The organism is Enhydrobacter aerosaccus (assembly GCF_900167455.1).
GTDB classification, from domain to species: domain Bacteria; phylum Pseudomonadota; class Alphaproteobacteria; order Reyranellales; family Reyranellaceae; genus Reyranella; species Reyranella aerosaccus.
On record NZ_FUWJ01000002.1, the window covers coordinates 1,047,326 to 1,256,430 of the forward strand.

At 65.1% G+C, this 209,105-nt stretch carries 191 protein-coding genes, 1 tRNA gene, 1 pseudogene and 1 riboswitch; of the genes and pseudogenes, 91 read left to right on the forward strand and 102 right to left on the reverse strand.

The window, feature by feature from the left end; genetic code table 11:
- Positions 1–20: 20 nt before the first annotated feature.
- The 4 genes from B5D62_RS14310 to B5D62_RS14325 form a co-directional block, all read right to left on the reverse strand.
- Complete coding sequence (locus tag B5D62_RS14310; RefSeq protein ID WP_085934517.1) at positions 21–491, reverse strand: PTS sugar transporter subunit IIA; 471 nt, start codon at positions 489–491, stop codon at positions 21–23.
- A 114-nt stretch (positions 492–605) separates the two neighbouring features.
- Complete coding sequence (gene rpoN / locus B5D62_RS14315; protein ID WP_085934518.1) at positions 606–2,144, reverse strand: RNA polymerase factor sigma-54; 1,539 nt, start codon at positions 2,142–2,144, stop codon at positions 606–608.
- 87 nt (positions 2,145–2,231) lie between these two features.
- Positions 2,232–2,843, reverse strand: a complete 612-nt coding sequence (locus B5D62_RS14320) for a ribonuclease D (protein WP_085934519.1) — start codon at positions 2,841–2,843, stop codon at positions 2,232–2,234.
- A gap of 28 nt (positions 2,844–2,871) precedes the next feature.
- Positions 2,872–2,956: transfer RNA gene (locus tag B5D62_RS14325), tRNA-Leu, on the reverse strand.
- Between the two features lie 104 nt (positions 2,957–3,060).
- On the opposite strand from B5D62_RS14325, the gene B5D62_RS14330 reads away from it, so the two are divergent.
- The 10 genes from B5D62_RS14330 (at position 3,061) to B5D62_RS14375 (ending at position 15,703) form a co-directional block, all read left to right on the forward strand.
- The gene (locus B5D62_RS14330; protein WP_085934520.1) at positions 3,061–4,014 is read left to right on the forward strand and encodes a complex I NDUFA9 subunit family protein; all 954 of its coding nucleotides are present in this window, start codon (positions 3,061–3,063) and stop codon (positions 4,012–4,014) included.
- Between the two features lie 261 nt (positions 4,015–4,275).
- A complete protein-coding gene (locus B5D62_RS14335) occupies positions 4,276–5,715 on the forward strand; it encodes an NAD(P)-dependent oxidoreductase (protein WP_085934521.1) in 1,440 nt (479 codons plus the stop codon).
- 4 nt (positions 5,716–5,719) lie between these two features.
- On the forward strand, positions 5,720–6,334 hold the full coding sequence (locus B5D62_RS14340; RefSeq protein WP_085934522.1) for a glutathione S-transferase family protein: 615 nt from the start codon (positions 5,720–5,722) through the stop codon (positions 6,332–6,334).
- A gap of 14 nt (positions 6,335–6,348) precedes the next feature.
- Positions 6,349–6,531, forward strand: coding sequence for a 4-oxalocrotonate tautomerase (locus tag B5D62_RS14345; RefSeq protein ID WP_085934523.1), 183 nt, complete (start codon positions 6,349–6,351; stop codon positions 6,529–6,531).
- Between the two features lie 156 nt (positions 6,532–6,687).
- On the forward strand, positions 6,688–11,232 hold the full coding sequence (gene gltB / locus B5D62_RS14350) for a glutamate synthase large subunit (RefSeq protein WP_085934524.1): 4,545 nt from the start codon (positions 6,688–6,690) through the stop codon (positions 11,230–11,232).
- A 54-nt stretch (positions 11,233–11,286) separates the two neighbouring features.
- Entirely contained in the window at positions 11,287–12,198 is a 912-nt protein-coding gene (locus tag B5D62_RS14355) for a DMT family transporter (protein ID WP_139373875.1), read from the forward strand.
- Positions 12,199–12,246: 48 nt separating this feature from the next.
- The gene (locus B5D62_RS14360; RefSeq protein WP_085934526.1) at positions 12,247–13,062 is read left to right on the forward strand and encodes an alpha/beta hydrolase; all 816 of its coding nucleotides are present in this window, start codon (positions 12,247–12,249) and stop codon (positions 13,060–13,062) included.
- A 56-nt stretch (positions 13,063–13,118) separates the two neighbouring features.
- Positions 13,119–14,075, forward strand: a complete 957-nt coding sequence (locus B5D62_RS14365) for an ABC transporter substrate-binding protein (protein ID WP_085934527.1) — start codon at positions 13,119–13,121, stop codon at positions 14,073–14,075.
- Positions 14,076–14,085: 10 nt separating this feature from the next.
- Complete coding sequence (locus tag B5D62_RS14370; protein ID WP_085934528.1) at positions 14,086–14,934, forward strand: ABC transporter permease; 849 nt, start codon at positions 14,086–14,088, stop codon at positions 14,932–14,934.
- Positions 14,927–15,703: an ABC transporter ATP-binding protein gene (locus B5D62_RS14375; protein ID WP_085934529.1), complete on the forward strand. Its 777-nt coding sequence runs from the start codon at positions 14,927–14,929 to the stop codon at positions 15,701–15,703. The genes B5D62_RS14370 and B5D62_RS14375 overlap by 8 nt, the downstream gene beginning before the upstream one ends.
- Positions 15,704–15,745: 42 nt before the next feature.
- On the opposite strand, the gene B5D62_RS14380 is transcribed toward B5D62_RS14375, so the two are convergent.
- Entirely contained in the window at positions 15,746–18,565 is a 2,820-nt protein-coding gene (locus B5D62_RS14380; RefSeq protein ID WP_170920937.1) for an autotransporter family protein, read from the reverse strand.
- A gap of 279 nt (positions 18,566–18,844) precedes the next feature.
- On the opposite strand from B5D62_RS14380, the gene B5D62_RS14390 reads away from it, so the two are divergent.
- Genes B5D62_RS14390 through B5D62_RS14405 form a run of 4 tightly spaced genes read left to right on the forward strand, consistent with a single transcriptional unit; the run spans position 18,845 to position 21,253 of the window.
- Positions 18,845–19,390: a helix-turn-helix domain-containing protein gene (locus B5D62_RS14390; protein WP_085934531.1), complete on the forward strand. Its 546-nt coding sequence runs from the start codon at positions 18,845–18,847 to the stop codon at positions 19,388–19,390.
- 54 nt (positions 19,391–19,444) lie between these two features.
- Complete coding sequence (locus tag B5D62_RS14395) at positions 19,445–20,146, forward strand: CoA transferase subunit A (RefSeq protein ID WP_085934532.1); 702 nt, start codon at positions 19,445–19,447, stop codon at positions 20,144–20,146.
- 10 nt (positions 20,147–20,156) lie between these two features.
- Positions 20,157–20,819 carry a CoA transferase subunit B gene (locus tag B5D62_RS14400; protein ID WP_085934533.1) on the forward strand — a complete coding sequence of 221 codons (663 nt, stop codon included), beginning with the start codon at positions 20,157–20,159 and terminating at the stop codon, positions 20,817–20,819.
- Between the two features lie 11 nt (positions 20,820–20,830).
- Positions 20,831–21,253 (forward strand): SRPBCC domain-containing protein, encoded by a 423-nt coding sequence (locus B5D62_RS14405; protein WP_218191081.1) that lies wholly within the window; start codon positions 20,831–20,833, stop codon positions 21,251–21,253.
- A 19-nt stretch (positions 21,254–21,272) separates the two neighbouring features.
- On the opposite strand, the gene B5D62_RS14410 is transcribed toward B5D62_RS14405, so the two are convergent.
- The 5 genes from B5D62_RS14410 to B5D62_RS14430 form a co-directional block, all read right to left on the reverse strand.
- Complete coding sequence (locus B5D62_RS14410; RefSeq protein ID WP_170920938.1) at positions 21,273–21,959, reverse strand: lipid-binding SYLF domain-containing protein; 687 nt, start codon at positions 21,957–21,959, stop codon at positions 21,273–21,275.
- A gap of 92 nt (positions 21,960–22,051) precedes the next feature.
- Positions 22,052–22,621 (reverse strand): bifunctional adenosylcobinamide kinase/adenosylcobinamide-phosphate guanylyltransferase, encoded by a 570-nt coding sequence (gene cobU / locus B5D62_RS14415; RefSeq protein ID WP_085934535.1) that lies wholly within the window; start codon positions 22,619–22,621, stop codon positions 22,052–22,054.
- Complete coding sequence (locus B5D62_RS14420; RefSeq protein WP_085934536.1) at positions 22,621–23,463, reverse strand: class I SAM-dependent methyltransferase; 843 nt, start codon at positions 23,461–23,463, stop codon at positions 22,621–22,623. Before B5D62_RS14420 ends, cobU begins: the two co-directional genes overlap by 1 nt.
- Entirely contained in the window at positions 23,460–24,149 is a 690-nt protein-coding gene (locus B5D62_RS14425) for a histidine phosphatase family protein (RefSeq protein ID WP_085934537.1), read from the reverse strand. Before B5D62_RS14425 ends, B5D62_RS14420 begins: the two co-directional genes overlap by 4 nt.
- 42 nt (positions 24,150–24,191) lie before the next feature.
- Positions 24,192–25,007, reverse strand: a complete 816-nt coding sequence (locus B5D62_RS14430; RefSeq protein ID WP_085934538.1) for an adenosylcobinamide-GDP ribazoletransferase — start codon at positions 25,005–25,007, stop codon at positions 24,192–24,194.
- Between the two features lie 33 nt (positions 25,008–25,040).
- Between B5D62_RS14430 and cobT the strand changes: the two genes are divergently transcribed.
- Positions 25,041–26,066: a nicotinate-nucleotide--dimethylbenzimidazole phosphoribosyltransferase gene (gene cobT, locus B5D62_RS14435; protein ID WP_085934539.1), complete on the forward strand. Its 1,026-nt coding sequence runs from the start codon at positions 25,041–25,043 to the stop codon at positions 26,064–26,066.
- 590 nt (positions 26,067–26,656) lie between these two features.
- Here the strand turns inward: cobT and B5D62_RS14445 are convergent.
- The 6 genes and pseudogenes from B5D62_RS14445 to B5D62_RS14470 all read right to left on the reverse strand — a co-directional run bounded on the left by B5D62_RS14445 (position 26,657) and on the right by B5D62_RS14470 (position 29,651).
- Positions 26,657–26,965 carry a HigA family addiction module antitoxin gene (locus tag B5D62_RS14445; RefSeq protein ID WP_085934541.1) on the reverse strand — a complete coding sequence of 103 codons (309 nt, stop codon included), beginning with the start codon at positions 26,963–26,965 and terminating at the stop codon, positions 26,657–26,659.
- A gap of 8 nt (positions 26,966–26,973) precedes the next feature.
- A pseudogene (locus tag B5D62_RS14450) lies at positions 26,974–27,269 on the reverse strand (type II toxin-antitoxin system RelE/ParE family toxin).
- Between the two features lie 424 nt (positions 27,270–27,693).
- Entirely contained in the window at positions 27,694–28,152 is a 459-nt protein-coding gene (locus B5D62_RS14455; RefSeq protein ID WP_085934542.1) for a YccF domain-containing protein, read from the reverse strand.
- Positions 28,153–28,382: 230 nt separating this feature from the next.
- Positions 28,383–28,847, reverse strand: coding sequence for a GFA family protein (locus tag B5D62_RS14460; RefSeq protein WP_085934543.1), 465 nt, complete (start codon positions 28,845–28,847; stop codon positions 28,383–28,385).
- Positions 28,844–29,212, reverse strand: coding sequence for an HVO_A0114 family putative DNA-binding protein (locus B5D62_RS14465; protein ID WP_085934544.1), 369 nt, complete (start codon positions 29,210–29,212; stop codon positions 28,844–28,846). Before B5D62_RS14465 ends, B5D62_RS14460 begins: the two co-directional genes overlap by 4 nt.
- A 64-nt stretch (positions 29,213–29,276) precedes the next feature.
- Positions 29,277–29,651 (reverse strand): TfoX/Sxy family protein, encoded by a 375-nt coding sequence (locus B5D62_RS14470; protein ID WP_085934545.1) that lies wholly within the window; start codon positions 29,649–29,651, stop codon positions 29,277–29,279.
- 273 nt (positions 29,652–29,924) lie between these two features.
- Between B5D62_RS14470 and B5D62_RS14475 the strand changes: the two genes are divergently transcribed.
- Positions 29,925–31,811: an autotransporter outer membrane beta-barrel domain-containing protein gene (locus B5D62_RS14475; protein WP_085934546.1), complete on the forward strand. Its 1,887-nt coding sequence runs from the start codon at positions 29,925–29,927 to the stop codon at positions 31,809–31,811.
- 44 nt (positions 31,812–31,855) lie between these two features.
- Here B5D62_RS14475 and B5D62_RS14480 read toward each other — a convergent pair whose 3' ends face one another.
- On the reverse strand, positions 31,856–32,056 hold the full coding sequence (locus tag B5D62_RS14480; RefSeq protein ID WP_085934547.1) for a hypothetical protein: 201 nt from the start codon (positions 32,054–32,056) through the stop codon (positions 31,856–31,858).
- Between the two features lie 215 nt (positions 32,057–32,271).
- Here B5D62_RS14480 and B5D62_RS14485 point away from each other — a divergent pair, with 215 nt between their 5' ends.
- Positions 32,272–32,568 (forward strand): hypothetical protein, encoded by a 297-nt coding sequence (locus tag B5D62_RS14485; RefSeq protein ID WP_085934548.1) that lies wholly within the window; start codon positions 32,272–32,274, stop codon positions 32,566–32,568.
- Positions 32,565–32,951 carry a hypothetical protein gene (locus B5D62_RS14490; RefSeq protein ID WP_085934549.1) on the forward strand — a complete coding sequence of 129 codons (387 nt, stop codon included), beginning with the start codon at positions 32,565–32,567 and terminating at the stop codon, positions 32,949–32,951. Before B5D62_RS14485 ends, B5D62_RS14490 begins: the two co-directional genes overlap by 4 nt.
- Positions 32,952–32,973: 22 nt before the next feature.
- Here B5D62_RS14490 and B5D62_RS14495 read toward each other — a convergent pair whose 3' ends face one another.
- On the reverse strand, positions 32,974–33,369 hold the full coding sequence (locus B5D62_RS14495; protein ID WP_085934550.1) for an MAPEG family protein: 396 nt from the start codon (positions 33,367–33,369) through the stop codon (positions 32,974–32,976).
- Between the two features lie 215 nt (positions 33,370–33,584).
- Between B5D62_RS14495 and B5D62_RS14500 the strand changes: the two genes are divergently transcribed.
- From B5D62_RS14500 to B5D62_RS14510, 3 genes are all read left to right on the forward strand, one after another.
- Positions 33,585–34,937, forward strand: a complete 1,353-nt coding sequence (locus B5D62_RS14500) for an ABC transporter substrate-binding protein (RefSeq protein ID WP_085934551.1) — start codon at positions 33,585–33,587, stop codon at positions 34,935–34,937.
- Between the two features lie 36 nt (positions 34,938–34,973).
- Complete coding sequence (locus B5D62_RS14505) at positions 34,974–35,897, forward strand: carbohydrate ABC transporter permease (RefSeq protein WP_085934552.1); 924 nt, start codon at positions 34,974–34,976, stop codon at positions 35,895–35,897.
- Between the two features lie 85 nt (positions 35,898–35,982).
- Positions 35,983–36,819, forward strand: a complete 837-nt coding sequence (locus B5D62_RS14510) for a carbohydrate ABC transporter permease (protein ID WP_085934553.1) — start codon at positions 35,983–35,985, stop codon at positions 36,817–36,819.
- 6 nt (positions 36,820–36,825) lie between these two features.
- On the opposite strand, the gene B5D62_RS14515 is transcribed toward B5D62_RS14510, so the two are convergent.
- Positions 36,826–37,665 carry a helix-turn-helix transcriptional regulator gene (locus tag B5D62_RS14515; RefSeq protein WP_085934554.1) on the reverse strand — a complete coding sequence of 280 codons (840 nt, stop codon included), beginning with the start codon at positions 37,663–37,665 and terminating at the stop codon, positions 36,826–36,828.
- Positions 37,666–37,764: 99 nt separating this feature from the next.
- Between B5D62_RS14515 and B5D62_RS14520 the strand changes: the two genes are divergently transcribed.
- Positions 37,765–38,658, forward strand: a complete 894-nt coding sequence (locus B5D62_RS14520) for an SDR family oxidoreductase (protein WP_085934555.1) — start codon at positions 37,765–37,767, stop codon at positions 38,656–38,658.
- Between the two features lie 9 nt (positions 38,659–38,667).
- Here the strand turns inward: B5D62_RS14520 and B5D62_RS14525 are convergent, their stop codons facing one another.
- Positions 38,668–39,222: a carboxymuconolactone decarboxylase family protein gene (locus tag B5D62_RS14525; RefSeq protein WP_170920939.1), complete on the reverse strand. Its 555-nt coding sequence runs from the start codon at positions 39,220–39,222 to the stop codon at positions 38,668–38,670.
- 68 nt (positions 39,223–39,290) lie between these two features.
- On the opposite strand from B5D62_RS14525, the gene B5D62_RS14530 reads away from it, so the two are divergent.
- Positions 39,291–42,503 carry a hypothetical protein gene (locus tag B5D62_RS14530; RefSeq protein WP_139373877.1) on the forward strand — a complete coding sequence of 1,071 codons (3,213 nt, stop codon included), beginning with the start codon at positions 39,291–39,293 and terminating at the stop codon, positions 42,501–42,503.
- Positions 42,504–42,589: 86 nt separating this feature from the next.
- Positions 42,590–43,411 carry an aldo/keto reductase gene (locus B5D62_RS14535; protein ID WP_085934776.1) on the forward strand — a complete coding sequence of 274 codons (822 nt, stop codon included), beginning with the start codon at positions 42,590–42,592 and terminating at the stop codon, positions 43,409–43,411.
- A gap of 1 nt (position 43,412) precedes the next feature.
- Here B5D62_RS14535 and B5D62_RS14540 read toward each other — a convergent pair whose 3' ends face one another.
- The 19 genes from B5D62_RS14540 to B5D62_RS14625 all read right to left on the reverse strand — a co-directional run bounded on the left by B5D62_RS14540 (position 43,413) and on the right by B5D62_RS14625 (position 63,922).
- On the reverse strand, positions 43,413–43,910 hold the full coding sequence (locus B5D62_RS14540; RefSeq protein WP_085934558.1) for a hypothetical protein: 498 nt from the start codon (positions 43,908–43,910) through the stop codon (positions 43,413–43,415).
- A gap of 7 nt (positions 43,911–43,917) precedes the next feature.
- The gene (fdhE, locus tag B5D62_RS14545; RefSeq protein ID WP_170920940.1) at positions 43,918–44,889 is read right to left on the reverse strand and encodes a formate dehydrogenase accessory protein FdhE; all 972 of its coding nucleotides are present in this window, start codon (positions 44,887–44,889) and stop codon (positions 43,918–43,920) included.
- A complete protein-coding gene (locus B5D62_RS14550; RefSeq protein WP_085934560.1) occupies positions 44,859–45,488 on the reverse strand; it encodes a formate dehydrogenase subunit gamma in 630 nt (209 codons plus the stop codon). The genes fdhE and B5D62_RS14550 overlap by 31 nt, the downstream gene beginning before the upstream one ends.
- Positions 45,485–46,393: a formate dehydrogenase subunit beta gene (fdxH, locus tag B5D62_RS14555; protein WP_085934561.1), complete on the reverse strand. Its 909-nt coding sequence runs from the start codon at positions 46,391–46,393 to the stop codon at positions 45,485–45,487. The genes B5D62_RS14550 and fdxH overlap by 4 nt, the downstream gene beginning before the upstream one ends.
- 11 nt (positions 46,394–46,404) lie before the next feature.
- The gene (fdnG, locus tag B5D62_RS14560) at positions 46,405–49,497 is read right to left on the reverse strand and encodes a formate dehydrogenase-N subunit alpha (protein WP_085934562.1); all 3,093 of its coding nucleotides are present in this window, start codon (positions 49,495–49,497) and stop codon (positions 46,405–46,407) included.
- A 184-nt stretch (positions 49,498–49,681) separates the two neighbouring features.
- Entirely contained in the window at positions 49,682–49,807 is a 126-nt protein-coding gene (locus tag B5D62_RS34185; protein WP_269435100.1) for an MFS transporter small subunit, read from the reverse strand.
- 11 nt (positions 49,808–49,818) lie between these two features.
- The gene (locus B5D62_RS14565; RefSeq protein WP_085934563.1) at positions 49,819–51,219 is read right to left on the reverse strand and encodes an L-lactate MFS transporter; all 1,401 of its coding nucleotides are present in this window, start codon (positions 51,217–51,219) and stop codon (positions 49,819–49,821) included.
- A 97-nt stretch (positions 51,220–51,316) separates the two neighbouring features.
- The gene (locus B5D62_RS14570; protein WP_231714807.1) at positions 51,317–51,541 is read right to left on the reverse strand and encodes a formate dehydrogenase subunit delta; all 225 of its coding nucleotides are present in this window, start codon (positions 51,539–51,541) and stop codon (positions 51,317–51,319) included.
- Positions 51,542–51,546: 5 nt separating this feature from the next.
- The gene (fdhF, locus tag B5D62_RS14575; RefSeq protein WP_085934564.1) at positions 51,547–54,390 is read right to left on the reverse strand and encodes a formate dehydrogenase subunit alpha; all 2,844 of its coding nucleotides are present in this window, start codon (positions 54,388–54,390) and stop codon (positions 51,547–51,549) included.
- A 12-nt stretch (positions 54,391–54,402) separates the two neighbouring features.
- Positions 54,403–55,938, reverse strand: coding sequence for a formate dehydrogenase beta subunit (locus B5D62_RS14580; RefSeq protein ID WP_085934565.1), 1,536 nt, complete (start codon positions 55,936–55,938; stop codon positions 54,403–54,405).
- A complete protein-coding gene (locus B5D62_RS14585) occupies positions 55,935–56,399 on the reverse strand; it encodes a formate dehydrogenase subunit gamma (protein WP_085934566.1) in 465 nt (154 codons plus the stop codon). The genes B5D62_RS14580 and B5D62_RS14585 overlap by 4 nt, the downstream gene beginning before the upstream one ends.
- Before the next feature lie 155 nt (positions 56,400–56,554).
- On the reverse strand, positions 56,555–57,460 hold the full coding sequence (locus B5D62_RS14590) for a LysR family transcriptional regulator (RefSeq protein WP_085934567.1): 906 nt from the start codon (positions 57,458–57,460) through the stop codon (positions 56,555–56,557).
- 16 nt (positions 57,461–57,476) lie between these two features.
- Complete coding sequence (gene dinB, locus B5D62_RS14595) at positions 57,477–58,559, reverse strand: DNA polymerase IV (RefSeq protein ID WP_085934568.1); 1,083 nt, start codon at positions 58,557–58,559, stop codon at positions 57,477–57,479.
- A 51-nt stretch (positions 58,560–58,610) separates the two neighbouring features.
- Positions 58,611–59,033, reverse strand: a complete 423-nt coding sequence (locus B5D62_RS14600) for a VOC family protein (protein WP_085934569.1) — start codon at positions 59,031–59,033, stop codon at positions 58,611–58,613.
- Positions 58,978–59,418, reverse strand: coding sequence for a MerR family transcriptional regulator (locus tag B5D62_RS14605; protein WP_085934570.1), 441 nt, complete (start codon positions 59,416–59,418; stop codon positions 58,978–58,980). Before B5D62_RS14605 ends, B5D62_RS14600 begins: the two co-directional genes overlap by 56 nt.
- A gap of 100 nt (positions 59,419–59,518) precedes the next feature.
- On the reverse strand, positions 59,519–60,313 hold the full coding sequence (locus B5D62_RS14610) for an ABC transporter ATP-binding protein (RefSeq protein WP_085934571.1): 795 nt from the start codon (positions 60,311–60,313) through the stop codon (positions 59,519–59,521).
- Positions 60,307–61,314: an ABC transporter permease gene (locus tag B5D62_RS33980; protein WP_085934572.1), complete on the reverse strand. Its 1,008-nt coding sequence runs from the start codon at positions 61,312–61,314 to the stop codon at positions 60,307–60,309. The genes B5D62_RS14610 and B5D62_RS33980 overlap by 7 nt, the downstream gene beginning before the upstream one ends.
- A 10-nt stretch (positions 61,315–61,324) precedes the next feature.
- Positions 61,325–62,386 (reverse strand): ABC transporter substrate-binding protein, encoded by a 1,062-nt coding sequence (locus B5D62_RS14620; protein WP_085934573.1) that lies wholly within the window; start codon positions 62,384–62,386, stop codon positions 61,325–61,327.
- Positions 62,387–62,605: 219 nt separating this feature from the next.
- Positions 62,606–63,922 (reverse strand): O-acetylhomoserine aminocarboxypropyltransferase/cysteine synthase family protein, encoded by a 1,317-nt coding sequence (locus B5D62_RS14625; protein ID WP_085934574.1) that lies wholly within the window; start codon positions 63,920–63,922, stop codon positions 62,606–62,608.
- A gap of 348 nt (positions 63,923–64,270) precedes the next feature.
- Between B5D62_RS14625 and B5D62_RS14630 the strand changes: the two genes are divergently transcribed.
- Together B5D62_RS14630 and B5D62_RS14635 are read left to right on the forward strand one after the other, a co-directional pair.
- Positions 64,271–65,641: an acyclic terpene utilization AtuA family protein gene (locus B5D62_RS14630; RefSeq protein ID WP_085934575.1), complete on the forward strand. Its 1,371-nt coding sequence runs from the start codon at positions 64,271–64,273 to the stop codon at positions 65,639–65,641.
- Positions 65,638–65,973 carry a DUF4387 domain-containing protein gene (locus B5D62_RS14635; RefSeq protein WP_085934576.1) on the forward strand — a complete coding sequence of 112 codons (336 nt, stop codon included), beginning with the start codon at positions 65,638–65,640 and terminating at the stop codon, positions 65,971–65,973. Before B5D62_RS14630 ends, B5D62_RS14635 begins: the two co-directional genes overlap by 4 nt.
- Positions 65,974–66,016: 43 nt before the next feature.
- On the opposite strand, the gene B5D62_RS14640 is transcribed toward B5D62_RS14635, so the two are convergent.
- From B5D62_RS14640 to B5D62_RS14670, 7 genes are all read right to left on the reverse strand, one after another.
- Positions 66,017–67,540 carry an efflux transporter outer membrane subunit gene (locus tag B5D62_RS14640; RefSeq protein WP_085934577.1) on the reverse strand — a complete coding sequence of 508 codons (1,524 nt, stop codon included), beginning with the start codon at positions 67,538–67,540 and terminating at the stop codon, positions 66,017–66,019.
- Positions 67,537–70,869 carry an efflux RND transporter permease subunit gene (locus B5D62_RS14645; protein ID WP_085934578.1) on the reverse strand — a complete coding sequence of 1,111 codons (3,333 nt, stop codon included), beginning with the start codon at positions 70,867–70,869 and terminating at the stop codon, positions 67,537–67,539. The genes B5D62_RS14640 and B5D62_RS14645 overlap by 4 nt, the downstream gene beginning before the upstream one ends.
- The gene (locus B5D62_RS14650) at positions 70,866–74,069 is read right to left on the reverse strand and encodes a multidrug efflux RND transporter permease subunit (protein ID WP_085934579.1); all 3,204 of its coding nucleotides are present in this window, start codon (positions 74,067–74,069) and stop codon (positions 70,866–70,868) included. The genes B5D62_RS14645 and B5D62_RS14650 overlap by 4 nt, the downstream gene beginning before the upstream one ends.
- A gap of 15 nt (positions 74,070–74,084) precedes the next feature.
- The gene (locus B5D62_RS14655; protein WP_085934580.1) at positions 74,085–75,341 is read right to left on the reverse strand and encodes an MdtA/MuxA family multidrug efflux RND transporter periplasmic adaptor subunit; all 1,257 of its coding nucleotides are present in this window, start codon (positions 75,339–75,341) and stop codon (positions 74,085–74,087) included.
- 217 nt (positions 75,342–75,558) lie between these two features.
- The gene (gene thiC, locus B5D62_RS14660) at positions 75,559–77,370 is read right to left on the reverse strand and encodes a phosphomethylpyrimidine synthase ThiC (RefSeq protein WP_085934581.1); all 1,812 of its coding nucleotides are present in this window, start codon (positions 77,368–77,370) and stop codon (positions 75,559–75,561) included.
- A 50-nt stretch (positions 77,371–77,420) separates the two neighbouring features.
- Positions 77,421–77,548: riboswitch (TPP riboswitch) on the reverse strand.
- 189 nt (positions 77,549–77,737) lie between these two features.
- Positions 77,738–79,090, reverse strand: a complete 1,353-nt coding sequence (locus B5D62_RS14665) for a sensor histidine kinase (protein ID WP_218191058.1) — start codon at positions 79,088–79,090, stop codon at positions 77,738–77,740.
- A gap of 23 nt (positions 79,091–79,113) precedes the next feature.
- On the reverse strand, positions 79,114–79,791 hold the full coding sequence (locus tag B5D62_RS14670; RefSeq protein WP_085934582.1) for a response regulator: 678 nt from the start codon (positions 79,789–79,791) through the stop codon (positions 79,114–79,116).
- Between the two features lie 219 nt (positions 79,792–80,010).
- Here B5D62_RS14670 and B5D62_RS14675 point away from each other — a divergent pair, with 219 nt between their 5' ends.
- From B5D62_RS14675 to B5D62_RS14715, 9 genes are all read left to right on the forward strand, one after another.
- Complete coding sequence (locus B5D62_RS14675) at positions 80,011–81,192, forward strand: efflux RND transporter periplasmic adaptor subunit (RefSeq protein ID WP_218191059.1); 1,182 nt, start codon at positions 80,011–80,013, stop codon at positions 81,190–81,192.
- A gap of 49 nt (positions 81,193–81,241) precedes the next feature.
- Positions 81,242–84,397: an efflux RND transporter permease subunit gene (locus B5D62_RS14680; protein WP_085934584.1), complete on the forward strand. Its 3,156-nt coding sequence runs from the start codon at positions 81,242–81,244 to the stop codon at positions 84,395–84,397.
- Positions 84,397–85,938: an efflux transporter outer membrane subunit gene (locus B5D62_RS14685; RefSeq protein WP_085934585.1), complete on the forward strand. Its 1,542-nt coding sequence runs from the start codon at positions 84,397–84,399 to the stop codon at positions 85,936–85,938. Before B5D62_RS14680 ends, B5D62_RS14685 begins: the two co-directional genes overlap by 1 nt.
- A gap of 48 nt (positions 85,939–85,986) precedes the next feature.
- Positions 85,987–86,784, forward strand: coding sequence for an alpha/beta fold hydrolase (locus B5D62_RS14690; RefSeq protein ID WP_085934586.1), 798 nt, complete (start codon positions 85,987–85,989; stop codon positions 86,782–86,784).
- Positions 86,785–87,108: 324 nt separating this feature from the next.
- Positions 87,109–88,134 carry a BMP family protein gene (locus B5D62_RS14695; protein WP_170920941.1) on the forward strand — a complete coding sequence of 342 codons (1,026 nt, stop codon included), beginning with the start codon at positions 87,109–87,111 and terminating at the stop codon, positions 88,132–88,134.
- Positions 88,131–89,708, forward strand: a complete 1,578-nt coding sequence (locus B5D62_RS14700) for an ABC transporter ATP-binding protein (protein WP_085934587.1) — start codon at positions 88,131–88,133, stop codon at positions 89,706–89,708. The genes B5D62_RS14695 and B5D62_RS14700 overlap by 4 nt, the downstream gene beginning before the upstream one ends.
- Positions 89,698–90,747, forward strand: a complete 1,050-nt coding sequence (locus B5D62_RS14705) for an ABC transporter permease (protein WP_085934588.1) — start codon at positions 89,698–89,700, stop codon at positions 90,745–90,747. Before B5D62_RS14700 ends, B5D62_RS14705 begins: the two co-directional genes overlap by 11 nt.
- Positions 90,748–90,754: 7 nt before the next feature.
- The gene (locus B5D62_RS14710) at positions 90,755–91,678 is read left to right on the forward strand and encodes an ABC transporter permease (protein WP_085934589.1); all 924 of its coding nucleotides are present in this window, start codon (positions 90,755–90,757) and stop codon (positions 91,676–91,678) included.
- Positions 91,678–92,967, forward strand: coding sequence for an amidohydrolase family protein (locus B5D62_RS14715; RefSeq protein ID WP_085934590.1), 1,290 nt, complete (start codon positions 91,678–91,680; stop codon positions 92,965–92,967). The genes B5D62_RS14710 and B5D62_RS14715 overlap by 1 nt, the downstream gene beginning before the upstream one ends.
- 65 nt (positions 92,968–93,032) lie before the next feature.
- On the opposite strand, the gene B5D62_RS14720 is transcribed toward B5D62_RS14715, so the two are convergent.
- A complete protein-coding gene (locus B5D62_RS14720) occupies positions 93,033–94,016 on the reverse strand; it encodes a tetratricopeptide repeat protein (RefSeq protein ID WP_085934591.1) in 984 nt (327 codons plus the stop codon).
- A gap of 111 nt (positions 94,017–94,127) precedes the next feature.
- On the opposite strand from B5D62_RS14720, the gene acnA reads away from it, so the two are divergent.
- The 6 genes from acnA to B5D62_RS14750 all read left to right on the forward strand — a co-directional run bounded on the left by acnA (position 94,128) and on the right by B5D62_RS14750 (position 102,598).
- Complete coding sequence (gene acnA / locus B5D62_RS14725) at positions 94,128–96,815, forward strand: aconitate hydratase AcnA (protein WP_085934592.1); 2,688 nt, start codon at positions 94,128–94,130, stop codon at positions 96,813–96,815.
- Between the two features lie 18 nt (positions 96,816–96,833).
- Positions 96,834–97,385, forward strand: a complete 552-nt coding sequence (locus tag B5D62_RS14730; protein WP_085934780.1) for a DinB family protein — start codon at positions 96,834–96,836, stop codon at positions 97,383–97,385.
- Complete coding sequence (locus tag B5D62_RS14735) at positions 97,385–98,506, forward strand: alpha/beta fold hydrolase (RefSeq protein WP_085934593.1); 1,122 nt, start codon at positions 97,385–97,387, stop codon at positions 98,504–98,506. The genes B5D62_RS14730 and B5D62_RS14735 overlap by 1 nt, the downstream gene beginning before the upstream one ends.
- 6 nt (positions 98,507–98,512) lie before the next feature.
- The gene (locus B5D62_RS14740) at positions 98,513–99,184 is read left to right on the forward strand and encodes a nitroreductase (RefSeq protein ID WP_085934594.1); all 672 of its coding nucleotides are present in this window, start codon (positions 98,513–98,515) and stop codon (positions 99,182–99,184) included.
- 123 nt (positions 99,185–99,307) lie between these two features.
- A complete protein-coding gene (gene acs, locus B5D62_RS14745; protein WP_085934595.1) occupies positions 99,308–101,245 on the forward strand; it encodes an acetate--CoA ligase in 1,938 nt (645 codons plus the stop codon).
- Between the two features lie 12 nt (positions 101,246–101,257).
- On the forward strand, positions 101,258–102,598 hold the full coding sequence (locus B5D62_RS14750; protein WP_085934596.1) for an amidase: 1,341 nt from the start codon (positions 101,258–101,260) through the stop codon (positions 102,596–102,598).
- A 361-nt stretch (positions 102,599–102,959) separates the two neighbouring features.
- Here the strand turns inward: B5D62_RS14750 and B5D62_RS14755 are convergent, their stop codons facing one another.
- Positions 102,960–103,595, reverse strand: coding sequence for a flavin reductase family protein (locus B5D62_RS14755; RefSeq protein ID WP_085934597.1), 636 nt, complete (start codon positions 103,593–103,595; stop codon positions 102,960–102,962).
- A 142-nt stretch (positions 103,596–103,737) separates the two neighbouring features.
- Between B5D62_RS14755 and B5D62_RS14760 the strand changes: the two genes are divergently transcribed.
- The 6 genes from B5D62_RS14760 (at position 103,738) to B5D62_RS14785 (ending at position 108,207) form a co-directional block, all read left to right on the forward strand.
- Positions 103,738–104,352, forward strand: coding sequence for an SCO family protein (locus tag B5D62_RS14760; RefSeq protein ID WP_231714809.1), 615 nt, complete (start codon positions 103,738–103,740; stop codon positions 104,350–104,352).
- 77 nt (positions 104,353–104,429) lie between these two features.
- On the forward strand, positions 104,430–105,653 hold the full coding sequence (locus tag B5D62_RS14765; RefSeq protein ID WP_085934598.1) for a polyhydroxyalkanoate depolymerase: 1,224 nt from the start codon (positions 104,430–104,432) through the stop codon (positions 105,651–105,653).
- A 62-nt stretch (positions 105,654–105,715) separates the two neighbouring features.
- Entirely contained in the window at positions 105,716–106,048 is a 333-nt protein-coding gene (locus B5D62_RS14770; protein WP_085934599.1) for a YXWGXW repeat-containing protein, read from the forward strand.
- Between the two features lie 96 nt (positions 106,049–106,144).
- Positions 106,145–106,465, forward strand: a complete 321-nt coding sequence (locus B5D62_RS14775; RefSeq protein ID WP_085934600.1) for a YXWGXW repeat-containing protein — start codon at positions 106,145–106,147, stop codon at positions 106,463–106,465.
- A gap of 49 nt (positions 106,466–106,514) precedes the next feature.
- On the forward strand, positions 106,515–107,321 hold the full coding sequence (locus B5D62_RS14780) for a mechanosensitive ion channel family protein (RefSeq protein WP_085934601.1): 807 nt from the start codon (positions 106,515–106,517) through the stop codon (positions 107,319–107,321).
- A 34-nt stretch (positions 107,322–107,355) separates the two neighbouring features.
- Positions 107,356–108,207 carry a metallophosphoesterase gene (locus B5D62_RS14785; RefSeq protein ID WP_085934602.1) on the forward strand — a complete coding sequence of 284 codons (852 nt, stop codon included), beginning with the start codon at positions 107,356–107,358 and terminating at the stop codon, positions 108,205–108,207.
- A 4-nt stretch (positions 108,208–108,211) separates the two neighbouring features.
- Here the strand turns inward: B5D62_RS14785 and recQ are convergent, their stop codons facing one another.
- Positions 108,212–110,023: a DNA helicase RecQ gene (gene recQ, locus B5D62_RS14790; RefSeq protein WP_085934603.1), complete on the reverse strand. Its 1,812-nt coding sequence runs from the start codon at positions 110,021–110,023 to the stop codon at positions 108,212–108,214.
- Positions 110,024–110,297: 274 nt separating this feature from the next.
- Here recQ and B5D62_RS14795 point away from each other — a divergent pair, with 274 nt between their 5' ends.
- Together B5D62_RS14795 and B5D62_RS33380 are read left to right on the forward strand one after the other, a co-directional pair.
- Positions 110,298–110,975, forward strand: coding sequence for an outer membrane protein (locus B5D62_RS14795; RefSeq protein ID WP_170920942.1), 678 nt, complete (start codon positions 110,298–110,300; stop codon positions 110,973–110,975).
- Positions 110,976–111,058: 83 nt separating this feature from the next.
- Positions 111,059–111,370, forward strand: a complete 312-nt coding sequence (locus B5D62_RS33380) for a DUF3309 family protein (RefSeq protein WP_170920943.1) — start codon at positions 111,059–111,061, stop codon at positions 111,368–111,370.
- Between the two features lie 14 nt (positions 111,371–111,384).
- On the opposite strand, the gene B5D62_RS14805 is transcribed toward B5D62_RS33380, so the two are convergent.
- A complete protein-coding gene (locus tag B5D62_RS14805) occupies positions 111,385–112,158 on the reverse strand; it encodes a short-chain dehydrogenase/reductase (protein ID WP_085934606.1) in 774 nt (257 codons plus the stop codon).
- Between the two features lie 150 nt (positions 112,159–112,308).
- Here B5D62_RS14805 and B5D62_RS14810 point away from each other — a divergent pair, with 150 nt between their 5' ends.
- On the forward strand, positions 112,309–113,250 hold the full coding sequence (locus B5D62_RS14810) for a lysylphosphatidylglycerol synthase transmembrane domain-containing protein (protein ID WP_170920944.1): 942 nt from the start codon (positions 112,309–112,311) through the stop codon (positions 113,248–113,250).
- Here B5D62_RS14810 and B5D62_RS14815 read toward each other — a convergent pair.
- Positions 113,247–114,140 carry an MBL fold metallo-hydrolase gene (locus B5D62_RS14815; protein WP_085934608.1) on the reverse strand — a complete coding sequence of 298 codons (894 nt, stop codon included), beginning with the start codon at positions 114,138–114,140 and terminating at the stop codon, positions 113,247–113,249. The genes B5D62_RS14810 and B5D62_RS14815 overlap by 4 nt on opposite strands.
- 22 nt (positions 114,141–114,162) lie before the next feature.
- Positions 114,163–115,860 (reverse strand): hypothetical protein, encoded by a 1,698-nt coding sequence (locus tag B5D62_RS14820; RefSeq protein ID WP_085934609.1) that lies wholly within the window; start codon positions 115,858–115,860, stop codon positions 114,163–114,165.
- Positions 115,861–115,966: 106 nt separating this feature from the next.
- Between B5D62_RS14820 and B5D62_RS14825 the strand changes: the two genes are divergently transcribed.
- The 4 genes from B5D62_RS14825 (at position 115,967) to B5D62_RS14840 (ending at position 119,148) form a co-directional block, all read left to right on the forward strand.
- Positions 115,967–116,806 (forward strand): dienelactone hydrolase family protein, encoded by an 840-nt coding sequence (locus tag B5D62_RS14825; protein ID WP_218191060.1) that lies wholly within the window; start codon positions 115,967–115,969, stop codon positions 116,804–116,806.
- 66 nt (positions 116,807–116,872) lie between these two features.
- Positions 116,873–118,024 (forward strand): CaiB/BaiF CoA transferase family protein, encoded by a 1,152-nt coding sequence (locus B5D62_RS14830; RefSeq protein ID WP_085934611.1) that lies wholly within the window; start codon positions 116,873–116,875, stop codon positions 118,022–118,024.
- A 19-nt stretch (positions 118,025–118,043) separates the two neighbouring features.
- On the forward strand, positions 118,044–118,757 hold the full coding sequence (locus tag B5D62_RS14835) for an EI24 domain-containing protein (RefSeq protein ID WP_085934612.1): 714 nt from the start codon (positions 118,044–118,046) through the stop codon (positions 118,755–118,757).
- Between the two features lie 13 nt (positions 118,758–118,770).
- A complete protein-coding gene (locus B5D62_RS14840) occupies positions 118,771–119,148 on the forward strand; it encodes a hypothetical protein (RefSeq protein WP_085934613.1) in 378 nt (125 codons plus the stop codon).
- Here the strand turns inward: B5D62_RS14840 and gtdA are convergent.
- Together gtdA and B5D62_RS14850 are read right to left on the reverse strand one after the other, a co-directional pair.
- Positions 119,145–120,188, reverse strand: a complete 1,044-nt coding sequence (gene gtdA, locus B5D62_RS14845; protein WP_085934614.1) for a gentisate 1,2-dioxygenase — start codon at positions 120,186–120,188, stop codon at positions 119,145–119,147. The genes B5D62_RS14840 and gtdA overlap by 4 nt on opposite strands.
- Before the next feature lie 9 nt (positions 120,189–120,197).
- Positions 120,198–121,013 carry a gamma-glutamyl-gamma-aminobutyrate hydrolase family protein gene (locus tag B5D62_RS14850; protein WP_085934615.1) on the reverse strand — a complete coding sequence of 272 codons (816 nt, stop codon included), beginning with the start codon at positions 121,011–121,013 and terminating at the stop codon, positions 120,198–120,200.
- Between the two features lie 152 nt (positions 121,014–121,165).
- Here B5D62_RS14850 and secB point away from each other — a divergent pair, with 152 nt between their 5' ends.
- Positions 121,166–121,681: a protein-export chaperone SecB gene (gene secB / locus B5D62_RS14855; RefSeq protein WP_085934616.1), complete on the forward strand. Its 516-nt coding sequence runs from the start codon at positions 121,166–121,168 to the stop codon at positions 121,679–121,681.
- A gap of 120 nt (positions 121,682–121,801) precedes the next feature.
- On the opposite strand, the gene dnaQ is transcribed toward secB, so the two are convergent.
- Genes dnaQ through B5D62_RS14880 form a run of 5 tightly spaced genes read right to left on the reverse strand, consistent with a single transcriptional unit; the run spans position 121,802 to position 126,584 of the window.
- Positions 121,802–122,482, reverse strand: coding sequence for a DNA polymerase III subunit epsilon (gene dnaQ / locus B5D62_RS14860; protein ID WP_085934617.1), 681 nt, complete (start codon positions 122,480–122,482; stop codon positions 121,802–121,804).
- A gap of 25 nt (positions 122,483–122,507) precedes the next feature.
- Positions 122,508–123,170 (reverse strand): dephospho-CoA kinase, encoded by a 663-nt coding sequence (gene coaE / locus B5D62_RS14865; protein ID WP_085934618.1) that lies wholly within the window; start codon positions 123,168–123,170, stop codon positions 122,508–122,510.
- A gap of 10 nt (positions 123,171–123,180) precedes the next feature.
- Positions 123,181–124,350: a TMEM43 family protein gene (locus tag B5D62_RS14870; protein WP_085934619.1), complete on the reverse strand. Its 1,170-nt coding sequence runs from the start codon at positions 124,348–124,350 to the stop codon at positions 123,181–123,183.
- Between the two features lie 55 nt (positions 124,351–124,405).
- A complete protein-coding gene (locus tag B5D62_RS14875) occupies positions 124,406–125,383 on the reverse strand; it encodes a quinone oxidoreductase family protein (RefSeq protein WP_085934620.1) in 978 nt (325 codons plus the stop codon).
- Between the two features lie 28 nt (positions 125,384–125,411).
- Positions 125,412–126,584: an LLM class flavin-dependent oxidoreductase gene (locus tag B5D62_RS14880; RefSeq protein ID WP_170920945.1), complete on the reverse strand. Its 1,173-nt coding sequence runs from the start codon at positions 126,582–126,584 to the stop codon at positions 125,412–125,414.
- Positions 126,585–126,981: 397 nt separating this feature from the next.
- Here B5D62_RS14880 and B5D62_RS14885 point away from each other — a divergent pair, with 397 nt between their 5' ends.
- Positions 126,982–127,599 (forward strand): Maf family protein, encoded by a 618-nt coding sequence (locus B5D62_RS14885; RefSeq protein WP_085934622.1) that lies wholly within the window; start codon positions 126,982–126,984, stop codon positions 127,597–127,599.
- A gap of 6 nt (positions 127,600–127,605) precedes the next feature.
- On the forward strand, positions 127,606–128,496 hold the full coding sequence (locus tag B5D62_RS14890) for a shikimate dehydrogenase (RefSeq protein ID WP_085934623.1): 891 nt from the start codon (positions 127,606–127,608) through the stop codon (positions 128,494–128,496).
- Positions 128,497–128,582: 86 nt separating this feature from the next.
- On the opposite strand, the gene rho is transcribed toward B5D62_RS14890, so the two are convergent.
- The 9 genes from rho to ubiE all read right to left on the reverse strand — a co-directional run bounded on the left by rho (position 128,583) and on the right by ubiE (position 136,547).
- Positions 128,583–129,962 carry a transcription termination factor Rho gene (gene rho / locus B5D62_RS14895; RefSeq protein WP_085934624.1) on the reverse strand — a complete coding sequence of 460 codons (1,380 nt, stop codon included), beginning with the start codon at positions 129,960–129,962 and terminating at the stop codon, positions 128,583–128,585.
- A 189-nt stretch (positions 129,963–130,151) separates the two neighbouring features.
- A complete protein-coding gene (locus B5D62_RS14900; protein WP_085934625.1) occupies positions 130,152–131,060 on the reverse strand; it encodes an NAD(P)-dependent oxidoreductase in 909 nt (302 codons plus the stop codon).
- Entirely contained in the window at positions 131,057–131,530 is a 474-nt protein-coding gene (locus tag B5D62_RS14905) for a GNAT family N-acetyltransferase (protein ID WP_085934626.1), read from the reverse strand. Before B5D62_RS14905 ends, B5D62_RS14900 begins: the two co-directional genes overlap by 4 nt.
- Positions 131,531–131,544: 14 nt before the next feature.
- Complete coding sequence (locus tag B5D62_RS14910; RefSeq protein ID WP_419188784.1) at positions 131,545–131,895, reverse strand: carboxymuconolactone decarboxylase family protein; 351 nt, start codon at positions 131,893–131,895, stop codon at positions 131,545–131,547.
- Positions 131,896–132,021: 126 nt separating this feature from the next.
- On the reverse strand, positions 132,022–132,483 hold the full coding sequence (locus B5D62_RS14915; protein WP_085934628.1) for an RrF2 family transcriptional regulator: 462 nt from the start codon (positions 132,481–132,483) through the stop codon (positions 132,022–132,024).
- A 22-nt stretch (positions 132,484–132,505) separates the two neighbouring features.
- A complete protein-coding gene (gene dut / locus B5D62_RS14920; protein ID WP_085934782.1) occupies positions 132,506–132,988 on the reverse strand; it encodes a dUTP diphosphatase in 483 nt (160 codons plus the stop codon).
- Positions 132,989–132,998: 10 nt separating this feature from the next.
- The gene (coaBC, locus tag B5D62_RS14925) at positions 132,999–134,225 is read right to left on the reverse strand and encodes a bifunctional phosphopantothenoylcysteine decarboxylase/phosphopantothenate--cysteine ligase CoaBC (protein WP_085934629.1); all 1,227 of its coding nucleotides are present in this window, start codon (positions 134,223–134,225) and stop codon (positions 132,999–133,001) included.
- Between the two features lie 57 nt (positions 134,226–134,282).
- Positions 134,283–135,812, reverse strand: coding sequence for a 2-polyprenylphenol 6-hydroxylase (gene ubiB / locus B5D62_RS14930; RefSeq protein ID WP_085934630.1), 1,530 nt, complete (start codon positions 135,810–135,812; stop codon positions 134,283–134,285).
- Complete coding sequence (gene ubiE, locus B5D62_RS14935; RefSeq protein WP_139373882.1) at positions 135,813–136,547, reverse strand: bifunctional demethylmenaquinone methyltransferase/2-methoxy-6-polyprenyl-1,4-benzoquinol methylase UbiE; 735 nt, start codon at positions 136,545–136,547, stop codon at positions 135,813–135,815.
- A 144-nt stretch (positions 136,548–136,691) separates the two neighbouring features.
- Between ubiE and B5D62_RS14940 the strand changes: the two genes are divergently transcribed.
- The 3 genes from B5D62_RS14940 (at position 136,692) to B5D62_RS14950 (ending at position 140,525) form a co-directional block, all read left to right on the forward strand.
- A complete protein-coding gene (locus tag B5D62_RS14940) occupies positions 136,692–137,426 on the forward strand; it encodes an SDR family oxidoreductase (RefSeq protein WP_085934632.1) in 735 nt (244 codons plus the stop codon).
- A gap of 667 nt (positions 137,427–138,093) precedes the next feature.
- Entirely contained in the window at positions 138,094–140,067 is a 1,974-nt protein-coding gene (locus tag B5D62_RS14945) for a hypothetical protein (RefSeq protein WP_139373883.1), read from the forward strand.
- Between the two features lie 26 nt (positions 140,068–140,093).
- Positions 140,094–140,525, forward strand: coding sequence for an SMI1/KNR4 family protein (locus tag B5D62_RS14950; RefSeq protein WP_170920946.1), 432 nt, complete (start codon positions 140,094–140,096; stop codon positions 140,523–140,525).
- Positions 140,526–140,532: 7 nt separating this feature from the next.
- On the opposite strand, the gene B5D62_RS14955 is transcribed toward B5D62_RS14950, so the two are convergent.
- From B5D62_RS14955 to B5D62_RS14970, 4 genes are all read right to left on the reverse strand, one after another.
- Entirely contained in the window at positions 140,533–140,967 is a 435-nt protein-coding gene (locus B5D62_RS14955; protein ID WP_085934635.1) for a MarR family winged helix-turn-helix transcriptional regulator, read from the reverse strand.
- A gap of 54 nt (positions 140,968–141,021) precedes the next feature.
- A complete protein-coding gene (locus tag B5D62_RS14960; RefSeq protein WP_085934636.1) occupies positions 141,022–142,080 on the reverse strand; it encodes an LLM class flavin-dependent oxidoreductase in 1,059 nt (352 codons plus the stop codon).
- A gap of 89 nt (positions 142,081–142,169) precedes the next feature.
- Positions 142,170–142,958, reverse strand: a complete 789-nt coding sequence (locus tag B5D62_RS14965; protein WP_085934637.1) for a pentapeptide repeat-containing protein — start codon at positions 142,956–142,958, stop codon at positions 142,170–142,172.
- Between the two features lie 42 nt (positions 142,959–143,000).
- Positions 143,001–143,903, reverse strand: coding sequence for a transcriptional regulator GcvA (locus B5D62_RS14970; protein ID WP_085934638.1), 903 nt, complete (start codon positions 143,901–143,903; stop codon positions 143,001–143,003).
- A 134-nt stretch (positions 143,904–144,037) separates the two neighbouring features.
- Here B5D62_RS14970 and B5D62_RS14975 point away from each other — a divergent pair, with 134 nt between their 5' ends.
- The 3 genes from B5D62_RS14975 (at position 144,038) to B5D62_RS14985 (ending at position 146,561) form a co-directional block, all read left to right on the forward strand.
- Complete coding sequence (locus tag B5D62_RS14975; protein ID WP_085934639.1) at positions 144,038–144,241, forward strand: DUF1127 domain-containing protein; 204 nt, start codon at positions 144,038–144,040, stop codon at positions 144,239–144,241.
- A 142-nt stretch (positions 144,242–144,383) separates the two neighbouring features.
- The gene (locus B5D62_RS14980) at positions 144,384–145,601 is read left to right on the forward strand and encodes a tetratricopeptide repeat protein (protein ID WP_085934640.1); all 1,218 of its coding nucleotides are present in this window, start codon (positions 144,384–144,386) and stop codon (positions 145,599–145,601) included.
- A gap of 99 nt (positions 145,602–145,700) precedes the next feature.
- Complete coding sequence (locus B5D62_RS14985; RefSeq protein ID WP_085934641.1) at positions 145,701–146,561, forward strand: EamA family transporter; 861 nt, start codon at positions 145,701–145,703, stop codon at positions 146,559–146,561.
- 183 nt (positions 146,562–146,744) lie between these two features.
- On the opposite strand, the gene B5D62_RS14990 is transcribed toward B5D62_RS14985, so the two are convergent.
- The 8 genes from B5D62_RS14990 to urtA form a co-directional block, all read right to left on the reverse strand.
- Positions 146,745–148,025 (reverse strand): ArgE/DapE family deacylase, encoded by a 1,281-nt coding sequence (locus tag B5D62_RS14990; protein ID WP_085934642.1) that lies wholly within the window; start codon positions 148,023–148,025, stop codon positions 146,745–146,747.
- Between the two features lie 55 nt (positions 148,026–148,080).
- Complete coding sequence (locus B5D62_RS14995; RefSeq protein ID WP_085934643.1) at positions 148,081–148,425, reverse strand: FmdB family zinc ribbon protein; 345 nt, start codon at positions 148,423–148,425, stop codon at positions 148,081–148,083.
- 9 nt (positions 148,426–148,434) lie between these two features.
- Positions 148,435–149,664 carry a formamidase gene (gene fmdA / locus B5D62_RS15000; RefSeq protein ID WP_085934644.1) on the reverse strand — a complete coding sequence of 410 codons (1,230 nt, stop codon included), beginning with the start codon at positions 149,662–149,664 and terminating at the stop codon, positions 148,435–148,437.
- A gap of 26 nt (positions 149,665–149,690) precedes the next feature.
- Entirely contained in the window at positions 149,691–150,380 is a 690-nt protein-coding gene (gene urtE / locus B5D62_RS15005; RefSeq protein WP_085934645.1) for an urea ABC transporter ATP-binding subunit UrtE, read from the reverse strand.
- A gap of 22 nt (positions 150,381–150,402) precedes the next feature.
- The gene (urtD, locus tag B5D62_RS15010; protein WP_085934646.1) at positions 150,403–151,158 is read right to left on the reverse strand and encodes an urea ABC transporter ATP-binding protein UrtD; all 756 of its coding nucleotides are present in this window, start codon (positions 151,156–151,158) and stop codon (positions 150,403–150,405) included.
- 9 nt (positions 151,159–151,167) lie between these two features.
- Positions 151,168–152,313, reverse strand: coding sequence for an urea ABC transporter permease subunit UrtC (urtC, locus tag B5D62_RS15015; protein WP_085934647.1), 1,146 nt, complete (start codon positions 152,311–152,313; stop codon positions 151,168–151,170).
- A gap of 17 nt (positions 152,314–152,330) precedes the next feature.
- Complete coding sequence (gene urtB / locus B5D62_RS15020) at positions 152,331–153,257, reverse strand: urea ABC transporter permease subunit UrtB (RefSeq protein WP_085934648.1); 927 nt, start codon at positions 153,255–153,257, stop codon at positions 152,331–152,333.
- Positions 153,258–153,347: 90 nt separating this feature from the next.
- Positions 153,348–154,547, reverse strand: a complete 1,200-nt coding sequence (gene urtA / locus B5D62_RS15025; protein WP_419188785.1) for an urea ABC transporter substrate-binding protein — start codon at positions 154,545–154,547, stop codon at positions 153,348–153,350.
- Between the two features lie 223 nt (positions 154,548–154,770).
- Here urtA and B5D62_RS15030 point away from each other — a divergent pair, with 223 nt between their 5' ends.
- Both B5D62_RS15030 and B5D62_RS15035 read left to right on the forward strand, forming a co-directional pair.
- On the forward strand, positions 154,771–158,157 hold the full coding sequence (locus tag B5D62_RS15030; RefSeq protein ID WP_085934650.1) for a hybrid sensor histidine kinase/response regulator: 3,387 nt from the start codon (positions 154,771–154,773) through the stop codon (positions 158,155–158,157).
- Positions 158,132–159,061, forward strand: coding sequence for a response regulator transcription factor (locus B5D62_RS15035; protein WP_085934651.1), 930 nt, complete (start codon positions 158,132–158,134; stop codon positions 159,059–159,061). Before B5D62_RS15030 ends, B5D62_RS15035 begins: the two co-directional genes overlap by 26 nt.
- An 18-nt stretch (positions 159,062–159,079) precedes the next feature.
- On the opposite strand, the gene B5D62_RS15040 is transcribed toward B5D62_RS15035, so the two are convergent.
- Positions 159,080–160,174: a carboxylesterase family protein gene (locus B5D62_RS15040; RefSeq protein WP_085934652.1), complete on the reverse strand. Its 1,095-nt coding sequence runs from the start codon at positions 160,172–160,174 to the stop codon at positions 159,080–159,082.
- A gap of 140 nt (positions 160,175–160,314) precedes the next feature.
- On the opposite strand from B5D62_RS15040, the gene B5D62_RS15045 reads away from it, so the two are divergent.
- A complete protein-coding gene (locus B5D62_RS15045; RefSeq protein WP_085934653.1) occupies positions 160,315–161,964 on the forward strand; it encodes a flavin-containing monooxygenase in 1,650 nt (549 codons plus the stop codon).
- A 322-nt stretch (positions 161,965–162,286) separates the two neighbouring features.
- Here B5D62_RS15045 and B5D62_RS15050 read toward each other — a convergent pair whose 3' ends face one another.
- Positions 162,287–164,377 carry a hydantoinase/oxoprolinase family protein gene (locus B5D62_RS15050; protein ID WP_085934654.1) on the reverse strand — a complete coding sequence of 697 codons (2,091 nt, stop codon included), beginning with the start codon at positions 164,375–164,377 and terminating at the stop codon, positions 162,287–162,289.
- Positions 164,374–166,179: a hydantoinase B/oxoprolinase family protein gene (locus B5D62_RS15055; protein ID WP_085934655.1), complete on the reverse strand. Its 1,806-nt coding sequence runs from the start codon at positions 166,177–166,179 to the stop codon at positions 164,374–164,376. The genes B5D62_RS15050 and B5D62_RS15055 overlap by 4 nt, the downstream gene beginning before the upstream one ends.
- A gap of 112 nt (positions 166,180–166,291) precedes the next feature.
- Between B5D62_RS15055 and B5D62_RS15060 the strand changes: the two genes are divergently transcribed.
- The 7 genes from B5D62_RS15060 to B5D62_RS15090 all read left to right on the forward strand — a co-directional run bounded on the left by B5D62_RS15060 (position 166,292) and on the right by B5D62_RS15090 (position 172,971).
- Positions 166,292–167,518, forward strand: coding sequence for an ABC transporter substrate-binding protein (locus B5D62_RS15060; RefSeq protein ID WP_170920947.1), 1,227 nt, complete (start codon positions 166,292–166,294; stop codon positions 167,516–167,518).
- A 17-nt stretch (positions 167,519–167,535) separates the two neighbouring features.
- Complete coding sequence (locus B5D62_RS15065; protein WP_085934657.1) at positions 167,536–168,297, forward strand: ABC transporter ATP-binding protein; 762 nt, start codon at positions 167,536–167,538, stop codon at positions 168,295–168,297.
- On the forward strand, positions 168,297–169,010 hold the full coding sequence (locus tag B5D62_RS15070; protein ID WP_085934658.1) for an ABC transporter ATP-binding protein: 714 nt from the start codon (positions 168,297–168,299) through the stop codon (positions 169,008–169,010). Before B5D62_RS15065 ends, B5D62_RS15070 begins: the two co-directional genes overlap by 1 nt.
- Positions 169,010–169,891, forward strand: a complete 882-nt coding sequence (locus tag B5D62_RS15075; protein ID WP_085934659.1) for a branched-chain amino acid ABC transporter permease — start codon at positions 169,010–169,012, stop codon at positions 169,889–169,891. The genes B5D62_RS15070 and B5D62_RS15075 overlap by 1 nt, the downstream gene beginning before the upstream one ends.
- The gene (locus B5D62_RS15080; protein WP_170920948.1) at positions 169,888–170,877 is read left to right on the forward strand and encodes a branched-chain amino acid ABC transporter permease; all 990 of its coding nucleotides are present in this window, start codon (positions 169,888–169,890) and stop codon (positions 170,875–170,877) included. The genes B5D62_RS15075 and B5D62_RS15080 overlap by 4 nt, the downstream gene beginning before the upstream one ends.
- A 71-nt stretch (positions 170,878–170,948) precedes the next feature.
- Positions 170,949–171,902 carry a homocysteine S-methyltransferase family protein gene (locus B5D62_RS15085; RefSeq protein ID WP_085934661.1) on the forward strand — a complete coding sequence of 318 codons (954 nt, stop codon included), beginning with the start codon at positions 170,949–170,951 and terminating at the stop codon, positions 171,900–171,902.
- A gap of 40 nt (positions 171,903–171,942) precedes the next feature.
- Positions 171,943–172,971, forward strand: a complete 1,029-nt coding sequence (locus tag B5D62_RS15090) for a lysine-2,3-aminomutase-like protein (RefSeq protein WP_085934662.1) — start codon at positions 171,943–171,945, stop codon at positions 172,969–172,971.
- 30 nt (positions 172,972–173,001) lie between these two features.
- Here the strand turns inward: B5D62_RS15090 and B5D62_RS15095 are convergent, their stop codons facing one another.
- Together B5D62_RS15095 and gcvA are read right to left on the reverse strand one after the other, a co-directional pair.
- Positions 173,002–173,400 carry a copper chaperone PCu(A)C gene (locus B5D62_RS15095; RefSeq protein ID WP_085934663.1) on the reverse strand — a complete coding sequence of 133 codons (399 nt, stop codon included), beginning with the start codon at positions 173,398–173,400 and terminating at the stop codon, positions 173,002–173,004.
- A gap of 176 nt (positions 173,401–173,576) precedes the next feature.
- Positions 173,577–174,500: a transcriptional regulator GcvA gene (gcvA, locus tag B5D62_RS15100; protein ID WP_085934664.1), complete on the reverse strand. Its 924-nt coding sequence runs from the start codon at positions 174,498–174,500 to the stop codon at positions 173,577–173,579.
- Between the two features lie 143 nt (positions 174,501–174,643).
- On the opposite strand from gcvA, the gene B5D62_RS33985 reads away from it, so the two are divergent.
- Both B5D62_RS33985 and ada read left to right on the forward strand, forming a co-directional pair.
- Entirely contained in the window at positions 174,644–174,883 is a 240-nt protein-coding gene (locus B5D62_RS33985) for a DUF1127 domain-containing protein (protein WP_085934665.1), read from the forward strand.
- 81 nt (positions 174,884–174,964) lie between these two features.
- Complete coding sequence (gene ada / locus B5D62_RS15110; RefSeq protein WP_085934666.1) at positions 174,965–176,104, forward strand: bifunctional DNA-binding transcriptional regulator/O6-methylguanine-DNA methyltransferase Ada; 1,140 nt, start codon at positions 174,965–174,967, stop codon at positions 176,102–176,104.
- On the opposite strand, the gene B5D62_RS15115 is transcribed toward ada, so the two are convergent.
- Positions 176,038–176,646: a Smr/MutS family protein gene (locus B5D62_RS15115; protein WP_085934667.1), complete on the reverse strand. Its 609-nt coding sequence runs from the start codon at positions 176,644–176,646 to the stop codon at positions 176,038–176,040. The two genes, ada and B5D62_RS15115, sit on opposite strands and share 67 nt — an antisense overlap.
- Before the next feature lie 47 nt (positions 176,647–176,693).
- On the opposite strand from B5D62_RS15115, the gene B5D62_RS15120 reads away from it, so the two are divergent.
- From B5D62_RS15120 to B5D62_RS15170, 11 genes are all read left to right on the forward strand, one after another.
- The gene (locus B5D62_RS15120; protein WP_085934668.1) at positions 176,694–178,061 is read left to right on the forward strand and encodes a tetratricopeptide repeat protein; all 1,368 of its coding nucleotides are present in this window, start codon (positions 176,694–176,696) and stop codon (positions 178,059–178,061) included.
- Positions 178,062–178,071: 10 nt separating this feature from the next.
- Positions 178,072–178,758: a YggS family pyridoxal phosphate-dependent enzyme gene (locus B5D62_RS15125; RefSeq protein WP_085934669.1), complete on the forward strand. Its 687-nt coding sequence runs from the start codon at positions 178,072–178,074 to the stop codon at positions 178,756–178,758.
- Positions 178,742–179,581, forward strand: coding sequence for a bifunctional DNA-formamidopyrimidine glycosylase/DNA-(apurinic or apyrimidinic site) lyase (mutM, locus tag B5D62_RS15130; protein ID WP_085934670.1), 840 nt, complete (start codon positions 178,742–178,744; stop codon positions 179,579–179,581). Before B5D62_RS15125 ends, mutM begins: the two co-directional genes overlap by 17 nt.
- A gap of 32 nt (positions 179,582–179,613) precedes the next feature.
- A complete protein-coding gene (locus B5D62_RS15135; protein WP_231714810.1) occupies positions 179,614–180,393 on the forward strand; it encodes an enoyl-CoA hydratase in 780 nt (259 codons plus the stop codon).
- 76 nt (positions 180,394–180,469) lie between these two features.
- Entirely contained in the window at positions 180,470–180,733 is a 264-nt protein-coding gene (gene rpsT, locus B5D62_RS15140; RefSeq protein WP_085934672.1) for a 30S ribosomal protein S20, read from the forward strand.
- Positions 180,734–181,298: 565 nt separating this feature from the next.
- Positions 181,299–181,763 (forward strand): rhodanese-like domain-containing protein, encoded by a 465-nt coding sequence (locus B5D62_RS15145; protein ID WP_085934673.1) that lies wholly within the window; start codon positions 181,299–181,301, stop codon positions 181,761–181,763.
- Complete coding sequence (gene dnaA, locus B5D62_RS15150; RefSeq protein WP_231714811.1) at positions 181,760–183,241, forward strand: chromosomal replication initiator protein DnaA; 1,482 nt, start codon at positions 181,760–181,762, stop codon at positions 183,239–183,241. The genes B5D62_RS15145 and dnaA overlap by 4 nt, the downstream gene beginning before the upstream one ends.
- A 210-nt stretch (positions 183,242–183,451) precedes the next feature.
- On the forward strand, positions 183,452–184,570 hold the full coding sequence (gene dnaN, locus B5D62_RS15155; protein ID WP_085934674.1) for a DNA polymerase III subunit beta: 1,119 nt from the start codon (positions 183,452–183,454) through the stop codon (positions 184,568–184,570).
- Positions 184,567–185,772 (forward strand): DNA replication/repair protein RecF, encoded by a 1,206-nt coding sequence (gene recF / locus B5D62_RS15160; RefSeq protein WP_085934675.1) that lies wholly within the window; start codon positions 184,567–184,569, stop codon positions 185,770–185,772. Before dnaN ends, recF begins: the two co-directional genes overlap by 4 nt.
- Positions 185,773–185,792: 20 nt before the next feature.
- Positions 185,793–188,246: a DNA topoisomerase (ATP-hydrolyzing) subunit B gene (gyrB, locus tag B5D62_RS15165; protein WP_085934676.1), complete on the forward strand. Its 2,454-nt coding sequence runs from the start codon at positions 185,793–185,795 to the stop codon at positions 188,244–188,246.
- Positions 188,239–188,796, forward strand: a complete 558-nt coding sequence (locus tag B5D62_RS15170) for a hypothetical protein (protein WP_139373884.1) — start codon at positions 188,239–188,241, stop codon at positions 188,794–188,796. The genes gyrB and B5D62_RS15170 overlap by 8 nt, the downstream gene beginning before the upstream one ends.
- 27 nt (positions 188,797–188,823) lie before the next feature.
- Here B5D62_RS15170 and B5D62_RS15175 read toward each other — a convergent pair whose 3' ends face one another.
- Positions 188,824–189,219, reverse strand: coding sequence for a PaaI family thioesterase (locus B5D62_RS15175; RefSeq protein WP_085934678.1), 396 nt, complete (start codon positions 189,217–189,219; stop codon positions 188,824–188,826).
- A gap of 22 nt (positions 189,220–189,241) precedes the next feature.
- Positions 189,242–189,661: a hypothetical protein gene (locus B5D62_RS15180; RefSeq protein ID WP_085934679.1), complete on the reverse strand. Its 420-nt coding sequence runs from the start codon at positions 189,659–189,661 to the stop codon at positions 189,242–189,244.
- Between the two features lie 112 nt (positions 189,662–189,773).
- On the opposite strand from B5D62_RS15180, the gene B5D62_RS15185 reads away from it, so the two are divergent.
- A complete protein-coding gene (locus tag B5D62_RS15185; protein WP_085934680.1) occupies positions 189,774–190,628 on the forward strand; it encodes a helix-turn-helix domain-containing protein in 855 nt (284 codons plus the stop codon).
- Between the two features lie 30 nt (positions 190,629–190,658).
- Here B5D62_RS15185 and B5D62_RS15190 read toward each other — a convergent pair whose 3' ends face one another.
- Positions 190,659–191,669 (reverse strand): D-2-hydroxyacid dehydrogenase, encoded by a 1,011-nt coding sequence (locus tag B5D62_RS15190; protein WP_085934681.1) that lies wholly within the window; start codon positions 191,667–191,669, stop codon positions 190,659–190,661.
- Between the two features lie 255 nt (positions 191,670–191,924).
- Between B5D62_RS15190 and B5D62_RS15195 the strand changes: the two genes are divergently transcribed.
- Positions 191,925–192,911, forward strand: a complete 987-nt coding sequence (locus B5D62_RS15195) for an alpha/beta hydrolase family protein (protein ID WP_085934682.1) — start codon at positions 191,925–191,927, stop codon at positions 192,909–192,911.
- Positions 192,912–193,017: 106 nt separating this feature from the next.
- On the opposite strand, the gene B5D62_RS15200 is transcribed toward B5D62_RS15195, so the two are convergent.
- The 7 genes from B5D62_RS15200 to B5D62_RS32905 all read right to left on the reverse strand — a co-directional run bounded on the left by B5D62_RS15200 (position 193,018) and on the right by B5D62_RS32905 (position 201,780).
- Entirely contained in the window at positions 193,018–193,533 is a 516-nt protein-coding gene (locus B5D62_RS15200) for an NADH-quinone oxidoreductase subunit B family protein (protein ID WP_085934683.1), read from the reverse strand.
- Between the two features lie 10 nt (positions 193,534–193,543).
- Positions 193,544–195,022 (reverse strand): hydrogenase large subunit, encoded by a 1,479-nt coding sequence (locus B5D62_RS15205; RefSeq protein ID WP_085934684.1) that lies wholly within the window; start codon positions 195,020–195,022, stop codon positions 193,544–193,546.
- Complete coding sequence (locus B5D62_RS15210) at positions 195,019–196,455, reverse strand: hydrogenase 4 subunit F (RefSeq protein WP_085934685.1); 1,437 nt, start codon at positions 196,453–196,455, stop codon at positions 195,019–195,021. The genes B5D62_RS15205 and B5D62_RS15210 overlap by 4 nt, the downstream gene beginning before the upstream one ends.
- Positions 196,452–197,072: a hydrogenase-4 component E gene (locus B5D62_RS15215; RefSeq protein WP_170920959.1), complete on the reverse strand. Its 621-nt coding sequence runs from the start codon at positions 197,070–197,072 to the stop codon at positions 196,452–196,454. The genes B5D62_RS15210 and B5D62_RS15215 overlap by 4 nt, the downstream gene beginning before the upstream one ends.
- A 38-nt stretch (positions 197,073–197,110) precedes the next feature.
- Positions 197,111–198,079, reverse strand: coding sequence for a respiratory chain complex I subunit 1 family protein (locus B5D62_RS15220; RefSeq protein WP_085934687.1), 969 nt, complete (start codon positions 198,077–198,079; stop codon positions 197,111–197,113).
- Positions 198,076–200,076, reverse strand: coding sequence for a hydrogenase 4 subunit B (hyfB, locus tag B5D62_RS15225; protein ID WP_085934688.1), 2,001 nt, complete (start codon positions 200,074–200,076; stop codon positions 198,076–198,078). The genes B5D62_RS15220 and hyfB overlap by 4 nt, the downstream gene beginning before the upstream one ends.
- Positions 200,077–200,256: 180 nt before the next feature.
- Positions 200,257–201,780, reverse strand: coding sequence for an alpha/beta hydrolase (locus B5D62_RS32905; RefSeq protein WP_170920949.1), 1,524 nt, complete (start codon positions 201,778–201,780; stop codon positions 200,257–200,259).
- 108 nt (positions 201,781–201,888) lie between these two features.
- Between B5D62_RS32905 and B5D62_RS32910 the strand changes: the two genes are divergently transcribed.
- Both B5D62_RS32910 and B5D62_RS33385 read left to right on the forward strand, forming a co-directional pair.
- Positions 201,889–203,139, forward strand: coding sequence for an MFS transporter (locus B5D62_RS32910; protein WP_170920950.1), 1,251 nt, complete (start codon positions 201,889–201,891; stop codon positions 203,137–203,139).
- The gene (locus B5D62_RS33385) at positions 203,136–203,273 is read left to right on the forward strand and encodes a hypothetical protein (RefSeq protein ID WP_170920951.1); all 138 of its coding nucleotides are present in this window, start codon (positions 203,136–203,138) and stop codon (positions 203,271–203,273) included. The genes B5D62_RS32910 and B5D62_RS33385 overlap by 4 nt, the downstream gene beginning before the upstream one ends.
- 1 nt (position 203,274) lies before the next feature.
- Here B5D62_RS33385 and hslU read toward each other — a convergent pair whose 3' ends face one another.
- Together hslU and hslV are read right to left on the reverse strand one after the other, a co-directional pair.
- A complete protein-coding gene (gene hslU, locus B5D62_RS15235) occupies positions 203,275–204,585 on the reverse strand; it encodes an ATP-dependent protease ATPase subunit HslU (protein ID WP_085934690.1) in 1,311 nt (436 codons plus the stop codon).
- A 9-nt stretch (positions 204,586–204,594) separates the two neighbouring features.
- On the reverse strand, positions 204,595–205,152 hold the full coding sequence (hslV, locus tag B5D62_RS15240) for an ATP-dependent protease subunit HslV (protein WP_085934691.1): 558 nt from the start codon (positions 205,150–205,152) through the stop codon (positions 204,595–204,597).
- Between the two features lie 78 nt (positions 205,153–205,230).
- On the opposite strand from hslV, the gene B5D62_RS15245 reads away from it, so the two are divergent.
- Complete coding sequence (locus B5D62_RS15245; RefSeq protein ID WP_085934692.1) at positions 205,231–206,481, forward strand: NAD(P)/FAD-dependent oxidoreductase; 1,251 nt, start codon at positions 205,231–205,233, stop codon at positions 206,479–206,481.
- 327 nt (positions 206,482–206,808) lie between these two features.
- On the opposite strand, the gene B5D62_RS15250 is transcribed toward B5D62_RS15245, so the two are convergent.
- The 4 genes from B5D62_RS15250 to B5D62_RS15265 form a co-directional block, all read right to left on the reverse strand.
- On the reverse strand, positions 206,809–207,633 hold the full coding sequence (locus B5D62_RS15250) for an NHL repeat-containing protein (RefSeq protein ID WP_085934693.1): 825 nt from the start codon (positions 207,631–207,633) through the stop codon (positions 206,809–206,811).
- The gene (locus B5D62_RS15255) at positions 207,630–208,031 is read right to left on the reverse strand and encodes a carboxymuconolactone decarboxylase family protein (protein WP_085934694.1); all 402 of its coding nucleotides are present in this window, start codon (positions 208,029–208,031) and stop codon (positions 207,630–207,632) included. Before B5D62_RS15255 ends, B5D62_RS15250 begins: the two co-directional genes overlap by 4 nt.
- Positions 207,967–208,395, reverse strand: coding sequence for a MerR family transcriptional regulator (locus B5D62_RS15260; RefSeq protein ID WP_085934695.1), 429 nt, complete (start codon positions 208,393–208,395; stop codon positions 207,967–207,969). The genes B5D62_RS15255 and B5D62_RS15260 overlap by 65 nt, the downstream gene beginning before the upstream one ends.
- A gap of 146 nt (positions 208,396–208,541) precedes the next feature.
- The coding region (locus B5D62_RS15265; protein WP_139373887.1) for an autotransporter outer membrane beta-barrel domain-containing protein at positions 208,542–209,105 on the reverse strand (564 nt) is incomplete at its 5' end.

Below are 209,105 nucleotides of genomic sequence, written 5' to 3' on the forward strand. Positions count from 1 at the left end.
GACCGCCGCCGGGCGTTCGCTCAGGCGGCGGTCTGGGTCGGAACGGTTTCGACCAGCAGCGCGTAGAGCGCGTCGGCGCTGTCGGTTGCGCGCAGCTTGTCGACCAGGGCGCGATCGCGCAGCAGCCGCGACACGCGCGCCAGGGCCTTGAGGTGATCGGCCCCCGCGCCTTCGGGTGCGACCAGCAGGAACATGATGTCGACCGGGCGTTCGTCGATGGCATCGAAATCGACCGGCTGGCCAAGGCGCGCGAACAGGCCGACGGGCGTGGTCAGCCCGGCCATCCGCGCATGGGGCACGGCGATGCCGCCGCCAATGCCGGTCGAGCCGAGACGCTCACGCTCCAGCAGGCGGTCGAACAGCCGGCGCTCGTCGAGCTTGTAGAGGGAGGCGGCACGGCTCGCCAATTCAGCGAGCAGCGCCTTCTTGCCGGACGCCTTCACGCAGGCCAGGACGGCGTCCGGGCCGGGCAGCAAATCGGCGATTTCCACAATGTCACCAACAGGTTAGTGGGTCGGGCCCAGTCTTCGCCCGGCGAGAAGTGCGCCCCTATAGGCGCGTCCCCCGGGCCGGTCAAGCCCACCTGCAGGACCGCCATTGGCGCGTCAGTCGGCCTGGCCGGCCATCGCTTCGGCCGCCACGACGGCCGGCGGCAGGGCGGGCGCGAGGCCGCGCGCCATGCCGAGCCGACCGAGGCGCCGCCGCTCCGCCGATGACGGGATACGCATCGCCTCCCGATACTTCGCAACGGTGCGGCGCGCGATCTCCACACCCTCGCCCTTGAGCAGATCGACGATGCGATCGTCGGACAAGGGCTGCGCGGCGTTCTCGCCGCCGACCAAATGGCGGATGCGCGACCGCACCGCTTCGGACGAGACCACCACACCCGGCGAACGCGACGGCAGGGCCGAGGTGAAGAAGTACTTGAGCTCGAAGATGCCGCGCGGCGTGGCGATGTACTTGTTCGAGGTCACGCGGCTCACCGTGCTTTCGTGCAGCTCGGTGGCCACCGCGATGTCGCGCAGCACCAGCGGCTTGAGCGCACTGACGCCGTGGCGGAAGAAGCCGTCCTGCTGGCGCACGATCTCGCGCGCCACCTTCAGGATCGTCGTCGCGCGCTGCTCGAGCGTTTTCACCAGCCAGTTGGCGGACTGGAAGCGCTCGGCCACGAAGTCGCGCTCGGCCTTGGCCCGCGTGCCCTTCATCAGGGTCGCGTGATATTTGCGATCGACCAGGACCTTCGGCAGAGCGTCGGTATTGAGCTCGATGTGCCAGCCCTCTTCGCCGGTCTCGGGATCCTTGGCCGGCGTCAGGAACAGGTCGGGCGCCACCGGCTGGATCGGCTCGAACTCGAACTTCTGGCCCGGCCGCGGATCGAGCGTGCGCAGTTCCGCCAGCATGTCGCGCAGGTCCTCCTCGTCGACGCTGCAGCGCCGGCGCAGCTGCGCCAGCTCGCCGGCAGCGACCAGGTCGAGATTGTCGAGGAAGGTCTTCATCGCCGGATCGAGGCGATCGCGCTCGGCGAGCTGGGCGCCGAGACATTCGGCCAGCGTGCGCGAGAACAGCCCGGCCGGCTCGATCTGGCGCAGTCGCGCCCACACCCGCTCGACGGTCTCGAGCGCAACCCCCAGGGCGTGCGCCACCGCGGCGGCTTCAAGCCGGCAATAGCCCGCCTCGTCCAGACCTTCTGCGAGTTTCAGTGCGATCCGGCGCTCGACGGTGTCGGTGAAAATCAGATCGATCTGCTCCAGCACGTGCGCGGCCAGCGAGCAGGAGCGGTCGGCGACGAAGTCCAGCGCGTCGGGCGCATCGTCGCGCTGACCGCTGCGGCTCGCCGCACCATCACCGCCGCGATCCGCGAATTCCCGGGTCCAGCGATCGTCGGCATCGGCCAGCGCCGGCGCCGCTGCGGCCAGAGCATCGGCGGTGTCGTTCGGAGCGTCGATGGGCGCCAGCTCCTTCTCGGCCACGGGCCCGTCGTCACCCGCCCCTTCCTGGAGCAGGGGATTCTTTTCGAGTTCCTGCTGGATAAAGGCCGCAAGTTCGAGGTGCGAAAACTGCAGCAGTTTGATGGCCTGCTGGAGCTGCGGCGTCATAGCCAATGTCTGGCGCGAGGCCAGGAGAAGACTTGGACCGATACGCATATACCCCCACCCGGAAGCCCAAAGGCCTCACCGAAGGATATGTAGCAAAATCCGTGCCAACCGCGAAGAAGCTACCGGGCGATGTGCTCAGTGGGCGAAGATATCGACCTCGGGCCAGCCGGCGATGTCGAGCCGGGCCCGGGTCGGCAGGAAGCGGAAAGCCGCCTGGGCCAGTTCCGTGCGCCCTTCCCGCTCCAGCAGCGCATCGAGCTTCGTCTTCAGCGCATGCAGGTGCAGCACATCGGAGGCGGCATAGGTCAGCTGCTCGTCGCTCAGCGTCTCGGCGCCCCAGTCGGAAGTCTGCTGCTGCTTGGACAGATCGACGCCGAGCAGCTCGCGACACAGCTCCTTGAGGCCGAACTTGTCGGTGAAGGTCCGGACCAGCTTGGCGGCGATCTTGGTGCAATAGACCGGCTCGCAACGCACGCCGAGGGCATGCTCGAGGACGGCGATATCGAACCGGCCGAAATGGAACAGCTTCAGCACCGCCGGATCGGCCAGCAGCGCTGCCAGACGCGGCGCCTTGTAGGGTCCGCGCGGCATCTGGACGAGATGGGCATTGCCATCGCCGGACGACAACTGCACCAGGCACAGCCGGTCGCGATGCGGATTGAGCCCCATGGTCTCGGTATCGATTGCCACGACCGGCCCAAGGGTGAGATCGGCCGGAAGATCGCCGCGATGGAGCTTGATTGCCATTTTTACCGGATGCCTCGCACGCCGCGCATGGTGCCCAGGAGAAGACTCGAACTTCCACGCCTCGCGGCGCTAGTACCTGAAACTAGTGCGTCTACCAATTCCGCCACCTGGGCACGGCATGCGGGCTAGTGCGGGCGGTGAGTTAGGGCCCCGTCGCCGTAATGTCAACTACAGCAGACCTTTGCGGCCGAACTCCGTTCGGCTATAGGCAGCGACCATGAGCATCAAGCAGGTCACGGTCTTCGGCGGCAGCGGCTTCGTCGGCCGCGCCATTGTTCAGGCACTGGCGTTGGAGGGGTACCAGATCCGTATCGCCGTCCGGCGTCCGGAGCTTGCCGACTCGGTCACCACGGCCGGCGATGTCGGCCAGATCATGCTGATGCGCACCAATATCCGCATGCCACAGTCGGTCGCCGCCGCCATTGCCGGCAGCCAGGCTGTCGTGAATGCCACAGGCGTGTTCTTCCAGCGCGGCCGGCAGCGCTTCCAGTCGGTCCATGTCGAGGGCGCCAAAGCCATTGGAGCAGCGGCTATTGCCGCCGGCATCGAGCGGCTCATCCATATTTCCGGCATCGGCGCCGACAGCCAGGCCTCGAGGAGCCCGTTCATCCGCTCCAAGGGCGAGGGCGAGCGGGCGATCATCGCCGGCTACGAGACGGCGACAATCCTGCGGCCCAGCGTCGTATTCGGGCCGAACGACCAGGTCTTCAATCGCCTGGCCGGGCTCGCCGCCAAGGCGCCGTTCGTGCCCGTCATCGGCAGCGGCAAGGCGCGGGTTCAGCCGGTCTTCGTAAGCGATGTCGGCGCGGCGGTGGCCGCCGTGCTGCGCCGTCCCGACACCGTCAAGACGGTGTTCGAGCTGGGTGGACCGCGGATCTATACCTATCGCGAACTGGCGGCCCTGGTGCTGCATGAAATCGACCGGGACAAGGCGATCGTCGGCATCCCCGCCGGCCTGATGAAGCTGGCGGCGTTCTTTGCCGAGTTCCTGCCGGTGCCGCCGCTGACCCGCGACCAGATCGATCTGATGCTGGTCGACACCATCGTTCGTCCCGGCGCCCCCTCCCTGCAGACCCTGGGCATCCAGCCCACTGCGGCGGAATCGATCCTGCCGATGTACCTTGACCGCTATCGCATCGGCGGTCGGTACAACCAGCACGCCCCAGCCTGACGTCATCTTCATGTTACGGTGTTGATCTACAAGGCTTTTGCATATCCATCCCGTATAGTACCGATATAAGACTAATTTAGTCCTTGCCGAATCGCATATCGGCATCGAGCTATGGCATACGGAAATCTGATTCGATAATTAGGTCAACTTTATTGACTTTCGACTTCAGGCATGATGAATAGCGGCCACTCGCGCAGCATTCGCGCGGTCGGCGCGTTTTTTGCGTAATAAAATTTCACAGCGTGTTTTAGGGGGCCCGGCATGGCCGAAAGAATGCTGAAGTTCGTGGGAACGCCTCAGGCCCTGCCCGAAAAGCGGCCTGCGGCGGAGCGCCGCCACGATTTCCAGGAGATCTACACCCGCTATGCCCGCGAGAAGGCCTCGGAACAGGCCTCGCGTTGCTCGCAATGCGGCGTGCCCTTCTGTCAGGTCCATTGCCCCCTGCACAACAATATCCCGGACTGGCTGAAGCTCACCGCAGAAGGCCGTCTCGATGAGGCCTACGAGCTTTCGTCCGCCACCAACAATTTTCCTGAGATCTGTGGCCGCATCTGCCCACAGGACCGCCTGTGCGAAGGCAACTGCGTCATCGAAAAGGGATTCGAATCGGTCACCATCGGCTCTGTCGAGAAGTTCATCACCGACACGGCCTGGGACCAGGGCTGGGTGAAGCCGATCCGCCCGCGGCGGGAACGCCCGCAAAGCGTCGGCATCGTCGGCGCCGGACCGGCCGGCCTCGCGGCCGCCGAACAACTGCGCCGCAAGGGCTATCAGGTGGCGGTCTACGATCGCTACGACCGCGTCGGCGGCCTGCTGATCTATGGCATCCCAAACTTCAAGCTCGAGAAGGACGTCGTCCGGCGGCGCGAGACGCTGCTGCGCGACTCGAAGGTCGACTTCCACCTCAATTGCGAGATCGGCCGCGACGTTACCTTGGCCGAGCTGCGCCAGCGTCACGACGCGGTCCTGATCGCGACCGGCGTCTATAAGGCACGCGACATCCAGGCTCCCGGTGTCGGCCTGCCGGGCATCGCCGCGGCCCTCGACTTTCTTACCGCCTCCAATCGCGAGGGCCTGGGCGATGCCGTGCCGGAATTCGAATCGGGTGCGCTGAACGCCAACGGCAAGAACGTGGTCGTGATCGGCGGCGGCGACACCGCGATGGATTGCGTGCGCACCGCCGTGCGCCAGGGCGCCCGGAGCGTGAAGTGCCTGTACCGCCGCGACCGCGGCAACATGCCGGGCTCGCAGCGCGAGGTGAAGCACGCCGAGGAGGAAGGCGTCGAGTTCGTGTGGCTCACCGCGCCGCAATCCTTCCTGGGCAAGGACGAGGTGAGCCATGTCCGCTCGGTGCGTATTCATCTCGGCATGCCCGATGCCTCCGGGCGCCAGACGCCGCAGGAGATCCCCAACAGCCATGTGAACATCGAGGCCGATCTGGTGCTGAAGGCGCTGGGCTTCGACCCCGAGGATCTGCCGTCGATGCTGCAGGAGCCCGACCTCGGCGTGACCGGCTGGGGCACGCTCAAGATCGACTGGCGCAGCATGATGACCAATCTCGATGGCGTGTTCGCGGCCGGCGACATCGTGCGCGGCGCGTCGCTGGTCGTGTGGGCGGTGCGTGACGGCCGCGATGCCGCCGACCGCATCCATTCCTACCTGACGACCAAGGCGGCATCGGTCGCCGTCGCCGCGGAATAGAGCGATGCTGACACTGTATGACTTCATGGGCTCGGGCAACGGCTACAAGGTGCGCCTGCTGCTGGCACAGCTCTGCCTGCCCTACAGGCTGATCGAACGCGACATCCTCAAGGGTGAGACGCGGACGCCCGAGTTCCTGCAGAAGAATCCCAACGGCCGCATCCCTACCCTGCAGCTCGAGGACGGCACCTATCTCGCCGAGTCGGGGGCGATCCTGTGGTACCTCGCGGAGGGCACGGCATTCGCGCCGGCCGATCGCCGCGCGCGCGCCGAGACGTTGCAATGGATGTTCTTCGAACAGTACAGCCACGAACCCTATATCGCGGTCGTGCGCTACTGGCGGCACTTCCTCACCAAGCTGAGCCCGCTGCAGGAACTCGATCTGCCGGAGCGGCTGAAGAAGGGCTATGATGCACTCGAAGTGATGGAACGCCACCTTGAGACGCGTCCGTTCTTCGTCGGCAAGCGTTACGGCCTCGCCGACATCGCGCTCTACGCCTACACCCATGTCGCGCACGAAGGCGAGTTCGATCTCGCCCGCTATCCGCACATCAATGCCTGGCTCGCCCGTGTGGCCGAGCAGCCGGGATACGTCACCATCGACCACAAGCCGACGTAAGGGGGACTAAGACGATGCCGATGATCAATGTGCAGATGTTCGAGGGACGCACCATCGAACAGCGCCGCAAACTGGCCAAGGAACTGACCGACGCCACCTGCCGTGCGCTCGGCTGCGCGCCGGAAGCCGTCCAGATCGTCCTGACCGACGTCAAGAAAGAGAACTGGGCCGAAGCCGGAAAGCTGTTTTCCGACTGATACCCGGCACGAGAGGCTGACGAAGAAACCGGTGTCATCCCGAACGCAGTGAGGGATCTTTCCCGCCGAAGCGACAAGGATCCCTCGCTGCCCTCGGGATGACACCGGTTCGTCCGCAGGCTCGTGCGCCATTAGCTCCTGGAGCAGGAACCCGTCATGTCCGCACAATCCATCGATGCCCAGCAGTTCGTTCGCGAGTACCAGGAAGGCACCGCGCGCCTGACCGAGGCCTATGGCTACAATCCGGCGCAGGAAATGGATTCCTGCGGCGTCGGCCTGGTCGTGGCGCTGGACGGCAAGCGCCGCCGCGACGTCGTCGCCGCCGGCATCGATGCCCTGAAGGCAGTGTGGCATCGCGGCGCCGTCGACGCCGACGGCAAGACCGGCGATGGCGCCGGCATCCATGTCGAGATCCCGCAGGATTTCTTCCGCGAGTATATCCGCGACGCCAGCGGCCTGGAGCCCCAGGTCGGCCGCATCGCCGTCGGCACGGTGTTCCTGCCGCGCACCGATCTCGGCGCGCAGGAGCGCTGCCGCACCATCGTCGAGACCGAAATCCTGCGATTCGGCCATACGATCCTGGGCTGGCGCCAGGTGCCGGTCGACATCTCGGTGATCGGCGAGAAGGCCAACGAGACTCGGCCCGAGATCGAGCAGATCCTGATCGGCCGCGGCGACCTCAAGCTCGACAACCGCGAGTTCGAGAAGCAGCTCTATATCCTGCGCCGGCGCATGGAGAAGGCGGCGATCGCGGAGAACATCTCCGAGTTCTATGTCTGCTCGCTGTCGTGCCGTTCCCTGATCTACAAGGGCATGTTCCTCGCCGAGCATCTGTCGCAGTTCTACCCCGACCTGCTCGACGAACGCTTCACGTCACGCTTTGCGATCTTCCACCAGCGCTACTCGACCAACACCTTCCCGCAATGGAAGCTGGCGCAGCCGTTCCGCGTGCTCGCGCACAACGGCGAGATCAACACGCTGCTGGGCAACGTCAACTGGATGAAGAGCCACGAGGCGCGCCTCGCCCATGACGGCTTCGGTTCCTTCATCGAGGATTTGAAGCCGATCATCCAGCCCGGCGCCTCCGACTCTTCGGCGCTCGACAGCGTGTTCGAACTGCTGGTGCGCGGCCATCGCAACCTGCCGATGGTCAAGACGATGATGATTCCCGAGGCCACGGGCACCAATCCCAACATCCCGGCCAACCACCGCGCCCTTTACCACTACGTGAACGGCGTCATGGAGCCGTGGGACGGACCGGCTGCGATCGCCGCCGTCGCCGGCAAGTGGGCGCTGGTCGGCCTCGACCGCAACGGTCTGCGGCCGATGCGCTATGTCATGACCTCCGACGACCTGCTGATCGCGGGCTCGGAGGCCGGCATGGTGCCGCAGGACGAGGCCAAGATCGTCGAAAAGGGCCGGCTTGGCCCCGGCGAAATGCTGGCGGTCGATATGGACCAGCCGCAGCTCTACAAGGACCGCGAGCTCAAGGACATGCTGGCGGCGACGCACGACTATGCCGCGTGGACGAATCGCACCGTCGAGCTCGACTCGCTGATCAAGCAGGACGCGCCGCACGAACAGCGCTTCAGCGCCGAGGAGTTGCGCCGGCGGCAATATGCGGTGGGCTGGTCGATCGAGGATCTCGAAATGATCCTCCATCCCATGGTCGAGGACGGCAAGGAAGCCGTGGGCTCGATGGGCGACGACGCTCCCCTGGCGGTGCTAAGCGACACCTATCGCGGCATGCACCACTATTTCCGCCAGAACTTCAGCCAGGTGACCAATCCGCCGATCGATAGCCTGCGCGAGCGCCAGGTCATGACGATCCGCACCCGGCTCGGCAATCTCGGCAACATCCTCGACGAATCGCCCGAGCAGAGCGAGATGTTGTCGCTGCAGTCGCCGATCGTGCTCAATGCCGAATTCGAGGCGATGCGCAAGTACATGGGCGACACCGCCGCGCGCATCGACTGCTCCTACGATCCCAAGGGCGGGCTCGACGCCATGCGCCAGGCCTTCGACCGCATCTGCAAGGAAGCCGAGGACGCCGTCCGCAGCGGCTGCCTGCACGTCGTGCTGACGGATGCCAATATCGGCCCCGACCGCGCCGCGCTGCCGATGATCCTGGCCGCGGGCTGCGTGCATTCCTACCTGGTGCGCCAGTCGCTGCGCACCTTCACGTCGCTCAATGTCCGCTCCGGCGAGTGCCTCGACGTGCACTATGTCGCGGTCATCATCGGCGTCGGCGCCACCACGGTGAATCCCTACCTCGCCGAGGAGACCATCGCCGCCCGCCATGCGCGCGGCCTGTTCGGCAAGCTGACGCTCGGCCAGTGCCTCGCCAACTACAAGAAGGCGCTGGACGAGGGACTGCTGAAGGTGATGTCCAAGATGGGCATCTCCGTGCTGTCGTCCTACCGCGGCGGCTGCAACTTCGAGGCGGTCGGCCTGTCGCGCTCCTTGGTGCAGGAGTTCTTCCCCGGCATGCCCTCGCGCATCTCGGGCATGGGCCTACGCGGCGTGCAGGAGGAGATCTCCCAGCAGCATGCGCGGGCCTTCGACGAGGAGGTCATCGCGCTGCCGATCGGTGGCTTCTACAAGTACCGCCGCGGCGGCGATCGCCACAATTTCGAGGGTAACCTCATCCACATGCTGCAGGATGCGGTGAACACCGAATCCTACGGCAAGTACCGCAAGTACACCGAGGCGGTGCGGCGCCTGCCGCCCATCAACCTGCGCGACCTGCTCGACTTCAAGACCGATCGCAAGCCGATCGCCCTCGATGAAGTCGAGTCGATCACCGAACTGCGCAAGCGGCTGGTCGCGCCCGGCATCTCGCTCGGCGCACTCAGCCCCGAAGCACACGAGACGCTGTCCATCGCCATGAACCGGATCGGCGCCAAGTCCGATTCAGGCGAAGGCGGCGAGGATCCGGCCCGCTACAAGCCGCGCGCCAACGGCGACAATGCCTCGTCGGCCATCAAGCAGGTCGCATCGGGCCGCTTCGGCGTCACCGCCGAGTATCTGAACAACTGCCGCGAGCTCGAGATCAAGGTGGCTCAGGGCGCCAAGCCGGGCGAGGGCGGCCAGCTTCCCGGTATCAAGGTCAGCGAGATGATCGCCCGCCTGCGTCATTCGACGCCCGGCGTGACGCTTATCAGCCCGCCGCCGCATCACGACATCTATTCGATCGAGGATCTGGCGCAGCTGATCTACGACCTGAAGCAGATCAATCCCGAAGCGCGCGTGACGGTGAAGCTGGTCGCCCGCTCGGGCATCGGCACCATCGCCGCCGGCGTCGCCAAGGCAAAGGCCGACGTGATCCTGGTGTCCGGCCATAGCGGCGGCACCGGCGCCAGCCCGCAGACCAGCATCAAGTATGCCGGCATCCCGTGGGAGATGGGCCTGTCCGAGACCCACCAGATGCTGACCCTCAACCGGCTGCGCGAGAAGGTGCTGCTGCGCACCGACGGCGGGATCAAGACCGGGCGCGACGTGGTGATCGCGGCCATGCTGGGGGCCGAGGAATACGGCATCGGCACGGCCTCACTGATCGCCATGGGCTGCATCATGGTACGCCAGTGCCATTCCAACACCTGCCCGGTGGGCGTCTGCACCCAGGACGAGAAGCTGCGCGCCAAGTTCGAGGGTTCGCCGGAGAAAGTGGTCAACCTCTTCAGCTTCGTCGCCGAGGAAGTGCGCGAGATCCTGGCCCAGCTCGGCTATCGCTCGCTGACCGAGATCATCGGGCGCTCCGACCTGCTGAAGCAGGTCAATCGCGGCGCGGCTTATCTCGACGACCTCGATCTCAGCCCGCTCTTGACGCGCGCCGACGGCGGACGCGGTGCCGTGCACAGCACCGTCGAGGGCCGCAACGAGGTGCCCGACACGCTCGATGCGCAGATGATCCGCGACGCCCAGCCGCTCTTCACCCACCGCGAGAAGATGCAGCTCCAGTACAGCGTGCGGAACACGCATCGCGCCGTCGGTACGCGGCTCGCCGCCATGATCACGCGCAAGTACGGCATGTCCGAGCTGCAGCCGGATACCGTTACCGTGCGCCTACGCGGCACCGCCGGTCAGTCGCTCGGCGCCTTTGCCGTGCGTGGCATGAAACTCGAGGTGTTCGGCGATGCCAACGATTATGTCGGCAAGGGTCTGTCGGGCGGCACTATCGTCGTGAAGCCCACGGTTTCGAGCCATCTCGTGCCCGAGGCCAACGCCATCATCGGCAACACGGTCCTGTACGGAGCGACGGCCGGCAAGCTGTTCGCTTCGGGTCGCGCCGGCGAACGCTTTGCCGTGCGCAACTCCGGCGCCGATGCCGTGGTCGAGGGCGTCGGGTCAAACGGTTGCGAATACATGACCGGCGGTACGGCCGTGGTGCTGGGTGAGATCGGCGTGAACTTCGCCGCCGGCATGACGGGCGGCATGGCCTTCGTCTACGATCCCGAGGGCGTGTTCGATCTCAAGGTCAATCCCGAGACGGTGCTGTGGCAACGGATCGACCATCCGCATTGGGACGGCGTTCTGAAGGCCATGATCGCGGAACATGTGGCCGAGACCAAGTCGCCTCTGGGCGCGCGACTGCTCAACGACTGGAACCGCGAGGTCGAGCGTTTCTGGCAGGTGGTGCCGAAGGAGATGGTCTCGCGCCTGCCTCAGCCGCTTTCGCTGGTAGAGGAGAAGAGAGCTTAACCGCTACGGGGAGTGTATTGGACCGCGGGCTTCCCGTCCGCGGTCCGGAAGATCATGACTGACAAGACCGTCCCCCGCGCGGCGTGGCTGCAACTCGGCGCCACCATTCTCCTGTTCGGCCTGACCTGGCCGGTGATGAAGATTGGCTTGATGGCCGGCTCGCCGATCTGGCTGGCGGCGGGACGGGCGACGCTTTCGGCCCTCACTGCCTTCGTGCTGCTGGCGCTGCTCGGTCGCCTGAAATGGCCGCCACGCGGCGAATGGCCGGTGATCTTCTCTGTCGGCACGCTGCAGCTTTCCAGTTTTTTCGCGCTCGCCAATCTCGGCGTCCAGAACGTGCCGCCCGGCCGCTCAGGCGTGCTCGCCTACACCACCATGCTCTGGATGGTGCCGCTGTCGCTGCTGGTCGGGGAAAGGGTCGGATGGCGGGCGATTGCGGGGGCGGCGCTCGGCGTCATCGGCATCGTTACGCTGGCCGATCCAGGCCGGCTCGATTGGCACGACCATGCCATCATCATGGGCCATGTCTATCTGCTTCTGGCGGGCTTCACCTGGGCACTCGCCATCATGCACACGCGCCGCCACCGCTGGCACACCAGTCCGCTCGACGTGCTGCCGTGGCAGATGAGCGTGGCAACCGTCCTGCTCTGGCTGCTCGCACTCGTCGCCGAGCCCGACGGCCATCTCGATTTCGACAAATGGCAATTGTGGGTCGCGCTGCTCTATATCGGCTCCTTCGCCGGACCGGCCGGGACCTGGGCCGCCGTCTCCGTCACCCGGGCTCTGCCGCCCATCACCACGTCGCTCGGCATGCTGGGCGTGCCGCTGATGGGCATCCTCTCCTCGATCCTCCTGGTCGGAGAGAAGGTCACGGTGCCGCTGCTGCTCGGCACGGGACTGGTGATTGCCGGCATCGCGATCGTCATCCTCGATCGTCCCACGCCTTCTGGTGCTCAACCAAAATAGGGGAACCGGAACGGCAAATCCGGCTAAGCTTGGGTCAGGGAGGAAGCAATGAACTGGGGCACGATGAGCCGCGCCGAACGTGACGCGGCCTACAACAATTCGATGGCGGTGAAGAACAGCAGTGAGCTGAGCGCGGCCCGCGAGGCCGAGTCGAAGGCATTCCGTCAGGCCCATCCGCAGCATCTCGACTTGCGCTACGGGCCGAAGGAACGCAACACCTGGGACCTGTTCCCGGCGGCCGATCCGAACGCTCCGTGCATCGTCTTCATCCATGGCGGCTACTGGCAGCGCAACAGCAAGGGCATGTTCGCCAACCTGATTGCGGGGCCCCATGCTCATGGCTGGGCTGCCGCCCTGCCCGGCTACACCCTGGCGCCCGACGCCTCACTCACCGAGATCGTGGCCGAGATCAACGCCGCCCTCGACTGGCTCGCCGCCAACGGGCCGGCGCATGGCATCAACGGGCAAGTCGTGCTGTCGGGCTGGTCGGCCGGCGGACATCTTACGGCTGCCTGCCTTGGCCATCCGCGCGTGAACGCGGGTCTCGCCATCTCCGGGGTCCATGAGCTCGGGCCGATTCGCGACACCTATCTGAACGAGAAGCTTCGGCTCAGCGATCTGGAAATCGAACGTCTATCGCCCTTGCGCCTGCCCATGGTGCCGAAGCCGATGGCCATCACCTATGGCACCGCCGAGCTGCCTGCGCTGGTGGGGGATAGCCGCGCCCTTCACGCCAAGCGCTCCGAAGCGCACCTGGCGGGACCACTCGTTCCCGTCGCCGGTGCCAATCACTTCACGATCGTCCACGAGCTGCAGAAGCCCGATGGGGTCCTGACGCGCCAGCTCCTTTTGCTGGCTGACTGAAGACAGTTGGCACGGCCCTTGCTCCCGCCCTCCTTACCGGGGGAGGGAGTGTTGTCATGATCGATCGTCGGCGCCTGCTTGCGGGCTCAGTTCTGGCTGCTGCCACCCTGGCGGCCCCGTCCATTCTCAAGGCCCAAGACCGCACCGTGAAAATGGGCGCGTTGCGGCTCGTCCATTCGATGCCGCCCTATTTCTACGAGCGTTTCCTGCCGCCGGGCATGAAGCTCGAGATCGTGGTGTTCGACAGCCCGACGGACGGCAAGAACGCTGTCGTCACCAAGTCGGTCGATTTCGGCACCTTCGGCATTGCCGCCGCGATCCTGGGCGCAGCCGTCGGCGAGCCGGTCGTCGTGGTCGGCGCCCTGTCCAACAAGGGCATGGGCGTGATCGCCAAGGCCGGAACCGATATGCACACGATCAAGGACCTCAAGGGCAAGAAGGTCGGCATCTGGCCGGGCTCGACCCAGGAGGTCTTCATCCTCGAGCGCCTGAAGATGGAAGGCATGTCCGTCAAGGACATCACGCCCGTGCGCGTCCCGTTCGGCGAGATGCCCGCCATGCTGGCGCGCGGCGACATCGACGCCTATGTCGGTGCCGAGCCGGGGCCGGGCCTGTCGATTTCCACGGGCATCGGGCAGCTGGTCGAATATCCCTACGGGACGGCCATGGGCGGGCTGAACATGATCTTCGCCACCCACGCCGATACCGTCGCCAAGGATCCCAATCTCGTGCTGGCGATGCTGAAGACGCATCGCAAGGCGGTCGAGTTCATGACCGAGAACACGCCGGCGGTGGTCGACATGTCGGTGCAGAAGCTCGGTGCCAACCGCGCCGCCGTCGAGCAGGCGCTGGGGGCGCACAACGTCGAGTATGTCTGGAAGCTCGACGATACGGTGCAGGGCCAGGCCAAGACCTACGCCCAGCACATGCTCAACCTGAAGCAGATCCGCGCCCTGCCCGACTTCGGAACCTTCCTCAATCCCAGGTTCTCGAACGAACTCGCCGCCAGCTGAGGCGCGCGACATGGCTGTCGCCGAGACCAGCTCCGGGCCGGCCGTCGCGGTGCGGCGGTCGCTCTCTCACGCCTTCTGGCAGCGCCTGCGACCGACGACGCTCGCCCTGATCGTGCCACTGCTCCTGCTGGCCTTCTGGCAGGTGGCGACCACGAACCGATGGACGCTGCTGATCCCGACTCCCTACGAAGTCGGCCAGGAGATGGTCGATTTCGCGGTCGGCGGGCTCTACGACGATGCCTATTCCGGCACGCTCCTGACGCACCTTCTCGCTTCCATGAGCCGCGTCTATGGTGGCTTCGCCCTGGCGGCGTTGTTCGCCTTGCCAATCGGCATGATGGTCGGGCGCATGCAGACCGCGCGCATGCTGCTCGATCCGTTCCTGCAGCTGATGCGGCCGATTCCCGTCACCGCCTGGCTGCCACTGTCGATGATCCTGTTCGGCCTGGGGGCGAAGTCGGCCTTCGCCCTGGTCTGCCTCGGCGCCTTCTATCCGATCCTGCTCAACACCACCTTCGGCGTGCGCTCCGTCGATCCCAAGCTGTTCGAGGCGGCGTCGATGCTGGGCTGCCGCGGCAGCGCCCAGTTCTACAAGGTCGTGCTGCCGGCGGCGACGCCGTCGATCTTCACCGGCCTGCGGCTAGGCCTCGGGCTGGCGTGGTTCGTGATCGTGGTCGGCGAGATGACCGGCGTGCCGCAAGGGCTGGGGGCGGTCATCATGGATGGCCGCACGCTGTCGCGCACCGAGCTGGTCATCTGCGGCATGATCGTGATCGGCCTCGCCGGCTATGTCTCGGACCGGCTGGTCGTGGCGCTCGGCAATCGCCTGCTGCGCTGGAGCCCGAGCCATCATGGTTGACGCCTCGCCCATCATCGAGATCAGCCGCGTCTCGAAGACCTTCCAGCTCCAGCAGCAGACCATCCAGGCGCTGTCCGATGCCAACCTGTCGATCGCCAAGGGCGAATTCGTCTGCCTGATCGGCGCCTCGGGCTGTGGCAAGTCGACCCTGCTGCGCATCATGGCGGGCTTCGAGCAGCCCTCCTCCGGCCAGGCGCTGATGTGGGGCAAGCCCATCACTGGCCCCGATCCCAGCCGGGGCATGGTGTTCCAGGACTACGCGCTGTTCCCGTGGCTGACGGTGCGGGAGAATATCGGCTTCGGCCCGGCCGCGCGCGGGCTGGCCCGCTCGCAGGTCAGGGAGACGGTCGACAAGTTCGTCGAGCTGGTGGGGCTCACGAAGTTCGCCGATGTCTATCCGCACCAGCTTTCGGGCGGCATGAAGCAGCGCGTGGCGATCGCGCGCGTGCTGGCCAACGACGCCGAGCTGGTGCTGATGGACGAGCCGTTCGGCGCGCTCGACGCGATGACGCGCGAGCGCCTGCAGGACGAGCTGCTGGAGATCTGGCAGCGCACGAAGCTCACCGTGGTGTTCGTCACGCATGCGATCGAGGAGGCGATCTTCCTTGCCAATCGAGTCGTGGTGATGACCCCGGGGCCGGGCCGCATCGAGAGCGACAACGCGCTCGATCTCGCCCGCCCGCGCGATGTGGCGAGCCCGGAATTCAACGCGGTCCGCCGTGCACTGGGCGCCAAGCTGCACAGTCATCACGGTCGCAAGGCGGCGTGATCAGCATCGTCGAAAGGACGTCAGCGACGGCCAGCTCCTGGGTCACCAGCGATAGCGGATCGACGCAGTGCCAGCATAACTCTGTGAAATGCCCGAGAATTCACCATCGAATCTGGCCACCACCGACATCTGTGGTGTGAGGAGATATTCACCGCTCACCGACGCCAGTGCCGAGTCAGAGGACGGTGTCGCGCCGTTTACGATGAAGGTCGATCCAGGCAGCGCCTGAAAGGCAGCTACGACGGTCGGATTGGTGATAAAGTCGTGCGCCCACGCCAGCCGCCCGCGCAGCATCAGCGGTTTGCCGTCGGCTTGCATCTGGTTGTCAAAGCGGGCGCCGAGCTCGGTGCGTGTATCGGTGGCGTCAGAGGCATTGTAATTGAGTCCGAAGCCGCCGCCCGTTCGGTCCGTCTCACCGTAAGCCGGCGTATGAAAGGTCTGGTACTGCACAGCGCCATACGGCGTGATTCCGACATTTTGGGATGTTGTCGCGAAGCGATAGCCTCCCTCGGCCCGCGCTGCGTAGCTCTGCGCCGTGAAGCGCGCCGTCAGCTGATCCCCCAACGCCGATCGGCTCGTGTTCACGAGATGCTCCGCGAATGCCAATCCCGCCGACGCATAAGCCGGACCGTCCCGCGTCATTCCGTAAAGACCGGCTTGGAACGACGTGCTGTTGCCACCTCCCAGTCCGCCACCAAGTCCCCAGTTCATGCCGCCTGCCGCAATCGCGATACCCAGCAGCGTCTCACGCGAATAGTTGTAATCGAGGCCTGCCGCACCACCATAGGTGCTGGCCGTCACGCTACTCGTGCCGACCATATTGTTGCCGCTTGTATTGCCCCCGCCACCGAAGCCGGCGCCCCACGCCGCCCATCGCCGTTGCCATGCCGCGTCGAGGTCGGCGGCCTCGAGGTCGCAGCCGCAGAAGGCATCCTCTTTCATTACGCCAGCCGAAGGTTGTGCCGATGACGCTGGCCCCGATTGCGGTCCGCTCGGACCACATGCCCGTCCCGAAACGCACGGATCCAGCATCAACGCCATGAACTGCGTCATCATCGATGTTGCGCCGATCCGGCTACCCGTCATCGCCTGGCCAGCAAGCTGAGATAGCGAAGCAGACAAATTGCCGCCGGACAGATTGAACAGGCCGGTAAAGTTCGGCGGTAACGGACCGCCGGAATTGAAGTAGTTATTGATGCCGGCTGCGACGCTTTGCTGGTTCTGGTTGAAACCTTCGCCGCCCAATCCCTGCGGTTGTGCCAGCAGCGCCGTGAGATTCAGGTAGGCATCGGTTGATGAATAGGAAAGGCTTGCTGCGAACGCCCGGGGAAGGTTCGCCGTGGTGAAGCCGGAGAAGGTCGAGCCGCCCAACCCTGTCGAATGAAGAATTAGGTAAGTCTTTTGCAGATATCCGCCCGGCGCAAAGCTCGCAAGGACGGTCCCATTCAAGGTCGCATTGCCGATGACGTTGGCAAAGGTGGATGCCGTCGGGTTCACGTAAATTTGGTAGGAAGAGCCGACGGCCAAGGTCAGGCTTCCCGCGATTGTCATTGATGTGCCGGGTGCGTTCGCGGCACCTGGAGAGAGGATGCCGCCCGCGTTCACTTGAAGTGTCCCCACAGCGCCGACACCGCTCAAGGTGCCGCCACTCGCGACGGTCGTCAGGCCGGCACTCGTGATCGAACCAGAGACATTGAGAGTCCCCCCGCTCACCACCCAGTTGGACGTCGAAGTCTGAGTACCCGTTAACGTCCAGATACCGCTTCCGGTCTTTTCATAGCTGCCAAAGTTCTGAAACTGCAGGCCTAAGGCCGAGACGTCGAAGGTCCCGCCGGTCGTCCCGCCAAGCTGCAGTTTGTCGGCGGCACTGAATGCCGCGACATTGCCCGTGATCGTCGATCCAGCCTGCAATTGCAGGATATTGGTGCCACCCGTAAAGGTAACAGCATCAGCTCGTACGCCCGCACCTGACAGGCCCCCGCTGATGCTGCCGCCGTTAATGATATTCAGGTTACTGCCGATGATGCCTACGCCGCCGACGCCGGCCGCGCCGGCATCGCCGGTGCCGCCTCCGGCTGCCCCACCGTTACCACCTGCGATCATCCCGACGTTCCGAATGGTTAATGTCGCGCCGGTGACACCCGCAGCGCCGCTTCCACCATTGCCATTGCCACCAGTCAGACTGCCGCCACCAGCACCGCCATTGCCGCCAGTGATACTGCCCGAGTTGATTAACTCGGCGCCGGTCGCACTGAAGGCAATGCCGAGCCCACCATCGCCGCCACCGCCGGCATAGTCGTGGGTGGACACTCCACCATTGCCGCCGCTGCCCCCAGCGATGCTTGACCTATTGGTATAGGTAATCGCGGCATTGACTACCGCCCCGTATCCTCCCTCCCCGCCGCCACCGCCGCCGCCGAGGCTGCCCTGGCTGCCGCCAGCGCCGCCACCACCCCCGCTCAAAGGCGAAGCATTGGTGGTCGCCGTGGTGACGACCGCACCATGAGCGCCGCCGCCACCGCCGCCGCCGCCCTGTTGTAAACCAAATATCGCGTCCGCGCCGGCCCCGCCCGACCCTCCCGGCGATACCGCGCCTGCACCTCCGCTCGCGGAGCCAGCGCTGCCGGAACCACCGCTGCCACCGGTAACTCCCGCACCGCCGCCGCCGCCTGCAGTCAGGCCTGATCCAGAAGCGCCGACACCACCTGCCGAGTTGGCACTTCCACTACCGCCGGGAGCCGACACGCCGGGCGACCCACCGCCTCCAGCGCCGCCACTGTCTGCTAGCGCCACGGCATTGCAGAACAACACAAGCGCGAAAGCCAATCCGGATGACGAGGCCAACGATTTCCTTCCGGACATTCTCAACCTCGATCCACAGCGAACTTCCGGGTCGCGTCGCGCGCCGCTGGAATCGGGAGTACTCATTTCCGCTTCAACGCGCAATACGTGTATTATTTGTCTATCACTATCCCAGGACGAGAAGCAGACCACCCCGTCAAGCCTTCGGCCGGACGGACACCGACGAACCAATGCGTGGAACTGGGTCGAATCAGCGACAGTATTTGAGCATGCGCGGTTATGAAGACCTCTGTATTAATGAATACGGGAGTACATCGTTGTAGTGGGCAGCGTTCGACAATGACTAAGGCCAAGGGGAAAGGCCCTTCCTTCCGTCTGGCACAAGCTCCAGGGCCCGATCAGATCCGGCTGTTCTGTTACCTGTTCTTCAATCTCAGCCAGCGCATCGACAACGCCCGCCGTCGGGCCTATGCCGGCGACCTCGAGGTCGCCTTGATCTCGGAAGCGATTGCGCTCTCGGCGATCGAGCCGCTGATGCGGGATCCGCAGATGCGCGACCACTTCCGGAGCGTGCGGAACGTCGTCGGGGTCGAGGGCCAGCGCGGTGTCAATGCGCTGTCGATCGCCGCGGCCACCGGCATTCCCCGCGAGACCGTGCGGCGCAAGATCAGGAAGCTGATCGAGCTTGGCGCCATCACCCAGGTGAAGCGTGGCGAATATGTGATGAAGCCGGGCTTCCTGCAGCGGACCGAGAACCTGGCCTTGCTCCAGCAGGCCATCAACGACACCATCCGGTTCATCAATACCGCCCTGGATCAGGGGCTCTTCACCTTGACCGGTGACGAGCCCACGGCACCGTCCAGCCGCACAGCGCGACCGCATTGACAGCCGGCGAGCCGCTCCCGCATATGCGAAAGGCACGGATTGCAGGAAGAGGCGATGGCGAACAAGGTCTACAAGGATGCCAAGTCGGCGCTCGATGGTCTGCTGAGCGACGGGCTGATGCTGATGTGTGGCGGCTTCGGGCTGGTCGGCATTCCCGACAAGCTGATCCAGGCGGTCCGTGACTCGGGCGTGACGGGTCTGACCTGCGTCAGCAACAATGCCGGCATCGACGGCGCCGGATTGGGCCTGTTGCTGGAGACCGGGCAGATCAAGAAGATGATCTCGTCCTATGTCGGCGAGAACAAGACCTTCGCCAAGCTCTATCTCGAGGGCAAGCTCGAGCTGGAGTTCAACCCACAGGGTACGCTGGCCGAGCGCGTGCGCGCCGGCGGCGCCGGCATTCCCGCCTTCTACACCAAGACCGGCGTCGGCACGCTGGTGGCCGAAGGCAAGGAGACCAAGGTGTTCGACGGCGAGGAATACGTGATGGAGCGCGGCCTGTTCGGCGACATCGCGCTGGTCAAGGCCTGGAAGGGCGATACCGCCGGCAACCTCGTCTATCGCAAGGCCGCGCGGAACTTCAATCCGATGATGGCGACCGCGGCCAAGGTCTGCGTCGCCGAGGTCGAGGAGCTGGTGCCGGTGGGGCAGATCGATCCCGATCATGTACACACGCCGGCCGTGTTCGTGCAGCGCATCTTCTGTGGTGCGCCATACGAGAAGAAGATCGAGCAGCGCACCACGCGCAAGGCTTAGGAGAGCGAAGATGGCTTGGACCCGCGATCAGATGGCGGCGCGCGCCGCCAAGGAACTGAAGGACGGCTTCTACGTCAATCTCGGCATCGGCATTCCGACGCTGGTCTCGAATTACGTGCCCGAGGATGTCGACATCACACTGCAGAGCGAGAACGGCATGCTGGGCGTCGGCCCGTTCCCGTTCGACAACGAGGTCGATGCCGACATCATCAATGCCGGCAAGCAGACGGTGACCGAGGTGAAAGGTACCTCGTATTTCAGCTCGGCCGACAGCTTCGCCATGATCCGCGGCGGCCATATCGACCTGTCGATCCTGGGCGCCATGGAAGTGGCGGAGAACGGCGATCTCGCCAACTGGATGATCCCGGGCAAGATGGTGAAGGGCATGGGCGGGGCGATGGATCTCGTCGCCGGCGTGAAGCGCGTCATCGTCACCATGGAGCATGTCTCCAAGGACGGTCAGTCGAAGCTCCTCAAGGCCTGCACCCTGCCGCTGACCGGCCGGCGCGTGGTCGACATGGTGATCAGCGAGCTCGGCGTGTTCACGGTCGACAAGCACGGCGCCGGCGGCGTCACCCTGCTCGAGCTGGCCGATGCCGTCAGCGTCGACGAGGTCAAGGCCAAGACCCAGGCCAAGCTCTCGATCGCGCCGGGCCTCAAGGTCGTCGCCTGAACGTCAGGCGGATCGAGACAGCCATCGACATCGCCGCCCGTCCGGCGGCGGTGTGGGACGAGTTGATCGATTTCGCCACCTACCCGGACTGGAACCCCTTCATCTGCCGCCTGTCCGGCGAAGCGTCGGTCGGCGCCAGGCTGGCCGTCACGGTGCAGCCGCCCGGCCGTCGGGCAGTCACCTTCAAGCCGACGGTCCTCGCCGCGACGCCGGGCCGTGAACTGCGCTGGCTGGGCCGCACGGTTCTGCCCGGCCTGCTCGATGGCGAGCACGGCTTCGTCCTGGAGCCGAAGGCCGGCGGTTGCCGCCTGCGCCAGCAAGAGACCTTCAGTGGATTGCTGGTACCGCTGCTCTCGGATCTATTGGCCGATACCGAGCGCGGCTTCATCGACATGAACCAGGCGCTCAAGCATCGGATCGAGAACCGCTGTTAGAGCGCGATGCTGCGGCGCCTCACCACTTGGCCAGGAACTGGCGCAGCGGCTCGGCGCCGGGATTGGTGAAGCGACGGTCGATCACGATCGCGCGGCCGGTCGCATCGGCGCCATAGTAGAGCGCGTTCCAGTCGTTGTCGGCGTCGATGTACGAGCCTTCGAGCGAGGCGCCGGCAAACAGGCCGTTAGAGTTGGCGAAGGCGACGATGTCGCCGCCCGCGGCCGCCGTGGTCGCCCCTTCGAAGCCCGCGCCGACCGCGACCATGGTCACGCCGGCTTCAGCGCCGAACTTGAACTTCTTGTCCAGGATCGCGTTCAGGCCCTTCTCGGTGCGGATGATGAACACGATCTCCGAGACCTTGCCACCGACCTGCAGGCCGATGCTGCCGGAGCCCATGAAGTAGAAGGCCGGATACGACCAGTCGTTGGGCCGGCTCTGCGCCACCAGCACGCCGCGCCCGCCGGCAGCGCCGAGGATGAAGCCACCCTGCACCAATTCGGGAATGATGATCAGGCCCTTGGCGCTGGGCATGAGCTTGAGCGCGTCGGGGAAGTCCTTGCCACTCAGCACCTTCTGCGCCGACTGCAGGCATTGATCGACCAGCGCCTGGCGTCGCGCATCGGCGCGGGCGACCGTGGCGCCGATGAACGGCGCGGCCAGGGACGCCATGCTGCCGGCCAGGACGGATCGGCGATCGAGCTTCATTGACTGCTCCTTGGTTGGCGGGCCGGCGCCGGGGAAGCGCCTTCGTGGCCACAACATCGAATCATACCATGGTTCGGGGCCGAATTGCGGCCTCAGCCCCGCGGCGCCGGGCGATCTTTTAGTGTCAACGGCAGCCCGGCGGTCATCAGGATGACGCGGTCGGCCCGCTCGGCCATGCGCATGTTGAGGCGGCCCTGCGCGTCGCGGAAGGCTCGCCCGAGCGGCGTCTCGGGGACGATGCCGAGACCGACTTCGTTGCTCACGAACAGCACTGGTGACGCGAGTCCTTCGAGCGAACGCACCAGCTCGTCGGCCGCCTCGTCGAGATCGGCGCCGGCATGCATCAGGTTCGATAGCCAGAGCGTGAGGCAATCGACGAGGATCGGCTGGCGCGGCGCGGCTGCGCCCTGGATCGCGACGGCCAGCTTCAACGGCTCCTCGATCGTGGTCCAACCACCGCCGCGCCGCGCCCGGTGCGCCATGATGCGCGTCGCCATCTCGACATCGCCGGCCTGCGCGGTGGCGATATAGACGGCCTGCCGCGGCAGCCCACCGAACAGCGTGCCGGTCGCCAGCTTCTCCGCATGCGTGCTCTTGCCGGAACGTGCACCGCCCAGCACTAGCGTCACGGGCGGCAAGGATGAAGACCTTGTATGCTCCATCAGTGGAAGCCGGCAGTCACCAGCCAGCAGGCGCCGGGCAGACGAATGCCGTCGGGGCTCTCGTGCGGCTTGAGCACCTCAGCGACGGCCTTCAGCGCCTTGTCGCGCGCGTCGGGCGCCGCCTCGGCGAGCAGCCGCGACAGCGGTCCGAATCGCACCAGGCTGTCCAACACGGCGGCAACGTCACGGCCCAACAGGACCGGACGGTCGATCGCCTCGAAGCGCGGCGTGCCGAATCCAGCCGCGGTCAGGATGCGTTCGACATGCGCCCTGTCGCCGAAGGCATATTGGCCGGGCTCTTCCGGTCCCGGCCGCTCGAACGGCGGCAGGAACGGCGCCGCCGCCCGCAGCGGCACCAGGCCCCAGGGATTCTCCTGCGGGGTGCGCCAGCAGATGAACACCAGCCGACCGCCGGGCTTGAGTGCGCGGTGCAGGTTGCGGAAAGCCGCCACTGGATCGGCGAAGAACATGACGCCGAAGCGCGAGAAGATGAGATCGATGCTGGCGGCCTCGAATGCCTGGGTCGCGGCATCACCGACGACGAAGGTCGCGTTGGCCGGCGCCTGCTGCCGCGCCGCCGCCACCAGCACTTCGGATATATCGACCCCGAGCACGCGCCCACCCGGCTGGACTGCCCGCGCCAGCACGGCCGAGGTCTCACCGGTGCCGCAGCCGACATCCAGCACCGATTCGCCTGGCTTCGCCGCGGCCGCCGTGAGGACAGCGTCGCCGAAACTGGCAACCGTCTGCTGGATGCGCTGGTACGACGCCAGCCAGCCTTCGCCGCCCGGCCCGTTCCAGAACGACGCCTGTTCGGCGGCGAGTTCGGCCTGCGTCTTCATGCCTTGCTCGCCTCGGCATGGCTGGCATGGGCATGGGCCTGCACGATCTGGCGCGGCATGTAGTTGGTGAAGACGACACGCCAGGCATGCTCTGGATCGGCCTGCTCGAAATGCTCGATCAGCGTGACCGAGACATTCTCGATCTCGAAGCGCACGGCAGCCTCGGGATGCATGTTGAAGGCGTGTGCGAGCGCGGCGCGGATGGTGCCGCCATGCGCCGTCGCGACGATGTCGCGGCCGCGGTATTTCTCGGTCAGTCGCTCGATGCTGCGCACCGTGCGCTCGCGCAGATCGACGAAGCTCTCGCCGCCCGGCGGTCGCCGCTCGGGAGGCGCCAGCCAGAAGAGATGGTTGTCGCCGTGCCGCTCGGCGATCTCGGCATAGGTGAGGCCCTGCCACTCGCCGAAATGCTGCTCGGCCAGATCGGGATCGATCAACACCTCGCCGAACTCGGCGCCGGCCTTGCCCAGACTCTCGGCGGTCTTGCGCGCACGCAGGAGGTTGGAGGAGTACCAGACCGCACCCTTCGGCAGGAGCGCCGCCTGGTGGCGGAACAGCTCCTCGTTGCTGACGTCGCAATCCTTATCGAACTGCCCGTAGCACTTGCGCTCCGGATTGGGCACCGGCGCATGCCGCACCCACCACCAGCGCGTGATCGATCCGGTGATCTTGGCTCCCGTCGCCATGCCTGCTCCTCGAAATGAACCCGTGTTGCGTGCGCGGCTTATCTAGTGGGCAATGAACAGCGCCGCCACCACGAGAAACGCCAGCTCGGCGGCTTGCTCGATCGCGCCCAGCGTGTCGCCGGTATAGCCGCCGATCCGTTCCGCGATCCAGCGCGCCCCGAACCACGCCACCGCGATCGCCGCCGCAGGCGCCAGGATGGCAGCGAAGAAGCCCTTGCCGACCAGCAGGATGAAGGCGAGCACGCCGCCGATGCCGATCGCCAGCGCGACGCCATTGTCGGTGGGCTTGCCGGCCTGCGCGCCGAGCCCATTGCCGTGCACCGGCGCATAGGCGAGCAGCGGATAGGCCAGCACGGCGCGCGACATCGCATGAGCGGCCATCAGCACCGCAAGCCCCGTCCCGCCGCTGAACTGCGCCAGGCAGGCGATCTTGATGATCACCGACAACGCCAGCGCCAACACGCCGAACGTGCCGTTGCGGCTGTCTCGCATGATCTCCAACCGCCGCTCGGGCTCCAGCCCGTGCGGGCCGAGCCCGTCGGCCGTATCGGCCAGGCCATCCTCGTGCAGGGCGCGTGTAGTCAGCACCGCCGCCCCGACGGCCAGGGCGGCGGCGAGCCAGCCTGGCCCCGCGACGGCGCGCACGATGGCAAAGACCAGTCCGGCCGCCAGCCCGACGGCCGCGCCCACGAACGGCAGCACCGGCAAGACGTCGGCCAACGGCCAGCGCGGCAGGCCGACATCGAACTTCACGCCGGTGAAGAACGACGCCTGCTCCTTGAAGGCCTGCAGCCATTCGTCGAACGACGCCGGTTGATTGGCCGAGATGGCTTCGGGGAACTCGTTGGGGCTGGTCATGGCGCGCCAAATATAGGATGGTCCGCGCCCTCTATGAACGCCCCAGCCGCCACTTTCGACGAAATCCGCCGCATCCTGCGCGACCTGCCGGGACCGGACCTCACGGCCCAGACCGAGGTGGTTCGCCGCCAGGTCGAATTGACCAAGCCGCCCGGCTCGCTGGGCCGTCTGGAAGAGCTGGCCGAATGGCTTGGCGCCTGGCAGGGCCGCGCCCGGCCGCGCATCGAGCGCCCGCGCATCGCGGTCTTCGCCGGCACGCATGGCGTCGCCCGCCTCGGCGTCTCGGCCTATCCGCCGGAAGTCACCCGGCAGATGGTGCAGAACTTCCTGCGTGGCGGTGCCGCGATCAACCAGCTCGCCACCTCGATCGATGCCGACCTGCGCATCTACGAGCTCGACCTCGACCATCCCACCGCGGACTTCACGCAGGGCCCGGCGATGACCGAGGCGCGCACCGCCAATGCCATCGCCTACGGCATGATGGCACCCGAGCCCGGTATCGACGTGCTGTGCCTGGGCGAGATGGGCATCGCCAACACGACCAGCGCCGCCACCCTGTGCGCTGCGCTGTTCGGCGGCAGCGCCGCGGACTGGGCCGGTCCGGGAACCGGCGTCACCGGCTCCGCCTTCGCCACCAAGATCGCCGTGATCGACCAGGCCCTGGCGCAGCACAAGGCGACGATCGAGGCGCGTGATCCGCTGGCCATCCTCGCGGCCGTGGGCGGCGAGGAGTTCGCCGCCATCGCCGGCGCCGTGATCGCCGCCCGCATGGGCCGCATCCCCGTGCTGCTCGACGGCTACGCCTGCACCGCCGCCGCCGCGGTGCTCTACGCCTTCGACCCGCACGCGCTCGATCATTGCCGCGTCGCCCATCGCTCGGCCGAACCCGGCCACAAGCGCCTGCTGGAAGCGATCGGCCAGCGTCCGTTGCTCGACCTCGACATGCGCCTGGGCGAAGGCTCGGGCGCGGCGCTCGCGGTGCCGATCCTCAAGGCGGCGGCCGCCTGCCACGACGGCATGGCGACCTTCGCCGAAGCCGGCGTCAGCGGAAAGAGCTGAGCGAAACTTCCCGATCCTTCCCACAGCGCGGGAAGCCTCGAAGCCAGACGGCACAAGGCTTTCCATCGATTCTTCCCGCGAGTCGCCTCCCCCTCTCCCGCCAGCAAACTAAAAAATCGCGAGGCTCGCGAGGATTGGCCTGAAACGTTGATGCCACGGCATTTTACGCGGGTCCTCGCGACGCTCGCGAGTGTCGCGAGCCTGGCGCCGAAGGCTCTCGCCGCGCAGACGCGCGTGGAAAGCATCGGCAGAGCGGCGAGCATCAGAGCGAAGGAGCAGACAAAGAAGGGCGACATGCCCGCATCATGCGCCCAAGCGGTTCAGGTCCCTATTATGGTCGTCAATGATGGTGAATGAACGGTATCGATTGCACAGCGGCAGAAGTCCAGTCGATCCTCCGTGACCTTCCGTGCCCGACATCGTGCTTACGGGACGCCCGATGCAACATTAGGACTCGGGTTCGATGTAGGATCGTCAGTCAGAATGCGTAAGCCGGCGTCCGGTTGGAACATTGCATCTGGATCGCGCGCAGCCTCCGAGACCGAGACAACCGATTCTGCGCCAGAGCATCCTCCTCCCGGCAACAAAGATCACGCCGCGGTGCGGAGAGGGGTGGCGCGTTCGATCCGCTCGCGTTCGTGGGGACTATTCATCGCCTCCCAGAGATCACTGCGGCGCTGGACATTAAGCCAGAAGTCGGCGCTGTTGCCGAACACGCGCGCGAGAATGAGCGCTGTCGCCGCCGTCACGGTCCGCCGGTTGTTGCACAGCTCGTTGACGTGCTTGCGCTGAACGCCCATCGCCTCAGCCAGTGCGCCCTGGGTTAGCCCCATCGGCTGCATGAACTCTTCCATCAGGATTTCGCCGACTGTGGCCGGCTTGCGCTTCGTCGTCAGCATGGTTTGCCTCATCGGTGACTGTGGTCGTCGAGATAGACGCCTTCCGCCTCCCCGCGCCTGCCGTCCCATCGGAAAATCAGCCGCCACTGACTGTTGACACGGATGGAATGGAATCCTGCAAGATTGCCACGCAGCTTCTCGAAGTGGTTGCTGGGTGGCACACGGAGGTCCTGATCGGTCATCGCATCGTCGATCATCTGGAGTTTGCGAAAGAGCCGGTTGTCGAGGTCCGACGGGATATGTCGCGACCGTGTGTCCTCGACAAAGAACGCACGCAGCACGCGTCCCGAAAGCTCACGATCATTCGGTGACTCCACTTATGAGTCTATGTACCACTCACCGGTACAAACCACAAATGCCGATGCTGTCTTGAGGCGGATGACGCGGGCACATCGATATCATTGAGCTTCTGGCTGGAAGTGCCAGCAGAGGGGGCAATGGGACAATCCAGTGACAGCAAAACTGTTTCTCCCAAGCACTGAGCCAGGCGCCTTCTGGGCAATGACGCACAGCAACTCGAGCATTTCACACGATTTTGCGCCATGCCCGCGAATTCTGCGCCAAAGGCTCTTCGCCGCGCGGACATATGCCGATACAGCTCAGGCACCTATTATGGCCGTCGATGGTAGGGAGTGAATGGGACTGATTGCACACCGGCATTTAGCCTCATCGCAGAGGTCCTTTTCGCCCGCGGCAAATGTCTCCTCCTAAACATCGACCGGGCCGCCCTAGTTGCCCATATGTTTAGCGATTTCGGCGTTCGCCCTTCGTCGCTCCAGTTCCTCCGCAACGGCTGCATGTACACAGACTTTGTTGACAGGGTTGAGGACGGTGCCGAGCGATTTGGCGATCACGAGGGCAACCGGTATCCCGACCAAAGAAAAGCATGCTGCGAAGGCTTGAATTGCGCTGATAGCCGTGAAGACCAAGCCAAACGGCAGGTACACAATCATGACGATTGTCGAATAGCTCTTCCAAAGGGGATTCTGGGTCACCTTCAGATCGGCCTTGCTAACCATTGCATGACCAAATGGAGCAAAGAGAAACTTACCGAATTCCATCAACCCCAGTCCAATAGGCGCCGCTATGACCGTCGCCGTCAGGAGAAGCCCTAGAAGCCAATAAAAGGTTGCCGTGACAAACCCCAGGAAGGGAATGTGCCAAAGAATGTTACCCAGAGTCCTCATCTGGTCCCCCTTGCTCCCACCGACGGCAGGGTGTCACGCGACTCTTCCTCCAGCAAGCTCGCTGCGGTTGTATGACAGGCAATGACGGATAATACAGACGCCACCTTGGCAAAGCTCCGCCACGTCGCGCTGCCGTTAAAGCCGGAGATTTGACTCAGGGCTTCGAAGCCATCATCTGGAGCTACGTGGCGGTGCCGACAGATGAAATCGCGGCCAATGGTATCGAGACCTCACGCTCCGTGTATCGCTTGCCATTCCTTGAACAGATCCGGCACGTCTTCGGGGTTTTCCTCGTAGCTTCTCAAGTTCGGCAGGATTGCCCAAGGTTGCGCAACACTGGTCCAGGCCTGGGCGATTGGAGTGACCGCCTGCGGTTGGTCGAGCGTGCCGGGCCGCACATTGATGATGTCGGGATAGGCGCTCATCTCCGTGTAGGTGCGGGTAAGACACTGCGGGCATATGTGCTGTCGATGCATCGCCCCGCTGCCGCCGGGAGAGTCACATGAAAGCGTCTCGCCTGCGGTTCTCTCGAAATCCTTTCGCCACGTGATCATCGATAGCGAGAACGCGCTTCCCGTCCTCTGCTTACAATTGCCGCAGTGGCACACAAGAACGCCTAGCGGCAGCCCGGTGACGCGGTAACGCAGCGATCCGCAGATGCACCCGCCGGTGAGTGGTAGATAAAGCGCAGTCATCTTGCCTTGCCCGACAGCATGAGGGGCAATTCGAGTTCGATCCGGTCATGCATGACCTTCGGCGTGATGCGCCCGCGCTCGAGGCGAACCAGGCCGTATCCTTCCATTATTCTCAGCGTTCGAGACAAGTTCGACTTGGCTTTGCCGGTGATCCGGCAGAGCTCGTCGAGTGAACCGGGCGCTTTCTCGGCGATGACGCGCAGCAACTCGCGATTGTCGGCCGACAGAATCTTGGCGAATGACTCTGTCGAGGTGAACCAGACCTTCGGCCCATCGATCGCCACGCGTCGCTCGCCACGCACCGCAGCCAGGGTGCGCGCCTTCATCTCCTTGTAGCTGGCGATACCGACCTTCAGCGTCGTCATGGGATTACTCCTCTATCGCGCAACACGTCGTCCGAGGCCTTCCAGAAGTCGGCCATTATACCGATCACGTCTTCGATTTCCGCCGAGGCGAGATCCGCTCCCGCTTCGCCGCTACCCGATGCGCGGCCGCCAGCGCGGACCGCGCCCACAGGACGAGTTCGTCCGGTTCATCGAGCAGGCGCTCCGGCGCGCGCCAGAAGGACAGGTCGATGGTGCGGCCGCCCTTCTCATAGGTGAGAGGCGGAGAGGACCCGGCTTCGCCGAAGTCCTCACGATTGTGGTCGTCGACGCGAAAATAGAGCGTATCGTCGGCCACAATGGCGAACATGACGCCGTCGCAGAACACGCCGGCCTTGCCGAACATGCGGCGCATCGAGACGCGGCCGAGCGGCGCGAGCTGCTCGCGCAGGAATTCGGCAAAGCTGTCACTGGCAACCATCCGCTCCCCGTACCCGATTCGTCGACGCCATTACGGACCGGCTTGTCCGACTATGCGAAATTCGGCGTTGTTTTACACGCATGGCTTCGGGCGTTGCACACTTGATGCAGGTCAACGCGTCCCGTGACAGTTGTCCGGCATTATTGCCGACACGTTACGAGCGAGCGATCCAAGCGGTTCGAGAGTCGAAGATGCACCGGAGCGCGTCAGCGCTCGGCGGTTCATGCCGCAGCGTAAGGACTGCGCGCCCGATCACAGGGATGGATCTGGCCCATGCACCTCCTCAAGACACTCCGCCGAACCTGCCTGCTGCTGGCCCTCGTCGCAACGACTCTCGGCCCGCCCGCGCTTGCGCAGACCGGACCGCTGCCTCCGGGAATCGTCGTGGTCGGACCTGTCGCACGCGGCAGGACCTTCCCCATCGGCGAGCGCGGCGTCGCCTATCCGTCGGTCACGAATGGTATCGATGCCAACAACTATCTGGGAAGCCTGGTCACGCCGACGACGCTGTCGTTCGTGAACTCGGCCTCATCGGGCGCCTCGGCGGTGATGACCACCGCGCCGACCCAGTACATCCGTTTCTATGCTCCGGGCAGTTCGAGCCAGCAGGGCGCCTTTCTCGTCGGCTCCAACCAGATCCGCGGCATGTCGGCGGCGCAGATCCGCGACTTCCTCGCCCTGCCCTTCATGCCGACGATGATGACGATCGTGCAATTGCCGGCCGGTACCTGTCTGCTGGTCGGCACGGCCGGCCCCATTGCCGGCTGGGGACGCGGCGGCGCCGTCCAGGAATACCTGATCGGCAAGAGCACGGACGGCGGCTGCAGTTCGGGCGTTCCCGCCTTCACGGGCACCTTCATCAATGGGCAGAGCATCCCGTCGGGCGCATTGCTCTATGGGCCGCGCGCCGGCGGCGGCAATGCGGCGTCCGTTGCCGGTGCCCTCGACCGTGGCCCCTATCCCGCGCTCTACAGCGGCATGGACAGTCTCTACAACGCGCTCGACGTCGTGAACTACGGCGATCCTTCGCAGTTGCAGTTCGCCCTGCGCCAGCTCGATGGCGAGGTCCATGTCACCACGCAGTCCGTGCTGCTGGGCGACAGTCTGTACATCCGCGAAGCGCTGCTGGGCCGGATGCGTCAGGCCTCTTTCACGGCAAGCAGCCAGAGCGGCGGCTCGGCGCTCGCCACCGGAGGACCGGTACTGGCCTATGCCAATGCGCCGGATCAGGGCAGCGCGACCAGACGATCCGACTATGGTCCAGGGTTCGACGGCAAACAGGATCCGGCGCTCGCCGAAACGGCTCCCACTCCGGACATCGAGCGCCGGACCACCTTCTGGATGCAGGGCGTCGGCGCCTGGGGAACCAACCAAGGCAACAGCAATGTGGCGGGCACATACCGGTCTCTAGGCGGGTTCCTCGCCGGCGTGGACCGGCAGATCACCCCCAACTGGTTTGCCGGCCTGGCCGGCGGCTACACGAACTCTTCGGTCAGCGTCGGGGACCGGTTGAGCGCCTCGAACATCGCCAGCGCCCATGTCGGGGGCTATACCGGGGCGTCCTTCGGCGACCTCAACGTCCGCGCGGGTCTGGCGGCGAGCTTCAACACCGTCACCAGCAATCGTTCCATCGTGTTCCCCGGCTTCGCTGACTCGCTCAACGCCAAGTACACATCGACGACGACGCAGATGTTCGGCGAGGTGGGCTACGGTGTCGCTGCCGGCCGGATCGCGGCCGAACCCTTTGCCGGACTCGCCTTTGCCCATCTCGATACGGCCGGCTTCAGCGAAAGCGGCACGCCCGGTATCGCCGCGCTCACCTCGTCTGGCAACAGCGTCAGTGTCGGCTTCTCCACGCTCGGCCTGCGGGCCGCGACGAACTTCGCGCTTACCGACAGCATGACGTTGTCACCGCGTCTCTCTGCTGCCTGGCAACACGCCTATGGCACCGTCGCGCCAACGGCGACGCTCTCCTTTGCAGCCAACGGGGCGAGCTTCACCACGACCGCGCTGCCGATGGCACAGGACTCGCTGCTGCTGCAGGCGGGAGTATCCCTCCTTCTCAACCGGCAAGTCGCGCTCGACGTCGCCTATCTCGGCCAGCTCGCTTACGGCATCCAGGACACGTGGTTGACGGGCCGGGTCAGCCTGCGATTCTGATCCGGGCTCGCGGAAACATCATCGGCAGGATTGTCGCCGTCTCTCTAAGGCTTGCGCGCGCAGGCCCGCTGGATCTGGAGCGCCGTTTTCGCCAGCAAGCTGCGCGACCGTTCGATGGCCGCCCGGGACTCGGCGATCAGATGCGCATCGAGTTCGCCCGACCAAGCCCTCTTCTCGGCCAGGGACGACCGATCCTGTCGAATCTTCTGTGCAGAAGTGATTCCGCCATCGCGGCGTTTGGCCATGCGCTCCTCCGCTAAGGGCGGGAGCGCAGGACACCAGTCTGGAGTGCCTCGGTCTCTCAGGCGCCAGCAGCCATAAGCCGATGCGCTGGCGATAAAGGCACCGTACACCTGTGGCAGACCGATGGAAAGCCCGGTCCGGCAGAGGGGTGCCGGGTACGCGAACGGACCTCATGGCCGGCATGGGAACCAACGAGGGCATGGACGCGCTATAGTTCATGCCGCATCCCAAGCCTGCCATTTCCTCCGAACAGCCGGCCATCGGCGCACCCGATATCTCGGCGCTGATCCTTGCCGTTCTCAAGATCACCTACGACGCGACCCGCAGCCGCGCTGCTTCGTCGTGCGTGCCCGCGGAGAGTCCTGGGCTGGAGGACTACAGCAGTGGCCAGATCGATTCGGCGGTCCTGCTCTCGCACACGCTGGGCTGGCTCGCGGTCGGGAACGCGTCGCCTTCCAGCGTCGCGATCACCTTTCGCGGGATCGATGTTCTCAAGAAGCGGGGCCTCGCATGAGCGAAGATCCGGACGGCTTCCGCGCCCTGCGGGAATATCGGGTTACCCTGCCCGATGGCGTGATCGCAGATATCGCCTTCGTCCTGTGTGACCTGGCGCAGGACACCAGTTCGAGCCAGTTCGCCCGCGAGCAGAAGGCCAGGGCCTATGGGCTGATTTCCATCCTGGGGCCCGTCGACGCCCCGGAGTACCCCATCATCTGGCTGCAGCACCCGGACCATATCGCGCTCACTCTCTCGGACGAGGACGCCGACCTCAGCGCCGACCTGAAATTGGTGATCACACGCTACTTGCCCCTGTTCTTCGCCGAGGTCGCGCCCCTCGCCCCTGAACTCGCGCGACTGAAGCTCAAACCAAGCGTGCCCGAGGCGACGATCCACTGAAGGCCACCCCCTTTCGCGCGAGCTACGCGGCCGCGAGATAGATCAGCCGACCCAGCGCTCCCAGCCCGAGGGCGAGCGCAGCCACCGTCTGAATGAAGAAGCCGGGGAAGCGCTTCTCGGGGGCCGCGAGATAGCCCGCAAAATAGATCAGCCGCCCGACGATCCAGACGGCACCCAGGATCGAAGCCCACAGGGGGCTCCAGTAGAACGCGAACAACCACATCGCCGGCAAGAAGATCGGCATCCATTCGAGCGTATTGCTATGGGCCCGCACGGCTCGCTCCAGCTGCGGATCGCCCGTCATCCTCGGTGCCAGTATGCCCGTCCTCGAATGAGTACGCGCAACGGTGATCGCCATTCCAAAGCAGGTGAACCCCGACAGCAGGGTGACGATGGCGACGGCGTAGTAGGTGTCCATATTTTCCTCCCGTAGGGGTCGAGCCACAAACCTTGCCGCAACGATCTCCCCCGATGTCAGCAGCGTCATTGCCGCGAACGATGACCGCGGCATGCGGCACGGCCTGCCGACGCCATCTCATGCGGCTCTGCGAAATTCGAGCGGCTTTTACACGCGTGACGGCACGCAACGGTTCCTCTACGCTTCGACAAAATGAGAATTTGGAGGAAGCGGTAATGTCCAAGGGGTTCACTACGCGTGCCATTTCCCGTCGACGCGCCTTGCAGGGAGCCGCGGCCTTGGGCGGCCTCGCGGCGCCGATGCTCAACAGCGTGACGGCCTACTCCCAGAGCGGCGGCTTCGACTGGAAGCGCTTCAAGGGGCAGGAGGTCGAGGTGCTGATGGAGACCGGTCCGCGCGCCGATCTCATGAAGAAGTACAAGGGCGAATTCAAGGACCTCACCGGCATCGAGCTCGGCATCGAGGTGATCCCCGAGCAGCAGGCGCGGCAGAAGGTGGCGATCGAGCTGAATTCGGGCAAGCCGAGCTTCGACCTGTTCAACTTCGCCTATCACGTCCAGAAGCGTCAGTTCGAGAAGGGCGGCTGGCTGCTCGACATCACCTCGTGGCTCAAGGATCCGCAGATGATGCCGGCCGAATACGAGCTGGGCGATGTCTCCAAGCTCGGCATGAGCTTCGCCACGACGTCCGACGGCAAGGTCAACAGCCTGCCGATCCTGTGCGACTACTTCATCCTCTATTACAACAAGGACCTGTTCGCGAAGAAGGGCGTCGCTGTCCCCAAGACGCTCGACGAGATGATGGCGGCGGCGGCCAAGATCAACGATCCGGCGGCCGGCATCTCGGGCTTTGTCGGACGCGGCGTGCGCAACGCCAATGTGGTGCTGTGGACGCAGCTTCTTTCCGGCTGGGGCCAGGAGACCATCAAGGGCACCAAGCTGATCACCGACACGCCGGATGCGATCGCCTCCGCCGAATACTACAAGAAGCTGCTCTCGAGCTACGCGCCGCAGGGCGTGGCCGGCTTCAACTGGAACGAGGCGCAGGGCCTGTTCATCCAGGGCAAGGCAGGCATGTGGATCGATGCCACGGGCTTTGCCGCCCCGATCGAGGACAAGACCAAGAGCCGGGTTGTCGGCAAGGTCGGCTATGCCCTGCCGCCGTCGGGCCCGAAGGGACATGGCTCGGTGACGTTCGGTTCGGGCATGGCGATTCCCAAGGCGAGCACCCACAAGGAAGCCGCCTATCTCACCATGCTGTGGATGACGGGGCCGAAGATGGCGGGCCGCATGCTGCAGGTCGGCGGCGGCATTCCCTTCCGCACCAATCCGCTCAAGGATCCCGCCGTGCTGGCGGGACTTACCATCCCGAGGGAATGGGCCGAGTGCGCCGCGGGTTGCGCGCCGATCTCGATGTCGGGTCTGCCGGTGATCGTGCCGGTGACGGAGTTCCGCGACGTCATCGGCACGGCGCTGACCAACATGCTGGGCGGCGCCGATCCCGCGACCGAGCTCAAGCGGGCGACGACGGAGTTCCAGCCGGTCATCGACAAGAGCGAACAGACCTGAAGTCAGAACGGGACGCGCAAGCGTAGCGGAGCGTACATGGTGGACGTGTCCATGGCGGAGGCGGGCGCAGGCCCCGTCCCGCAGAAGGGCGTGGAGGGCGAACGACGCCTGCGCCCCTATCTTCTGTTCATCTGGCCGGCCCTGATCGTGTGTTCGGCGGTGATCATCTTCCCGTGGCTGTTCACGGTCTGGATGAGCCTGCACGATTTCCGCATCGGCAGCCCGATGACCTTCATCGGACTCGACAACTACAAGGATCTGGCCACCAACCGGCGCTTCCTCGAGTCTATCGGGCATACGTTTTATTTCACGGTACTGTCGGTGGCCCTGCCGATGGTGCTGGGCACGCTGGCGGCGCTGGTGTTCCACAAGAAGTTCTGGGGCCGCGGCTTCTTCCGCACCCTGTTCATCATGCCGATGATGGCGACGCCGGTGGCAGTGTCGCTGATCTGGACCATGATGTTCCATCCGCAGCTCGGCGTGCTGAACTACCTGCTGAGCCTGGTCGGACTGCCGCCGTCGCAATGGGTCTACGCGCCGGGCACGGTGATCCCGAGCCTGGTGCTGGTGGAAGTGTGGCTGTGGACGCCGTTCTGCATGATCATCGTGCTGGGCGGCCTCGCCTCGCTGCCGAGCGAACCCTACGAGGCGGCGCTGATCGACGGCGCCAGCCAGTGGCAGATGTTCTGGAAGATCACCTATCCGCTGGTGGCGCCGTTCCTGGTCGTCGCGCTGATCATCCGCACCATCGACGCGCTCAAGGCGTTCGAGACGATCTGGGTCATCTGCAACGGCGGACCGGGCACGGCCAGCGAGACCATCAACGTCTATCTCTACAATCAGGCCTTCGCCTACAACCAGGTCGGCACGGCAAGCGCCGTCGTGGTGGTGTTCTTCGCCATCATCGTGGCGCTGTCGCTGATACTGCTGTGGGCGCGCCAGAAGGCAGCGTGGACGTGAGATCTCTGAACATTGCGAAGTCATGGGAGCGCGCCACTCCAGTGGCGCATCATGCGCATGAGCGCCACTGGAGTGGCGCGCTCCCATGACCCCCCGTACACGCCGCCGGATTCGAAGGCTCGCCGACCGGACGGCGCTCGGCCTGTCGGTCGCGGTCCTGCTCGCCCCCTGCCTGTTCGTGTTCTTCTGGATGGTGTCGCTGTCGGTGAAGTACGACATCGACAATACCGCCTGGCCGCCGGTCTTCTGGCCGGAGCAAATGACGTTCGAGAATTTCAAGAAGGTGTTCGAGGAAAGCCCGATGTTCCTCTATTTCTGGAACTCGGTGCAGGTCACGGGCTCGGCCACGCTGGTGTCGCTGCTGCTGGGCGTGCCGGCCGGTTACGGCATTGCCAAGGCCAAGGCGAACAGGATGGCGGGCGTTCTGCTGCTCAGCCGCATGACGCCGGGCCTTTCCTATCTGATCCCGCTGTTCACGCTGTTTCAGATCATCGGCCTGATCGGCACGGTGTGGCCGATCGCGCTCACGCATCTCGTGATCACGCTGCCGATCGTGGTCTGGATCATGATCGGCTTCTTCGAGACGCAGCCGCACGAGCTGGAGGAGGCCGCGCGCATCGATGGCGCCACGCTGTGGCAGGCGTTCCGCTATGTCGCCCTGCCGCTCGCCCGGCCCGGCATCGTCGTCGGCGCGATCCTGAGTTTCATCACCTCGTGGAACAATTTCATCTTCGGCGCCGTCTTCGCCGGCCGCACCACCCGCACCATGCCGGTCGCGGTCTACAACATGCTCACCTTCGAGAGCTTCGCCTGGGGACCGCTCGCCGCCGCCGCCATCGTGGTGATGCTGCCCGTGATCCTGCTCACCATCGTGATCCAGAAGGAGATCGTGCAGGGGCTCTCGACCGGTGGCGTGAAGTAGCGACTTTCAGGCCACGATCGCCGCCTTCTGCGCGATGAGCAAGCGGATGCGCTCGGCGTCCGCCGCCGTGGCGGGATTGTAGATCACCAGACTCAGATCAGGCCGACCATCGACGGCGAAGGCGGAATATTCCAGGCCGATCAGGCCGGCGACCGGATGCCGGATATGCTTGGTGCCTTCGCCGTGCGTGGTGACGTCGTTCTCGCGCCAGAGCGCGTCGAACTCGGGGCTGAGCCGGCACAGCTCCTCGACCAGCGCCTTCACCGCGGAGGCGGCTCCGGCGCGCGCGGCATCGGCGCGAAAGGCCGCCACCACGAAGCGTGCGACACTCTGCCAATCGGGCTGTGCGGCGCGCGCATGGGGATCGAGGAAGATGAGCCGCAGCACGTTGCGCTGGGCCGCGGCGAGCCGGCCATAGTCCGTCAGCACCGCCGCCGCGGCGCGGTTCCAGGCCACGATGTCCCAGGTCGCCGTCCGCACCATGGCCGGGCTGAGCTCGAGCGCATCGAGCACGCGCTGCAAGCGCGGCGTGACGCCCTCGACTGCCTGGTAATGGACTTCCGGTGGGCGCCCCAAGCCCAGCAGGAAAAGGTGCTCGCGTTCGACATCGGTCAGCATCAGGGCACGCGCGATACGGTCGAGAACGGCTGCCGAAGGTGCCCCTCCCCGTCCCTGTTCGAGCCACGTGTACCAGGTCGTGCTGACGTTGGCGCGTTGCGCCACTTCCTCGCGGCGCAGACCCGGCGTGCGCCGGCGCGTGGACGAAAAGCCCAGTGCCGCCGGATCGAGCTTGGCGCGGCGATCCTTGAGGAAAGTGCCCAGCAGATTGTCGTCGAGCGTCGCCATGGAGAACCGGTTAGTCTGTTTACCCGTATAACGTCCCTACTTTACCCCGATAAGGCGCAAACAGATAGTCACCTCCGTTTCCAATCGGAGGCTTTGCCAATGCGTGTGTTTGTCACCGGCGCGACCGGCTTCGTCGGCTCGGCCGTCGTCACGGAACTGATCGCGGCCGGGCATGACGTGCTCGGGCTTGCCCGCTCGGAGGCAGGCGCGACGGCTCTGGCCGCGGCCGGCGCCCAAGTCCATCGCGGCTCGCTCGAGGATCTCGATAGTCTCCGCACTGGCGCCTCTGCCGCGGACGCGGTCATCCATACCGCCTTCAACCATGACTTCTTGAGATTCGTGGAGAATTGCGAGATGGACCGCCGCGCCATCGAGACATTAGGCGCAGCGCTGCAGGGTTCCGACCACCCGTTGCTGGTCACGTCGGGATTCGCCCGCCTCTCGCCGGGGCGCACCTCGACGGAAAACGATCCGCCGCCGCCCCACTCTCCCGCTTATCCGCGCGTCTCCGAGGCGGTCGCGACGACGCTGGCGGCGCGCGGCGTGCGGGCATCGGTCGTGCGTCTTGCCCCGTCGGTCCATGGCGATGGCGATCACGGCTTTGTGCCGCGTCTCATCACCTTTGCGCGGGAGAAGGGGGTATCCGCGTATATCGGTGACGGCCTCAATCGCTGGCCGGGCGTTCATCGGCTCGATGCCGCCCGCCTCTATCGGCTCGCCATCGAGAAGGGCGGCACCGGCGCCTACCACCATGCCGCCGCCGAGGAGGGCGTGCCTTTCAAGGAAATCGCGCAAGTAATCGGACGACGGCTCAACGTGCCCGTGGTCAGCAAGACGCCGCAGGAGGCACAGGAGCATTTCGGCTGGTTCGCGCCCTTCGCGGCCATCGACTGTCCCGCCTCCAGCCGCCTGACGCGCGAACGCCTCGGCTGGGAGCCGACCCAGCCGGGCCTGATCGCCGACCTCGATCGCCCGCGCTACTTCGAGGGCTGACGCGGCGCGCTACTTCTTCGCGCCGGGCAGGAAATCGTCGAGCGGGACGCCGAAGCTGTTGAGCGCCCAGGAGACGAGATTGTACTGGCCGATGGTGAACACGACGTCCATGAGCTGCTCGGTCGAGTAGCTCTTGGACAGGGTCGCCCAGGTGGCGTCCGAGACGACGGAATTCTCATAGAGATCGTCGGCGGCCTGCATCAGGGCCGCCTCCTTCTCGCTCCATCCTACCGCCTTGGGGCCTTCCTTGATGCGGGCGATATCCTCGTCGCTCACGCCGCCGCGCTTGGCGATCAATTCGTGCTGCGCGAATTCATACTCGGCCTGGTTGAGCCAGCCGATGCGCAGGATCAGCAGCTCGCGATCGCGGAACGGCAGAGTCTGCTTGCCCAGGATATGTCCGGCGAAGGGCGTCCAGCGCTTCACGAGCTTGGGGTGATGGGCCAGCACCTTGAATATGTTGAAAATGCGGCCACCCATCGCGTTCTTCTCGATGGCTTCGCGGTCTTCTTGCGCCATGGTCGAAAGGTCGCGCATCGGGATACGCTGCTTACGCTGGATCATCGTGTTTCCTCCTGTGCCGGAGCGTAACATGTCCGCTCACCATGTCCTTCACGATCCGTAGACGTCGCGTGCTCGCGACTGGCCTGGCGACCGGCCTCACGACTGGCACCGCATTCGGCGTGACAGGTCCCGCGCTCGCACAGCGGCGCGGCGACGAGTTCGAAATCGCGAGCAGCGAAACGGCGACCATCGACGGCCGTCACTGGGACACGCCGATCGTCGGCGGCCTCACCGTCGATGCCGTGCATCGCTCGGTCCTCCTTCGCTTCCCGACCGCCGGCGACGAGATCAGTGGCTTCCTGCGGGAGGGCCGCGTGTTGGCGCGCGCCGAACTGGTGATGAGCTACGGCGGCTACGAGATCGTGCCGGACGGATATCTCTGCCGCGATGGGTTGGGCCGCAAGCTCTGGACCGACGATCCGCCGACCTGGCACATCGAAGCCTTCCCGTTGCGACGGCTCTGGATCGCCGACCGCGATCACGGCCCGACCTTCAATGCCAGCGCCAATGGCCTGCGCTATTGGAGCCGGTATGGCGCCAGCGATACGGAGCGCGATCGCGTGCCGGGCGCGATGGCACCGCAGGAGCTGTCGATCTACGCCCGCGAGGCGCGCTTCGACATCACCCCCCTGCTCGCCACGGCAGTCGTCGAGCGCGAGGCCGGTGCGCGGCTGCGCTGGTTGCAGGAGAGCGGGTTCCTGCTGCGCAAGGTCGAGATCTACGATTCGCGTTATCGCCAGGCCGACAATGCCTACGAATGGGCCATGCCGACCGGCGGACACGGGCTGAGCTTCGTCAAGCCGCGCCTCGTCCTGACCGGCCGCCCCACCAGCGGCATCGTGTCGATCGTCATGCCACCGGCGTTCGAAGCCGACTGGCAGGTGAAGACGGCCGACGGCTCGCGGCCCACCGCCGTCATGCCGAGCGCGCAGCAGGTGAGCGATGCCGGACGGCGCGCGACGCTGGTGCGCGGCGACCGCCCGAAAGGGGAGATCGATCGCATCGCCGAGCTGCGACGCGCAGGCGGTGACAATGTCAGCGCGCTGGCCGAGGCTGGAAGCGACAAGGGCTACAAGGCCTATCTCGAACAGATCCGGCTACTGCTCTCGATGCCGCCGCGCTACTGGGTGGGATGGTCGATCGAGGACTATGTCCTGATCTGGTATCAGTTTCGCAGCCTTCTGGCGCCGCCGGTCCAGGACCATCTCAAGGCCTACTGGACCGCATGGCTGCAGCCCGACCTGCCGACCAGCGCCTTCGCCTTTCCGCAGGGCGCCGATTCCAACGATTACTGGCGGCGCAACCGCGATTGGCGTGGCCGCGCTTCCTTCTTCCGCGACGGCTTCAACTTCGCCGTCAGCACCCAGAACTTCAATCACACCGCCGCCATGGGCGCCCTGCTGGGCGGCGCGATGATCGGATCGGACCATGCCATGGGCGACGGCCGTCACGGGCTGGAGACCCTGCTGCTGCGCTTCTGGGGCTTCCTCGACGGCGGCACCCAGGAGGTGCTGGATCACTACTATCTGTCGATCACGCTCAGCGGCCAGAAGATGTTCGCCGATTTTGCGCCAGCGCCCGTCGATCGCCTGATGGGGCGCATCCTGGTGGATCGCACCATGGAGATCCTGGTCTCCTATTTCCATCCGGCCTTGCGCCGCTTCGTTGCTTCTTCCGGACGCGCGCGACTGTCGGGCGTGCTGGTCGAGCAGGACGGCATCTACGGGGCCTTGCACACCGTGTCGAAGCGCGGCGCGATCAAGTACGCCGACCAGCCGGCCGACGCCACGGTCCATGGCATGCCGGTCTGGGGCTACGACTTCCCCCCGGGGCGAGTCGCGATCCAAAGCCTGCAGCAACCCTGGGCGCCAGCCTGGGTATCGGGTCTGATCGACGACAAGCCCGTGCCGTTCGAACACACGTCCACCGAGACGATCCGCGGCTTCTTCAAGCCTCCACTATGGCGGCGCAGCTATCTCGGCAAATGGCACGGGCTGGCCAGCGCCGACATTCATGGCGGCACCATCGATGTGCTGGGACAATGGGTCCGAACCGCCTCCCAGTCGACGCGACTCGAGGATCTCGGCACCTTGACGGTGCGATACGCGGCGAATCGGCCGGACCTCGCCACGACACGTGAAGGCATCGCGCCCCAGGCCGGCCTCACCCTCACCTACCAGAGTCGCAATCGAGCCATCGTTTTTGCCAAGCCGCATGCCAACCGCGACTGGTTCATGGAGGCCGTCGGCAAGGAGGGGCTGTCGCAACTCGCCACCGTGGTCGGCCTCTGGAACTTTGCCGACAGCAAGGACTGGGAGATCTTTGTCGATGGGCAAAAGGTGGAGGCGTTCCCGCATCGTCTGACAGGCAAGCAGCGCATCCTGATCCGCGACGGTGTCAGCTATCTCGCGATCCTGCCGCTGCCGACGGCCGATCTCGGCCGCGATGCCGAGATCGAAATCGGCCCGGGCATCGGCGGCAAGAGCGATCAGATGCAGGCGGAGATCGCACCCGCCCTCGTCATTTCGATCTACAATCTCAAGCGCGACAAGCCGGTCGATGGAATCGATTTCGACGCCATCGCCCATCGCACCTATGGCGGTTTCGTCCTGGAGATGGGCGATGCCGCCCAGCACGGCAGCTTCGACGCTTTCGCAGCGTACATCAAAGCCAATCAACTCACGGCCCAATGGCATGAGGACCGCCACCTGATGGAAGTCAGCTATCGGACCGGCAATGATCTGATGGAGGTGGCCTTCGGCACCGACTTCACGCAGCCGGGCGAGCGGCACTTCGTCCTCAATCCGGGTCAGCAGGAGAAGGCCATTCCCTATCGCAGGCTGAATGGCCAGTGGCCCTATCTGCCGCCGGGCCTCGAGCGCGATACCACCTGGGCACAGCAGGGGACGACCGGACGACTGGAAAAGAATGGCGCCACGCTGACGACCGAGCCTGGCAAGAAATCCTATCTGCTCAGCGATCCGATCACGGGCGCCATCGTCGGCTACAATCCGCTGCCAGACCCTCAGGACTTCGCGTTGACCCATCGCGACGGGCTCACGTTACGCGCCGACGGCAAGGTCGGCCTGCTGCGGGTGGAGTATCGCCCCTGGACCCACGAGATCGAGATCACGCATGCGCTGAAGCCGGACCAGAGCGCCGATGCCTTTGCCAAGACGTTCTCCGTCACTGGCCTCGGCAGTGCGCCGCGCGTCACGCTCAATGGCCGGCCCGTCGAGGCAAGGCGTGCAGGCAACGCTTTTCAGATCGCGGCGCTATAATGCTGTCCTTATCGCGTGCATCCTTCCTACAGCTCGCCGGCGCCGTTCTGCTGAGTGGCGCGGCAATGGCCCAGACAGGAACCCGCATGCACAAACGCAAGATCCCTTCCACCGGCGAGGAACTGCCAGTGGTCGGCTGCGGCACCTGGCAGACTTTCGATGTCGGCACTGGTGCTGCCGAGCGGGCGCCTCTGGCCGAGGTGCTTCGCATCCTGTTCGAGGCCGGCGGGTCGGTGATCGACAGCTCGCCCATGTATGGTCGCTCGGAAGGAGTCGTGGGCGATCTGCTCGCGGCAGCGGGAAGCCGCGACAAGGCCTTCGTGGCGACCAAAGTCTGGACCACCGGCCGCGACGCCGGCATCGCGCAGATGGAACGCTCCTTCAAGCTTCTGCGCACCGACAGGATCGATCTGATGCAGATCCACAATCTCGTGGATTGGCAGACGCACGTCCCGACCCTGCAGGCCTGGAAGAAGGAAGGCCGCATCCGCTATCTCGGCATCACCCACTACACGGAAAGCGCGCACGAGACCCTGCAGTCCGTCTTGCAGCGCGGCGGCTTCGACTTCGTTCAGGTCGACTACGCGTTGGACGATCGCGGCGTCGAGCGGCGGCTGCTGCCTTTCGCAGCGGAGCACGGCATCGCCGTCATCGTCAATCAACCCTTCGGCGGCGGCGGACTACTGCGCAAACTCAGCGGTCGCAGACTGCCCGACTGGGCAGCGGAGATCGATTGCACGAGCTGGGCCCAGATCCTGCTGAAGTTCGTGCTCGCGCCACTCGCCGTCACCTGCGTCATCCCCGGTACCGGCAAGCCCGAGCATATGCGCGACAATGTCCGGGCCGGCTTCGGCCCCTATCCGGACGCCGCTCTATTGCGCCGGATGATCGGCGACGCCGGCCTCTGATCTAGAATTCGACCACGGGCGTCGGCGGCACATAACGCTCGAAGACCTGCAGGAAAGGTTGACCCCGTTCCGCTTCGTACCAGGCCTCGAACTCCCGAAAGGCCGCGATCGGGTCGACCGGAGCCGGCTTGTCGGCGTTGGAATCCCCTTCCTCGGCCGGAGGATGGGCTTGCGCATGCAGCGCTTCGGCGATGGGACGCAGCGCGCCGATCAACGGTCGTGCGCCTTCGCCCAGCTCCGCGAGATCGTTCTCGACCCAGCCGATCTCGCGGAACAGCGCGACGAGCTGGCGTTCGACGGAAAGTTCGCGTTCGGGCTCGAGAGCAGCGACACGAGCCATGTCCGACAGCGCGTTGAGGCGCCGCCAGGCAAAGGCGCGCGCCTGTTCCGCCGCCTTGATCTGTGCGTCGACGCTGGCACGGATGGAACGCTCGGCGGCCTCGGCCGCGGTGCAGTCGGCCTGGAGACGGTCGATCAACGACTCGAGGACACTCGGCATGGGCCGTTCACTCCTGTGATCGTTCCATCATGCCAATGACAAAGGGGTTGGGCGCGCGAGAAAAGCCTTCCTCGCCAACCAACATATCCAGTCCCAACGAGGCGAGATCGTCGGCGAAGGGTTCCACGGGCTTGGCGTGATCGAGATAGAACACTTTGGAATAGCCATGACACTTCTCGCAGCACTCCGCTCGCACGAATGAGGCGCCGGCGAACTGGCGAAACGAGACCTTGTCGGTGCTGCCGCAATGGATACAGCGGACCCTCACATAGCGCCAGGCTGTGGCGCATAGCGAGCAGTGCAGATGACGGTGGCCGAACTTCGTACCTCCCGGTGAGACGATACCGGCGACCGACGGCGACGCGCAGACCGGGCAGGTTCCGGTCTCGGGCGCATCTGAGGCGAGATCGGCTTTGTCGAGAAGCGCGGCCATGCGTGTCCAGGCGACTTGCAACGCCGCCGCAACGAAGGTGACCGCCGCCGCATCCTTTCGCTCGACCTCTCCCGAGAGAAACCTGTCGGCCATGGCCTCCAGCACCGCAGGCGGCGTTTGTGCCAGCGACGCGACCGTCGCGCGTGCCGGTTCGGGCAGCACGCTCCGGTCGATGGTCTCGATGATACGGTCGAGTGCTGCTCGCCAGGTCGCGTCGCGGCCTGCACTTACGGGATCGAGCGGCGAGCGCCCCGAGCGACGCATCGCGGCCACCTCCGACGACGCCGGCAGCGTTCCCGGCGGCAACCCCGATAGAGATGCTTGTTGCGCCGTCGCCAGCGCCGCCATCAGCCGCAGGAATGCCTCGAGCTCGTGTCCCGGCGCCAGGGCGCTCAGGCGCTCAGCCCGGCGCGAAAACACGACGGCGAGATCGGGCAGCCGAATCGCCTCGCTGTCGGCGACATCGCCCAGCGTGCCTTCGCCGAAGCCCGTGGATGGAAAGGTCGACCGCTCGCTCAGGGCTTCCCGACTTCCTGCCGGAACCACTTGCGGTGATGGCGAAAGCCCCAGCCGCGCGTGACCGTGCCGCGCGTCATGGCCCGCAACGTTCCCTTGACCCAGATCACGGCATACATGTGCACGATCCAGATCAGGATCGCCGCGATGGCGCAGACCGAATGGGCGACCATGGCGATGCGCTTCTGCTCGATTGTCGTGGCGTCATAGAAATAGACGTCCCACAGCACCAGGCCACTGACGAACAGCACCAGGATCAGGATCGACTGGCCCCAGAAGACGAGCTTCTGGCCGGCATTGTATTTGCCGAGCTCGGGCAGCCCTTCTTCATGGTTGTTGATGACCTTGCCGAGATTCTTCATCCAGACCGTGTCCTCGGGCTTCCAGAAGTTGAGCGACACGAAGCGGACGAACAGCAGCAGGAAGCTGACGGCCAGCACCAGACCGATCCAGGGATGGATAGCCCTAGTGGATTGGCCTCCCCCGAACAGATTGGTGAGGAAGAACAGGCCGGGATGAAACAGAGACAGACCGCTCAAAGCCAGCAGGATCAGCGACGTCGCGGTGATCCAGTGATTGATGCGAGCCGCGGTCGTGTATCGGGAAACGTCGCGTTTGTCGTTGCTCATGCGCGCTTGTCTCCGGCCAGCTTGTCGGCCTCATGTTCCTCGGCTTCGGATACCTCGTTCGGGCCCTTGGTGATGTAATGCAGGAAGCCCGCGACCCCGGCGAAGGCAATGGCTGCCAGCGACAGGGGCTTCACGACGCCTTTCCAGAGACTGACAAGCGGGCTGATGCTGGGGTCGTCCGGAAGTCCCGAATAGAGCGATGGCTTGTCGGCATGGTTGAGCACGTACATCACATGCGTGCCGCCGACGCCGGGTGGATTGTAGAGACCGGCATGCTCGAAGCCACGGTCCTTGAGGTCGGCGATCCGCTCCTCGGCATGGACGATCATGTCATCCTTGGAGCCGAAATAGATCGCCTGCGTCGGGCAGGCCTTGGCGCAGGCCGGTGCCTGACCCACCGCCACACGATCCGAGCAGAGCGTGCACTTGTAGGCCTTGTTGTCGACCTTGGAGATGCGCGGGACGTTGAAGGGGCAACCCTTCACGCAATAGCCGCAGCCGATGCAGTTCTCCGACACGAAGTCGACGATGCCGTTGGTGTATTGGACGATGGCACCCGGCGACGGGCACGCCTTGAGACAGCCCGGGTCGGCGCAGTGCATGCAGCCGTCCTTGCGGATCAGCCATTCGAGATCGTCGCCGTTCTCGTATTCGGCGTAGCGCATCACCGTCCAGGATGCCGGCGTCAGGTCGGTGGGGTTGTTGTAGGTGCCGTTCGTCTCGCCGATCGGCTGGCTGAGCGAGAGATCGTTCCATTCCAGGCACGCGGCTTGGCAGGCCTTGCAGCCGATGCACTTGGATACGTCGATCAGCTTGGCGACCTCGACAGGTGCCTGACGCACCTGCGGTGGCGTCTCGGTCGAGGCGGAGCGGCGGCGGATGTCGAGGGATTGCAGGGTTGCCATGGTCCTCCCCCTTACGCCGTTGCCGCGGCTTGAGCCGGCGGGGTGGTTTTCTTCACGTCGACCAGGAACGCCTTGAATTCGGGCGTCTGGGCGCTGACGTCGCCCACCGGCGGCGTCAGCGTATTGACGGGATGCGCCTTCCGCGTCAGGCCGATGAAGCCGTAATGGATCGGCACGCCGACGATATCGCACGGCTTGCCGTCGACCATGATCGGACGGATGCGCTTGGTCACCGCCGCCTTGGCCTTGATCGAGCCGCGTTGGCTCGTCACCTCGACCCAGTCACCGCTCTGGATGCCCTTGGCCTTCGCCAGCCGTTCGCCCATCTCGACGAACAGTTCCGGCTGCAGGACCGCATTGGCGTGCGCGTTCTTGGTCCAGTAGTGGAAGTGTTCGGTCAACCGATAGGTCGTCGCCACGATCGGGAACTTGTCCGGCGTGCCGAACGACTTGGCATCGGCCGCGAAGACGCGCACGACCGGATTGCGGCTGACCTTGGGATGGAGCGGATTGGCGATGAAGGCATCCATCGCCTCGTAATGCTCGGGGAAGGGACCATCGGGCATGCCGGTCCGAGCGAACAGCCGGGCCGTGCCTTCCTGGTTCATGATGAAGGGGCCGACGGCCTTGTCAGGCGGCACGGTCGGCGCGTAGTCGGGCACGTCAGGACCGGTCCACTTCGAACCGTTCCACCACATGTACTTCTTGCGCTCGCTCCACGGCTTGCCAGCCGCGTCGGCCGAGGCGCGGTTGTACAGGATTCGGCGATTGGCCGGCCAGGAGAAGCCCCAGTTGGGATAGACGCCCTTGCCGGTGGGATCGCTGGCATTGCGCCGCTGCGCCATGTTGCCGGCTTCCGTATAGACGCCGGTATAGATCCAGCATCCGCCCGACGTCTTGCCGTCGTCGCGCATGACGCCGAAGGTCGGCAGCAGCTGGCCGGCGCGCAACAGCAGCTTGGCGGGGTCGGCCGGATCGGGCACGTCCTCCAGCGCATAGCCGTTGATGTCCTTCAGCACCTCGGCCGGATCGGGATTGCCAGGATCGCTGTAGTTCCAGGCGAGGTTGAGGATCGGATCAGGGAAAGCGCCGCCTTCCTTGGCATAGAGCGCCCGCAACCGCGCCCGCAGATCGGAGATGATCTGAATGTCACCGCGCGATTCACCCGGCCCTTCCGCGGCCTTCCAGTGCCATTGGATCAGGCGGCTGGAATTGGTCGCGCTGCCCTCCTCTTCGGCGAATGCCGTGGCAGGAAGCTGGAACACTTCGGTCTGGATCGACTTCGGATCGACGTCGTTGAACTCGCCGTGATTCTCCCAGAAGCGCGCGGTCTCGGTCTCGAGCGGATCGATCGAGACGAGCCATTTGAGCTTGGACAGGCCGTTGCGGATCTTGGTCTTGTTGGGACCGGCCATCATGATGTTCATGCCCTGGCAGAACAGGCCGTTCATCTGGCCGGCTGCCATGACATCGATGATCTTCAGCGCGTCGTACGGAACGTCGAACTTGGGCAGGTAGTCGTAGGCCCAATCGTTGTCCTTGGTCGCCGCGGCTCCGAAGAACGACTTCTGCTGGCTGACAAAGAACTTCTCGTAGTTCTGCCAGAAGCTGGTCTGCCCCGGCCGCTGTGGCTTGAAGCGACGGGACTTCATGTAGTCCGCGTAGGTCGCTTCCCTGTCCGTCGGCAGCACCAGATAGCCGGGCGTCGAGGTCGACAGCAGGGCGAGATCGGTGATGCCCTGGACGTTGGAGTGGCCACGCAAGGCATTCACGCCGCCGCCAGGAATGCCGATATTGCCCAGCAGGAGCTGGATCATCGCCATGCTGCGGATGTTCTGGGCGCCGGTCGTGTGTTGCGTCCAGCCCAGCGCATACATCGAGGTCATCGAGCGGTCGCCTGTCGATGTCGAGGCGATCAGCTCGCACACCTTCAGGAACTTGTCCTTGGGCGTACCGCAGATGCGCTCGACCATCTCGGGCGTATAGCGATCGACATGGGTCTTGAGCAGGTTGATGACGCAGCGCGGGTGCTGCAGCGTGTCATCGACCTTGGCCATGCCCTGTTCGTCGAACTCGTAGTCCCACGTCGAGCGATCGACATAGTTCTTCTTGGCTTCGTCGTAGCCGGCGAACAGGCCGTCCTCGAACTTGAAACCCTCCTTCACGATATAGCCGGCGTTGGTGAAAGCCTTGACATATTCCTGCTGGATCTTGCCGGCGCCCAGCAGGTAGCGCATCACGCCCGACAGGAAGGCGATATCCGTTCCCGGCCGGATCGGCGCATAGAAATCGGCCACCGCGGCGGAGCGCGTGAAGCGCGGATCGACGACGACGAGCTTGGCGCCGTTGTGGGCCTTGGCTTCCACCACCCACTTGAAGCCGCACGGATGGGCCTCGGCGGCGTTGCCGCCCATGATCAGAATGACATCGGCGTTCTTGATGTCATTCCAGGAGTTCGTCATTGCGCCACGGCCGAAGGTTGGGGCCAAACTGGCCACCGTCGGACCGTGTCATATTCGGGCTTGGTTCTCCAAGCCGAGGATGCCCGTGGCGCGCGCCAACTTGTAGGTCAGATAGCCGGCCTCGTTGCTTTGCGACGAGGTGCCGAAGAATCCCGTGCTGACCCAGCGATTGACCGTGACGCCATCACGGTTCTTCGCCACGAAGTTCTTGTCGCGATCGTCCTTCATGAGCCGCGCGATGCGGTCCATGGCGAAATCCCAGCTCACGCGCTCGAACTTGTCCGAGCCGGCCTTGCGATGCATGGGGTACTTGAGTCGGTTGGGGCTGCGCACGAAATCAAGCACCGCCGCGCCGCGCGGGCATAGTGTGCCGCGGTTCACGGGATGATCGGGATCGCCCTCGACATGAATGACCTCGGAGCGGGCGTTCTTCGAGCGGTCGCCGAGGGAGTAGATCAGCACGCCGCAGCTGACGGCGCAGTAGGGACAGGCATTGCGCGTTTCGGTCGCGCGCTCGAGCTTGAACGGCCGGACGCCAGCAGCGAGGGCATCGCCCGCGTCACCAAATCCCAAGGCTCCAACGGTCGATGCGGCGAGGCCAGCAGCGCTCACCCGCATGAATTGACGGCGCGTGATACCCATTAGCGTTTCCCCCAAGTCCACAACCGACGCCTGCGCGGGCTCCCGACCGCACCGCGACGGTTGTGCAGAGATTGTGCACGACAAATTAATCTTTAATCAACAGAAAAATCAGGGATTTTACAGTCCCGCGTATCGGTAATTCGGGGAGACGCCCCGGCGAATGCCGCCGGAGCGTCGGCCGCGATTACCTGAACAGCGCCATCGCGTTGACGAGCGTCTGCAGCACGCCCCAGGCGAGCGGGATGCCGACGAAGCCCCAGGCGATGACCAGCTGCAGCGGTGTGGTGCCGTTTTGACCGTTGTTGCTCATGATCGATCTCCCTAGGCGCCGGCCGGATCGCCTGCTGCGGCGACTTCCGCCGCGGCGCGTTCGGCTTCGTGGTCAGGTCTCATATGGAAGCGATGATGCACCGCCTTGATGCAGGCATTGCAGATGAAGCCGACCACCAGCAATCCGGCCATGATGTACATGGTCGTGTTGTAGGCCTGCGCCTTCGGCACGCCGTTCCCGATCTGATACTCGCGAATGTAGTTCACGAGCACCGGGCCGAGCACGCCCGCGGCCGACCATGCCGTCAGCAGCATGCCGTGGATGGCGCCGACATAGCGGGTGCCGAACATATCCTTGAGATAGGCCGGCACGGTGGAGAAGCCGCCGCCATACATGCTGAGAATGATGGCGAAGCAGACGACGAACAGCGTCACGCTGCCGATCGACCCGGTCCAGGGCACCAGGATGTAGAGCACCGGTCCCAGCGTGAAGAAGCAGAAGTAGGTGTTCTTCCGCCCGATCATGTCCGAGATCGACGCCCAGAAGAAGCGGCCGCCCATGTTGAACAGGCTGATGAGGCCGACGAAGCCGGCCGCCGCCACCGCGGTCACCTTGCCGGGAAACATCTCCTGGCTCATGGCCGAGGCTTGGCCTAGCACGCCGATACCGGCCGTGACGTTCAGGCACAGCACCCACCAGATCAGCCAGAATTGCGGCGTCTTGAGCGCGTCATAGACATAGACGTCGTTCTTGGTGATGAGCTTCTGCGGCGCGACAGGCGGCTTGTAGCCGGCCGGCACCCAATTGTCCGGCGGCACCCGCACGATGGTGGCGCCCACCCACATGAAGCAGAGATAGATCGCGCCCAGGCACAGGAAGGTTTCGGCGACGCCGATATGGGTCGGGCTGGAGAAGCGCTGCATCAGCCACACCGAAAGCGGCGAGGCGATGAAGGCGCCCCCGCCGAAACCCATGATCGCCATGCCGGTCGCCATGCCCGGCCGGTCCGGGAACCACTTGATCAGGGTGGAGACAGGCGAGATGTAACCCAGACCCAGCCCGATGCCGCCGAACACGCCATAGCCGAGATAGATCATCCAGAGCTGGTGCACATAGACGCCGATCGCCGACAGGACGAAGCCGCCCGCCCAGCAGACGCCGGCCGTGAACATAGCGCGGCGCGGTCCGCCCTCCTCGACCCAGCGGCCGAAGACTGCCGCGGAAGCGCCGAGAAAGAAGATGGCGATCGAGAATATCCAGCCGAGTTCCGTGAGCTTCCAGTCGTCCGGCGCCGATTTGGAAATGCCGATGAGCTTGGTCATCGGCAGGTTGAACACGCTGAAGGCATAGGCCTGGCCGATGCACAGATGGATGCACAGTGCCGCCGGTGGCACCATCCAGCGACTGAAGCCCGGTCTGGCGACCGTCCGCGCGCGCGCGAGAAAACTCATTGGCGTCCTCCTTCGTGGCTCCGCGACAGCGAAGACCACGCTTCCCGATTTGGAATTATCATTGCCCGTTCATTCCCCAAGTTCATTGTTTCTTGGCCTAACTACGCGCTTCCGCCTCCTTGAGCCGGCGGACGGCCTGGCGAACCGGATCGTCGAGATCCGCCCCGCCTTGCTCGAGATGCGCGACAATGGCGGCGCGCATGCGAGGATCCCAGAACTTTCGCAGATGGTCGGCGATGGCGGCGACCGGATCGATGCCGCGCTGGGGCACGAAGAACTTGCCGATCTGGTTGGCCATCATGACGAGCTTGTCGCCTGACACGGTCGCTACTCCGCCGCGGCCTTGGCGATGCGGCGGCTGTGATCGGCCTGCCGCTCATACTCGCGCTGCCACTCGCTCGGTCCGTTGGAGGGTGAAACCTGCACCGCCGTGACCTTGTATTCAGGGCAGTTGGTCGCCCAGTCCGAGTAGTCGGTGGTGACGACGTTGGCCTGGGTCTGGGGATGATGGAACGTCGTGTAGACGACACCGGGCGCGACCCGCTCGGTGATACAGGCCTTGAGCGTGGTGCTGCCGGCGCGGCTGTCGAGCCTGATCCAATCGCCATCGCGCACGCCGCGCTGCTCGGCGTCGTGCGGATGGATTTCCAGAACGTCCTCCTCGTGCCAGATCACGTTGTCGGTGCGCCGCGTCTGCGCGCCGACATTGTATTGGCTGAGGATGCGGCCGGTCGTCAGCAGCAGCGGGAAACGCGGGCCGGTGCGTTCGTCCGTCGGCACGTACTCGGTGATCATGAAATTGCCCTTGCCGCGGACGAAGCCGCCGATATGCATCACCGGCGTACCCTCTGGCGCCGCTCCGTTGCACGGCCACTGGACCGAGCCCAGCCTGTCGAGCAGATCGTAGGAGACGCCGGCGAAGCTGGGGGTCAGCCGGGCGATCTCGTCCATGATTTCGGCGGGATGGTCGTAATGCATCTCGAAGCCCATGGCCTTGGCGATGGCCAGGGTGATCTCCCAGTCGGCCATGCCGTTGCGCGGCGTCATCACCTTGCGGACGCGATTGATGCGTCGTTCGGCATTGGTGAAGGTGCCGTCCTTCTCGAGGAAGGAGGATCCCGGCAGAAAAACGTGGGCGTAGTTCGCGGTTTCGTTCAGGAACAGGTCCTGCACGACCACGCACTCCATGGCCGAGAGCGCCGCCACGACATGCTTGGTATTGGGGTCCGACTGCAGGATGTCTTCGCCCTGGACATACAGCCCCTTGAAGCTGCCTTCGATCGCCGCATCGAACATGTTCGGGATGCGCAGGCCGGGCTCGCGATCGAGCGGCCGGTTCCACAATGCCTCGAAGGCGTGGCGCGTGGCGTCGTCGGAGATGTGCCGATAGCCCGTAAGCTCGTGCGGGAACGATCCCATGTCGCACGAACCCTGGACGTTGTTCTGCCCGCGTAGAGGATTCACGCCCACGCCCGGTCGTCCGATATTGCCGGTGACCATTGCCAGGTTGGCGATCGCCATGACCGATGTCGTGCCCTGGCTGTGTTCGGTCACGCCCAGGCCGTAATAGATGGCCGCGTTGCCGCCGGTGGCGTAGAGGCGCGCCGCGCCACGGATCGCCTCGGCCGGCACGCCCGATACCAGGCTGACCGCCTCCGGGCTGTTCTTCGGATCGGCGACAAACTGCATCCAGTACTCGAACGCATCGCGATCGCAGAAATCGCGGACGAAGGCCTCGTTGATGAGTCCTTCGGTCACGATGACATGGGCCAAGGCGTTGAGGATCGCTGCGTTCGTGCCCGGCCGCAGCGCCAAGTGATAGTCCGCTTCGATATGCGGACTGCGGACGAGATCGGTGCGGCGCGGGTCGACGACGATGAGGTGAGCGCCCTGGCGCAGGCGCTTCTTGAGGCGCGAGCCGAACACCGGATGCGCATCGGTCGGATTGGCACCGATCACCAGCACGACGTCGGTATGCTCGATCGAATCGAAATCCTGCGTGCCGGCCGACGTGCCATAGGTCTGGCTGAGTCCATAGCCCGTCGGCGAGTGGCAGACGCGGGCGCAGGTATCGACATTGTTGTTGCCGAAGCCGCCGCGCACCAGCTTCTGGACCAGATAGGTCTCCTCGTTGGTGCAGCGTGACGAGGTGATGCCGCCGATCGAGAGGCGGCCATATTTTTCCTGGAGGCGCTTGAATTCCGACGCCACGCGGTCGATCGCCACCTCCCAGCTTACCTCCCGCCACGGCTGGTCGATGCTCTCGCGCATCATCGGCTTCAGGATGCGCTCACGATGATTGGCATAGCCCCAGGCAAAGCGGCCCTTGACGCAGGAGTGGCCGCGATTGGCCTTGCCCTCCTTGTAGGGCACCATGCGCACCACTTCCTCGCCGCGCATCTCGGCCTTGAAGCTGCACCCGACACCGCAATAGGCGCAGGTCGTCACCACGGAATGCTCGGGCGTGCCGATCTCGATCACGCTCTTCTCGGACAGCGTCGCCGTCGGGCAGGCCTGCACGCAGGCGCCGCACGAGACGCATTCTGAACTCAGGAAATTGTCCGCCAAAGCGCCGGCGGAGACCTTCGACCCGAATCCGCGACCCTGGATGGTCAAAGCGAAGGTGCCCTGGACCTCCTCGCACGCCCGGACGCATCGCGAGCAGACGATGCACTTGGAGGGATCGAACGTGAAATAGGGATTGGACTCGTCCTTCTCCTGCCCGAGATGGTTCGCGCCGTCATAACCGTAGCGCACCTCCCGCAGGCCGACCGCGCCGGCCATATCCTGCAGCTCGCAATCGCCATTGGCGGCGCAGGTCAGGCAGTCGAGCGGATGGTCGGAGATATAGAGCTCCATCACGCCCCGGCGGATCTGCTTCAGCCGCTCGGTCTGGGTCGAAACGACCAGGCCAGGAGCGACCGGCGTGGTACAGGAGGCGGGAGTGCCGGACCGGCCCGCGATCTCGACCAGGCACAGCCGGCAGGAGCCGAAGGCCTCCAGCGAGTCGGTGGCGCAGAGCTTGGGCACCGAGATGCCAGCATCGACGGCGGCCCGCATGATCGACGTGCCGGCCGGCACGGTGACCGTCTGGCCGTCGATGGTGAGCGTTACTTGTTCCTCCGCTCGGCTGAGCGGCGTGCCATAGTCCGTTTCGGATATGAGCGACATGGATCCTGTCCTTTAATCCGCCGCGGCCGCGAGGCGCGGACGGTTGAAGTCCTCAGGGAAGTGCTTGATCGCGCTCGCGACCGGATAGGGCGTGAAACCGCCCAAGGCGCAGAGCGAGCCGAATTTCAGCGTCTGGCAGAGATCCTCGATCAGGGCGAGATTGGCTTCGACACGCTCGCCGCGGATGACCTTGTCCATGGTCTCCACGCCGCGCCTGGACCCGAGGCGGCAGGGAGTACACTTGCCGCAGGATTCGATCGCGCAGAATTCGAACGCAAAGCGCGCCTGACGGGCCATGTCGACCGTGTCGTCGAACACGACGACGCCGCCATGCCCGATCAAGCCGTCGCGGGCGGCGAAGGCTTCGTAATCGAACGGCGTGTTGAACAAGGCGCGCGGGAAATAGGCGCCGAGCGGACCCCCGACCTGGACCGCCCGGATCGGCCGTCCGGTGCGTGTGCCGCCACCGATGTCCTCGACGATCTCGCCCAGCGAGAGGCCGAAGGCGGCCTCGAACAGGCCGGCATACTTGACGTTGCCGGCGAGCTGGATCGGCATGGTGCCGCGCGACCGACCCATGCCAAGGGTCGCGTAGTGCTCGGCCCCATCCGCCAGGATGGCCGGAACGGTGGCCAGGGAGATCAGGTTGTTGATGACGGTCGGCCTGCCGAACAGGCCCTTGTGCGCGGGAAGCGGCGGCTTGGCGCGGACCTGACCGCGCTTGCCTTCCAGGCTTTCCAGCAACGAGGTCTCCTCGCCGCAGACGTAAGCGCCCGCCCCGACGCGCACCTCGATGTCGAACCTCAACTCGCCACCGATCATCCCGTCGCCCCGGGCAAGGGCGACGGCCTGCTCCATGACCCGAACGGCGTCGGGATACTCGGAGCGGATATAGACGTAGCCCTTGGTGGCACCAACGGCGAGACCGGCGATGGCCATGCCCTCGATCAGCAGGAAGGGATCGCCTTCCAGGATCATGCGATCGGCGTACGTGCCCGAATCGCCTTCGTCGGTGTTGCAGACGATGTATTTCCTGTCCGCCGCCGCGTCGGCGACGGTCTTCCACTTGATGCCAGTGGGAAAGCCTGCGCCGCCGCGGCCGCGCAATCCGGATTTGGTGACCTCATCGATGATCTTCGCGGGCCCGAGGCTCCAGGCACGCTCGAGCCCTCTCCCGCCGCCATGAGCACAGTAATCGGCGAGCGACAGCGGATCGACGATGCCGCAGCGGGCAAAAGTGATGCGCGTCTGGCGCTTCAGGAACGGCAGTTCTTCCGGCCGGCCGAGATGCAAGGGATGCGACGCACCGAAGCCGGCGGCAAACAGCGACGGCACGTCGGCCGGCGTCACCGGGCCGAAGCCGATACGGCCCGAGGGAGTCTCGATCTCGACCATCGGTTCGAGCCAGAACAGACCACGCGAGCCGGTACGGACGATCTCGAGGACCTGCCCCGTGCGCTCGCCCTCGGCTGCCAGGGCCGCAGCCACGCGATCCGCTCCCACGGCGCGGGCCGCAGCATCGCGCGGCACGAAGAGGCGCATCGTCATCGGCCCACCTCCCGCGCGATTTCCTCTATGCAGGTCGCGTCCAGCCTCGCCATCGGCTCGCTATCAAGCAGCGCCGAGGGCGAACAGGCGCAGAGGCCAAGGCAATAGGTCGGTTCGATCGTCAGTCGGCCATCCGGCGTCGTCTCGCCCCAGGTCAGACCGAAATGCTTCAACACCTGCTCGGCCAGCGCCTCGCTGTTCATTGCCTGGCAGGACTCGGCACGGCAGATCTTGAGGACGTGGCGACCGGCCGGCCGCTCGCGGAAATCATGATAGAAAGAGACGACTCCCTGGACCTCGGCACGGGTAAGGTTCAACACCTGCGCAATAAAGGGAATGGCCTCGGCCGGGACATGACCGAAGGTGGCCTGCACATCGTGCAGGATCGGCAGCAATGCGCCTTCGCGGCCGTCATGGCGATGCATGATTTCGGCAGCCTGCGCTTCGTTCCACGCCGGCATGAGCGTTTCTCCAATGATGAATAAGGATCGACGCCCGGCCGCTGTTACTCAATAAAGCTGTGGCATGCTGCAATAGAACAAATCTATCGATTTGCTCGACTACCCGCCCAAAAGACTATTATTCTCTGCTACTAATAGTGTGGATGAAAATCGGATTAACTAGATATAGGCTTCGCCATCTGCCGTGCGACTGCCTTTGCTTGCGTCACAAGCGCCGAGACGAGCGAGGTCATCGGCTCGCGCGGGGGCACGACGAGGCCGATCTGGTGCACCGCCTCGGGCTCGACGATGGGAATCGAGCGCAGCCGCTCGGTCAGCCCCAGCGTCTCGGCCAGCTTCTCCGGCATCACGCTCGCCCATCTGCCGGTACGGACATGGGAAAAGAGCACGATCATGGAATTGGATTCGAGCGTCGGCTCGAGACTGCCTCCGGCCGCATTCAGGAGCTGATCGATGATGCGCCGGTTCTGCATGTCCGGTGTCAGGAGACAAAGCGGGATCTTCGCCACCTCCGACCAAGTGACGCGATCATGATCGCCCAGCGGGCTCCCAGCCGACGTCAGCAGCCGGTACTGCTCCCGATAAAGCGGCACCGCCCGCATGCGGCCGAGCGGCTCGTTGTCGATATAGGTCAGACCGGCATCGACCTCGAGATTCTCCAGCATCGACAGCACTTCGATGGAGGTGCGCGACAGGATGGTGAACTTAACGTCGGGGTGTTTGGCACGATAGGGCGTGGTCAGCGCAGACACCATGGCGAGCGCGGTCGGAATGGCCGCGATCTTGAGATGGCCGCTCAGGCCCTTCTTCAACGCCTGCACTTCCTGCCGCATGGCGCGCGCATCGGCGACGATGCCGCGCGCCCATTCGAGGACGCGCTCGCCCTCGGAGGTGAAACCCAGGAAGCGCGACGTGCGCTGCACCAGCATGACGCCCAGCGTGTCTTCGAGCTGCTTGATGCCGGCCGAGAAAGTGGGCTGCGTTACGCCGCACTGCTCGGCTGCCCTGCCGAAATTTCGTTCGCGGGCCAATGCCAGCAGGTATTCGAGTTTGTCGATCATCGTCCCGGGAGCGTCCTCACAGTCCCAACGTCAATTGCGGCGGCGCCCGCTCCGCCTCCGTCCGCGCCGCCATATTCGACAGCGATACGCCCAGCAGCCGGACCTTCTTCTGCAGCGGAAAGATCGAGCGCACCAGCTCGATGCTCGCCTGTTCGAGGTCGATCCGGCTCCCCACCGGAGAGGACAGCGTACGGCTGCGGGTAACGATCTGGAAATCCGCATACTTGATCTTCACCGTCACGGTCCGTCCCGCCGTCCCGGTCCGCTCGCAATAGCTCCAGACATCGTCCAGCACGGACAGCACCCCCTCCTCGATGTCGATCGGGCGACCCAAATCCTGGGGGAAGGTCGTCTCCGAACCGATCGACTTTCGCGGCCTGTCCGGCACGACGCGCCGGTCGTCCTGTCCCCGCGCAATGGCATGATAGTAAGCACCCGACTTGCCGAAATTCTGCTGCAGGAATTCGAGCGACTGGGCTTTGAGATCGGCGCCGGTATGGATACCCAGTCGCTGCATCTTGGCCTCGGTCGCCGGACCGATCCCGTGGAATTTCCCGACCGGCAGGCTCTCGACGAACAGCGGCCCCTTCTCCGGCCGGATAACGAATTGGCCGTTGGGCTTGCGATGATCCGAGGCGAGCTTGGCCAGGAATTTGTTGTAGGAGATTCCGGCCGAGGCCGTGAGCCCCGTCTGCTCCAGGATGCGGGCTCGGATCTCGCGCGCGATCTCGGAGGCCAGCGGCATGTTCTTGAGATTGGTCGTAACGTCGAGATAGGCCTCGTCGAGCGACAGCGGTTCGACCAGCGGCGTGTACTCCAGAAAGATGACGCGGATCTGCCGCGACACTTCCTTGTAGACCTCGAAGCGCGGTTTCACGAACAGAAGCTCCGGGCATAGCCGCCGTGCTGTCGTCGAAGGCATGGCCGAGCGCACGCCGAAGCGGCGCGCCTCGTAGCTCGCTGCCATGACAACGCCGCGCTCGCGGCTGCCGCCGACGGCGACCGGCTTGTCGCGTAACGACGGATCGTCGCGCTGCTCCACGGATGCATAGAACGCATCCATGTCGAGGTGGATGATCTTGCGGGTTTCCTCCGCCATGCCTCAGCCTATCCTCCCGCGGCCCGATGCGGGAGAGGCCGCAGCGGGCGGCTATCCTCCGGAAAAAATCCGTCCCGGGGCCTCAGCCTTGCTCATCCGATCGGCGGGATGCTTGTCACGGTGTTCGACATACTCGACCCGCATCCCGTCCGGATGTCTTACCAACATATTCCAGCCGGTCGGGACGGCCTTGGGCGGCGCGAGCACCTCGGCGCCGATCGTCGGCAGATATCTGGCGTAGCCCTCGATATCCTCGACCATGAAGGTGGCCTGCGTCTCGAGGAAGGGAGCCAGGCCTTCCGCCGTCCCGGCCACGAACAGGATCGAGCCGACCTGTGCCAGCCGCAGATTGTATCGGGGATAATCGAAGCGCAGCCGCGCCTTTTGGCCAATCAGCCCTTCGTAGAACCGCACCGCCTCATCGAGGTCTGCCAGGGGCAGATACCGGCGCACCAGAATGTTCAGGATTTCCATCGCCAGGCCCTTCCTTGCCGTGGTCGCTCGTCGATGAGGCCGCCACGGCCTGTTGCTGACGGACAAGGCGCTCGGCAACCCGTCGGCGGCGGTTGGTCAGAGCATCGACAAGCCGGTCGATCTGCTCGAGCTTGTTGCGCAGCGCGGCAGTACAAATAGGAGGGCCGGCGCCGGCGTCGAGCGCCGCCGCTAGGGCCCGCACCTCGCGAGTCGAAAAGCCCGCCGCGATGAGGTCGCGGACCCAGGCCGCCCGTTGCACATCTGCCTCCGACAGGCTGCGATAGCCGTTATCGAGACGGGCGGCCCGCAGCAAGCCCGCCGCCTCGTAGTGGCGCAGCATCCGTGCGCTGACCTGGAGTTTTCGAGCCGCTTCCCGCATACGCATGTCCTTGACCTCGCGCTCAGGCTAAGGCCTTCACACTAGTGACAAGGTCAAGCGCCAAACAAGCGGTACAACGACCAAGGAGAAGGTCGTCGGCGGTCCGCTACCAGTCCGCCGCCATGCCCAGCAGACTCAACGCCTCGCGGCGCAGACGCAGGAGTTCCGGATGGTCGCGGTGGCGAGGATAAGGCAAATCCACCGCCAGGTCTGCGCGCACGCGGGCCGGCCGATCGCTGAAGACGATCACCCGGTTGGCCAACAGCAGTGCTTCCTCGACATCGTGCGTCACCATCAGCACGGTGAATCCGCGCCTCTGCCACAGACGTGTGATCTCGCCCTGCATCGCCAGGCGCGTCAGGCTGTCGAGCTTGCCCAGCGGCTCGTCGAGGATCAGCAGGCTGGGGTCGTTCACCAGCGCCCGCGCCAGCGAGGCACGTTGTGCCATACCGCCGGAAAGCTGATGGGGATAGGCCTTGGCGAACTTCTCCAGGCCGACCAGCGCCAGCGCGGCATCGACCCGCTCGCGCTGCTGCTTCAGCAGGCCCCGTGTCTCCAAGCCGAGTGAAGCGTTCCGCCATACCGTCCGCCATGGGTAAAGCGTCGGGTCCTGAAAGACCACGACACGCGACGGGTCCGGGCCCGTCACGTCGGCGCCGTCGACGATCAGTCGACCGGCGCGCGGCGTGTCGAGACCCGCAATCAACCGCAGCAAGGTCGACTTGCCGCAGCCGCTGGGCCCGAGCAGAGCGACGAACTCGCCGGGTTCGACGCGGAAGGACACATCCTCCAGCACCGGCAGATAGTCGCCATGCAACGCGAACCCGTGATCGATGTCGACAATATCGACGGCGGCACCGGGTGCCGTGCCGACATTCACCGCTTCGGCCAGCGCTACCATTGAACGAGCCCCTTCTGCCAGGACAGCAGCCTGTCGCGCACGCGGAACAGCACCGTGATCAGCGCCGAGCACATCAACGCCATCACCAGCAGAGCGCCATACATATTGGCATAGGCTGCCCAGCCCTGCGCCCATTGCAGATACCATCCGAGACCGGACTTCACGCCCAGCATCTCCGCCACCACGAGGACGGCGAACGAAGATCCCAGTCCCATGAACAGGCCGACAAAGACGTGCGGCAAGGCGGCCGGGATCGCGACCTTCAGGATCAGGAACCGCGAATTGGCGCCCAGTGTCCGCGCCACATCGTAGTAGGCGGTCTGCACGCCCGCGACGCCTGACCAGGTGAGCACGATCAGCGGAAAGGCCGTCGCCAGCGCGATCAGGAACGTGCTGGCGCTGCCGCTGCTCGGGAAGATGAAGAAGGCAAGCGGCAACCAGGCTGTTGCCGGCAACGGGCCGACCAACCGCATGACCGGATGGATCCAATATCCGACTCGTTTCGACCAGCCGAGCGCCACCCCGATCACGAAGCCGACGGCGGCACCGATGGCGAAGCCGCGCGCCAGCAGCAACACCGAGTGGAGGAGGGAATCGCCCAGCCGTCGCCAGTCGTCGGTATAGACCTCGAGGAAGGCCTGCGGCGACGGGAAGAACGGCAGTGGCAGCAGGTCGAGCTTCGCTGTCGCGACTTCCCAGGCCGTCATCACCAGCGCCAAAACCACGAGCCATGGAGCGAAGCGGCCCAGGCGTGCAACTGGCCGCGAGAACCATCCTCCGGCCCATGCCAGGAGCTGCAGCATGCCGAACCCCAGCGCAAGGCTGCCCAATAGGGAAGTGCGCTCGAGTTCCTGTGCGTCCGGCCAAGCCAGAATCACAACCCCGAGGCCCAGCCAAAGGAAGCCGGCGACGACAAGCAGCCCCAGGGAGTGCGGCCGCTCGTCGTCGCCAGCCAGAAGCGCGCCCGCCCTGCCGGGTGCCGCCTCCGCAATCGCCGTCATCGCAGCCTCCCTACGCCAATACGTCGGCGGTCACGCGCGCCGCGTACTTCTGGACGTCCGTCGACTGCTTGAAGACGGCGATGCTCTTCAGTTCCTCCGCGTAGAGGCTGATCTGTTGGCGCAGGTCGGCGGCCAGCGGATTATGGTGATGTGTATGACTGCGCAGCATGGCCGCCAGTTGCTCCACTGGCGCCTTCGCATGCGGCGCGAAGACCTCGGCAGCGGCTTCCGAATTCGTTGCCACCCATTCCTGGGCCTCGAGCAAGGCCTGAGTGAGTGCCGTGGCAACTGGCTTGTCCTGGCGGATCAGGCTGCCGCGGATTCCCAGCACACAGCAGGTGCGGTGCGAGAAATCACCGGTGAGATTGTTGGCGATCTCGAACAGGTTGTCCCGATCGCGCGCGATCCAGCCGAGAGGATCTCCCAAGGCGAAGGCCTGGACCTCACCCTTCTTCAAGGCCACTGGCAGCACGTCGCCCGGAAAGACCTTCCATTCGATCTCCTTGTTGGGATCGACGCCCGCTTGCTGAAGCATGATCGAGAAGAAGTTGCGGTCGGGCGCCGCGAGATCGGTGACACCGATGGTCTTGCCTTTAAGACCGCCGACGTCGTGGATGCCGCTGTCCCGGGTCGTGAAAAGACGCATGCAACCGCCGTGAATGCCAGCAGAGATCTTGACATCAAAGCCGGCCTCCAGCGGCTTCAGCCAACGCAGAGCCATGCCGATACCCGCATCGGCCTTGCCGGTCGCGATGGCTTCGAGCAGCTGATCTGTCGAACCACCGAAATTGATCAGCTCGACGTCGAGATTGTGCTTGGCAAAGTAGCCTTTCTCCTTCGCCGCTGCCACACCGACGGTGCAGATCGCCGTAGCGTTCCAGGTGAGCTTCAGCTCTCGCTTCTGCGGCAGGATGACAGGCTGGCCGAACGACGTCCGGCAGATCGATGGATCGAACTGATCCAGCGTCTGACCACGGAGAAAGGTGCGCTGTGCAACTGCCGCAGCGGGGATCAAAGCACTGGCAGCGGCGGCGGTCCGCAAGAACGTACGACGGGTGGCAAAGCGAAACATCGCGGGTACTCCAGGCAACACGGGAAGAACACGGGCGCGCGCAGACGCGCGACAGCCTCTAACGGCGGCAACAGGACTTGGTCGGAACGACTTCGTCGCATTTCATGCGGCGAAGCATGGTTCGATTCGACGGCTCGGGTAAATAATCAGGAAAACCAAAGTGACGGCGCCGGAGGAAAGAGCTTTCCGCCCTTCGGCGCCTCACGATGGTGTTCTGCTTCAGGCCGCCCGAGCGAGAGTGCCCGCCGCGTCGAGCGCCTGGGAAAGATCGGCGACGATGTCATCGATATGTTCGATGCCGATCGACAGGCGCACATAGCCATCGGAAACGCCCGTCTTCTGCTGGTCCTCAGGCGTGAGCTGCGAGTGGGTGGTCGTCGCCGGATGGATGGCCAGGCTGCGTGCATCGCCGATGTTGGCGACATGGTAGAGAAGCTTCAGCGAATCGATGAAGCGTCGTCCGGCCTCGCGTCCGGCCGCGAGCTCGAAGCCCACGAGACCGCCATATCCGCCCTTCAAATAGGTGTCAGCGCGGCGGCGAGACTCGCCGGTCTGTTGTGATGGATAAATCACGCGCACGACCTCGGGCCGCTTGACGAGGAAATCGGCCACCGCCTGTGCGTTGCGCGAATGCCGTTCGATCCGCAGCGCCAAGGTCTCGATGCCCTGCAGCGTCAGAAAGGCATTGAACGGCGATTGAGCAGCGCCGATATCGCGCAGCAAAGTCGTGCGCGCCTTTATGATGTAGGCAACCGGGCCGATCGGCTTCACCGCCTCGACCCAGACTGCGCCGTGATAGCTTGGATCGGGCTCATTCAGGGCAGGCTGGCGAGTCGGATGGGCGGCCCAGTCGAACCGGCCACCATCGACGATCAGGCCACCGATCGAGTTGCCGTGGCCGCCCAGGTACTTGGTGCTGGAATAGACGACGATCGCCGCGCCATGGTCGAGCGGACGCGACAGTATCGGGGCTGCGGTATTGTCGACGATCAGGGGAATGCCCAGGGGCCGGCCAATATCGGCAACCTCCTTGATCGGAAACACCGTCAGCTTCGGATTCGGCAAGGTCTCGGCGTAGTACGCCCGGGTACGGCTATCGGTCGCGCGAGCAAAGGCACCCGGATCGGCCGGATCGACGAAACGCACCTCGATTCCCTGATCCTTGAGTGTATGAGCGAACAGGTTCCAGGTGCCGCCATAGAGGTCCGTCGAGCTCACGACGTTATCTCCCGCTCGCGCCAGGTTCTGGATCGCGAAGGCGGACGCGGCCTGTCCCGAGGCCAGGGCCAATGCGGCAACGCCGCCTTCGAGGGCGGCAACGCGCTGCTCCAGTACATCGGCCGTGGGATTGCCGATACGGGTATAGATATTGCCCAGTTCCTTCAGAGCAAACAGGTTCGACGCCTGCTCGGTATCGCGGAACTGAAAGGAGGTCGTCTGGTAGATCGGTACGGCCACAGCGCCGGTTGTCGGATCGGCGCGCCAGCCGGCATGCAGGGAGAGCGTCTCGGGATGCTTGGAGAGCGACGAAGTCATGTCAAAAGTCCCTCGTTGGGAGTGATCGGAAGTGAAGTCACGTCGGGTTCGAGCGAGACGTCACACACGCGCCGGTCGCGGCGGTCGACCACCGGCGGGAATAGAGGGAGCGCACAGACTTAACCTTTGGTGAATGTCGGACAGGCCCGATACTCACGACCGCTTCCGATAGGGTCAAACGCAGCCGTTGCTCTCTTTGGCCGCCTTGAGGAAAGTGCGCAGTCGCCTTCCCTCGTCAGCCGATCGAATCATTCCGTGCGCATGGCAGCCACGCGATGTGACCCTCTGCAAGGTGGTCGAGCCATGCTATCTGTAAGCTCTTCGGACCTAATACAGGACGAGCAGGGTATGGCCGCCTCGAAGAATGACGAGATTCGGATCCTCACGCCGTCCGGCATGCTGGGCTACGGGTTCCCGATCGAGCATTTGCGCCTGGGCCTGGAGCAGAAGCCCCATGCCATCACCATCGATTCGGGCTCGACCGATTCCGGCCCGCAAAAGCTTGGCCTGGGCGAGATGACCTGCAGCCGCGAGGCCTACATGAAGGACCTGGAGGTCCTGCTGGAGGCGCAGCGCGAGGCCAGGATCCCTCTTCTGATCTCCTCGGCCGGCGGCGACGGCAGCAACCTGCATGTCGATGCCTTCCGCAACATGATTGCAGAGATCTCGCGCAAGCGCGGCTGGCGCTTCAAGTTGGCGAAGATCTACGCCGATATCGATAAGCGACATATCGCCAGGGAACTCGAAGCCGGGCGCATTGAACCGCTGGGTCCCGTGCCGCCCCTCGATCCCCGCGAGCTCGCGGCCGCCACCGTCGTCGTGGCCCAAATGGGCGCCGAGCCGTTCCTCAAGGCGCTCGAACCGGAGGATGTCGATGTCGTGGTGAGCGGGCGGGCCTACGATCCCGCGCCGACCGCCGCGATGGCCATTCGCGCCGGCTTCGATCCGGCCCTCGCCTGGCACATGGGCAAGATCATGGAATGCGGCGCGCTCTGCGCCGAGCCCGTCGGGCGCAGCGTCATCGGCTATCTGAGGCAGGATCATTTCGAGATCGAGCCCCTCAATCCAGCGGAACGCTGCACCACGGCCTCGGTCGCGGCGCATACGCTCTACGAGAAGACGCATCCCTTCCTGCTTGCCGGCCCCGGCGGCACGCTCGACCTCTCCCACTGCACGTACGAGCAGGTGAGCGACAGGCGCGTACGCGTCTCGGGCAGCCGCTTCGATCCTGGCAAGCGCTACACGATCAAGCTCGAAGGCGCCAAGACCGCGGGCTGGCGAAGCATTTTCATCGCCGGAGCGCGCGACCCGATCTTCATAAGCCAGATCGATTCGATCCTCGACCAGGTGATCGCCGGAACGCGCGCCTACTTCGGCGACGTGCCCGAGGAAGCCTACCGCATCATTCCCCACATCTACGGCAAGAATGGCGTGATGGGCGACCTCGAACCGGTGAAGACACCGGCGCACGAGCTTTGCATCATCGTCGAGGTGGCAGCCGCCACGCAGGCGCTGGCGACGGCGATCTGCGGCAAGGCCCGCACCAGCCTGATGCATTGTCCCTATCCAGGTCGCATCGCCACGGCCGGCAACATCGCCTCGCCCTTCACGCCGCTCGAGATTCCACTTGGGCAGGCCTGCGAATTCAATGTCTATCACCTGATGACGGTCGACAGCCCGACAGCCCTCTTCCCGGTCCGCTACGAGGAGATTTCGTGACCTCTGTCCCCACGCCATTGCGCGACATCGCCAAGGTCGTGCGCAGCAAGAACGCCGGGCCGTTCGAAATCACACTCGACATCATCTTCAAGTCGAAGGAAGACTATGAAGTGGTGAAGGAGAGCGGGGTGATCACGAAGGAGCTGATCTCGCGGCTCTACAATGTGCCGACTCAGGCCATCATCACCTTCGGCTTCTTCGATCTGGTGAACGCGGTGAAGATCACCTTACCTAGACCGCGGGTGCAGGGTGGCGTCGGCGAAACCGACATGCATGCCGCCCAGCAGCACGTCCCGCTGCAGGAGATCCGGATCCCCTGGCCTGCGAGGTAGATGCACAGTTCGGCGGCTGCCCGAGCGTCGCCGAACCTGGCTGTCAGAACGGCCACCAGCCCTTCTTCACCGGCGATGGCTTGGGCAGGGTCTTGGGGCTGGGAGGAATGAGGGCCGGCAGATCCGAATCCCGCCATCCACCCCCAAGGGCCGCAACCAGCGTGGCGCTGGCGGTCAGGCGATTCAGGCGGATGTTGATCAAGGTCTGTTCGGCGCTGAGCGCCGTCTGCTGCGCCGTCACCACCGTCGTATAGGCGGCGGTCCCTGCCTGGTATTGATTGAGCGAGAGCCGTTCGGCATCGCGCGCGGCCGCGACGGCGCGTCGCTGGATCTCTTCCTGCTGGGCAAAATAGTTTTGCTGCGCCAGGGCGTCCTCGACTTGCTGAAAAGCGGTGATGACGGTTTGACGATAGGTGGCGACCATCTTGTCGTAATTGGCTCGCGCGCCCTCAACTGCGGCCTTCATGGCACCGCCATCGAGCAGCGTACCCGACAGCTGTGGCCCTATCGACCATACGGCAGAGCCGATCTGCAACAGATTGCTGAGGGTCGTCGTCAGGAACGAGATACTGGCATTGAAGGTGAAGTCCGGATAGTAGGCCGCCTGGGCAACGCCGATCTGCGCATTGGCGGACTGCATCGTACGCTCGGCAGCCGCGATATCGGGGCGCCGCTCGAGAAGGGCCGATGGCGCACCGGCCTCGAGCGTCGGCACCGTCGCCGGCGGCGGCGCGGTCTCGATCGAGACCTCGGCCGGGATCTTGCCGACCAGGGCGGCAACAGCATGTTCGAACTGGGCGCGATTGGCGGCTTCCGCGGCATAGAGGGCACGTGTCTGCTCGAGCAATGTCTGCGCCTGCGCCAGATCGAGCCGCGAGGCGGTACCCGCATTCATCTGATTCTGCACGATCTGCAGCGAGCGCGCATAGGCTGCAATCGACCTGTTGTAGAGGTCGCGTCGCTCGTCCGAGATACGCAACGAGAAGTAGCTCGTCGCCAGGCTCGATTGCGCCGACAGCCGAGCCGCATCCAGATCGGCTTTGCTCGCTTGCGCCGCCGCCGCATCGCTTTCGATTGTGCGCCGGATGCGGCCCCAGACATCGACTTCCCAGCTGATCGTGCTGCCGATCGAATACTGGCCGACCGACCCGTTGCTGGTGCCCGTCACGAAACCGCTGCCCGTGCTGACGACGGCTCCGCCGCGACCGCCGCTGGAACTGACCTGCTGGATCGAACCGGTATAGCCAAAGGTCGGGAACAGGCCGGACTGACTCTGGCGGAGCAATGCCACCGCCTGCCGATAGGCCGCCTCGTTTTCCTTCAGCGTCTGGTTCGACACATCGACCTGTGCCATCAGGCGATCCAGTGTCGGATCGGCATAGATCGTCCACCAGGGGCCACGATCGATCGTGTCGCGAGGAGCCGCCGGACGGAACGTGATCCCGTTCACTTCCTTGTAGGCCGCGGGCGGGTCGCTCGCTGGCGGAGGGCGCTGGTAGTCGGGTCCGACAGCGCAGGCCGCGACGGGAAAAAGCACAAGGAAGGGAATGACAGTCCGGAAGTTCATGCGCGGGCCTCGAGCCCGCCCATAGAGCGCGCCAACCGGCTCAGGGGATCGCGGTCACGCCGGCGGAAGCGGTCGAGATAAAGATAGATCACTGGCGTTGTGTAGAGCGTCAGCACCTGACTGACCAGAAGGCCACCAATGATGGAAAGTCCCAGCGGCCGTCGCAGCTCGGCGCCATCGCCGAAATTGAGCGCGAGCGGCAGGGCACCGAGCATGGCGGCCATGGTCGTCATGAGGATCGGGCGCAGGCGCAACAGGCAGGCTTCATAGATTGCCTGCCGCGGGTCGAGATCCTGGTTGCGTTCGCGGTCGAGCGCCACATCGATCATCATGATGGCATTCTTCTTAACGATGCCGATGAGCAGCAGGACGCCGATCATGGCGATGATGCTGAGCTCGACATGAAAGATCATCAGCGCCAACAGCGCCCCGATGCCGGCCGACGGCAAGGTGGAAAGGATCGTGATGGGATGGATATAGCTTTCATAGAGGACACCCAGCACGATGTAGATGGCCGCGAGCGCAAACAGCACAACGACGAGCTGGCTGTCGAGTGACTGCTGAAATGCGCGCGCCGTGCCCTGGAACGAACCGTGGATCGAGGCCGGCATCCCGATCTCGAGCATGGTGTGGTTGATGTAGGCAACCGCGTCGCTCAGCGTCTTGTTGAGCGCCAGATTGAACGAGATGGTGGTGGCGACGAACAACCCTTGGTGATTGACGCCGAGCGGCGTGGTGTCGAAGGCATAGTTGGTGACCGCCGAAAGCGGGATCATGGTCTCGGGCGACGTGCTGACGGCCGCCGCCGTCGACGCGGCGCCCCGGCCGCTGACGGCGATCTGGTTGGTGAGCTGGTTGCGCACCGCCTGACTCGGATCGAGCGCGGTGGCGGCATTGGTGAGCCCCGTTACCGACCCGGTATTGCCGGAACTCGTGGACACACTCGGCGATGTCGAAACGATGGCCTGGGTCGAGGTCGCGCCGCTGATCGATCCACCCATCGTGCTGACATAGATCTGCTCCAGCGTCTTTGGGTTCTGCCAGTATTCCGGCGCCACCTCCATGACGACGTGATACTGATTTAGCGCATTATAGATCGTCGAGACCTGTCGCTGGCCAAAAGCGTCGTACAGCGTAGAGACGATGGAACTGGTGCTGATACCCAGCCGGCTCGCCGAATCGCGGTCGATGGCAATATCCACCTGCAGACCGTGCTGCTGCTGGTCGGAGTCGATATCGGTGATGACCGAGCTGTTCCGCTGCAGGGCAGCCACCAGTTTCGGGGCCCAGGTATAAAGATCGGCCAAGGAATCGGATTGCAGCGTGAACTGGTATTGCGAATTGCCCTGCCGGCCACCGACACGGATGTCCTGCACCGCCTGCAGGAAGAGATTGGCGCCCGGCACTTGCGCCAATCGCCCCCGCAGACGGGCAATGACCTGATCCGCGGAAGCGTCCCGCTGCGAAAGAGGCTTGAGACTGGCGAACAGAAAGCCGGAGTTGGTCTGGAACCCGCCGGTGAAGCCCGCCACGTTGTCGACCGCCGGGTCGGAGCGCACGATGGCCATGAATTGGCGGAACTTCCGGCGCATTGCCTGAAACGAGATGCTCTGGTCGGCGCGGATCCCACCAATGATGCGGCCCGTGTCCTGTTGGGGAAAGAAACCCTTGGGCACCTCGTAGTACAGGAAGACGTTCAGGAACACCGTGCCGAGAAAGACCAGGATCGTCGCACGGGGATGGCGCAGCACCCAAGCGAGGGTGCGCCCGTAGAAGCCCTGCACGCCATCGAAGACGCGCTCGCTCACCCGCGCGAACCAGCCCGGCGGCCGTTGCACTTCGTCTTGCCGAGGCGCGCGCAGCACGTAGGCGCACATCATCGGCGTGGTGGTCAGCGACACCACCATGGAAATGACGATGGCGATGGTCAGGGTGACGGCGAATTCCCGGAACAAACGGCCGACGATGCCGCCCATCAACAGAATGGGAATGAAGACGGCGATGAGCGACAGACTCATGGAGATCACGGTGAAGCCAACTTCCTTCGCCCCTCGCACCGCCGCCTGCCGCCGCGGCATGCCCTCCTCGATATGCCGCGAAATGTTCTCCAGCACGATGATCGCATCGTCGACGACGAAGCCGGCGGCGATCGTCATGGCCATGAGCGACAGATTGTTGAGACTGAAGCCCATCAGGTACATGACGCCGAAAGTCCCGACCAGCGACACGGGCACGGCCACCGACGGCACCAGAGCCGCCCGCACCGAGCGCAGGAAGGCAAAGGTCACCAGCACCACCAGGATGACACTGAGACTCAACGCTCGCTCGACCTCCTTGAGGGAAGCGCGAATGGTGGTTGTCCGATCCGACACCAGGTTGACGTCGATCTCGGGCGGCAATGCCGCCTGCAGATCCGGCAGCTCCGCTTTCACCTGATCCACGGTGGCGATGATGTTGGCGTTCGGCTGAAGGTAGATGATCACCAGCACCGACCGCTTGCCGTTGGCCTGGCCCTCGTTGCGCAGGTCCTCGACCGAGTCGTCCACCTGGGCCACATCGGACAGCCGCACCGGCGCGTTGTTACGCCAGGCGATCACCAGGTCACGGTAGTCGGCCGCCGCGCGCGACTGGTCGTTGGTATAGATCTGGTAGCGGCGGTCGCCGACCTCGACAGCTCCCTTGGGCGAGTTTGCGTTCGCTGCCGCGAGAGCCGCGCGCACGCTTTCCAGGCCGATCTGGTACTTCGACAGGGCGTTCGGATTGATCTCCGCCCGCACCGCCGGCAACGAGCTGCCCCCCAGCGTGACCTGCCCGACACCGGTCACTTGGCTCAGTTTCTGCTGCAGGATGTTCGAAGCAGCGTCGTAGAGCTGGCCTTGCGGCAGCGTATCCGACGTCAGCGCGAGGATCACCGCAGGAGCATCGGCCGGATTGATCTTGCGATAGACCGGGTTGCTCTTCAGGTTGACCGGCATGTCCGCACGTGCGGCGTTGATGGCCGCCTGAACGTCGCGAGCCGCTCCATCGATATCGCGCGACAGGTCGAACTGCAGCGTAATGCGCGAGTTGCCGACCGTGCTCATCGAGGTGATCTCGCTGACGCCGGCGATCGCCCCCAATCGTCTTTCGAGCGGTGTCGTCAAGCTGCTTGCCACCGTATCCGGCGAGGCGCCCGGAAGCTGGGCCTGGACCTGGATCGTGGGGAAATCGACCTTGGGCAGCGGCGAGACCGGCAAGGCGATGAAGCCCATCAATCCGGCCAGCAGGATGCCGATCGTCAGCAAGGTGGTGGCGACCGGCCGGGCAATGAAGAGGGCGGAGAGATTCACGGCTGGAATCCCTCGGGCAGTTCACTGACGTCCGGCGCATCCTCCGAGGCCAGGGGATAGGCCGGCGTATCGAGCGGCACGCCCCGCAGACGCCGGCCGACACGGTCGAAAGCGAGGTAAATCACCGGTGTCGTGAACAGCGTCAGCATCTGGCTGACGATCAGGCCACCGACGATGGTGAGGCCAAGCGGATGGCGCAGCTCCGAGCCGGTGCCGGTTCCCAGCATCAGCGGCAAGGCTCCCACCAGGGCGGCGATGGTCGTCATCAGGATCGGCCGAAAACGCAGCAGGCAGGCCTGGTGGATGGCTTCCTGCGGCGCCTTGCCTTCGTGGCGTTCGGCTTCGAGCGCGAAGTCGATCATCATGATCGCGTTCTTCTTGACGATACCGATCAGGAGCACGATGCCGATGATGGCGACGACGCTAAGATCGTCGCCGGCGATCATGAGCGCGAGCAGCGCGCCGATGCCGGCCGATGGCAGGGTCGAAAGGATCGTGATGGGATGAATGTAGCTTTCGTACAGCACGCCCAGCACGATGTAGACCGTGACGATGGCGGCAAGGATCAGCATGAGCTGGCTGCTCAACGCCTTCTGGAAGGCCAGCGCCGCACCCTGGAAGTGCGTCGAGATCGAGCGTGGCATGCCGATCTCCTTCTGCGCCGCCGTGATCGCCTCGACGGCATCGCCGAGCGACGCGCCGGGCGCCAGGTTGAACGAGATCGTGGTTGCCGGAAACTGGCTGAGCCGATCCTGGCGCAACGGCGCCGTCCGCTCCTCGAATGTCGCGATCGCGGAGAGAGGGACCTGTCTGGTCGAGCTCGAGCCGGGAAGATAGAGGTTGTTCAGCGCGTCCAGCGTGCGAGCCATCGAGGGCTCGAGCTCGTAGATGACGCGATACTGGTTGGACTGCGTATAGACGGTCGAGACGATGCGCTGACCGAAGGAGTCATAAAGCAGATTGTCGACCGTGGCGGCGGTGACGCCGAACCGCGCCGCGGCGTCGCGGTCGATCTTGATATACATGGCGAGCCCCTGGTTCTGGAGCTCGCTGGTCACGTCGACGATCTCGGGGATCTGCGACATGCGCGATATCAGCCGCGGCACCCATATGTCGAAATCCTTCGGATTGGGACTTTCGAGCACGAACTGGTACTGCGTCCGGCTGACGGTCGAATCGATCGTCAGGTCCTGGGCCGGCTGCATGTAGAGCTGGATGCCCTGCACGCTGGCGGTCTCCTGCAGCAGCCGGCGGATGATCTGGCTGGCCGTCAGAGAGCGTGCGTCGCGATCCTTGAGGTTGATCAGCATCCGGCCCGAGTTCAACGTGGGATTGGTTCCGTCGACACCCACAAAGGAACTCAGGCTCTCGACGTCGGGGTCCTTCAGGATGATTTCGGCCAGCGCTCGCTGCCGTTCGCGCATGGCGTCGAAGGATATAGTCTGGGATGCCTCGGTCACTGCCTGGATCAGGCCGTTGTCCTGGACCGGAAAGAAGCCCTTCGGGATGACGATATAGAGCACGACCGTGAGCGCCACGGTGGCCACTGCGACCAGCAGGGTCAGCGTCTGGTGGCGGAAGACGACGACCAGCCCCCGGTCATAGAGGTCGATCATCCTCGCGAACCAGCGCGCGCCCAGCGCCTGCGCTTCTGGATGCGATTCGGCAGCGCTCGCTGCTCGCGGCCCCGGGCCTTCTACCGTCCGCCCTCCCGGAACGTCGCGTCGACGCAGCAGCTGGGCACACATCATCGGCACCAGAGTCAGCGACACGACCGCCGAAATCAGGATGGTCACGGAAAGCGTGACCGCAAACTCGCTGAACAGCCGGCCCACGACGTCGCCCATGAACAGCAGCGGGATCAGCACCGCGATCAGGGAGACGGTCAGCGACACCACGGTGAAGGCGATCTGGCTGGAGCCCTTGAGAGCCGCCTCGACCGGGTTCTCGCCCTCCTCGATGTAGCGAGCGATATTCTCGATCATGACGATGGCATCATCGACCACGAAGCCGGTCGCGATGGTCAAGGCCATGATCGACAGATTGTTGAGAGAGAATCCCGCCAGGTACATCACGGCCAGGGTGCCGACCAGCGACAGCGGCACCGAGAGGCTGGGAATGATCGTCGCCCGCCAATCGCCCAGAAACAGGAAGATCACCGCCACGACCAGCAGGACGGCGAAAGACAGCTCGATCTGCACGTCTCGTACGGAGGCGCGAATGGTCAAGGTACGGTCGGTGAGAACCGACACCTCGATCGAGCTCGGCAAGGTCTCTTGCAACTGCGGCAGCAGCGCCTTGATGTTGTCGACGACGGCGATGACGTTGGCGCCGGGCTGGCGTTGTACGTCGATGATGACCGCCTGGGTCAGGTTGGCCCAGGCCATCAGGCGATTGTTCTCCTGGCCATTCTCGACCGTGGCCACGTCGGATAAACGGACCGGAGAGCCATTGCGATAGGCGACGATCACATCCTTGAAGACGTTCGGATCGGTGATCTGGTCGTTGGCGTTGATGGTGTAGTTGCGCGTCGGCCCGTCGAAATTGCCCTTGGGCGTATTGACGTTGGCGTTGGTGATGGTGGTCCGCAGGTCATCGACATTGAGCCCGTAGGCGGCCAGCGCCGTCGGGTTGGCGCGGATGCGATAACCGGGCTTCTGGCCGCCACCGAGCGAGACGAGACCGACTCCGGGCACCTGCGAGATCTTCTGCCCGAGCCGGACGTCGACCAGATCGTAGACCTTGGTGAGCGGATCGGTTTTCGATGTCACCGCCAGCGTCAGGATCGGTGCATCGGCCGGATTGACCTTGGCATAGATGGGGGGCGCCGGAAGGTCGGCGGGCAGCAGATTGCCCGCGGCATTGATCGCCGCCTGCACTTGTTGTTCGGCGATATCGATGCCGAGGGAGAGGTCGAACTGCAGCGTGATCGACGACGCGCCGGCCGAGCTGGTCGACGTCATCTGGTTGAGTCCCGGCATCTGCCCGAACTGACGCTCGAGCGGCGCCGTCACCGACGAGGTCATCACTTCCGGGCCGGCTCCCGGGTAAAGGGTCAGGACCCGGATGGTCGGATAATCGACCTGAGGCAGGGCAGCGAGCGGCAGGAAGCGGTAGGCGATCAGGCCCACCAGCATGATCGCCACCATCAGCAGCGACGTGGCGACCGGCCGCTCGATGAAGATCCGCGACGGGTTCATGTCGCGTGGATAGCGCTAATTGCTGGACTGGCCGCGCCGTCCGGCGCCGCGGCCTGGTCCGGGGGCTCCGTCAGCGCCGGCATCCCGGCCGCTCGCTCCCGCACCCTCGGGAGGAGCTGCCGCGACGGGCGCGCCCGCCGGCGGTGGGCGCCGAATCTTGGAGCCGTCGCGCAGCCGGTCGGTGCCGTCGACGACGACCTGGTCGTTGAGCGCGAGCCCCTTTGTAATGGCAATCCTGTCGCCATCGCTTGCGCCCGTCTCGACGACCCGAATCTCGACCGTGTCATCCGGCTTGACGCGATAGACGAACGTTCCAGGCTGGCCTTTCTGGATGGCCGCCACTGGAACCACCAGCGCATCCTTCACCGTGTCGACGAGAAGACGAATGTTGACGAACTGATTGGGGAAGAGCGCCTCGTCCGAATTGTCGAACGTCGCGCGCAGCTTCACGGTGCCCGTGGTCGTGTCGATCTGGTTGTCGGTGGTTTCGAGCTTGCCGACGCCGAGTTCGATCTTTTGGGCCCGGTCGAGTGCCGTTGCCTGCAGCGTCGCGCCCTCGCGCAGACGCTTGCGCACCGGCGGCAGGGAATCCTCAGGAATGCTGAAGACGACCGACATCGGCTTCATCAGGGTGATGACGCAGATCCCCGTACTGTCGCCTATGGTGACGTAATTGCCGGCGTCCACCAGGCGCAGGCCGATGCGGCCGTCGGTCGGGGCAATGATGCGCGTGTAGACGAGATTAAGCTTCGCAGCGTCGACGGCCGCGCGGTCGGTAACGACCGTCGCTTCGTATTGACGGACAAGCGAGGCCTGGGTGTCGTAGGTCTGCCGTGCCACGGAATCCTGGGCAACCAGCTTCTGGTAGCGGGTGAGATCGAGCTGCGCGTTCTTGAGAAGGGCCTCGTCCTTGTCCAGCGTACCGATGGCCTGCTGCAAGGCCACCTCGTAGGGACGCGGGTCGACAACGGCGAGCAGATCGCCCTTCTTCACAGCTTGGCCCTCGGTAAAGGCCACCTGCATGAGCTGTCCCGTGATCTGTGTCTTGACGGTAACGGTCGCCAGAGGCGTGACCGTGCCCAAGGCCCTGGTGACCAGAGGGATGTCACCCTTGGCCACCGTGGCAAGTCCGACCGTGACCGGCTGGTTCGCCATATTGGGACGGCCGGCTGGGCCGTTGGATGCGGTACGCGAGGAAGCGAAGTACCAGCCGGCTCCCACGACTACGGCAAGTCCCAAGCCGATCCCAAGCAGGGTCCGCAGTCGTTTCATCGCCTCATCCGCCCCAAGCTGAGCCTTTCCACCCTGTGCTATACGCAGGGAAGGAACGGAGTCTCCCCTAACCGGTGGCTGGGGCGCAAGGCGACCATTCGGCTCCCCTTCCGCGGTAGCCGGCGCCGGATGCTCTTTGGAACCTCAAATAATAGTGAAGCCGCCAGCGCATCCCGGCAAGGGCGCACTGGCGGCAGTGGTTTATTCGGCCTGGCTGTCAGTCCGCGGCTTTGTCCGGGACGTAGAGCTGGTTGCCGACCGCTTTGAATTTCTCGCTCATCTCCTGCATGCCCTTCTGGGCATAGTCGCGGATGTCCTGCGTGATGCGCATGGAGCAGAACTTCGGCCCGCACATCGAGCAGAAGTGCGCCGTCTTGTGCGCCTCCTTTGGCATCGTCTCGTCGTGGAATTTTTCCGCCGTCGCCGGGTCGAGCGAGAGGTTGAACTGGTCGCGCCAGCGGAACTCGAAGCGCGCCTTGGAAAGCGCATCGTCCCGCAGGCGAGCGGCCGGATGTCCCTTGGCGAGGTCAGCGGCATGGGCGGCGATCTTGTAGGTGACGACGCCCACCTTCACGTCATCGCGATCGGGAAGACCGAGATGCTCCTTCGGCGTGACGTAGCAGAGCATCGCCGTGCCGAACCAGCCGATCATCGCCGCACCGATACCGGATGTGATGTGGTCGTAGCCCGGCGCAATATCGGTGACGAGCGGCCCGAGCGTGTAGAACGGCGCCTCTCCGCATTCCCTGAGCTGCTTGTCCATATTGGCCTTGATCTTGTGCATCGGCACGTGACCGGGACCTTCGATCATCACCTGGCAGCCCTTGTCCCAGGCAACCTTCGTCAGTTCGCCAAGCGTCTCGAGTTCGGCAAACTGGGCGGCATCATTGGCATCCGCATTGGAGCCCGGTCGCAGCCCGTCGCCGAGCGAGAACGACACGTCATACTTGCGCATGATGTCGCAGATGTCGCCGAAATGCTCGTACAGGAAACTCTCGCGATGCTCCGTCAGGCACCATTGCGCCATCATCGAGCCGCCGCGACTGACGATGCCCGTCACGCGACTTGCGGTGAGCGGCACGTGGGCCAGGCGCACGCCGGCATGGATGGTGAAGTAATCCACGCCCTGCTCGCATTGTTCGATCAGCGTGTCGCGGAAGACCTCCCAGGACAGCTTGGTCGGATCGCCGCCCACCTTCTCGAGCGCCTGATAGATCGGCACCGTACCGATCGGAACCGGCGAGTTGCGCACGATCCATTCGCGCGTGTCGTGGATGTTGCGACCCGTCGAGAGATCCATGACGGTGTCCGCGCCCCACCGGATCGCCCACACCATCTTCTCGACTTCCTCCTCCATGGAGGAGCTGACGGCCGAGTTGCCGATGTTGGCGTTGATCTTCACCAGGAAATTTCGGCCGATGATCATCGGCTCGAGCTCGGTATGATTGATGTTGGCAGGAATGATCGCCCGGCCGGCGGCCACCTCCCGGCGCACGAACTCAGGCGTGATGAACTCGGGCAATGCGGCCCCGAAGCTCTCGCCGTCGGCGAGCCGCTCCTTGGCGAGTTCATGCGCCTGCCTCCGTCCGAGGTTCTCGCGCGCGGCGACGTAGATCATCTCCTTGGTGATCACGCCGGCGCGAGCCCACTCGAACTGCGTGATCGGCTTGCCGTCGAGGCCTCGCAACGGCCGTGCCGTATTCGGGAAGGGCTGCAGTGCCGCCCCCCGTACATTGCCGTTGTCGACGGCCTGGATGGGCCGCCCGTCGTATTCCTCGACGCCGCCCCGCGCCAATACCCAATCGCGGCGCGTGCGGGCCAGTCCCTTGCTGACATCAATCGAAACTGTGGGATCCGTATAAGGCCCGGTCGTGTCATAGACGCGGACCTTAGGTTCGGTCGGCGCGCTCAGCGTGATCTCACGTAGGGGAACGCTGAGATCGGGTGCTTCTTCGGGCGTGACGTAGATCTTCTGGGAAGCCGGCAGCGGCCCAGTTGTCACCTTTGGCGTCGAAATAAGGCTGTCCATGTTGAAGGATCTCCCGTGGCAAAACGACAAAAGGAGACCCGGTGTGTCGTGCAAAGGAGCGCATCCTGTCCCTTCGCCGGCATGACCCGGATCAGGTTCAAAGGGTCACCGCGCCGCCTCCGATAGTTCGTGGCCGTCGATATCTCAGCCCCTTGCCGGGGCACCCCTTGGACGAATGCATCCTAGACTGAAGCGCGACTGGAAAAAACCCGGCTTCAGATTGGAACTTTGGCGGCAACCGCCAATTGCTCCTGCTCGAGCGCCAAACGCTTGATTGGATTGGTGAATCCTGCCGCTTCCTGTCATCGGCGACAAACCGGTCGTTCCGCTCTGCGTCGCGAGGCCAAAATGTCGATCCAGCGCCCGGTCAGGCGGGACGAAGTTTCAAGGTGAACACCGCGCCACCTTCCGGACGGTTGGCGACGGCAACACTGCCGTCATGGGCCTCGGCCACACGGGCAACGATCGCGAGACCCAGCCCTCGGCCCTCCGGCTTCTCGCGATCCCGGCGCCAGAACCGGCGGAAGATCGATTCCCGATCTCCCGCGGGCACGCCCGGCCCATCGTCCATGACCCGCACGATGCCCTCCTTTGTCACTTCGACCTCGATCGAGGTGCCGGTCGGCGTGTGGCGGATGGCGTTTTCGATGAGATTGCGCACGGCCCGGAACAGCGCTTCGGCCTGACCGCGCACCCATACCGGACTGGAATCGCCGGTCAGGGCGATCGTCTTGGACAATTCGACAGCGAGCGGCGCCATAAAGGCGACGGCATCGGCGCAGACGGCATGGAGATCGGCCTTTGCGTCCGTCGCGACGATAAAAGCCTCGAGTTCGGCGATGTCGAGCACCTGGTTGACGGTGCGCGTCATGTTGACGAGATCCGCCCGCAAGGCATCGCGCACCGGCCCAGGCTCCAGCGTATCCACGCGGGCGCGCACGATGGCGAGCGGGGTTCGCAATTCATGGGCCATATCCGCCGTGAAATCGCGTTGAGCGCGGAAGCCCCCTTCGAGGCGCTCGAGCGCCAGATTGACGGCATGGACCAGCGGCTGAATTTCCGTCGGCATCGTCTGCTCAGGCAGACGAACGTCGGTACGGCGCGGGCCGATCGCGGCCGCTGTCTTCGATGCCTCGCGCACCGGCTCGAGCGCGCGACGAAAGATCAGGATATCGATCAGCAGCAGCAACAGCAGGATCGGGAAGGTGATCCAGGCGACATGCGGAAGAAATGACGTCACCACGTCGTCGATGATCACATCCCGATGCGCCAGGTCCTGGCCGACCTGGATGTAGTACATCTTCTCGCCAACCGGCCGCGCCACGGTAACCCCGAACAGTTCCGAGCCGCTGGAACGGCGACGAATGAACCAGTCGTTGAGGGCCGACTCGTCGGATACGAACAGCGCCTTGCCATCGGGTTGGGACGAAAACAGGACATGTCCGTCGGTATCGAGGACGGCATAGGAGTAGAGGCCGTAATCAGACGAATAAAGCGGTCGAATCTCCTTCGGCATGTCCATCGACAGGGAGCCGTCCGATTGCGGCCGCAGGAAGCTGCCGATGATGAAAGCCTCACTGCGCAATGCATCGCGATGCAGGTTGTTGGCGGCCTGGTTCAATAGCCAATACAGCGCAAGCGGCATCAGGATCGAGGTCGCGGCGATCGCCACCACGTGCAGCACGACGATCCGGGTGATGATCGACTGGAAGCGCGTCACACCATGCTCCCGCACATGACGGATCAACCCTTTTCTTCAGACATCAGATAGCCAACGCCGCGTACGGTATGGATCTTTACGGACGCACCGGCGTCGGCAAGCATCTTTCGCAGGCGATGGACATAGACTTCGACCGCGTTCGAGCCGACATCACCGGACAGTCCGAACAGGTGATCCTCGAAAAGCCGCTTCGGCGCCACATTTCCGCCTCGACGCAACAAAAGTTCGAGAACCGCTGTTTCACGTGCCGGGAAGGCCCGTGGCTTGCCGTCGACAAAAACCTGCCTACCCTCGGTATCGAGCGAAACGTTGCCGAAGGTCAGCATTCGACCCAGCAGGTTGCCGGGCCGACGCAACAGGGCCTGCAGGCGAGCGACCAGTTCCTCCATCGCAAACGGCTTGGCGAGATAGTCGTCGGCGCCTTCGCGCAGTCCGGTGACTCGGTCGGTCACGCCATCGCGCGCCGTCAGGACCAGCACCGGCGTCGCATCGCTCCGCCGGCGCATCTCCCGCAGCAGGACAAGCCCATCCTCGTCGGGCAGTCCAAGATCGAGGACGATCGCGGCGTACTTCATCGTCGCGAGGACGTGGCGAGCATCCTCGACCGTGGCGACGGAATCCGCAGCAAAGCCGCCGTGAGCCAGACCTTTGATCAGTAACGATACCAGGTCCGGGTTATCTTCGACGATGAGTACTCTCATGAGTGGCGCGACCGCCTTGATTTCCGGGCAAACATGACTGTAGCACGACCCCTGCAGATCTGTCCGTCAGGTTAAAGTAATGAGCGCACGCTAGATGTTCATTGTCTCGTTCCACTCTTTCGCCGCGTATCGGAACGCTTTCCGGCCATGACGATCACCGAACCCGCCCCCGCCGCAAGGACCAGGCGCAATCGCCTTTGGATCGCGAGCGGCGGAGCCGTGGTTGTCGCGGTTGGCGTGGCTGCGTTCTGGATGCTCGATAGCGGTGCGGGCAATGCGGTAGGCCGATCAGACAACAAAATCACCGCCGAGTCCGACGGTGCATTCGCCCCCAGCGAAACGCAGTGGAGCAGCCTGAAGCTGGCGCCGGTGCGGCAGGTGGCGTTCCGTGACGAGCGGACGACGGACGGCAAGATCGCCATCAATGAGGATACGACCACGCCGGTATTCTCGCCCTATTCCGGCCGGGTGACCCGCCTTATCGCCAAGCCCGGCGACCACGTCGAACGCGGCGCTCCGCTGTTCTCGATCGAGGCCACGGAATTCGTCCAGGCCCAGAACGATCTGGTTACGGCCGTGGCGGGAGTCGAAAAGGCCAAGTCGCGTCTCGAGCTCGCGCAGACGGTGGAGAAGCGGCAACGCGAGCTGCTGGCGATCCGCGGCGGCGCGCTGAAGGATCTGGAGCAGGCACAGTCGGATCTGGTGGCCGCGCAGGGGGACATGCGTTCGGCCGATATCGCGCTGGCGGCAACACGCAACCGGCTGCGCATTCTCGGTCGCTCGGACGAGGAGATCGCCAAGCTCGAAAAAGTCGATCATATCGGCGCCGAGACCGTGGTCACCGCGCCGATCGCCGGAACCGTGATCCAGCGCAAGGTCGGGCTGGGTCAATACATCACGGTGGGCGCGACCGATCCGGTATTCACCGTCGGTGACCTGGCGGCCGTGTGGCTGGTCGCCAACGTGCGGGAATCGGACGCACCGTTGATGAAGGTGGGCGCGCCGGTCGAGGTTTCGGTGTTGGCCTATCCGGGCCGCGTGTTCAACGCCCGGCTTTCTTATGTGGCGCCAGCACTGGACCCCAATACACGTCGCCTGCCGGTGCGTGCCGAGATCCAGAATCCGGGTCGCGAGCTGCTGCCCGAAATGTTTGCCACTTTCCGTATCATCTCGGGTGAAACCCGGTTGATGCCGGGCGTGCCGCAAGATGCGGTGATCTACGAGGGCTCCAAGGCTCGGGTCTGGGTCGCGCGGCCACAGGACAAGAAGGTGGTGAGCCGCTCGATCGACATCGGCTCGACCGAGAACGGGATCGTCGAGGTCCGCAAGGGCCTCTCGGTCGGAGAGTCGGTTGTGACGTCGGGTACGCTGTTCATCGACCGCGCTGCTGCGCGGGATTGATCCGTCCGAATACGCTGCGCTCCCTTCCCCAAACCCGCTTTTCCCCATCATGCAAGCCATCGTCGCAGCCGCCCTCAAGCAGCGCATTCTCGTCATCATCCTGGCGGCAGTGCTGATGGCGGGCGGCCTGTTCGCCTACAATTCGCTCAACATCGAAGCCTATCCTGATCCCGTTCCGCCGCTGGTCGACATCATCACCCAGAATCCGGGGCAGTCGTCGGAGGAGATCGAACGCTACATCACGATCCCGATCGAGATCCAGATGGCGGGGCTGCCGCACGTCCAGGCCATCCGGACCATCTCCCTATTCGGCCTCTCGGACGTCAAGGTTCAGTTCACCTACGACCTCACCTACCAGCAGGCCTCGCAGTACGTCATCAACCGGCTGTCGCAGCTCGCCCCTCTGCCCAACGGGGTGCAGCCGCAAATCTCGCCCACCAGCCCGATCGGCGAGATCTTCCGCTACCGGGTCGTGGGTCCTCCCGGCTACTCGGTGACCGACCTCAAGACGATCCAGGACTGGATCCTGCAACGCCGCTTCAAAGCCATCCCCGGTGTGATCGATGTGACGGGATGGGGCGGCAAGACCAAGACCTACGACATCACCGTCGATCTGGCCCGGCTGCAAGCCTACAACCTGACCCTCAAGCAGGTGCTGGACGGGCTGAACAACGCCAACATCAATGTCGGCGCCAACACGGTGAACATCGGGCCGCAATCGGCGATCGTGCGTTCGGTCGGCCAGATTCGCTCCATGGACGACATCCGCAACACCATGTTGGCGTCGCCCAACGGTTCGCCGATCCTGGTGTCGGACGTCGCCACCGTAACGGTTGGAAACCAGCCTCGACTGGGAATCGCTGGTCAGAACGACGACGACGATATCGTGCAGGGCATCGTGCTGATGCGCCGCGGCGCCGAGACGCTGCCCACACTGACCGGCGTGCTGGCGGAGGTGAAGAAGATCAACGCCTCCGGCATCCTCCCACCCGGCGTGCGGATCGAACGGATCTACGATCGCAGCGTGCTGGTCGGCGTCACCACCCATACCGTGCTCCACAACATGGTGGTGGGCGTCGTGCTCATCTTCCTGATCCAGTGGCTTTTCCTGGGTGACCTGCGCAGCGCCCTGATCGTCTCCGCCACCATTCCCTTCGCCTTGCTGTTCGCAGTGACCATCCTGGTCCTGAACGGCGAATCGGCCAACCTGCTGTCGATGGGCGCCATCGATTTCGGCATCATCGTCGATGCCACGGTGATCATGGTCGAGAACATCTTCCGTCACCTGACCCTGGCCAGCCATGGTGCCGCGGTCCGGACTGGGCGGCCAACACCCGCCGGACTGACCGGCAGGATAGCGGTGATCTACCAGGCGTCGACGGAAGTGACGCAGGCCATCTTCTTCGCCGCCACGATCATCATCGCCGGCTTCCTGCCGCTGTTCACCTTGTCGGGCGTCGAGGGCCACATCTTCGGGCCGATGGCCAAGACCTACGCCTATGCGTTGTCCGGCGGCCTGCTCGCGACCTTCACTGTCTCGCCCGCCCTGTCAGCCCTGATCCTGCCAGAGAACGTCGCCCACACCGAGACGCGTGTCGTGCGTGCGCTGTCGCGGTTCTATGGGCGTGTCCGCGACCAGGTGCTGAGGCGTAGAGGGACGACGGTTCTGGCTGGTGTCGGTCTCGTCGCCCTCGCAGCGCTGGCCGGCAGTTCTATTGGCCTCGAGTTCCTGCCCAAGCTCGAGGAAGGCAACATGTGGATCCGGGCCACGATGCCGACCTCGATCTCGCTGGAGGAGGGCAACGACTACGCCAACCGGATGCGCAAGCTCATCAAGGGCTTCCCCGAAGCCGAGACGGTCATCTCGCAGCACGGCCGGCCCGATGACGGCACCGACTCGACAGGGTTCTTCAATGCCGAATTCTTCGTCCCGCTCAAACCCTTCGACAAGTGGCGCAAGGGGCTCGACAAGGAGCACTTGATCGCCGAGATCAACGACGCGCTCGTGAAGGCCTTCCCCGGCGTCGAGTTCAATTTCTCGCAATACATCCAGGACAACGTTCAGGAAGCCGCTTCCGGCGTGAAAGGCGAGAACTCGGTCAAGGTCTTCGGCAATGACCTCGAGACACTGGCGAGACTGGGCGACGAGATCAAGGATGCGATGTCGACGGTGCCGGGCATCGCCGATCTGTCGGTGTTCGCGTCGCTGGGCCAGCCCACCATCCGCATCGATATCAACCGCAGCCGGGCCGCCCGCTACGGCCTCGCGCCGGGCGACATCAATGCGACCGTCCAGGCCGCCATCGGCGGACAGGCCGCCGGTGACCTGTACGAGAATGGTAGCGACCGGCACTTCCCGATGGTCGTGCGCCTGGCGCCGCGCTACCGCGAGAATCTCGAAGCGATCAAGCGCATCCCGATCGGTGTTCAGGGACCCAACGGCGTCACGCAGGTGCCACTCAGCGAGGTCGCCACCGTGCAGCTGGTGTCGGGTGCCTTCTACATCTACCGCGAGCAGCAGGAACGCTACATCCCGGTGAAGTTCAGCGTACGCGGTCGCGATCTTGGCAGTGCCGTCCTCGAGGCGCAGCAGCGCGTGGCGGAGAAAGTGAAGCTGCCCGGCGGCTATCATCTCGAGTGGGTCGGCGAGTTCGGCAATCTCAAGAATGCCCTCAACCGACTGGCCATCGCGGTGCCCATCGCGATCTCGCTGATCCTGCTTCTGCTGTATGTGAGTTTCGGCAGCGTGCGCGACATGCTGCTGGCCGGCAGCGCCATTCCCTTGGCCTTGACCGGCGGATTGCTGTCCTTGTTCCTCTTCGGCATGCCCTTCAGCATCTCGGCAGCCATCGGTTTCGTGGCGCTGTTCGGCATCGCGGCCATGAACGGCATCATGGTACTGTCGTGCTACAATCGACTGATCGATTCCGGACTAGAACCGAACAATGCCCTGCGCCAGACCTGCGAGCAGCAGATGCGGCCGGTCCTGATGACCTGCGTCGCCGCCTGCGTCGGACTGCTGCCGGCCGCCTTCTCGACCGCGATCGGCAGCCAAGTGCAGCGGCCGCTGGCGGTGGTCATCGTCGGCGGCACCTTGCTCGCACCGTGCCTGTTCCTCACGGTCCTTCCGGCGGCGATCGGCCTCTTCTCGCGACGCCGGCCCAGAATAGACGTGCCGGCTCCGAGCGAGACGGAGGCACACTGATGCGCCTCGGGTCGCTGCTTCTCGCTGGCGTCGTTTGCACCGCATTGACTGGCTGCATGGTCGGCCCGGATTTCCAGAATCCGGCGCCGCCCAAGGCCAGTTCGTTCCTGCCGGATACGCCCACGGACCTCGTCGCCGGCGGCATTCCGGGTGGTGACGCACAAAAGCTGGTTCAGGGGCTCGATATTCCGGGCCAATGGTGGGAGGTGTTTCAGTCACGACCGCTGAACGGCCTGATCGAGAGTGCCTTGCGGGCCAATCCCGATGTGCACGCGGCCGTGGCCGGGCTGAAGCAGGCGCAGGAGAATGCCCGGGCCCAGCGCGCCACCCTGTTCCCGACGCTTCAGGCCGGTCTTGGGGCGTCCCAGAACCAGACTCCGACCAGCCTGTCGCCGGCGACGTCCACCGGCTCCACGGTCTACGGGCTGTTCACGCTGGGCCTCAGCATCAGCTATGCCCTCGACATCTGGGGCGGCAACCGCCGCCAGATCGAATCGCTCGAAGCGCTGGCCGAGGCGCAATGCTTCCAGCTCGAAGGCGCCTACCTGTCGCTGGCCTCGAACGTGGTTGCCGCGGCGATCCAGGAAGCCTCGCTGCGGGCTCAGATCGACGCCACGCAACGCATCATTGCGGCCCAGCGCGAAACGCTTGGTATCCTGCAGCGCCAATCCGGCCTGGGAGCAATTCCCGGCGGCGATGTGGCGACGCAGCAGGCCGCCCTGGCCCAGTCCGAAGCGACACTGCCGCCGCTGCAGAAGGCTCTTGCTCTGCAACGTGATCTCCTCGTCACGCTCACCGGACGGTTGCCGAACGAGGATGTCGCCGCGAAATTCCGGCTCGAAGACCTGACCCTGCCACGCGACTTGCCTCTCAGCCTCCCGTCTCGCCTGGTCGAACAGCGGCCGGATGTACGGGCGGCCGAGTCCAATCTTCATTCGGCCAGCGCGCTGGTCGGTGTGGCGACTGCCAATCAGCTTCCGCAGATCACCCTCAGTACGAGTGTCAACACGCAGTCGCTCAGCACGGATACGCTGTTCGGCCCCGGCCTGATGGGCCTGTCGGTCGGGGCAAGCGCGCTTCAGACCGTGCTCGATGGCGGTGCGCTGGCCGCCAAGAAGCGAGCCGCCATCGCCGGACTGGAACAGGCCGATGCCCAGTATCGTTCGACCGTGCTGCTGGCCTTCCGCAATGTCGCCGATACGCTGCGCAGCCTGCAGTATGATGCGATCACGCTGAAAGCCTCGGTCGATGCCGAGAATGCAGCCGCAACCAGCCTCGACATCGCCCAGCGCCGGCTGGCCTTGGGTGATACGACCTATCTGACGGTCCTGATTGCGCAGCTCACCTATCAGCAGGCGTTGCTCAATCGGGTCCAGGCGCAGGCCTCTCGCCTGACCGATACGGCGGCGCTGTTCCAGGCGCTTGGCGGCGGCTGGTGGAATCGCGACGCCGGGCCCGAGGAACAGGCACGCCGGCTGCATTGTCAGCCGCCGGCACGACCTGCCGCCAGCGCAAAGCCGACGGTCGCGCAGGCGCTCTGACCCCACCATCGGCTTGACCATGGCACGCGCACTCGGGAAAAGAGCGCGATGCCTCCCTCAGACGATTTCATTGACCTTGGCGACCGGACCCTTCGCGTGCGACGGCTCGAGCCGCAGCGCAGCGATGGACTGGAGCGCACCACGCTGATCTTCCTGCATGAAGGGCTGGGCTGCATCGAGATGTGGCGCGACTTCCCGCAGAAGCTTTGCGACGCCACGCAGTGCACCGGGCTGATCTATGATCGCACGGCCTACGGCCAGTCGAGCCCGTGGCCGTCCGACCCCGGCGTCCGTTATATGGAGATCGAGGCCGACCTGATTCTGCCCAAGTTGCTGGCTGCCACCGGTATCGAGGACTGCGTTCTGGTGGGCCATAGTGACGGTGGCACCATTGCCCTGAACTATGCCGCCGCCGATCCCGAGCCGCTTCGCGCGGTGACGACGCTCGCCGCCCACGCCATCAACGAACCGATCTGCGTCGATCGCATCCGCGATGCCCAGGCTGCCTTTACCGTGGGCGATCTACGGCAGCGCCTGCTGAAGTACCATGGCGACAATGTCGATCGCGCCTTCCATCTCTGGGCCGATGCATGGTCCGCTCCCGGCTTCCAGCCGATGGACGCGGACGGACGGCTGCCGGGTATCCAGGTGCCGGTGCAGGCGATCCAAGGCGAAGACGACGAATACGGCACCGAACTTCAACTCGGCATCATCGCCGGCAAGGTGGGCGGCTACTGCGAAACCCGCCTCGTCCCGGATTGCGGGCACAGCCCGCATCTGCAGCAGCCCGCCTATGTCCTGTCGGAAATAGCCCGCTTCATCGCCCCCTTGGCGTTGTTGGGATAAGGACCCGAACTTCGGTCGCCGAGAGCGTCCGGTAACGGCCCGAAGCAGACTCCGCCCTACAACTTGAGATTGCTGCACTCAACAATGCGGAGAAGCCGGTGCTCGCAGACAGCAGGCTTGTCAGCCCAGAATTTGACCAAATGGACAAGAAAATTTGCCCACTTATCAAGCGTATGGCAAGATTTTCCGGGATGATGCCGAATGGCCTGTGGCGGAGGAGCAGTGTCCCGGCTGGCATTTCGGTTGCATATCAGCCCTCGACGCGTCCATTTCGGCGCACGGTTGCGATCGGCAGCCAACGGCAAACGAGGAAAGGGAGACGAGATGGGAGTTTTCAAAGCCGGGCGCGCGATCGTCGCGCCACGTCGCGCCGTGTTGCGCGCCGCCGCCGCGATGGCCGTTGCTGGCGCGCTGCCCGCCTGGGCGCAGAGCGTGAAGGGCAAACTGAAGGTTGCCGGCATCTACACCGTTCCGGTCGAACAGCAGTGGGTCGGCCGCATCCATACGGCCCTCAAGGCTGCGGAGGCCCGTGGCGACATCGATTATGTCTGGGCGGAGTCCATCGCCAATACGGACTATGAACGGGTGATGCGCCAATACGCCGAGGGCGGCCAGCAGCTGGTGTTCGGCGAGGTGTTCGGCGTGGAACGTGCCGCCCGCACTGTGGCCAAGGATTATCCCAAGACCGCGTTCGTCATGGGTTCGAGCTTCAAGCCACAGGAACCGAACTTCTCGGTCTTCGACAACTACATCCAGGAGCCGGCCTATCTCACCGGCATGATCGCCGGCGGCATGACCAAATCGAACATCATCGGGATGGTCGGGGGCTATCCGATCCCCGAGGTCAACCGCCTGATGAATGCCTTCATGGAGGGAGCCAAGGAGGTAAACCCGCAGGTGAAGTTCCTCGTCGGCTTCATTGGCTCGTGGTTCGATCCGCCCAAGGCCAAGGAAGCAGCTTTCGCCATGATCGACCGCGGCGCGGACGTGATGTATGCGGAACGCTTCGGCGTGTCGGATGCCGCCAAGGAGCGCAAGGTGTTGGCGATTGGCAACGTGATCAATACCCAGCCGCAATATCCGGATACCGTCGTCGCCAGTGCGCTGTGGCACATGGAACCGACGGTGGACCGCGCGATCGCGGCCGTGAAAGCGGGAACCTACAAGGCCGAAGATTACGGCCCGTACAGCCGGATGGAGTACAAGGGCTCTAGCCTTGCTCCCTTGGGAACCTTCGAATCCAAGGTTCCGGAGGCGCTGAAGGAAAAGGTCAAGGCGCGCGAGCAGGAGATCCTTGCCGGCAAGTTCACGGTCAAGGTGAACGACGCCGAGCCGAAAGCGACGATGTGACGGCGGCGTCCGCGTCACGCTCGCTCTCCACCAAAGGTAAGCCGGAGGTCGTCCTCCGGCTTACCGGCATCACCAAGCGCTTCGGTCCGCTGCTTGCCAACGACGCGATCTCGTTGACGTTGCATGCCGGCGAGGTCCTTGCCTTGCTGGGAGAGAACGGCGCCGGCAAGACAACCTTGATGAATATCCTGTTCGGCCATTACGTCGCCGAACAGGGCACCATCGAAGTCTTTGGCCGCCCTTTGCCGCCAGGCTCGCCGCACGCCGCACTGGAAGCCGGCATCGGCATGGTGCACCAGCATTTTACCCTGGCAGACAACCTGTCAGTGCTGGACAACGTCGCGGTCGGCACCGAATCGCTGTGGCGCCTCCGATCGGATCGGAGGGCCTCACGGACACGCTTGCTGGAGCTGGCACAACGGTTCGGATTGGACGTGCGCCCCGACGCGCTCGTGGCGGACCTGTCGGTCGGCGAGCGACAGCGCGTCGAGATCCTGAAAGCCCTCTATCGCGATGCTCGCATCCTCATCCTGGACGAACCCACGGCGGTCCTGACGCCCCAGGAAGCGGCCGGCCTGTTCGAGACATTGGGGCGGCTGACAGCCGATGGCCTGGCCATTGTCTTCATCAGCCACAAGATGAACGAAGTTTTCGCGGCCAGCGATACGGTCGCCGTGCTGCGCGCCGGCAAGCTGGTCGCCACCCACGCAACGAATAGCACCGACCGCGCCAAATTGGCGGAGCTCATGGTCGGCCGAACGGTGACACCCCCCGCCCCCCTGCCGCTCCTCGCCGGCGATCCGGTGCTGGATCTGTCTCGGGTGACGGTGGTTTCTGGCCATGGCCAACCCTTGCTGGATGCGGTGGACCTGACCGTGTGCCGACATCAGGTCGTTGGCATCGCCGGCGTATCGGGCAACGGTCAGACAGCGCTGGCCGAACTGGTCAGCGGTTTGAGCGCCCCCGACTCCGGACGCGTAACGATCAAGGGCGTTGGCGTCGAGCGGGCCGATCCGAAGGCCATGGTCCATCGCGGCGTGGCGCGGATCCCCGAGGACAGGCACAGCGCCGGCCTCGTCGGCGCCATGACGGTATGGGAGAACCTGATCGGCGAACGCTACCGTGACCGCGCGTTCTCGCGGTTCGGCATCTTGCGCCGCAGCGCCGCCCGCACTTATGCACGCGAGGTGATCAAGGACTTCGACGTTCGCTGCCCTGGACCGGATGCGCGCACGCAGCTCTTGTCGGGCGGCAACATGCAGAAGCTCATCCTCGGCCGAACGCTTGCCTACAGGCCGGATCTGATCCTGGCCAGCCAGCCTACACGCGGCTTGGATATCGGCGCGGTGTCCTACGTCCACGGTCGACTGCTGGAGGCACGGGCCGCCGGTGCCGGCGTGCTGCTGATTTCCGAGGACCTGGACGAGATCCTGGCTCTGGCCGACAGGATTGCGGTGATCCATCAGGCCCGGCTGACTCCACTTCTGCCAAACGGCCATGTGTCGATCGGCCAGCTCGGCCTGCTGATGGCCGGTCACTGGGACATCCTTCCGGAGATTCTCGATGCGGCTTGAACCGCGCGCCGACAGCCCTCTTTCCCTCCAGTTGATCGCGCCCCTCGGAGCAATAGCGGCGGCACTCGCGCTCTGCGCGGTGCTCGTCGCGTGGACCGGGGCGCCGGTGCTGCGCGCCTACGGACTGCTGATCGAGGGGGCGCTGGGCTCGCGCTTCGCGCTGACCGAGACGCTCACCCGGGCAACGCCTCTGATCCTGACCGGCCTCGCCGCGGCTGTCGCCTTTCGGGCCAAGCTCTGGAACATCGGCGCGGAAGGGCAGCTCTACATGGGCGCGCTGACGGCCGTGATCCTGGGAGGCGGGATGATCGATCTGCCGGCGGGGTTGCTTGTCCCCCTCGTGATGCTGGCGGCGATGGCAGTGGGCGGGGCGACCCTTCTCGGGCCGGCGGTGTTGAAGGTCCGCTTCGGCGTCGACGAGGTGGTGACCACGCTGCTCCTGAATTTCGTCGTGCTGCTGTTGGTGTCGATGCTGCTCGAGGGGCCGTTGAAGGACCCGATGGGAATGGGCTGGCCGCAATCGGCGCCAGTGATCTCTGCCGCGGAACTACCGAAGCTGATCGCCCGTACGCGCCTGCATGCGGGATTGGCCATCGCCGTGGGATTGGCGATCCTGCTGTGGTTGATCGATACGCGCACCATCTGGGGCTATGAGAACCGCGCGGTGGGCGCCAATCCTCGGGCCGCCGCCTTCGCCGGTATGCCGGTGACCTGGATCATGCTGCGCACGGCGCTGCTGTCGGGCGGCCTGGCTGGACTGGCCGGTGCGGCCGAAGTCTGCGGGCTCAAAGGCTATCTGACACTCGATCTGTCGCCGGGCTTTGGCTATAGCGGCATCGTCGTCGCCATGCTGGCGCAGCTGCATCCATTGGGCGTGGTCGGCGCGGCTGTATTCATCGCCGCCATCTTCGTCGGAGCCGACGCGATGAGCCGGGCGATGCCGATCCCGAACTACATCGCCGACGTGATGGTTTCCACGAGCCTGCTGTGCATGCTCGTTGCCGGCTTGCTGGTGCGCTACCGGTTACGGCGCGGATAGAAAAGACATGGATATCGTCGCGACCCTCCTCGACACCCTGATTTCCGCTGCTTTCTGGACGGCGGTGTTGCGCATCGCCACTCCGTATGTGCTGGGAACGCTCGGCGAGTTGATCTGCGAACGGGCCGGCGTCCTCAATCTCGGCATCGAAGGCATCATGACCCTGGGCGCGATGGCCGGTTGGATGACCGTCTATCAAGGCGGCGGGCTTTGGGCCGGTGTTCTGGCCGCAGCGGCCTGCGGAGCCTTGTTCGGCCTGCTGCATGCCGCACTGACCGTGCCTCTGGGCCTGTCGCAGCACGTTACCGGCATCGGCGTGACGCTGCTGGGCACCAGCCTGTCCTCCTTCGTCTATCGCCTCGTCCTGCCGCAGGCCAGCACGCCCCCGACCATCGTTCCCTTCCAGCCATTGCCTCTGCCGGGCGCGCTGGCGCAGACGCCGCTGACCTACTCGGCCTTGGCGCTGGTGGGCGGAATTGCCTATGTCCTTTATCGCACCCCGGTCGGGCTGGCGGTCCGGATGGTCGGCGAGAATCCAGCCGCCGCCGAAGCGCAAGGCCTCAACGTCACAGCGCTGCGCGTAGGAGCGGTCATGGCGGGGAGCGCCCTGATGGCATTGGCGGGTTCCTTCCTCACGCTCTCGGCCTTCAACGCTTTCTTCTTCAATATGGTGAACGGGCGTGGCTGGATCTGCATTGCGTTGGTCGTTTTCGCCTCGTGGCGACCGGGGAAGGCTCTTGTTGGCGCCCTCCTGTTCGCCGTCTTCGACGCCCTGCAAGTGCGCTTGCAGCAAGCGTCCGGTGGTGTGTTGCCGTATCAGGTCTTCCTCATGATGCCCTATCTGCTCAGCATCCTGGCGCTGGTGCTGGTTGCGCGCCGCGCCTCCTACCCTCATGCGCTGATGGTTCCATACCGCAAAGGAGAGCGCTGATGTTCGATCTCGTTCTGCGCGGCGCTTCCTTGCCTGACGGCCGCAGCGGCGTCGATATCGGTATCCGGGATGGACGCATCATCGCGGTCGAGTCGGCGCTGGCCGGCCAGGCAGGCCAGGAGATCGATGCAAACGGCCGGCTGGTCACGCCGCCCTTTGTCGATGCGCATTTCCATATGGATTCGACCTTGAGCTACGGGCTGCCGCGCGTGAACCGGTCCGGCACGCTCCTGGAAGGCATCGAGCTGTGGGGCGAACTGAAGCCACAGCTCGTTCAGGAGGCCATCGTCGAGCGGGCGCTGGCCTACTGCGATTGGGCCGTGGCGCGGGGGCTGCTGGCGATCCGCAGTCACGTCGATATCTGCGATCCACGCCTCCTGGCCGTCGAGGCATTGCTGGAGGTGAAGAAGCGGGTCGCCCCCTATCTCGACCTTCAGCTGGTGGCCTTCCCGCAGGACGGCGTGTTGCGCTCGGCGGGCGCGAAGGACCAGCTGGTCCGCGCGCTCGACCTCGGCGTCGATGTCGTCGGCGGTATTCCCCATTTCGAACGGACCATGGCCGAGGGCGCCGCCTCGGTTCGGCTGCTATGCGAGATTGCCGCCGCGCGTGGATTGCTGGTCGACATGCATTGCGACGAGAGCGACGACCCGCTGTCGCGTCACGTCGAGACCCTGGCCTGCGAGACACAGCGGCTGGGCCTGCAGGGCCGGGTGACGGGCTCGCATCTCACCTCGATGCACTCGATGGACAACTACTACGTCTCGAAGCTGATTCCGCTGATGGCGGAGGCGCAGCTTGGCGTGGTCGCCAACCCGTTGATCAACATCACTCTGCAGGGGCGTCACGATACCTATCCAAAACGCCGCGGCATGACGCGCGTGCCCGAGCTGATGGCGGCCGGGCTTACGGTGGCATTCGGGCACGATTGCGTCATGGATCCCTGGTATCCGCTCGGATCAGGCGACATGCTCGACGTGGCAAACATGGGCCTGCATGTCGCGCAGATGACCGGCCAGGAGGGCATGAAGGCCTGTTTCGACGCCGTCACGATCAATGCCGCGCGGCTCCTGCATCTCGATGGCTACGGCCTTGCGCCCGGATGCCACGCCAATCTCGTGGTGCTGCAGGCCGGCAACCCGGTGGAGGCAATCCGGACCCGGGCAACGCGCCTGTTCGTGGTGCGGCGCGGCCGGATCGTCAGCCGATGCGAGCCAGCGCGCGCAGCACTGAACCTGCCGGAACGCCCGGCAAGCGTCGATTTTACGTTCGGCCCGACCCGGCCCGTTTAGCGCGAATTCGGCCGGCTCCTCTGCGGCTGCCGTTTTTCGACGCCCGATGCGCCATGACTGCGGGCTTACAGGCGCTTGAGTTCGCTGGAGGCGGCCCAATTGATCTCGGAGACGGTGGGGCAGCGCGCCTGTGCAAGCTGGAACTGCTCGCGGGCGCGCTGGCGATCGCCCTGGCGCAGGGCTTCCATGCCGATGAAGAAGGCGGCTGGGCATTTGCCGTTGGTGCGCTTGGCGCTGTCATCGGACTCGGCCACGACCTCGAGCTCTCCGGGCGAGAGCCGTCCGAGCAGGAACTTGGCGATCGGCGCCGGCCATTCGGTGAGATCCTGCTTGTCGACGGCCCGGGCCAGCAATGCACGGCCATCGCGTCGGGTATGCACGTCCGCCGCATAGCGCCAAAGCAGCGGCGGCAGACGTGCCCGCAGCGAGGTCCGCCCGGCCAGGGAGCCGTCGAAATCCTCGGCCGCCTGTCGGTAGTTGCCCAGATTGAAATTGGCATGTCCCCGGAAATAGAGGGCTGTCCGACGCTCTCCTTCGCTCGAGGCAGCGGCGACGGCGCCGTCGAGCAGCTCCAGCGCCTTGTCGAAGTCGGCGATCTGCATGTTCACCTGGGCCTGGGCGATCATCAGCCAGGGATCGCCCGGCTTGCGTTGCAGCCCGTATTCCAGGGTCCGCAAGGCGGCGGCCCGGTCTCCCCCGCCCGCCAATTCAGGTTGCGTGCTGGAAAGCACCACCTGCCAGACATTGGGCATGAGCTTGCCCATTTCGGCTACGTCCTTCTGGCTGTCCGCATCGCGGCCGGCCTGGCTCAGCTGATAGGCGCGGATGCTGAGATAGACGGTCCGATCGACGGGCGAGAGCTGGCTGGCGGACAGGATCCTGTTCAGCGTGTCGATCTGCGTATTGCGGGACGTCCCGACGGGTAGGCGGCCAAAATCGCGGGCAGCGGCTGCGCCCTCGCCGTCACCATTGCGTGAACCGGCACTGTCGCAGGCGGCAACGAGAAGGACGGCCAGAATGCCCAGGATGCGGCTGATCTTCGAGGCCATGGATCAATCTCGCACATGGCGGCGCGGCGCGCATCCGCCGATTGCCTGTCTCCGTCCATGCTCCTATTTTGCAACCGAATTTCGCCCAAACCGATCGCAGGAGTTAGCATCATGGCTGCCGCCCACCCCAACAGCTTCAAGGCTCGCAAATCGCTGACGGTGGGGTCCAAGAGCTACACCTACTTCAGCCTCAAGGCCGTCGAGAAGGAGGTCGGCGATCTCTCCCGCCTGCCCTTCTCGCTGCGCATCCTGATGGAGAACCTGGTCCGCAACGAGGACGGTGCGACCGTCAAGAAAGAGGATATCGCGGCCTTTGCGGACTGGGTGAAGAACGGCGGCAAATCCCGGAAGGAAATCAACTTCCGGCCTGCCCGCGTGCTGATGCAGGACTTCACGGGCGTGCCGGCGGTGGTCGACCTCGCCGCCATGCGTGACGCGATGGGCAAGCTGGGCGGCGACCCCAAGAAGATCAATCCGCTGGTGCCCGTCGATCTCGTCATCGACCATTCGGTGATCGTGGACGAGTTCGGTAACAATTCCGCCTTCAAGGCCAACGTGAAGCTCGAATACGAGCGCAACCTCGAGCGCTACCAGTTCCTGCGCTGGGGCCAGATGGCGTTCGACAACTTCCGGGTCGTGCCGCCGGGCACCGGCATCTGCCACCAGGTCAACCTCGAGTACCTGGCCCAGGTCGTGTTCCAGCAGAAGAACGGCAAGGAGACGGTGCTCTATCCCGATACGCTGGTCGGCACCGACAGCCATACCACGATGGTGAACGGCCTTGCCGTCCTGGGCTGGGGCGTCGGCGGCATCGAGGCCGAGGCCGCCATGCTGGGCCAGCCGCAGCCGATGGTGATTCCCGAGGTCGTGGGCTTCAAGCTCACGGGCAAGCTGAAGGAAGGCGCTACCGCAACCGATCTCGTCCTCACCGTGACGCAGATGCTGCGCAAGAAGGGCGTGGTCAACAAGTTCGTCGAGTTCTACGGCGAGGGCCTCGAGGAGATGCCGCTCGCCAACCGCGCGACCATCGCCAACATGGCGCCCGAGTACGGCGCGACCTGCGGCTTCTTCCCGATCGACGAGACCACGATCGGCTTCCTCAAGACGACCAACCGCGGCGCCGCCGCCAAGGTCGTCGAGGCCTATGCCAAGAAGCAGGGCCTGTGGCGCTCCAAGAAGTCGCCCGAGCCGGTGTTCACCGACACGCTGTCGCTCGATCTCGGCGACGTGGAGCCCAGCCTCGCCGGCCCGAAGCGCCCGCAGGACCGCGTCCCCCTTTCCCAGGCGAGCCAGCAGTTCATCGCCAACATGGAGAAGGAGTTCGAGCGCAAGGATGACGGCAAGCGCGTCAAGTGCGAGGACGTCGACTACGATCTCGGCCATGGCGATGTGGTGCTGGCGGCCATCACCTCCTGCACCAACACCTCCAATCCCTACGTCATGCTGGGCGCAGGCCTCGTCGCCCGCAACGCCGTGAAGCACGGCCTCAAGGTCAAGCCCTGGGTCAAGACCTCGCTGGCGCCGGGCTCGCAGGTCGTGACCGAATATTTCGAGGCCTCGGGCCTGCAAAAGGACCTGAACAAGATCGGCTTCAATCTGGTCGGGTACGGCTGCACTTCGTGCATCGGCAATTCCGGTCCGCTGCCCGACCCGGTCAGCAAGGCGATCACCGACGGCGATCTGGTCGTCTGCTCGGTGCTCTCGGGCAACCGCAACTTCGAGGGCCGCGTCAATCCGCTGACCCGTGCCAACTACCTCGCCTCGCCGATGCTGGTGGTGGTCTACGCGCTGGCCGGCTCGATGAAGATCGACATCACCAAGGATCCGATCGGCATCGGCAAGGGCGGCAAGCCCGTCTATCTCAAGGACATCTGGCCTTCGAACGCCGAGGTCGAGAAGACCGTGGCCAAGTTCGTCACCGCCAAGGCCTTCAAGAAGCGCTATGCCGACGTGTTCAAGGGCGACAAGTTCTGGCGCGGCATCAAGACCAAGCCCAGCCTGACCTACAGCTGGGACGACAAGTCCACCTACGTACAAAATCCTCCCTACTTCGAGGGCATGGGCAAGGCGCCGGCCGCTATCGGCAACATCGCCGGCGCCCGGCCGCTGGGACAGTTCGGCGACTCGATCACGACCGACCACATCTCGCCCGCCGGCTCGATCAAGAAGGACAGCCCGGCCGGCAAGTATCTGGAAGAACACGGCGTGGCGCCGAAGGACTTCAACCAATACGGCACGCGTCGCGGCAATCACGAGGTGATGATGCGCGGCACATTCGCCAACATCCGCCTCAAGAACGAGATGGTGCCGGGCGTCGAGGGCGGCTTCACGCATCACTTCCAGAGCGACCAGCCGGAACCGATCTACGACGTGGCGATGCGTTACAAGAAGGAGCACACGCCGCAGATCCTGATCGCCGGCAAGGAGTATGGCACCGGCTCCTCGCGCGACTGGGCGGCCAAGGGCGTCAACCTGCTGGGCGTGAAGGCCGTGGTGTGCGAGACCTTCGAGCGCATCCATCGCTCCAACCTGGTCGGCATGGGCGTGCTGCCATTGCAGTTCAAGGACGGCATGACGCGCAAGACTCTGAACCTCACCGGCTGGGAGTCGTTCGATGTCGGTGGCATCGAAGGTGGCCTCAAGCCCGGCATGGACGTACCGCTGACGATCCATCGCCGCGATGGCACCAAGGAGACGGTGATGCTCACCTGCCGTATCGATACGGCCGAGGAGATCGAGTACTTCAAGAACGGCGGCGTCCTGCATTACGTGCTGCGCAATCTCGCGCAGGCGGCGTAATCGGGCTCGATGCAGGCCATGGCGACGGGGCTGGTCGGCCATTTCGTTGCCATGGCTCGCAACAACGCCTGGGCAAACCATCGCCTGCTCAGCGCCTGCGAGGCGCTGAGCCCCGAGGCCTTCGCAGCGCCGCGCACCGGCTTCTTTCCGTCGCTGCGCGCCACCTTCAATCACATCCTCGTCGTCGACTACTATTATCTCGATGCGCTCGAGGATCGGGATGCACTGCGCCGCTACAGTCTGCCCGATCCGGATTTCGCCGACGGCCGCTCGATGCGTCAGGCCCAGACGGCCAGCGACAAGCGGCTGATCGCCTTCTGCGAGCGCCAAACCGAGGACAGCGTCGAGCGCCTGTGCGCGCTGCCGCGCCCCGATCGCCAACCACCGCCGACGCGCGTCGCCGCAGTGCTCGAGCATCTGTTCCAGCATCAGATCCACCATCGCGGCCAGGCCCACGCCATGCTGTCGAGCACCTCCATCAAGCCCCCCCAGCTCGACGAGTTCTTCCTGGCCGGCGAGGAGCATCTGCGCCGCGACGAGCTGCGGGCCCTGGACCTTCCCGAGACCTGATGCGGCAACGGTCCTCTTTTGCCGGCGCCGCGATCGAAGTGAGCGACCTTGCCCGCTCGATCGCCTTCCATCGCTTGTGGCTGCCCACCCTTGGCTTTCAACGAGTCTGGGAAGGCACGGGCAGCGTGCTGTGGGCCCGAGGCTACGACCAGCTCGTGATGCGCCAGGCCAAGGAAGGCGTTTCCTACGGGCCGGGAGCGCTTTCACTCGCCGTCTCGGCGGAGAGCCGCGGCCTGGTCGACCAGGTCTTTTCCGACCTGCGCACGGCGGGTGCCGCGGTCGAACAACCGCCGATCGATCGCGAAGACTTCGCACCGGGGTGCTACTCGATGCGTTTCCGCGATCCCGATGGCGTTCCTATCGAGGTCGTATATCGCTGGCAGGAACTGCCCGAACTCGCCGATGCCGAGCTGGTCAGCATTCCCGGCGTGGGCATCACCCTCGGCGGCTATTTCTTCAAGCCGCAAACCGGGCAGCCGCCCTATCCTGCTCTTGTCCTGCTGCACGGCTTCGCCGGCCATGCCCACAATCTCGCCGGCCTGGCCCGGAGGGCGACGGCCAATGGCTATGCCGCGCTCGCCCTGTCGTTGCGCGGATGGCTCGGCTCGGGAGGCGAGAACGATCAGGGATTGCGCCAGCCGCTCGACGTCCTCGCCGCCATCGACTGGTTGCTGCACCGGCCGCTGGTCGACCGCACCCGTATCGGTCTCGTCGGCGCCTCCATGGGGGGTCAGGTGGCGCTGCTGACCGCCGCCCACAAGCCGCCGATCGCCGCCGTCGCTTCCTATTTCGCGCCCACCGATCTCGCCCGCTGGCGCGACGCCAACCCCTTCATCCGCGACTATCTCGACGATCTGTGCGGGCCCGAGGGCCTGCCGGTACGTTCGCCGTTGTTGCGCGTGGCGCAGATCGACGTGCCGGTCCTGCTGATCCACGGCGACCAGGACGAAAACGTGCCGGTGCAACAGACTCTCACCATGGCCCAATCGCTGCGCGAACATGGCAAGGACGTGGAAACCCTGATCATCGAAGGCGCAACCCACTACTTCGACGACAAGGAATATGGCATTGCCTTGCGCAAGCTGTTCGAGTTCCTGCGGCGTCATCTCAATCGGAGCTAGCGGTTCATGCGCGTGTCGGAAGCCATCAACTCCCGTCGGTCCATGCGGGTGTTCAAGCCGGATCCCGTGTCGAAGGCCGACATCGAATGGATCATCAGCAACGCCAACCGAGCCGCATCCAACGGCAACCTTCAGCCGTGGAAGCTGTACGTCACCATGGGCCCGGCACGGCAACGCCTGTCGGCGGCGATCCTGAAGGCGATGGACGAGAATGATCTCGGGCCCGGCGCCGAGTACGACATCTATCCGAGAGAATTCAAGCCGGTCTACGACCAGCGCCGCAAGCTGGTGGGCAAGCAGCTCTATACGCTGCTCGGCGTGCCCAGAGGCGATTCCGCCGGCATGCTGAGGCAGTTCCGCAAGAACTACGAGTTCTTCGATGCGCCGGTCGGCATGATCCTGTGTGTCGAGCGCGGCATGGGCAACGGCCAATGGATCGACTGCGGCATCTTCCTCGACCAGCTCATGCTGCTGGCACGCGAGAAGGGCCTGCATACCTGCCCGCAGGCCGCGTTCAGCCGCTTCCAGCACGTCGTTCGCCGCGAGCTCAAGATCCCCGACGACCAGATCGTGATCTGCGGCCTGGCCCTGGGCCATGCCGATCCGGATGCCGTTCCCAACAACCTGGTGACCGAGCGCGCTCCGATCACTGACTTCACGACCTGGTTCAGCGAATGACAATCGCCCGGCCTCAGCACGGCCTCGGCCTTTAGGTCGCGGCCAAAGTCGAATTGCCGGGGCCGGCGGCAGCGCGGTAAAACCCGAACAATTCGTGCTGATAAGGTTCTTGGGAGGAATTTCATGAGCGACGACATCATCCCCGTCAGCCCGGAATGGGCCAAGCGCGCCTATGTCGACGAGGCCAAGTACAAGGAAATGTACGAGGCTTCGGTCAAGGACCCCGTGAAGTTCTGGGGCGAGCACGGCAAGCGCATCGACTGGATCAAGCCCTACAGCCCGGAGGCGGTGCGCGACGTCGACTACACCGGCAATGTCCGCATCCGTTGGTTCCACGACGGTGCATTGAACGTCTCTGCCAACTGTATCGACCGCCATCTCGCCAAACGCGCCGACCAGGTGGCCATCATCTGGGAGGGCGACGACCCGTCCAAGTCCAAGAACATCACCTATCGCGAGCTGCACGCCGAAGTGAGCCGCATGGCCAACGTGCTGAAGGAACTCGGCGCCAAGAAGGGCGATCGCATCACGATCTATCTGCCGATGATTCCCGAGGCCGCCTACGCCATGCTCGCCTGCGCGCGCATCGGGGCGATCCACTCGGTCGTGTTCGGCGGCTTCTCGCCCGACAGCCTCGCCAACCGCATCCTCGATTGCGACAGCGAAATCGTCGTCACCGCCGATGAAGGTCTGCGCGGCGGCAAGCCGGTGCCGCTCAAGGCCAACTGCGACGAGGCGCTCAAGAAGTGCCCCAAGGTGAAGAAGGTGCTGGTGGTGCAGCACACGGCGGGCAAAGTCGGCTGGGACGGCGCACGCGACGTATGGTGGCACGACGCCAAGGCCAAGGTGGCCGCGGACTGCAAGCCCGAGCCCATGGGCGCGGAGGACCCCCTCTTCATCCTCTACACCTCGGGCTCGACCGGTAAGCCGAAAGGCGTCCTTCATACCTCCGGCGGCTACCTCGTCTTCGCGTCGATGACGCATCAATACGTCTTCGACTATCACGACGGCGATATCTACTGGTGTACCGCCGATGTCGGCTGGGTGACCGGCCACAGCTACATTCTCTATGGTCCGCTCGCCAACGGCGCGACCACGCTGATGTTCGAGGGCGTACCCAACTATCCCAATTCGAGCCGCTTCTGGGATGTGATCGACAAGCACCAGGTCAACATTTTCTATACAGCGCCCACCGCCATCCGCGCCCTGATGCGAGAGGGTGAAGCACCGGTGAAGAAGGCGAGCCGCAAGAGCCTGCGCCTGCTGGGCTCCGTCGGCGAGCCGATCAACCCCGAAGCCTGGCTCTGGTACTACCGCGTCGTGGGCGACAGCCGCTGCCCCATCGTCGACACCTGGTGGCAGACCGAGACCGGCGGCATCCTGATCACACCACTGCCCGGCGCCACGAAGCTCAAGCCCGGCTCGGCGACGCAGCCCTTCTTCGGCGTCACGCCGGTCATGGTCGATGCCGACGGCAAGGAACTCGAAGGCGCCTGCACGGGCAATCTCTGCCTGATCAACTCCTGGCCGGGCCAGATGCGCACGGTCTATGGCGACCATCAGCGCTTCATCGACACCTACTTCCGCACCTATCCCGGCAAGTACTTCACCGGCGACGGCGCGCGCCGCGACGAGGACGGCTACTACTGGATCACCGGCCGCGTCGATGATGTGATCAACGTCTCCGGACATCGCATCGGTACGGCCGAGGTCGAGAGCGCCCTGGTCGCACATGCCAAGGTCGCGGAGGCGGCGGTGGTCGGCTTCCCGCACGACATCAAGGGCCAGGGCATTTATGCCTACGTCACCCTCAATGCCGGCGAGCCCTACAGCGAGGCGCTGCGCAAGGAGCTCGTGGCCTGGGTGCGCAAGGAGATCGGTCCGATCGCCTCGCCCGACATCGTCCAGTGGGCGCCCGGCCTGCCCAAGACCCGTTCCGGCAAGATCATGCGCCGCATCCTGCGCAAGATCGCCGAGAACGATTTCAGCAACCTCGGAGACACCTCGACCCTCGCCGATCCCGGTGTGGTCGACGACCTTGTGAAGAACCGCTCGCACTAGAGAAGGAGCACGATGGCCAAGCCGACGATCCAACAGCTCGCTGCGGACCTGGCCGCCGGGCGCACCACTTCCCGCGCCCTGACCGAACAGGCGCTGGCCCGCATCGAGGACCCAAAGGGCGAGGGCCAGCGCGTCTTCATCAAGGTCTACAAAACGCAGGCACTGGCCGCGGCCGACGCGAGCGATGCGCTGCGCAAGGCGGGGCTCGTGCCCTCGCCGCTCGCCGGCCTTCCGGTCTCGATCAAGAACCTCTGCGATGTCGCGGGCGAGACGACGCTCGCCGGCTCCAGGGCGCTCGATGACGCACCGCCGGCCAAGCAGGATGCACCCGTGCTGGCCCGCTTGCGAGCGGCCGGCGCCGTGATCGTCGGCAGCACCAACATGAGCGAGTTCGCCTTCTCGGGCGTAGGCTTCAACCCGCATTACGGCACGCCCGGCAATCCGGCAGACCGCACCCGCGTACCGGGCGGCTCGTCCTCGGGCGCCGCCGTCTCTGTTGCGGATGGCATGGCAGTCGTCGCGCTCGGCACGGACACCGGCGGCTCGGTGCGCATCCCATCCGCCGTCTGCGGCCTGGTGGGCTTCAAGCCGACGGCGCGGCGCGTACCGATCGACGGCGTGGTGCCGCTTTCGACCTCGCTCGATTCGATCGGGCCGCTCGCCCAGTCGGTCGAGTGCTGCGCCATCGTCGACGCCGTCTTCGCCGGCGAGCCGATCACGATCCCTGATGCCGTGCCGCTGGCGGGCCTGCGTTTCGGCGTGCCGCGGCACTTCGTGCTCGACGACCTCGACAGCACGGTTGCCAAGGCCTTCGAGCGCGCCTGCGCCGCTTTGTCGGCCAAGGGCGTCCGCATCGAATCCTTCGACTTGCCACAGCTCAACGAGCTGCCGGCCATCAACGCCAAGGGCGGCTTCGCGGCCTCCGAAGCCTATGCCTGGCATCAGAAGCTGATCGGCCGCCGTGGCAAGGATTACGACCAGTTCGTTCATCCCCGCATCATGCGCGGCAGGGAGATGAGCGCTGCGGATTACATCGATCTGCTGCAGGCGCGCGCCGATCTGCAGAAGCGTGTAGCGGCGATTACCTCGAACTACGACGCGGTGATCATGCCGACCTGCGCCATCGTGGCGCCGACATTGGACGAGGTCTCGACGCCCGACGGCTTCACCAAGAAGAACCTGGCGCTGCTGCGCAACACCACGGTCGGCAACTTCCTCGATCGCTGCGCCATCAGCCTGCCCTGTCATGGCGGGAGCGAGCTGCCCGTCGGCTTCATGCTGATGGGCGAGACCATGGCCGACAAGCGACTGCTCGGCATCGCGCGCTCCGTGGCATCAGTCGTGAAAGGCTAAGCGGGTGCTCCGCTGCGGGACAGACGTTCCCGCCAAACTCCTCATCTGCGGCGCGACACACCCGCGCTGCGGAAAGTTCGCGAATTCCTCTGCTCGCCGATCGAATCGCCAGAGTTTTCAGCTCCTTAAGGCCCGTTTCGCGAAACCCTCGCGAATCTTCGCGATCCCTTCGCGAAATTGGCAGCACCCGATCAAGGGTGCGGTGGGCAATGGAGCCGTGGGCGGAGACAATCGAAACCATGCCGGCAAGATACGCGCGCCCGGATGGTTCCAACGAATCCGGTCGTCAATGGCAGCAAGTGGCGATGTCGCGTATGACGCTGGGAGGAAAGGCTCTCGAGAGCGCGCGACGCGGCGCTCCTTACTGATATCGTGGATCGTCGGGCCGGCGCATTTTCCAGACGTTGTCGGTCGTGCTGTACTCGCTGTAGCCGAGGCGGGCGACCGGCTTGAAGGCGAGGACATCGACACGGCCGTCCTTCAGGATGCTGTCGTCGATATGCACGCCGACGACCTGGCCGAACACCACCGAGCCGCGCTGCGCCTCGTGGCCCTTCTCGACCGGCAGCTCGATCGTCTTCCAGTACTTGCACTCCAGCGCCACTGGCGATTCCTTCACCCGCGGCGGCTTCACATAGCGACAGGGTGCCGGTGTCAGGCCGGCCAGCTTCATCTCGTCGATGCCGTAGGGGACCATCGACGTCGTGACATTCATCTTCTCGGCCAGTTCCGCCGAGACCATGTTGACCACGAACTCCCCGGTTTCCTCGGCGTTCATGCGGCTGTGCTTGGTCGGCGTATCGCCATAGGTGCCGGTGATGGCGAAATAGACCATCGGCGGAAATTCGCTCACGCCATTGTAGAAGCTGTAGGGCGCGAGATTGACGCGGCCCTGCCGGTCGACGGTGGAGATCCAGCCGATCGGCCGCGGCACGATCAGCGCCTTGAGCGGATCGACGGCAAGACCGTGATCGCGCTTGGCCGCATCATAGAACATTCGCTTGTCTCCCCTCGGACGCAGAACTGAACGCTCGCTTGCGCAATAAACCGCCGAGCCGCTCCTCTGTCCATCCCGCCGGTAACCTGTCGGCAATCCGGGGGCTTTGCCAATGGGACACGCGTGCGACGAGCGGTCCGGCTTGCCGAGTCCCCACGCCGGCCTCATCTTCGCATCCATGTCACGTACGATGAAGGCGCTGCTCGGCGTCTGGATCCTGGTGTTGGTCGGCGCCGCCGGCTGGATCGGTTGGGACGCCTGGAAGGGCAATCAGCCCACCATCGGCGGTCCCTTCTCGCTGACCGATCAGAACGGCCGTACGGTGACGGATGCCGATCTCAAGGGCAAACCGACGCTGATCTATTTCGGCTACACTTATTGCCCCGATGTCTGCCCGACATCGCTGCTCCTGATGGAGACGGCGGCGGAGAAGCTGGGCGCGGACGGTCCCAAGAAGATCAACATGGTGTTCATCACCATCGATCCCGAACGCGACACGCCGCAGCTGATGAAGGGCTATGTCACCAACTTCGGTCCGACGATCGAAGGCCTGACCGGAACGCCGGAGCAGATCGCAGCCGTGGCGCATGCCTACCGGGTCTATTATCAGAAGGTGCCCGGCAAGGACGGCGCCCCCTATCTGATGGATCATTCCTCCATCGTGTATCTACTCGACAGCCGTGGCCGCTTCGTGACCCACTTCACCCACGAAGCCAATGCCGACACCATCGCCGCCGCCGTGGGACGCCTTCTGTAAGACATTGATCTGCCACAATTTTTGCACCGCAATATCCCCGTGACAAGGCGCGGGCGAAGCGTACAATCCGCGCCCCCATGCTTTACTACGCGTACGAACTGCATCGTCATCTCGCCCAGCCTGTCCGGCTGTGGGCGAACGCCGTCGAGCGCGTCTATTCCAGCCCGTACAACCCGCTGACCGACACCTGGCTCGGCAAGTCGATGGCTGCGGGCGCCGAAATCGTCTCGCGCCTGACGCAGAACTACGGCAAGCCCAGCTTCGGACTGGCCACGACACAAGTGGACGGCGAAACCGTCGCCGTGAACGAAGAGATCCTGCTGCGCAAACCCTTCTGCCAGCTGGTGCGTTTCCGGCGCGACACGGCGCAGCGCCATCCCAAGGTCCTGCTGGTCGCGCCGATGAGCGGGCATTTCGCCACGCTGCTGCGGGGCACCGTCGAGGCGCTGCTGCCCGAACACGACGTGCACATCACCGACTGGGTGGATGCCCGCGAAGTGCCGCTGTCACAGGGCAACTTCGATCTCGACGATTACGTCGACTACATCATCGACTTCTGCCGCTATCTCGGCCCCGACGTGCACGTGATCGCCGTATGCCAGCCCTCCGTGCCGGCATTGGCAGCCGCAGCGCTGATGGCGCAGGCCCAGGATCCCCGTCAGCCGCGGTCGCTCACCTTGATGGGTGGACCGATCGACACACGTATCAGCCCGACCGTGCCGAACGATCTGGCGATGCGCAATTCGATGATGTGGTTCCGGCAGAACGTGATCTCGACCGTGCCGATGAGTTATGCCGGCGCGATGCGACGCGTCTATCCGGGCTTCGTGCAGCTCACGAGCTTCATCTCGATGAATCTCGATCGACACATCAACGCCCACATGCGCCAGTTTGAACATCTCATCAAAGGCGACGACGACAACGCCGAGGCGCATCGGACGTTCTACGACGAATACCTCGCCGTCATGGATCTCACGGCCGAGTTCTACCTGCAGACGATCCAGGTCGTATTCAAGGAACACCAGTTGCCGCGCGGCCTCTGGGTGAGCCGCGGCCGGCAGATCGATCCGTCCGCCATAGAAACGGCCCTGATGACCGTCGAAGGCGAGCTGGACGATATCTCCGGCATCGGCCAGACCAAGGCGGCACATACACTGACGCCGAACATTCCCGGCGCCCGCCATGTCCACTGGGAGCAGCCGCGGGTCGGCCATTACGGCATCTTCAATGGCCGCAAATGGCGGGAGCAGATCATGCCGCGCGTGCGCGATTTCATCCGCGCCAACGACACGGCATCCTGACCACAGGCCCGGGCAACCTCTCGCGGCAGCGGACGTTCGACCACCAACGAGGAGGTCGAGCCATGCAGGCGCTTTCCCGTCGGTCGCTGGTCAGCGGCCTGTTGATTTTCGCCAGCGTGGGCACCGCCGCCACAGCGGTCTGCGCCCAGCCGCAGGCCGAGATCATCGTTCCGACAGCGCCGCCGCCACCACGGGAAGAGGTTGTGCCGGTCCTGCCGTCCGAGAGGCTCGAGCGGGACGTGTGGCGCCCCGGACACTGGCAATGGAACGGCCACGAGTATGTGTGGGTCGCCGGCCATTACGTCGAACGCCCGCGCCGCGGCGCCGTCTGGGTTCCCGGCCGTTGGGAGCGCCGGCCGCACGGCTGGGTCTATATCGAGGGACATTGGGGCTAGGAGGCCTGTCTGTTGCCAAGCGGTGGCGCGACTGACGCTCAGGAACCGCTTCCGTCGAGGCGCCGTTTCTACTCCGAAATCTGTACGGAGGAAGACATGGCAAGCTTTAGCCGAAGCGGCGTTCTCGGCGGCCTGACGCTGGTCGTCGGCGCGAGCGTCCTCGCAGGTGTTGCTTCCGCGCAAGATGTTATCTATGTGCCCGCTGCACCGCCGCCGCCACGCGCCGAAATCGTTCCGACCGTGCCGGCCGACCGCGTCGTGACCTGGCAACCCGGATACTGGCGCTGGACCGGCGCGGAGTATGCATGGGTCGCCGGCCATTACGTCGACGCGCCACGCCGTGGAGCGGTCTGGATCCCCGGTCGCTGGGAGCAGCGGGCACGGGGCTGGGTGTATGTCGATGGACATTGGAACTGACCATTCCTCCCCATGCCGTCTTGACTCTGCCATGGCCTGAGGCCCGCTGATGGGCCTCGAGCAGGAAGGCGTTCACGCCGCAAACGTCCTTGTCGCGCTGATCACCACCTACGGCCTCAGGGTGATCGGCGCGATCGCGATCCTGCTCGCGGGATGGATCGCGGCGCGTCTCGTTCACTCCGCCATCGTGCGCTTGTGCGTGCGGTCGCCGAGGATTGACCGTACCGTCACGCTGTTTCTCGCCAACGGCGCCCGCTACAGCGTCCTGATGTTCACTTTCGTGGCGGTGCTGACAAGCTTCGGCATTGCCACCACGAGCATCGTCGCTGTCCTCGGCGCGGTGGGGCTGGCCATCGGCTTGGCGTTGCAGGGCACGCTCAGCAATCTCGCGGCCGGCATCATGATCGTGGTGTTCCGCCCCTTCCATATCGGCGATCGCGTGGAGAGCGGCGGTGTTGTCGGCATCATCCGCGAGATCAATTTGTTCTATAGCGAGCTCGACACCGACGATAATGTCCGCGTCATCTATCCCAACGGCCTGCTATGGGGCCAGATCGTCAAGATCCCATCCCGGAACGACACCGAACGCGTGGAGTTGAAGTTCGTTCGGCCCCTGAGCGACGATGTCGGGCTTGCCATCGAGCGCGTCCGGCATGCCGTCGCGGAAGACAAGCGCATTACGCGAATGGCACAGATCGGCGTCGACACGGTTGCCGACGACCACTACGTACTGGTTGCGAGGATGTGGGTAGCCCGGCCTGATGCCATGCAGGTCCACTTCGACATCAACCGCGCCGTAAAGGAAGCGCTCCAGCAGCATCCGCCCACGCCCGAGCAGACGCAGGCGGCGGACTAACGACATCAACCCGGCCCGACGGTACCATGCGGCGATGCCGGTCCCCGTCGATATCTCTGCCTGGAAGCCCGCGCCCTTTGCCGTTGAGGGCGAAACGATCTTCGCCGTCGGCGACGTCCATGGATGCGCCGACGAGCTGCGGACGTTGCTCGACGCCGTCGGAACATCTGCTGCCGAATGTCCTGTCGGCAAGCGGCGCCTGGTCTTTCTGGGCGACATGGTCGATCGCGGACCGGATACGATCGGCGCGCTTCGCCTCTGGAGCGCGGAGGCACGGGAACATGGCGTCGATCGGATCGACCGCATCATCGGCAATCACGAGATCATGATGCTACTGGCGGGTGAAGGTGGTCCATCCGCGCCGAAGTATGAGGCGATGTGGCTGGCGGGCCATTCTGGCGGTCGAGCAGCGCTCGAGGAGATGCGCACGGCCTGTCAGGATCCGGCCGCTCCGCCCAGCCATGCGCTGTTCGTTTCAGCCCTCGGCGAAGGGATCGTCCGCCAGCTCCTGACGCAGCGTTCACACCTGCGCATCGGCAATACGCTCTTCATCCATGGAGGGCTCGATCCAAAAGCCGATCAGGCGACGTTTCTGGCCACTCCCTGGACAGCCGGGCGGGAAGCACGCTGGGCCTGGATCAATCGGGGCTTCCTCGATTGGCAGGGTGGGTTCGGCGGAACGCTGGTGGTGCACGGCCACACGCCGCCCGCCAAGCATTTCCCGCTCACGCACATGGCGGATCCACACCTTTTCCTGCACGACCGCCTTGGCCTCGATGGCGGGAGCGCCGTCACCGGTTTGGTGGTCGGTGCCGAGATCCAGGATGGCCGTTATCGAATCTTCAAGGCCGGCAAGCGAAGAGCCGGCTCCTCCGGAATTCCCTGATGGCTCATCGCGGGAAATTCTGCACGACGTCGAGGAACGCCACGCCATAGCGTTCGAGCTTGCTGTCACCGACGCCATGGATCTCCCGCATCGCCGACAGGGTGATCGGGCGGTGAGTCGCCAGCTCGATCAGGGTGCGATCGGAAAAGACGACGTAGGCTGGCACCTTCTGCGATAGGGCAAGCTTCGACCGCAATGACTTGAGGGCCGCCAGCAGCGGTTCGTCCGCATCGCCCACTTCCACCTGGGGCGCTTGACGGCCCTGACGGCCTTGCTTGGGCCGAGCGACATCCTTGCGCAACTCGATGCGTTCCTGGCCCTTCAGGACCCGCCAACCGACCTCGGTCACCGACCAGCGGCCATGTTCCATCAGATCCTGGGAAATGAGGCCCAGCGCGGACAGTTGGCGAAAGATCGCACGCCATTCGACAGCGCGGCGGCCGGCGCCGACACCGAATGTCGGCAGCTTGTCGTGACTGAACTTCAGCACGTTCTCCGTGCGCTCACCCAACAGGATGGCGATCACGTGCTCCATGCCGAACCGCTCGCCCGTACGCACGATCGCCGACATCGCCTTCTGGGCTTCGATGGTGCCGTCGAAGCGCTCGACGCCTTCCTGGCAGAGATCGCAGTTGCCGCAAGGCTCGGACGCCTCGCCGAAATAGGTAAGCAATGTCTGTCGTCGGCAGCGCGGCGCCTCGGCGAGAGCCAGCAGCGCATTGAGGCGCTGTCGTTCGATGCGCTTGCGTTCTTCCGACGACTCGGCCTGTTCGATCTGCAGGCGTCGAAGACGCATGTCGTCGAGGCCGTAGAGCGTGAGCGTATCGGCCGCCAGACCATCGCGGCCGGCACGGCCGATCTCCTGGTAATAGGCCTCGACGTTGGCCGGCAGATCGGCATGGCAGACGAAGCGCACGTCCGGTTTGTCTATGCCCATGCCGAAGGCGACGGTGGCAGTCATCACCACGCCGTCCTGCTGCTGGAAGGCATCCTGATTGGCGTCGCGCACCGCTTTGTCCAGGCCGGCATGGTACGGCAATGCCTTGACCGACGCCTTGTTCAGCGTCTCGGCGAGCTCCTCGACCTTGCGCCGCGAGGCACAATAGACGATGCCGCTCTGGCCTTCATGCGCGCGCACGAAATCCAGGATCTGGCGCGACGAGCGATCCTTGGCCTTGAAGGCAAGCCGGAGATTGGGGCGATCGAAGCTGCGCACGAAGACGCGAGGCGCCGCGGCGAACAGCTTGTCGACGATATCGCCGCGCGTGGGCGCATCGGCGGTGGCCGTCAGGGCGATGGTTTGCAGCCGCCCGCCGATCTGGCGCGCCAGACTGCCGAGCGTCAGATATTCCGGCCGGAAGTCGTGTCCCCATTGCGACACGCAATGGGCTTCGTCGATCGCCATCAGCGTGACGTTGGACTCGGCCAGCAACTCCACTGTGTCGGGGCGCGCCAGCCGTTCCGGCGCCAGGTAGAGAAGGCGAAGCGAGCCGCGCCGCAGCAGATCCATCACACGCGCATTTTCGCCCGGCTCGTTACTCGAGTTGAGGCTGCCCGCCGCCACGCCCGCTGCTGCAAGCGCGCGCACCTGATCACGCATCAGCGCAATCAACGGCGAGATGACCAGTGTCAAACCGGATCGCGCGATCGCAGGGAGCTGATAGCAAAGCGACTTGCCTGAACCGGTCGGCATAACGGCAAGCACATTCTCGCCCGTCAGAACGGCGCGCACGATTTCTTCCTGCCCTGGGCGGAAAGCGTCGAAACCGAAGACGGAATGAAGCAGGGACCGTGCGGTCGAGAGCGGATCGGACATTGCGGCGCGCGACAGTAGCGTCTCGTGCTGTCACCCGCACTGTGGATGAACGCCCGGCGGGTTTTGGCCGCATTGGATTCATGAAGAGTTCGCGCGTCGCGGCGGATTCACCCCCGTGTCACCAAGTACCACCGGCCCGACTGATGCGGCGACGTCACAGCGGAGCGCTGCCTTTTCTCCTTCAAGCTGATGCCCCGCCACTGCCGCTTTTTGACGGCTGATTCCCTCCACCCACCGACACTAGTCCCTCTTCACTTGTCGAATGGAGCGTACGATGTCTTTCAAGAAGAATACGATCAGCATCGCAGCCGCCGTGGCGGCGATAATCGCGGCACCGCTCGCCGCACATGCCCAGACCCCCGCCGCGCCGTATTGGCAAGGCTTCTACGCCGGCATCAATCTGGGCGGCATCTGGAACAACAATGCCACGGCGATCACGGAGAACGGCACCACCGGCGGCTTCTCGGGCACGAGCGGCGGCATCCTCGGTGGCGGTCAGGTCGGCTACAACTACATGCTTGGTCCGGTGCTCGTCGGCCCTGAATTCGACTTCCAGGGCACCTCATTGAGCACGAATGTCTCCGGCGGTGCTGGCCCGTCGACGATTTCGGCACAGTCGACGGTGCCGTGGTTTGCGACCTTCCGTGCCCGTGCCGGTTATCCGGTCGGATCGGTGATGCCCTATGTCACGGGCGGCGCGGTGTGGGGACATCAGACCCTGAGCGGCTATGACACGGCTGGCGGCGGCTACTTCAACGCCTCCAACAACTTCTGGACCTGGACCGCTGGTGGCGGCGTCGAGGGCCACATCACCGATCGGTGGAGTGCCAAGCTCGAATATCTCTACATCGGCACGCCCAGCACGCCGCTGTCGACGCCCTACACGACCAGCGTGTCTGGCAGCGGTGTCGGCAACGTCATCCGCGTGGGCCTGAACTACAAGCTCTACTAGGAGATCTTGCCGCAAGGCGGCAAGAACAAGGCGGAACCCACGTGCTCTCCCTTCGTTCCTACACAAAAGGAACGGGAGAGCACGTGGTGCTTCTGGGATTTGCCCTGCTGCTGGCGGCGTCGAGCGTCGCCGTCTTCCCCTGCTGGCGCCACAGCCAGCAGTGGGGGTACACGCCCTCGGTGACAGCGGGAATTCTGCTCTTCTGCCTCGCGATCATGACGGTGGGCGGAAAGCCGGCCAACGGCTTTGTCCGCACCGGTGCAACAACGGTCTACCGGGCCGACGGTCACAGTGTCTGGCCCTACGCTTACAGCTTCCAGCCCAGGACATCGCGGCCTTACGACGGTCGCGACCTTGCGCGGTCCGAACCGCTGGACGTCTCCCCCGGCACCTGACCGAATGCGCGAGGTCAGTTGCGCGCTGCTTGGCCGCCATCCAGAGTCATCACCACACCGCTGATGTAGCTCGCGCGATCCGAAGCAAGGAACACAGCAAGGTCGGCGACTTCGTCCGGCTCGGCCGGACGTCCGAATGGCATATGTGTAGTGAGCTCGCGCCAACGTTCGGCATCACCAAATTTCTGTTCCGCCTGGCCGCGCAACAGCGTGAGCATCCGATCTGTGCGGGTGGCGGGGGGATTGATAGCCACGACGCGAACGCCTTGGTCGACGCTCTTTGATCCGACGGCGCGTGTGAAGGCCATCAACCCGGCATTGGCCATGGTGCCGGCGACATAATCGTAATTGTACACCTCGCCAGCGAGCCCGATCACATTGACGACGACGCCCTTCTTCCGCGCGTACATCCGCTCCAGCATGGCGCGCGTGGCGTTGATATAGCCGAACACCTTCAGTTCCCAGGCCTCGCGCCACTTGGGCTCGCTCATGGCAAAGATGTCACCGCGGGGGATGGCTCCGGCGTTATTGACGAGAATGTCGGCATGGCTCACGGCGTCGACCACCGCACGCACCGTGTCTCCCTTGGAGAAGTCGGCGACGTGGATCTCGACCGGCACGTTGTGGCGTCCGCGGATGGCGTCGCGCGCCTTCTCGAGTGAATCCGCCGAGCGGGAGGCGATATGTACAGCACAGCCCTCGGCCGCGAAGGCCATGGCGCAGGCCAGGCCAATTCCGCGGCTGCCGCCCGTGATCAGAACCGTCCGACCGTTGAGCTTGAGATCCATGAACCCTCTCCTCCGAGAACCGATCGCAACTCCTATATGAGCATGGAATCGCGGGTACACTAACGGCGTCGCATGTCCGCTTCCTCTCCGCGAACGGCGCCCAGCCGCCCTCTGCCGTCGGTACCACCTCGCGCCGGCTGGCGTCGAATATTGGCTTGGCTGCCGGCGTTGATCGTGGCGCCGGGCCTGATCGCGGTCGTACTGCACTATGGAAGCCTCGCGAAGTTCGCGGAGCTGGCGCGCAATGCGCACCCCGGATGGCTCCTGCCGGCGCTTGGGGCGCAGATTGGAACCTATGTCTTCGCCGCCCTGTCCTGGCGCCAGGTCCTGCATCGCGCCGGCGAGCGGCGCCCATTTCGTACCCTGTTCCGACTGAGCGTAGCCAAGCTCTACACCGATCAGGCCATCCCCACCGGAGGCGTCAGCGGGTCGATCCTCGTCATGAAGGCGTTGAATCGCCGCGGCCTGTCCAACAGCATCGGCATGGCCGCCCTGCTCGTCAGCATGGTGACACATTATGCTGCCGACGTGGTGGCAGCGATCACAGCGTTGGGGCTGCTGTGGCTGCATCAGGATGCGGATCTGGCGGCGCTCGGGCTCGTCAGCGCCTTCGTCGTCGTCGAGATCGCGATTCCCGTTGCCGTGCTCTGGGCCAAGAGCCGCGCGAGCGACGGGCAGCTTCCTGCCTGGATCACAAGGCTGCCCGTGACCGAGGATGCCATCGAAGCCGTTGCCGCTGCCCCTGACGAGCTGCTGCGCGATCCCCGGCTGATCGCCGAGACCTTCTTGTGTCAGCTCGCCATTATCCTGCTCGACTCCCTCACCCTCTGGCTGGTGAGCCGCGCAATCAGCGCCCCGATCGACTACTGGATGGCGTTCTGCGGCTATACCATCGGCGACGCGGTCGCCATGGTGGCGCCGAGCCCGCTCGGCCTCGGCACCTTCGAAGCCGGCACCACGGGCACCCTCGCACTTCTCGGCATGCCGGTTGAAGCGGCCTTGTCCGCCACCATCCTGCTGCGCGGACTGACATTCTGGCTACCCATGATCCCAGGCCTTTGGATCGCCCGTCACGAAGTTAGCCGACTCTAGAGTCTATAGAGGCTTTCAATGGTGGCTCGACCGTCCTCCGTCTTCGCACGCCCGTCCTTCACCATCTGGATGAGATGCGCCAGCATCGAGCGACCGGCGGCGGCATGAAGATAGGCGGGCGTGTCGGCATAATTCTTCGCCACCATCTGCGGAATTGTCTGCGGCCCTTCCTTCAGGCGCGCCAGGATCTGCGCCTCGCGGCCGAGCCGGTGCTCGATATAGGCCTCGACGAACGGACGCGGGTCGCGGATCTCGGCGCCATGCGTGGGAATGTAAAGCGCTTCCTCGCGCGGCAGCAGCTTGCGCAGGCTGGCGAAGTAGTCGGCCATGTTTCCGTCGGGCGGCGAGATGACCGCCGTCGACCAGCCCATCACATGGTCGCCCGACAGCAGCGCATTGTCCTCGCGCACCGCAAAGCAGAGATGGTTGGAGATATGGCCAGGCGTGTGGATCGCCTCGACGTTCCACCCGTCACCCTGCACGACGTCGCCATCACCGAGCTTGACGTCCGGCGCGAAGGAAAGATCGCCGGGTTCCTCGGCGTGCTGGTCTGCGGGGGGCTTGGGATGGGGCCCGAAGGAATAGACCTTCGCGCCGGTTGCCGTGGCGATCGCGGGCGTCGCCGGCACATGATCGATATGCGTGTGCGTGACAAAAATATGCGTCACCGTCTCGCCGCGCACGGCCTTCAAGACCGCGTCGATGTGCTCCTGCTGATCCGGACCGGGATCGACAATGGCGACTTTGCCGTGGCCGACAATGTAGGTGCCCGTCCCCTTGAAGGTGAATGGGCTGGGATTGTTGGCGACAACACGACGGATCAGCGGTGTGACCTCCATCGCCGTGCCATAGTCGAACTTGAAATCCTTGATGAAGGGAATACCAGCCATCGAGCACTCCTCCCGGAGTCTATTATTTTTCGGGCGGCGTCAGCTTGTAGAGCGCGTTGCGCAAATCCGAGCTGACATAGATCGCGCCGGACTTGGCAACGGCCACGCCCGTGGTCACCAGCGCCGGCGGACCGCCGGGATAAGTGGGCAGGCCGATATCGAGGTTGGAGGCGACGACCGTCTTGGCGCCACTTGCCGGGTCGATCGCAACCACGCGCTTTTGTCCCACTTCGGCGACATAGAGCTTGTTGTCCGGACCAACGTCTATACCCTCCGGCGCAGACAAGCCGTCCGCGACCACCTTGCGGGCACCAGAGGCGACATCGATCTGCGTCACGGCACCGGCGGCGATTTCGGTGATGTAGACGACATTGTTCGGTCCCTGCGCCATCGCCACCGGCGCGCGCAGATCCTTGGCCACCGTCGTGCGTGTCTTGCCGTCGGGGCTCACCTTGACGAGGTTGCCGCTGCCCAGCTCGGCAACGTAGAGCGTACCATCATTGCCTTCGAGGGCATCGACGGGAGCGGCGAAATCGCCAAGCGTCGCCACCAGCTTGCCCGTCTTGCGGTCGACCTTTTGCACCGTATTCGAGAACCAGCTCGACAGCAGGACGTTCTTGGGCCCGACGGAAAGCCCGGTCGGATAGGAATGCGTGTCGCCGTGCACGCGCAGGACGTCGCTCACCGCGCCGGTCGTCCCGTCGACGGTCCGATAGCTGAACACGTCCGCCACGTGCACCGTCTCCTTGCCCCCCTCGCTGACTACGGCGAGATCGGAGGGGATCGCCAGCTTGCCATCGACGACGGCCTTGGCCGCCCCCGTCTGCTTGTCGACCAGATAGATCGCGTTGTCGGTCATCGAAGTCACGAACAGCCGCCCGCGCGAATCGAAGGCGAGATTGTCCAGGCCGGATCTCAGGGTCGCGACCAGCTTCTTGGCCTTGCTGGTCAGGCTGACGCTCCAGATATTGCCGTTCGCCGCATCGACGACGAAGAGATTGTCGCGGTTCTGCGGATCCAGATTGGCGGCTGCCGGTGTGACGAAACCGGAGGCGACGACCTCGACCGCACCCGTATCGACGTTGATCTTCACGGCCTCGCCCTTGAACCAGAGCGGGCCATATAGGAAGCCGTCATCGCGATGGATCTCGAAGCCATTCAGGCCACCGAGCTTGTCGGCGATCTTGCGCAGCTCCTTCTGTGCGAAAGGCTTGAAATCGGGTTTGTCCACATTCTTGAGATCGATCTCGTAGAGCGCATCGCCCAGGAACACCTCCGACACGAACAGTCGGCCATCCTTGCTGAAGGCGATGCTGTTGGGACCGGACAGGCCATTCGCTACTTCGATGGTCTTGTTGCCCTTGCGGATATAGACCTTGCCCATCAGGAACGCGGTCCAGGCCATGGTTCCGTCTTCGGCAAAGGCGATGTCGTCGGCCATGCCGACCGGCGGCTCGATCACGCGGTCGACCTCACCCGAATCGACCTGGACGTGATAAATCGACTGGCCGATCACGGACCCTGCGAACAGCTGGTCGTCCTTGTTGAAGGCGATGCCGTGCACGCCATGAAAGGACGATCCCGGGACCAGGAACTGCTGGCTGTATTCCTTGCGCGCGTCGGACGCGGGAGCCGTCGCAGGCGGCGTCGATTGCGCCAGCACCGATCCTGATACGGCGAGCACAACCACCGCTGACGTCAAATACCGGCCCAGACTCATGCAATTCCCTCCAAGCTCTTCGGGCGCCGCGGACTTTAGACTGCGACAGCAGCATCGGCTACTGTGCTAGGAAATGCGACCTTTGCGCGTTCTTTGCATCCTCGTTTTGGCCACGTTGTCCGTGGCCGCAGCCGCGCAGGAGAGAGTTCGCTTCCCGTCACTGGACGGCAAGAACGGCGAGCAGCCCACGGAACTCGACGGCTATCTGTTCCGTCCCGAACGCGGCGACGACCCGTTCCCGATGGTCATCTTCCAGCACGGCTGCGGCGGGCTGTTCTCCACGACTACCCATCGGATCACATCGCGAGAACGCGATTGGGCCGACCGATTCAATTCACGAGGCATCGGCGTGCTGATGGTCGACAGCTTCACGCCGCGGGGCTCCACCGGGATGTGCTCGCACAGCAGTTTCAAGGAATGGATCTATCTACGGCGTCCGGCCGATGCCTATGGGGCACTGGTCTATCTGCAAAAGCAGCCCTTCGTTGCCAGGGACCGCATCGCCCTGATGGGCTGGTCAAATGGCGGCGGCTCCGTCTTGTATGCCGTCGGACGCCGCAGCCTCGGCCGGCCCGCCGATTTTGGCGGTCCCGACTTCCAGGCCGCCATCGCTTTCTATCCCGGCTCGTGCAGCGAGAAACGCCTCGGTGCCGATTGGAGCACCTCGATCCCGCTGTTGATCCTGGTGGGCGAGGCGGATGTATGGACGCCAGCAGAGCCGTGCCGACAGGTTGCCGAGCAAGCCGTGGCACGCGGGGCGCCAGTCGAGTTCCATGCCTATCCCGGCGCCTATCACGATTTCGACTGGCCAGGCATGAAGCGGCATGAGGTGCCTGCCTTCACCACGCGCGACGGCGTGGTGCCGATCGAGGGCGAGGACCCGGCCGCCCGAGCCGATGCCATCCGCCGGGTCGACGCCTTCCTCGCCGATCACCTCCTGCATTGACTCGGCGGCGCGAGCCAACGAAAGCTGTGCTCAAACAGCGATCGGATATTTCGCAGGAGGAAAATCATGGCGGGTCCGCTCTCGGGATTGACGATCATCGAACTGGCCGGAATCGGCCCGGGCCCGATGTGCTCGATGATGCTGGGCGATATGGGTGCCGATGTGATCCGCATCGACCGCACCAAGAGCCACGTGATGGATCGGCTCGCCGATCCGAAATTCGCCGTTCACAATCGCAGCCGTCGCTCGGTTTCGATCGACCTTCAGAAGAAGGAAGGCATCGAGGTTGCGCTGCGCCTGATCGACAAGGCTGACGGCGTGACCGAGCCGTTCCGGCCGGGCGTGGCGGAGCGATTGGGCGTGGGCCCCGAGATCTGCCTCAAGCGCAATCCCAAGCTGGTCTATGGTCGCATGACCGGCTGGGGTCAGGAAGGACCGCTCGCCAAGGCAGCCGGCCATGACATCAACTACATCGCCCTGACCGGCGCCCTGCATGCCATCGGCTCCAAGGAGAAGCCGATGCCGCCACTCAACTTGGTTGGCGATTTCGGCGGCGGCGGCATGCTGCTCGCTTTCGGCATGGTGTGCGGCCTGCTCGAGGCGCAGCGTTCAGGCAAGGGCCAGGTCGTCGATGCGGCGATGGTGGATGGAGCGGCCCTGCTGCTGGGCGGCATCTATGGCATGGCTGGGGCCGGCCTGTGGAACGAGAGCGAACGCGAAGCCAACATGCTGGATGGCGGCGCGCATTTCTACGGCACCTACGAAACCAGGGACGGCAAGTTCGTCTCGATCGGCTCCATCGAGCCACAATTCTACGAGCTGCTGCTCGAGAAGACCGGCCTCAAGGGTGAATCGCTGCCGGCTCAGATGGACCGCAAGGCTTGGGCCCAGCTCAAGGGCCGGCTGGCACAGATCTTCAAGACCAAGAGCCGGGACGAATGGTGCGCGATCATGGAAGGCACCGACATCTGCTTCGCGCCCGTGCTCACCATGACGGAGGCCTCGCAACATCCGCACGCCAAGGCGCGCAACGCCTATGTCGATGTCTCCGGCTTTCCGCAGCCCGCAGCGGCCCCGCGCTTCTCGCGGACCAAGGAAGGCGTGAAGGGACCGGCGGCCAAACGGGGCGAGCATACCGACGCCGTGCTGAGCGAGCGCGGCTTCTCGGCCAAGGAGATCAGCGAGCTCAAGGCAGCGGGGATCGTCGGCCCGCAATGATCGTGGTAATCCGGACGGCATGATTCGCGCTTTCGAGCTTGCCGTCCGTCAATTGGGAGACCCGCGACTGCGCAGTGTGATCTGGCAGTCTCTGGCGCTTTCCGTGATCCTGCAGGCGGCCATTATCGGCCTCGCCTGGTGGGCCCTGCAGTCCTTCGCCAGCTTTCGTTGGGAGTGGGCCAACAGCGCCGTCCACTGGCTGGGCGGCGCGGCGGTCCTGGTCGTGGCGTTGATGCTGTTCCCGGCCAGCTTCGGCCTCGTCATCTCCATCTTCCTCGAGCGCATTGCCGACATCGTCGAAAGCACCCACTACCCGCAGCTGGGCAAGGCGCGCGGCATCCCGATCGGGACCGCGATCTGGACCGGCCTCGCCTTCACCGTGGCGGTGGTGGTGCTGAACCTCGTCATGCTGCCCTTCTACCTGCTGGCCCTGTTCGTGGCCGGCCTGGGGGCGCTGCTGTTCTACGGGCTGAATGGCTGGCTGACGGCGCGGCTCTATTACGAGCAGGTGGCACTGCGGCGCATGGGGGCAGCCGAGGTCAAGGCGTGGCGGCGGGCCAATGCCGGCACGCTCTGGGCCACCGGCATGGTCATCGTCCTGCTCGGGACAATCCCGGTCGTGAACCTCATCGTGCCCGTGGTGGGCACGGCCGCCATGGTGCATGTGGCACAAACGCTCACGCCGCCGACGCCGCGCGCACGTCCCTTTAATCCACCGGCGCAAAGGCGTTAGACTTGATATCGATATGAAACCGGCGTTCTGGCCTCTTGCCGCGGCCTGTCTTCTTCTCGGCGGCTGTGTCTCGGACTCCGATCCGCACTACTCCCTCTCGGGTGGCGAGCAGGGCATCTTCCGCTCCGCCAATGCCGGGCGGCCCATCCCCGTCAGCGAGATCAAGGGCATGGACGAGGCGCAACTGCGCGCCCGGTTTGGTGCGCCGTTGCTCGACCGCAAGGACGGCACGGCCCGCGTGCTGCGCTACCAGTCCGATGCCTGCAGCCTGTTCGTCTACATGGCCAAGGACCGGGTCGACTATGTCGACGCCTACGACCCGAAGCTGCGTCCCTTGATGAACGTCAACGAGTGCGCCGGCTCGGTTGCAGCGCAGCGAAGGACCAGCTAGCGGCCGCTGCGATCCTCGCGCCAGAGGTCGAGGCGCTCCTGAACCGGGCGATCGGAGAAGGAGAACAAAACGGCCTCGCTGTCGGCCTTGTGCACGACCCTGGCCCAACTCGGCACCACGAAGTGATCGCGCTTCTTCCAGCGGAAGACCTGATCGCCGACGCGGCTCTCGCCCTCGCCCTCGACGACCGAGAACACCGTGCCGTCGGTGCTGCGATAGGGCGCCGTCTCGAAGCCCTGGGGCAGAAGCTGCATGAAGGTGCCCATCGTCGCCATCGGCGAGCCGCCATTGGCTGGATTGACGTAGCGCAGCTTGTAACCGTGGCAGGCATCCGGCGGCCCCGCCTTCTTCAGACCGTGCAGCGCCTCGCGCGTGCGCGCATAGGGATAGTTGAAGATCGGCGAGGTCTGTCGTGTCGGCTTCCAGTCCACGGGTAGAAGACCGCTCGCGAACTTGGCATCCGACGTACCGGGCGGCGTTGTGATCGGCTGCTCATCCGTTTCGCCATTCTCGGCGAAGCCGGCGTTGAACAGCGCCACCAGCGGGATGTCGAGACCGTCCAGCCATACCATCGGCCTGGAGGAGTCGTTGCCGTGATCATGCCAGGTCCAAGTCGGCGTGATGACGAAGTCGCCCTCGTGCATGATGGTGCGCTCGCCATCGACGGCGGTATAGGCCCCTTCGCCTTCGACGATGAAGCGCAGCGCCGATTGTGTATGGCGATGGCTGGGCGCGACCTCGCCCGGCAGGATGAGCTGCAGCCCGGCATAAAGGGTCGGCGTGGTGCAGGCGGTTCCCCGCAAGGCCGGGTTCTCGAGGATCAGCACCCGCCGGACCGCCTCCTTGGCGGTAATCAGTGAGCCCGATTCCATCAGGAACGGCCGGACCTTGTCGTAGTCCCAGGCCACGGGCACGTACTTCGGCGCCGGGCTGGGTGGCACGAGCTGATGCAGGGACTCCCACAGCGGCGCCATCGAAAGCCCGTCGATCCGCTCATAGAAGTCGCGGCGAGCATTGTTGCGGGTAGATGCTCCGTCCATGACGGCCTCCTATTCGGCTGCGGCGCGCAGCGGCTCGCTGAGACGGGCGGCGGCCCGTTGCCGGCAGGCATCGGCGAAAGCATCGAACAGTTTCATCGATACCGGATTTTCCAGAGCACGATGCTCCGGATGCCATTGCAGCGCCAGCAGAAAGCCCGGCGCATCCGGTACGGTAAAGGCCTCGACCTGCCCGTCGTCCGCGACCGCCTCAAGCCGAGCGCGCGGCGCGAGCTGGTCGACGCCCTGAGCATGAAGGGAATTCACGCGCACGCGCTTCTCACCCAGCAAACGATGCAGCAGGCCACCTTCCAGGATCTCGATCTCGTGGGCCGGTGCGTAGTTCACGTCCATGTCGGGCGACCTGGGCGAGCGATGGTCGCGCCGCCCTTCCACCTCGTGCACCAGCTGATGCAGGGTACCGCCTAGCGCGACATTCACCTCCTGAAGGCCGCGGCAGATGGCAAAGACCGGCACGGCGTGATCGACAGCGTGGCGGATGAGAGGGAGGGTCGTCGCGTCACGTGCCGGATCGTGGGCCGTGCCGTCCCGGCTTGGCTCACCGCCGTAGTGATGCGGCTCGACGTTCGAAGGACTGCCGGTCAGCAGGATCCCGTCGAGTGTATCGAGCAGTCGGTCGAGCGCCTCGGTCATCGCCTGATCCTCGAACTCGCGTCCGAAGGCCGGAATCAGGATCGGTAACCCGCCTGCGGCGCGGATGGCAGCCTGCACGTACTTGTCGCCAACCGCGTGATGCCAGCCGCCCCTGCCATTTTCCTTGAGGCAGGCGGTCACACCGATGAGAGGACGCAAGGACGAGAGGGTCATTCGTTGTCGAGCCATGCAGAATATGAGCTTTTATTTTCTCCAACGACACAGAGCTTGGCAATTACTGCCACGTGGCCCCCTGCGCGTCTTGTGCAGTGCAGCTTTGCGTGGTACCGCCGCGCCACCAATCAGGCCACCGCAGCGAGCACAATATGACCACGACCCCTCCGCCTTCCGGATCCGCTGGCGCCCAGCCTCAAGCGCAGGCCAATCCGCTCACCCTGCACGGCCAGTACATCAAGGACCTGAGCTTCGAAAATCCGCGCGCGCCGCAGAGCCTGATCGAGCAGAAGCAACCGCAGCTCACTCTGAATGTGAACGTCACGACGCGGCAGTTCGAGGCCAAGACATTCGAAGTGTCCCTGACCCTCGAGGCGAGCGCTCATACGCCGGAAAAAGAGCCGCTGTTCATGCTAGAGCTGATCTATGCTGGCACCGTCACCCTGGGTGAGGTGCCGCAGGAGGCTTACGGCCCGCTGCTGCTGATCGAGACGCCGCGGCTGCTCTTTCCGTTCGCCCGCGCCATCGTCGCCAACGCGACGCGCGAAGCAGGCTTTCCGCCGCTCAATATCGCGCCGGTCGACTTCGTGGCGCTCTACCGCCAGCAGCTCGAGGCGGCCAGCGGGCAGATCCCGGGTATTCCCGGCGGTCCGGTCGGTCACGCCTGAGGCATTCGAGGGAAGGCTCCTCGACTGAACTCGGAACAGCCGCTTCGTCGCGTAAGCTGGCCGGATGGCCAGCGGCCGATTGCGAATTTCTTGCAGAACTGCTGATCAGTCCCGGACTGCCTATTCGGCCTTCAGCCAGATGGGGTCCTTGAGCCTCTTCACGAATTCGGCGTGGGCGGCGAGTTCCAGCTCGGTCGGCGCATGCGGGCGCGGCGGCCGGATCGTCACCGTCGTCGTGACCGCCAGTTCGACCGCGGCGGCCGCCACTCCGGCCGCCAGGCCGAGATCGCGCTGCCGGCCGCCATTGAGTTCGAGATAGACCTCGGCCAGGAGCTCGGAATCGAGCAGTGCGCCATGCTTCGTGCGGCTCGAATTGTCGACGCCCAGCCGCTCGCATAGCGCATCCAGGCTGACCCGTTGGCCCGGAAACTTGCGGCGCGCCATCGATACGGTGTCGATATAGGCGTTGGCGAGCTTGGGCTTGCCGGCCCGCTCGAGCTCGGCATTGAGAAAACCGATATCGAATTGCGCATTGTGGATGACGAGCCGGGCGTCGCCGATGAACTCCAGGAACTCATGGACACGATCCGCGAAGGGCGGCTTGTCGGCCAGGAATTCGTCGCTCAGCCCGTGCACGTCCTGGGCGCCGGCCGGCATCGGCATTTCCGGGTTGAAATAGGCGTGGAAAGTTTTGCCTGTTGCAACGGTATTGAATAGCTCGATGCAGCCGACCTCGACCACGCGATGGCCGGCCTGTGGATCCAGACCCGTCGTTTCCGTATCGAGGACGATCTCGCGCATGAGGCTCTTGTAACCGGAAGCGTCGTCAGGCGCGACGGGCGCGCGCGAGCTGCGCTGTGAATTTCTCCCGCCAGGGATTGGGCGGCCACGACCGGCCCGGGCCCTGACTGAGACGAGCGACAGCCCTTTGCAACGCCATCCGCGTCGGCGCCAGGCCAAGTCCGGTGGGGATGACGAAGGTCGCCAGGCGCCGCTTGGTGCGGTCCGGCACTTGCTGGCGCAGGATGCCGGTGAATTTCTCGGCTGTCATGCCGGGCCGAGCCAGAACCCGCCGCCGTTGCAGGAAGGCCGGAGCGCTTACCACCAAGGTGGCATCGACACGTCGCTCGCCGCGCCCCTCGAACAGCAAGGGGATATCGAGAACGACCAGCGGCATGCCGCGTTGAGCTGCCCGCTTGAGGAAAGCCCGCTGCCGCGCGGCGACCAGCGGATGGACGATCGCCTCGAGCTTGCGTAGCGCATCTTTGTTGCCAAAGACACGCGCGCCCAAGGCCTGGCGGTCGAGCACCCCCTCCTTCACGACCCCAGGAAAAGCGGCCTCGATCGGAGGCAGCGCACGTCCGCCCGGCGCCTGCAAGGCGTGCACGGCCGCATCCGCGTCGTAAACCGGTATCCCCATCTGCCGCAGCATCTTGGCCGCGGTCGACTTGCCCATCCCGATCGAGCCGGTCAACCCGACGATCACCATCTCGTGCCCTTCATTCGACAGCCGCAGCGTCCCTCTTCGCCTTGTGCCAATGCGCGAGCCACAGCGCACCGAGGGCGAGAACAGCTCCCGCCGCGATCACCGCCACGGCAATATCCGGGCGATACATGACCCAGGCACCGGCGACGATCAATGGCGCCAGGACAGCGGTAAAGAACAGGCCGATCGCGGCCACGCCCGCTTCGACGACGGCAATCAGGATGGGCACGATGTCCGCCAGCGCGGAGATCGGGCCCATCACCAGGACGAAGCCCAGGAACATCAGAAGGCCGCCGCCGACACGGATCGCCCAAGCCCAGGCGCTCCCGCCATCCTCCGGCATCGTGAACATCTTCGTGGCTGGAACATCTCCCGGCAGCATGACTTCGATGGGGCCTCCGACCTCCGGATGATAGGCGTCGAATGTTCGGCCCGCTTGCTCGGCGACTACGCTGGCTGTCTGCAACGGGACATGTCGGAAGGTTATGCGCAGATCGCCAATCTGGGGATCGGCGGGATCGCTGCCGACGTAAAGAGCGCCGTCGACCACCTTCACCGGCCTGTTCAACCGCTTTCGCAGCAAGGCCGCCTGCTCGTCACCGGCTGCCAGAGGTTCCTCGACACCGAACCGGTACAGAAGATTGGGGGGCACGATGAACGCCCCGAGCCTCGGCCCGGGCGCCAGGGCGAGATGGGTCCGGTACGGCATCTCGGGATTGGCATGGCCACGCCATTCTTGGAAGTCATCCGAGTCGACCGGATATTCCGCCCATGCGCGAACATAGACGTACTTCCGTGCCGTGCCGTTGCCATTTGCCTTCCCCGGCTCGGACTCTTCCCGCCACTGAAACATCTCGACGATGCGATGCAGCCGGATGCCAGGACTTCGCATGCCGAATTCCAGGTCCGTTGCCGGCCCCACCGCCGTCAGTGTGCCGACGACGTGGACGAGCTTGCCGTCATTGTCCGGATTGATCCGGTCGGCGGGCACCGAGAGGACTCCAGCGCCTTGCGCCATCCCCTTCTCGTTGCTGACAGCCTGGCGTTCGTTCCAGAACAACAGCGACGAGGCCGCGACGATCAAGACAACGCCCAAGACGATGGCACCCACCGAATCGCCGAGGCGTTCGAGCCACGAGCCCTCTTCGTCAGTCGGCGCTTCGCCCTGCTGCGTGTCGTTCACGGTGCCAGCCCCCTCTTCTCCGGCCCCGTCCTATCCGCGTCTCGGAAACGCTCAGTTAGGGTACGAGAATCGTCTGGCCCGTCGTCTTGCGGCTCTCCAGATCGATATGCGCCTGGCCGGCTTCCGCGAGCGGATAGCGCTGATCGATCGAGATCTTCACCTTGCCGCTCTTCACCATCTTGAACAGCGACTTGGCGGACGCCTCGAGATCCTTGCGCGTGGCCGTGTAGGCATTGAGGCTCGGCCTGGTCAGATAGAGCGAGCCCTTGGCATTGAGGATACCGACCGGCTGCGGCGGCACGGCTCCGGAGGCGTTGCCGAACGAGACCATCAGGCCGCGAGGCTGCAGACAGTCGAGCGACGCATTCCAGGTGTCCTTGCCGACACCGTCGAACACCACCGGCACACCCTTACCCTTGGTGATCTTCTTCACCTCGGCGACGATGTCCTCCTTGGTGTAGTCGATCACCCACTTGTAGCCGTTCCTCTTGGCCAGGGCCGCCTTTTCAGGTGAAGACGTGGTACCGATCACCTTGTAGCCCCGGGCCTTTGCCCATTGGCCGAACAGCAGGCCGACGCCGCCCGCAGCGGCATGGAACAGGATGATGTCGCCTTTCTTTAGCCAGGGCTTGGCGCAGCGATCGACCAGATATTCGGTCGTCATGCCCTTGAGCATGATCGCTGCCGCCTGCTCGTCGCTGACCCCCTTGGGCACGTGCACGAGCTGGTCGACGCCCATCAGCCGCTCCTCGCAGTAGGCGCCGAGAACGCCGCAATAAGCGACGCGATCGCCCTTCTTGAAGCCCTTGGTCCGCGGCCCGACCTCGAGCACGACGCCCGCCGCCTCGCGACCAACGGCATTGGGCAACGGGGTCTGGTAGAGGCCGCTACGCGTATAGACGTCGATGAAGTTGAGGCCGATAGCCGTGTGCTTGACCTTGACCTGTCCCGGACCGGGGCTGCCGACCTCGACATCGGCCAGCTGCATCTTCTCCGGTCCGCCATTCTCATGGATCAGAATCGACTTCGACATTGAAAACTCCCCCTTGAAAGGTTTGCGCTCACTCGGCCGCGCGATTGGATTTGGCAGATGCGTATTTCTTGATCTCGCCTTCGACCGCCGCCTGGCTCTCGGCCGAATAGGTGCCGCGATTGGAGGTGGCGATATCGTAGCTGAGCTGGCGCAACGTGTTGGCGTTGCGCTGGAAATGCGGATGGACGAACCGCGCCATCAGTTCGTACGAGCGCAGCGTCGCCGGCCAGTCCGCCCAGTTGTTGGCGAGCAACAGGACAGCGCCGAAGCCGCCCTCCGAGCCCTGCCACAACCGTTCGAAGTGCCTCACGCAGTCGTCCGGCGTTCCGATGCAGGCAATGCCTTCCTTGGTCAGGAACTCGACCGCGTCGGTGATGCCGGGCGGCAGGATCGGAAAGGTCGCGACGTCGGTGAAATACTTGGCATATCGATCGAGGCCGAACTTGACGTCCTCGCGCGCCTTCTCTCGCGTCTCCGCCACATGGGCGAAGGTGACGATGCGCCACTTCGAGCGATCCGCCGTCTTGCCATGCTGACGCGCATTCTCGGTATAGATGCTCCAGTTGTTGGCGTGGGCCTTCAGGGCCTCGTCCGAGGTGCCGCCGATCGACAGCATGCCGATGCCGTGGCGGCCGGCCGCCACCGCCCCCACCGGAGACCGCGCGCAGGCCACGGCCATTTCCATGCCGGGCTGGCTGTAGGAAGGCAGCTGCAGCTGGGCGCCGTTCAGGTCGAACCACTCGGTCTTGCGGGTGACCGACTTGCCGGCCATCAGCTCGACGATCACATCGAGCGCCTCGTTCATGCGGCTGCGCTGATCGGCAGCCCTGACGCCGATCTTGGCCGCGTCGTGCACCAGGGCGCCGGGCCCGACCCCGAACATCGCGCGACCGCGCGTCATGTGATCGAGCTGGGTCATGCGCGAGGCCAGCATGAACGGGTTATGGTAGGGCAAGGACACGACGCCCGTTCCGAGCCGGATATGCCGCGTGCGCTCCGCCGCGGCGGCGATGAACATCTCGGGACTGGCGATGATCTCGAACCCGCCCGAATGGTGCTCGCCGACCCAGCCCTCGTGATAGTTCAGCCGATCGAGATGCTGGAGCAGCTCCATGTCCCGCTCGAGGGCCAGCGTCGGATTCTCGTCGAGCGCGTGGAACGGGGCGAGAAAAATACCGGTACGAAGATAACGATCGGTCAAGCAACGCTCCCTGTGTCCGCGCCGAGTATAATGACCGGTCCTTCCGGCGCCAGTGCGCACGCGCCGCGCTCTTGCGGGAGGGTCACGGTTCGATGCCATTTCTCCTTTGCTGCAACTGCGTGCCGGGCGGCGGTAGCGGGCGATCGAAATGCCCACACGGCAGGCAGGGCACCCTGGCAGCACCATCACCGACGGTCGATGCACGGACGGCTTGGGCTTTGCCAGGTGGCGCCGCCCTTCTCGCCGTGCGGATTCGACGGTCGCCGAGGAGAGGTTGCTCGTCGAGCGTCTTCCCTATATTCGCGACGTGCGCCGGGGGCCTGAGGGGCGTTAGACCTCGCCCCCCGAGCGACCATGGCGGGCTGTTCCGCCTCGAACCCGCGTAAGTCCAGCATCCATGCCCGTCCCTCCGTTGATTCTTGCCTCTACGAGTCACTCCCGTCGGCAGCTCCTCGCCAATGCCGGTCTTGCCTTCCGAACGGAACCTTCGGGCCTCGACGAGGAGGAAGCCAAGCGCAGCCTGCTGGGCGAACGGGCGGCCCCCCAGGAGATCGCCGAAGCGCTAGCCGAGATGAAGGCCCTTCGGGTCTCCAGCAAGCATCCGGACGCGATGGTCGTGGGGGGCGATTCGACCCTTGCCTGCCAGGGCCGCTTTTTCGACAAGCCGTCGTCGATGGAAACCGCCCGCAAGCAGCTCCTCGCCCTCCGCGGCCAGACGCACGAGCTGTTTTCCTCCGTCGTCGTGGTTCGCGGCGGCACCCGGTTGTGGCACTGGAACGAGCGGGCGCGCCTCACCATGCGCCCATTCAACGAGGCCTTCCTCGATACCTATCTGGCCTGTGCCGGAGAGGCGGTGTTGAACTCGGTCGGCGCTTATCAGCTGGAGGGCCTGGGCGCTCATCTCTTCAGTCGGGTCGATGGCGACTATTTCACCATCCTCGGCCTGCCGCTCCTGCCGCTCTTGTCGTTCCTGGCCGGCCACGGCATTGGCCTCGCGCGGGCGCAGGCGGCCTGACGTCACGTGAGTGCCTACGACGTCCTTCTCGCCGAGGCTCATGGCCGGCCGTTCGCCGCCATCGTCGGCTGGCCGGTCGACCATTCCCGCTCACCGGCCCTGCATGGCTTCTGGCTGAAGCAGCACAGGATCGACGGCCACTACGGGCGCCTGCCGGTCGAGCCGACGCGGTCGGCGCTCGAAGCGCTTGTCGCCTTCCTGCGGCGCACCCCGAATGCGCGCGGCTGCAACCTGACGCTGCCGCACAAGGTCGAGATCATGCCGTTGCTCGACCGCATCGATCCCGAAGCCGCCCGGATCGGTGCCGTGAATACGGTCATCAAGCATGCCGACGGCATGCTCGAGGGCCGCAACAGCGATGCCTTCGGCTTCATTGCCGCCCTGAAGGAAGGTGCCCCGGATTGGCGGGCTTCAGCCGGACCCGTCGTTGTGCTGGGCGCGGGTGGCGCCGCACGGGCAATCGTCGCATCCCTGGTCGAGGCCGGCGTGCCGGAGCTGCGGCTCGTCAACCGCACCCAGCAGGCCGCGATCGAGCTCGGCCTCGCTTTTACGCCGCGCGATGGACGGCGCATCGCCATCGAGCGCTGGGACGAGCGCGCCGCCAGTCTCGAGGGCGCGACATTGCTGGTGAACACGACCTCGCTCGGCATGAAGGGGCAGCCGCCGCTCGATCTCGACCTCCGTCACCTTCCTGCCAGCGCGGCGGTCGACGATATCGTCTATGTCCCGCTCGAGACGCCGTTGCTGGCCGCCGCGCGCGCGCGCGGCAACCACTGCATCGACGGGTTGGGCATGCTGCTACATCAAGGCCGCATGGGTTTCGAAGCCTGGTTCGGCACCCACGTTGCCGTCAGTGCCGCGCAGCGCCATGCCGTGGCGGCCGATCTGGGAGCGTAATCGCGGCAACTGCGTTCGTTCTGCACCGGGCGACGTTCCTGCGCTCGGTGCCGGCGTTGCCGCCTATGCGCGCTTGTGAAAGCGCGCTACTGGTTCATCGAGCTGAAGAAGTCCGCGTTGGTCTTCGCCGTGCGGAGCTTGTCGAGCAGGAATTCGATGGCGTCCACCGCGCCCATCGGCATGAGGATGCGGCGCAGCACCCACATCTTCGACAGCGTCGCACGATCCACCAGAAGCTCTTCCTTGCGGGTGCCCGACTTGGTGATGTCGATCGCCGGGAAGGTGCGCTTGTCCGCAACCTTGCGGTCGAGGATGATTTCCGAGTTACCGGTGCCCTTGAACTCTTCGAAGATCACCTCGTCCATGCGGCTGCCGGTATCGATCAGCGCCGTGGCGATAATGGTGAGCGAGCCGCCCTCCTCGATGTTGCGGGCCGCACCGAAGAAGCGCTTGGGCCGCTGCAGGGCGTTGGCATCGACACCGCCTGTCAGCACCTTGCCGGAGCTCGGCACGACGGTGTTGTAGGCGCGGCCGAGGCGGGTGATCGAGTCGAGCAGGATCACCACGTCCTTCTTGTGCTCGACCAGGCGCTTGGCCTTCTCGATCACCATCTCGGCCACGGCGACGTGGCGGCTGGCCGGTTCGTCGAAGGTCGAGCTCACGACCTCGCCCTTGACCGTGCGCTGCATGTCCGTGACTTCCTCAGGCCGCTCGTCGACGAGCAGCACCATGAGGTAGACCTCGGGATTGTTGGCGGTGATGGCGTGGGCGATGTTCTGCATCAGCACCGTCTTGCCGGTGCGCGGCGGCGAGACGATCAGGGCGCGCTGGCCCTTGCCGATCGGTGCGATCAGATCGATCACACGGGTCGAGATGTCGAGCTGCTGCTGTGGCGTGGATGTGGCCTTCTTGGTCAGCGTACCGGTCGTGCGACGACCCGAGCTGACGCGGCCCGAAGACGTCGCTCGCGGCGCGCTCTGCTCCTCGGAGATGGTGGGAGCCATGACGCCCGCACCTTCCATCTCGAGCTTCAGCTTCTCGTCCGGATAGAGCGGCGTAAGCGAGTCGAAATTGATGCGGTGGCGCAGCGCCTCCGGGTCGTCGAAATTGACCTTGTTGATCTGCACCATGGCGAAATAGCGCTCGCCATCCTTGGGCGCGCGGATCTCGCCTTCGACGGTATCGCCTGTCCGCAAGCCGAACTTACGGACTTGGGTCGGGCTGACATAGATGTCGTCCGCGCCCGGCAGGTAACTGGCTTCCATGGAACGCAGGTAGCCAAACCCGTCGGGCAGCACCTCGATGGTGCCGACGCCGAAGATCGCCTGGTCGGAGGCGGCGAGCTTCTGGAGGATGGCGAACATCAGCTCCTGGCGCCGCATCTGCGCGGCGCCTTCCACACCCTGCTCTTCAGCAAAAGCCAGGAGTTCAGGTGGTTTCTTTTTCTTCAGATCTTCGAGATTCATGGGTCTTCAGTGTTTGGGAAATGACGCACGCGCTCGGGCGACCCGAGGGTCGAACCTGTATGTTGAGAGTCGTGTCGTTCGAAATGGGTCCCGTCGATCACCGCCGGGCGGCAGCGCCAGGGACCCTGAGGCGGCGCTTATATAGGGTTGCGCTGCGGCGCTGTCAAAGGCCCTGTTGACGAAAGGGTGTCAGTCCGCCTCAGCCAGCATCTCGGCGTAGCGGAAGATCTCGGTGTGGTCGGCACCCTTGCCGAGCCTGGCATCGGCGTCGGTCCAGTAGGCCACGGCCTGTTCGAGGTTGGGCATCTTGAGCTTGAGATGGGCGGCGACCTCGCCGGCCGTACGCAGGTCCTTGGCCATCAGGGCCGTCGTAAAGCCGGCGGCGAAGGTGCGGGAGACCACGAACTGGCGGCCTTTCACCTCGGTGGCGTTGCTCTTGCCCGTCGAGCTGTTGAAGACATCGACCATGGTACCGGGATCGAGGCCGAACGCCTCACCCACCACCAGCGCCTCGCACATCGCCACCAGGCCGGCGGCGGAGAGGTAGTTGTTGAGGGCTTTCAGCGCGTGCCCGGCGCCCGCCGGACCGCACAGCGTGATGGTCTTGCCCATGGTCGCGAATACCGGCCGGGCCCGCTCCAGGTCGGCCGCCGCTCCGCCCACCATGATGCTGAGCGAGCCATCGACGGCGCGTTTCACGCCGCCCGAGACCGGGGCATCGAGCAGCGCCATGCCGCGGAGCGCGAGATCGCGCGCGAGTTGCTGCGTTGCGACCGGATTGGACGAACTCATATCCATCACCAGTGCACCCGCTTCGAGGCCGTCGATGGCGGGATCGCGGCCTTCGAGCACGGCCTGCCGCACGATCTTGGCATCGGGCAGCATGGTGATCAGTGCCGCGGCTCCCTGAGCGGCAGCCTTGGCCGAAGCGGTGGCGATGGCGGAGGGATGGGCGCCGACGAAGTCCGATACCGCCTTCTGCGAGACGTCGAAGACGCGCAGCGTGAAGCCGGCTTCGGCGAGCCGCGTCGCCATGGGACGGCCCATCATGCCGAGACCGATGAAGGCGATGGTGGCGGGCGGGACGAGGGTGGTCATGGGACGACTCCTGAGGTGAGATCGTATTCGTAGAACGGCAGCGTGCGGCCGGGAATCGCATCCGACGGCGCGTTTCGCAGGAAGCGCGCGCCCATATGCTCGTAGAACGCCGCCGCATGCGGGTCGGCCAGGATGGTCATGCGTTGGGCACCGAGTGTGCGTGCGAGTTGCACTGCGGCCTCGAACAAGATTCGGCCCGCGCCGGTCCCGATCGCCGGCGGATCGACGAACATCAGGCCGAGACTGGCGGTCTTGCCGCGGCGACGGACGCGGACCAGGCCAACCACGTGCCCTCTGGCGTTGCAGCCGACCAGCACGCGGCCGGCCGCAATGTCGGCTTCGCGCACGATGATCGCTGGCGTGCTCAACCGCATGAACTCGGCGTCGTAGCCCCAATGGGCCTTCGATCGCACGCAGAGCGCGGTCAGACTCTTGGCCTCACCGCGCTCCGCCGGCCGGATGGTTGTCACGACGGGAACGCAGCCTAGAGGCCGCGTTCCTTGAACACGTCGCGCGCGATCTTGAAGGCGTCCAGGCTGGCGGGAATGCCGCAATAGATCGCGACCTGCAGGAAGATCTCCTTGATCTCGTCCTTGCTGAGACCGTTGGTCAACGCGCCGTTGATATGCAGCTTGAGCTCGGGCCCGCGATTGAGCGCCGCCAGCATGGCGAGGTTCAGCATCGATCGAGTCTTCTTGGGCAGACCCGGCCGGGTCCAGACATAGCCCCAGCAGTACTCGGTCGTGACGTCCTGGAACGCCATCATGAAGTCGTCGGCACTGGCCACCGAATTGTCGACATAAGCCGAGCCCAGCACGGCTTTGCGCACCTTCATGCCCTCGTCGTAGAGCTTCCGGTTGCGCGGGTTCGGTTTGCTCTTCTTGGCTGCCGTCTTGGCTTTGGCCTTGGCCATTGTCTGCTCCTCCGTTTCAAAAAGCGGCGGAGCATAGCGCAGCTCTTTCTAGAGGACGACCTGCGTCGCGTGCAGACGATTCTGAACCGTGCGCAGGCCTTTGGCTCGAGCCTGCTGGCAGAGCTCCTCTATGGTAATGGTATCGAGCTGAGACATCATGTCGTCGCGCAGCTTCTCCCACATCGGCCACACCACCTCGTGTGCGAGCGGCGAGCCGACGGAAAGATCGCTCGGCTCCGTCTCCGCTTCGAGCTTGCGCACGACGCGCACAACCTCGCCCAGCGTGATCTGCTCCTTGTCGCGGCCGAGACGATAGCCGCCGCGAGGGCCGCGCTTGCCGGAGAGAATGCCGGCCCGCACCAGGTGCTGCAGAACCTGTTCGAGATAGCGCTTGGGAATGCGCTGCCGTTCGGTGATGTCCCCGCTGCGCACGGGATGGTCACCGACATGGAAGGCGACATCCAGAACCGCCTCGATTGCGAACATCGTCTTCTTGCTGAGCCGAGGCATCTGCTCAATTTCCTCTTAGCCCTTAGCCGCGCGTCGACGACCCCGCTGCGACACCTGTCGATCCGAAGCCGCCGGCGCCCCTTTCCGTCTCGTCCAGCGCGGAGACCTCCCGCCAGATCGCCCGGGCATGGCGCGCCACCACCAACTGTGCAATTCGCATGCCGCGGCTGATACGGAACGACTCCTTGCTCAAATTGACCAGAATCACGCCCACTTCACCGCGATAATCGGCATCGATAGTGCCCGGCGCGTTGGCGACCGTGATGCCGTTCTTGGCGGCCAGCCCGGAACGCGGGCGAACTTGAGCCTCAAAGCCTACCGGAAGGGCAATCGAGATGCCGGTCGGCACGATCCGCCGCTCCAGCGGTCCGAGCTCGATATCCTGGTCGATCGCCGCCAGCAGATCAGCGCCTGCCGCAGCCGCGGTCGCATAATCGGGCAGCGCCAGGTCGCGGCCATGGGCCAGCCGGACCACCTTGATCTCCACACCTTCCACGCCGGTCATCATCCTCACGTCACTCCGCCGCCGCGGCCGGCCGAGGTCGACCAAGATGGTCCGCGATGCGAACGGCGAGCCGGACCGCGACCTCTTCCTTGGCCAGGGTCGGCCAATCCTCGACCCCTTCGGCACTGACCAGATGGACTGTGTTGCGCTCCCCGCCGAACGTACCCGTCGCGGGCGACACGTCGTTGGCCACGATCCAGTCGCAGCCCTTGCGCTTGCGCTTGTCGACCGCATTGGCGATCAGGTTCTCGGTCTCCGCCGCGAACCCGACCACCAGGCTTGGGCGGGTCGGACCAGGTTTGGACAGGGTGGCGAGAATGTCCGGGTTGGGCGCGAGTTCGAGCCTCGGCGGCGGTACCCCGTTCTGCTTCTTGATCTTGGCGGTTACCGGATGGGCGGCCTTCCAGTCGGCGACGGCGGCAGCACAAACGGCAACGTCGATCGCGCCCGCTGCCAGGCAGGCAGCCAACATCTCGTCTGCCGACTCGATCTTCACGATCTTCACGCCAGCGGGATCGGGCACCGTCACCGGCCCGCTCACCAACGTCACCTCCGCACCCAATCGCGCAAGGGCAGCAGCGATGGCATGCCCCTGCTTACCCGAGGAGTGGTTGGAGATGTAGCGCACCGGATCGATGGCCTCGCGCGTCGGGCCCGACGTCACCAGTGCCCGCTTCCCGGCGAGAGGCCGGTCCTGGGTCAGCATCCCCTCGATGGCGGCGAGGATCTCCTCCGGCTCCGACAGACGGCCCGGACCGAACTCGTTGCAGGCCATCACGCCGTCGTTGGGGCCGACGAAGGTGACGCCGCGCTTCTTCAGCGTCTCGACATTGGCAACCGTTGCGGCGTGGGTCCACATGCGGACATTCATCGCCGGCGCCGCAAGGACAGGCTTGTCCGTCGCAAGCAGAACCGTGGAGGCGAGATCATCGGCCAATCCCACCGCCATGCGCGCCAGCAGGTTGGCGGTGGCCGGCGCAACGACCAGCAGATCGGCATCGCGCGACAGCTGGATATGTCCCATCTCGCTTTCGTCCGTGAGCGAGAACATATCGCTGTAGACGCGGTCTTCCGTCAGCGCCTGCAGCGACAGCGGGGTGACGAACTTCGCGCCGGCCTCGGTCAGAACGCAGCGCACCGCCGCGCCCCGCTTGCGCAGCAGGCGGATCAGCTCGAGCACCTTGAAGGCGGCGATGCCGCCAGCGACGACGATCAGGATTCGCTTGCCCTTCAGCATGGCCGAAAGCCTACCACAGTGCCGGAGGGACGGCAGCCCGCCGCCGGACGGTGATCCTCATCGCAGCCACCCCACGATCGCTGCCGCCAGGGCCAGCAGCGCCACGATCTCGACCAGAACGAGGCGCCAGGGCCGGATCGGGGTCGGGGCCGGCAGTATCTCCGCCTGGTCGGCCTTGCGCCGCTCCCGCTCGACCAGGACGTGCAGATTGTCGAGCAAGCGCGGCAGGCGGCGCAGCCCCACCGCCAGGTCGTCGGCGGCGCGGGCGAGAGTGGCGCGCGGGCCGAAATGGCTCACCATCCAGTCCTCGATCAGGGGCCGTGCCAGTTCCCAGATATTGACCCGGGGATTGAGGCGCGTGCCCATGCCCTCGGCCATCAACATGGTCTTCTGCAGCAGCAGGAGCTGCGGCTGGACCGCCATCTCGAATTGCTCCGTCACGCGCAGCAACTGCGCCAGCAGGCGGGCAATCGAGATCTCGTGGCTGGGCTTGCCGAAGATCGGCTCGCCGATCGACCGACAGGCCTGCGCGAACATCTCCAGCGACTGATGCGAGGGCACGTAGCCGGCCCGGAACTGGACCTCGGCTACGGCACGGTAGTCGCGCCGCAGAAAGGCGACCAGCAGTTCGGCGAGATACACCCGCGTGTCGGCGTCGACCCGACCCATGATGCCGAAATCGACCGGCACAATACGGCCTTCGCGATCGACGAAGGCGTTGCCGCCATGCATGTCGGCATGAAAGAAGCCGTCGCGGAACACCTGATAGAAGAAGGCCTCGGCACTCTTCTTCATGACGACGTCCGGATCGTGCCCGGCAGCGACGATGGCCTCGCGATCGCCGATCGGCGTGCCGTCGATGCGCTCGAGTGTCATCACACGCTGCGCGGTGCGATCCCAATCGATTTCCGGAGCGCGGTAACCGGGATCGTCCAGGAAGTTCTCGCCCAGCTCCTGCGCCGCTGCCGCCTCCATGCGCAGATCCATCTCGACGCGCACGACATCGGCGAAGGCCTTGACCGATTCGATCGGCTTCAACCGGCGGAACCGCGGTTGGGTGCGCTCCACCAGCTCGGCCATCCAGTAGAAGAGATCGAGATCGCGCGCGAACGCCGCTTCGATTCCGGGCCGCAGCACCTTCACGGCCACGTCGCGACCGTCCGACGTGACGGCGAAATGCACCTGGGCGATCGAAGCGGCCGCAACCGGCACATCGTCGAAGCTCGAGAACAATGCCTCGACCGGCCGGCCGAGCTCGCTTTCGATCGTGCGCCGCGCCTCCGTGCCCGAGAATGGCGGCAGGTGATCCTGCAGCTTGGCAAGGTCGGCCGCCACTTCCTCGCTCAGCAGGTCGGCGCGTGTCGACAGCGCCTGGCCCAGCTTGATGAAGGACGGCCCCAGCTCCTGCAGTGCCGCCGCGAGCCGTTCGCCCGGCCGTCGCGTCTGGCGACGCGAAGAGAACAATCGCGCCCAGGCAATCAACGCCGGCGCAATGCCCAGCGTCTCCAGCGGGAATAGCGCGTCGTGGCGGGCGAAGGTGAGCGCCATCCGCAGGAGGCGCCAACCGTTGCGAAGCGCGCGCAGCATCTAGATACGCCACCCGCTATGCAGGGCAACGACGCCGAACGTCATGTTGCGCCAGGACACGCGCTCGAAGCCGGCGGCACGCATGCGTTCCGCCAATTCGCGCTGGGGCGGAAAACGACGGATGCTTTCATGCAGGTAGCGGTACGACTCGGCATCGCGAGCGACGAGGCGGCCGAAGAAGGGCAGCGCCCGTTCGGAATAGGTATCGTAGATTCGCCCGATGGGCGCCGACGTGACCTTGCTGAACTCGAGGCAGAAATAGCGGCCACCGGGCTTGAGCACGCGATAGGCCTCGCGCAGGGCCTGGTCGATGTCCGTGACATTGCGCAGGCCGAAGGCAATCGTATAGACATCGAAAGAGCGGTCGGGAAACGGCAGGCGTTCCGCGTCGCCAGTGGCCCAGGTCAGGCCATGCAGCAGGCCACGATCAATGGCCCGGTCGCGACCGACGCCGAGCATTGCCGGATTGATGTCGCAGACTGTCACGTCGCCGCGCTCGGCCTGGCGCTGCAACAGCCGGAAGGCGATGTCGCCGGTGCCGCCCGCCACGTCCAGGAGTTTCTCGCCCGGGCGAGGATTGACGGTGTCGACCAGAGCGTTCTTCCAAAGCCGGTGCACGCCCCCCGACATGAGATCGTTCATCAGGTCGTAACGCGGCGCCACGCTCTCGAACACGTCGCGGACCATTCGGGCCTTTTCGGCCTTGGGAACGTCGCGATAACCGAACGAAGCCATCGCTTCGCCCGCCGGCGCGGCCTCCCCGGCAGGCGAACCGGCCGGCGGAACGTCGGTGGGCGCGTCTCCGTCGGGGGCCTGCCCGGTGGAGACGGGCACGCTAGGATCGGGCTCAATCATGGAGCGCAACCTAGAGGAATCGCCATGCTGCTGAAAGACCGGGTGATGCTGATCACGAATGTCGAGAAATTCGCAGGTCACGGCACAACAGAAGTGGCCTTGTCGCAGGGCGCCACCGTGCTGGCGCACGATCCCTCGTTCGAAGCACCGAGTGCGCGGCACAAGTATGAAAGCCAGTTCCCGGGCGCCCATGCCCTCGCCGCCACCGACCCGGCGACGATGGTCGAGCTGGCGCTGAAGCGATACGGACATATCGACGCGCTGGTCAACAACGACGCGTTCCCCGCCCTGCGGGCGCCCCTTGCTGAAGCACGGCTGGAGGATTATCGCGCCGCGCTGGAAGCGATGGCGGTGGCGCCGTTCCATCTCGTGCAGCTGGTGGCGCCGTCGATGCGAAAGCGCAAGTCGGGCCGCATCGTCTTCGTCTCCTCGGCAGCGCCATTGCGTGGCATTGCCAACTACGCGCCCTATGCTTCCGCACGCGCTGCCGCCAACGGCCTGGTCAACTCGCTGGCACGCGAGCTCGGCCGCGATGGCATCACCGTCAATGCCGTGGGCTCCAACTATGTCGAGAATCCGGATTACTTCCCGCCCGCCCTCCTCGCCAACAAGGAGGCGATGGCCAAGATGACGGCGCAGATTCCGCTCGGTCGGCTCGGCAAGAGCGCCGAACTTGGCGCCACCGTCTGCTTCCTGTGCTCCGATGGCGCGGGGTTCATCACCGGTCATGTGCTGCCCCATGCCGGCGGCTGGGCCTAGGGGCGGATTTCCCATCTCTTCCCACTGCGATGGGGACAGGCGGATGCCGATGGCATCGGCATTTTGCGACGAACTTCCCATCCGCGGCATAACCCTTCCCCGTCGCCGCAACCAAAAATCGCGACGCGCGCCGGCGGTGGGCCGAAAGCCTTGCCAGCCCTGGATTTTCGGCGCGACGTCCTGGTCTTCTCGCGAGGCTCGCGAACCTCGCGAGAGTTCGGGCATCGCCGCGATGTCGATGAAGCAGAAGAGGTTCGTCATCCTTCGACGATAAGTGCGTACCGCAGCAGGCCCTATTCCGGTCGTGAACGGAGAGCCGCGAACGGGTTCCTCGCCTAAGCCCGCACGGCGCCGGCGAAGGGGGTAACGACCATAATCGTTGCTCGAGGAGGTGCGGCCTTAACTTGCCCGCATGTCGCGCTACCTCCTCTCTCCGGCTCCGGCCGAAGATCCGCCGCCCGCTCCCACGCCACGGGACTTCAACATTCCCGATGAAGCGTGGGGCACCCGCTCCACTCTCGCCGCACGCCGCCCCGGCGATCCGCTCGATCCGTCGCTCCAGCGTGAGATCACCATCGCCAACGCAACGCGCGCCGCCGAACTGCAGAACCAGTTCCTCGAGCGCCAGCGCGAGATCCTTCACACTGGTCCCGACGCCTTCCTGGCAATGACCGGCCGCGACGCCGCGACGGGCGCCGACGCTGTGCTGGCTCGGCTGGAGGCCGCGCGCCAGGACACGCTGGACCAGGCCGGCAATGCCGCCCAGCACCGCCTTCTCCAGCAAGCGCTGGCCGATCATCGGCTCGTCGAGCAGGCCACCGTCGCCAATCATGTCGGCCGCCAGACCCAGGCCTGGCGCCAGGCCACTGCTCAAGCACGCCTCGACCAGCTGCGCAGACAGGCCACCATCGACCATGCCGATCCCGGCGCCATCGAGTCGCTGCATGCCGCGGCCGACGGTGCCCTCCAGGAGATCGCCCGCACCCGGCCGCAGACCGGGGCTGCCTTCCGCGATCCCGGCACCGAACCGTCGATCTGGCGGGTCGCCATCGACGCGGCATTAGGCAAGTTCGACTATCCCTCCTCTATCGTCCTCTACAACCGCGCCGCCGATCGGATCGATCCGGCCGAGCGCGCCATCCTCCAACCGCTGATCGAAGGTGCGCGCCAGCACCTCGCCGGCCAGGACTATCTCAAGCGCATCGGCCTGCCCGATACGCAAGACCTCGCCGCGCTCGACGCCGCGCACCAGGCGGCAACGGCGCAGAACGAGGCCGACTGGCCCGACAATGCGAGCCAGCGCGCGACCAACCAGCATTACCTCGACGTCGCCTTCGGCCGGCAGAAGCTTCAGGTCGTTCAGGCCAAGGGCGATCTCGTCCAGGCCGTCACCAACTGGCTCGACCAGCCCGCCCCGGACGGCGGCCCCCAGACCCAGCGCCCGCCGCTGCCGCTCTGGACAAAGCTCAACCAGGACGAACAGCGAGCCGTCGACGACCAGTTGGCAAGAAACGCCAATGCGCAGGCGCTCCATCCGGATAGTCCGCCGCCGAACGAGAGTGCCCCTCCGGATGGTTCAATCGATCCTGAGGAACCTCTCCCCCGCCAGGACCCCGGAGTAACGACTGCCGAGACAAACAGTGGCGCTCCAACTGGGTCGTCTCAAAAGGACTCCAGGGCAGAATCCGCCACCGTCCCGGCTGCCGCTGCAACTGCCCCAGCAACGGTCGCGCCTGCTGAAGGTCCACCTCTGGCCGATCTGGCTGCAACTGTCGCACGACAGATCGTTACCCTGGCGCCTGACCTCGCCGCTCCTGCCGCTTTCGCTATCAGCCTCTTGACCCCAATGAACAGCACCGATGTCGGCTTCGAGCTCGACGATGGGCTGCGAGTCAGGCTGCCTCCCGGTCAACGAACAGCCACGATCGAACGTCGGACCCACAAAGGCATTCTCGGCATTGGCGAAACGTGGCAGCCGCTCCCTGTTGAAGCAGCCATTGGAGAGACAGGAACCGGCCACCAGGCACTCCTCATCAATCGGGACCAGCTGGAACGTGCTGTGGGCCCGGAAGCGGCCAAGCGCGCCCTTGCGAAAGGCGGTGTCGCCCCCAATCCCCAGGTTCCGCCACCGCCAGTACCGTGGATCGTCGAAATCCATGTTGCGGAACTGGACAAGGATACCAAAACGATCGTGCATCGTGATGTGCCGGAGGAACGCGTCCGCGACTACTGCCCCAATTATCCGATGATCAATCAGGCTGCGCTTGAGGGATCGGCACGGGCGCAAGCCAAAGGCCTCCCGAACGGAATGGCCTACGGACGTTCAGTTCACAAAGAAGTGCAGACAGAAGTGGAGAAGATGGCGGAGCTCAGGGGAGCTCTCGATGAACGTGGGATCAAGGAACTCCGCGCCGAACAGGCGTTGCTCCGGGGCGAGCCCCTCAGCCACACGCCTCCTGGTTCGTCGAGGTTGGACGTTCTGGAACTCTATCCGGATCGCCGCACGGCGTGCGTGTATGAAATCAAGACCGGCAATGCACGGTTGAGCAAGGAGGCGCTGGAGCGCTATGCTAGAGAGGCACAGGCTTACGCCAAAGCAGGTTATGATCGCATTTATGTGGTTGTGGTCCGCGTGCCGTGATGCCGACCACCTTGCCGCAAGGTCCAATGACAATGCTCGATCGGCCAGAGATGTGGAAGGAGTTCGACGCCAATCCTCCTGCCGACCCGGCAATGATTAGCCGAGTCGAAGACGAATCAGGCTTCAAGTTACCAGAGGATTTCGTTCGCTTCCTGCTGCGAATGAATGGTGGGAGGGGAATGGTCGGAGAAGCATTTCTCGGTCTTTGGCGAGCAGAAGATCTGGTCCAACACAACAAGGCGTACTCAGCAGATGAAGCTGCACCCGGCTTTTTCATCTTTGGGTCGGACGGCGCGGACGAGGCATTTGGCTTCGACATGAGATCAGCGGCCCAGCCGGTCGTCTGTCTTCCGTTCATCGGGATGGATTGGGAAAGTGCCATTCCCATCGCCCCCACCTTCACGGAGTTTCTGGACGTGGTGTCGACCTCGTGGCCCGACGTTCCAGCGCGATTATGAGCATGCCTCAGCCCTGCAGTTCTTCCATGTTGGTGTAGAGCCGCTTCAGGGCGGCGCGCAGGGCCTCCGCTTCGGCCGGCGCGAATCCCTTGAGGGCGATGCGTTCGTAGCGCTCGGCGATCGGCACGATCCGGCGCGTCAGCCGCCGCCCGGCCGCAGTGACGAACAGCGCGACGGCTCGGGCATCGTCCGGGTCGCGGCGACGGGCGACGAGATCCTTCTTTTCCATCTGGTCGACGAGGCGCGTGAGAGTAGAGACCTCGATCGACGTTGTCGCCGACAGATCGCCCATGCGCTGGCCGTCGCGTTCCTGCAGGGCTGCCAGGACACGCCAGATCTGGAGCGAGGCGCCGAGGGGACGCATCTCCTCGCCAAAGGCCGTTGCGATGCGCGCACCGGCGCGGTTCAGGAGATAGGGAAGGTAGGAATCGAGTGGACCCATGCGCCAGCGTAGCCGCCGCGGCACGGCACTGCCAGCCGCAGCCCTTCGGCGTCTCTACTTCCGGAAGTGCGGCGCCACCTCGCGCATGAAACGATCCATCTGCTCCTTCACCTGGGCGTGGGGCATCTGGCCGTAATTGAAATAGAGGATCACCTCGGCGATGCCGGCCGCTTCGACCTGCTTCAACGTGTCGACGATATGCTGCGGGCTGCCGCACAGGATCGATTTGTCGGTGAGCTTCTCCGGCCGCATGTCGCGCAGGATGTTCACGATCTCGACGAAGTACTTGTAGGTCGGCGGCACCTTCTCGCCCGAAGAGGACGGAAACGCCGCCACCAGGGCATCCTGGAAGTAGCGCACCAGCGCTTCCTTGCCGTGCTGCTCCTCCTGCGGTGTCGAGGCGATATGCACGAAATAAGAGCACATGGCCCGTCGCATCGGGCGCTTGTACTGCGTCTCGCAAGTGTCGCGATAGACACGGGTCGCGTCGGCAAGCGAGCCGTACACCATTGCCGCCGCGAACGGCGCATAGATCACGTTCCAGTCGTTGCGGGCCGCGAGCTCCATCGACGGTCGCGAGAAGCAGGCCACGTAGGGGCGCAGCGGCTTCTGCGCCGGCTTCGGCCGCACCTCGATATCCTCGAACTGGTAGAACTTGCCCTTGTGGGACCACTTGCCGGTTTCCGTCCAGGCGCGCCACACGATCTCTAGTCCCTCGGCGAACAGCTCCGCCGAGTCGGCGAACGGCGCCTGGAACGGTTCGTATTCCTTGCGGTCGTAGCCGCGGCCCGCGGCGAAATCGACACGCCCACCAGAGAGCAGGTCGAGGGTCGCCCATTCCTCGGCAACATGCAGCGGATGGTGCACCGGGAGCAGCGTCACGGCCGGCGCGAGGCGCAGCTTCTTGGTGGCGCCCGCAAGCTGCGCCAGCATGGCGAGCGGCGAGGCATTGACACCCAGCAGGTTGAAATGATGCTCGCCGATCCATGCCGAGTTCAGGCCGATCTCCTCGGCGTAGAGAGCCTCGGCGAAAATGTCCTTCAGGAAATCCTCGGCCGTGCGCGTGTTGCCGGGATAGCGGTTGTCGCTGAGCGTGAAGTAGCCGAAGTCCATGACGTTTCCTCTTTGATTGCCGTCATGGTGCACTCTGGCGATTTATTTGTAAATGCAAATAAATGGGCAGAGAGTCCTGCCATCCATTGTCAGTCGGGCTGCACCGCAATCCCCAGGCCCTCAAGGAGCCCCGATTGCTCGCTTTCGCTGACGGTCAGACCGGCATAGTCGGCGAGCACCGCCAGATTGAGACCCGACAGCCGAGACCCGCGAAGATCGGCATTGCGCAGCTTGGCCCGATCCCATTCCACCCGGTCGAGCTGGCACGCCGACAGCATGGCGTCGCTCAGATCGGTGTCGATGAAGGAGGCTTCCGAGAACTTGCAGGACAGGAACTGGCAATTCTGTAGCTGCAGACCCGACAGGTCACCGAAGCTGAAGTTGCATCCGTCGAAGGAGGCCCTGGCCAGTGTCGAGCGTCGGGACAGCGCCTTGGTGAAACTCGAATGGCCGAACTGGACGCCGCGGAAACTGCATTCGACCGCGTGCACGTTGTAGAGGTCGCAACGTTCGAACGAGCAGGTGGCGAAATTGCACTTGGTCATCTCTGCCGCCTGCAAGTCGCAAAAGGCAAAGCTGCTGCCCTTCTTCTGTTCGACATCGAACAGGGTGCATCCGGTGAAGCGCGTGCCCGGGAGCTTGCAGCTCGCGAAGCGCGTCGGCGCGAACCGGCAGTCCTCGAATATCGATCCAGAGAAATCGACGCCCCGGATCAGCGGCACGCGGAACAGGCATCGCTCGAAGCGGCTTTCGGACAAGTCGGCCTCGTCGAGGACGAGGTCCGGCGGGAACAGGATGTTGCAAAATGACCGTGTGTGCGCGGTCGACAGCAACTCGTCGGCGGAGATCGAGCGGTGGATCGGGTGCTCATCGGCCATAAGGCTTGCCCTCGCCGAAGGAGATGAGGCGCGGAGTAGCCGCTATGCTGCCTTGGTAACGATCTCCGCCAGGGACATCAGCCAGTCACGGAACGCCTTGATCTTGCGCCGGCGGATCGCCTCGGCGGGATAGACGACATAGTAGGCGTACTCCGATGGCATCCTGAAATCGAACGGCATGACCAGCCGGCCGGCCTTGAGATCGGGGGCGACCAGCGGCGCCCGTCCGAGCGCGACCCCGAGTCCGTCCATGGCGGCCTGGTAGGCGGCGAGGGCGAAATCGAAGGTAACGCCGCGCGAGGCATCGATGCCCTTGACGCCCGCCGCGGTCAGCCAGACCTGCCAATCGTCGGGGAAGCTACCGATATGCAGCAGCGTGAAGCGCTTGAGGTCGGCTGGCTTCTGCAACGCATTCGGGCCCTTGAGCAGGGTCGGCGCACAGACCGGCATCACGTCCTCGCCGACCAGCCGCTCGGCCACGAGATTGGGCCAGTGGCCGCGGCCGTAGCGGATGCCGATATCGACATCCTCCCGCGAAAAATCGACCAGGCCGGTGTTAGTGCTGATCCGAACGTCGATCTCGGGATGAGAGCGTTGAAAGCCCCCAAGCCGCGGCACCAGCCATTTGGTGGCGAAGGAGGCGGTGGTGGTAACGGTCACATGGCCGCCGCGGTCCTTCTGCAGCAGCTTCTCCGTTGCCTCGTTGAGCTGATCGAAGGCTGCCCGCACCGCCGGCAGATAAGCCTGGCCCGCCTCGGAGAGCAGCAGCGAGCGGTTTCTCCGCACGAATAATTTTAATCCGAGCCGCTGTTCCAGCCCGCGCACCTGATGGCTGATTGCGGCCTGCGTCACGCTCAGCTCTTCGGCGGCATCGGTAAAACTCATATGGCGAGCGGCTGCCTCGAAAGCGCGCAAACCGTTGAGCGGGGGAAGGGTTCTCTTCATCGGAATTCCCTTAGAAAAGCAGTGGCTTTCGCATGAGCAAAATTTATCAAAACAGGACAATCCGTCGTTTGTAAAGCCCCCGGCCGATGCGCAAATCCCGACAACAAATGCTTTTCCTGTCGGGGAGCCCTCCCATGGCCAGCCTGTCCGTCCATTTCGTTTCCCATACTCCCGGTGCCGGTACCCTTACCGCGTTGAAGAAGACGATCGCGACGTGGCGCCGCCGCAACCGGGAACGCCGCGAACTGCTCAGTCTCGACGGTCGCGCCATCCGCGATCTCGGGACGACACCGCAAGCGGTCCAATTCGAAGCCAACAAGCCCTTCTGGCGCGCCTGATCCCCTGATCCGGAGCCGAGGTCCTTCCACCCTGCCGGGCCTCTTCCCTCTCCGGTGACTGCCGGCGGTCGACTCCTCAGCCTCCCTGTCGACCGCCGGCTTTTTCTTTGCCCGCTGCCGCTGCGCTTGCTAGACGCGGCGCGTGGCGCTTTCCGACCTTCAGATCCAGACTCTCGCGCGCGATGCCATCCAGTGTGCCGCTGCCGGAGACTTCGCCGCAGCGGAACCGATGCTGGCGCAGGTTGCCGCGGCGCGTCCCAATTCCGGCCAGGCCCTTCATCTGCTCGGCCAGGCGCGGCTCAAGCTTCGCCGCTTCGCCGAGGCGCGTGAGCCGCTCGAGCGGGCCGCCAAGTTCCTGCCGCGCGATCCGGCGCCGCATGTCAATCTCGCCGGCTGCCTCACCATGCTGGGCGAGCATGCGGCGGCGCTGGCCGCCCTCGACCGCGCCGTCCGGATCAAGCCGGGTGAGGTCCCTATTCTGCATAATCGCGGCCGTGCGCTCGAGGCGCTGGGCCGCTTCGACGAAGCACGGGCCGCCTATGACGAGGCGCTGGCGATCGATCACCGCTTCATGCCGTCGCTGATGGCGCGCGCAAATTTGCTCGCGGCCCAGGGCGACCGCATGGGAGCGCTGGCCGATCTCGACATGGCCCTGACCAATCGGCCCGACGACGCTGCGCTGAAGCTGCGGCGCGCCGAACTCCTGCTGGAGCAGGGCGACTGGCTGCGAGGCCTGCCCGACTACGAGGCGCGGCTCGAGCTGCCGGGCGACAGGTACATCCCGGATCTGCCGCGCTGGCAGGGCGAGCCCCTGTCGGGCCGACTGCTGATCTATCCGGAGCAGACCGATATCGATGGCGATCAGGCCATTCGCGATACCCTGATGCTGGCACGGGGCGTCGATGCGGTCGTGCAGTGCAGTCCAAGGATCGCCGATTGGCTTGCCGTGCCGACCACCAGCCGCGGCAATCCTCTGGAGGGCTTCGCCGCCGCCGCGCCGTTGCGCAGCTTGCCCTATCTGCTCGATTGGAATCCGCAGGCTTTGCCGCCGCCCGTGGCGCTTCGGTCGAAGCCCGAGCCGGGTGACGGCATCGGCTGGTTCACCAGCCTGGAGCTGCCAGCGCAGCGGACGATCGAACGCGATCCCGGCAGGATTGCGTCCTGCAAGCTCGTCGTCGCCGACGATGTGTGGCCGGCCCACCTCGCCGCCGCCCTCGGCATTCCAACAGTAATGCTTCTGGGAGCGGGCGCGGACTGGCTGTGGCGGTCGCAACGTGGCCCCTCGCCCTGGTATCCGCACCTCGAACTGTTGAACGCAAACGACGCCGAAGCGCTAGCGGCCCGCCTCGCCCGGTGCTGATATCCGCCTCCCGCATGGGAGGAAATTCATGATGAGCAGCGATCGCGGCCTCGGTATCCGTGGCAGCGGATCAGACGCCCTCGGCGCGGCGGAGACGACTTGAAGCCCCTGCATGTCGCTGCCGCGCTCCTGATCGCAGCGCTATGGGGCCTCAACTTCACGGTCATTCGTCTCGGCCTCGACGTCTTCACGCCTTTCACCTTCGCCGGCTGGCGCTTTCTGCTCGGCGCATTGCCGGTGTTGTTCCTGCCGCGCCCGCCGATCTCGTGGCGCGCCTTGGCCGGTATCGGCTTCTTCATGTTCACCGGCCAGTTTGTCTTCCTGTTCTTCGCCATGCAGGCCGGATTGCCGCCCGGCCTCTCCTCCGTGCTGGTGCAGCTCCAGGGGCCTTTGACCGTCGTGCTCGCCGCCCTCTTCCTGCACGAACGCACGCGCCCGGCGCAGTGGCTCGGGCTCGGCGTGGCCCTGATCGGTGTGCTGGTCATTGCGCGATCGGTCGAGGGCAGCGCGAACGTGCTCGCGGTCGGGATCGCTCTCCTGTCGGCCTTGAGCTGGGCCGTCGGCAATCTCTTCCTGCGCGAGGCACGAGGCGCTCCGGTGTTCGCCGTCACTGCCTGGGCCAGCCTACTGCCGCCGCTGCCGCTCCTGATTGCCGCCGCTCTGACCGATGGGATCGACGCAACGCTATCGCCTATTCTGGCACCCAGCTGGCAGGGCTGGCTGGTCCTCTTCTACACGGTCGTGCCGGCCATGTGGCTCGGCTATCTGATCTGGGGCACGCTGTTGCGCAGCTATCCGGCGGCGAAAGTCGGTCCGGTTTCGCTGTTGGTGCCGTGCTGTGCCCTGTTTTTCGCTTCCCAGATCGTCGGCGAGCCGATCGGCGGCGTGCGCCTGATCGGGGTGGCCATTGTCCTGGCCGGCGTGGCGATCGGCATTGTCGCTTCTGCGCGCCGCCTGTGACCGAAGGATTGGCCAAAAAAAGGAAAGCGGGAGCCTTAAGCCCCCGCTTTCACTCCCCAATGAGGCATCCCGCAGCGGCCGAGCCGGCAAGCGGAATGCAGTCCCAATCTTGTAAATGTACAATTCCGTACGCCGCGCGTCAATTCCGCAGTTGGAACGCGAAAATGCCGCCGCCGTCATCGCCTAAGCCTTTGAGAGGCCACACCATTCGGCAATAAACAGCGCCGTGGACTGTGTGATCTTACGCACAGACTCCAAGTTCACCCGCTCGTCAAAGCCATGAACGTCATCGGATTGTGGCCCATAGACCAGCGCCGGGAGCCCGGCATAGAGGCCGAAGAAACGCGCGTCCGTGGTTCCGGTCGAGATCCGGTTCGGCAGCTCATCGCCGAATACGGTCTGATGCGCGCCGGCCAGCACGGCCAGGACATGCTCGTGGTTCTGCAATACGAACGGCTCTGCCTGGAAGCCTTCCCAGGTGACGGTCGGCGGATTGTTGCCGAGGAAAGGATCGGCAGCAGCGGCGCGGCGGATCACGTCCTCGATCTCCTGGCGGCACTCCTTGAGCGTCTGCGACGGCAGGACACCGACCCGCATGTCGAACGTGCACCAGGCCGGCACCGAGCTCGCCCAGTCGCCGCCGGCGATCTTGCCGACGTTGAAGTTCACCGGATGGTGATGATCGCAGAAGTGCTTGTCGTGCGCCTTCTTGGCGTTCCACTTCTTCTCCAGTTCGCGAAGCTGCTGGATGAGGCGATAGGCGGACTCGATCGCATTCGATCCCGCATCGGCCTTGTAGACGTGGACCGGATGGCCGGTGACCTTGACCTGGAACCACATGACGCCGACCTGGGCCACCGTCACCGTGCCGCCTGACGGTTCGGGGATCAGTGCCGCATCCGCGCGATAGCCGCGTTGCAGGCAGGCGAGCGCGCCATTGCCGGTGCATTCCTCCTCGACGACGGACTGTTGATAGATGTCGGCTGCCGGCTCGTACCCCAGCGCCCGCAGTGCCCGCAGCGCGAAGACGTTGAGGATGAGGCCCGCCTTCATGTCGCCCGCGCCGCGACCGTACATCCAGCCATCCTTGATCACGGGATCGAACGGATTGCGCGACCACATCTCGTGCGGCCCTTCGGGGACAACGTCGATATGGCCGTTCAGGATCAGCGACCGGCCCTTCGGATTGGGGGCGCGCCACGTACCGACGACGTTCCAGGCATCGTCGTAGTCCTGGCTATGGGGGGAATAGCCCGGCAGATGCTTGAGATCGTCGATCTTGATCTGCCAGCGATCGATCGAAAGGCCGTCTTCCTTGAAAAGACGGGCCATCATGTCCTGTGCCGGCGCCTCGTGGAACCGTGTCGAGGGAATCTTGACCAGATCGGCCAGCACCTTCGTCTGGTCGTCGAACTGGCGGTCGACCTCGCTCATGATCCTGGTTTTAACGTCGGCATCAAGCATCGCTTACTCCTGGAACGAACCAGGAGGCAGCAAAGCACGCCGGGCGCGACCAATGCTAGTGACTGATCATCCAGGGTCGCGCGGCCGGAAAGCTCTTGGCACCGCCCTTGCCCTTCGCGACCGGCCGAGCCCGGCCTTTCGAGGAGCAGCATCCGCACCCCGGTCCATGCCGGCTGGCCTTGTACTGATCGACCGTCTGCGGTGCGTTTGCACTGCGCTCATTGACGGCAAAGGCCGAGCGCAGCCCGACCGCCATGCAGGAGAGCCGCGGAGCGGTCAGCAGAGCGCGCGGCGATGGCTCGCCGCAGTCCGGGCAGCTGCAGGGCGTGTCGCACTCGGCCATCGGCCGAAGCTCCTCGAAGGGCCCGCAGCTGTCGCAGATGTAGTCGTAGATGGGCATCGGCCTTCCTCACTTGTCCGGCGAGATCGGCATCTGCACATCACCTTTGATGTGCTTGATGGGACCGGCCGACGACGGCATGAGATCGAACTCGAAGATCTCCGTCGGCAGCCACAGCGTGGCACAGGCATTCGGAACGTCGACCACGCCGGAGATGTGGCCCTGGCACGGCGCCGTGCCGAGGATCGAGTAGGCCTGGGCACCGGAATAGCCGAACTTCTTCAGGTACTCGATGGCGTTGAGGCAGGCTTGGCGATAGGCGATATGCACATCGAGGTAATGCTGCTGGCCGGCCTCGTCGACGGAGATTCCCTCGAAGATCAGGTAATCCTTGTAGGTCGGCGTGATCGGCGACGGCTTGAAGATCGGATTCTTGATGCCGTACTTGGCCATGCCGCCCTTGATGACGTCGACCTTGAGATGCAGCCAGCCCGCCATCTCGATGGCGCCGCAGAAGGTGATCTCACCATCGCCCTGGCTGAAATGCAGGTCGCCCATCGAAAGGCCGCCACCTGGGACATAGACCGGGAAATAGACACGGCTGCCACGTGACAAATCTTTGATGTCACAATTGCCGCCATGCTCGCGGGGCGGAACGGTGCGCGCGCCCTCGGCCGCCGCCTTGTCACGCGCCTCGCCTTTGAGCCGGCCCATATGCGCCGTCGGTCCGAATGGCGGATTGGCAAGGCCCGGCACACGGGTCGGATTGGTCGCGATCAGCGCCGCCTCACGGGCGTTCCAGGTCTCGAGCAGTTTGGGATCGGGCAGGCAGCCGATCAGGCCGGGATGGATCAGTCCGGCCCAGCTCACGCCCGGCACATGCCGCGACGACGTGTAGAGACCATGGAAATCCCAGATCGACTTCTGCGCCAGGGGGAAGTGATCGGTCAGGAAGCCGCCACCGTTCTGCTTGGAGAAGAAGCCGTTGAAGCCCCACAGGCTCTCCTTGACCGGGCCGACATCGAGCAGGTCGACGACCAGAAGATCGCCCGGCTCCGCACCCTTCACGCCGACAGGTCCGGACAGGAAGTGCACGATCGACAGATCGATATCGCGGACATCGTCGGCCGAGTCGTTGTTCTTGATGAAGCCCCCGGTCCAGTCGTACGTCTCGATGACGAAATCGTCGCCGGGATCGACCCAGGCCACGATCGGCACGTCCGGATGCCAGCGATTGTGCACCATGTCGTTGTCGTAGGCGGATTGCGACAGATCGACCTTGATCAGCGTTTTCGGCATCGGTTTCTCCCCTGGTTCTGCCTTGGCTAGACGGACAAGTATTTGGCGATCACCGCCTCATCGACATTGGCCCGCGCGTCGTCGCGCACGATCTCGCCGTTCTCGATGACAAGCACCCGGTCGGCGACATCGAGAGCGAAGCTCAGCACCTGCTCCGAGACCACGATCGACAGGCCGCGTTCGTCGCGGATGCGCTTCAGCGTGCGAGCCATCTCGCGGATGATCGAGGGTTGGATGCCTTCGGTCGGCTCGTCGAGCAGCAGGACCTTGGGCTTGGTTGCCAGCGCGCGGGCGATCGCAAGCTGCTGTTGCTGGCCACCGGACAGATTGCCGCCGCGGCGGTCCTTCATCTCCAGCAGGACCGGGAACAACTCATAGATGTCACCGGGAACGTCCTTGCCGCCGGATACCACCAGGCCCGTCTCGATGTTCTCCTTGACGGTCATGGTCGAGAAGATCATGCGACCCTGCGGGACATAAGCCAGTCCCTTGGCGACGCGCTCGTAGCTTTTCAGGGCGACGAGTTCCGTGCCCTCCATCGCCACCGAACCGCGCCGCGCCGGCAGGATACCCATCAACGCCTTCATGAGCGTGGTCTTGCCCATGCCGTTGCGGCCCATGATCGCCACGATCTCGCCGGGTGCCACCGAGACGTTGAGGCCGTGCAGGACTTCGCTCTGCCCGTAAGCGACATGAAGATCGGAAATCGCCAGCATCGTCCGCTCCCTCCGCCTTCGATCAGTGACCGAGATAGACTTCGATCACCTTGGGATCGTTCTTCACCTTGTCCATCTTCCCTTCCGAGAGGATGCGGCCCTGGTGCAGAACGATGACCTTGTGTGCGATGTCCTCGACGAACTTCATGTCGTGCTCGATCACCAGCACGGAGTGGTTCTTGATGATCCCGTGCAGCAGTTCGGCGGTCTTCACGCGTTCGCTGACGCTCATTCCCGCCACCGGCTCGTCCAGCATCAGGAGTGCCGGTTCCTGGATCAGCAGCATGCCGATCTCGAGCCACTGCTTCTGCCCATGGCTCAAAAGCTCGGCGCTGGTGTGCAGCCGGTCCTTCAGGAAGATGGTCTCGGCCACCGCCTCGACGCGTTCGCGGACGGCGGCGTCGCGCTTGAAGGTCAATGCGCCGAAAACGGTGCGGCCACGCGGATAGGAGATCTCCAGGTTCTCGAAGACGGTGAGATCATCGTAGATCGACGGCGTCTGGAACTTCCGGCCGACACCCGCCAGCACGATCTGGTTCGGCGTCATGTGGGTCAGCTCCTGCCCGCGGAACTTGATCGACCCGGACGTCGCTTCGGTCTTGCCGCAGATCAGGTCGAGGACCGTTGTCTTGCCGGCGCCGTTGGGCCCGATGATGACGCGGATCTCGTTCTCGTCGACGTAGAAGGAAAGGTCGTTGACCGCCTTGAAGCCGTCGAACGAGACCGTGAGCCCCTCAACGGCGAGCAGGAAGTCCTTCTGGACATCGCCGATGACCATGATCGCCTCCTATTCCGCCGCTGCGCCGTCGGCCACCGAACGGCCGGCCCACTTCGCCGCCGCGGCCGAACGGCCGAGCAGCAGTGGATCGAGGCGCGGCTGCACGTAGTCCCGCCACAGGCCGGCCAGACCGTTGGGGAAGGCAAGCACGACGGCGATGAACAGGGCGCCGAGACCGAACAGCCAGAGCTGGGGGAAGGATTCCGAGAAGCTCGTCTTGGCGAAGTTGACGATCAGCGTCCCGTAGATGGCGCCGAAGATCGACAGGCGTCCGCCCACCGCCGTGTAGATGACCATCTCGATCGACGGCACGATGCCGACGAAGGACGGCGACATGAAGCCGACCTCGAGCGTGAACAGCGCTCCGCCGACGGCGGCGAAGACAGCGGCGATGCAGAAGGCGAAGATCTTGAAGTTGGCGACGCTGTAGCCGGAGAAGCGGACGCGGTCTTCCTTCTCGCGCATGGCAACCAGGATGCGGCCGAGCTTGGAGCGGCGGACGAACTGGGCCGCCACGACGGTCGCGAACAGGAAAGCCACCTCGACGAAGTAGAGGATGAACTTCGCCTGGTCGGTGCGGATGTCCCACCCCTTGAGTGTGCGCAGGTCGGTGATGCCGTTGATGCCACCGGTGTAGCCCTGCTGCCCGACGATCAAGATGGTGAGGATCGCCGCGATCGCCTGGGTGATGATGGCGAAATAGACGCCGCCGACCTGGCGCTTGAACAACGCCGCGCCGACGATGAAGGCGAAGATGGCGGGTACGGCGAAGATCGCGACGATCGTGAAGGTCAGGCTGTGGAACGGCTGCCAGAAGAAGGGCAGCTGGGTGAGCTGGTTCCAGTCCATGAAGTCCGGGATGCCGGGCGTCGACTGGATCTTGGTGTTCGCCACGCTCGATGCCTCGAGCTTGAGGAACATCGCCATGCAGTAGCCGCCGAGGCCGAAGAAGACGCCCTGGCCCAGGCTGAGGATGCCGCCGCAGCCCCAGCACAGCACAAGGCCGATCGCGACGAAGGCGTAGGTGAGATACTTAGCCACCAGGTTGAGACGGAAGACGTCGAGGCCAAGGGGCAGGATCACCAGCAACAGCAGGGCCAGGGCGGCCAGCGCCATGAGCTCCGACCGATCGAAGAGTCGCGCGTTCTCGTTCATCGACTGCTCCTGCTCGGTTACTTGCGGACCTTGAGGGCGAACAGACCCTGCGGGCGCAGCATCAGGATGCCCACGATGGCCAGCAGCGTGAGGACCTGGGCCATCGAGCCCGACAGGAAGAATTCGAGCGTCGACCGGGCCTGCGAGATGGTGAAGGCAGAGGCGATGGTGCCGACGAGGCTGGCCGCACCGCCGAACACGACCACCATGAAGGTGTCGACGATGTAGAGCTGGCCGGATGTCGGTCCGGTCGAGCCGATCATGGTGAAGGCACTGCCCGCGATCCCGGCGATGCCGCAGCCGAGGCCGAAGGTGTAGCGGTCGACCTTCTCGGTGTTGATTCCGACGGCGCCGGCCATGACGCGATTCTGCACGACGGCGCGCACCTGCCGTCCCCAGCGCGACCAGAACAGGACATAGGCGACCGCGCAGGTGATCAGGGCCGTGAGGCACATCACGAAGATGCCGTTGATCGGCACTTCGATCGTGTCGGTCAGGTGCTTGGAGCCCATCATCCAGTCGGGCAGCTCGACGCCGACCTCGCGGGCCCCGAAGGCGGAGCGATAGGCCTGCTGGAGGATCAGGCTCAACCCCCAAGTGGCAAGCAACGTATCCAGCGGCCGCCGGTACAGGTGCCTGATGAGCGCCCATTCCACCAGCATTCCAAGCGCGCCGGCGGCAATGAAGGCCAGGATCATCGCGACGAAGAAGTAGCCGGGGAACAAGGCCGGCAGGTTCTGCTGGAAGAATCCGGACGTCGCCCAGGTGACATAGGCGCCGAGGATCATGAACTCGCCGTGCGCCATGTTGATGACGCCCATCTGGCCGAAGATGATCGCCAGCCCGAGCGCCATCAGCACGAAGACCGAGAAGAGGATGAGACCGGCGAAGCCCTGCATCGCAAAGATGGCGCCGAGGTCGCCGATCGAATAGTCGCCGAACATGACTATGGTTCTCCGCCGGGGTGGGGGCCCGCGCCGCCCAGGTTGGGGAAGGCGGCGCGGGCGCTGGTCTCTGCCGTGGTCAGCGGCAGATCACTGGTAACCCTTGGGGAACGGATCCGGCTCGACCAGGTCCTTCGTCTCGTAGATCACGTCGTACTGGCCGTCCGGCCGGGCACGACCGACGCGCGTCTTGGACCAGAGATGATGGTTCTCATGGATCCGCACATATCCCTCGGGCGCTCCCTTGAACTCCACGCCGGGCGAGGCAGCCGCGATCTTGTCGATATCGAAGCTGTTCGCCTTCTCGACCGTCAGTTTCCAGAGCCACGGGCCGAGATAGGCCGCCTGGGTGACGTCACCGATGACGGTCTTCTCGCCCCACATCTTCTTGAAGGCAGCGACGAACGCCTTGTTGTTGGGGTTGTCCAGCGACTGGAAGTACTTCATGCAGGCATAGGCGCCGGCGATGTTTTCGCCGCCGATGCCGTCGATCTCGTCCTCCGTCACGGAGATGGTCAGCAGCGTCTGCTTGGACAGATCGATGCCCGCCGCCTTGAGCTGCTTGTAGAAGGCGACGTTGGAGCCGCCGACGATGATCGCATAGATGACGTCGGGCTTGGTCAGCTTGATCTTGTTGATGACCGAGTTGAACTGGGTGTGGCCGAGCGGGAAGTATTCCTCGCCCACCACCTTGGTCTTCAGGTGGTTCTCGATGTGCTTGCGCGCGATCTTGTTGGAGGTGCGCGGCCAGATGTAGTCGGAACCGAGCAGGTAGAAGGTCTTGGCGCCCTTCTCCTTGGACACCCAGTCGAGGCCGGCGATGATCTGCTGCGTCGCCTCCTGGCCCGTGTAGATGACGTTCTTCGACTGCTCCAGGCCCTCGTAGAAGGTCGGATAGTAGAGCATGCCGTTGTACTGCTCGAACACCGGCAGCACCGCCTTGCGCGAGGCCGACGTCCAGCAGCCCATGACGGCGGCACACTTGTCGTTGACCAGGAGCTTCTTGGCCTTCTCGGCGAAGGTCGGCCAGTCGCTCGCGCCGTCCTCCTGGATGAACTTGATCTTGCGGCCGAGCACGCCGCCCTCGGCATTGATCTGCTCGATGGCGAGCTTCTCGGCCTCGACCGATCCGGTTTCGCTGATGGCCATCGTGCCCGTGACCGAATGCAGGATTCCGACCGTCACTTCGCTGTCCGTCACCGCCAGGCCCGTCGTGTTGACGACCGAGGTGGGGGGCGCCGCGGCGAAGGACGGCCGCGGCAGCATCGACAGCGCGGGCAGCGCCGCCATCCCTGCCAGCAGCTTGCGCCGGGACGGGGCCAGCGGCCCCCATGGCTTGTAGCTGTCATTCCTGTCCGACATCACCGCCCCCTCTGGTTGCCTCAAAAGCTTCTTGATGGGTCGAGGATGGTCCGACTTGTGCAACGCACAAATACGCAAGAACACGTATATTGCACCGCAATATACCGACGTATGGTCCACGTAGGGGGACGATTCAGAGGGGGACTGGCCAGTGGCCGGACGACAGCGGATAGACCGGGTCAGGCGCCAATATAACCAGTGGGTCGCCAACCAGACGCTGGAGGACTATGCGCTGCGCTTCACCGCCAAGAGCGCCCGCCGCTGGTCGCCGGCACGCGTCGCCAATACCGCCCTCGGCGCCATCTCGTTCCTCGCCCTCGAAGCGATCGGCGGCACCATCACCCTCAACTACGGCGTGACCAACGCCACCGCCGCCATCCTCGTGGTCGGCATCATCATCTTCCTGTGCGGCCTGCCGATCGCCTATTACGCCGCCCGCAGCGGCGTCGATATCGACCTGCTCACGCGTGGCGCCGGCTTCGGCTACATCGGCTCGACCGTCACCTCGCTGATCTACGCCTCCTTCACCTTCATCTTCCTGGCCATCGAGGCCGTGATCATGGCGATGGCGCTGGAACTCTGTTTCCACATCCCGCTCATGATCGGCTACCTGATCAGTGCCCTGGTGATCCTTCCGCTCGTCACCTACGGCATCACCATGATCAGCCGCTTCCAGCTCTGGACGCAGCCGTTCTGGATCGTGCTTCACATCCTGCCGTTCGCCGCCATCGCCCTGAACGACCCCGACGCCTTCGTGCAATGGAGCTCGTTCAACGGCCAGCATGGGGATGCGTCGGGAAAGCTCGACCTCGTGCTGTTCGGCACCGCCGCGTCGGTCGTCCTGTCGCTGGTGGCGCAGATCGGCGAACAGGTCGACTTCCTGCGCTTCCTGCCGGTCGAGGGCCAGCGGTCGCGGGCCGCGTGGTGGACGGCACTGCTGTGCGCCGGTCCGGGATGGATCGTGCTCGGCGCGCTGAAGATGCTGGCCGGCGGCTTCCTGACCTTCTTCGCGCTGCGCCACGGCATATCCGCCGATCACGCCGCCGAACCGACCCAGATGTACCTGGCGGGCTTCCAGTTCGTCCTGTCGCAGCCGCAGGTGGCGCTGGTGCTGACCGGCGCCTTCGTCGTGCTGTCCCAGGTCAAGATCAACGTCACCAACGCCTATGCCGGGTCGATCGCCTGGTCCAACTTCTTCTCGCGGCTGACGCACAACCATCCCGGCCGTGTCGTCTGGCTGGTCTTCAATGTCGTGGTGGCCCTCCTGCTGATGGAGATCGGCGTCTACAAGGCGCTCGAGCACACCCTCGCCCTTTATTCGAACATCGCCATCGCCTGGGTTGGCGCGCTGGTCGCCGACCTCGTGATCAACATGCCGCTCGGGCTGCGACCGCCGGAGATGGAGTTCAAGCGCGCCCATCTCTACGACATCAATCCGGTCGGCACCGGCGCGATGGCCCTGGCGACGATCCTGTCGATCACCGCCTTCTCGGGCGCCCTCGGCCCGACGTTGAAGGCCTTCTCGCCGTTCGTCGCGCTAGCGGTGGCGCTGGTCACCGCGCCGGCGATCGCGTTTGCCACCGGCGGGCGCTACTACATCGCGCGCACGCCGAAGCGGAGCTGGCAGAAGCTGCCGGCGCTGCAGTGCTGTATCTGCGAGCACTCCTTCGAGCCCGAGGACATGGCCGCCTGCCCGGCCTATGCCGGGCCGATCTGCTCGCTCTGCTGCTCGCTCGACGCGCGCTGCCACGATCGCTGCAAGCCGCACGCCCGCATCCAGGCCCAGGTCGCCGAGACTCTGGGCAAGTCGCTGCCCCAGCCCGTCTATGCGGCAATGAATTCGCCGCTGGGCCATTTCATCGGCGTGTTCGCGGTCGCCACCGGCCTGTTCGGACTGACGCTGGGGCTCGTCTACCTCCAGACCTCCGGCGAGACCTACGTCAATCCGGTCGAGCTGGGCGAGGTATTGTGGAAGGTCTTCTTCGCGCTGCTGATCGTGATCGGCGTCTCGGCGTGGCTGTTCGTGCTGGCCCAGCGCAGCCGCCGCGCGGCGGAGGCGGAGACGCAGCGGCAGACCATGCTGCTGATGCAGGAGATCGACGCCCACAAGCGCACCGACGCCGAGCTGCAGCGCGCCAAGGAAGTGGCGGAATCGGCCAACCTCGCCAAGAGCCGCTATGTCGTGGGCATGAGCCACGAGCTGCGCTCGCCGCTCAACGCCATCAGCGGCTATGCGCAGCTGCTGGAGCAGGACAACTCCATCCCGCCCAAGCCGGCCGAGCAGGTCCGCGTGATCCGGCGCAGCGCCGACCATCTGTCCGGACTGATCGACGGGCTGCTCGACATCTCCAAGATCGAGGCCGGCCGGCTCTACCTGTCGCGCGACGAGGTGCGGCTTGGCGACTTCCTCGACCAGCTCGTCGGCATGTTCCGCCTCCAGGCCGCGGCCAAGGGCATCGACTTCCACTTCGAGCGGGCGGATTCCCTGCCGCCGGTGATCCATACCGACGAGAAGCGCCTGCGCCAGATCCTGATCAATCTCCTGTCGAACGCGATCAAGTTCACCGCCGCCGGCCAGGTGAAGTTCGCCGTGCACTACCGCAATCCCGTGGCCGAGTTCGAGATCACCGACACCGGGCCCGGGATTCCGCCGGCGGACATCGAGCGCATCTTCGAGCCGTTCGAGCGGGCCTCGCTCGGCACCACGCAGCCGCAGACGGGCACCGGCCTCGGCCTCACCATCACCAAGCTGCTGGCCGGCGTCATGGGGGGTGACGTGCAGGTCAGCAGCACCGTGGGCCGGGGAAGCACCTTCAGGGTCAAGATCTTCCTGTCGGAGGTGACCAAGCCCACGCCCATGGCATCGATCGGCGCCAAGGTGTTCGGCTATCATGGCCCGCGCAAGACCGTCGTCGTGGCCGACGACGATCCCACCCATCGCGATCTCCTGCGCGAGGTGCTGACGCCGCTCGGCTTCATCCTCCTCAGCGCCGCCGATGGCGCGCAATGCCTCGAGCTCGCGCAGCACTGCCGGCCCGATCTTTTCCTGCTCGACATCTCGATGCCGAACCTCAACGGCTGGGAAGCCGCGGAGGCCCTGCGCCATGCCGGCCATCACGAGGCCCGCATCCTCATGCTGTCGGCGAGCGCGCTCGAAGCGCACGGACGGTCCCTCGCCCAGCCCTTCCATGACGGCTACCTGATGAAGCCCGTCGACATTCCGCGCCTGCTCGAGCAGATCGGACGCCTGCTCAGGATCGAATGGCGCCACGAGCCCATCCCTGCCCGCGACTCGGACTGGAGGTCCCATGCAGAACCCCGCCCGCCGCGCCGTCATGTCGAGGAGCTCATCAGCCTCGGCCAGATCGGCCATATCCGCGCCATCCAGGCGAGACTCGATCAGCTCAGCATCGACCAGCCAGAGCACCGCGCCTTCGCTTCCAGGATGCGGGGGATCGTCGATCGCTTCGACCTCGACCGCTACATGGCCGTTCTCCAGGAAATCCGGGACAATGACCGGCGATCCGAAGAAGCGTGACGTCGCGCTGATCGTCGACGACTCGCCGGAAACGCTCCGGCTGCTCACCGACGCGCTCGACCGCGCCGGCATCACCGTGATGGTCGCGCTCGATGGCGGTGCGGCGCTGCGGATCGTCGAGCAGATCACGCCCGATATCATCCTGCTCGATGCCATCATGCCGGGCGTCGATGGCTTCGAGACCTGCCGGCGCCTCAAGCGCCGCGGCGATCTCGACAACGTGCCGGTGATCTTCATGACCGGCCTCAGCGAGACCGAGCATATCGTCAAGGGACTGGAAGCGGGCGGCGTCGACTACCTAACCAAGCCGATCGCCATCGACGAGATGCTCGCGCGCATCCGTGTCCACCTGACCAATGCACGCCTCGCCCTCAGCGCGCGCGCCGCCCTCGATGTCGCCGGCCGCTTCCTGATGGCGGTCGACGGCGAGGGCCGCCTGCTGTGGGCGACACCGCAGACCCAGAAGTTCCTGGCCACCCTGCGGCGCGAGGACGGGAGCGAGCCGTTCGCGCTGTCGGACGAGCAGCGCCAATGGCTGCAGCGGATCGTCGGCGCCGCCGAGGCGACACCGCCTGGCAAATCCTCCTTCGAAGGCGAGCGCTTCACGCTCAGCTATCTCGGCCAGGGCGGTCCCGGCGAAATCCTGCTGCGACTCACCGTCGACGACATGCCGGTCGCCCATGTCGAACTGCGCAAGGAACTCGGCCTGACGGGCCGCGAATCGGAGGTCCTGTCGTGGTTGAGCCGCGGCAAGACCAACCGCGACATTGCCCAGATCCTGGGCCTGAGCCCGCGCACCGTCGACAAGCATCTCGAGCAGATCTACGAGAAGCTCGGAGTCGAGAACCGCACCTCCGCGGCGGCACTGGCCGCCCGGGTGCTGGGCCGGAAGGGCGACGAGTAGCGGCATCGCGCGGCCCGGTCACGGCGCCGCCGGCAGGAACCAGTCGAGGATGCGGCCGTTCTCGTCGCGCGGATAGGTGTGCGAGAGATCGGCGATCTCACGATAGACAACGGCGGCGCCGGCCGCCTCGAGCGTTCGCTGCGCCGACTGCGCGAGTTCCGGCGGGAACATCCAGTCTCGCGCCCCATGTACGATATGGATCGGCAGGCCCTGCAGCCGCGTCGCGTCGGCCGACGCCATAAGCATGGGATGGAAGGCCGCCGCGACCGGGGCAAGATGGGTGAAGCGGCAATCACCGCGCAGGCCCAGGACATAGGTGAAGGTGCCGCCGTCGCTCATGCCGGTCAGCATCTGGCGACCGCTGTCGAGGTTCCAGTCCGCAGCGACGCGGGCGACCATGTCGTCGATATTGGGCCCGTCGATACCGGGCTCCATCAGCGACCAGGTCGAGCCGCGCGCAGTGGGCGCCAGCACGATGAAGCCGCGCGAGCGCGCCTCGCGCACCCAGCTCCACAGGAAGGCGCCGCCATTGCCACTGCCGCCATGAAGCGCCACCACCAGCGGCCAGGCACGCGCCGGATCGTAATACTCGGGGACGTAGAACGAGAAGGCGCCGCGCGTGCCCGCCGGCCCATCGACATGCAGGAAGCCGACGCCGTCGCGGGTCGGGTCGGCCTCCGCCAGCCGCGCCTGAAGCGCCGGGTCGCTGCGCGCCGCAGCCTCGAGGAAGAACTGGCTCACCGGCCTCAGATGCGCCGCCAGCGGATAGAGCGCTTCGGCGCCGTGCGCATATGACCGCAGGGCGCGATAGGCGGCGACGATCGGCTGCTCCGTCTCCGGTGCCGCCACGAAGGCCGAGATGCCTTCCAGCGCGCTCGCCGCCGCCCGTTCGAGGCAATCGCGGAAGGGGCCGAGGCGGTCCGGCCAGTCGAACGCCCGCGACTGCGCGAGCGCGTCGGGCAGATCGTCGGTGCGCTGGCGCAGGGCCGCGACCAGCTCGATCAACGTCTCCGGTGCCACATGGCGGCTGGCGAATTCGAGCGCATGCAGGGCCTGCAGGCTCGGAGGCACCAGGTGGGCGATGACATCGGCCGTGGGGTCGGTTTCGCTCACGCGCTTCCTCCGTTCGTTCCGAAGATCGAGCCTATCGCGGGACCCGCAGAATTTCGCCTGCCGTTCCTCGCGCCGCCGCGGGCTTGCCACGGCCGGCGACGCGGTGGACCCTGTGGCAAACAAATCCAGAGGAAACCACCATGCCCGATGCCTCGCACGCCGCACTGCGCCACCTCGACGTCGCCATCGTCGGCGGCGGCCTCGCCGGCCTCTACGCCATCCATCGCCTGCGCGGCATGGGATTGAAGGTCCGCGCTTACGAGCAGGGCTCGGGTATCGGCGGCACCTGGTTCTGGAACCGCTATCCCGGCGCGCGCTGCGATGTGGAGAGCCTGGAATATTCCTACAGCTTCGACGAACAGCTGCAGCAGGACTGGAAGTGGCCGGAGCGCTACGGCACGCAGCCGCAGATCCTGCGCTACATCAACCACGTCGCCGACCGCTTCGACCTGCGCCGCGACGTGCAGCTCAATACGCGCATCCAGTCGGCGGTGTTCGACAGCACGGCCAACGAATGGACGCTGACGACCCGTGAGGGCGAGACAATCAAGGCGCGCTACGTCGTGATGGCGGCCGGCAACCTGTCGACGCCGCGCGTGCCCGACTTCAAGGGCATCCACGACTTCAAGGGCAAATGGTACCACACCGGCCTGTGGCCGCAGGAGGGTGTCGATTTCAGCGGCCTGCGCGTGGGCGTGATCGGCACCGGCTCGTCGGGCGTGCAGATGATCCCGATCATCGCCCAGCAGGCCCGCCAGCTCACCGTGTTCCAGCGCACCGCCAACTTCAGCCTGCCGGCGCGCAACACGCCGATGCCGGAGGAGAAGGAGCGGCGGCACAAGGCCGAGTACGCCCAGCGGCGCGCCGCGGCCATGGAGACACCCTTCGCCATCGGCGGTCATCCCAAGCCGACCAGGAAGACGCTCGAGGTCCCGGCCGAGGAACGCGCCCGGACTTACGAGGCCAAGTGGCAGGAAGGCGGCTCGATCAGCTACCTCTATTCCTACACCGACCTGCTGGTGAGCAAGGAAGCCAACGACACCGCCTCCGAGTTCGTCCGCGACAAGATCCGCTCGATCGTGAAGGACCCGCGCACCGCCGAGCTCCTGGCGCCGAAGGATCATCCGATCGGCACCAAGCGGCTCTGCCTCGATACCAACTACTACGAGACCTACAACCGGCCGAACGTGTCGCTTGTCGATGTGCGCTCCGATCCGATCCAGGAGATCACGCCGAAGGGGGTGCGCCTCGCCTCCGGCGCGGAATACGAGCTCGATGCGCTCTGCTTCGCCACCGGCTTCGACGCCATGACCGGCGCGCTGAACGAGATCGACATACGCACCACCGACGGCGCGGTTCTGCGCCAGCACTGGGAGGGCGGGCCGCTCACCTATCTCGGCCTGATGGTGGCGGGCTTCCCCAACATGTTCATCGTCACCGGCCCCGGCAGCCCCGGCGTGAAGACGCAGATGATCGCCAGCATCGAGCAGCATGTCGACTGGATCGCCAATGCCATCCGCTATCTCGGCGAGCATCGGCTCGATCGCATCGAGCCGACGGCGCAGGCCGAACAGGACTGGGTCGCGCATGTGAACGCGGTCGCCGACAGCACGCTCTATCCGCTCGCCAACTCCTGGTACGTGGGCGCCAACATCCCCGGCAAGCCGCGCGTATTCATGCCGTATGTCGGCGGCTTCGACCGCTACAAGAAGCATTCCGAAGCCATCGCGGTGCGCGGCTACGAGGGCTTCACGTTGAGCCGCCACGAGACGGCCGCGGTGGCGTCCTGATGCGATAAAAAAGCGATTTTTCCCGAAACGTACAGGACCATCGCGCAAGCGCTTGATCGGCAAAGACTTTGCGCCGGACCTCGACGAAACTTCGGGAACGTTCGTGAATTCGGGAAAACCGCCGGCAGGATGCTGCGGCCCGCGCATCGCGGGTTTTTCCCCTTCATGCGACAGCGCGACGGGCGATTCTCCGCGGCGGCGAGGCTGAGGAAACGGGCTTTCAACGCCATCATGGGCGCATCATACGCCCGCCGCGCCGCGACCGATGATTATGGTCACTTACGAGTCGTCGGCCGAATTCCTCGTTGAAGCGGTAAGCGCCTCAGTTCAGCTCGATCACGATGTTGCCGCCTGAATCGAGCTGGGCGGTGGCGCCGGGCGGGACGACGCAGGTCGCGTCGTACTCCTCCACGATCAACGGGCCCGACTTCGCGGTGGCAAGGTCGGAGCGGCGCAGCACCGGCGTATCGGTCCAGCCGGACTCGCCGAAATAAGCGCGACGGGGCGGCGGCGGCGTGGGCTCGGCACGGCTGGGCTTCAGCCGCTCCGGCACGCCACCTTCGCGCAGACCCTGGCCGATGATCTGGATGGACACCAGCTCGACCGGCTCGTCCTTGCCGGCGCGGTGGCCGTAGGTCTTCTCATGCTCCTGGCCGAACGCCTCCTCGAGCAGCCCCACCATCCGGTCGTCGATCCGGCCCTCGGGCACCGGCACGGTGAGCTCGTAGCTCTGCCCCTGATAGTGCAGCGCCGCCGAGCGCTTGAGCCGCATGCGATCGCCGGCGAAGCCCTCGGCGCCGAGCTGCGCGGTCGCCTGATCGGCGAGCGCGGTCCAGGCCCGCTCGATCTCGGCGAGATCGGCCTGCCGCAGCAGGCGCCGGAAGGTGCGCGAATAATGATGCTCGACATCGGCATAGAGCAGGCCGAACGACGAGAAGAGGCCGGCCGAGGGCGGGACGACGACGCGGCTCATGCCCAGCGCGCGAGCCATGCCGCAGGCGAACAGCGGGCCGTTGCCCCCGAAGGCGAACAGCGCGAACTCGCGCGGATCGCGGCCCCGCTCGGTCGACACGGCCTTGATGGCGCGGATCATGTTCGACGCCGCGATCTGGTGCGCCCCGTAGGCCGCCTTCTCGAGCGGCAGGCCAAGAGGCTTCGCCACCTTGGTCTCGAAGGCATCCTTGGCCTTGCCGGCATTGAGCGCGAGCGCCCCGCCGACCAGGTGCTTGGGATTGATGTAGCCCAGCAGCACGTTGGCGTCGGTCACGGTCGGCATGTCGCCGCCCTTGTCGTAGCAGACGGGTCCCGGCAGGGCGCCGGCGCTCTCCGGCCCGATCTGCAGTGAGCCGCCGCCGTCGATCCAGACATGCGACCCGCCGCCGGCGCCGACCTCGGCGAGATCGATGGCCGGCACTTTCAGCATGTAGCCGGCGCCGGTGAGCAGCCGCGAGCCGATCATGATGCCCGCGCCGACCGAATATTCGCTGGCGCGGCTCACCTCGCCCTCCTCGACCATCGATGCCTTGGCGGTGGTGCCGCCCATGTCGAAGGTGATGATCTTGGGCAGCGCCTTGGCGCGGGCCAGCGCCTGCGCGCCGACCACGCCGCCCGCGGGGCCCGACTCGATGATGTTCATCGGCCGCTCGGCCGCCGCCTGGTCGCTGGTCAGGCCGCCATTCGACTGCATCAGCAGGAGCTGGGCGGGGATGCCCGCATCGTCGAGGCCGCCGCGCAGCGCCTTCAGGTAGCTCGCGACGATCGGCATGACATAGGCGTTGATCACCGTCGTCGAGGTGCGCTCGTACTCCTTGATCTCGGGCAGCACCTCGTAGGAGACGCTGAACTTGAGGCCAGGCGCCTTGCGCTCCACGACTTCCTTGATCATCAGCTCGTGGCGCGGATTGGCGAAGGAGTTGAGCAGACAGACGGCGATCGCCTCGACCTTCTCGGCGAGCAGCGCATCGACGGCGCGCTCGGCGTCCTCCAGCGTCAGCGCCTTCTCGATGCGTCCGCGCGCGTCGACGCGCTCGTCGACTACCTGGCGCAGATAGCGCTCCACCAGCGGCGCCGGCTTCTCCCAGGCGAGGTCATAGAGCCGCGGCATGCGGAGCGTGCGGATCTCCAGCACGTCGCGGAAGCCCTTGGTGGTGATCAGGCCGACCCGCGCGCCCTTGTGCTCGAGGATCGCGTTGGAGGCGACCGTGGTGCCGTGGCGGATCTCCTCGATCGCGCGGCCGGCAAGGTCCGTCTCCTGGAAGAGCTCGCTCAATCCATCGACGATGGCGCGGGCATAGTCGCCGACGCTCGACGAGATCTTCTTGGTATGGATGGTGCCGTCGGCGCCGAGCAGAACGATATCGGTGAAGGTGCCGCCGATATCGACACCGACGCGATAACTGGAGGGCGTGCTCATTCCGCGGCCCTCACGGTGGCGGTCAGCCCGGCCGGTTCCTGACGCTGCACCTTGGGCACCTCGCTCCAGTTGCGGGCGCGCCGCATCTCCTCGCGCCGCTTGGTCGTCGCCGCCGCATCGACGGTCCACTTGGCCGTGTCGATGAAGACGCCGTAATCGGCCAACGCCTTGGCCGGCGACAAGAGCTCGTTGCGCACATCCTTCAGCACGGCGGCGGGGTCGCGCTCCAGCGGATCGCCCCAGCCGCCGGCGCCCGCCAGCACATGGCGGAAGATGTCGCCCTTCTTCACCGTCATCGTGAACTTGCCGGGCAAGATTTTATTCTCGGCCTGAGGGTTCAGGTAGTTCTCCGATGGCGCGCCAGGGCTGCCGCCATATAGGCCGAATGGACGATGGTCACGACGGTCGGAGCGGACTTGCAACGTCCCTTCCTCCTCGAGGAACCGGTAATCGCGCCGGAAAGGCACGCCACCTCGATATTTGCCGGCGCCAGCCTTGTCGGCGACGAACTCGTAGGCAAGGAGCTGGATCGGCTCCTCGGCTTCCGTCACCTCGATCGAGTGCGAGGCCATGTTGGCCATCATGTGGCTGTTGCCGTCGAGCCCGTCGGCCCATGGACGCGCACCCCAGGCGCCACAGGTAAAGTCGACATAGATGAACGGCTTGCGTTCGGAATCGTAGCCGCCGATCGAGATGCCGGTGTTGCCACCGTCGCCCGCCGCCTTGACCTTGTCGGGCAGCATCATGGCAAGCGCGCCGAACATGCAATCGACCATGCGGAAGCCGGTGAGGCCGCGCGCCGCGCAGGCCGCCGGCAGCACGCCGTTGCCGACGGTACCGGGCGGGCAGATCACCTCGATGGCGCGGAACACGCCCTCGTTGTTGGGGATGCCGGGCGGCAGTACCGAGCGGATGCCGCAATAGGAAGCGGCCTTGGTGAAGGAGAGCGTGTTGTTGATGGCGCCCTTCACCTGCGGGTTGGTGCCGGTCCAGTCGACCACCATGTGGTCGCCCTTCTTGCGGATAGTGACGAACAGGCGGATCGGCTTGCCGTAGTCGACTCCGTCGTCGTCGATCCAGTCCTCGAAGCTCCATTCGCCGTCGGGCAGCTTGGCGAGCGCGCTGCGCGTCAGACGCTCGGCATAGTCGACCGTCTCGCGCATGAAGGCCGCTGTCTCGTCAGGGCCGTGGCGCTTCACCAGATCGGCGAACTGCTGCTCGGCGATGTGGCAGGCCGCGAGCTGGGCGCGCAGGTCGCCGAACACCTTCACCGGAAGACGCACGTTCTTCTCGATGAAGGTCATGATGGTCTTGTTGATCTTGCCGGCCTCGTAGAGCTTGAGCGGCGCGATGCGCAGCCCCTCGGCGTAGATCTCCGTCGAGTCCGACGCATTCGAGCCCGCGACACGGCCGCCGACATCGGTGTGATGGCAGACGGTGCAGGCAAAGGCCATGCGCCTTCCCTCGTGGTAGAGCGGCTTGAACACGAAGATGTCCGGCAGATGCATGCCGCCATCGAACGGATCGTTCATGATGAAGACGTCGCCGGGCGCCATGTCGTCCCTGTAGTGACGCATGATCGATTCCATCGCCGTCGGCACCGAGCCAAGATGACCGGGCAACGTCAGGCCCTGCGCCACCAGCTTGCCGTCGGCGTCGGCGAAGCCCGTCGAGTAATCCATGTTGTCCTTCAGTACGCCCGAGTAGGTCGTGCGGAAGACGGTGAGCGCCATCTCGTCGGCGATCGAGAAGATCGCGTTCTTGAAAAGCTCGAAGGCAATGGGATCTTTGAGGTCGGCCATGACAGCATGTTGCCGGTCGAGACGACGCGGGGCAAACGAATCAGTCGCAAGGCTGCCCTACGCGACCGTGGCCCGGAGATTGCATCATGTCTCAGTTGGAGAGGGGAACATCATGCGCATGAATTTCTTCCGTCGGAGCCTCGCCGCTGGTGCCGCCTTGCTGGCGCTGTTCGCAGCTCCGGCTTTCGCCCAGCAAGAAGTGAAGCTCGGCGCTTTCGTGACGCTCTCGGGCGTCAGCGCCGATGTCGGTGCCCAGATGAAGGCGGGCATCGAGGTCGCCGTCGAGAGCCTGCAGCCCACTTACACCGTCAACGGCGTGAAAACCCCGATCCAGGTCATCTGGTACGACGACGAAGGCAAAGGCGACACCGGCCTCAACGTCGTGACGCGCGCCCTCACCGTCGACAAGATCACGGCCGGCGTCGGCTTCCTGTCGAGCGACGTCTTCACCCGCGTGATGGACGAATTCCAGAAGGCCTCGACGCCGATCGTCACCTGCTGCTCGGCCTCGCTCGGCATCGGCAAGAAGATCGCCGAGAACAAGATGCAGTATGTATTCCAGCTCAGCCCGACCGCGAACGACATCGCCACGTCGGTGGTCGCAGCCGTCGCCACCCTGGAGAAGCCGACCAAGGTGGCGATGCTGAACGAGAACACCGATGCCGGGCACGATTTCTCGCGCATCGCGCAGGAATGGCTGAAGGCCAATGCGCCCAACATCCAGGTCGTGGCCGACGAGTTCGTGCCGCGCGGCGTGCCCGACCTGACGCCGCAGCTCGCCAAGTTCAAGCGACTTGGCGCGCAGGCGATCGTAGGCGAGGTCTACGGCACCGCCGCGCCGGTCTATTTCCGCCAATGGAACGAGCTGCGCGTGCCGGCGCTGATCGCCCACATGGGCACCAGCGCTTCGGCCGACAGCTTCGTGGCCGAGCACGGCAAGGAGATGGAAGGCTCGCTGGTCAATGTGCGCTGGATTCCGGGCAAGTACACCGATGTCAGCGAACCGATGATCGAGGCCTACAAGAAGAAGACCGGCTTCTCGCCCTCGACCTTCGCGGTGCAGGCGCATGACGCGGCGCTGGTCACCCTGCAGGCGATCAGCAACGCCGGCAGCACCGACCCGGCCAAGATCGCCGCGGCGCTGGAAAGCGGCAAGTTCATCGCTGCTTGGGGCGAGCGCAAGTTCACGCCGCTCGCCGAGGGCCATCGCATGCCGGTCAACACGATCGTGGTGCAGATCCAGGACGGCAAGAAGGCGGTGGTCTATCCCGAGAACGTGGCCGCCGCACAGGGCAGCAAGTACCGGCCCGTCCCGCCTTGGGCCTGGGAAAAGAAGTAAGCCATCGCCGGAACATCATGGCCGCCGCGTCGTCCTCATCGCCACCGCGGTTGGCCGTGCGCGGGCTTACCAAGCGCTTCGGCGGGCTGCTGGCGGTCAACGGCTGCAGCTTCGAGGTCGAGGCGGGCTCGGTGGTGGGCCTGATCGGGCCGAATGGCTCGGGCAAGAGCACCGTCTTCAACCTGATCACCAACCTCCTGCATGCCGACGGCGGCGAAGTGCTGCATGACGGGGTGCCGATCGGCGGCCTGTCGCTGCACAAGGTGGCGCGGCGCGGCATCGGCCGCACCTTCCAGGAAGTGAAGATCTTCCGCGAGCTCGATGTCTGGGAGAATCTCGGCCTGGCGGCGCTCGGCCGCGGCCTCACCGACTGGCAGGACCGCGCGACGTCCCTGATGGCCGACTTCAAGTTCAGCCACCTCAAGCACGAGACCGGCGAGAACCTGTCGATCGGCCAGCAGCGGCTGCTCGAGGTCGCCATGCAGCTGCTGGTGCAGCCGGGCCTGCTGCTGCTCGACGAGCCGCTGGCGGGCGTCCATCCGGTGGTGCGCGACACCATCGCCGACATCATCCGCGACCAGCGCCGCCAGGGCCGCGCCATCCTGCTGATCGAGCACGACATGCGTTTCGTGATGGACTTGAGCGATCGCGTGGTCGTGATGGACCATGGCGAGAAGATCGCCGACGGCCCGCCGTCGGAAATCCGCGCCAACGAGCAGGTGATCGAGGCCCTGCTCGGCGCCTCGCATCGGCCCTCCGATCAGCAGGGTGAGCACTGATGCTGTCGGTCGAAGACGTCAGCGCGGGCTACGGCCGGCTCGAGATCCTGCACAAGGTCTCGCTCGAGGTGGCGCCGGGCGAGATCGTCGGCATCATCGGGCCCAACGGTGCGGGCAAGTCGACGCTGCTCAAGACCATCTTCGGCTACCTGCCGCCATTCGAAGGCAGCGTGCGCTTCGAGGGCGCGATGCTGGCCGGGCAGTCGCCCGACCGCATCATGCGTCGCGGCATCGGCTACGTGGCCCAGGCCGGCGGCATCTTCGCCGACATGACGGTGCACGAGAACCTCGTGCTGGGCGGCTACTCACTAGGCTCGAGCCGCGCGGCCGCGCGGTCGATCGAGAAGATCTACGACCAGTTCCCGCGCTTCCGCGAACGCGCCCGCCAGCGCGCGGGCAGCATGTCGGGCGGCGAGCAGCGCGCCCTGGCCGTGGCGCGCACGCTGGTCATCGAGCCGCGCCTGATCATCCTCGACGAGCCCTCTGCCGCGCTGTCGCCGCGCTTCATCGACGAGATCTACGGCACGCTGGCCGATCTCAACAAATCGGGCATCGCGCTGCTGATCGTCGAGCAGAACGTGCGGCGCATCCTCGATTCGGCGCATCGCGTGGTGGTGCTCGATATGGGACGCAATGCCTTCGCCGGCGCCTCCGAGGAGCTGCGCCAGTCGGATCGCATCCGCAAACTCTATCTCGGCGAGGATGCCGGCTGATGGTCGAGGAGATACTCGAGTTCCTGATCCTGGGCTTCGTCCTGGGCGGCATCTACGCGCTGTTCGCCGTCGGCATCACGCTGATCTTCGGCGTGCTCGACATCATCAACGTGGCGCACGGCGAATTCTTCGCGCTGGGCGGTTATGCGCTCTACATCGCCATGGTCGTGCTGGGCCTGCCCCCGGCGGTCGGGCTGGTGCTGTCGACGGCCGCGGTCTTCTGCTTCGGATTGCTGGTCTATCCCCTGCTGATCGCACCGCTCAAGAAACGGCTGGGCCGGCGCGCACCCGGCCCGCTGTTCCTGGTGCTGACCCTCGGGCTTTCGGCGCTGATGCAGAACTCGATGCTGGCGGTGGCCGGCGGCGAATACCTCAAGGTGCCGCCCGCGATGACCGGCGGCATCGACCTCGAATTCACCTATGTCAGCAACCAGCGGGTGCTGATCGTGGTCGTGGCCGGCCTCACCCTGCTCGCCCTCTTCCTCTTCCTGCGCTTCCATCGCCAGGGCATGGCGATCCGCGCCGTGGCGCAGAACCCGGCGGCGGCGCAGTCCGTCGGCATTCCGCTCGGCCGTGTGTTCACCCTGACCCTCGGGCTGGGCTGCGCGCTGGCCGGCCTGGGCGGCGGGCTGATCGCGCCGCTGTTCAGCGTCTATCCGGCGGTCGGCTTCACCCTCACCATCAAGGCCTTCGCCATCACCATCCTGGGCGGCCTGGGCAACCTGCTGGGCGCGTTCGTCGCCAGCATCATCGTCGCCATCGTCGAAGCGCTGTCGGTGCTGGTGATCCCCTCGGAATGGCAGAACGCCATCGCCTTCGGCACCATGATCCTGGTCCTGCTGGTGCGGCCCTCCGGGCTGTTCGGGAAGAAGCAGCCATGACGAAGACCATGCGCGTGGCGCTGATCGGCGTGCCAGCCGTGGCGGGCCTCGCCCTGCCGCTGGTCTGGTCGCATCCCTTCGTGCTGCATATCGCCATCCAGGCCCTGATCTGGGCGCTGTTCGCCGCGAGCTGGGACCTGCTGAGCGGCTATACCGGCCAGATCTCGTTCGGCCATGCCGGCTTCTTCTCGATCGGCGCCTACACGGCGGCCATCCTGACCAAGACGCTGGCGCTGTCGTCCTGGATTGGAATGCCTGCGGCCTTCGTGTTGTGCGGCGCCGTCGGGCTGGGCGTCGGCTTTCCGGCGCTTCGGCTGCGCGGCCATTATCTCGCGCTGGTGACACTTGGCTTCGGCGAGATCGTGCTGCTGGTCGCGACCAACTGGGAAAGCCTGACCGGCGGCGCCTTCGGCATGCACGATTTCGGGACCTTCACGGGCCTCTCGGGCGATCCGCTGCATCAACGCCAGATCTCCTATGCGATCGTGGCCGGCATCACGTTGACGGGGCTCGCCGTGCTGCTCTGGATCACGCGCCGCACCGAGGCCGGCCCTGCCTTCCGCGCGATCCGCGAGGACCAGGTGCTGGCCGCCGCGCTTGGCATCAACACGACCTACTACAAGCTGCTGGCCTTCACGCTGAGCGCCGCCTTCGCGGGCCTCTCCGGCGCGCTCTACGCCTACTACATCCAGCTCGTCAGTCCCTCGATCGGCGCCTCTTCCCAGAGTGCCCTGGTGATCGGCATGGCGGTGTTCGGCGGCATCGGCACGATCTGGGGACCGTTCCTGGGGGCGATCCTCCTGTTCGGCATCACCGAGGCCTTGCGCTTCGTCGGCGTCGTGTACAACTTGATCGCGGTCGGCGCGGTGATGGTCGTGTTCGTGATCTTTGTGCCGCGGGGCCTTGCCGGCCTGCGACTGCGACGTCGCGGGCGCGTGCAGCGAGCCGACCGCCGGGCTGCCGAAAGTGCGGCCAGCTCCGGTTAAGGCGGACGGAGGCGGCTCAGCCGCGCATCGCGTGGTCGCGGCAAGGTACGTCAGGTAATAGGGGAGGTTCGATGTCCCGCTTCGCCGATCGTCTGCGGACAGCCCCGGTCCTGTTGGCCGACGGCGGCATCGAGACGCGGCTGATCTACGAATTTCATCGTCCTCTGCCTGATTTCGCCTCGTTCCTTCCGCTCTTCACGCCGGATGGACGCGCCGATCTGACCGCAATCTATCGCAGCTACATGCAGGTCGCGCTCGACTACGACCTGCCGATGCAAGTCGGCACGCCGACGTGGCGCGCGCATCCGGAGGGCTTGGCACGTCAGGGCTTCTCGGCGCCCGAGGACGTCGACCGGGTCAATGGCGAGGCGGCGGCCTTCCTTCGCGACCTGCGCGGCGAACTCGGTGCCGAGGACAAGATCTTCATCGCCGGGGTCGTCGGCCCTCGTCGCGACGGCTACGACCCGCACGGTGCACCGGACGCGACGGCCGCCGAACGTTATCACACGCCCCAGGCGCGCAGCCTTGCTGCCGCGGGCGTCGATCTCCTGTACGCGCCCACCTTCGCCAGCAGCGATGAGCTTTTGGGCGTCGCTCGGGCGTTCGCCGCCTGCGAACTGCCCTATGTCCTGGCGCCCGTCATCGGCGCCGACGGCCGGCTGCCGGACGGTACGCCCCTTGGCGACGCCATAGAGCACATCGATACGACCGTCTCGACGCCACCGCTTCACTTCCTGATCGGCTGCGTGCACCCGAGCCGGTTCGCCGAGGCCGAGGCCGCGCCTGCCTGGCCAAAGGTCGCGCGTGTGGCCGGTCTCAAGGCCAACGCCTCCACCCTGCCGCCCGAGGAGCTCGACAAGCTCGACCATCTCGACGAGGGCAAGCCCGAGGTCTTCGCCGATCTCATGGCGGCCCTGCACGCGCGCGGCCTCAAGGTGATGGGCGGGTGCTGCGGCACCAGCGATGCCCACATTCGGGCACTGGCACAACGCCTCGCGAAGCCAGAGCCCAGGCCAGCCTTCTGAGCTGGTTGTGTGGTCGGTTTGGGAGTATCTGGGCGCCGCCATGCCGACGTTGCGCACCCTCGAGGATCTCGAACGTGAAGGGCTGATCGTGCCCGATCCGCGGCTGGAAGAGGCTGCCCAGTCGCTGGCGATCGCCCTGACGCCCGATATCGTCGCGCTGATCGATCGCGCCGACCTGGCCAACGACCCGATCGCACGCCAGTTCGTCCCCAGTCCACGCGAAACCGAGATCGCGCCGGAGGAACTGGCCGATCCCATCGGCGACGAAGCGCGCTCACCGGTGAAGGGGATCGTGCATCGCTATCCCGACCGAGCGCTGCTGAAGCCCATCCATGTCTGCCCGGTCTACTGCCGCTTCTGCTTCCGGCGCGAACAGGTCGGCCCTGGCGGCGAGGCGCTGTCGCCAACCGAACTCGACGCGGCGCTGGCCTATATCCGCGAGCATGGCGAGATCTGGGAAGTGATCCTGACCGGCGGCGATCCGCTGATGCTGGGATCGCGCCGCCTGCGCGCCCTGATCGACGCTCTCGATGCCATTCCGCATGTGGCGATCGTCCGTATCCATAGCCGCGTCCCCATCGCCGATCCCGGCCGCGTCACGGCGGAGCTGATTGCCGCCCTGAAGCCGCAACGGACGCAGCTCTGGCTCGCCGTCCACTGCAATCACCCGCGCGAGCTGTCCGCGGCGTCGAAGGACGCGTTACGACGCTTGTCCGATGGCGGACTGCCACTGCTCAGCCAGACGGTGCTGCTGGCCGGCATCAACGACGATGTCGATACGCTGGCGTCACTGATGCGTGCCCTGGTGGCAGCGCGCGTGAAGCCCTATTACCTGCATCATCCCGACCTGGTGCGCGGTACCGGCCATTTCCGGGTTTCCATCGAGCGCGGCCAAGCTCTGATGAAGGCGCTGCGCGGACGGCTGTCGGGGCTCGCCCAGCCCACTTACGTGCTCGACGTGCCGGGCGGCCACGGGAAGGTGCCGATCGGTCCCTCCTATGTCGGGGACGATCCCGATGCCCTGCTGATCGAGGACGCATTCGGCAAGCAGCACGGTTATCCGGGCTGATCCGGCCCGCTCGGGCCGGGACAGGCCTTGTCAAGGTTGGCCGAGCGTATCCTTGCCGATCAGGCCTTCCGCCTCGACCTCGAGCTCGATTGCGTGCGGCGCGGCCTTCGCGAAGTGCAAGGTCACCGGTATCTTCTGCCCCCGGATCAACGGCTTCCTGAGGCCCTGGAAGAACAGGTGGTAGCCACGCGGCTTGAGCTCGACCGCCATGTCCACTGGCAGATTCAAACCGTTTTCGCAGGGATGCATGCGGGCGACCGCCCCCACGACCTTGATGCCCCAGATCTCCGTCTTCTCGGCAATGTCGCTCGTCGCCTTCACAAGGCGGTCCGCTTCCTGTCCTTTGTTGGTCAAGGTCACAAAACCCGCAGCCTCCCGCGACCCGATGTCCTGGAAGCGGGCCCATGGCCTGCCGATATCGATGCTCATACCCTCACCCGATGACTAGCCTGCTCGCGCACCGCGCCCGATCCGGATCGAGGCGAACGTGAAACGACGGGCCCTCTCCATTGCAGGAATGCGTCCTGATGAACCTTTACTATTGGAGCAGGCCCAACAGGCACAAGCGCTGATTCCAAGCCGCCCGACGCGCGGTCGAATGCCAGTTAGCGGCGACCGCCGGCCGCAAGGGCCGTTCGGGCAGAACGCGTCTGAGGTGCACTGAGCTCCTCCACCAGCCAATCCTCGAAGGCCCGTGTCTTGGGTCGACTGGCGGAGGCTGGTGGGCAGACGAACCACCAGGCCTTGCCCGAATCGACGATCTGCGGGAAAGGCTGGAACAACCGCTCTTCTGCCAGCTCCTCGCGAAACAGCTGCGGCGGACCGAGGGCGACGCCCGCCCCTTCCATCGCCGCCTCGACCGCGATCATGGTCGAATCGAAGGTCAATACCCGCTTGGGCTTGAAGTCTCCCATGCCAACGGCGCGCAGCCAGATCGCCCACTCGGGGTCGTAGGTCATGTCGATGAACGGCACCCGCTTGAGATCCTCGAGCGTCTTCAGCTTGTCCTTGTAGCGCTTGCCGCATAGCGGCGTGAGCACGTCACTGAACAGTCGCGTGGCGTGCAGATCGGGCTCGGGCTGAACGGCGAAGCGGATCGCGCAGTCGAAATCCTCGCGCGCGAAATCGATGCGGCGCTGACTGGTCGTCATGCGCACCTCGATCTCGGGATGCTTGGCCTGAAATCGATGTAGCCGAGGCGCCAGCCAGCCCAGAGCAAATGTCGTGACCAGGCTGACATTGAGCGTGCCGGAATTCGCCTTGCGGCCCACTCGTTCCAAAGCATTGGTCATGCGGTCGAAGGCGTCGCGCAGGTCGGGCAGCAACGCCTGACCCTCGCCGGTGATCTCAAGGCCGCGCGGCCGGCGGACGAACAACGCCACGCCCAGCCGCTCCTCCAGTGCCTTGACCTGATGACTTACCGCAGCTTGGGTGACGTGCAGCTCCTCCGCGGCATGCGTGAAGCTTGCATGACGGGCGGCGGCTTCAAATGCGCGCAGGGCATTCAAGGGTAGTTGGGATCGGCTCATCTGACATCTAAGATCATAGTTTTTCTATGTCTCCCCCCGAACAATGATCCTTTGCGCACAAGCGTCTCATACAACAAATATGGCACAGAACTGAGGTGTTACAAAGCCGTCTCGGCCTTCGTCGCCTCAAACGGAGCTAAGTCATGTCGACCCTGTCAAACGTGCGGGCACTCGCCCGTGCGGAAGCCCCTTCTTTCTCGTTCGGCCGCGCCGTCGCGCTGCTGGCCGGAGCGATCGTGGTTGGTGTCGAAGCTCTGATGAACCGAGCCGAACTGCACCGTTCGCGACGGCAATTGGCCGAGCTCGATGATCGCTTGTTGCGTGACATCGGGATCGACCGGGGCCGCGCCGCGTTCGAGGCCGACAAGAGCTTCTGGGGCTGACCCAGGGCCTGGTTTCCGGGTCGGGGAATTGCCGGCGGACGCCGGATAGAGCAGGTTGGGGCCTGGTGCTTTGATGGCGCCATGACCCAACAGTTCTCCTCTCTCCCAACCCCCACCGTGGCGCCCGCCAGTTTCTCCCTCCCTGGCACGTTCCCCGACCCGGATACTTGCTGGCACGCCGTGCAACGGCGTGACCGCAGCTACAACGGCCGCTTCTGGTTTTCCGTCAAGACCACCGGCGTCTATTGCCTGCCATCCTGTGCAGCGCGTCCGCCGCTGCGCCGGAACGTAAGCTTCTTCGCCTCGCCGGAGGCCGCCGAAGCGGCCGGCTTCCGCCCCTGCAAGCGCTGCAAGCCGCGCGACTGGCAGGTCGAGGCCGGCCTGAGCAAGCCGGTCGCGAAAGCCTGCGCCCTGTTCCAGGCCGACACTGGCGATACCCCTCCTTCGCTCGCCGAAGTCGCCCGGAAGGTCGGCCTGTCGGCAACCGCGCTCAGCAAGCGTTTCATTGCCGAACTCGGCGTCAGCCCGCGCGACTGGCTGGTGGCCAAGAAGCGGGAGCGCTTTCGCAAGGCCTTGCGCGACGGCGAAAAGGTCAGCGAGGCCGTCTATGGGGCTGGCTACGGCTCCCCGAGCCGGGTCTATGAATCGAGCGACAAGGTGCTTGGCATGACGCCGGCCACCTATGCCAAGGGCGGAGCGGGCGCGCATATCGACTATACGACCGTGGACTCCGACTATGGTCGCGTCCTGGTCGCTGCCACGCAAAAGGGCGTCGCGGCCGTCTTCCTGGGCGACAGCGACCGCAAGCTCGAACAGGACCTCCGGCACGATTTCCCGGCGGCAGACATCACGCGCAACGATGCTGCGCTCGAGGACCGGGTGACGGCGGTATTGTCGCGACTTTATGGGCGCAAGCCGTCGGCGCTCGACGCTTCCGACGTGCCGCTCGACATCATCGGCACGGCCTTCCAGTGGAAGGTCTGGAAAGCGCTCACCGACATCCCGGCCGGCGAAACCCGGACCTACGGGGAAATTGCCACCACCATCGGCGAGCCCAAGGCTGCCCGCGCCGTGGGCCGGGCCTGCGCCACCAATCAGGCCGCAGGCGTGATTCCCTGCCACCGGGCGGTCGGCGCCAATGGCGGGCTGACCGGCTATCGCTGGGGCGTGGCGCGCAAGGAACGCCTGCTGGCCGAGGAGCGGCGGCGCAAGAGCACGTAGAACGCCCCGCCGCCGCCATGGCGCGGATGGGCTGCCTTCACGCCTCTCACCCGCGTCCGATTATCACCACGCTGCAGCCAGGCCGGAAATTCGGCCCGGATCCGGCCGCCGAACAGACGATCACCTTCCTGGCGCAGCCCCTTGCCCGTGACGATCAGCACGATTCGCAGATCGAGAGCGTGCGCTTCTTCGAGGAATCGGGACACGGCCCGTTCGGCCGCCGCCAGGGTCATGCCATGCAGATCGAGTATGGCCTCCGGCGACCGTCGACCGCGCGACAGGGCCCGGTCGATATCGCGATCGAAAGCCAAGGGCTCCGGCGAGGACTCTGGCGTCGCCAGCCGCGCTTGACGCCGGACGGCCGACCCATCCTTCTCTTGTCGCGCAGGACCATCGTCGTCAGGCGAAAGGATGTCGGCCTTCGCCTTCGGGCCGGACTTGACCGGCCTTGGGGCGACTACTGGCACTTTCCTCCGGCGACGGCCCCTCAGAGGCGTCACGTCGGCCATCACAATCCGGAAGAGTTCGACATCCTTGGCCATGGCGTTTCGTGTAGCCTTGACCGTGGGGCGGGTCTACACAGCCGGCCATGGCAAGCGCGACCCTCCCTCCCGTGCCGCCGGCCCCGATGCCCCAGGGGCAACCGGACCCGGAACTGCAAACAGCGGTACAATACCTTCGCGCCGGCTGGTTCGATCGGGCCGAGCCATTGTTCCGCTCGGCCTATGGGCGCTACGGCGACCGGCCGGACGTTCTTCACTATCTTGCCGTCTGCCTCTCTCAACGCGGCGCTCTCCCGGAAGCCGAAGCTCTGTGGCGCAAGGCCCTGGCCAAGGATCCGAACGAGCCGATGCTGTCCTACAATCTCGGTCTCATGGCCCGCCGGCTGGGCCGACCCGACGAAGCAGCCCGACGCTTCCGGGACACGATCCGCCGCGCGCCGGCGCATATCGAGGCGCGATTGGCTTTGGCGTCGCTTCACTTGGAGCAGGGTCGTTTTGCCGCCGCCGAGCGGGAGCTGGCCGAGTTCACACAGAATGTCGACCGCGCCATCCAGCAGCCCGGCGGCGAAGGGCTGAAGCCCCTGCAGGCCCGCGCCCGCAATATGCTCGGACATGCCCTCTATCGCCTCGGCCACTACGGACCGGCGATCGAGGTCCTTGATATGGGGTTGGTCGATGTCGGCGACGACGTCGTCCGCCGCGCGCAGATCATGGGCGACCGCGCCTTGTCCTTGGGCGGCCTCGGCCATCATGAGGAAGCCATCGCCGAAGCCGAGCGCGCCTTGGAGCTTGCGCCCCAGAACGCGAGTCTCAACCATGTTTTGGGATTCGTCCTCTACTTTGCCGGCCGACCCTCGGATGCCATCCCTTATATCCAGAAGGCGCTCGATCTGGACCCGAGCTTCCATCAGGCGTTCAAGACGCTGGCGCTCGCTCAGACGGCTTCCGGCAAGACCGACGCCGCCATCGAGGTGCTGCATCGCGCACTCCGGCACGACCCTGTCGACCGAGACGCCGTCCTGCAGCTGTCCTTCCTGGAGATCGAGCAGGGCCGCTTTGCCGAGGCTCTGGAGGTCTTGGAACCCATATTGAAGGCGGCCCCGAACGATGTGCGGGCCCTGAACAACCAGGGTCTGGCGCTGCGTGGCCTGAAGCGGCTCGAGGAAGCGCGGCGAGCTCTCAAGCGCGCTTCCCGTCTCGCTTCGGACGATCCGCTGGTCCTGACCAATCTCGGTGCCGTTCTGGTCGATCTCGATCGGGCCGCCGAAGCGCGCTCATTGCATGAGCACGCGCTACGCGGCCTGCCCGGCGATCCGCGGCTGCTGACCAATTACGGCATCTGCCTCGTTGCGCTCGGGGAAAAGGATAAGGCGCGCGAGGCACTCGATGCCGCTCTCGCCGTCGATCCGACCAACAAGGACGCGCTCGCCGCGCGGACCGGACTGCAGGAGTGAGTCAGTACCAATGAGCGAGGGAGCGGAGCGGCTGGCCGATGTGAAGGCCCGGATCATCAAGGCCGCTGAAAGCGCAGGACGTAATCCGGCCGAGGTCACGCTGGTGGCCGTTTCCAAAACCCACGGCGCCGACCGCGTGAAGGAACTCCTGGAGGTCGGCCAGAGAGTTTTCGGAGAGAACCGAGTGCAGGAAGCGCAGGAGAAGTTTCCGGCGCTCAAGGCCGAATATGCCGACCTCGAATTGCACCTGATCGGCCCGCTGCAGACCAACAAGGCCCGCGAGGCCGTAGTGCTGTTCGATGTCATCCAGTCCGTGGATCGCGAGAAACTCGCGGCAACACTGGCCAAGGAAATGGACCGAGCTGGAAGGCGACCGGCCTGCTTCATCCAGGTGAATACCGGCGAGGAGCCGCAAAAGGCGGGAATCTTGCCGGCCGACCTCGATGCGTTCGTCGTCGCCTGTCGGGACACGTACAAGCTGCCGATCGTCGGCCTGATGTGCATCCCGCCAGTCGACGAGGAGCCCGCCTTGCACTTTGCGCTCCTGGCCAAGATGGCGGCGCGCCATGGGCTGGCGAAGGTGAGCATGGGAATGAGTGCCGACTACGAGACCGCGGTGCGGCTTGGCGCGACCCATGTCCGCGTTGGCAGCGCTCTTTTCGGACAGCGTCAGACTGGACATGCCGGAGCTGCCTGAGGTCGAGACCGTCCGCCGCGGGGTGATCCCGAGGATGGTCGGCCATCGCATCCTCAAGCTGCAGCAGCGTCGGCGGGATCTGCGCGTGCCGCTGCCTCAGCGCTTCGCGGAGCGGGTCGAGGGACGCACGGTGCGCGCGATCGATCGCCGCGCCAAGTATCTGCTGATCCGGCTGGACGATGGGCAGACGTTGATCGTGCACCTCGGCATGTCGGGTCGCATGACGCTCCACGACGCCAAGAGCGCCACCGAGCATCCCCTGGGCCGCCACGATCACGTCGTTATCGACATGGATGACGGCTGGCAGATCCGCTTCAACGATGCCCGCCGCTTCGGGCTCATGCTGCTGATGCCGGACGAATCGGTCAGCCGGCACAAGCTGTTCAAGGACCTTGGCCCAGAGCCTCTCGATGCGACGTTCAGCGGCAACGCTCTTGCCGCGCGGCTGAAAGGAAAACGGACCTCCATCAAAGCGGCGCTGCTCGATCAGAGGACCCTGGTCGGGATCGGCAATATCTACGCCTGCGAAGCGCTCTTTCTCGCGGGCATCTCTCCGCGCCGAATGTCCGATTCCGTACAGAAGCAGCGGGCCGACCGGCTGGTGGCGGCGCTGAAGGAAGTGCTGTTGCGCTCGATCGATGACGGCGGCTCGACGTTGCGCGACCATATCCAACCGGGCGGCGAGCTCGGATATTTTCAGACGCGCTTCAAAGTCTACGATCGTGCTGGTGCACCCTGTCCGACACCAGGATGCGGCCATGTCATCAAGCGCCTCGTGCAGGGCGGGCGCTCGACCTTCTATTGCGCACACTGTCAGCGCTAGCTAAGCCACTGTTCAAGAGCTCGGAGGAAAGCGTGGCCACTTACGAAAACATCCAGGTCGAAACCAAGGGCAGGGTCGGCATCATCCGACTGAACCGGCCGAAGGCGTTGAATGCCTTGTGCGCCGACCTGGTGCGCGAGCTCGGCGTCGCGCTCGACGCCTTCGAAGCCGACGCAAATATCGGCTGCATGGTTCTCACAGGGAGTGAGAAAGCGTTCGCTGCCGGCGCCGACATCAAGGAGATGAAGGACAAGTCCTATCAGGACGTTTTCATGCAGGACTTCATCACCGTCGGCTGGGAGAAGGTGAGCCAGGTGCGCAAGCCGATCATCGCCGCAGTGGCCGGTTATGCGCTGGGGGGCGGCTGCGAGATGGCCATGATGTGCGACTTCATCATTGCCGCAGACAATGCGAAGTTCGGTCAGCCGGAAATCACTTTGGGCACCATTCCCGGAGCCGGCGGCACCCAGCGCCTGCCCCGCTTCGTCGGCAAGTCGAAGGCCATGGATCTGGTGCTGACGGGTCGCATGATGGATGCGGCCGAAGCCGAACGCTGTGGTCTGGTCAGCCGCGTCGTGCCGCTGGGTCAGCTGGTCGACGAGGCGGTAGCGGCCGCCGAGAAGATCGCCGGCCTGTCCCTGCCCGCGACGATGGTGGCCAAAGAGGCCGTGAATCGCGCCTTCGAGACCACATTGGCCGAAGGGATCCGCTTCGAGCGTCGCACCTTCCATGCAACCTTCGCCTTCGAGGATCGCAGCGAGGGCATGGCCGCCTTTGCCGAAAAGCGCAAAGCAGCTTGGAAACACCGCTGATTTCGGCTTTTCTGGCCGCTTGACCGGCTGCGGGCCGGCTCGTATAAGCCCGCCCTTCCGAGGAATGAGGATCAAAATGGCTAATCACAAGTCGGCCGAGAAGCGCGCCCGCCAGACCGAGCGTCGTACTACCGTGAATTCTGCGCGGCGCAGCCGCGTCCGCTCGTCGATCAAGAAGGTCGAGGAAGCGATCAAGGCCGGCGACAAGAAGGCTGCCGCCGAAGCGTTGCGGGCTGCTCAGCCCGAGATCCAGCGCGGTGCGGTCGCGCGAGTGATTGCCAAGAACGCCGCTGCGCGTCGCGTGTCGCGACTCAATGCGCGCATCAAGGCGATGGCCTGATCGAACACACGAACCTCCTCGGACAAGAGATGCAACGCCGCTCCATTGGAGCGGCGTTTTCTTTTTGCGAAAGCTTTGGAAATTTTTTTTGACGTTTTTGGCGGAGATCGTTTGGTCGCTGATTCGGCGAACGACATACGATTCGCTTTTATCGTCCCGCTCACCAGCACGAGCGCAAGATGTTGGGCAGCATGCGCTCGCGTTCTCGCGTGAAAATAAAGTCGAAAGCATTGTCAATCGAGTCAGGTGGAGAACAGGCTGAATAGCGTGCGGTGTTGTTCGCCTGAATCGTTTGCGCGTCGGACATGGTCTGGTAAGAGTCATCGCATCGCGACGGGGCGTGGGGCGCTCAAGCGCGAGCCAGATGAAGACGGGGGGCATTCCTCTTCATCGATTAGACGAACGAGGGAGAATTTCACGACGCTCTAGCATCGCGAAGATTCGACAACGCAGCGCTCTTCAACGGCGCTCGAACAGAATCTCTTCGTAGCTGCTGTTGCGCTGTGTGTCTGTCATCGATCGCCGGCTCGCGAGTGCCTGGCCTCGCCAAATGAAAGCGGGGGCTATGACAAAAGACAACAAGCTTGTCGGCACGTACGAAGTGTCTCCCGCTCCCGGCTATGCCGGCGACGTGACACCAAACACTGCGTGGAAAATTTTGAATGAGAACAAGAATGCGGTGCTGATCGACGTCCGCACGCGCGCGGAATGGAGCTATGTCGGACTTCCCGACCTGTCGTCGGTCGGCAAGGAGCCGGCGCTGCTCGAGTGGCAGACCTTCCCCAGCATGCAGCTCAATCCCGAATTCGTGGCAACGCTCTCCAGTGCGGTTGCCGACAAGGATACTCCGCTTCTCTTTCTATGTCGGAGTGGAGCGCGTTCGGCCGCGGCAGCGAAAGCGCTGACTGCGGCCGGGTATAGTACGTGTCTCAACGTAGTCGACGGGTTCGAGGGGCCGCTGAACGCGCAAGCCAAGCGTGGAGCAGCAGGGGGCTGGAAAGCAGCAGGACTTCCATGGAGACAGAATTGACTCGATTTCAATCACCGATCTCCGGCAACGACGCGGCATATAATCAGAAGACCATGGCGGGAGCCGAGATGGACGAGGGCAGCCGAAAGGAACTGGAAGCGCAGTGGACGCGCGTCTGTGACCGGCTGCGCAAGGAAATCGGCGACAAGGCCTTCAAGACGTGGTTCGGCGAGGTCGAGCTGGGCGAGCTGAAGGCGGGCAAGCTGCGCCTCTATGCGCCGACCCGGTTCGTGCGCGACTGGGTGAGCCGCCACTACGGCGATCGCGTGCTGGCCTACTGGCAGGCCGTGAGTCCGGAAGTGTCCAATGTCGAGGTGAATCTCGTGCCGCCGCCGGCTCCGCGCCGTCCCAATGAGATCATCGCCATGCCGCCCGTTCCGGCGCCGCAATCGAGCTACCAGCAGCCGATGCCTCGCCTTGGTCCCTCGATCGGCCGTGGCGTGGACGAGGCCTTCCAGGGTCCGGAGGCACGCTACACCTTTGCCAACTTCGTCGTCGGCAAGCCGAACGAGTTCGCCTATGCGGCCGCGCGCAACATCGCCGAACAGGATCGACCGCTGCCGGAGCGCAATCCGCTCTACATCTTCGGGGGAGTGGGCCTCGGCAAGACTCACCTGATGCACGCCATCTGGCACGCGATCCGCGAGCGCGATCCGAAGACGCGCGTGCTCTACCTGACGGCCGAAAGCTTCGTGAACCGCTTCATCCAGGCGCTGCGCACCAAGAACACCGGCCAGTTCAAGGAACTGTTCCGCAATGTCGACGTGCTGATGGTCGACGATGTGCAGTTCATCTGCGGCAAGGAGGCGAGCCAGGAGGAGTTCTTCTTCACCTTCAATTCGCTGGTGGAACAGAACAAGCAGATCGTTCTGTCGTCCGAGAAACCGCCATCGGAACTGCAGGACATCGAGGAGCGGATGCGGTCGCGTCTGGGCAGCGGCCTGGTAGCCGACATCCATTCGTCGACCTACGAGCTGCGGCTGTCGATCCTGCAGACCAAGGCCGAATCGGCGCGCGTGCCGGTGCCGCATGCCGTGCTCGAGTTTCTCGCGCACAAGATCAGCACCAATATCCGGGAGCTCGAGGGCGCGCTGAATCGGGTGGTCGCGCACGGCCAGCTGATCGGCCGCGAGATCACCGTGGAGATGGCGCAGGACGTGCTGCACGACCTGCTGCGTCAGGCCGATCGCAAGGTCACGGTGGACGAGATCCAGCAACGGGTGGCGGCGCACTACAATATCAAGCTCGCTGAAATGAGCTCGCCGCGTCGTGCCCGCTCGGTGGCCCGCCCGCGCCAGGTGGCGATGTATCTCGCCAAGCAGCTCACCACGCTCAGCCTGCCGCAGATCGGCAAGCGCTTCGGCAACCGCGACCACACCACGGTCATGCACGCCGTCCGCAAGATCGAGGAACTCAAGATCTCCGATCTTTCGATTGCGGAAGATGTCGAGTTGCTCAAGCGTCAGTTGCAGGGCTGACGGAATCGCTGCACGTCACATGAAACGGGGCCGGACTGGCCCCGTTTTTTTGACCGAATGGTGGCCTAAACGCCTCAAATAGCGAGCGAAATCGCTTTCGGCGGGCAGCGACCGTGTTATACTTCCCAACCGTTCTGCTGGGATATTTTCGTCCCCGGCGAGACGGGCCAAAAACCACATCCAAATGGCCCTGATTACAGCGACCCAACCATGAAACTGACGATCGAGCGGGCAGCCCTTCTGAAGGCTTTGGCCCATGTGCAGAGTGTCGTCGAGCGTCGGAACACCATTCCCATCCTCTCGAACGTCCTGATCACCGCCCAGAAGGGCCGGCTGAGCCTGGCGGCGACCGATATGGATCTCGCCATCACCGAGACGGTCGAAGCGAGCGCGGCCAAGACCGGCTCGACCACGGCACCCGCCCACACGCTCTACGAGATCGTCCGCAAGCTGCCGGATGGGGCCCAGGTCGAGCTGGAAACAGCGGCCGACGGCAACACCCTGGTGATCCGGGCGGGCCGGTCGCGCTTCACGCTGCAGTGCCTGCCGCCAGCGGATTTTCCGGCCATGAACGAGGGCGATCTGCCCCATCGCTTCCAGCTGCCGGCGACCGATCTCAAGGGCATCATCGACCGCACGCGCTTCGCCATCTCCAACGAGGAGACGCGCTATTACCTCAACGGCATCTACTTCCATGCCGCCAAGGCCGGCGGAACGGACGTGCTGCGCGGCGTCGCCACCGATGGCCATCGCCTGGCCCGGGTGGAAGTACCGCTGCCCAAGGATGCGGGCGAGATTCCCGGCGTGATCGTGCCGCGCAAGACGGTGGCCGAGGTGCGCAAGCTGCTCGACGAAAGCGACGGTTCGGTCGACATCGAGCTCTCCGACACGCGGATCCGCTTCGCGAGCGGCAACATCACGCTGGTCAGCAAGCTGATCGACGGCACCTTCCCGGACTATGAGCGCGTGATTCCGACCGGCAACGACAAGGTGCTGAACGTGCCGTGCAAGGAGTTCGCGCAGGCTGTCGATCGCGTCTCGACCATCTCGACCGAGAAGTCGCGCGCCATCAAGCTGGCCGTCGGCAAGGGCGTCGTCACGCTGTCGGCGACCAGCCCCGATGCCGGTAGCGCCACGGAAGAGATCGAGGTCGAGTACAAGGACACTCCTCTGGAGATCGGCTTCAACTCGCGCTACCTGCTCGATATCACCGAGCAGATCGCCGGCTCGGAAGCCCGCTTCCTGATGGCCGACGCCGGTTCGCCGACCCTGGTGCGTGACGGCGCGGATGAGAGCGCGCTCTACGTCCTCATGCCGATGCGGGTATGACGCCGCCGCCGATCAGCGCTCTCGCCCCTTCCCCCGACGCCGCACCCGGCGCTGCGCCGGCCATTTTGGCCGTGCGCCAATTACGCCTGACCGACTTCCGCAACTATCGGCAGCTCCGTCTCGACTGCGGGCCCGAGCCCGTGGTGCTTGTAGGAGCCAACGGTGCCGGCAAGACCAACCTGCTCGAAGCCATCTCGTTCCTGGCGCCGGGACGCGGGCTGCGCCGCGCCAGGCTCGACGACGTTGCCCACCGCCCGCGGCGGGAGGAGCCGCCGGCCGGCGCCTGGGCCGTCGCGGCGACGCTGGATACGCCGGACGGACGGCTCGCCATCGGCACCGGCCTCGATCCGTCGCGCGGCGAGGGCAGCCTGCCGCGTCGCCTGGTTCGCATCGACGGCCGCCCCGCTTCCAGCCAGACCGCGCTCGGCCCCCATGTCGCCGTCGTATGGCTGACGCCCCAGCTCGACCGGCTTTTCCTCGACGGGGCAAGTGAACGCCGGCGTTTCCTCGACCGGCTGGTGACCGCCCTGCACCCCGAGCATGCGGGCGACGTCGCAGCCTACGAGAACGCCGTGCGCCAGCGGGCGCGGCTGCTGGCCGACGGCAATGGCGATGCGCACTGGTTGGCGGCGCTCGAGGATACGATGGCGCGTCACGGCGTGGCGCTGGCCGCTGCCCGTGCCGATACGGTCCAACGGCTCGATGCCGCGGCCCGGCTGGGCGTCGGCCCGTTTCCGCGCGCCGCCCTGTCGATGTCGGGCGAGATCGACGGCTGGATCGCCGCCATGCCGGCCCTGGATGCCGAGGATCGGATGCGTGCGACATTGGCGGCATCGCGCTTGCGCGACGCCGAGGCCGGCACCACATCTTGTGGACCCCATCGCAGTGATCTGGCGGTGCGTCATCTCGACCTGGATTTGCCGGCCGCCGAAGGCTCGACAGGCCAGCAAAAGGCCGTGCTGGTCTCGATCGCCCTCGCCCATGCCCGTCTCGTCGCCTTGTCGCGCGGACGGCCGCCGCTATTGCTGCTGGACGAGATCGCCGCCCATCTCGACGCCGAACGTCGCCTGGCACTGTTCGACGAGATCGTGGCGCTGGGCGCCCAGAGCTGGATGACCGGCACCGACGCCGGACTATTCGCGCCGCTTGGTGGCCGTGCGCAGCTGTTGCGCGTGGTCGACGGAAACGTCGCGGCGAACTGAACCCTGTCAGGACAGACACGATGAGCGAGAACGAGCAGATCCCCAACGGCAATGGCAACGGCGACGATTACGACGCCGATTCCATCAAGGTGCTGCGCGGCCTGGAGGCGGTGCGCAAGCGCCCGGGCATGTATATCGGCGACACCGACGACGGCACCGGCCTGCATCACATGGTCTACGAGATCGTCGACAATGCGATCGACGAGGCGCTGGCCGGCTATTGCGATCAGGTCGATGTGGTCCTGCACGGCGACGGGTCCGTCACGGTGCGCGACAACGGCCGTGGCGTGCCTGTGGACATCCACAAGGAAGAAGGCATCTCGGCCGCCAACGTCATCTTCACGCAGCTCCATGCCGGCGGAAAGTTCGACCAGAATTCCTACAAGGTCTCCGGCGGACTGCACGGCGTCGGCGCCGCCGTGGTCAACGCCCTGAGCGACCATCTCGACCTGCGCATCTGGCGCAACGGCAAGGAATACTTCATGCGTTTCCGAAGCGGCGACGCAGAGAAGGACCTGGAGCTGGTGGGCGACGCGCCCGAAGGCAAGCGCGGCACGGAGGTCAGCTTCCTGCCCTCGAACACGATCTTCACCAAGACCGAGTTCGACTTCTCGACCCTCGAGCACCGGCTGCGCGAACTCGCCTTCCTCAACTCAGGCGTCCGCATCGTCATTACCGACGAGCGCACCCCCGAACCGAAAGTGATCGAGCTGTTCTACGAGGGCGGCGTCGAGGCCTTCGCCAAGTATCTCGACCGCAACAAGCAGGTGTTGCACAGCCCGCCGGTATCGATCCGCGGCGAGAAGGATGGCATCTCGGTCGAAGTCGCCATGCAGTGGAACGACAGCTACCACGAGACCATGCTGTGCTTCACCAATAACATCCCGCAGCGCGACGGCGGTACGCATCTCGCCGGATTTCGCGGCGCGCTCACCCGCACGCTCAACAAATATGCCGACGAAGGCGGACTCTCCAAGAAGGAGAAGGTGAACCTGACCGGCGACGACATGCGCGAAGGCCTGACCTGCGTGCTGTCGGTGAAGGTGCCCGACCCGAAATTCTCGTCGCAGACCAAGGACAAGCTGGTCTCGTCCGAAGTGCGGCCGGTGGTGGAGTCGGTGGTCGGTGACAAGCTCGGCCAATGGTTCGAGGAGCATCCGAGCGAGGCGCGCAAGATCCTCACCAAGGTGGTCGAAGCGGCCGCCGCGCGCGAAGCGGCGCGCAAGGCCCGCGAGCTGACGCGCCGCAAGGGAGCGCTGGACGTGAGCTCGCTCCCGGGCAAGTTGGCGGACTGCCAGGAGCGCGACCCGGCCTTGTCCGAGCTGTTCATCGTCGAGGGTGATTCGGCCGGCGGCTCCGCCAAGCAGGGCCGCAACCGCGCCAATCAGGCGATCCTGCCGCTGCGCGGCAAGATCCTGAACGTCGAACGCGCGCGCTTCGACAAGATGCTGTCCTCGGCCGAAATCGGCACCCTGATCACGGCGTTGGGCACGGGGATCGGCCACGACGACTTCAATCTCGACAAGCTGCGCTACCACAAGATCATCATCATGACGGACGCGGATGTCGACGGTTCGCACATCCGCACCCTGCTGATGACCTTCTTCTATCGTCAGATGCGCGAGCTGATCGACCGCGGCCATCTCTACATCGCCCAGCCGCCGTTGTTCAAAGCGGTGAAGGGGAAGTCTGCGATCTATCTCAAGGACGAGCGCGCACTCGACGATCACCTCATCGATAGCGGTCTCGATGGAGCTACGTTGAAGTTGGGTGACGGCACCGTACAGGCCAAGGAAGACCTGCGACGTACGGTCGACATCGCCCGCTCGGTCTCCAATCTCGTGAGGCCGCTCGCCTTGTCACGCCGCGTCACCAGCCAGCCCGTGATCGAGCAGGCGGCTATCGCGGGCGCGCTCAATCCCGACATACTGGCCGACGACACGCTCGCCAAACAGACCGCCGACTACATCGCTCGGCGCCTCGATGTCGTGAGTGCGCCGCTCGAGCGCGGCTGGACCGGCGAGCCGACACCGGATGGCGGCCTGGCCTTCAGCCGCCGGGTGCGCGGAGTGCAGGAACGCCACGTGATCGACGGGCCGCTGATCAAGAGCGCCGAAGCGCGCAAGCTCGACGCTCTCGCCCCTGAACTACAGGCCGTCTACATGAAGCCGGGCGAGTTCGTTGTGAAGGACAAGGAGACCCAGATCTTCTCGCCGACGGGACTGTTTGCCGCGGTTCTCGAGGCCGGCCGCAAAGGCGTCACGATCCAGCGCTACAAGGGCTTGGGTGAGATGAACCCGGATCAGCTCTGGGAAACCACGCTCGACCCGGAGGCGCGCACGTTGCTGCAGGTCAGGATCAATCACGCCGACGAAGCGGACGAGATCTTCGCGACCCTGATGGGCGATGTGGTCGAACCACGCCGCGAGTTCATCCAGGACAATGCCCTCAAGGTCGCGAATCTCGATGTCTAGGTTTCTGGTGATTGCTGCCGCGCTCATGGCCCTTGCAGGGCCGGCCGCGGCCCAGCCTGCCGCCACTGCGGCTCCGGCCACCCACGCCGGTACCCGCCTCAGCTTTCCGCAGACCGTAGGCGGCGCTGTCCTCGAGCAGAGCCAGAACCAGGGCAACGTCGCGACCTACATGTACGGTCTCAACAAGCTGCAGATCTACGTCTCCGTCTTCGATGGCGGTCGACGGATCCCCACGGGGAGCGACTCGCCGCAGCTCATGACCCAGTTCACGGACGAGGTGAACCAGGCGCAGATGGATCTGAAGACCGCCGGCTACATCCAGTTCGAGCGCCCGTCCGTCCCCTCCTCCTGTTCCTACGGCAACCTGACCTTCCGCTGCATCGTCTACAGCGTGAACTCGACCGGCGGCCGGCTGTTCAGCAAGCTGCTGATGACCGGCTACCACGATTACTTCCTCAAGATCCGCATCGACTGGGCTCAGACCTATGGCCACTCCCAGGCCGATGCCGACAAGGCGCTGCAGGCGTTCGTCCCGGCCCTCGTGCGCTGAGCGCGAGGGCCGGGACGGGATTGCGCGTCAAAGCACCATCTGCGTCTGAGTGACGAGCGCCACCAGCTTGCCTTCCGCGGTGGTGACGCGGGTCTGCCAGACCTGGGTACGGCGCCCGCGATGGACCGGCGTCGTCTCGCCGATCACCGTCGCGCCGACAGGTGCCGGCCCGACAAAGTTGGTCTTGCTCTCGATCGTGGTCGTGCCCTTTCCTTCGGGCAGGTTGAGGACGGTCGAGGCCGCCCCGAGCGTATCAGCGAAGGCCATCACCGCACCGCCATGCAGGATGTCCGGTCGGGTGCAAAGCTCCGGCCGGACGATCATCTCCGCCTTCACACCGTCCTCGCTGGCGGCAAGGAACTTCACCCCCAGCACCTTGGCGAAAGGCAGTGGGCGATCGTTCAGGAACTGAAGCTTGTCCACGGCATACGTCTCCTCGGCGGGGTCAGTTGGCGGTCTTGATGCGGCGCAGGCCCAGAAATTCCAGAACGGCCAGATCGGCGACGATTAGTGCGGGCACAACGATGCCGACGATCCCGGCGGTCGTCCAGGCAGCGGGCAGGAGAAGCACGATCACGCTGCCCGCCACCCAGCCGACGTCGGCGGCAAGAACAAGGCGGGCCCAGGCGAGAGGCGCGATCGGACGCGAGGCGATCCAGGCGCAGAGAGCGCCGAATGCCGCCACTTCTAGCCCCAGCAATTCGATCACGATCGGCAAGTCGAGACCGGCAATGGACACGGGCCCATCGGCGGCGGCTTGCGCCAGCGGCCCGGCAAGACCGACCATGATGGCGCCGGAGAGCACGGAAAAGACAGCATTGAACCGCAAGGTGCGGCGTAACAGGCGATCGGCTGGAACAGCCATGGCATCCTCCTTCGGCTATCGAGATGCCCCGCATTTCGGACTGAACCCACCACCCGGACAATTACGCTCGAGGTAATCGGCGGACCGGCAGACCGCTGCTAAAGTCCGAGCCATGCCGAATACAACCCTCACAAGCTCCGCCTCGCAGCCGGATCTGTTCGGTCCCATGCTGCGGACATGGCGTCGTCGGCGCGGCAGCAGCCAGCTTGTCCTGGCCCTCCAATCGGGCGTCTCCCAGCGCCACGTCAGCTTCCTCGAGTCCGGTCGGGCGCGGCCCAGCCGCGAGATGGTGATCCAACTCTCGTCGGCGCTCGATGTGCCGCTGCGCCAGCGCAATGCCATGCTGCTGGCCGCCGGATTTGCGCCGATCTATCGCGAGAGCAACCTCGCCGCGCCGGAACTGGCGCCGGTGCGCCAGGCGATCGACCGCATCCTGAAACAGCAGGAGCCGTATCCGGCGGTCGTGATCGACCGACTCTGGAACCTGCTGCAGGCGAACGAAGCCGCCAACGCCTTTACGATCTTCCTGTTCGAGGGGCCGCCACCGCCACCACCGCCGGGCAAGGGGCCGAACCTGCTGCGCTGGTTGCTCGATCCCAAGGCACTGCGCCCGAAGCTGGCCAACTGGGAAGAGGTGGTGCGCTATCTGGTCTCCACCACCTATGCCGAGATCCTGGCCGATGGCGGCGAGCCCAAGGCGCTTGCCTTCATCGAGGAGGTCATGGCCTATCCCGACGTGCCGGCCTCCTTCCGCAAGCTGCGCTTCGAGGACCGCCCGCAGCCGGTGCTGACGACCGACTATATCGTGGGCGGCAAGTCGCTTTCGGTATTCACGACCATCGCGACGCTGGGCACGCCGCAGGACGTGACCCTGCAGGAAGTCCGGATCGAAAGCTTCTTCCCGGCCGACGAGCGCAGCGACGCGCTGTTCCGCAGCCTGGCGGCGAAGAGTGCCGACGGGTCCTGAGGCGTCGGATCGCGAGACTGCACCCTGCGCCTAGCCGAGATCGTCGACGTCGTTGCGCAATTTCAGGCCAGCGCGGAAGCGGGAGAGATTGTCGAGAAAGATGTCGAAGATCGCATCGTTCTGGCCGAGCGAGTGACTGGCCGTGTGGGGTGAGACGATGACGTTGGGCATGTCCCATAGGGGCGAGCCTGGATCGAGAGGCTCCTTCTCGAACACGTCCAGATAGGCACCACCCAGCTTCCCACCGGCCAGTGCCGCGATCACGTCCTTCTCCACGGCGATCTCGCCGCGCGAGACGTTGACCAAGTGTGCACCATCGGGGAGAGCCGAGAAGACATTGGCATTGGCGATGCCCCGCGTCAGGGGCGAGGCCGGGCAGCACAGGATCAGCCAGTCGGCGCCCGGCAGAACTTCCGGCAGACTCTGATACGGAATGACCTTCTCGAAGGGGGGCACCGGTTCGGCGCTGCGACGCACGCCGGTCGATATCATGCCCAAGACCTGCAACAACGCGGCGATATTGAGACCGATCGGCCCCATGCCGACGATCACGGCGTGCTGCCCCTTGAGGTCGCGTGGCGAGCGCTCGGCCAGGCGTGGCTCCCAGGCATGGCGGCGCTGGGCATCGGCCAGCAACGGAAAGCGCCGGTTGAGGGCGATCACAGCGCCCAACACGCTATGCGCCACGGTGACCGCCGTCGCGCCGGACGCCGTCGTCACCTTCACCCCGCGGGACCGCAGCTCGCGATAGATCGGCCGCTCGGCCCCCGCCGGATGGATCTGCACCCATTTCAGACGCGGCGCCGCCCGCATCACGGCGTCAAAACCCTGAAGTTCGGGCGTGGAATTATCCTTGCTGGAACGCCCCGTGACCTCGCGGGTCATGAAGGCGATATCTGCATCACACGGTTCGCTCGCGGCGCGGGCGTCCTCAGCGGTGACGAAAGACAGGCTGCCAGCAGGGACGGCAGCTTCGATGCGCGGTCCCCAGGTACGCAACGCATGAGCGGAAAGCAGGAGCTTGAGCGACGCCGGCGACATACTGTCGTAGAGCCTAAAGCGTAGGGTTAGAAATAGGAAGTGCGAAAGCCCCACGGCGATGCTTGCGATCTCGCAGAGTCATCTATCGCCAGTACCTTGCTATACAAGGTACCATGCATTATATGGTTTGTAGGGTGGGCGTAGGAACCCGCAAGCCATCGTAGCGAGACCACGTGTCGGATTCCGGACACAAGCAGATGCCGCAAGCAGCAGATTGCTATCTACCGCCCTTGCACAGCATTCAGGGGGAACTCGATGCACGCTTCCAAACACGTCTATAGTTTCTTCGCTGGCATCGGCTTGTGCCTCACGGCGACACTGGCGCAAGCTGCCGGCCTGCGATCGATTGATATACCCGCCGACGCCGAGAGCCCCGCCATTCACGGCATGGTCTGGTATCCCTGTGCCACGACGCCGGAAGAGATCCGTGTCGACATTTTCACCTTGCCAGGCGTGAAGGACTGTCCGCTCGCAGGAGATCACCTGCCACTGATCGTCTTTTCCCACGGACAAGGCTCCATGTTCCTCGTCAATCACGACACCGCCGAGACCCTTGCAGACAACGGCTTCATGGTGGCGGCCATCAATCATCCTGGCGATACGGCGCAGGATCGGAGCCGCTCCGACGACCTCTCGGTCCTGGTCGAACGACCCACGGATATCAAACGCCTGATCGACTTCATGATCGGTGCCTCGCCATTCGCAGCAACAATCGATCAGGACAGAATTGGCTTCTTCGGTTACTCGCGCGGTGGCTATACCGGGCTTGTGCTGCTCGGTGCCGATCCCGATTGGGCTGGAGAGGCCTCGAACTATTGTCAACATAGCCAACTGCGGCTCTGCCAACAGATCCTCGGCAACAAGTACCCGTCTCGGCCCCTCACGCACGATCCGCGGATCAAGGTGGCGGTGCTTATCGATCCGCTAGCCAGCGTCTTCTCCGCGAAGAGCGTCGCGCCTCTCAAGGTGCCGATTCAACTTTGGGCATCTGAACGTGGCGGCTACGGCGTGCGGCTCCGCGACGTCGCTGCTCTAGATGTGAACCTTACGGCCCAACATGAATATCGCGTGGTTCCAAATGCTGGGCATCTGGCCTTCTTCCTGTGTCCACCGGCGCTGATCAAAGAGCGATCCGAACTCTGCGAGGATGCGCCCGGCTTCGACCGCGCCACGTTCCACGCAGGGTTCAACGCCGAGGTGCTCGCATTCTTCAGGAAATGGCTAATCCAGCCGGCGAAGTGAGGCTGCACCTCAGCGAGGTCGCTGAGGCATTCCAGGCGCCCACGGCGACGGAACTCTCGATCCTATGTACGTGGTTGTGGGGCATTGCCTCGGATGACATGGCGCACTAGCCCGCTTTCTCCATCAAGGCCAACAGACCCTTCACGATCTCCAGCGGTTCGGGCGGGCATCCTGCGATATGCAGGTCGACCGGCACGAAGTCGGCAACCGCGCCAGCGACGGCCTTCGAGCCGGCAAACACCCCGCAATTGGCGGCGCAATCGCCCAATGCCACCACCCATTTCGGTTCGGGCGCGGCATTGTAGGTTCGCAGCAGCGCCTCGCGCATGTTCCAGGTCACGGGGCCGGTCACGAGCAGCACGTCCGCATGACGCGGCGAGGCCACGAACTTCAGACCGAAGCGCTCGACGTCGTAGACGGGATTGTTGAGCGCGTTGACCTCGAGCTCGCAGCCATTGCAGGAGCCGGCATCGACCTCGCGGATGGCGAGCGAGCGGCCCAGCCGCTGCCGCGCCCGTTCCCCCAGGGCCTTGGTCAGTTCCTCGAGCGCCGCCGGCGCTGCTGCGGGAGGCTTGATGGTGGCCCTGCCCTTGAGAAGGGCGTCGAGCAGGAAGGATTTCATGGCGCCCTCCTCACAGATCGTGACCCGAGTAGGAGCAGTTGAACGACTTGTTGCAGAGCGGGAAGTCCGCGACGATGTTGCCTTCGATGGCCGCCTCCAGTAGCGGCCACTGGAACCAGCTGGCATCGCGCGCATGGGCACGGGCCAGACGGCCCGCCTCGTCGAGCCGCACGGTCATGAAGACATCGCCTCGGAACGCCTCGATCAGCGCCGCTCCCTCTCCCGCCCGGGCGGCCGGCATGTCGCTACGGACAGGCCCCGCCGGCAGGCGGTGCAGGAGGCCGCGGATCATCTTGGTGCTCTCGACGATCTCGTCCATGCGCACCATCAAACGTCCGTCGACGTCGCCCGTGCTGCGGGTCTTGAGATCGAAATCGAGTCGATCGTAGGGCGCATAGGCGAAGTTCTTGCGCGCATCGAAGGCGCGACCCGACGCTCGGCCGACGTAGCCGCCGGCCGCGAACTGGCGGGCCAGATCTGGCTTCACGATGCCGGTCGTGACCGTCCGGTCCTGCAGTGACGGCATGCTGTCATAGACCCTCAGGATCTCGGCGCGGGTTTCCTCGAGCCGGTCCAGAAGCTCCAGGATGCGACCGACGGCCTCGCTCGAGAGGTCTACGGCGACTCCACCGGGAACGATCCGATCCATCATCATGCGATGGCCGAAGCAGCTCTTGGCGACCGTCAGCACGTCCTCGCGCTGAAGCATGCAGCGGGCGTTGATTGTGATGACGCTGGCATCGTTGCAGATGGCGCCGACGTCGCTGATGTGATGCGACAGCCGTTCGATCTCGGCCAAAACGGCGCGCAGCATCACGCCCCGGGGAGGCACCACCCAGTCGAGCGCCGCCTCGACGGCGCCGGCAAAAGCCCAGCCATAGGCGACCGTGCTATCGCCCGAGATGCGGGCAGCGAGCTTGGCACCACGGGCGATATCGGCCCCGGCCATGAGGCGTTCGACACCCTTGTGCACGTAGCCCAGCCGCTCCTCGAGCCGCACCACGGTCTCGCCGCTCGCCGTGAAGCGAAAATGGCCGGGCTCGATGATGCCGGCATGGACCGGACCGACCGGGATCTGGTGCAGGTCGTCGCCCTCGACCGGCAGGAATGTGTAGCGTGTCTCCGCCGTGCTGTCCGGCCAGCGGCCATGATCGAGCCACGCCCGCTCGTCGGGCAGGCCAACCGGCCGAAGGCCATAGAGATCGCGCGCCGCCCGCTCCAGTCGCATCGCCGGGGCATGTATGGCTGCTACCGACGGATAGGCGCCGCCATCGGTTTCGAGCGAGACGATGACGCGCTGCCCGTCGCCGTTCAGGGCCATGCGGACCTTGCCACCATCGGCCCACAGCGCACTCAGATCGACCGAGCCCTGGGCGCAGCTTCGCGCCAAGGCAGTCCAGAGGTCCGGCGTCACATCCAGGCGCACATAGCCGTCGCGGCCGGCTTCGCGGCCCGAGATCAAATCGGTCAGGGACACCACGGCGCTCATCCGAGAAGCTCCGCAGCCCGCCGGAACCAGGCGACCAGCACCGCCGGCAGGTAGATGCCTGCCGTCAGCACCAGCAGCAGATGCATGACGATAGGCACGAAGGACGCCTTGACGGGATGCGACTGTCCCGCCGGCTCGCCGAAGATCACGCCCTGCAGCCGCATCAGCAGGGCGCCGAAGGCCACCAGCAACCCAAACGCCGGGACAAGCGCCAGCCACGGTTCGCGGGCAAAGGTGGTGGTCAGGATCAGGAACTCGCTGGCGAAGACGCCGAATGGCGGCATGCCGCAGATCGCCAGCACCGCCAGAGCAAAGGCGATCGCCAGCCGCGGATGACTCTCGCTCAATCCGGTAATCTCGGCGATACGCTGCGTGCCCTTAGCCTGGGCGATATGACCGACGGCGAAAAAGATGCCGGACTTGGTCAGGCTGTGCATCGCCATGTGCAGCAGGCCGGCGAAGTTGGCGAGTGGTCCGCCCATGCCGAAGGCGAAGACGATCAACCCCATATGCTCGATGGAGGAATAGGCGAACAGCCGTTTGATGTCGCGGCGCTGGTAGAGCATGAATGCCGCGAAGACCAGCGACACCAGCCCCATCGTGATCATCACCGGGCCCGGATTGAGCGCGGCCGGGTGCCCGGCAATGACCATCTTGAAGCGCAGCAGGGCGTAGAGCGCCACGTTCAAAAGCAGGCCGGAAAGCACGGCCGAGATCGGCGTCGGTCCCTCGGCATGCGCATCGGGAAGCCAGGCGTGCAGTGGAGCCAGTCCCACCTTGGTGCCATAGCCGATCAGCAGGAAGATGAAGGCGAGATCGAGGATGGCCGGATCCATCTTCGAGGCGGCACCCTCGAGCAGGCTCCAGGTCATGGCCGGAACGCCCTCGCCCAGCGCCGGCTGGCCGGCGAGATAGATCAGGATGGTCCCGAAGAAGGCCAGCGAGATGCCAACGCTTGCAAGGATGAAGTACTTCCAGGCCGCCTCGATCGACTGCGGCGTGCGGTACAGACCGACCATCACCACCGTGATCAAGGTCGCGATCTCGAGGCCGACCCACATGACGCCGATATTGTTGGCGATCAGCGAGACGTTCATCGACCCCATCATCGCCTGGAACATAGCGTGGTAGAATCGCAGGAAGCTCGGCGGCAACCGCCCGGTCTCGATCTCGTGCCCGATGTAGGACGCGCTGAAGATCGAGGTCGTGAACCCGACCAGGGTGTTGATGGCGATGAAGACGATGTTGAACTCGTCGACAATCGCATAGTGGCCGACGGTGCGCTCGCCTCCCACCAGCCACAGGCCGGCGGCGAAGGTAAGGCCCGAGGCAACGACATTGACGATCGCCCCGACGCGATAGCTGGGGATCGCCACGAGAATGAGCGCGGCGACATAGGGCACCAGCACTACGAACTGATAAGTATGAATCATCGCCGATCCCCGCGCATGCGATCGAGCGCTCCCACGTCGATCGTGTCGAAGCGCTCGCGGATGCGGAACACGAAGACGGCAAAGACGAACAACGCGATCAGGACCGAGAAGGCGACGCTGACTTCGACGACCAGCGGCATGCCGCGGGCGCCCGTCGCCGCGAGGATGAGGCCATTCTCCATCGACATGAAGCCGACCACCTGGGTCACGGCGTTGCGTCGCAGGATCATCATCAAGAAGCCGAGCAGAATGATGGCCAGCGCCAGGGCGAGTTGCTCTCCGGCATAGTAGTTCTCCGGACTATGGGCGACCTTGAGAAGCAGCGCCTGAGCCAAAGCGGTAAGCGCGAGCCCCACCATCAGGGCAATGCCCACGCCCACGACCTTCTCGACCTCGTGATGGATGCCGAGCCGCGCCACCGTGCGGTGAAGGGCGATCGGGATGATGACGCCCTTGAGCGTGAACGCGATCGTCGCCGTGATGAAAAGATCCGGCCGATCCTGCGACCAGGCTGCCCAGGCGACCGCCAGGGACAGGGTGATCGACTGCGCGGCGAACGTATTGACCACGGAAGCGATGCGGCCCTGATAGAGGAGGGCGAAGCTCGTCACCAGCATGACGCCCGCCAGCAGATGGGAGATGTCGTAGACCTCGTTCACTGCCCGACTCCGCGGCTGAGGAACGCCAGGAGGATGGCGAGGAAACCGAACACGAAGGCGACTCCGAGATAGTCGGGCAGGCGGAACACGCGCATCTTGGCGATGCTGACTTCCCACACGCCCAGCAGCGCCGCGCCGCCTAGCAGCTTGGCGACCCAGGCGACCAGCCCGATGGCCCAGCCGCCAAAGCTGGCCGTCGCCGGGGCCATCCCGAACGGCGCGAACAGGCAGATCAGCAGCGAAAGATAGAGAACCAGCTTCAGGTAGCTCGCCGCCTCGATCAGGGCGAGATGGCGCCCCGAATATTCGAGGATCATCGCCTCGTGGACCATGGTGAGCTCGAGATGGGTGGTCGGATTGTCGACCGGGATGCGGGCGTTCTCGGCCAGCGCCACGATGATCAGGGCGATCAACGACAAGGCGAGCGAGACCCGCACGGCAATGGGCTGGCCGATGAAGAAATCGGCCACGCCTGGAAGCCGCGTCGTGCCCGCGGCGATGGCCAGCGTCAGCACGATCAGCATCATGGCCGGCTCGGCCAGCGTAGCGATCATCATCTCGCGCGAGGAGCCGATGCCGCCGAAGCTCGTGCCGACATCCATGCCGGCCAAGGCCAGCAGGGCGCGCGCGGCACCCAGCAGGGCGACCAGCGCCACCACGTCGGCGGCCCAGTTGAACATCAGGCCGGAGGCGAAACTCGGCACGAGCGCCGCTGCAACCCAGGTGAGGGCGAAGATCAGGGACGGCGCCGAGCGGAACAGCCAGGAGGCGCTGTCGGCGATCACCGATTCCTTGTGCAGGAGCTTGGACAGGTCGCGATAACCCTGCAGCAGCGGTGCCCCCTGTCGCCGCATCAGGATCGCCTTGACGCGGCGCACCACACCGACCGTGAGGGGCGCGATGAGCAGGACCATGAACATCTGGGTGCCCTGCGCCAGGAGCTGGATCAGGAAATCGCCGGTCATGTCATCACCGTGGCGATCGAGAGCAGGATGACGAGGGCGGCAAACATCAGCACCAGGTAGCGGCGGATGGAGAGAAACTGCAGGGCGTTGAGCCGCTCCGACAGACGCAGCACGGCGCGGCCGGGCATGACGTAGAGCGTGGTCCAGACGAAATCGACCAGCGTCACCGAGAAGCGCGCCGGCCGTGTGTCGCCCGGTGGCGGCATCACGACTGTTTCACGCGCCGAGAACGCGACCGCTCCGTAAACCCGGCGCAGCGGTTGCGCGAAGCTCGACGCGGTGTATTGCGTCGCCGCCGACGGATCGGGGAAGCCGCAATCCCAGGCCGGACCGCGCCGCGTGCGGCGTTCGGACAGGCGATGCACGACAACCAGAGTGGTCAATGAGGCAATCGCCACGAAAAGCGCGATGATCGGCGCATCGTAGATGCTGCGCGCGGCATCGAACGCGATCAAAGAGAACGGCGTCGGACCGGTACCCGCGTTCGGCAGACCGCTCCCGACGAGGGTGGTGAGCACAGGCGCGAGCCCGAGCACGATCACGCTGCCGAACAGGCCGCCCAGGATGCACAACAGGGCCAGGCCTCCCATGGCGATCTGCTGCGGAAGGGAGACTTCATGGGCGTGGGCCGCCTCGGCACTGCGCGGGCGCCCGAGGAAGGCGATGCCGTAGACACGGACAAAGCAGGCAGCGGCCAGGGCGGCGGCCAGGGCCAGCATGGCGCCGATCGCCGGCGATGCGAAGTTCAGCGTGATCTGGGGCATGGCCGGAGCGGCAAGCACCGACTGGAACAGCAGCCATTCCGAGACGAAGCCGTTCAGCGGCGGCAGCGCCGAGATGGCGAGCGCGCCGATCAGGAAGAACACCGCCGTCCGCGGCATGCGGTGGATCAGGCCACCCAGCCCGTCGAGATCGCGGCGGCCTGTGGCATGGAGGACGGCGCCAGCCCCCAGGAAGAGCAGCGACTTGAACCAGGAATGGTTGAGGACGTGCAGCAGCGCCGCCGCCATGGCCACGGCCGCCGCCGCATTCTGGTTGTTGGCGCGAAAGGCGAGGGCAAGGCCCAGGGCGACGAAGATCAGCCCGACATTCTCGACCGTCGAATAGGCGAGAACCCGCTTCAGGTCGCGATCGAACACGGCGTAGAGCAGACCGAGCACCGCCGTGATCGCCCCCAGTACGATGGGCGGCAGGGCCCACCACCAGGCGGCCGGCCCCAGCAGATCGAACGTGATGCGCACGAAACCGTAGATCGCAACCTTCGTCATGACGCCGCTCATCAGAGCCGAGACGTGGCTCGGCGCCGCTGGATGGGCGAGCGGCAACCAGGCATGGAGCGGCACCAGTCCGCCTTTCGAGCCGCAGCCGATCAAGGCCGCCGTCAGGACCAGGACCGCGACCATCGGCGCCGGCGCATGGGCGCGAATGGTATCGAAGGCATAGCCGCCGGCAGGGCCGGCCAGGCCGCCGAAGGCGAAGATCAGCGCGGTCGTGCCGATGGCGGCCATGACCAGATAGAGATGGCCCGCGCGGCGGTTCTCGACGCTCGTATGCCGGGCCACCACCAGCGCCCAGGAGGCGAGCGACATCAACTCCCACGACAGGAGGAAGGCGTAGGCGTCGTCCGCCAGTAGCACGAGGTTCATCGCCGCCGCGAACAGCGGAAACAGCGGCTCGACGCGCGGCGTCAGGTCCTTGGCCCGGTCGAGTCCCATGCCGTACAGGCTGGCAGCCAGCACGCCGCCGTTGATCACCACGCCGAAGAAGGCCGACAGCGGATCCAGGCGCAGATGGAAGCCGCCGATCGTCGGCAGGCCGATCGGCAGTCGCGCCGCCAGTTGGCCGCCCTGCAGCAGGACGCCGAGATCGACGACGCCCATCACGACCGCCGCGACGGCCGCAACCGGGTAGACGATCGCCAGTACCGTACCGCGCAGTCCCGCAGCGAGGGCCGCCGCGACAACCAACGCTCCGAGCGCGGCCCCTTGGAGATACATTTCCGGCACGGCTGACTACTGCCTCTTTGCTATTTCACAGACTTTTTGTGTCCAATGCGTTCCAGTCTAGCAAACGAACGCCGTCACATAGAAGTTAAGATCGCGTCCGACGGAGAGATCTTATTGATCACGCCGGCAAGCAGTCGGCCTTGATTGTGATCAAACGCGCAGCGCCCCTTTTCAGGGCAGGGCGTTGACCCGTTCTGCGGCGCCGGCGAAATCGAGCGGCGTGTCGGCACGGCAGGAGGGCGGATAGCGCGGATCCGGCGCCTCGAAGAACTCGTCGCGCAGGCGGGCGGCACATTGATCCTGGGCCGAGACGCCATGGCCCTGGGCGCGGAAGATGATGTGTCGCGAGAGCGATAGATGCCGCGCCGCCTCTCGTCCCCAGGAGGACGGTGTCAGCCAGTCATAGCCGCCACTCAGCAGCAGCGTCGGGATCTCGGAGACGACCGGCTGCCGCTCGGCGGGCGGCGCCACGGGGACCCGCCAGACCGGGCAATAGGCCCCGAGCTTGCTCATCTGCGCGCTGAGGCTGTAGACGCCGCCGGCCTGGATCGCCTGGTCCCGCGCCGCCTGGTCGACCGCAGCCCAGCTCTCGCGGCATTCGATGGTGTTGAACAGGCCGCCGAACTGCTGGGCATTGGCCTCGGTGAGGGCGCCCTCGTCGTCCTCCAGCGTCTCGGCGAACTGCGTGATCAACCGTCGATCGCCATGGCTCAGGGCGGTCACCGTTTCCGGCACCATCGACGCGTCGCCCTCACGCATCATGTGGAGCAGGATCAGGAGAAGCTTGGCGCTGTCGAGCTTGACCTTGCGCGCCCCGTCGTCGAGATCGAGCGTCACCTCGATCGGATTGCGATCGGCATTGGCGATTACCGTGCGCGTCACGGTGGCAAGGTTGGGATTGCGCTCGCGGCACAGCTTGTCGGCCGCACAGTCGGCATACAGCTGCTCGAACACGCCACGGACGATCTCCGGCTCATTCTGCTCGCCATTGATCTGCGGCGGATAGACGCCGTCCAGCACCACCGATCTCACGATCTCGGGATGGCGACGCATCACCTCCAGCGCCCAGCGCGTGCCGTAGGAGATGCCGTAGAGATTGACCTTCTCGAGATGCATCGCCTTGACAAGATCGGCAACATCGTCCGCGAGCGCGGGCGTCGTGAACATCGCGAGATCGATCTTGCGCTTGTCGAAGTCGGCGCGGCAGCGCAGCAGGATGTCCCGCTCCTGCGGCTCGGTGATGGCGCGCCGCTTGGCGCGGGCCGGTTCGGTGCTGCGTGGCTCGAAGCAATCGAGATTGGGGGCCGAGCCTCCGGCACCGCGCTCGCTGACGATGATGACGTCCCGCTTGCGGCGGATGTTGGCGGTGTCGTTCCACCAGTCGCCTTCGGCCAGGGGATCGGCGCCGGCATTGTAGGCCACCAGCGGCGAATCGCCGGGTCCGCCGGCGAGATAGATCACTGGATCGCGCGCCAGCGCCCGCCGCGCTTTCAGCACCGCCACCTTGAGCCGCACCTCGGCGCCCTGCGGCTGCTCGCGATTCTCCGGCACGATCAGCGTATAGCATTCGAGCCTGTCGCCGCGCGGCGGCTTGAAGACACAGCGATCGCGCTCGAGTCGCGGCCCGGCCACGGCGGCGCCGGCCATCAGCACCAGAAACGCCGCCAGACCGGCCCCGAACAGACGTTGGATCATGCTTGGTTGTTGGACCACATCGCAGCTTGTAGCGCCATGAACAATTCTAGCGCAGGGCGTGGCGCGGCCGGCTTGCAAATGGGCCTGCGGCCGCCCCAATTTAGCCTCATGAACAACAGATCCTACTGGACTGCCGTCTGGTGCGGGTTCCTCGTCCTCACCATCGGTCTTGGCGTGCGCCAGAGCTTCGGCATCTTCCTGAAGCCGGTCTCGGCCGAGCTGCATGTCGGGCGCGAGCTGTTCTCCTTCGGCACCGCGCTGTCGATGCTGCTGATGGGAGTCTTCGCCCCCTTCTCCGGCCGGCTTGCCGATCGCTTCGGCTCCGCTCCCACCATCGCAGGTGGCGCCGCCGTCTATGTGCTGGGAATGGTCGTAACCGCCACCATGCACAGCGGCGTCATGCTAGTGGTCGGCAACGTGCTGGTCGGCATCGGCCTCTCCGCCGCCACGTTCGGCCCCGTGCTCGGCGTGATCCTGCGCCTGGCGCCACCCGCCAAGCAGGCACTCGCGGTCGGGATCTGCTCGGCCGGTGGCTCCTTCGGCCAGTTCTTCATCGTGCCGCTGGCCTCGGTGCTGCAGAACTATTTCGGCGACTGGCGTCCCACGATGTGGGCACTGACGGTGCTCGCGGTGCTGATGATCCTGCTGCCGATCGGCCTCAATGACAGCAAGCAGATCGCCGCTGCCCGAAAGGCGAGCGGCGGCCGGCAGACCTCGCGAGAGGCATTGGCCGAGGCTTTCGGTCAGCGCAGTTACGTGCTGCTGGTCGTCGGTTATTTCGTCTGCGGCTTCCACGTCGCCTTCGTCGGCGGCCATCTGCCCGCCTACATCTCCGACAAGGGCGTCGGGCTGGCGCTGTTCGGCCTCAAGCTCTCTCCCGCCGAACTGGGCGGCTGGAGCATCGGCATGGTCGGCCTGTTCAACATCGCCGGCTCGATCATCTGGAGTTCGCTCGGGGCGCGCTTCCAGCGCAAGAACCTGCTGGCCACTCTCTATCTCCTGCGCTCGCTGGTCTTCCTCTCCTTCGTGCTGGCGCCGCTCTCGGCCTTCTCGGTGCTAGCCTTCGCCGGCGCTCTGGGCTTCCTGTGGCTGGGCACCGTGCCGCTCACCACCTCTCTGGTCGGCTACATCTTCGGACCCGTGCATCTCACCATGCTGAACGGCTTCGTCTTCCTAGGCCACCAGGTCGGTTCGTTCTTCGGCGGCTGGGGCGGCGGCAAGCTGTTCGATCTCACCGGCAACTACGACGCCATGTGGTGGATCTCGATCGCGCTGGGCGTGATCTCGGCCCTGCTGCACTGGCCGATCGTCGAGAAGCCGGTGGCGCGGCCCACCGCGCTGGCGGCGCAGCCCGCATGACGGCCGGCTGGCGCTCCCTGCTGCTGTGGGGCGTCGCCGCGCTGGCGGTCGCCGCGACGGCCGTATCGTTCGTGCTGTGGGGCAGGAACGGCGCGGCCTATCTCGTCGACATGGTCGAGACCTACTGCTTCTAGGTCAGAGCACGTATTTGCTGAGATCGGCGTTCTTGGCCAGCGTGCTCACGCGCTCGCGCACGTAGGCGGCGTCGATCTCGATCTTCTCGCCCGGCTTGTCGGAGGCGGTGAAGCTGATTTCCTCAAGCAGCTTCTCCATCACCGTGTGCAGGCGACGGGCGCCGATATTCTCGACCGTCTCGTTGATCTCGGCAGAGAGCCGCGCCAGTTCGTCGATCGCCTCGCCGTTGAAATCGAGATCGACCTTCTCCGTCGCCATCAGCGCCTTGTACTGCTTGACCAGGCTGGCCTCCGGCTCGGTCAGGATGCGGCGGAAATCCTCCTGGCTGAGCGAGGCCAGGCTGACGCGGATCGGCAGGCGGCCCTGCAGTTCCGGCAGCATGTCCGACGGCTTGGCGAGATGGAACGCACCCGAGCAGATGAACAGCACATGGTCGGTCTTCACCGGACCGTGCTTGGTGTTCACCGTCGTGCCCTCGATCAGAGGCAGCAGGTCGCGCTGCACGCCCTCGCGGCTGACGTCACCGCCACCGCGGAACTCGCTGCGGGCCGTGATCTTGTCGATCTCGTCGATGAAGACGATGCCGTTCTGCTCGACCGACTCGCGGGCCTCGCGCACGACACGCTCCTGGTCGAGCAAGCGGTCGCTCTCCTCCCGCATCAGCGTCTCGTAGGACTCGGCCACCGTCATCTTGCGCTTCTTGGTTCGCCCGCCGAAGGCCTTGCCCAGCATGTCGCTGATATTGATCATGCCGACCGACGCACCCGGTTGCCCCGGCACCTCGAACTGCATGGGCGCGCCCTGGTCGGCCACCTCGACCTCGATCTCGCGGTCGTTGAGTTCGCCGTTGCGCAGCTTCTGCCGGAATCGCAGCCGCGTTTCTTCGCTGGCATTGGCGCCGCACAGCGCGTCGAGCACGCGATCCTCGGCCGCGAGCTCGGCCTTGGCCCGCACGTCCTTGCGCAGGCGCTCGCGCGTCATGTCGATCGCGGCTTCCATCAGGTCACGCGCGATCTGCTCGACGTCGCGCCCGACATAACCGACCTCGGTGAACTTGGTCGCCTCGACCTTGAGGAACGGCGCATTGGCGAGCTTGGCCAACCGACGCGCGATCTCGGTCTTGCCGCAGCCGGTCGGGCCGATCATCAGGATGTTCTTCGGCAGCACTTCCTCGCGCAGCGCCTCAGGCAGCTGCAAGCGGCGCCAGCGGTTGCGCAGCGCGATCGCAACCGCGCGCTTGGCCTCCTGCTGGCCGACGATGTGCTTGTCGAGTTCGGAGACGATCTCGCGGGGGGAAAAATCGTTGCCCATGATTATGGCTCAGAGCTTCTCGAGGACGATGTTGTGGTTGGTGTAGACGCAGATATCGGCCGCGATGTTCATCGCCTTGCGGGCGATCGTCTCGGCATCGAGCCCATCGACATCGATCAGCGCACGGGCCGCGGAGAGGGCGTAGTTGCCGCCGGAGCCGATGGCGATGATGCCGCCTTCCGGCTCCAGCACGTCGCCCGTGCCCGACAGCAGCAGGGAGACCTCCTTGTCCGCCACCGCCATCATCGCCTCGAGACGCCGCAAGTACCGGTCGGTGCGCCAATCCTTTGCAAGTTCGATGCAGGCGCGCAGGAGTTGCCCAGGATGTCGCTCGAGCTTGGATTCCAGCCGTTCGAACAAGGTGAAGGCATCGGCCGTGGCGCCGGCGAAGCCGCCGATGATCTGGCCATTGCCGAGGCGGCGCACCTTCTTGGCGTTGCCCTTGACGATGGTCTGGCCCATCGAGACCTGGCCGTCGCCCGCCATCACCACCTGGTCGCCCTTGCGGACAGTGAGGATCGTCGTGGCATGCCAGCCGGGGAAATTCGGGTCGGATTGTGGGGACATGGGACGCTAAATAATCATTCAGGCCGACAATTCAATCACGATTGCGGCTCCGCCTCGGTCGCGTGCTAACGTCCGCGCATGGATCCTGAAGCCCCTGTCATCGTCATCGGCGCCGGAATCGTCGGCGCCGCGACGGCGCGCGCCGTGCAGCGCGCTGGCCACCGCGTCACCCTGGTCGACAGCGACGAGCCCGGTCGCGCCACCTCGTTCGGCAATGCCGGGTATCTCTCGTTCGACAGCCTGATCCCGCTCGCCCGGCCGGCGACCCTGAAGAAGACGCCGCAAATGCTGATGGATCGCGACGGACCGCTCACCGTGCATCCTCCCAGCCTGCCCTCCTTGCTGCCCTGGATGGCGCGTTTCGCACGGGCCTCGCTCGACAAGAAGGAAGTCGCCAAGGGCAAGGCATCGCTCAAGGCGCTGATGCTGCAAGCTGACATTGCCTGGAAGACGGAGATCCAGGCGTCCGGGCTGGGCGAACTGTTCCGCACGCGCGGCGCGCTCTACGTCTATGAAAGCGAGGCGGCGTTCCTCGATACGGACGAGATGCGCAATCTGCAGAGCGACAAGGGGACCACGTTCGAGATCGTCGACGGCGCGCGCGCCCGCGAGATCGCGCCCGGCCTCAGCCCACACATCACGCGCGGCATCTTCTACCCCAATGGCGGCCACAGCATCGATCCGCACAAGGTAGTCGCTACCCTCGCCGAACGCTTCGCCGCCGACGGCGGCGTCATCCTGCGCGGCAAGGTCCGCGGCTTCGGCCGATCGGGCAACCACGTGAACTCGGTGAAGCTCACCGATGCCGAGCTGCCAGCGAAGGCGGTCGTGATCACGGCCGGCCGCGCCTCGGGCGAACTCACACGGCTGCTGGGCTTCAACGCACCGCTGGTGGCCGAGCGCGGCTATCACGTCATGCTGGCGCCCGACAACGTGCGCTTCGACCTGCCGGTCAGCCCGCCCGAGCGCGGCTTGTTCTTCACGCCGATGGCCGACGGCGTACGGCTTGCCGGTACCGTCGAACTGGCGGCGCCGCATCAGCCGCCGTCCTGGCATCGTGCCGATCTGCTGAAGAAGCACTTCGCCGCCATCTTCCCGGGCGTCGGCGGCGCCGAGACGAGCCGCTGGATCGGAGAGCGGCCGACCCTGCCCGACTATCGGCCCGCTATCGGCCGGGCACCGCGGCTTGCCAATGTCTATTGCGGCTACGGCCATCAGCATCTTGGCCTTACGCTCGCAACAGTAACTGCCCGACTGATCGCGGGGCAGATGGATGGTGAGCCGCTGCCGGACGGGTTGGAGGGCTGCGATCCGGGACGCTTCGGCTGAGTGACGGAAGCCGCTGCGGGTCCGATAGTTACCGCGAGGTAACGCTTAAATAAATGGAAATTTAATGAATCGTGCGTCGTATCGGCCCAAGCGCGCGCTGGAACGACAGGGCGGAACGCCTGATGGGGCAACATGCCAGGCAGCATACGGCCGATGGCTGACTTCACCGATTCCGGTCGCTATCTCTGGGGGCGCACGCACGCATCATTCATAGAGCAGCGCAGCGATCGGCGGCGCGCAATGAACTCATCGACCAATGCGCTTTCCCGGGCCGTCATATCGTGGCCCGGGCTTGGGGCGGCGAGGCAGATGCCGGGAACACCGCTCCTATCCGTCGGCAAGGACGATGCGATAGATCGCGCCGTCGCCCCACGTAGCCGTCAGTAACGACTGGCCATCCGGCGCCACCACCAGCCCGACAGGACTCGATAGCCCGTCCGCGATCGCGCGCGAACTCCCGTTCATGAGGATTTCGCGCACCGTCGTGCCGCCATAGTCGGCGACGAAGACTTGACCGGTTGGCGTCAGCACGACGCCGGCACCGGGCGCACGGAAGGCCTGCCCCGCATCACGGCGGCTGCCATCCGGCCCGACGATCGTCACGCCGCCAGCGATATTGGCGACGACATGGCCGCCGTCGGGCGTCTGCACCATGCCGACGGGCGTGTTGAGATCACGGATGATGGGCTCGATGCGGTTCTCGCCGGTGACGGCGAGAATCTCGTTGGTCGCACGATTGGCAATCAACAGCCGTCCCGCGCGATCGAAGGCGAGACCGGCCGGCGTAGCGAGGCCCGTTACGTGTACGGTGCGTCGACCATCAATCGTAAAGCGATAGACCTCGCTACGCGCATAGGAGCCGACATACAGGGCATCGTCGGGACCGACAGCGAGCCCGGCCGGCCCCTCCAACCCCTCGGCAAAGATCGAGCGGCCGCCATCGGGCGCGATCCGGGAGATCCTGCCGGCACTCCACTCCGCGACATAGAGCAGGCCACGGCGGTCGAAGCCCATGCCGACCGGCGCGCTGAAGCCATTCCACAATCTGGCCGGCTCGGCCGCTTGCGCGGTCGATCGGGCGATCGCCACCAGCGGCAGCGCCGCACTCCGCTGCAGCAGGCTGCGGCGCAGCAGGAAGCGGCGGCGGCTCATGCCTCCGCCCTCTGCGCGAATACCTCCTTGGCCGCGAACAGGCCGTTCAGCGCCGCCGGGAAGCCAGCGTAGACGGCCATCTGTATGAGGATCTCGACGATCTCCTCGCGCGCGAGGCCGACGTTCAGACCGGCCTCGATATGGACCTTGAGCTGCGGCGCGGCGTTACCGAGTGCGGCAAGAGCGGCGATGGTCGCGATCTCGCGCTCGCGCAGGCCGAGTCCCTGCCGTGAGTAGATGTCGCCAAAAGGAAACTCCAACACATAAGTGGCGAAGTCCGGTGCGATATCGGCGAGCGCCGCAACGACCTTGTGACCGGCTTCGCCGTCGATCTCAGCGAGCGCGCGCCGACCGCGCTCCAGGCGGCTTTCGCCGGCGTTGGGGAATTGCTGCGTCATCGTCTTTGCTCCTCTTCTCCAGGACGGCATAGCCGTCGATCTTGGTGTCGAGGACGAGAAGGCAGGCCGTAAGCTCGGCCACATGCGCGCGCACGCGCTCGCGGTGGCGCTCCAGCAACTCGCGGCGCTCGGCCTCCGTACCGGTGCCGCGTTCACGCAGCGCCGCATAGCGCAGCATCTCGCGGACCGGCATGCCGATCGTCTTGAGCCGCCCGAGAAACTCGATCCAAACCAGGATCGAGGCATCGTAGTCGCGGCAGCGGGACCGATCCCGGTCGGCATAGGGCAGCAGCCCGATCCGCTCGTAGTAGCGGATCGTGTGGGCCGACAGTCCCGAACGCCTTGCCAGTTCACCGATCTTCATGCCCGCCCGTTCCCGTCACGACGCCCGACAAGCTACGAGTTCGAGCGCACTCTAAGTCAAGCGGGCATTTCCCGTGGCCGCGACCGCATGTTCGATCGCTCGCATCGGATCGCCTTCGCTGCCGCGGCGTCGACCGTTCGCTCGCCCTACCACGTCATCCTGACGCCAGCAGTGAAGGCGTGGCTGGAGTCGGAGCCGGAGAGCAGGCCCTCGTAGCGGGCGTAGAGCGAGGTGGCCCGGGCGATGGCGGTGCTGGCGCCCATCCCCACCAGCAAGCCGTCGCGCTGGGGCGAGAGGCCGTAGGTCGTGAACGAGGTCGACGGTGCTCCCGCCAGCGTCGCCGTCACCGGCAGCGAGGTGGAGGCATATTCATGGCTCCAGCCCAGCTTGACCTGCAGCGCCAGCGGCTCGCCCCAGCCCAGCTGCGCCGTCCCCGCCAGCTGCGCCCCCAGCACCGAGCGCAGCGAGTTGGTCGTCTGCGGCGCCACCGTCAGGTCCAGCGACTGCGCCCCCGTCTCCGTGAACCCGTTCTGCGTCACCGTCGAGCCCTGCAGCCGCGCGAACGGCGCCAGCGTCGTGTCGCCGCTCGACCCGAAGGCGAAGCGATAGCCGCCCTCGACCAGCCCGAACACCTGGTTGGCCCCCGTCGAGGCCTGCGCCGTGCGCGTCGCCAGGCCCGGGATGGCGATGGTCCGCCACATCTGGTTGTT

Coding starts and splice junctions, on each gene's coding strand:
- rpoN (WP_085934518.1), bottom strand. CDS start 2,144: ATGCGTATCGGTCCAAGTCTTCTCCTGGCCTCGCGCCAGACATTGGCT.
- B5D62_RS14320 (WP_085934519.1), bottom strand. CDS start 2,843: ATGGCAATCAAGCTCCATCGCGGCGATCTTCCGGCCGATCTCACCCTT.
- B5D62_RS14330 (WP_085934520.1), top strand. CDS start 3,061: ATGAGCATCAAGCAGGTCACGGTCTTCGGCGGCAGCGGCTTCGTCGGC.
- B5D62_RS14335 (WP_085934521.1), top strand. CDS start 4,276: ATGGCCGAAAGAATGCTGAAGTTCGTGGGAACGCCTCAGGCCCTGCCC.
- B5D62_RS14340 (WP_085934522.1), top strand. CDS start 5,720: ATGCTGACACTGTATGACTTCATGGGCTCGGGCAACGGCTACAAGGTG.
- B5D62_RS14345 (WP_085934523.1), top strand. CDS start 6,349: ATGCCGATGATCAATGTGCAGATGTTCGAGGGACGCACCATCGAACAG.
- gltB (WP_085934524.1), top strand. CDS start 6,688: ATGTCCGCACAATCCATCGATGCCCAGCAGTTCGTTCGCGAGTACCAG.
- B5D62_RS14355 (WP_139373875.1), top strand. CDS start 11,287: ATGACTGACAAGACCGTCCCCCGCGCGGCGTGGCTGCAACTCGGCGCC.
- B5D62_RS14360 (WP_085934526.1), top strand. CDS start 12,247: ATGAACTGGGGCACGATGAGCCGCGCCGAACGTGACGCGGCCTACAAC.
- B5D62_RS14365 (WP_085934527.1), top strand. CDS start 13,119: ATGATCGATCGTCGGCGCCTGCTTGCGGGCTCAGTTCTGGCTGCTGCC.
- B5D62_RS14370 (WP_085934528.1), top strand. CDS start 14,086: ATGGCTGTCGCCGAGACCAGCTCCGGGCCGGCCGTCGCGGTGCGGCGG.
- B5D62_RS14375 (WP_085934529.1), top strand. CDS start 14,927: ATGGTTGACGCCTCGCCCATCATCGAGATCAGCCGCGTCTCGAAGACC.
- B5D62_RS14380 (WP_170920937.1), bottom strand. CDS start 18,565: ATGTCCGGAAGGAAATCGTTGGCCTCGTCATCCGGATTGGCTTTCGCG.
- B5D62_RS14390 (WP_085934531.1), top strand. CDS start 18,845: ATGACTAAGGCCAAGGGGAAAGGCCCTTCCTTCCGTCTGGCACAAGCT.
- B5D62_RS14395 (WP_085934532.1), top strand. CDS start 19,445: ATGGCGAACAAGGTCTACAAGGATGCCAAGTCGGCGCTCGATGGTCTG.
- B5D62_RS14400 (WP_085934533.1), top strand. CDS start 20,157: ATGGCTTGGACCCGCGATCAGATGGCGGCGCGCGCCGCCAAGGAACTG.
- B5D62_RS14410 (WP_170920938.1), bottom strand. CDS start 21,959: ATGAAGCTCGATCGCCGATCCGTCCTGGCCGGCAGCATGGCGTCCCTG.
- cobU (WP_085934535.1), bottom strand. CDS start 22,621: ATGGAGCATACAAGGTCTTCATCCTTGCCGCCCGTGACGCTAGTGCTG.
- B5D62_RS14420 (WP_085934536.1), bottom strand. CDS start 23,463: ATGAAGACGCAGGCCGAACTCGCCGCCGAACAGGCGTCGTTCTGGAAC.
- B5D62_RS14425 (WP_085934537.1), bottom strand. CDS start 24,149: ATGGCGACGGGAGCCAAGATCACCGGATCGATCACGCGCTGGTGGTGG.
- B5D62_RS14430 (WP_085934538.1), bottom strand. CDS start 25,007: ATGACCAGCCCCAACGAGTTCCCCGAAGCCATCTCGGCCAATCAACCG.
- cobT (WP_085934539.1), top strand. CDS start 25,041: ATGAACGCCCCAGCCGCCACTTTCGACGAAATCCGCCGCATCCTGCGC.
- B5D62_RS14445 (WP_085934541.1), bottom strand. CDS start 26,965: ATGCTGACGACGAAGCGCAAGCCGGCCACAGTCGGCGAAATCCTGATG.
- B5D62_RS14455 (WP_085934542.1), bottom strand. CDS start 28,152: ATGAGGACTCTGGGTAACATTCTTTGGCACATTCCCTTCCTGGGGTTT.
- B5D62_RS14460 (WP_085934543.1), bottom strand. CDS start 28,847: ATGACTGCGCTTTATCTACCACTCACCGGCGGGTGCATCTGCGGATCG.
- B5D62_RS14465 (WP_085934544.1), bottom strand. CDS start 29,212: ATGACGACGCTGAAGGTCGGTATCGCCAGCTACAAGGAGATGAAGGCG.
- B5D62_RS14470 (WP_085934545.1), bottom strand. CDS start 29,651: ATGGTTGCCAGTGACAGCTTTGCCGAATTCCTGCGCGAGCAGCTCGCG.
- B5D62_RS14475 (WP_085934546.1), top strand. CDS start 29,925: ATGCACCTCCTCAAGACACTCCGCCGAACCTGCCTGCTGCTGGCCCTC.
- B5D62_RS14480 (WP_085934547.1), bottom strand. CDS start 32,056: ATGGCCAAACGCCGCGATGGCGGAATCACTTCTGCACAGAAGATTCGA.
- B5D62_RS14485 (WP_085934548.1), top strand. CDS start 32,272: ATGCCGCATCCCAAGCCTGCCATTTCCTCCGAACAGCCGGCCATCGGC.
- B5D62_RS14490 (WP_085934549.1), top strand. CDS start 32,565: ATGAGCGAAGATCCGGACGGCTTCCGCGCCCTGCGGGAATATCGGGTT.
- B5D62_RS14495 (WP_085934550.1), bottom strand. CDS start 33,369: ATGGACACCTACTACGCCGTCGCCATCGTCACCCTGCTGTCGGGGTTC.
- B5D62_RS14500 (WP_085934551.1), top strand. CDS start 33,585: ATGTCCAAGGGGTTCACTACGCGTGCCATTTCCCGTCGACGCGCCTTG.
- B5D62_RS14505 (WP_085934552.1), top strand. CDS start 34,974: ATGGTGGACGTGTCCATGGCGGAGGCGGGCGCAGGCCCCGTCCCGCAG.
- B5D62_RS14510 (WP_085934553.1), top strand. CDS start 35,983: ATGACCCCCCGTACACGCCGCCGGATTCGAAGGCTCGCCGACCGGACG.
- B5D62_RS14515 (WP_085934554.1), bottom strand. CDS start 37,665: ATGGCGACGCTCGACGACAATCTGCTGGGCACTTTCCTCAAGGATCGC.
- B5D62_RS14520 (WP_085934555.1), top strand. CDS start 37,765: ATGCGTGTGTTTGTCACCGGCGCGACCGGCTTCGTCGGCTCGGCCGTC.
- B5D62_RS14525 (WP_170920939.1), bottom strand. CDS start 39,222: ATGATCCAGCGTAAGCAGCGTATCCCGATGCGCGACCTTTCGACCATG.
- B5D62_RS14535 (WP_085934776.1), top strand. CDS start 42,590: ATGCACAAACGCAAGATCCCTTCCACCGGCGAGGAACTGCCAGTGGTC.
- B5D62_RS14540 (WP_085934558.1), bottom strand. CDS start 43,910: ATGCCGAGTGTCCTCGAGTCGTTGATCGACCGTCTCCAGGCCGACTGC.
- B5D62_RS14550 (WP_085934560.1), bottom strand. CDS start 45,488: ATGAGCAACGACAAACGCGACGTTTCCCGATACACGACCGCGGCTCGC.
- fdxH (WP_085934561.1), bottom strand. CDS start 46,393: ATGGCAACCCTGCAATCCCTCGACATCCGCCGCCGCTCCGCCTCGACC.
- B5D62_RS34185 (WP_269435100.1), bottom strand. CDS start 49,807: ATGAGCAACAACGGTCAAAACGGCACCACACCGCTGCAGCTGGTCATC.
- B5D62_RS14565 (WP_085934563.1), bottom strand. CDS start 51,219: ATGAGTTTTCTCGCGCGCGCGCGGACGGTCGCCAGACCGGGCTTCAGT.
- fdhF (WP_085934564.1), bottom strand. CDS start 54,390: ATGTCGCTCATATCCGAAACGGACTATGGCACGCCGCTCAGCCGAGCG.
- B5D62_RS14580 (WP_085934565.1), bottom strand. CDS start 55,938: ATGACGATGCGCCTCTTCGTGCCGCGCGATGCTGCGGCCCGCGCCGTG.
- B5D62_RS14585 (WP_085934566.1), bottom strand. CDS start 56,399: ATGCCGGCGTGGAACGAAGCGCAGGCTGCCGAAATCATGCATCGCCAT.
- B5D62_RS14590 (WP_085934567.1), bottom strand. CDS start 57,460: ATGATCGACAAACTCGAATACCTGCTGGCATTGGCCCGCGAACGAAAT.
- dinB (WP_085934568.1), bottom strand. CDS start 58,559: ATGGCGGAGGAAACCCGCAAGATCATCCACCTCGACATGGATGCGTTC.
- B5D62_RS14600 (WP_085934569.1), bottom strand. CDS start 59,033: ATGGAAATCCTGAACATTCTGGTGCGCCGGTATCTGCCCCTGGCAGAC.
- B5D62_RS14605 (WP_085934570.1), bottom strand. CDS start 59,418: ATGCGTATGCGGGAAGCGGCTCGAAAACTCCAGGTCAGCGCACGGATG.
- B5D62_RS14610 (WP_085934571.1), bottom strand. CDS start 60,313: ATGGTAGCGCTGGCCGAAGCGGTGAATGTCGGCACGGCACCCGGTGCC.
- B5D62_RS33980 (WP_085934572.1), bottom strand. CDS start 61,314: ATGACGGCGATTGCGGAGGCGGCACCCGGCAGGGCGGGCGCGCTTCTG.
- B5D62_RS14620 (WP_085934573.1), bottom strand. CDS start 62,386: ATGTTTCGCTTTGCCACCCGTCGTACGTTCTTGCGGACCGCCGCCGCT.
- B5D62_RS14625 (WP_085934574.1), bottom strand. CDS start 63,922: ATGACTTCGTCGCTCTCCAAGCATCCCGAGACGCTCTCCCTGCATGCC.
- B5D62_RS14630 (WP_085934575.1), top strand. CDS start 64,271: ATGGCCGCCTCGAAGAATGACGAGATTCGGATCCTCACGCCGTCCGGC.
- B5D62_RS14640 (WP_085934577.1), bottom strand. CDS start 67,540: ATGAACTTCCGGACTGTCATTCCCTTCCTTGTGCTTTTTCCCGTCGCG.
- B5D62_RS14650 (WP_085934579.1), bottom strand. CDS start 74,069: ATGAACCCGTCGCGGATCTTCATCGAGCGGCCGGTCGCCACGTCGCTG.
- B5D62_RS14655 (WP_085934580.1), bottom strand. CDS start 75,341: ATGAAACGACTGCGGACCCTGCTTGGGATCGGCTTGGGACTTGCCGTA.
- thiC (WP_085934581.1), bottom strand. CDS start 77,370: ATGGACAGCCTTATTTCGACGCCAAAGGTGACAACTGGGCCGCTGCCG.
- B5D62_RS14670 (WP_085934582.1), bottom strand. CDS start 79,791: ATGAGAGTACTCATCGTCGAAGATAACCCGGACCTGGTATCGTTACTG.
- B5D62_RS14680 (WP_085934584.1), top strand. CDS start 81,242: ATGCAAGCCATCGTCGCAGCCGCCCTCAAGCAGCGCATTCTCGTCATC.
- B5D62_RS14685 (WP_085934585.1), top strand. CDS start 84,397: ATGCGCCTCGGGTCGCTGCTTCTCGCTGGCGTCGTTTGCACCGCATTG.
- B5D62_RS14690 (WP_085934586.1), top strand. CDS start 85,987: ATGCCTCCCTCAGACGATTTCATTGACCTTGGCGACCGGACCCTTCGC.
- B5D62_RS14695 (WP_170920941.1), top strand. CDS start 87,109: ATGGGAGTTTTCAAAGCCGGGCGCGCGATCGTCGCGCCACGTCGCGCC.
- B5D62_RS14705 (WP_085934588.1), top strand. CDS start 89,698: ATGCGGCTTGAACCGCGCGCCGACAGCCCTCTTTCCCTCCAGTTGATC.
- B5D62_RS14710 (WP_085934589.1), top strand. CDS start 90,755: ATGGATATCGTCGCGACCCTCCTCGACACCCTGATTTCCGCTGCTTTC.
- B5D62_RS14715 (WP_085934590.1), top strand. CDS start 91,678: ATGTTCGATCTCGTTCTGCGCGGCGCTTCCTTGCCTGACGGCCGCAGC.
- B5D62_RS14720 (WP_085934591.1), bottom strand. CDS start 94,016: ATGGCCTCGAAGATCAGCCGCATCCTGGGCATTCTGGCCGTCCTTCTC.
- acnA (WP_085934592.1), top strand. CDS start 94,128: ATGGCTGCCGCCCACCCCAACAGCTTCAAGGCTCGCAAATCGCTGACG.
- B5D62_RS14730 (WP_085934780.1), top strand. CDS start 96,834: ATGGCGACGGGGCTGGTCGGCCATTTCGTTGCCATGGCTCGCAACAAC.
- B5D62_RS14735 (WP_085934593.1), top strand. CDS start 97,385: ATGCGGCAACGGTCCTCTTTTGCCGGCGCCGCGATCGAAGTGAGCGAC.
- B5D62_RS14740 (WP_085934594.1), top strand. CDS start 98,513: ATGCGCGTGTCGGAAGCCATCAACTCCCGTCGGTCCATGCGGGTGTTC.
- acs (WP_085934595.1), top strand. CDS start 99,308: ATGAGCGACGACATCATCCCCGTCAGCCCGGAATGGGCCAAGCGCGCC.
- B5D62_RS14750 (WP_085934596.1), top strand. CDS start 101,258: ATGGCCAAGCCGACGATCCAACAGCTCGCTGCGGACCTGGCCGCCGGG.
- B5D62_RS14755 (WP_085934597.1), bottom strand. CDS start 103,595: ATGTTCTATGATGCGGCCAAGCGCGATCACGGTCTTGCCGTCGATCCG.
- B5D62_RS14765 (WP_085934598.1), top strand. CDS start 104,430: ATGCTTTACTACGCGTACGAACTGCATCGTCATCTCGCCCAGCCTGTC.
- B5D62_RS14770 (WP_085934599.1), top strand. CDS start 105,716: ATGCAGGCGCTTTCCCGTCGGTCGCTGGTCAGCGGCCTGTTGATTTTC.
- B5D62_RS14775 (WP_085934600.1), top strand. CDS start 106,145: ATGGCAAGCTTTAGCCGAAGCGGCGTTCTCGGCGGCCTGACGCTGGTC.
- B5D62_RS14780 (WP_085934601.1), top strand. CDS start 106,515: ATGGGCCTCGAGCAGGAAGGCGTTCACGCCGCAAACGTCCTTGTCGCG.
- B5D62_RS14785 (WP_085934602.1), top strand. CDS start 107,356: ATGCCGGTCCCCGTCGATATCTCTGCCTGGAAGCCCGCGCCCTTTGCC.
- recQ (WP_085934603.1), bottom strand. CDS start 110,023: ATGTCCGATCCGCTCTCGACCGCACGGTCCCTGCTTCATTCCGTCTTC.
- B5D62_RS14795 (WP_170920942.1), top strand. CDS start 110,298: ATGTCTTTCAAGAAGAATACGATCAGCATCGCAGCCGCCGTGGCGGCG.
- B5D62_RS14805 (WP_085934606.1), bottom strand. CDS start 112,158: ATGGATCTCAAGCTCAACGGTCGGACGGTTCTGATCACGGGCGGCAGC.
- B5D62_RS14815 (WP_085934608.1), bottom strand. CDS start 114,140: ATGGCTGGTATTCCCTTCATCAAGGATTTCAAGTTCGACTATGGCACG.
- B5D62_RS14820 (WP_085934609.1), bottom strand. CDS start 115,860: ATGAGTCTGGGCCGGTATTTGACGTCAGCGGTGGTTGTGCTCGCCGTA.
- B5D62_RS14830 (WP_085934611.1), top strand. CDS start 116,873: ATGGCGGGTCCGCTCTCGGGATTGACGATCATCGAACTGGCCGGAATC.
- B5D62_RS14835 (WP_085934612.1), top strand. CDS start 118,044: ATGATTCGCGCTTTCGAGCTTGCCGTCCGTCAATTGGGAGACCCGCGA.
- B5D62_RS14840 (WP_085934613.1), top strand. CDS start 118,771: ATGAAACCGGCGTTCTGGCCTCTTGCCGCGGCCTGTCTTCTTCTCGGC.
- gtdA (WP_085934614.1), bottom strand. CDS start 120,188: ATGGACGGAGCATCTACCCGCAACAATGCTCGCCGCGACTTCTATGAG.
- B5D62_RS14850 (WP_085934615.1), bottom strand. CDS start 121,013: ATGACCCTCTCGTCCTTGCGTCCTCTCATCGGTGTGACCGCCTGCCTC.
- secB (WP_085934616.1), top strand. CDS start 121,166: ATGACCACGACCCCTCCGCCTTCCGGATCCGCTGGCGCCCAGCCTCAA.
- dnaQ (WP_085934617.1), bottom strand. CDS start 122,482: ATGCGCGAGATCGTCCTCGATACGGAAACGACGGGTCTGGATCCACAG.
- coaE (WP_085934618.1), bottom strand. CDS start 123,170: ATGGTGATCGTCGGGTTGACCGGCTCGATCGGGATGGGCAAGTCGACC.
- B5D62_RS14875 (WP_085934620.1), bottom strand. CDS start 125,383: ATGTCGAAGTCGATTCTGATCCATGAGAATGGCGGACCGGAGAAGATG.
- B5D62_RS14885 (WP_085934622.1), top strand. CDS start 126,982: ATGCCCGTCCCTCCGTTGATTCTTGCCTCTACGAGTCACTCCCGTCGG.
- rho (WP_085934624.1), bottom strand. CDS start 129,962: ATGAATCTCGAAGATCTGAAGAAAAAGAAACCACCTGAACTCCTGGCT.
- B5D62_RS14900 (WP_085934625.1), bottom strand. CDS start 131,060: ATGACCACCCTCGTCCCGCCCGCCACCATCGCCTTCATCGGTCTCGGC.
- B5D62_RS14910 (WP_419188784.1), bottom strand. CDS start 131,895: ATGAAGGTGCGCAAAGCCGTGCTGGGCTCGGCTTATGTCGACAATTCG.
- B5D62_RS14915 (WP_085934628.1), bottom strand. CDS start 132,483: ATGCCTCGGCTCAGCAAGAAGACGATGTTCGCAATCGAGGCGGTTCTG.
- dut (WP_085934782.1), bottom strand. CDS start 132,988: ATGACCGGCGTGGAAGGTGTGGAGATCAAGGTGGTCCGGCTGGCCCAT.
- coaBC (WP_085934629.1), bottom strand. CDS start 134,225: ATGCTGAAGGGCAAGCGAATCCTGATCGTCGTCGCTGGCGGCATCGCC.
- ubiB (WP_085934630.1), bottom strand. CDS start 135,812: ATGCTGCGCGCGCTTCGCAACGGTTGGCGCCTCCTGCGGATGGCGCTC.
- ubiE (WP_139373882.1), bottom strand. CDS start 136,547: ATGGCTTCGTTCGGTTATCGCGACGTTCCCAAGGCCGAAAAGGCCCGA.
- B5D62_RS14940 (WP_085934632.1), top strand. CDS start 136,692: ATGCTGCTGAAAGACCGGGTGATGCTGATCACGAATGTCGAGAAATTC.
- B5D62_RS14945 (WP_139373883.1), top strand. CDS start 138,094: ATGACCGGCCGCGACGCCGCGACGGGCGCCGACGCTGTGCTGGCTCGG.
- B5D62_RS14950 (WP_170920946.1), top strand. CDS start 140,094: ATGACAATGCTCGATCGGCCAGAGATGTGGAAGGAGTTCGACGCCAAT.
- B5D62_RS14955 (WP_085934635.1), bottom strand. CDS start 140,967: ATGGGTCCACTCGATTCCTACCTTCCCTATCTCCTGAACCGCGCCGGT.
- B5D62_RS14960 (WP_085934636.1), bottom strand. CDS start 142,080: ATGGACTTCGGCTACTTCACGCTCAGCGACAACCGCTATCCCGGCAAC.
- B5D62_RS14965 (WP_085934637.1), bottom strand. CDS start 142,958: ATGGCCGATGAGCACCCGATCCACCGCTCGATCTCCGCCGACGAGTTG.
- B5D62_RS14970 (WP_085934638.1), bottom strand. CDS start 143,903: ATGAAGAGAACCCTTCCCCCGCTCAACGGTTTGCGCGCTTTCGAGGCA.
- B5D62_RS14975 (WP_085934639.1), top strand. CDS start 144,038: ATGGCCAGCCTGTCCGTCCATTTCGTTTCCCATACTCCCGGTGCCGGT.
- B5D62_RS14990 (WP_085934642.1), bottom strand. CDS start 148,025: ATGCTTGATGCCGACGTTAAAACCAGGATCATGAGCGAGGTCGACCGC.
- B5D62_RS14995 (WP_085934643.1), bottom strand. CDS start 148,425: ATGCCCATCTACGACTACATCTGCGACAGCTGCGGGCCCTTCGAGGAG.
- fmdA (WP_085934644.1), bottom strand. CDS start 149,664: ATGCCGAAAACGCTGATCAAGGTCGATCTGTCGCAATCCGCCTACGAC.
- urtE (WP_085934645.1), bottom strand. CDS start 150,380: ATGCTGGCGATTTCCGATCTTCATGTCGCTTACGGGCAGAGCGAAGTC.
- urtD (WP_085934646.1), bottom strand. CDS start 151,158: ATGGTCATCGGCGATGTCCAGAAGGACTTCCTGCTCGCCGTTGAGGGG.
- urtC (WP_085934647.1), bottom strand. CDS start 152,313: ATGAACGAGAACGCGCGACTCTTCGATCGGTCGGAGCTCATGGCGCTG.
- urtB (WP_085934648.1), bottom strand. CDS start 153,257: ATGTTCGGCGACTATTCGATCGGCGACCTCGGCGCCATCTTTGCGATG.
- urtA (WP_419188785.1), bottom strand. CDS start 154,547: ATGGCGGCGCTGCCCGCGCTGTCGATGCTGCCGCGGCCGTCCTTCGCC.
- B5D62_RS15035 (WP_085934651.1), top strand. CDS start 158,132: ATGACCGGCGATCCGAAGAAGCGTGACGTCGCGCTGATCGTCGACGAC.
- B5D62_RS15045 (WP_085934653.1), top strand. CDS start 160,315: ATGCCCGATGCCTCGCACGCCGCACTGCGCCACCTCGACGTCGCCATC.
- B5D62_RS15050 (WP_085934654.1), bottom strand. CDS start 164,377: ATGAGCACGCCCTCCAGTTATCGCGTCGGTGTCGATATCGGCGGCACC.
- B5D62_RS15055 (WP_085934655.1), bottom strand. CDS start 166,179: ATGGCCGACCTCAAAGATCCCATTGCCTTCGAGCTTTTCAAGAACGCG.
- B5D62_RS15060 (WP_170920947.1), top strand. CDS start 166,292: ATGCGCATGAATTTCTTCCGTCGGAGCCTCGCCGCTGGTGCCGCCTTG.
- B5D62_RS15065 (WP_085934657.1), top strand. CDS start 167,536: ATGGCCGCCGCGTCGTCCTCATCGCCACCGCGGTTGGCCGTGCGCGGG.
- B5D62_RS15070 (WP_085934658.1), top strand. CDS start 168,297: ATGCTGTCGGTCGAAGACGTCAGCGCGGGCTACGGCCGGCTCGAGATC.
- B5D62_RS15075 (WP_085934659.1), top strand. CDS start 169,010: ATGGTCGAGGAGATACTCGAGTTCCTGATCCTGGGCTTCGTCCTGGGC.
- B5D62_RS15080 (WP_170920948.1), top strand. CDS start 169,888: ATGACGAAGACCATGCGCGTGGCGCTGATCGGCGTGCCAGCCGTGGCG.
- B5D62_RS15085 (WP_085934661.1), top strand. CDS start 170,949: ATGTCCCGCTTCGCCGATCGTCTGCGGACAGCCCCGGTCCTGTTGGCC.
- B5D62_RS15090 (WP_085934662.1), top strand. CDS start 171,943: ATGCCGACGTTGCGCACCCTCGAGGATCTCGAACGTGAAGGGCTGATC.
- B5D62_RS15095 (WP_085934663.1), bottom strand. CDS start 173,400: ATGAGCATCGATATCGGCAGGCCATGGGCCCGCTTCCAGGACATCGGG.
- gcvA (WP_085934664.1), bottom strand. CDS start 174,500: ATGAGCCGATCCCAACTACCCTTGAATGCCCTGCGCGCATTTGAAGCC.
- B5D62_RS33985 (WP_085934665.1), top strand. CDS start 174,644: ATGTCGACCCTGTCAAACGTGCGGGCACTCGCCCGTGCGGAAGCCCCT.
- ada (WP_085934666.1), top strand. CDS start 174,965: ATGACCCAACAGTTCTCCTCTCTCCCAACCCCCACCGTGGCGCCCGCC.
- B5D62_RS15115 (WP_085934667.1), bottom strand. CDS start 176,646: ATGGCCAAGGATGTCGAACTCTTCCGGATTGTGATGGCCGACGTGACG.
- B5D62_RS15120 (WP_085934668.1), top strand. CDS start 176,694: ATGGCAAGCGCGACCCTCCCTCCCGTGCCGCCGGCCCCGATGCCCCAG.
- B5D62_RS15125 (WP_085934669.1), top strand. CDS start 178,072: ATGAGCGAGGGAGCGGAGCGGCTGGCCGATGTGAAGGCCCGGATCATC.
- mutM (WP_085934670.1), top strand. CDS start 178,742: ATGCCGGAGCTGCCTGAGGTCGAGACCGTCCGCCGCGGGGTGATCCCG.
- rpsT (WP_085934672.1), top strand. CDS start 180,470: ATGGCTAATCACAAGTCGGCCGAGAAGCGCGCCCGCCAGACCGAGCGT.
- B5D62_RS15145 (WP_085934673.1), top strand. CDS start 181,299: ATGACAAAAGACAACAAGCTTGTCGGCACGTACGAAGTGTCTCCCGCT.
- dnaN (WP_085934674.1), top strand. CDS start 183,452: ATGAAACTGACGATCGAGCGGGCAGCCCTTCTGAAGGCTTTGGCCCAT.
- recF (WP_085934675.1), top strand. CDS start 184,567: ATGACGCCGCCGCCGATCAGCGCTCTCGCCCCTTCCCCCGACGCCGCA.
- gyrB (WP_085934676.1), top strand. CDS start 185,793: ATGAGCGAGAACGAGCAGATCCCCAACGGCAATGGCAACGGCGACGAT.
- B5D62_RS15170 (WP_139373884.1), top strand. CDS start 188,239: ATGTCTAGGTTTCTGGTGATTGCTGCCGCGCTCATGGCCCTTGCAGGG.
- B5D62_RS15180 (WP_085934679.1), bottom strand. CDS start 189,661: ATGGCTGTTCCAGCCGATCGCCTGTTACGCCGCACCTTGCGGTTCAAT.
- B5D62_RS15185 (WP_085934680.1), top strand. CDS start 189,774: ATGCCGAATACAACCCTCACAAGCTCCGCCTCGCAGCCGGATCTGTTC.
- B5D62_RS15190 (WP_085934681.1), bottom strand. CDS start 191,669: ATGTCGCCGGCGTCGCTCAAGCTCCTGCTTTCCGCTCATGCGTTGCGT.
- B5D62_RS15195 (WP_085934682.1), top strand. CDS start 191,925: ATGCACGCTTCCAAACACGTCTATAGTTTCTTCGCTGGCATCGGCTTG.
- B5D62_RS15200 (WP_085934683.1), bottom strand. CDS start 193,533: ATGAAATCCTTCCTGCTCGACGCCCTTCTCAAGGGCAGGGCCACCATC.
- B5D62_RS15205 (WP_085934684.1), bottom strand. CDS start 195,022: ATGAGCGCCGTGGTGTCCCTGACCGATTTGATCTCGGGCCGCGAAGCC.
- B5D62_RS15210 (WP_085934685.1), bottom strand. CDS start 196,455: ATGATTCATACTTATCAGTTCGTAGTGCTGGTGCCCTATGTCGCCGCG.
- B5D62_RS15215 (WP_170920959.1), bottom strand. CDS start 197,072: ATGCTGGTGACGAGCTTCGCCCTCCTCTATCAGGGCCGCATCGCTTCC.
- B5D62_RS15220 (WP_085934687.1), bottom strand. CDS start 198,079: ATGACCGGCGATTTCCTGATCCAGCTCCTGGCGCAGGGCACCCAGATG.
- hyfB (WP_085934688.1), bottom strand. CDS start 200,076: ATGTATCTCCAAGGGGCCGCGCTCGGAGCGTTGGTTGTCGCGGCGGCC.
- B5D62_RS32905 (WP_170920949.1), bottom strand. CDS start 201,780: ATGATCCAACGTCTGTTCGGGGCCGGTCTGGCGGCGTTTCTGGTGCTG.
- B5D62_RS32910 (WP_170920950.1), top strand. CDS start 201,889: ATGAACAACAGATCCTACTGGACTGCCGTCTGGTGCGGGTTCCTCGTC.
- B5D62_RS33385 (WP_170920951.1), top strand. CDS start 203,136: ATGACGGCCGGCTGGCGCTCCCTGCTGCTGTGGGGCGTCGCCGCGCTG.
- hslU (WP_085934690.1), bottom strand. CDS start 204,585: ATGGGCAACGATTTTTCCCCCCGCGAGATCGTCTCCGAACTCGACAAG.
- hslV (WP_085934691.1), bottom strand. CDS start 205,152: ATGTCCCCACAATCCGACCCGAATTTCCCCGGCTGGCATGCCACGACG.
- B5D62_RS15245 (WP_085934692.1), top strand. CDS start 205,231: ATGGATCCTGAAGCCCCTGTCATCGTCATCGGCGCCGGAATCGTCGGC.
- B5D62_RS15250 (WP_085934693.1), bottom strand. CDS start 207,633: ATGAGCCGCCGCCGCTTCCTGCTGCGCCGCAGCCTGCTGCAGCGGAGT.
- B5D62_RS15255 (WP_085934694.1), bottom strand. CDS start 208,031: ATGACGCAGCAATTCCCCAACGCCGGCGAAAGCCGCCTGGAGCGCGGT.
- B5D62_RS15260 (WP_085934695.1), bottom strand. CDS start 208,395: ATGAAGATCGGTGAACTGGCAAGGCGTTCGGGACTGTCGGCCCACACG.